Genomic DNA, 210,659 nt, shown 5'->3' on the forward strand with positions numbered 1-210,659 from the left:
GGAACAGCAGGAGCAGCACCACCACCAGCACGGTGGCTTCCAGCAGCGCGTGCTCGACGGTGCCGACCGCGCGCTGGATCAGGCTGCTGCGGTCGTAGAACGGCACGATCCGCACCCCCGGCGGCAGGCCCGGGGCCAGCTCGTCCAGGCGCTGGCGCACCGACTTGACCAGGGTGCTGGCATCCGCGCCGCGCAGTGCGACCACGATGCCTTCCACCGTCTCGCCCTTGCCATCGCGGGTCACCGCGCCGTAACGGGTCAGCGCGTCCACCCGCACCTGCGCCACGTCGCCTATCCGCAGCGGCGGCGGGCCCTCGCGCAGCGGCAGCGCGGCGATGTCGGCGGCATCGCGCAGCGCGCCTTCCACCCGCACGATCAGGGTTTCCTCGCCGGCCTCCACCCGGCCGGCGCCGTCGTTGCGGTTGTTGCGCTCGATCGCCTGCGCCAGATCGGCCAGGCGCAAGCCGGCCTGCGCCAGTTTGGCCGGATCGGGTACGACCACGAAACTGCGCGCCTGCCCGCCCAGCGCGTTGACGTCCGCGACCCCGGGCAGGGTGCGCAGCGCCGGGCGCAGGGTCCAGTCGAGCAGGGTGCGGCGCTGGGCCAGGCTCAGGCCGCCGCCCTCGATGCTGAACATGTACACGTCCGACAGCGGGGTGGAGATCGGCGCCAGCCCGCCCTCGATGCCGGCCGGCAGCCCGGGCGCCACCGCGGCGTAGCGCTCCGCGACCTGCTGCCGCGCCCAGTAGAGGTCGGTGCCTTCCTCGAAGTCGAGGGTGAGGTCGGCGATCGCGTACTTGGCGGTGGAGCGCAGCATGCTGGCGCGCGGGGTGCCCAGCAGTTCCATTTCCAGCGGCGCGATCACACGCTGCTCCACTTCCTCCGGCGTCATGCCCGGGGCTTTCAGGATCAGCTTGACCTGGGTGGGCGAAATGTCGGGGTAGGCGTCGATCGGCAGGTGCGCGAACGCCCACGCCCCGGCCGCGGCGAGTCCGAGCGCGGCCAGCAGGACCAGCAGGCGCTGGCGCAGCGAGAATTCGGTGAGGCGGGTCAGCACGACGGCGGCCTCACTGCGCGCTGCCGCCGGCGGGCGCGCCGGCCGGCGCCGGCAGCAGCGCCTTCAGGGCGACAGTGCCGCGGGTCACCACGTCCATCCCGGGGCGCAGCGCGGGGGCCTGCACCACCGCGTGCACGCCGTCGTTCCCGAGCACGCGGGGGATGCGCACGGCGCGGAAGCGGTCGCCGTCACGGGCGTAGGCCACGTGGCGTTCGCCGTCCGGCAGCAGGGCCTGGGCCGGGATCGCCAGCGCGTCGGCCGGGGCTGGCAGCAGCAGGGTCACCGCGAAGCGCCTCGCCGGGGACGTGCCCGGCGGGGTCCTCGAAACGGGCGCGCACCGGCACCTGCTGGCTGGCCGGGTCGAGGTCGGCGCCGACCGCCGTCACCCGCGCCGCGCTGCCGTCGGCCAGCGCCACCCGCAGCCCCGGCGCGAGCTGCGCGCGCAGCCCGGCGGCGACCGTGAAGCCGATGTCCAGGCGCGCGGGGTCGGCGATCAGCAGCGCCGGCGCCTGTGCCGGCAGCGCGTCCCCGGGGCGCACCATGCGCCGCAGCACCTTGCCGGCGATCGGCGCCAGCAGTTCGATCTCGCCGCCGTCTGCAAGACGCACGCGGACCCCGCCCAGGGCATCGCGCGCGCGCGCCAGTTCCGCCTGCGCGGCGCGCGCCTGGGCCTGGCTCTGCTCGCTGCGCGCCGCCGGGATGATGCCTTCCGCCAGCAGCTGCGCATCGCGCCGCGCCTGGCGACTGGCGACCTCCGCCTCGCTGCCGGCGCGCGCCAGCTCGGCGCCCGCGCGCAGGCATCCGGGCTGCGCAGGCGCAGCACCGGCTGCCCGGCGCGGACCTGCTCGCCTTCGTGCACCAGCAGCGCCGAGACCGTGCCCGCCCACGGCGAGGCCACCTGCTGGCTGGCTTCCAGCGGCGCCTCGGTCTGCGCCGGCAGGCCGGTGACCGGCACGCGGTCGGCGCGCCGCACCGGCGCCAGCGCGATGCCCAGGCCCTGCACCTGCGAGGGCGCCAGCTGCACGCTGCCATCAGGGGCGGCGGCCGGAGCCGCGGCGGCGGCGGTGGCCTCGCTGCGCGGCCACAGCCGCCAGCCCAGCAGGGCGAGGATGGCGGCGGCACCGGCGATGCCGGCAGCGCGGCGCAGGCGCGGGCTCATCGGCGCACCCCGTGCGGGCAGTCGGAACGGAGGGGCGTGCGCGGGATCCTGGGCGACATGGCGGCGTCCGGCGGGCGGAAGGGGCCGCCAGCGTCGCGCGCCAGGCTTTGGGCTTGCTTAAGACGCCGCCGGAAGGCGCAGGGCCGGGGTCGCGCGTCGCCCGCTTTCCCGTCCGCGCGTGGCGCGTGTCGCTGGGGGAACGGGCCCGTCCGTGGTTCGACAGGCTCACCACGAACGGGGAGGGAGCGCACCACGGTTCACTCACCGCGCGTCACTCACAGCGCGGGCAGCGGACCGATGCGCGCCTGCAGCTGGCCGTCTTCCAGCGCGAACTCCAGCGGGACCGCGAGCGCGTCCGCGAGCGCCCGGCACAGGGCCAGGCCGAGGCCGGCGTGCAGCGCGGTGCCGCCTTCGCCTTCGCGGCGCCAGAAGCGTTCACCGAAATGCGCCACCTCCGTGGCCGCCAGTCCCGGTGCGGCATTCCCGACGACCAGCCGCCAGCCATCCGGGGTGCGCCATAAGTGGACCTGCAGCTGGCTCGCCGCCGGTGCGTATTCGATCGCGTTGTCCAGCAGGTTGCTGGCCAGCCGTTCCAGCATCCCGGCATCGCCCAGGCACCAGGCGCTGGCGGGCAGGGTGGCGGCCAGCTGTAGCGCGCGCGCCTGCAGCCGCGGCGCGGCGGCGCCCAGCAGGGTGCGCAGCAGCACGCCGAGGTCGAACGGATCGGTGGACGGCCGCTCCAGTCCGGATTCGATCCGCGCCAGGGTCAGCAGCGATTCGATGCTGCGCTGCATGCGCTGGCTGGCTTCCAGGCTGGCCTGCAGGGCCGCCCGCGCCGGCGCGTCCTGCACCTGCGGCAGGGCGGCCTCGGCGCTGGCACGGATCTCGGCCACCGGGGTGCGCAGCTCGTGCGCCACGTCGCGGGCGAAGCGGCGCTCGCGCTGCAGCGCCAGGCGCAAGCGCTCCATGCCGGCCTGCAGGGCCTGCGCGAACGGATGCAGTTCGGCCGGCAGGTCGTCGGGCAGCCGCGCGGGGGTGTCGGCATCGACGCCTGCGACCTGTGTGCGCAGGCGTTCCAGCAGGCCGAAGCTGCGCCCGACCGCTCACAGGCTGAGCAGCACCACCACCACCAGCGCCAGCGCGATCCCGGAGGCCAGCAGCATGTGCACGCGGCGTTCCACCGAATCCCAGTGCGCGCGCTCGGTGCCCACTGCGAGTACGCCCGGGCGGCCGTCGGCATCCACCTGCGCCTGCGCCAGCAGGCGGCCGGCATGGCCGTCCGGCAGGCGGGCGTCGTAATAGCGCGGCAGCGCGCCGGCGTCCGGCGCGGGCCACGGCAGCGCCAGCCCGTGGCTGTTCGGCGAGGTGGCCAGCACCCGGCCGTCGCGGTCGAACAGGGTGTAGAACTCGGTATGCCCGTCTTCCTGGTAGTCCGCCAGCGGCAGGTCGGCGCCGTGGCGCTGCAGGGAATGCGCGATCACCTCGGCGCGCAGGGTCAGGCCCTGGTCGAGATGGGCGTAGATCTCGCGGTCGATCAGGGTGTCCAGTAGCACGAACAGCAGCGCCAGCACGGCGCCGGCGGTCAGCGCCAGCTGCCAGGCCAGACGCCGGCGCAGCGACCAGTCGCGCCCGCGGGGCACATCCGATGGCATGTCCGTGGGTACGCTCATGGGATGGTGTAGCCGAAGCCACGGCGGGTCTGGATCGGGTTGCCGGCGCCGGCGCGCGCCAGCTTGGCGCGCAGGGTGCTCAGGATCACCTCCACCACCTTGTCGGAGGCGTCGCTGCCGTGGTCGTACAGGCGCTCGAACAGCTGTGCGCGCGAAAGCACGTGGCCGCGGTCGCGCAGCAGCACTTCCAGCAGCGCGTATTCCTTGGGCGAGAGGTCGAGGTCGCGGCCGGCGTGGCGGGCCAGGCGCAGGCGCGGGTCCAGTTCGATCGCCCCCAGCCGCAGCAGCGGTGGCTGCGCGCGCGGCGGCCGCCGCACCAGCGCGCGCAGGCGCGCCAGCAGCTCGTCCAGCGCGAATGGCTTCACCAGGTAGTCGTCGGCGCCGGCGTCCAGCGCCCGCACGCGGTCGGCCACCTGGTCGCGCGCCGACAGCACCAGCACGGGCACCGCGTCGCCGCCCGCGCGCAGGCGTTCGAGCACGGCAAAGCCATCCAGCCGGGGCAGCATCAAATCGAGCACCACCGCATCGTAGGCGTGCGCGTGCAGGTGGGCCAGCGCCTGCTGGCCGTCGCAGGCGAGGTCGCAGGCGTGGCCGGCGCGCTCCAGGTGGTCGTGCAGGGTCTGCCCGAGCACCGCCGAATCCTCGACCAGCAGCACCCGCATCGCGGCCCTCTCAATGACCGTTGCGGTCGCGATGCCAGCCGCGGTGGCGGATGTCCAGATACAGGCTGTAGCAGGCGGTGAAGGTCGGGAACAGGTTCTGCAGGATGCCGACCGCGTCGTTCTTGCCGAAGATGAAGTAGCTCAGCGTCATCACGCTGCCGAGGATGCTCATGTACCAGAACAGGCGCGGGATCACCGGCTTGCCGTGGCGGCGGCTGGCGATGAACTGCACCAGCCAGCGCCCGCCGAACATCAGCGCGCCGACTAAGCCGATCAGCTTCCACGGGGTCATGTGGATGCCGGTCCAGGCCAGCGCGGCCAGCGGCGTGTCCATGAAGCCGACCGGCGCGGCGACGCTCATCGCGGCCCGCCTGCGCCGGGCAATTCCTCCACCGCGGTGCGGCGGCTGCGCTGGATCAGCCAGGCCACCCCCAGCAGGTCCTTGATGCCGACGATCGCGCGGCCGAGGTTGGTGTACTTGGACACGCCCGCGGTGCGCTGGCGATGGTTCACCGGCACGCTCACGGTCTGCCAGCCGGCGCGCTGCATCAGCGCCGGCAGGTAGCGGTGCATGTGGTCGAAGTAGGGCAGGTCGAGGAACGCCTCGCGTTCGAACAACTTGATCCCGCAGCCGGTGTCCGGGGTGGCGTCGCGCAGCATCCGTGAGCGGATCGCGTTGGCGAACTTCGAGGCCCAGCGCTTGCTGCCGGAATCCCGGCGGTTGACGCGCCAGCCGGCGAACAGCTTGACCGCGGGCGGCGCGGCGTCGCGTTTTGCCAGCAGGTTCGGGATGTCGGCCGGGTCGTTCTGGCCGTCGCCGTCGAGGGTGGCGATCCACGCGCGCGCGCGGCCTTCACGCCGTTGCGCACGGCGGTGCTCTGGCCCGCGTTGGTCAGGTGGCGGATCACCCGCAGTTCGGGAACGCTTGTTTGGATCTCGCGCAGGCGGGCCAGGGTGGCGTCGCGCGAGGTGTCGTCCACGTACACGATCTCGAAATCGATGCGCCCGCGCAGCGCCGCGAGGATCTCGGCCACCAGCGGGGCGACGTTGTCTTCCTCGTTGTGCACGGGGACGACGACCGAAAGCTGCGGCGATCCGCTCATACCGGGCGCCAGCCTCACGGGTGCTTGCGCAGGCGCTCGAGCACGCCGTCCAGCGCCTCGAGGCTGGCGTAGTGGATCACCAGCTTGCCCTTGTTGCCGCGGCGGTTGAGCACGTTGACCTTGCTGCCCAGCATGTCCGACAGCTCGCGCTCCAGCGCGGCGATGTCGGCCTGCGGCGGCTTGGCCTTGGGGGCGGTTTTCTTGGGGTCGCTCGGTACCTTGCCGGCGGCGAGCTGCTGCACGCGATGCTCCACCTGGCGCACCGACCAGCCTTCCTCGGCGGCCTGGCGCGCCAGCGCCACCGCCATCGGCTCGGCCAGCGGCAACAGCGCGCGCGCGTGGCCCATCTCGATCGCGCCGGTCTGCACCAGCACCCGCACCGCTTCCGGCAGTTCCAGCAGGCGCAGCAGGTTGGACACCGCGGCGCGCGAGCGACCCACGGCCTCCCGCGGCGGCGGCGTGGGTGAGGTCGAACTCGTCGATCAGCCGCTGCAGCGCCTGTGCTTCCTCCAGCGGATTGAGGTCCTCGCGCTGGATGTTCTCGATCAGCGCCATCGCCACCACGGTGCGGTCGTCCACCTCGCGGATGACCACCGGCACCTCGGCCAGGCCGGCGCGCTGGCTGGCGCGCCAGCGGCGCTCGCCGGCGATGATCTCGTAGGTGCGGCCGCCGCGGCCGTGGACATCGCGATGCTCGCGCACCACGATCGGCTGGATCACGCCCTGGGTGCGGATCGACGCGGCCAGTTCCTCCAGCTTGGCGTCGTCCATGGTGCGCCGCGGCTGGTACTTGCCCGGCACCATCGCATCCACCGGCAGCGTGCGCAGCACCTCGCCCGGCATCGCCTGCAGCGCCGGCGCCTCCGCCGCGGCCTTCGGCCCCAGCAGCGCTTCCAGTCCGCGGCCCAGGCCGCGCTTCTTGGCACCGGCCTTCGCGGCCTCCTTGCCAGCCGTCATGCCGCCTTCTCCTTCTGCTGCTGCTCGCGCTCGCGCTGGCGGCGCAGGACTTCACCGGCCAGCCCCAGGTAGGCTACGCTGCCGCGGCTGGCGCGGTCGTAGCCGAGGATGCTCTGGCCGTGGCTGGGGCTTCGGCCAGGCGCACGTTGCGCGGCACGATGGTGCGGAACACGAGGTCGCCGAAGTGATGGGTCAGCTCGGCCGACACCGCATTGGCCAGGTTGTTGCGCACGTCGAACATGGTGCGCAGCACGCCCTCGATTTCCAGCCGCGGGTTGAAGCGGCCCTTCAGGCCCTCGATGGTGTCGATCAGCGCCGACAGCCCTTCCAGCGCGTAGTACTCGCACTGCATCGGCACCAGCACCGAATCGGCCGCGGTCAGCGCGTTCAGGGTCAGCACCGACAGCGAGGGCGGGCAGTCGATCAGGATGAAGTCGTAGTCGCCGCGCACCTGCTCCAGCGCGGCCTTCAGACGGCCCCTCGCGGCCCTGCGCATCCAGCAGGCGGATCTCGGCGGCGGTCAGGTCGATGTTGCCGGGCAGCAGCGCGTAGCCGTCCGCGCAGGCCACGATCGCCTCGGCCGGCGCGGCTTCGCCCAGCAGCACGTCGGTCACCGAGGCGTCGAGTTCGCGCTTGTCGATCCCGCTGCCCATGGTGGCGTTGCCCTGCGGGTCGAGGTCCACCAGCAGCACGCGCTTGGGCGTGCGGGCCAACGCCGCGGCGAGGTTGACGGCGGTGGTGGTCTTGCCGACCCCGCCCTTCTGGTTGGCGATGGCGATGATGCGGGCCATGCGGCGTGCGTTTCCTGCGGAAGGGGCCTGCGCGGGGCGGCCCGGGGACGGTCGATTATGCCCTATGCCTGCGCCCGCGCGATTTCCAGCAGGTGGCGTTCGGCCGCGAGTCCGGGAACCTGCAGCGGATGGATGGCCGCCACCTGCCAGCCGGGCGGCAGCGCGGCGATCTCGTCCGCCGGGACCACGCCCTTCATCGCCAGCAGGCGGCCGGCAGGCGCCAGCAGGTGGCCGCCCAGCGCCAGGATCTGCGGCAGCGTGGCCAGCGCGCGCGCGGTGATGGCCGCGAACGGCGCGGCCGGGCGGAACGCCTCGATCCGCGATTCGGCCACCTGCACGTTGCCCAGCTTCAGCTGGCGTACCGCCTCGCGCAGGAAGCGCGCCTTCTTGCCGTTGCTTTCCACCAGCGCCACCCGCAGCCCGGGCGTGGCGATCGCCAGCGGGATGCCGGGCAGCCCCGGCCCGGTGCCGAGATCGGCCAGGGTGGGAAGGTCGCGCACGAATGGCTGCATCGCCAGCGAATCCAGCAGGTGCTTGGCCAGCATCTCGCGTACGTCGCGGATCGCGGTGAGGTTGTAGGTGGCATTCCAGCGCGCCAGCAGCGCGAGGTAGTCGAGCAGCGGCGCGGCCAGGGCGGGGTCCTGCGAAAGCTGCGCCAGCCCGGCTTCGAGCTCGGGGCGCAGGGCGGCGATGTCCAGGGTCATGCGCACAGTATGCCGCGCGCCGACCCGTCTTCAGGAAGGGCTGAACAACGCCATCCAGGCGTTGTCAGCCCACGCCGGGCCCGGTACAGGCCCGGACTGGCTCAAACGAATCAATCACTTGCATGATTGATTCGTGGTCAGCCCTCCATGGCCGGCGGGAACCTCTGAGTTGATCAGAGGTTCTTTCACGCCGCGCCGGCATTGCTGAATGCCCGGTCAGCGGTGCGAAGGCGGTCATCACGCACCTGCAGGCATGCTGCGACCCGCCGGGCGGGGGTATGGTTCCGGTAGTCACGGGTTCGGCGTGCGTCGGGTCCGGTCACCATCCACATCATTCCAGGAGTGCACAGTCCATGAGCCTTATCGTCATGTTGATCGTCGGCGGCATCGCCGGCTGGCTGGCCAGCATCGTCATGCGCACCGACGCCCAGCAGGGGATCATCCTCAACATCGTGGTCGGCATCATCGGCGGCGTGATCGGCGGCTACGTGCTGCCGATGGTCGGCCTGAGCTTCGCTGGCTGGGTGGGCTACCTGATCACCGCCCTGATCGGCGCGATCATCCTGCTGGCGATCGTCAACCTGTTCCGCCGCGGCAGCGTGCGCTGACGCCGCTGCCGGCGCCGGCCTCCCCACGGCGCGGCGCGACAGGGAGGTCCTGTGAAGGCCCGCTTCGCCGGGCCTTCACCGTTGCGGGCATGTCGATTGGCGCGGCGCGCTCAGCGCGCCAGGGTGACGAATGCCGGCGCGTGGTCGCTGGGGCGCTCCCAGGTGCGCGGGGTGCGGTCGATCCCGGCCTCGACGGTGGCGCCGCGCAGCGCCTCCGAGACCAGGGTCAGGTCGATGCGCAGGCCCAGGTTGCGGCGGAACGCGGCCTGCCGGTAATCCCACCAGCTGAACACGCCGCCTTCCTCGCAGTGCAGCCGGAACCCATCGTGCAGGCCCAGCGCCAGCAGCCGGCGCAGCGCGTCGCGCTCGGCGGTGGAGGTGAGGATGTGGCCGTCGTTCCAGGTGGCCGGGTCGTGCACGTCGCGATCATCCGGGGCGATGTTGAAATCGCCCAGCACCACCAGCGTCGGATGCCGCTGCAGTTCGTCTGCGATCCAGCCCCGTGCCGCCTCCAGCCAGCGCAGTTTGTAGGCGTATTTCTCGGTGCCCACGTCCTGGCCGTTGACCACGTACAGGTTGACGATGCGCACGCCGCCCACCGTCGCCGCGATCGCGCGCGCCTGCGCGTCGGCAAATCCGGGGATGCCGGTCTGCACGTCCTCGATGGCGCGCTCGCGCGCCAGGATCGCCACCCCGTTGTAGGTCTTCTGGCCGTGGAACACGCTGCGGTAGCCGGCCTCCAGCAGCGCCGTGTCCGGGAAGCGGTGGTCCTCCAGCTTGGTCTCCTGCAGGCCCACCACGTCCGGCGCGGCCTCCTGCAGCCACTGTTGCAGCTGCGGCAGGCGCACGTTGAGCGAATTGACGTTCCAGCTGGCGATCTTCATCCGTGGAGTCCCGGCGCGCGGCGATGGTCAGCGGATGATACGGTCCAGCAGCCAGCGCACCTTCGCGTACGGCGGCTTGAGCAGGTCGGCGGCGGTCCAGCGGGCCTGCCGGAACACCGGCAGCGACTTGCTCATGGCGTCGAAGCCGGCGCGCGCGTGGTAGGCACCCATGCCGCTGGGGCCGATGCCGCCGAACGGCAGGTTGCCGATCGCGAAGTGGAACAGGGTGTCGTTGATGCTCACCCCGCCGGCCAGGGTGGCGTCGAGGATGCGGCGCACCGTGGCGCGGTCTTCGCTGAAGGGATACAGCGCCAGCGGGCGGTCGTGCGCGTTGACGTAGGCGATCGCCTCCTCCAGCGTGCGGTAGCCCTTCACCGGCAGGATCGGGCCGAAGATTTCCTCCTGCATCACCCGCGCATCGTCGTCCGGGTCCAGCAGCACGGTGGGCGGCAGCAGGCGCTGCGCCGGGTCGGCGTTGCCGGCCAGGGTGACGGCCTCGATGCCACGCGTGCACGCATCGTCGAGGTAGCCCTGCAGGCGCGCGTACTGGCCAGCATTGACGATCCGGGTGTAGTCGTCGCGGTTGTCGAGGTTGGCGCCGTAGCGCGCCTGCACCTCGCGCCGCAGCGCGCCCACCAAGGCGTCGCGGCGGTCGGCCGGCACCAGCACGTAGTCGGGCGCGATGCAGGTCTGGCCGCCGTTGAACCACTTGCCGGTGGCGATCCGCGCGGCGGCCTTCTGCAGCGGGAAGTCGGGGCACACGATCGCCGGCGACTTGCCGCCCAGCTCCAGGGTCAGCGGCGTCAGGTTGGGCGCGGCGGCGGCCATCACCTTGCGCCCGACTGCGGTGGAGCCGGTGAACACCAGATGATCGAACGGCAGCGCCGCGAACGCGGCGCCCACCTCGGCGCCGCCGGTGGCCACCGCCACCCGCTCCGGCGGGAACACCTCCGCCAGCAGCGCGCGCAGGAACGCGCTGGTGCGCGGGGTGTGCTCGGAGGGCTTGAGATACACGTGGTTGCCGGCGGCGATGGCCGTGGCCAGCGGGATCAGCGCGAGGTTGACCGGGTAGTTCCACGGTGCGATCACCCCGACCACGCCGACCGGATGCGGCTCGATCCAGGCCCGCCCCGGCCAGAACCGCCAGTCCACGGCCACCCGCCGCGGGCGCATCCAGCCGCGCAGGTGCGCCAGCAGGTGGTCGATGTCGTTGAGCACGGTCATGCCGTCGGCGATCCGGCTTTCATCCAGCGCGCGGTGGCCGAAGTCGGCGGCGATGGTGCGCGCCATTTCGTCCAGCCGCGGCTTGAGCGCCGCGCGCAGCCGGCGCAGGTCGTCGCGGCGCTGGGCGTAGTCCGGCTTGCGCTGCTGCCAGGCGGCGCGCAGGCGGTCGAGGGTGGGGCGCAGGTCGGCGGTCGGGGTATCGGCGGCGGTGTCCATACGGGCCAGTGTAGTGCGGATGGCGCGCGAATCCAGCGATAATCCGGGCATGCCTGCAGACATCGACATCCGTCCCTACCGCGGCATTTCCCCCTCCCTCGGCGCGCGCGTCTACGTCGATCCCCGCGCCAGCGTGATCGGCGACGTGGTGCTGGGCGACGACGTCTCGGTGTGGCCGTACACGGTGATCCGCGGCGATGTCAATTTCATCCGCATCGGCGACCGCACCAACATTCAGGACGGCAGCGTCATCCACGTCAGCCACGACGGCCCGCACGCGAAACTGGGCGGCTTTGCCACCCGCATCGGCAGCGACGTCACCATCGGCCACAAGGCGATCGTCCACGCCTGCACGATCGAGGACGCGGTGCTGATCGGCATGGGCGCGATCGTGCTGGACGGCGCGGTGGTGAAGACGCACGCCTTCGTCGGCGCCGGCGCGCTGGTGCCGCCGGGCAAGGTGGTGGGCGAAGGCGAGCTGTGGCTGGGCAACCCGGCGCGCAAGGCGCGGCTGCTGAGCGATGCCGAGATCGAGGGCGCTGTACTACAGCGCCGCGCACTATGTGCGGCTGAAGGACGCGTACCTGGGCTGATCAGTCCGCGCTGACCAGCGCGTCGGCCTGCGCGCGCAGCTGTGCATAGACCGGGTCGGTGTCCGGGCGCACGCCGTGCCAGAGCAGGAAGCTTTCCGCGGCCTGCTCCACCAGCATGCCCAGCCCATCCAGCGCCCGCACGCAGCCGGCGGCGCGCGCCCAGGCCAGGAACGGCACCGCGGCCTCGCCATAGCCCAGGTCCACCGCCACGCTGCGCGGGCCGGCCAGCGCCATCGGCAGCGCCGGCAGCGTGCCGCCGCGGGTGGCGGAGGTGGCGTTCACCAGCAGGTCGAATTCGCCCAGCGCGGGCAGATCGTCCCAGCCGCGCGGATGCACCCGCGCCGGCTCGCCCAGCGCATCCGCCAGCGCGTCGGCGCGGGCCGCGGTGCGGTTGGCGATGTAGAGCGCGCGGATGCCGGCGTCCAGCAGCGCGGGGGCGACCCCGCGCGCGGCCCCGCCGGCGCCCAGCAGCAGCACGCGGCGATCGCGCAGGTCGAGGCCGTGGCGCTCGGTCAGGTCGCGTACCAGGCCGAGGCCGTCGGTGTTGTCGCCGCGCCAGCCGTCGCCTCCCGCCTCCGCGGGGCGGGCTCGCGGATGAGCGTGTTCACCGCGCCGGCGCGCCGGGCGCGCGTGCTGACCGAGCGGCACAGCGCGAAGGCGTCCTCCTTCAATGGCAGGGTGACGTTGGCTCCGTCCACGCCGCTGGCGGCGAGACGGGAGGCGAAATCGGCATGGCCGGCCTCGATCGCCACGTACTCGAGTGCGATCCCGGTCTGCCGCGCGAACGTGGCGTGGATGCGCGGCGACTGCGAATGCGCGACGGGCGAGCCGAACACGGCATAGCGGTGCATGGGGCTCTCCTTGCGGGATCGTTCGAGGCTCATTCGCGCAGCCAGCGCGCGGCATCCAGTGCGAAGTAGGTGAGGATGCCGTCGGCGCCCGCCCGCTTGAACGCCAGCAGCGCTTCCAGCGCGACCTTCCTGCCCTCGATCCAGCCATTGGCGGCGGCGGCCTGGATCATCGCGTACTCGCCGCTGACCTGGTAGGCGAAGGTGGGGCGCTTGAAGTGCCGCTTCACCCGGTACAGCACGTCGAGATAGGGCAGGCCCGGCTTGACCATCACCATGTCGGCGCCTTCGGCGAGGTCGAGGCCGACTTCGTGCAGCGCCTCGTCGGAATTGGCCGGGTCCATCTGGTAGGTGAACTTGTCGGCCTTGCCGAGGTTGCCGGCGCTGCCTACCGCGTCCCGGAACGGGCCGTAGAAGGCGCTGGCGTATTTGGCGCTGTAGGCCATGATGCGGGTGTGGATGAAGCCGCCCGCTTCCAGCGCGGCGCGGATCGCACCGATGCGGCCGTCCATCATGTCGCTGGGCGAGAGGATGTCGGCGCCGGCGGCGGCGTGCACCAGCGACTGCTTCACCAGCGCCTCGATGGTCTCGTCGTTGAGGATGTAGCCGCTCTCGTCGATCAGCCCGTCCTGGCCGTGGGTGGTGTACGGGTCCAGCGCCTGGTCGGTCATGACCCCGAGTTCGGGGAAGCGCGATTTCAGCGCGCGGATGGCGCGCGGGACGATGCCGTTCTCGTCCCAGGCGATACGGCCGTCGGCGGTCTTGCTGGCCGGGTCTGGAACGCCGAACAGGTCGATCACGGGTATGCCGAGTTCCAGCGCCTGCTCGCCCACCCGCAGCAGCTCGTCGATCGACAGCCGCTCCACGCCCGGCATCGAGGACACCGGCACGCGGCCGTGGCCTTCGTGCACGAATACCGGGTAGATCAGGTCGTTGCAGGTGAGCACGGTCTCGCGCATCAGCCGGCGCGAGAACTCATCGCGGCGCATGCGCCGCGGGCGGACGGGGAGGTGGCGGGCGGTGGTTTCCATGCTGCCAGTGTACGCCCGCGTTCACCGTGGCCGCAGCGCTGGCGGGCGCTCAGCGCAGGATGCCGTCGAGTTCCACCCGCAGCTCGCGCCGGCAGACGTGGCCGTGCAGCACGATCCGCGGCACCTCCGGCAGCTGCGCCTGCAGCCAGGCGTCCACCGCCGGCAGCGCGGCGGCATCGCGCACGTAGGCCTTCAGCCGCGCCTGCGCACCCGGATGCGCAGGCAGCGCCGGGCGCAGCGCGCGCGCGGTGGCGATCAGGCTGCGCAGGTTGGTGAGGATTTCCTGCAGCTGCCCGCGCAGCGAATCGTCGTGCTGCGAGGCGTGCCCGACCACCGCGGCGGTGCCGGACAGCAGCAGCGGCATCGCCTCGGACGCCGGCAGCAGCGCGCGCGCGAAGCCGGGCGGCTGTGGGCCGTACTGGCGCGGGTAGCGCCAGGCCTGCAGCTGGCGCGGGTTCTCCAGCGGCGTGCCGGCCTCGCGCGCCGCCAGCCAGTACAGCTGGAAGCGGCCGGTGCGCTGCGGATGCCCGATCGCGGTGGCCGCGGGCAGTTCGCCGGGCGCCAGTTCGCGCCCGATGCCGCGCGCGCGGCCCACGCAGAAGCGGCGGTAGCGCTCGTCATCGCCTTCGCCTGCGGTGATCGCGTCCATGTAGTTCCAGATCCGCAGCGGATGTGGGAAATCCCCTTGCGCCAGCCAGCGGCGCAGGCGGGCATAGGCTTCCGCCGCCGCCGCCTCGCCGTCGCCGTCGTCCGGGATCTCCAACGCCCCGAACTGCAGCCCGCCGCCGGCGCTCCAGGCGATGCCGTCGTCGCGCCCGTGGGCGACCTCGGCGTCGACCCTCCAGCATTCCAGCGGGGCCTGGCCGAACGCGGGCAGGGCCACGTGCAGATAGCGCGGATCGGCCTGCCCGGTCGGCGCCGCCGCGCCGAAGCCGAACACCGCCAGCGTGCGCGGGTCGGCCAGCAGCGCCGCCGCCGGTGCGGTCACGTGGTCGATCCGCAGCGCGGCGGGCGGGGAGGCGGTGGAGGGCAGCGACATCAGGCCGTGCATGATAGCGCGCGCCCCGGTCGGCCCCGACGCCGCGCTTCCGGCCTCCCCCACCATCGGCACGGGTCGCCGCGGCGGCGACGCGCTAGGATCGCGGGCGTTGCGCCTGGGCGCGAGGATCGGATGAGGATGCGATGGGACGAATCGACATGGCGGCCTGCCTGCTGGCAGGGGGACTGCTGATGGCGGGTGGCGCCGCCGCGCAGGCGGTGACCGCGGCCGACTATGCGCGCGCGGCCAGCATGCTGGGCGACCGCACCGCGCCGCTGGTGGACCACCTGGTCAGCGGCGGCCAGTGGCTGGACGATGGCACCCTGGTGTACCGCGAGCAGACCGACGGCAAGACCCGCGTGCTGCGGTTCGATCCCGCCACCGGCACGTCCGCGCCCGCGTTCGATCCGCAGGCCCTGGCCGATGCCATCAATCGGCCGCCGGCGGCAAGGGCCGGCCGGTGACCGCGGAGCGGCTGCCGCCGCTGGAGATCAACGCGCGCCGCCGCCGGCGCGCTGCTGCTGACCAGCACGTTCGGTATCGGCACGTTCCGTTGCGATGCCGCCGGCTGCAAGGCGGTGGCGCGCGCCGCGTCCGGCAGCGAGCCGGGCGCGCCGTCGCCGGACGGCACCCGCGAGGCCTTCGTGCGCGACTGGAACCTGTGGCTGCGCGACGTCGCCACTGGCAAGGAGACCCAGCTCACCTTCGACGGTGCGCCCGACTACGGCTACGCCACCGACAACGCCGGCTGGAAGCACACCGACAACGCGATCGTGGTGTGGTCGCCGGACGGCAGGAAGATCGCCACCTTCCGCCAGGACCAGCGCAAGACCAGCACCATGACCCTGGTCGCCACCAACGTCGGTGCGCCCAGGGTCGAGCAGTGGAAATACCCGTTCGCCGGCGACAAGGACGTGACCCTGATCGAGCGCGTGATCATCGATCTTTCCGGTGACGCGCCGCGTTTGGTGCGTTTGCAGATGCCGCCCGACCAGCACCGCTCCACCTGCGCCGACGACATCGTCTGCGGCAATGGCTGGGAGGACGTGCAGTGGGCGCGCGACGGCAAGACCCTGGCCTTCGTCAGCACCGACCGCGGGCACAAATCCGCGACCCTGCGCGTGGCCGACGCCGCCAACGGCAAGGTGCGCGACGTGTACACCGAGACCGTGGCCACCCAGTACCAGAGCGCGCCGGCGCTGGATGCGGTGAACTGGCGCTACCTGCCGGAGAGCAACGAGTTCCTGTGGTTCAGCCCAGAAGTCCAACTGGGGCCATCTGTACCTGCATGACCTCACCACTGGCAAGGAGAAGCGCCAGCTCACCCGCGGCGAGTGGAACGTCACCCGCATCCTGCACCTGATCCGGCCACGCGCACCCTGCTGGTCACCGGCGTCGGCCGCGAGGCCGGGCGCGATCCGTACTACGTGCACGTGTACGCGGTCGGCATGGACGACGGCAGCGTGCGCCTGCTGACCCCGGAGAACGCCAACCACACCGCGACCGTCTCGGCCGACGGCAAGTACTTCCTCGACCTGCATTCCACCATCGACAGCGCGCCGGTGGCGGTGGTGCGCGATGCCGCCGGCAAGCAGGTGGCTGAGCTCGCGCGCGCCGGCCTCGCCCGCCTGAAGGCCGCCGGCTGGGCCGCCACAGGCGTTCACGGTGAAGGCGCGCGACGGCAAGACCGATCTCTACGGCCAGCTGTTCAGGCCGTCGCACTTCGACCCGAACAAGAAGTACCCGATCATCACCTACATCTACCCGGGCCCGCAGGTCGGCTCGGTGCGCAGCCGCAGCTTCCAGCCCGCGCATGGTGACCATCAGGCGCTGGCCGAGCTGGGCTTCGTGGTGATCGCGCTGGACGGCATGTGCAACGCCGCTGCGCAGCAAGGCGTTCCAGGACAGCTGCTACGGCAACATGGCCGACAACACCCTGCCCGACCAGGTGGCGGCGCTGCAGCAGCTGGGTGCGCGCTATCCGTGGATCGACACCGCGCGCGCCGGCATCTGGGGCCATTCCGGCGGCGGAAACGCCACCGCGGCGGCGATGTTCCGCTACCCGGACGTGTACAAGGTAGGCATCGCCGAATCCGGCAACCACGACAACCTGAGCTACGAAGACGACTGGGGCGAGCGCTACCAGGGCCTGCTGGAAAAGAAACCGGACGGCACCACCAACTACACTGGCCAGGACAACGCCTCGCTGGCGAAGAACCTCAAAGGCAAGCTGTTCCTGCTGCACGGCATGATGGACGACAACGTGCCGCCGCAGTCCACCCTGCTGGTGGTGGACGCGCTGATCAAGGCCAACAAGGACTTCGACCTGCTGCTGCTGCCGCATGCGCGCCACGGCTACGGCGCTGACAGCCACTACGTGATGCGCCGGCGCTGGGACTACTTCGTCAGGAACCTGCTGGGCGCCGAGCCACCGAAGGAGTTCGAGCTGAAGCCGCAGTCCTGACTACGGCATCGCCAGCGTCCTGCACGCCGGCGCCCGCGGGCGCCGGTATCGCTCCGGGCTCAGCGCGCGCCCTGCCCGAACAGCACCTGCTTTTCCTCGTCCGACAGCGGCTGGCCCGCGTTCGGGTTCACCTGCCTGGCCAGCGCGTAGGCGCGCGCGGTGGCCGGGCGCGCCGCGATCGCCGCCTGCCAGCGGCGCAGGTGCGGGAACGGGGAAAGATCCAGCGGCGCCCGGTCATACGCGTTGATCCACGGGTAGGCGGCCATGTCGGCGATGCTGTAGCCGGCGCCGGCGATCCACTCGCGCCCGGCCAGGCGCGTCTCCAGCACGCCCAGCAGGCGCAGCGCCTCATTGCGGTAGCGCGCCTTCGCATAGGGCACGTCCTCCGGCGCGTACACGTGGAAGTGGCCGTACTGTCCGGTCATCGGGCCCAACCCGGCCACCTGCCAGCACACTTCATTCGTCCACCTCGATCCGCTGCCGGCGCGCGCGGGCGGCATCGGCGCCCGCGGCCACGCCGTCGAAGCGGCCGGTCTTCTCCGCCAGATAGCGCAGGATCGCGCCGGATTCGAACATGGAAATGGGCGCGCCGCCGTCGCCCGGCGCGTGGTCGATGATCGCCGGCATCTTGTTGTTGGGCGAAATGGCGAGGAACTCCGGCGCGAACTGCGCGCCCTTGCCGATGTCCACCGGCACGATCCGGTAGTCGAGGCCGGCTTCCTCCAGGAACAGGGTGATCTTGTGGCCGTTCGGGGTGGGCCAGTAATACAGGTCGATCATGGCGGGCGCTCCGTGGGCGGATGCGCCACTCTATCGCCACCGCCGTTGCGCGGGCGGCAACGCGGCGTTGCGCGGCGCGCCGTCAGTGCCCGCGCTGCGCGGCCAGGAGGTCGAGGTCGATGCCCTGCGCGCGCAGCGCGCGCGGCGCGCAGCGCGTAGAACGCAAGGTACGCGAAGCAGGCCACCCCGACCCAGAAGCTGGCGTGCACCCCGACCGCATCCGCCAGTGCGCCCTGCGCCCAGCTCACCAGCCCGCCGCCCATGATCATCATGATCAGCAGGCTGCTGCCCTGGTTGGTGTGGCGGCCCAGGCCGGTGATCGCCAGCGCGAAGATGCACGGCCACATCGTGCTGCAGAACAGGCCCACGCTGATGAAGGCGAAGATGCTGGTCTTGCCGGTGGTGGCCATGCCGAGCAGCAGCGCCGCGATCCCGCACAGCGCGAAGTACAGCAGCATCCGCGCCGGGTTGCCGCGGCTGAGCAGGGCGGCGGCGATCATCACCACGATCACCCCGGCATAGCCGAAGAACGGCGACACGTCGTGGCGGGCGATCGCATTCACCGCCAGGTACACGCCGAATGCGAGATACGGCAGCACCCAGGTCAGCACCCGGCGCGCGCCCGCGCCGAGCTCGAACGCGCCGGCCGCGCCGGTCCAGCGGCCGATCATCAGGCTGGCCCAGTACAGCGAGACATACGGCGCCAGGCGGTGGGTCTGGATGCCCAGTCCCTCGTGCAGGTAGGCCGGCAGGTTGCTGATGGTGGAGACCTCCACGCCGACGTACACGAAGATCGCCAGCATCCCCAGCGCCAGCTGCGGATACGCGAAGGCGGAGCCGCGGTCGGCCAGCTTCGCGGCATCCGCGGCCTCGTCGCGCGCCACCGCGTCCAGGTCGATGCGGTCGGGCAGCGCCGACAGCCACAGCAGCAGCGCCACCAGCACGAACGCCGCGCCCAGCACCAGGTACGGGATCTTGACGCTCTCGATGCTGGCCACGTCGTTGTTCGCGGCCACGCTGCCGAAGATCGCCAGGCTCACCAGCAGCGGCCCCACCGTGGTGCCGAGGTTGTTGATGCCGCCGGCCAGGGTCAGCCGCTGCGCGCCGGTGGCCGGGTTGCCCATCACGATCGCCAGCGGGTTGGCGGCGATCTGCTGCAGCGCGAAGCCCAGCCCGACGATGAACAGCCCCGACAGCATCAGCGCGAACGAGCCGCTGTTGGCGGCCGGATAGAACAGCAGGGTGCCCAGCGCCGACAGCAGCAGCCCGAGGACGATGCCGCGGCGGTAGCCGATACGCTGCAGCAGGTCGCCTCCGCGCATGCGCGAGATCCCGAAATACCCCAGCGCGCCCACCGTGTACGCCGCGTAGAACGCGACCGACACCAGCTGGCTCTGCGCCTGGCTGAGCGCAAAGGCCTTCTTGAAGACCGGGATCAGGATGTCGTTGCTGGCGGCGACGAAGCCCCAGAAAAGAACACGGTGATGAGGACGCCGAACTGCGCCCATCGGGTTTGCTGGTGTGCCATCTCGCCCCGCCGGTTGCTGGTGGTTGCCACGAAGGGCACCGTCCGCGGCGCCATTCCCCGCATGCAGTACAGCAGCCATGCGCCCGGCTTGTACAGGGCCCGTGCGCCATTGCAAACGATTTCCGTAGCGGTTGACGCCGGCGGCGCCAGCCGCTGCAATGCCGCATCCCCTACCGACCGCCCCAGCTCAATGCACCGCGATCCCCGCGCCCGCCTGTCGCCCCTGCCCGCCCTGATCTTTTCCTCGCGCTGGCTGCAGTTGCCGCTGTACCTGGGCCTGATCGTCGCCCAGGGCGTGTACGTGGTGCTGTTCCTGAAGGAGCTGTGGCACCTGATCCACGGTGCGGTGAGCCTGAGCGAGCAGGACATCATGCTGCTGGTGCTGGGCCTGATCGACGTGGTGATGATCTCCAACCTGCTGATGATGGTGATCGTCGGCGGCTACGAGACCTTCGTCTCGCGCATGCAGCTGGAGCACCACCCCGACCAGCCGGAGTGGCTGAGCCACGTCAACGCCAGCGTGCTCAAGGTGAAGCTGGCGATGGCGATCATCGGCATCTCCTCGATCCACCTGCTCAAGACCTTCATCGAGGCCGGCACCCTCGGCGGGCTGCCGCTGTGTGGCAGCGGCGAGGTCGCCGGGCTGGCCGACGCCATGGCCGCCGCGGCCACCATCGGCAAGACCTGCACCAAGGTCACCGCCACCGGGGTGATGTGGCAGACCATCATCCACTGCGTGTTCATCCTGTCGGCCATCGGCATCGCCTGGACCGACCGCCTGATGGCGCACGGCGCGGGCAAGCGCGAGCACGCCGGCCGCTGAGGCGGCGGGCATGCCGGTAAAATCCCGGCGATGGATGTCTCCCACCTCCTCGACGGGCTGAACCCGGCCCAGCGCGAGGCCGTCTCCGCTGCGCCCGGGCACTACCTCGTGCTGGCGGGCGCCGGCTCCGGCAAGACCCGCGTGCTCACCCACCGCATCGCCTGGCTGCACGAGGTGTTCGGCGTGCCGCTGCACGGCATCCTCGCGGTGACCTTCACCAACAAGGCCGCCGGCGAGATGCGCGCGCGCATCGCCGCGCAGCTGGGCGGCGAGGTGCGCGGCGCGTGGATCGGCACCTTCCACGGCCTGGCCCACCGCCTGCTGCGCCTGCACTGGCAGGAGGCGAAGCTGCCGGAAGGCTTCCAGGTGCTGGATGCCGATGACCAGCTGCGCCTGGTCAAGGCGCGTGGCGCAGCAGCTGGAGCTGGACGAGGGCCGGTTCCCGCCGCGCCAGATCGCATGGTGGATCAACGCGCAGAAGGACGAGGGCCGCCGCCCGCAGCACATCCAGCCGGCGGCGAACGATCCGTGGAACGACGCCCTGCTGCGTGCCTACGCCGCCTATCAGGAACGCTGCGAGCGCGCCGGGCTGGTGGACTTCGCCGAGCTGCTGCTGCGTGCGCACGAGCTGCTGCGCGAACACCCGGCGCTGCTGGCGCATTATCGCCACCGCTTTGGCCAGATCCTGGTGGACGAGTTCCAGGACACCAACGCCATCCAGTACGGCTTCGTGCGCCTGCTGGCCGGCGACAGTGGCCAGGTCTTCGTGGTCGGCGACGATGACCAGGCCATCTACGGCTGGCGCGGCGCGAAGGTGGAGAACGTGCAGCGCTTCCTGCGGGATTTTCCCGGTGCGCAGACCATCCGGCTGGAGCAGAACTACCGCTCCAGCAGCAACATCCTCAACGCCGCCAACGCGGTGATCGCGCACAACGAGGACCGCCTCGGCAAGCGCCTGTGGACCGAGGCCGGCGAGGGCGAGCCGATCGATCTGTACGCCGCCTGGAGCGAGATCGACGAGGCCGCCTACGTGGTGGAGCGGATCGCGCAGTGGGTGCAGGGCGGCGGCAGCTGGGGCGATGCCGCGATCCTCTACCGCAGCAATGCGCAGTCGCGCGCGTTCGAAGAAGAACTGCTGAAGCGGCAGATCCCGTACCGTGTCTACGGCGGCATGCGCTTCTTCGAGCGCGCCGAGATCAAGGACGCGCTGGCCTACCTGCGCCTGCTGGCCAACCGCGACGACGACGCGGCATTCGAGCGCGCGGTGAACACCCCGGCGCGCGGGATCGGCGAGCGCACCCTGGACGAGATCCGCCGCACCGCGCGCGCCAACGTCGAATCGCTGTGGCGGGCCGCGCGCCGCCTGTGCGCGCAGGCGGCGCTGGCGGCGCGCGCGCGCAACGCGGTAGCGGGTTTCCTCCAATTGATCGATGCGCTGGCCGACGAAACCGCAGCGATGCCGCTGGCGGAAAAAGACCGACCACGTGCTGGCGCGCTCCGGATTGCGCGCCCATTACGAAAACGAATCGCGCGGGCAGCAGGATTCGCGCACCGACAACCTCGACGAACTGGTCTCGGTGGCCTCGCGCTTCGCGCCGGGTGACGAGGAAGACGCCGCGTCGATGCCGGAGCTGGTCGCCTTCCTCGCCTATGCGGCGCTGGAGGCCGGCGAAGGCCAGGCGCAGGCCGGCGAGGACGGCGTGCAGCTGATGACCCTGCACAGCGCCAAGGGCCTGGAGTTCCCGCTGGTGTTCCTGGTCGGGCTGGAGGAAGGCCTGTTCCCCAACCTGCGCTCGGCCGAGGAGCCGGGGCGCATGGCGGAGGAGCGGCGGCTGGCCTACGTCGGCATCACCCGCGCGCGCCAGCAGCTGGTGCTGTGTCATGCCGAGCGCCGGCGCATCCACGGCAGCGACCTGTACGGGATGCCGTCGCGCTTCCTGCGCGAGATCCCGAAAGCCCTGCTGCGCGAGATCCGCCCGAAGCCGCAGCCCGCGTCCGGCGCGCGCCCGCTCGCCGCCGTGCCGCGCCGCGCTGCCGGCCACGCCGTGCTGGAGGAGGCGCCGGTCCGGCTGGGCGCAAGCGTCCGCCATCCCACCTTCGGCACCGGCGTCGTCACCGACGTGGAAGGCAGCGGCGCGCACGCGCGGGTGCAGGTGAACTTCGACGGCGTCGGCAGCAAATGGCTGGTGCTGGCTTACGCCCATCTCAGCCCGGCGTGAGCGGCGCAGGCGCAAGACGGGGCCGGCCGCGTGCCGTGGTTCACCACGGTTCCATGTCCGGAAGGGGAAAATCGGCGGCATCTGCCGCGGCGATGCAGTCCAGGCACCAGGAAGTCCAGACGCCGCGATGCGGCCTCTCTGGCGAGTCGATCTCCACTCTCACGACCGCCACGTCGTTCTCGCCGTCCAGATGGCCGCAGTTGGAGCAGACCAGGCCCTGCTCTGGAAAAAGGAAGTCGCCGGTATTGCCCTGCCATGCATTGGGCTCTGCGCCCGAAGTCGATGCCATGGCCAGAGGCGATGCTGCCACCGTGGCGGCGGATTGGCGGGGGAGGTGGCAGTCACTGGATCCGGCTGCTCCACCCGCGTGCCGCAGTCATCGCAGCGCAGGGTGGGGCGGTTGTATGCCGGCAACCTGCGTGCGCATGCGCGCGCGACTGCGCGGACGTGGCCGCAGGCACAGCGGCGCTGCGCGTTGTGGAGATATGCGATGGTGTCGTGCGTAGGGTATCGGGAATGCATGGAGCGCTCCTTGCGGGCCGCCCGCGGCAGCAATCGCGGGAGCGATGTGTTGGCTTCTGTTCCTACCGGCCGGTCCGGTCGAACACCTGCTTTTCCAGCCTACCGAAAAAAGGCTTCGACCCAAAAAAGCGGGGCTACGGCTACAGCTGGAACCCCAGCGCGCGCACCATGCCTTCGCCCACGTCGCGTAGCCAGCCGGGCGCGCGCGCGACGTAGGGTGAGGATTGCGCGCGGCGCGCCGCGAACCAGCCGGCCAGTGCATCGATCCGGGCCGGATCGTGCAGCAGCACGTTGAGCTCGTAGTTCAAAAACAGGCTGCGCCCGTCGAGGTTGATCGAGCCGGCGCTGGCGAGCGCGGCGTCGATCACGAAGGCCTTGGCGTGCAGCATCCGCGACAGCAGGTGGATGCGCACCCCGGCCGCGGACAGCTCGCGCAGGCTGCGCGCGCGTGCGATGTCGGCCAGGCGGTGGTTGGAGCGCGCCGGCAGCAGCAGCTCCACCTGCACCCCGCGGCGGGCGGCCAGCACCAGCGCCAGCTGTAGCGCGTCGTCGGGAACGAAGTAGGGCGTGGCCAGCAGCACGCGCGCATCGGCGCGGTGGATCGCGCCCAGCAGCAGGGCATAGGCGGTATCGTCGCGGCGGTCGGGGCCGCTGGGCAGCAGCTGCGCCAGCGTGCCGTCCTCCGCCTCGTTGGTGTTTTCCGCCGCCGGCGGCGCCGGATCGCCCCCGGCCAGCGCCCAGTCGCGCGCGAACAGGCGCGCCGCGTCGCGCGCGATACCGCCGTCCGCGAGCAGGCTGAGGTCGTCCCAGGCCGGCGTTTGCGCATCGCCGAGGAAATATTCGCGGGCCAGGTTGCGGCCGCCGGTCCACAGCCGGGTGCCGTCCACCACCACCAGCTTGCGGTGGTTGCGCAGATTGCCGCGCCCGAACTGCGGGTGCAGGCGCAGCCGCAGCGGCGAGAACCAGCGCACCTGCGCGCCGCTGCCGCGCAGCAGGCGCAGGGTGCGGCGATGCCCGGCGAAGGCGCCCAGCCCGTCCAGCAGCACCCGCACCGTCACCCCGCGCGCATGCGCGCGCGCCAGCGCCGCGGCCAGCTGCACGCCCACCGCATCGGCGCGCAGCAGGAACACCTCGATGTCGATCCGCGTGCGGGCCGTATCCAGCAGGTCCAGCAGCGCCCGCAGCGCGCGCGCGCCGTCGGGTTCGATCCGCAGCGCGGCGCAGCGCCGCGGCGGCGGCAGGTCCAGCCCGCGGGTGAGCGCGCTGGCCCAGTTGGCGGTCGCCGCCGCGGGCGTGGCCGGCGGCGGGTCGAGCGGCGCGCGCGCATGCGCCAGCTTGCGGGTGCCCAGCAGCAGGTAGGCGGGCAGCGCCAGATAGGGGAAGGCGATCAGCGCGATCACCCAGGCCAGGGCCGCCGAGGGCGGCCGGCGCTGGCGCCCGGAATGGGTGAGCGCGACATACAGCAGCAGGCCGACCGCCACCGCGGCCACGTGCAGCAGGCTGAACGCATGCGCGAGGGACGGGGGCAGCGAGGCCGGCAGCATGCGCCTGCCCGTCGCGGGCTTACCAGCTGAACAGCTTGTAGTAGGTCATCGGGCCGCCGCGGCTGTCGCGCTCGTCCACCACGCCATCGCCGTTGCGGTCGTAGATGTAGTAGGTCGGCCCGCGCAGCGGCACCACCTTGACCATGACCAGGCGGCCGCCGTTGCGGTATTCGGTGATGACATCGCCGTTCGATTCGGTGCGGGTCGCGGGAGTGGCGTTGCGCGCGAGCATGTCCTCCGGCGGCACCGTGGTGCAGGCGGACAGGGCGAGCAGGAGACCGGCGATCAGGGCGCTGCGCATGGCGGAATCCTCGTGGGCGTTGCCCGGCAGTATGCGCGATGGCATGCGCGCCTGTCGCGGGCGGGCGGCGTCCCGTGCGCCGTTCGAGCGAGGCGCCACGCACGGGACGCCGGCCGCGCCGCGGTGGGCGGAACACCGCGCCGCAGGCCGGGCCGTCAGCGACTGCCGGCGCCTTCCAGGAAATCCTGCGCGAACCGCTGCAGCACGCCGCCGGCCTGGTAGATCGCCACTTCCTCGGCGGTGTCCAGGCGGCAGATGACCGCGACCTCCGCGCGCTGGCCATCCTTGCGCTGGATCACCAGGGTCAGGGTCGCGCCCGGCGCCGGCTGGCCTTCGACCGCGAACACCTCGCTGCCGTCGATGCCCAGCGTGAGGCGGGTGGTGCCCGGCTGGAACTGCAGCGGCAGCACGCCCATGCCGATCAGATTGGTGCGGTGGATGCGTTCGAAGCCCTCGGCCACGACCGCCTCCACCCCGGCCAGGCGCACGCCCTTGGCGGCCCAGTCGCGCGAGCTGCCCTGGCCGTAGTCCTTGCCGGCGATCACGATCAGCGGCTGGCGGCGCGCGATGTAGGTCTCGATCGCCTCCCACATGCGCATCACCGTGCCCTCCGGCTCCAGCCGCGCCAGCGAGCCCTGGCGGATGCTGCCGTCCGGATTGCGTACCATCTCGTTGAGCAGTTTGGGATTGGCGAAGGTGGCGCGCATCGCGGTCAGGTGGTCGCCGCGATGGGTGGCGTAGGAGTTGAAGTCCTCCTCCGGCAGGCCCATGTGCGCCAGGTACTCGCCGGCGGCGCTGTCGGGCAGGATCGCGTTGCTGGGCGAGAGGTGGTCGGTGGTGATGTTGTCGCCCAGCACCGCCAGCGCGCGCATCCCGCGCAGGGTGCGCGGGTAGGCCGCCAGCGCGCCCACGCCCTCGCGGTCCCAGTACGGCGGGCGGCGGATGTAGGTGCTCTGCGGCCGCCAGGCGTACAGCGGCTGCGCGCGCTCGCCCTGCGCGCGCGGCGCGAACATCGGCCCGTATACCGCGCGGAACTGCTCGGGCTTGACGTGCGCGCGCACGATGGCGTCGATCTCTTCATCGCTGGGCCAGAGGTCCTTCAGCCGCACCGGCCGGCCCTCGGCATCGGTGCCGAGCACGTCCTTCTCGATGTCGAAGCGGATGGTGCCGGCGAGCGCGTAGGCGATCACCAGCGGCGGGCTGGCCAGGAACGCCTGCTTGGCATAGGGATGGATGCGGCCGTCGAAGTTGCGGTTGCCCGACAGCACCGCCACCGCGTACAGATCGCGGTCGATGATCTCCTGCTGGATCGCAGGGTCCAGCGCGCCGCTCATGCCGTTGCAGGTGGTGCAGGCGAAGCCGACGATGCCGAAGCCAAGCTGCTCCAGCGCCGGCAGCAGGCCGGCGTCCTTCAGGTAGCTTTCCACCACCCGCGAGCCGGGCGCCAGCGAGGTCTTCACCCACGGCTTGCGCGCCAGGCCGCGGGCGGCGGCGTTGCGCGCCAGCAGCCCGGCGGCGATCACGTTGCGCGGATTGCTGGTATTGGTGCAGCTGGTGATGGCGGCGATGATCACCGCGCCGTCCGGCAGCCGGCCTGCGGCCTCGTCGGCGTGCGCGGCAGCTCAGCTTGGCCGCATCCGCGATCCCGCGCTCGGCCAGTGCCGCCACCGGCAGTTTGCGGTGTGGGTTGGACGGGCCGGCCAGGGTGCGTTCCACCGTGGACAGATCGAAATGCAAGGTGCGTTCGTACTGCGCGTGCGCCAGATCACCAGCCCACAGGCCCAGGGTCTTGGCATAAGTCTCCACCAGCGCCACCTGGGCCTCGCTGCGGCCGGTCAGGCGCAGGTAGTCGAGCGTGTTGTCGTCGATGAAGAACAGCGCCGCGGTCGCGCCGTATTCCGGCGCCATGTTGCTGATGGTGGCGCGGTCGCCGATCGTCAGCGCGGCGGCGCCCTCGCCGCGGAATTCCAGATACGCGCCGACCACCTTCTCCTTGCGCAGGAATTCGGTCAGCGCCAGCACGATGTCGGTGGCGGTGATGCCGGGGCCGGGCCGGCCGGAGAGCTCCACCGCCACGATCTCCGGCAGGCGCATCATCGAGGCGCGGCCCAGCATCACGCTCTCCGCCTCCAACCCGCCGACGCCCACGGCAATCACGCCCAGCGCGTCCACGTGCGGGGTGTGCGAGTCGGTGCCGACGCAGGTGTCGGGGAAGGCCACGCCGTCGCGGGCATCGATCACCGGCGCCATCTTCTCCAGGTTGATCTGGTGCATGATCCCGTTGCCGGCCGGGATCACGTCCACGTTGTCGAAGGCGCGCCGGCACCATTCGATGAAATCGAAGCGGTCGGCGTTGCGGCGGTCCTCGATCGCGCGGTTCTTGGCGAAGGCTCGTGGGTCGAAGCCGGGCGCTTCCACCGCCAGCGAGTGGTCCACGATCAGCTGCACCGGCACCACCGGGTTCACCTGCGCCGGGTCGCCGCCGGCCGCGGCGATCGCCTCGCGCAGGCCAGCCAGATCCACCAGCGCGGTCAGGCCGAGGATGTCGTGGCAGACCACGCGGCCGGGGAACCACGGGAAATCGAGATCGCGCCGGCGCTCGATCAGCTGGCGCAGGTAATCGTTGATGTGCTCGGGACTGGCCTTGCGCACGATGTTCTCGGCGTGCACGCGCGCGGTGTACGGCAGGCACGCCCAGGCCCCGGGCTGCAGGGCGTCCACCGCCTCGCGCGCGTCGAAATAGTCGAAGGCGGTGCCGGGCAGGGGCTTGCGGTAGCTGGTGTTCATCATGGCGGCGGGTTGCATCGAACGGATCGCCCCATTGTCGCGCATCGCCGCCGCGGCTGCCCCTGCTCCGTACAATGCGCGGCGTGAACGCCTCGCCCGTCATTGCCGCCGACCAGCTGCGCCTGTCCGTCGCCCCGATGATGGACTGGACCGACAGCCATTGCCGCGCCTTCCACCGCGTGCTGGCGCCGCACGCGCGGCTGTACACCGAGATGGTGCATGCCAACGCGGTGATCCACGGCGACCGCGCGCGCCTGCTGGCGATGGATCCGAGCGAGCATCCGGTGGCGCTGCAGCTGGGCGGCAGCGAGCCTGCGCTGCTGGCGCAGGCGGCGCGGATTGCGGCCGAGGCCGGCTTCGACGAGATCAACCTCAACTGCGGCTGCCCGTCCGACCGGGTGCAGGCCGGCCGCTTCGGCGCCTGCCTGATGCGCGAGCCGGCGCTGGTGGCCGACAGCGTGGCGGCGATGATCGCCGCCGTGCCCGGTGTGCCGGTGACGGTCAAATGCAGGCTCGGCGTGGACGACGATCACGAATGGGAGCGCTTCCTCGCCTTCATCGATACCGTGGCCGCGGCCGGCTGCCGGACATTCGTCGTGCACGCGCGCAACGCCTGGCTGCAGGGCCTGTCGCCCAAGGAGAACCGCGAGGTGCCGCCGCTGCGCTACGACTGGGCCTACCGGCTCAAGCGCGAGCGGCCGGCGCTGCAGGTGGTGGTCAACGGCGGCATCGCCGATGCGGCGGAGGCCACCGCGCACTTGGCCCACGTCGATGGCGCGATGCTCGGCCGCGCCGCCTACCACACGCCCTATCTGCTGCATGCGCTCGATGTGCGCTGGTTCGGCGGTGAACTGCGTTCCCGCAGCGAGCTGCTGCGCGCCTACCGGCCCTACGCGGAGGCGCAGCTGGCGCGCGGGGTGTTCCTCAAGCACATCACCCGCCATCTGCTGGGGCTGTTCGCCGGCCAGCCCGGCGGGCGCGCGTTCCGGCAGGTGCTGAGCGAAGGCGCGCACAAGCCCGGTGCCGGCTGGGCGCTGGTGGAGCAGGCGCTGGCCCTGACCGGGCGCGCGCAGGCGGCCTGAGCCGGCGCCTGCGCGACGAGGTGCGACCGGCGGCACTTGCCTGAATGACGCGCTATCCTGTTCAGGAAACTTCAGGGGGGTTCACCCCCGGATTCCAAGAATGCCAGCCAACCCGTCGTTCGCCACAGACACGCCATGTCCCGTCTTCCGCACGCTTCGTTGACCTTGCTTGCCGCGGCCGCGCTGCCGGCGGCGTCGGCGTGGGCGCAGCAGCTGCCGCCGTGGATGCAGCAGGCGGCCCCGCGCGAGCGTCCGCAGGCGCAGCAGGCGCAGGCGCAGATGCCGCAGCGGCGCGACAATCTGTCGGACGCGGTGCGCCGCGCCGAGCGCGACACCCGCGGCGAGGTCCTCTCCGCCGAACGCATCCAGTTCGATGGCCGCGACATGCACCGGGTGAAGGTGGTGGACGACCAGGGCCGGGTGCGCGTGTACATGCAGGATCCCGCCCGCCGCGGCGACGGCGGGCGGCGTTCGCCCACCCGCGACGGCGACGACGACTGAGTCATTCAGGCACCCGGTTCGCATCGCCCCACCCCACCCTGCAAACGCCCTTTCGACCGTTTCCCGAAGGAGTGACCATGCGTATCCTGCTCGTCGAAGACGAAGCCCCGCTGCGCGAGACCCTGGCCGCCCGCCTGAAGCGCGAAGGCTACGCGGTGGACGCCGCCCAGGACGGCGAGGAAGGCCTGTACATGGGCCGCGAAGTGCCGTTCGACGTCGGCATCATCGACCTCGGCCTGCCCAAGATGAGCGGCATGGAGCTGATCAAGGCCCTGCGCGACGAAGGCAAGAAGTTCCCGGTGCTGATCCTCACCGCGCGCTCCAGTTGGCAGGACAAGGTGGACGGCCTCAAGCAGGGCGCCGACGACTACCTGGTCAAGCCGTTCCACGTCGAGGAACTGCTGGCGCGCATCAACGCGCTGGTGCGGCGCGCCGCCGGTTGGAGCAAGCCGACCCTGGAATGCGGCCCGGTGATGCTGGACCTGGCCGCGCAGACGGTCAGCGTCAACGGCAGCAACGTGGACCTGACCAGCTACGAGTACAAGGTGCTCGAGTACCTGATGATGCACGCTGGCGAGCTGGTCTCGAAGGCCGACCTCACCGAACACATCTACCAGCAGGACTTCGACCGCGATTCCAACGTGCTCGAGGTGTTCATCGGCCGCCTGCGCAAGAAGCTGGACCCGGACGGCGAGTTGAAGCCGATCGAGACCGTGCGCGGCCGGGGCTACCGCTTCGCCATCGCGCGCACCGGCGAGTGACTGCGGCGCGCCGCCCAAGCCCGCGCCGCGCATGACGGCCACCCCCGACGATCCTGCCGCCACCGCCGCGCCGCGCGCGCGGCGGTTGCGCATCGCCCAGCCGCGTTCCCTGCGCTCGCGCCAGCTGTGGGCGGCCAGCCTGGGCCTGGTCGCCTTCCTGGCGCTGGCCGGCTTCGCCCTCGACGGCGCGTTCCAGCGCACCGCGCAAAGCGGACTGCGCGAACGCCTGCACAGCTATGCGCTGGCGTATGCCAACAGTGATTTTGCCCGCGACGGCAGCGTGATTCCGCCGTGGGATCCGCCGGATGCGCGGTTCCGGCGTCCCGGCAGCGGCCTGTACGCGCAGATCGTGCTGGAGAAGGGCGCCTGGGAATCGGAGTCGGCGCAGGGCCCGGAACTGCCGCCGGCGGAGATGCTGCCGCCCGGCAAGCAGGTATTCGAAGGCCCGCTGCCGCTGAGGCAGATCAACGGCGCGCCCGGCCTGGCCTACCGCTTCGGCTACGGCCTGACCCTGAGCGACGAGGGCGGCGGCCGCGAGATCCCGTACACCGTGTACATCCTGGAGGACAGCACCGCGCTGGCGCGCCAGGTGTCCGCGTTCCGCGCCGCGCTGTGGTGGTATCTGGGCGGCGCCGGCCTGGTGCTGCTGCTGCTGCAGATGTTCGTGCTGCGCTGGAGCCTGCGGCCGCTGGGCGACGTGATCGACGAGCTCAAGCGGGTGCAGCGCGGCGAGGCCGCGGGCATGAGCCAGGCGCATCCGCGCGAGCTGGAGCCGCTGACCGAGAGCATCAACGCCTTCATCCGCAGCGAGCGCGAGAATCTCGAGCGCCAGCGCAATACCCTGGCGGATCTCGCGCACAGCCTGAAGACGCCGCTGGCGGTGCTGCGCGCGCGCCTGGACAGCGGCAGCAGCGAGGCCGAACTGCGCGAGGAAGTGGACGCGCAACTGCAGCGCATGAACGATCTGGTGAGCTACCAGCTGGCGCGCGCGGCGCGCTCCGGCCACCAGCTGTTCGCAGCGCCGGTCGAGATCGAGCCGCAGGCCGAGCAGATCGTGGTCGGGCTGGAAAAGGTGTACGCCCGTAAAGGGGTGCTGTGCGAGTTCGACATCGCCCCGGAAGCGCGCTTCCACGGCGAGCTCGGCGACCTCCAGGAGCTGCTCGGCAATCTGCTGGAGAACGCGTTCAAGTGGGCGAAGGCGCGGGTACTGCTGAGCGTGCGCGAGATCGCGGGAGCGCCGGGACAGCGGCCGGGGCTGAGCATCGTGGTCGAGGACGACGGGCCGGGGATCGAGGAGGCGCGCATCCCGCTGATCCTGCAGCGCGGCGTGCGTGGCGACGAGCGCGTGCAGGGCCACGGGATCGGCCTGTCGATCGTGCAGGACATCGTCAAGAGCTACCGGGGCCAACTGCACGTCGGCCGTTCCGAGGAACTGGGCGGCGCGCGCTTCGAGGTCGAACTGCCGGGCGGGCTGTAGCTGCGCCGTTTACGCGCCCGGCAGCAGCGGGTCGCCGTAGAAGCGCTGCAGGTGCGCGGCCACCTCCGGCAGCGCCGCGCGCAGCCGCTGCGGCTGGCTGAAGTGGTATTCGCTGCAGACCGCGAAGAACTCCTCGGGCGCTTCCGCCGCGTAGGGGTCGATCGCGCTGTCGCCCCCGGCATCGACGGTGGCGCACAGGGCATCGTAGGCGCGCTGGAAATCCGCTGCCCACTGCCGCTGCCAGGCGCGCGGCAGCGGCGGGGTGCCGTCCATCACCCCGTCCAGGGCATCGAGCTTGTGCGCGATCTCGTGCACCGCCACGCAATAGCCTTCGGCCGGGGCGGCGATGTCGGCGCGGATGTCGGCCCAGGACAGGATCACCGGCCCGTGCAGCCAGGCTTCGCCAATCAGCTCTTCCTCGCCTTCGTGCAGCACGCCGTAGGCATCCACATGGCTGCGGCGGACCCGGAACGCGCCCGGGTACACCACCAGTTCGCGCCAGCCGTGCAGGCCCTCGCTGCCGAACTCCAGCAGCGGCATGCAGCACAGCAGGGCCAGCCGCAGGCGCTGCACGTCGTCCAGGCGCAGACCCTGCAGCGGGGTGATGGTTTTCTCGTGCAGGAAGCGTGCTGCCAGCGCGTGCAGGCGCTGGCGGCGCGCGGGGTCGAGGCCGCGCAGCCACGGCAGGCCGGCGCCGGCCTGGCGCAGCAGGGCGGGATCGAGGGTGGGCGGGGACGGCGCGCGCCGGCGGCGCGAGAACGGCCAGATCACGACGGCCGCGGACTCAGCGGAACATACCCGGCAGGAAGCTGTGGAAGCGCGAGGGCAGCATCCGGCTGTCACCGCTGCCGCCGCCGCGGACCGGCAGCGCGGGCGTGGCCTTCGGCTTGGGCGCGCGCGCGGGATGGCTGGCGGCCACCGCGCCGTCGATGTCCACCTCGTCCAGGCGGTCGAGCTGCGCGGGCGCCGGGTCGGTCGGCGGGGTGCTGTCCGGGGCCGGATGCCGCATGTCGGCGGCGGCGACCGGGCCGAACGCGCCCGTCAGGGCAAGGCAGACCAGCAACTGGCGCGAGGAGGGCAGGCGCATGGACGGTACCGGGCGAGGGCGGACGGGGCGGATGCACCGGTCCGGCAGCCGACTATAGCAGCGCCGGCGGGCCGGTGCTGCTGCGCCGCAGCAAGCGTGCGTGCGTGCCTGTCTGCACACTGGCGGAATGCACGATGCCGTCCTCGATCCCGCCCTGCCCGCGCCCGCCCCGTCGTTCGTCACCGCCGCCGCCCTGCGCCGCGCCCTGATCGCCGGTGCGCGCCGGGTGATCGCCGCGCGCGAGGAGCTCAACCGCATCAACGTGTTCCCGGTGCCCGACGGCGATACCGGCAGCAACCTGGCCGCGACCCTCGGCAGCGTGCTGCATGGCGTGCTCGGGCGGCGCAGCCGGCATGCCGGCGAATTGCTGGAGCAGGTCGGAAGCCAAGCCATCGACGGCGCGCGCGGCAATTCCGGAGCGATCATGGCGCAGTTCCTGGTCGGCCTTGGCGAGCAGGCGCGCGGCCTGCCGCGGCTGGACATGCAGGCGCTGGCGCAGGCGGTGCGGCGCGGGGCCGACAGCGCGCGCGCGGCGCTGGCGCAGCCGGTGGAGGGCACCATCCTGAGCGTGATTTCGGCGTTCTCGGAGGCGTTGGAGGAAGGCGCGCGGCGCCAGGGCTATGGCCTGCGCGAGGCCTACGCGCAGGCTCTGCAGCGCGCGCGGCAGGCGCTGGCGGACACCCCGCGGCAGATGCCGATGCTGCACAAGGCCGGGGTGGTGGATGCCGGTGCGCGCGGCTTCGTGGACTGGCTGGAGGGCATCGCCGACTACGCCGAAGGTGGCCCGCGCACGCTGCGGGTGAGCGCGGGGCTCGGCCAGCACGCGGCGGAGTCGCCGCCACACGTGCACGAGGACATCGATCCCGAGCGCCGGTTCTGCACCGAATGCCTGCTGGTCGGGGACGCGATCGATCGCACCGCCCTGCGCGCGGCGCTGGAGACACAGGGCATCGATTCGCTGGTGGTGGCCGGCAGCCGCAGCCGGGTGCGCGTGCACGGCCATGCCGGGGCCCCGCAGGTGCTGTTCGACGTATGCGCCGCCTTCGGCCGGGTGGAGGCGATGAAGGCCGACGACATGCTGCTGCAGCAGCGCAGCGTGGAATCGCCGGGGCAGGTGGCGGTGATCACCGACAGTGCCGCCGACCTGCCGCAGGAGTTGGCCGACCGCTACGGCGTCCACGTGGTGCCGGTGCGGGTGAGCCTGGACGGGCGCGATTATCTCGACCGGCTGGGGCTGAGTGCGGCCGAGTTCTATCGGCGCATGGCGGCCTCGGCGCAGCTGCCGCAGACCAGCCAGCCGCCGCCGGGCGATTTCCGGCGGATCTTCGAGCACGTGTTGGCCTACCAGCCGGCGGCGGTGTACGTGGGCCTGTCGCGGCCGCTGTCGGGCACCCTGCAGTCGGCCGAGACCGCCGCCCGCGCGCAGGCGCGGCCGCCGTGGTGCGTGGACAGCGGCCAGGTCAGCGCCGGGCAGGCGCTCTTGGCCTGGCGTGCTGGCGAACTGGCGCAGGCCGGCGCGGATGCCGCGACGATCGCCGCCGAAGTACAGCGGCTGCGGCCGCTCACCCGCACCTGGGCAATGGCACGCGACATCCGCCACGCCGTGCGCGGCGGCCGCATTCCGCGCTGGGCCGGCCCGCTGGTGCGCTGGACCGGGTTGACCCCGATCGCCCAGGTCAGTCCCGAGGGCCTGCTGAAGGTCGCCGGCGGGCTGCTGGCGCGGCGGCGCGCGCCGGAGGCGTTCGCCCGCCACGTGGCGCGGCGGGTGCCGGATGGTCAGCGCTGGCGGCTGATCGTCGGGCATGCCGATGCTCTGGCCGACGGCGAGCGCCTGCTCACCGCGCTGCGGCAGCGCCTGGACGTGGCCGAGGCGCATCTGGTCGAAGTCGGCCCGGCGGTCGGCGCGCATGCCGGCCAGGGCGCCCTGGTGGTGGGGCTGCAGCCGGCGCCCTGAGTGCGCGCGGCTGCGTATCATCCGCGCATGACGATGACGGCACTCGATGCGGGCGTGCTGCTGGCCGCCTACCTGCTGGGCTCGCTCTCCGGCAGCCTGCTGCTGGGCCGCCTGCGCGGAGTGGACATCCGCCGCCACGGCAGCGGCAATGCCGGCGGCACCAACGCGCTGCGCACCCTGGGCTGGCGCTTCGCGCTGGGAGTGGTGGCGATCGATCTCGGCAAGGGCGCGCTCGCGGCCGGGCTGGGCCTGCGCCTGGCGCCGGGCTGGGCGTATCCGGCGGCGGCGCTGGCGGTGGTCGGCCACGTGTGGCCGCTGTGGCACGGCTTCCGCGGCGGCAAGGGTGCCGCGGCCGCAGTCGGCGCGCTGCTGGTGCTGTGGCCGCTGGCGGTGCCACCGCTGCTGCTGGTATGGCTGGCGGTGCTGGTGGCCAGCGGCTATGTCGGTCTGGCCACCGTGCTGGCCGCGCTCGGCCTGCCGCTGCTCGCATGGTGGCAGCAGACGGATGGCATGCGAATGGGATTTGCGGTGGTGATGGCGCTGTTCCTGCTGTTCACCCACCGCGGCAATCTGCAGCGGCTGCGGCGCGGCACCGAATCCCGCTTCGAACGGGCGCGCCTGTGGCACCGCTGGCGGTCGCGCGCATGAGCGAGGGCCGCGACGAGCGCGCGCTGCTGCGGCGGCTGGCGCAAGGGCCGGTCAGCGGCGACGTGCTGGCCGCCGAGCTCGGGTTGACCCGCGCCGCGGTGTGGAAGCGGATCGAGGCCCTGCGCGCGGCCGGCCTGGCGATCACCGCGCTGCCCGGGCGCGGCTACCATCTGGCACAGGCGCTGGATCTGCTGCAGGCAGACGCCATTCGCGCCGCGCTGCCCGCCGCCGTGCGCGCCGAACTGGCCGCGCTGGAGGTGGCGTGGACGCTGGACTCCACCAACACTTGCCTGCTACAGCGTGAGGCGCCAGCGCACGGCTGCGCGGTGCTGCTGGCCGAGCGCCAGACCGGCGGTCGCGGCCGGCGTGGCCGGCAGTGGGCATCGCCGCTGGCGGCACATGTGTACCTGTCGCTGGCGCGCCGCTTCGAAGGCGGGCTGGCACGGCTGGGGGGCTTGAGCCTGGTGGCAGGGATCGCCGCCGCCGAGGCGATGCAGGCGCTGGGGTTCCCGCAGGTGCGCCTGAAATGGCCGAACGACCTGGTGGTGGCCGAGGGCGCCGGGATGCGCAAGCTCGGCGGGCTGCTGGTGGAAGGCGGCGGCGAGGCCGGCGGCGCGGCGCGCGCGGTGGTCGGCTTGGGCCTGAACGTGCGCATGCCACCGGCCTTCGCCGCGGCCATCGACCAGCCGTGGATCGACCTGGCGGCCCTCGCGTCGCTGCCGCCGCCGCGTAACGCGGTGGTGGCGCGGCTGTTGCGACACCTGCTGCCCGCGCTGGAGCAGTTCGACGCCGAGGGGCTGGCGCCGTTCCTGCCGCGCTATGCCGCGCTGGATGCGCTCGCCGGCCGCCGCGTGCGCCTGCACGAAGCGGCCGGGACTTCCGCCGCGCTGGCGTTGGGCATCGCCGCCGACGGCGCGCTGCGGGTGTGCGGCGAGGACGGCCGCGAGCGCTTGCTGCACGCCGGCGACGTGAGCGTGCGCGCATGAGCACCTGGCTGTTCGATCTCGGCAATACCCGCCTGAAATGCGCCCCGCTCCGGGCCGATGGCCGCCTCGGCGCGGTGCGCGCGCTGGTGCACGACGAGGGCGAGGCCTGGCTGCAGGCGCTGCCGTCCGGCGCGGTGGCCTGCATTGCCAGCGTGGCCTCCGAGGCGCGCCGGGTGGCGCTGCTGGAAGCGCTGCTGCCGCGCTTCGCGCGGATACACCTGGTCGCCACCGAGGCCGCGCTGGGGCCGCTGCGGATCGCCTACCCGGCCCCGCAGCGGCTGGGGGTGGACCGCTTCCTGGCCATGCTGGGCCAGTGCGATGGCCAGGCCGTGCTGGTGGTGGGCGTCGGAACCGCGCTCACCCTGGATCTGGTGGACGCCGCGGGGCGCCATCGCGGCGGCCGCATCGCGCCGTCGCCGCAGCTGATGCGGCAGGCACTGCACGCGCGCGCCGCGCAGCTGCCCGAGCGCGGCGGCGCCTACGCCGAGTTCGCGGACGATACCGCCGCGGCGCTGGCCTCCGGCTGCGAGGGCGCCGCGCTGGCGCTGATCGAGCGCAGCCTGCACGCGGCGCGCGATCTGCTGGGGGGATGCCGGCGCTGCGCCTGCACGGCGGCGGTGGCGAGGCGCTGCGCGCGCAGCTGCCGGCGCATGCCTGGGTGCCGGATGCGGTGCTGCAGGGGCTGGCGCGCTGGCACGCGCTGCGGATCGCATAAACTGCGGCGATGCCGCTGCGCGCCGCCATCGTGATGCTGGTCATGCTCAACCTCGGCGCCGCCAGCTGGTGGGCTTTTGCGCCCGCGCCGCCGCTGGAGGTGGCGAGGCCGGAAGGCCCCGGGTTGCGCCTGCTGGCGGAAGCGGTAGCCGAATCTTCAAAGACCGGTGCGCGGGACGAAGCGCCCGTGCCCGCTGCGTCATCCCCCGCTCCTGCCGCGCCGGGCCTCGCCCTGCCATCCGCGACCGTCTCGGCGGCGGAATCCTGCCTGCGCTTCGGCCCGTTCGCGGACACGGCGGCGCGCGATGCCGCGCAGGTGGCGCTGGCTGCGCTCGGGGGGCGGTGCGCGCGGTGCCGACCGCCGCCGGCAAGGCGCGCGGCTGGAAGGTGTTCCTGCCGCCACTGCCTTCGCGCGAGCAGGCGCAGGCGCTGGCCGCGCGTCTACAGGCCGCGGGCGTGCGCGACCTGTTCGTGCTGACGGCCGGCGCGGACGCCAACGGCATTGCGCTGGGGCGTTTCAGCAGCGAGGCCGGCGCACGCCGGCGAGTGGAGGAACTGGCCGGCAAGGGCGTGCAGGCGCAGATGGCCCCGGTGGAACCGGCCGCCAGTGTGGGCTGGCTGGACGCACGCATCCCCGCAGGCGTGGAGCCGGCACGGCTGGCGGCGATCGCCCCCGCGCGCGCGCAGGCCTGCCCCGCGGCGCGCTGAGCCGCGTCGCGGCCGGCGTCGGCCGCGGCTGCTAGAATCCAAGTTCGCGCCGCTTTAGCTCAGTCGGTAGAGCAGCTGCCTTGTAAACAGCAGGTCGTCCGTTCGATTCGGACAAGCGGCACCAGTCCCGGGATGCCTGCCGCGCGCGGGCGCCCAGCGCCATGCAGGAGGCACCATGACCCGTTCCTATCCGCCCGTGTCCGTGTTCGGCGTCCCCACCGACATCGGCGCTTCCCGGCGCGGCGCTTCGATGGGCCCGGAGGCCCTGCGCGTGGCCGGGCTGGTGGAGGCGCTGGCTGCGCGCGGGGTCGATGTGCGCGACGTCGGCGACCTGCAGGGTCCGCGCAATCCGGTGGCCCCGCCCAGCGGTGGCTACCGCCATCTCGAGGAAGTCGTGGCCTGGAACCGCGCGGTGTTCGACTGCAGCACCCGCGAGCTGCAGGCCGGCCGCCTGCCGATTCTGCTCGGCGGCGACCATTGCTTGGCGATCGGCGCGATCGCCGCGGTCGCCGCGCACTGCCGCGCGAGCGGCAAGCGCCTGCGCGTGCTGTGGCTGGACGCGCATGCCGATTTCAACACCTCCGCCATCACGCCCAGCGGCAATCTCCACGGCATGCCGGTGGCCTGCCTGTGCGGGCTGGGGCCGGAGGCACTGACCGGCCTCGGCGGGGTGACGCCTGCGATCACTCCTGAGCAGGTGCGCCAGGTTGGCATCCGCTCGGTGGATCCGGGCGAGAAGCGGCTGGTCAAGGAGTATGGCCTGGACATCTACGACATGCGCTACATCGACGAGGTCGGCATGCGCCGCGCGATGGAGGAGGCGCTGGAGGGCGTGGATGCGGACACCCACCTGCACGTCAGTTTCGACGTGGACATGCTGGATCCGGCGATCGCCCCAGGGACCGGCACCCGGGTGCCGGGCGGGATCAACTACCGCGAGGCGCAGCTGATCATGGAGATGGTGGCGGATACCGGCCGCCTGGGCTCGCTCGACCTGGTCGAGATCAACCCGACCCTGGACAAGCGCAACGCCACCGCGAAGCTGGCGGTCGATCTGGTCGAGAGCCTGTTCGGCAAGTCCACCCTGATGCGCGACTGAACGCCAGGGCCGGAGCCGGGCGACTGCGGTTCACCTGCGGTTCGGCCGCAGCGCCCGGCGTCCACGCCGGCTTCACGCAGCGGGATGCTTCCATCGACGTGCGGGCACGGAGGTGCCTGCGCCCACCATCGTCCGCGGAGGTTTGCCCATGAAGCGTTTGCTTGCCTTGGCCCTGCTGGCCGCCTTTGCCAGCACCACCCTGACCGCCTGCAACACCATCGCCGGTGCCGGCAAAGACGTACAGAAGGTCGGCGAAAAGGTCGAGCAGAAGGCCGAGGACTGCAAGGACATGAAGTGCTGAACGCGCGCACCGATGCGCGGGCGGCGGGGCGTTGCGCGCCCGCCGCCCGGCTTCTAAGCTGCCGCCGTCCTTCCACTGGAGAGCAGCGATGATGCGTTTGGGAAAATTGGTCCTGGCGATGCTGGCGTGCATGGTCGCGCTGACCGCCTGCAATACCGTCGAGGGCGTCGGCAAGGACGTGAAGAAGGCCGGCGAGGCGATCGAGCGCGCCGGCAAGTAAGACGCCTGCGTCGCGTCCGCAGGGCCGGTTCCGCGCCGGCCCTGCGCGTCCGGGCCACGCGGGCGGCCCCTGCCGCGGCGGGTAGAATGCAGGCCCGTTCCATCGTGCCTGCGTGCAGCATCGAATGAGCAAGACCCGCGTCCTCACCGGTATCACCACGTCCGGCACCCCGCATCTGGGCAACTATGTCGGCGCAATCCGCCCGGCGATCGCCGCTTCGCGCGGGTCGGAGGTGGAAAGCTTCTATTTCCTGGCCGACTACCACAGCCTGATCAAGGCCCAGGACCCGGCGCGCACCCAGCGCAGCACGCTCGAGATCGCCGCCGCCTGGCTGGCCTGCGGACTGGAGCCGGACAAGGTCTGGTTCTACCGCCAGAGCGACATCCCCGAGATCCCCGAGCTCACCTGGCTGCTGACCTGCGTGGCCGGCAAGGGCATCCTCAACCGCGCGCATGCCTACAAGGCGGCGGTGGACAAGAACCGCGCCGAGGGCGAGGACGACGATGCCGGGATCACCGCCGGACTGTTCATGTATCCGGTGCTGATGGCGGCCGACATCCTGCTGTTCAACGCGCAGCGGGTACCGGTGGGGCGCGACCAGATCCAGCACATCGAGATGGCGCGCGACTTCGGCCAGCGCTTCAACCACGTCTATGGCGGCGAATATTTCGTGCTGCCGGAGGCGGTGGTGGACGAGCAGGTGGCGACCCTGCCGGGCCTGGACGGACGCAAGATGAGCAAGAGCTACGGCAACACCATTCCGCTGTTCGCGTCGCGCGCCGAGCTGAAGAAGCTGATCGCCGGCATCGTCACCGATTCGCGCGCGCCGGGCGAGCCCAAGCCCACCGAGGGCTCGGCCCTGTTCCAGCTCTACCAGGCCTTCGCCTCGCGCGAGGAGACCGCCGCCTTCGCCGCCGCGTTCGCCGCCGGCATCGCCTGGGGCGAGGCCAAGCAGGCGCTGTTCGAGCGCATCGACGCCGAACTCGCGCCGCTGCGCGAGCGCTACGCGGAGCTGCTGGCGCGCCCGGCGGAGATCGAGACGGTCCTGCGCGACGGCGCCGCGCGCCTGCGCGAGGCCTATGCGCGGCCCATGATCGCGCGCCTGCGCGAGGCGGTGGGCCTGCGCGACCTTTCCCGCATCCGCGTGGCCGCCACGGCGGAACGCCCGCGCAAGGCCGGCGAGGCGTCGACCTTCAAGCAGTATCGCGACGCCGACGGCAAGTTCTATTTCAAGCTGGTGCAGGGCGAGCGCGTGCTGCTGCAGAGCATCGGCTTCGACTCCCCGCGCGACGCCGGCCAGCGCCTGGCGGCGCTCAAGCAGGGCGAAGTGGGCGATGCCGCTAGCGATTTCATGCTGGGCGAGGGCGTCACCACCGACGAAGTGAACGCCGCGCTGGCGGCGTTCGTGGCTGACCAACTGGGTAAGGTGACGGCGGGCTGACCCGCAGCGTCAGTCCCTGAGTCAAGCTTTGACCTTCTGCGGCAGCCCGCCGGGGCAGCCAGGGGCAACTAGCCGGGGGCAGCCAGCCTGCGCCTGTCATCGCGCTTATGGCATGCGGCTTGCTGGCATGCAGGGCGACCGTCGTCATTCAGCGGATGTGAGCGCGTGCACGGGCGGGCCTTTCTCCTAAATTCGCCCCGGAGGCGTCAAATATGGGTTTGCTGGACTGGTTCAAGCGCAATGCGAGCAAGGATGTCAGCGCAACCAAGTCTGCGCCGTCGGCACCGCTGGAGGCACTGACCTTCGGCGAGGGTGAGGGCCATCTCGGCAGCCTGGACATGAGGACGGCGCTGGACGCGCATGCGGCCTGGAAGCAGCGCCTGCAAGACGTGATGGACGGCAAGCAGGAGCCGCCGGAGGTGCACAAGGTGGCGCGTGATGACCTGTGCGCGCTAGGCCAGTGGCTGCACGGCGAGGGTCGCGCCAAGTTCGCTGGAAGTGATGAGTACGGCGCCCTATTGCAGACCCATGCGGAGTTTCACCTGTGCGTGGGTGACGCCCTGAGTGCGCATCTGGATGGTCGCAGGGATGAGGCCGAGGCAGGCCTGAAGAAGATGCGGGCGATGTCCGATCGCGTGCAGTTGGCGCTGGTACGGCTTTTCATGCGCGCGCGCGGGCTGGGCTGAGGCCGTCCAGGCGCCCGCGATAGCGGGTGCCGTGCATTGCTGCGCCCCCGCCGCGGGATGGCTCACTTCCAGGCCCGCGGCGGAAACCCGCGCTCGGGATGCGCCATCGGCACCACGCAGAAGCGCTGGCCGGTCGGCGCTTCCATCACCCACCAGCGCTCGCGCACGAAGGCGATCTTCCGCGCGCCCAGCGCTTCCAGCCGGGCGGCTTCGGCGTGCACGTCGTCGGCCTCGATGTCGAGGTGCACGCGCGAGGTATGCGCCACCTGCTGCACCTCGATGTGCAGATCACCGGGCGTATCGCCCAGCCGCTGGTAGCGCGCAGCGGCATCGCCCGCATCGCGCTCGGCGACCGTGCAGCCCAGGGCCTGCGCCCAGAAGTCGGCGGCGGCGTCGAGGTCGTCGGTCCGGCAGTCGATGATGAAGCCGGCCAGGCGGCTGCGATGGGCCATGGCGGAGTCTCCGGTGGGCGGGCCGTCATGCTAGTGCCGGCGCGCAGTCGCGGGCACGGCGGGCGGTCGCAACGACGGCGGGCCGGAGTCCGCCGTCGAGGGGGCTGCGGTTGCGGCGATTACTGCGGTAGCGCCAGGTCGTCCAGCAGCGCCTTGAGAAAGCGCGCGGCTTCGCCGCCGGTGCAGGCGCGGTGGTCGAAGGTCAGCGAGATCGGCAGGCGGCGGTGCACCTCGATGCCGCCGATCACCGCCACCACATCAAAGCAGAGCTTGCCGGCGCCGACGATGGCCACGCACGGCGGCACCACCACCGGGGTCGCGTAGCGGCCGGCGAACATGCCGAAGTTGGACAGCGAGATGGTGTAGCCGGTGAGCTCGCTGGCCGGGATCGTGCGGCTCTCCACCTGCGCCCGCAGGCGGTTGATGCCCTCGCGGATGCCGCGCGCGTCCAGCATGTCGGCGTTGCGCAGGGCCGGCACGAACAGGCCGTCCTCGGTGTCCACCGCGATGCCGACGTCCACCTGCGGGTGCAGCGTGCGGCTGAGGGTCTCGCCGTCGAACCAGGCGTTCAGCGCCGGCACCGCCTTGCAGGCGGTGACAATCGCGCGGATCAGGCGCGCGGTGATGTCCTGCTTGCCGATCCAGGCGTGCAGGTCGGCGTCGTCCACCAGCGTGGTGGGCACCACCTTGGCGTGGGCGTCGGCCATCACCCGCGCCATGTTGCGGCGCACGCCCTTGAGCTGCTCTGGCTGGCCAGAGGCGGCCACGCCCGGTGGCGGGTGCGCATCGGCTTGCCGGCCTGCGACAGTGTGCTGCGCTGCGCCGGCGCGGTGGCGGTCACCGGGGCCGGCGCGGCGGTGCGCGCGGCGGCGGGCGCGGCGCCCGGCTTGGCCGAGCCGTCCGCGGCGGCGCGCTTGACGTCGTCCATGGTCACCGTGCCGTCCGGACCGCTGGGACGCACGCGGGCGAGGTCCACGCCCAGCTTGCGCGCCATCGCGCGCACCGCCGGCACGGCCTTGACGCCGCCCACCGCGACCGCGGCCTCACTCACCACCGCGTTGCCGACCTGCATGGCACCGACCACGGTGCCGGCGTCCTCCGGCTCCGCCTGCGCGGCGGGCGCTGGCGCGGCCGGTTCCGCCGCGGCGTGGGACGGGCCGTGGTGGTGGCCGGTGTCCTGGCCTTCCGCGCGCTGCGGCAGGCTGGGGTCGATCTCGAACTCGGCCAGCAGGGCGCCGGTGGCGATCACGTCGCCCGGACCGCCGGCCAGCTTCAGCACCTTGCCAGAGACGGGCGAGGGCACGTCGACCACCGCCTTGGCGGTTTCCATCGACACCAGGTTCTCGTCCAGGCGGATGATGTCGCCTTCCTTGACGTGCCACTCCACGATGGTCGCGTCCGGCAGGCCTTCGCCGAGGTCGGGCAGAAAGAACTTCTTGCTCATGGGGCGTCCTTTACGAATAAGCCAGCGCGCGCTTGGCGGCGGCGACGATCTTGTCCACGCTCGGCAGGTATTTCATCTCGAGACGGAACAGCGGGATGTGGGTGTCGTAGCCGGTGACGCGCTCGACCGGCGAGAGCAGGTCGAACAGGCATTCCTCGGCCACGCGCGCGGCGATCTCGGCGCCGAAGCCGGCGGTCTTGGCGGCTTCGTGCACGATCACGCAGCGGCCGGTCTTGGCCACCGACTCGGCGATCGTGGCAAAGTCCAGCGGCTTGAGCGTGGCCACGTCGATCACCTCGGCGCGGATGCCTTCGGCGGCCAGCTTGTCGGCGGCCTCCAGGGTTTCCCTTCACCTGCGCGCCCCAGGTCACCAGGGTGATGTCGCTGCCGTCGCGCAGCACGTAGCACACGTCCAGCGGCAGGGCCTCGCCGTCGTCCGGCACCAGCTCCTTGTACTGGCGGTAGATGCGCTTGGGCTCCATGTAGATCACCGGGTCCGGGTCGCGGATCGCGGCCAGCAGCAGGCCGTAGGCGCGCTGCGGCGAGCTGGGCATCACCACCCGCAGCCCCGGCACGTTGGTGAAGATGGACTCGTTCGCCTCGCTGTGGTGCTCCGGCGCGCGGATGCCGCCGCCCCACGGCACGCGCAGCACCATCGGGCAGGTCAGGCGGCCGCGGGTGCGGTAGCGCATGCGCGCGGCGTGGCAGACGATGAAGTCCACCATCGGGTACATGAAGCCGTCGAACTGGGCCTCGGCGACCGGCTTCATGCCTTGGCTGGCCATGCCGACGGTGAGGCCGGCAATCGTGGTCTCGTCCAGCGGGGTGTCGAGGATGCGCTCCGGGCCGAACTCGGCGGACAGGCCGGCAGTGGCGCGGAACACGCCGCCGTTCACGCCCACGTCCTCGCCCAGCACGACCACGCTGGGGTCCTTGCGCAGCTCGTGCGCCAGCGCCTGGGTGATCGCCTCGATCAGGGTAATCGGCTGCGCGCTCATGCCCGGCCCTCCAGCGCGATCGCGGCATCCCGCTGCGCCCGCAGGTCGGCCGGCATGTCTGCGTACAGGTAGTCGAACATCGTTTCCACCGGCTGCACCGGTGTTTCCAGGTAGGCGTTGATTTCTGCGTCCACGCGCTTGCCGCATTCCTCCACCCAAGCCTGTTCCTGGGCGTCGTCCCAGAGCGTCTGGTCCACCAGGAACTTGCGCAGGCGCAGGAAGGGTTCCTTCTCCCACGCCGCCTTCACTTCCTCTTCGCTGCGATAGCGGCGGGCGTCGTCGGCGGTGGTGTGGTCGTGCAGGCGGTAGGTGAGGAACTCGATGACGCTGCCGCCTTCGCCGCTGCGCGCGCGCGCGGTGGCGCGGCGCATCGCTTCCAGCACCGCGACCAGGTCGTTGCCGTCCACCTGCAGGCAGTGCAGGCCGCCGGCCAGACCCTTCTGCGCCAGCGTCTGCGCGCCGGTCTGGGCCTTGCGCGGTACCGAAATCGCCCAGCCGTTGTTGATCACGCACAGCACCAGCGGCAGGGTGTAGGCGCCGGCCGAGTTCACCGCCGCGTAGAAGTCGGTCTTGGAGCTACCGCCGTCGCCGCAGCAGGCCACCGCGATCCGGTCCTGCCCGCGCAGCTTTGAAGCTCAGCGCCGCGCCCGAGGCCATCAGGCACTGGGTGGAGATCGGCACGCACCACGGGTAGTCGTGCGCCGGCCCGCCGGTGAGCAGGTTGCCGCGCTCGTCGCCGCCCCAGTACAGCAGCACCTCGCGCGGGCGCACGCCGCGCATGAACTGCGCGCCGTACTCGCGGTAGCTGGGCGCGAACACGTCCTCGGGCCGCAGCGAGGCGCCGATGCCGACGTGGGTAGCCTCATGCCCCAGGCAGCTGGCATAGGTGCCCAGCTTGCCGGTGCGCTGCAGGGCGATGGCCTTGCCGTCGAAGGTGCGCACCAGCAGCATCTGCTTGAACAGCGGCAGCAGCGCCTTGGCGCCGGGCACCGCCGGCGGCAGCGGGCCGGCCAGGGTGCCGTCGGGTTTGAGGTATTGCAGGTATTCGATGTCGAAGTGGGCGGCCGTGCTCATGTTCGCCTTGGGGTTGGAGCAATCGCTCTATGATAACGGGCAACACGTGACGGCCCGTTGCGCGCTGCGGCATCGCCCTGGCCTTGACCCGGATCAGCCGCGGGGGCGTTGCCGCGTGCGAGAATCCCGCGATGACCAGCGAACACGACACCGCAGGCGCCAACCGGCGCGACCTCGAAGCCGACATCCACACGGATCTGGCCGGCCGCATCACCTACGGCGGCTACCTGCGCCTGGATCAGCTGCTGTCGGCCCAGCAGCCGCTGTCGAACCCGCCGCACCACGACGAGATGCTGTTCATCATCCAGCATCAGACCAGCGAGCTGTGGCTGAAACTGCTGATCCACGAGCTGTCGGCGGCGATCGCGCACCTGCGCAACGACCGCGTCTGGCAGTTCGGCAAGGGTGCGGCGCGCTGCAAGCGGGTGCTGGACCAGCTCACCGCCCAATGGTCGGTGCTGGAGACGCTGACGCCCTCGGAATACATGGAGTTCCGCGACGTGCTGGGGCCTTCGTCCGGGTTCCAGTCGCTGCAGTACCGCACGCTGGAGTTCCTGCTGGGCAACAAGAACGCGGCGATGCTGAAGGTGTTCGCCCACGATGCGGAGGGCTACGCCGCGCTGGAGGCGGTGCTGCGCGCGCCCAGCCTGTACGACGAGTTCCTGCGCTATCTGGCGCGCTGGGGGCACGCGGTGCCGGAGGCGCATCTGGTGCGGGATTTCAGCCAGCCGCATGCGCTCGATCGCGCGCTGCTGCCGGTGTTCGAGCGCATCTATGCCGATACCGCCCGCTACTGGCGCGAATACCAGCTCTGCGAGGATCTGGTGGACCTGGAGACCCAGTTCCAGCTGTGGCGCTTCCGCCACATGCGCACGGTGATGCGGATCATCGGCTTCAAGCGCGGTACCGGGGGCTCCAGCGGCGTGGCCTTCCTCAAGCGTGCGCTGGACCTGAGCTTCTTCCCCGAGCTGTTCGAGGTGCGCACCACGGTCGGCCCCGGCGCGGCCTGAGCCGGCGTTTTGCTGCGACGCAGCAGGGGGCGGGTTTGACGCCGGCGCACCGGCTCGGCCATCCTCGCCCGGTTCCGCGCCCGCCGTGGCCCGGTTCGCATCCTTTGAAACCAATAAACGACCACGAGGGGGACGCCGCATGAGCGGAGCCACAGACACGCCCACCCCGGTGAATCCACCGGAATTCCCGCAGCTGATGGGGCATCCGCGCCCGCTGTGGATGCTGTTCATGTCGGAATTCTGGGAACGCTTCGCGTTCTATGGCATCCGCTGGGCGATGGTGCTGTACATCGTGGCCCAGTTCCACGGCGGCAATGCCGCCGGCGAGAAACCGGCGAGCGAGCTGTACGGCGCCTACCTGGCGCTGGTGTACGCGGGCGCGATCTTCGGCGGCTATGTCGCCGACAAACTGATTGGCTATCAGCGTTCGATCCTGCTGGGCGCGGTGGTGATGTCGGCGGGGCTGTTCCTGCTGGCGGTGCCGGACGAAAACGTGTTCAAGCTCGGCCTGGCCACGATCATCGTGGGCAACGGCCTGTTCAAGCCGATCATCTCGACCATGGTCGGCAAGCTGTACGCGCAGGGCGACGAGCGCCGCGACTCCGGCTTCACCATCTTCTACATGGGGATCAACCTCGGCGCGCTGCTGGCGCCGCTGGTGACCCAGTACCTGGCCAAGAAGATGTTCGGCATCGAGGACATGCCGGCCTACAAGATCGTGTTCATCTCCGCTGGCATCGGCATGCTGCTGAGCCTGGTGTGGTTCTGGTTCGGCCGCCGCCAGCTCAAGGGCATCGGCCTGCCGGCCAGCCACCAGACCGGGTGGCGCAACGTCAGCCTGGTGCTGCTGTTCGGAGTGGTGATCGGTATCCCGCTGTTCTATGCGCTGCTGACCATCGACGCCAATCTGCTGCAGGCGATCCTGATGGCGCTGTTCATCATTCCCGCGGTGATGCTGGTGCGCGAGGGCGTGGTGGAAGGCAAGGTCGCGCGCGACAAGGTGATGGCGATGCTGACCATCTTCGTGTTCAACGTGCTGTTCTGGATGTTCTTCGAGCAGGCCGGCAGTTCGTTCAACTTCCTGGCCGACAAGATCGTCAATCGCGACCTCGGCATGCCGGGCCTGTTCCAGGCGCTGGCCGGCACCGACGACTTCCCGGTGTCCTGGTTCCAGTCGGTGAACTCGGTGGCGATCATCGTGCTGGCGCCGGTCATGGCCTGGCTGTGGGTGAAGATGGGCAAGAACAATCCGATCATCCCGCGCAAGTTCGGCCTCGGCCTGATCTTCAACGGCCTGGCGTTCCTGCTGCTGATGGTGGCCTTGTCCAGCATGCTCGATGCCAACGGCAAGATTCCGTTCTGGACCCTGTTCATGGTGTACGTGATCCAGTCGGTGGGCGAGCTGTGCCTGTCGCCGATCGGGCTGTCGATGACCACCAAGCTGGCGCCGTCGCGCCTGGCGGGCCTGGCGATGGGTTGCTGGTTCCTGTCGATCGCGATCGGCAACAACCTGGCAGGCATCTTCGCCGGCCACGTCAGCGGCGAAGGCGGCATGACCGTGGCCTCGGCGCACGCCGGCTACACCTTCGGCTTCTATGCGCTGGTGGGCGCGGGCGTGCTGCTGTTCCTGATCGCGCCGCTGATCCAGCGCTGGATGCACGGCGTGAAGTAAACACGGGCTGCCGCATCTGCCAGCGGGTGCGGCCTGGTGTTCCGACGGCGGCCTGCGGGCCGCCATCTGCGGTTACGGCGCGCCTCAGCTGGCGTGGTGGGTGGATTCGGCGCGCAGTTCCAGCTCGTCCAGCCGGTCCAGCAGGCGGAACAGCAGGGCGCATTCCTCGGCAGGCAGTTCGCCCAGCACCTGCCGTTCGAACGCCAGTGCCAGCGGCACGATCTGGTCGTAGATGGCATAGCCGGCTTTCGACAGGCGCAGCACCGAGCGGCGGCGGTCGGTGGCGTCGTACTCGCGTTCGATCCGGCCGGACGCCAGCAGCCGCGCCACCGCGCGGCTCACCGCCACTTTATCCATGGCCGTGCGCTGCGCCACCTGATTGGCGGAGAGGTTCGGGGGTGCGGCCGAGGATCGCCATCACCCGCCATTCGGTGACGCCGAGGTCGAACCGCTGCGAGTATTCGCGTGCGATCGCGCCGCTGAGGCGATTGGTCAGCACGCTCAGGCGGTAGGGCAGGAAGCGTTCGAGGACGAGCTGGGCGTGGTCGGCCATGGTGGACGGCAGGGTGCCTTGAAAATGGTTGCAAATGCAACTATAAAATACACTCCCCGGCGTTGAGGATCTCCGTATGAGCGCGCAACCCAATCTTGGCATGCAGCCGACCACCTTCGACAACCCGATGGGCATCCACGGCTTCGAGTTCGTCGAGTTCGCCGCGCCGGCCGGGCAGGGCCCGCGCATGCGCGAGTATCTGGAGAAGCTGGGCTTCACCGCGGTGGCGCGGCACAAGGCGCGGCCGATCACCCTGTTCCGCCAGGGCACCATCAATTTCCTGCTGAACGAATCGACCGATTCGTTCGCCTCCGACTTCGCCGCCCAGCACGGGCCATCCGCCTGCGGCTTCGCGATCCGCTTCCAAAAGCCCACCGCCGAGGTGCTGGCGCACGTGCTGGCCAACGGCGGCGCCAAGGCCGACCACAAGCCGGAGACCGGCGCGGTGGATACGCCCGCGATCAAGGGCATCGGCGACTGCATGCTGTATCTGGTGGATGACGGCCGCGAGGACCTCTATGCAGACTACGAACCGCTGCCGGGCGTGGACCCGCACCCCAAGGGCTTCGGCCTGACCTTCATCGACCACCTCACCCACAACCTGTTTGTGGGCAACATGGCGAAGTGGTCGGACTACTACGAGAAGCTGTTCAACTTCCGCGAGATCCGCTACTTCGACATCAAGGGCGCCAAGACCGGCCTGCTGTCGAAAGCGATGACCGCGCCGGACGGCATCGTCCGCATCCCGCTCAACGAATCCAGCGACGAGAAGAGCCAGATCAACGAATACCTGCGCGAGTACAAGGGCGAAGGCATCCAGCACATCGCCCTGTTCACCGACGACATCTACACCACGGTGGAGCGGATGCGCGCGGCCGGAGTCGCGTTCCTCGACACCCCGGACACCTATTTCGAGGTGATCGACCAGCGCGTGCCCAACCACGGCGAGGACGTGCCGCGCCTGGCCAGGAACAAGATCCTGATCGATGCCGACCCGGAGACCAAGACGCGCAAGCTGCTGCAGATCTTCACCCAGAACGCGTTCGGCCCGATCTTCTTCGAGATCATCCAGCGCAAGGGCAACGAAGGCTTCGGCGAAGGCAACTTCCAGGCCCTGTTCGAGAGCATCGAGCGCGACCAGATGCGCCGCGGGGTGTTGTGACTGGCGGCCGCGCGCCCTGAGCCTGTCGAGGGCGGGAGGCCGTTCATGGTTCGACAGGCTCACCACGAACGGCCACCGCGGCGTGGCGTTCGACAGGCCGACCGGGAGCGGCGAAGCGCATGAGCATCCACAGCAACGGCTATCAGAGCGGTTTCGGCAACGAGTTCGCGAGCGAAGCGGTTCCCGGCACGCTGCCGGTCGGGCGCAATTCGCCGCAGCGGGTGGCGCACGGGCTGTACGCCGAGCAGCTGACCGGCACCGCGTTCACCGCGCCGCGGCATGCCAACCGCCGCAGCTGGCTGTACCGCATCCGTCCGGCGGCGGTGCATGGCCGCTTCGCGCCGCTGTCGCAGCCGGCCTTCCACAATGATTTCGGCAGCGGCCCGGTGACCCCGGAGCAGCTGCGCTGGAATCCGCTGCCGCTGCCGGAGGTGCCCACCGATTTCGTCGCGGGCCTGTTCACCATGGGCGGCAACGGCGGCCCGCAGGCGGGCACCGGCGTCGGCATCCATCTGTACGCGGCCAACCGCGACATGCAGGGGCGCTTTTTCTACGACGCCGACGGCGAGCTGCTGATCGTCCCGCAGCTGGGCCGGCTGCACATCGAGACCGAGCTGGGCGTGCTGGACGTGGAGCCGCAGGAGATCGCGGTGGTCCCGCGCGGCGTGCGCTTCCGCGTCGCGCTGGCGGATGGCACGGCGCGCGGCTACGTGTGCGAGAACTTCGGCGCCCTGCTGCGCCTGCCCGACCTCGGGCCGATCGGCAGCAACGGCCTGGCCAACCCGCGCGACTTCCTCGCCCCGCAGGCGGCGTTCGAGGACGTGGAGGGCGAGTTCGAGCTGATCGCCAAGCTCCAGGGCCACCTATGGCGCGCGCCGATCGACCACTCGCCGCTGGACGTGGTGGGCTGGCACGGCAACTACGCACCCTACAGGTACGATCTGCGCCGCTTCAACACCATCGGCTCGATCAGCTACGACCATCCGGACCCGTCGATCTTCCTGGTGCTGCATTCGCCCAGCGATACCCCGGGCACCAGCAACATGGATTTCGTGATCTTCCCGCCGCGCATCCTGGCCATGCGCGACACCTTCCGCCCGCCGTGGTTCCACCGCAACGTGGCCAGCGAGTTCATGGGCCTGATCCACGGCGCCTACGACGCCAAGGCCGACGGCTTCGTGCCCGGCGGCTGTTCGCTGCACAACTGCATGACCGGGCACGGGCCGGACGCGGCCACTTTCGAGAAGGCCAGCGCCGCCGACACCCGCACGCCGGACTACATCGAAGACACCATGGCCTTCATGTTCGAAACCCGCGCGGTAATCCGCCCCTGCGCGCAGGCGCTTGAGGCCGCGCACCGGCAGCAGGATTACCCGGATTGCTGGCGCGGCCTGGGCAAGCGCTTCCCGGGCTGAGCTTCGGCCTTTAGCCGCTGACCAGCTTCAGCGCCGGCGCGCCGGCGCCGTCGGAGGACGGCACCTGCGACGTGGCGACCACTTGTGCCAGGGCCGGCAGCCACTGCTCCGGCAGCACCTCGCCGAGGCGTATGGCAATGCGTTCGGCGTAGCTGGGTGGCGTCAGTTGCTGCAGCACGCGCAGGCCGTCCAGCAGGGCGGCCAGCAGGGCGTCGTCACCGCTGGCGAGCTGGATGCGCGCCTTGTGTTCCACGGCGTCCGGGTGACGCTGCAGCTGCAGCATGTCGATGAGGTACATCTTGGCCCCGACCAGCGAACGCCGCTGGCGGGCGCTGGCCGCGGCCGGCGTCGCCGCTGCGGAGGCAGAGGGTGCCAGTGGCTGCACGTGCAAGTCCGCTGGCACCGCGACCGCAGGAGCGGGTTTCGCGGTCTCGGCCCGGATCTGCTCGCTGCGCGCCTGCAGGACATCGGTGGTCGCGCGCAGCAGGCCGGTGAGCGCGCCAGCGACGCCTGCACCGGGGCGCATGGGTGCCCTCGGTGCCTCCTCGTCGCGCTGCAGGTAGCCGTCGCGCAGCAGACGATCGATCATGGGCAGGATCTCCGGTCCCAGCAGGCCGGCCAGGGTATCGAGGCTACGCTTGCCGTCGGCGAGGATCAGAATGCGCCGCTCCAGCAAGCTCAGGCCGGCATCGGTACCGGCCTTCAGAGCATTGCGTGCGAGCGGGGTCTTGTTGAGCAGCATGCCAAAGGCTCCAGTCGGCGCCGGGCACACTAGTGGATGCCCATGTCGGCTGCGTGACGCGGGCGGGGCGATCCGGCGGCATGCGGCCGCTATACTGGCCAGATGAGAGCGCAACCCAGGGTGTTCGAGCGCGCGCAGCGCGTGCTCATCGAATTCTTCCGCCTCGAGGCCGCCGGCGGCATCGTCCTGATCGTGGCGGCGGTGCTGGCGATGCTGGCAGCCAACTCGCCGCTGGCGCACGCCTACGAGGCCTTCCGGGATACGCCGCTGGGGCGCGGGGACTGGGGCAAATCGCTGCACTGGTGGGTCAATGATGGCCTGATGGCGATCTTCTTCCTGCTGGTGGCGCTGGAGATCAAGCGCGAGGTGATCTCCGGGCAGCTCTCCAGCCGCGCGCAACTGGCGCTGCCGGTGGTGTGCGCAATCGGCGGGGTGGCGGTGCCGGCGCTGCTGTATGTCGCCCTGAATCACGCCGATGCCGAGGCAATGCGCGGCTGGGCGGTGCCGACGGCCACCGATATCGCCTTCGCGCTGGGCGTGCTGGCGCTGCTGGGGTCGCGGGTGCCGCTGGGGATGAAACTGCTGCTGTCCACCATTGCCGTCGCCGACGATCTGATCGCGATCCTGATCATCGCCCTGTTCTACACCCAGGGCCTGCAGTGGACGGCGCTGGCCGGGGCGGCGGTGGTGGTGCTGGCGATGTGGGGGCTGAACCGCCGCAAGGTGACCCATCTGGCGCCTTATCTCGTGCTCGGGGCGGTGCTGTGGGCGCTGGTGCTGGCTTCGGGCGTGCATGCCACCCTGGCTGGGGTGGTGACCGGGCTGATGATCCCGCACTACGACCGCCGCAACACGATCGACGATGCCAGCGAGCATTCGCCGCTGGAAGCCCTGGAGCATGCGCTGCATCCGTGGGTGGCCTACGCCATCCTGCCGCTGTTCGCGTTCGTCAATGCCGGGCTGTCGCTGGCGGGGTTGCAGGCCAGCGATCTGCTCGCGCCGCTGCCGGCCGGGATCGCGCTGGGGCTGGTGCTGGGCAAGCCGGTCGGGATCGCCGGCGCGGCGGTGCTGATGCGCGCGCTGGGGCTGGCGCGCTTCCCCGAGGGCATGGACCTGCGCGCGATGCTGGGCCTGGGCCTGCTGTGCGGGATCGGCTTCACCATGAGCCTGTTCATCGCCTCGCTGGCGTTCGGCGGGCAGGGGCTGCTCTACACCGAGAGCGTGCTCGGGGTGCTCGGCGCCTCGGTGGTGGCGGCGTTGGCCGGCCTGCTGTGGCTGGCGCTGGTGCTGCCGCGCGCAGCAGGCCGCGCGCTAGGCGCGGCCGCGCAGGCTTGCCGCATTCAGTCGATGCGCAGGCCGGCCAGCTTCTCCAGCGCCTCGGCGTACTTGGCGCGGGTCTTGGCGATCACCTCCGCCGGCAGGCGCGGGCCGGGCGGAGTCTTGTCCCAGTCCAGCGTCTCCAGGTAGTCGCGCACGAACTGCTTGTCGTAGCTCGGCGGGCTGATGCCCACCTGGTACTGCTCCGCCGGCCAGTAGCGCGACGAATCGGGCGTCAGCATCTCGTCCATCACGTAGAGCCTGCCGTCTTCGTCGGTGCCGAACTCGAACTTGGTGTCGGCGAGGATGATGCCGCGCTGCGCCGCATAGTCGCGGGCGAAGCCGTAGATCGCCAAGGTGGCGTCGCGCACCGCCTCCGCCAGTTCGCGGCCGACCAGGCTCACCGCGGCCGCGAAATCGATGTTCTCGTCGTGGTCGCCCACCGCCGCCTTGGTGGACGGGGTGAAGAGGGGCTCGGGCAGCTGCTGCGCTTGCCGGAGTCCTGCGGGCAGGACGATGCCACTGACCGCGCCGGTGCGCTGGTAGTCCTTCCAGCCGCTGCCGATGAGGTAGCCGCGCGCGATGCACTCCACCGGCACCGGCTTGAGCTTCTTCGTCACCACCGCGCGCCTGGCGTACAGCGCCGCGTCCACGCCGGGTGGCAGCACGCTGGCAACGTCGATGCCGGTCAGGTGGTTGGCGATGATGTGGGCGGTCTTGTCGAACCAGAAATTGCTGATCTGGCAGAGCATCTCGCCCTTGCCGGGGATCGGGTCGGGCAGCACCACGTCGAATGCGCTCAGGCGGTCGGTGGCGACCATGAGCAAGTGGCCGTCGCCGAGGTCGAACACGTCGCGGACCTTGCCGCGGTGGATCAGGTTCAGGCCGGGCAGGTCGGACTGGAGCAGGGTGGTGGCCATGGACGCGCGGGCAGGAAAGTGGGGCGCCTAGTGTAAGGCCGGCACTCCCGGCCCGCCCTGTACACTGCGCGGATGCGACGCTGGTACGGACAATTCCTCGGTTTCATCGCCGGCTGGCTGCTGCTGCGGCATCCGGTGGGGGCGCTGATCGGGTGGCTGGTCGGCTACTGGTTCGACCACGATGCGTTCACCCGCCGGCCATCGCCGCGCCCGCCGCCGGCCGGGCCGCCCGGGGATGCCGACGTGGACTGGGCCTACCGGGTGCTTGGCGTGCGCGAGGATGCCAGCGATGCCCAGATCGACCGTGCCTACCGTCGCCTGATCAGCCAGTACCATCCCGACCGCGTGGCCGGCGCCGCGCCTGAGCTGCGCAAGATCGCCGAACAGAAATCGCGCGAGATCAACGCCGCCTACGACCGTATCCAGACCCTGCGCAGGAAGACATGAGCATGCAGCCCACCGTGATCGCCCCGTCCATTCTGTCCGCCAACTTCGCAAGGCTCGGCGAGGAGGTGGACGCCGTCATCAAAGCCGGCGCCGACTGGGTGCATTTCGACGTGATGGACAACCATTACGTGCCCAACCTCACCATCGGCCCACTGGTGTGCGAGGCGCTGCGCAGGCACGGTGTCAGCGCGCCGATCGACGTGCACCTGATGGTGGAGCCGGTGGACCGGATCGTGCCCGACTTCGCCCAGGCCGGGGCCAGCCTGATCAGCTTCCATCCCGAGGCCAGCCGCCACGTGCACCGCACGATCCAGCTGATCAAGGCGCAGGGTTGCCAGGCCGGGCTGGTGCTCAATCCCGCCACCCCGGTGGAGGTGCTGGACTGGGTGCTGGAAGACCTCGACCTGGTGCTGCTGATGTCGGTCAACCCCGGCTTCGGCGGGCAGGCGTTCATCCCCTCGGCGCTGGACAAGCTGCGCCAGGTGCGGGCGCGGATCGACGCCTGCGGCAAGCCGATCCGGCTTGAGATCGACGGCGGCGTGAAGCCGGACAACATCGGCGCGATCGCGGCCGCCGGCGCCGATACCTTCGTCGCCGGCAGCGCCATCTTCGGCCAGCCCGATTACGCCGCCATCATCGCGCGCATGAAGCAGGCGGTGGCGCAGGCGCGCGCACGCTGAGCCGCCGGCCTCAGTCCGCCGCGCCGACCGGGTGGCGCGGCTTCCACATCAGCAATTCCACGCTCTGCAGCGCCTGGCGCCGGCTGCCCGGGTCGTACACCCGCCATTGCAGGGTGCGGGTCTGGTCGGGTGGCCCGAACAGGGCGGCGGCGCGCGCCGCGCATGTCGGCTCCGGCGGCGGTGCGAAAGAGCGCAGGCTGCCGCACAGGGCCACCTTGTTGCCGGCGCGCAGGGCTTCGGGGTCGATCCAGGTCGATTGCGCAAGATCGAAGCCATACAGCGCACGCGGATGGTTGGCGCCGTAGAAGGCAAGGAAATAGGGCAGCGGGAAGCTGCCGGCGGCGTATTCGATCGGCGCGCCATAGGCCTGCCGGTAAAGCGTCTCGACCTGTTCGGCCATCGTCTGCGGCAGCACATAGGGCGGTGGCGCCGGAGTGCGGCGGTAGCGCATCTCCAGCCCGCCCGCCGCCAGCGCCATCAGCACCAGCCAGGCCAGCGCGGCGATCAGCACCCGGCGCGCCATCAGGCCGGTGTCGCGATCGTCCGGCACCCGCTCCGCCAGCGCCCAGCCGGCGAACAGCAGCACCGGGATCAGCCACGGCGGGACCGGCGTCACCCGTTCCAGTAGCGCGCCGGAGAGGGTCAGCACCAGCGCCGCGAGCAGGATGCGCCCGCCCAGGCGCGGCGCGGGCGATGCGCCGGATGGCGGCGCGGACGCGGCGACCGGCAGCCGGGCGCGCGCCAGCGCCCACACCAGTAGCATCAGCCCACAGTAGAGCAGGGCCGAGACCAGCACGGTCAGATGCGCCAGCGCGATATCGGCGGCGCTGCTGGCCTGGTGCACCGAGTGCATGTAGTGCAGGCTGGGCCAGCCGTGCCGGATCGACCACAGCACGTGCGGCAGGAACAGCGCGCCTGCCACCGCGGCCGCCAGCGCGCCGCCGGCCACCAGCATGCGCAGTGGCGGGCGCAGCGCCAGCGCCGCGGGCAGCGCCACCGCTGCCAGCAGCAGCAGCGCCGAGTATTTGGTGAGCAGCGCCGCCCCGGCGAAGGCGCCTGCCAGCGCGAACCAGCGCAGGCGCCGGCCCTGCAGCGCATGCAGCAGGCTCCAGGCGAAGCCGGCGATGAACGGCAGTTGCGCGGTATTGGCGTTGTACTTGTAGCCGCTGTCGGCGCCGTACAGGGTCACCAGGCTGGTCAGTACGACGCCCGCCAGCACCCGGTCCCACGGCAGGCCGCGGCGCATCGCCAGCGCCAGCCACCACAGCGCCAGCACCAGGTTGGCTTCCTCCAGCAAGTAGTAGGCCCAGTCGCGGGTCGGAAACAGATGGAACCAGGCCGCGGTGATCCAGCCGAACAGCGGTGGGTGCTTGTTGTTGCCCCATTGCCATGCCGTGCCCCAGACGTAGTTCTCGACCATGTCCGCATGGTCGAGGGCATGCCGGGTGAGGCTGAAGATCGCCCACCACGTCAGTCCGAACAGCAGCAGGTAGGCCAGGGTCCAGCGTTTGTAGCGGAGGTCGGAAGCGGTGTGCACGGATGCGTCGCGGCGTCCGGGCCCGCGGGCCCGGTGTGGCGTGGGGGATGGCGGCAAGAGTCCCGGCAGGCGCGGAAAGTTCCGTGGCCGGGCCTTGGCGGCGACGGATGGCGGCGCATTCTGGGCCAGGCGCGGGGCGGGGCGCGCCGGGCGGGCATGAAAAAACCGGCGCCGCGAGGGGGCGCGCGGCGCCGGTCGTCACCAAGAGCTGGGCGTCCTGCCCGTCCGCCATCCCTGCGATGGACTCCCATGCTGCATGGCTTCGGTGACGCGAAGATGACGATCGGCGTTTGCCTGCCGGTGTGGGCAGCCGCTAGAGTGCGCGGCATGGAGCGGACCGGCATTTCGACGGGCACTTCCTGCGGGCATGGCGGGCGATGGCGGCGAGGCGATGCCGCCGTGTCCGCCCCTGCCGTATCGTCCAAGGAATCCCCACGTGACCGTCCCCGCTTCGTCCCTGCAAGAACGCTTCGCCCAGGCCGCCGCTGACGGCTACACCCTGGTCCCGGTGGTGCGCGAGGTGCTGTCCGACCTCGACACCCCGCTGTCGGTCTATCTCAAGTTGGCGGACGGCCCGCACACCTACCTGTTCGAGTCGGTGGAAGGCGGCGAACGCTTCGGCCGCTATTCGATCATCGGCCTGCCGGCGCGGCGGGTGTACGAGTTCCGCGGCCACACGCTGAGTGTGCGCGAGCACGGCGAGGTGGTGGACACGCGCGAGGTGGACGACCCGCTGGCCGAGGTCGAGCGCCTGCGCGCGCAGCAGCGGGTGCCGGAGATCCCCGGCCTGCCCGGGTTCACCGGCGGCCTGGTCGGCTGGTTCGGCTTCGAGTGCATCGAATACATCGAGCCGCGCCTGCGCGCCCACCCCAAGCCCGACGAGCTCGGCACGCCCGACATCCTGCTGATGCAGAGCGACGAGCTGGCGGTGTTCGACAACCTCAAGGGCCGGCTGTACCTCATCGTGCACGCCGATCCGCGCCAGCCGCAGGCGTGGGCGCACGCCAGCCGCCGGCTGGATGCGCTCACCCATCGCCTGCGCCACGGCGGCGCGCCGTATCCGGAAGTCCTGCAGCCGGCCGCGCTGGACGAGGCCGATTTCGTCAGCGGCTTCACCCGCGAGGGCTTCATCGATGCGGTCGAGCAGGTGAAGGGCTACATCCGCGCCGGCGATGCGTTCCAGGTGGTGCTCAGCCAGCGCATGCGCGTGCCGTTCCGTGCGCGCCCGGTGGACGTGTACCGCGCGCTGCGCGCGCTGAATCCGTCGCCGTACATGTATTTCCTCGACGTTGGCGGCACCCAGGTGGTCGGCTCCTCGCCAGAGATCCTGGTGCGGCTGCAGGGCGGCAAGGTGACGGTGCGCCCGATCGCCGGCACCCGTCCGCGCGGGCGCACGCCGGAGGAAGACCGGGCGCTGGAGGCCGAGCTGCTGGCCGACCCCAAGGAGCGCGCCGAGCATCTGATGCTGATCGATCTCGGCCGCAACGATGCCGGGCGGGTGTCGCAGCCGGGCAGCGTGGCGGTGCGCGAGCGCTTCGTGATCGAACGCTACAGCCACGTCATGCATATCGTCAGCGAGGTCATCGGGCGCCTGCAGGACGGGCTGAGCTACGCCGACGTGCTGCGCGCCACCTTCCCCGCCGGCACCGTGTCCGGCGCGCCCAAGATCCGCGCGCTGGAGATCATCCGCCAGCTGGAGCCGGTGAAGCGCAACGTGTACGCCGGCGCGATCGGCTACATCGGCTGGCATGGCGACGCCGACACCGCCATCGCCATCCGCACGGCGGTGATCCAGGATGGATACCTGCACGTGCAGGCAGGCGCCGGCATCGTGTACGACTCCGACCCGCAGAAGGAGTGGGAGGAGACCATGAACAAGGGCCGCGCCCTGTTCCGCGCGGTGGCGCAGGCGGCCCGCGGTCTGTAGCGCGCCGCGCCCCGGCATCGTGCCGGATTACAAAGCGTTCATCGTCCCGCAAGCGGCGGGTGAAGCGGACAGGCGCAGTCTGCACCTGCACCGGGGACATCACCCCGGCGAACCGCAAGCCCCGCCGCAACGCTCCCCCGAGGAATCCGCGATGAACACCCTGCGCAAGTCCCTGATCGCCGTCGCCCTGGCCGCCATCGCCGGCGGCGCCCTGGCCGCCACCCCGGCGGCACCGGCCAGGCCGGCCAAGTCCGCCGCCGCCGCGGCCACCGCCGCCAAGCCGGCCACCGGCAAGTCGGTGGCCAAGACCGGCAAGACCGAGGCCAAGCCGGCCGCGCCGGTTGCCCCGGCCAAGAAGTAGGCCGCGCCACCGCGGCGGCCCTCCCTCGCGTCGGCACGCAGCGTCCGCGGCACCCGCGCTCCAGCGCCACCACCGTTCCACCACCCCAGACACATCCGAGGAATCGACCATGAACATCGTCCGCAAGAGCCTGATCGCCGTCGCCTTCACCGCCCTGACCGGCGCCGCCGTGGCCGCCGTGCCCGCGCAATCGGGCCAGAGCAGCCCGGCCTCTGCCCCGGCCGCCAGCAGCACCGCCGGTGCCACCGCCGCCAAGCCGGCGATGCACAAGAAGCATCACCGCAAGCACCACAGGCACGGCAAGGCGCAGGCTGCCGCCCCGGCCACGAGCAGCGACGCCCCGGCCAAGAAGTAAGCCGGTTCCGCGTGCCGGCGGCCGCGCGCCGGAGGATGCCTCCCTCGTCCATGCCGGCTGGTCCGCCCCATGCGCGGAATACCCCGCAGGTTGCTGCCTGCGGGGTATTCTTTTTGAGGATGCTTTTTTGCGGGCGTTTTTTGCCGGGACTTCCGCCGCGGTGGTGTCTGCCCGTGGCGCGCAATGGGCACAAGAGGCACGGACAAGGGAATACGGGAGCTGCGATCCGCCATGCGAATCCTTCTGGTCGAGGACGATGCCCACACCGCCGCCTTCATCGGCAAGGGGCTGCGCGAGGACGGCCACGTGGTGGACCACGCCGCCGACGGCAAGCAGGGCCTGTTCCTGGCCACTACCGAGCCGTTCGACGCGCTGGTGCTGGACCGCATGCTGCCCGGGCTGGACGGGCTGACCCTGCTGCGCACCCTGCGCGGCGCCGGCAATCAGGTGCCGATCCTGATGCTGACCGCGCTGGGCGATACCGATCATCGCGTGGAGGGCCTGCGCGCGGGGGCCGACGACTACCTGGTCAAGCCATTCGCCTACGCCGAGCTGAGTGCGCGCCTGGACGGCATCGTGCGCCGCCACCAGGGCGGCGAGCGCGAGCCCACGAGGCTGCGCGTGGGTGAGCTCGAGCTGGACCTGCTTGCGCGCACCGCGCAGCGGAGGGCCGGCGGATCGAGCTGCAGCCGCGCGAGTTCCGCCTGCTGGAATACCTGATGCGCCACGCCGGCCAGGTGGTGACCCGCACCATGCTGCTGGAGGCGGTGTGGGACTACCACTTCGATCCGCAGACCAATGTCATCGACGTCCACATCAGCCGCCTGCGCCAGAAGATCGACCACGACTTCGCCCGTCCGCTGCTGCATACCGTGCGCGGCGCCGGCTACCGGCTGTCGGAGTGAGCGCGGTGAAGCGCCTGCTGCCGTCCACCAGCGCGCGCCTGGCCCTGCTGGTGATGGGCAGCTTCCTGGCCGCGGTGGTGCTGATCGGCGGCGGACTGTACTACGCGGTCTCCAGCCTGCTGCTGCACGAGGCGCGCGACCTGGTGCGCGCCGATGCCATCACCCTGGTGGACACCTACCGCGAGGGCGGGCGCGCCGGCTTGCTGGCCGAACTGCAGGCGCGCATCCATGGCGACGACGGCGACCCGGATGCGGTGTACGCGCTGGCCGGTGCGGATGGCAGTGCGCTGGTTGGCGAGCGGCCGGATGCCGGGATCCCGGGCCCGCGCGGACGCTGGGTGGAGTTCACCGAGCGGATGCCGGAAACCGGCGATGCGCTGCGGGTGATCGCCTACGAGCAGCGCCTTGCTGGCGGCGAGGTGCTGCTCACCGGGCAGCGCCTGCTGGCCCAGGACCGTCTGCTGGGGCTGATGCAGCAGGCGGTACTGCGCGCCCTGCTGGCGGCGGCCGTGCTGGCCGCGCTGGTGGGCTGGCTGACTTCACGTTGGGTTGCCGGTCGTCTGCGCGGACTGGAAGCGACCGCGGCCCGGGTCAGCGCCGGCCAGCTCGGCCTGCGCGCGCCGCTGGACCATAGCGGCGATGCCTTCGACCAGGTGGCGTCCCGCTTCAACGCCATGCTCGACCGCATCGAGGAGCTGCTGGATGGGGTGCGCCATGCCACCGACCACATCGCGCACGATCTGCGCACCCCGCTGACGCGCCTGCGCAACCGGCTGGAAGACCTGCGCCGGCAGGCGCGCGAACCCGGGCTGCAGGCGCACCTGGACCGCGCGGTGGCGGAGACCGATCAGCTGCTGCAGTCGTTCGCCGCCCTGCTGCGGCTGTCGCGGATCGAGGCGCAGGCGCTGGATGCGGATGCGCCGCAGGTGGCGCTGGCCGAGGTGGTGGAGGATGCGGTGGAGCTGTACGCTCCGATCGGCGCCGAGCGCGGGATCCGGCTGCAGGTGCAGCTGGCGGTGGCGACCGTGCGCGGCGATCGCGACCAGCTGTTCCAGCTGGCGGTGAACCTGCTGGACAACGCGCTGAAGTACGCGCCGGCCGGCAGCGAGGTGGAGGTGCGGCTGGATGCGGTGGCCGCCGGGGTGCGCCTGCAGGTGGGCGACCGCGGCCCCGGCATCCCCGAGGCCGAGCGCGAGCGCGTGTTCGACCGTTTCCAGCGGCTGGAGGCGCACCGCGGCTCGCCCGGCACCGGGCTGGGGCTGAGCCTGGTGCGCGCCATCGTGCGCCACCATGGCGGCCAGGTGCAGTTGCTGGACAACGCCCCCGGGCTGCGCGTGCAGGTGCTGCTGCCGCCCGGCTGAGGCGGCCCGCGGTGCGTTATCCTGCCCGGCCCCGTTGCTTGCCCATGCCCGGGCGTAGGCCGCCATGCTCTTGATGCTCGACAACTACGACAGCTTCACCTACAACCTCGTGCAGTACCTGCAGGAGCTGGGCGCCGAGGTGCGGGTGGAGCGCAACGACGCGCTGACGGTGGACCAGATCGAACGCCTCGCGCCGCAGCGCATCGTCATTTCGCCGGGGCCGTGCACGCCGAACGAAGCGGGGGGTGTCGCTGGCGCTGATCGAGCGGCTGGGGCCGACCATTCCGATCTTCGGCGTCTGCCTGGGCCACCAGGCGATGGGCCAGGCGTATGGCGGCGACGTGGTGCGCGCCGGGCGGATCATGCACGGCAAGACGTCCAGCATCCGCCACGAAGGCAAGGGCGTGTTCGCCGGCCTGCCGGACGGCTTCGAGGCCACCCGCTACCACTCGCTGGTGGTGGACAAGGCGCGCCTGCCGGGCTGCCTGGAAGTCACCGCGTGGACCGAAAACGAAGACGGGTCGATGGAGGAAATCATGGGCCTGCGCCATCGCGAGCATCCGGTGGAGGGGTGCAGTTCCATCCCGAATCCATCCTCACCCAGCATGGGCACGCCATGCTGAAGAACTCCTGGAGCGCTGAGGGATGCCCAGGAAGCCTGCCGATGCCGGGACACAGCAGGCGCTGCGCCTGTTCGTGGTCCTGCTGGGCGGGCGCCATGCGCGCGCCAATACCGAGGTGCACGACGTGGTGTTCGCGGTCGCGCCGGAGATCGGCGCTGCCCATACCCAGCTGCGCGCGCAATGGTTTGGCGCGCCAGAAGGGCTGCACATCGACGCCTGGATGGTGGTGGACGGGGTGGAGGACCGCCAGGTGCGCCTGCGGCCGGAGCCGCCGCCGGCCGATGCGCCGCGGCTGTACTTCGCCAACCTCGGCGGCTACCAGGCCGGCGTGTTCGGCGAGGACCACCGCTACCTGCTGGTGGTGGCATCTGATCTCGCCGAGGCCAAGCGCAAGGCGCTGCAGCAGGCGGCGGCGGACTGGGTGCAGCCGCACCGCGACGCTCTGTTCGAAGTGGACGCCTGCCTGCCGCTGGGGCCGATCGGCGGCCTGCACGTGCACCTGCCGCCCGGCGCGCACGCCGGCATCGAAAGCCACAGCGCCTACATTCCTTTGTCCTGAAACGCGGGATCCCGTCGCCACATGTCGATCACCCCCAGCAAGCCCTGCAGCGCACCATCGAGCACCGCGAAATTTTCTTCGACGAGATGGTGCACCTGATGCGCCAGATCATGCGCGGCGAGGTCAGCCCGGCGATGACCGCGGCGATCCTCACCGGCCTGCGCGTCAAGAAAGAAACGGTGGGCGAGATCGCCGCCGCGGCCACGGTGATGCGCGAGTTCGCGCTGCCGGTGGCGGTCGCGGACAGGACGCATCTGGTGGACATCGTCGGCACCGGTGGCGACGGCGCGCACACCTTCAACATCTCCACCTGCGCGATGTTCGTCGCGGCCGCGGCTGGCGCGCGCGTGGCCAAGCACGGCAACCGCAGCGTGTCCTCGAAATCGGGCAGCGCGGATGCGCTGGAAGCGCTGGGCGCGGTGATCGAGCTCTCGCCTCAACAGGTGGGCCAGGCGATCGCGCAGACCGGCATCGGCTTCATGTTTGCGCCCATCCATCATCCGGCGATGAAGGTGGTGGCGCCGGTGCGGCGCGAAATGGGCGTGCGCACCATCTTCAATATCCTGGGGCCCTCACCAATCCCGCGGGCGCTCCCAGCATCCTGATGGGCGTGTTCCACCCCGATCTGGTCGGCATCCAGGCGCGCGTGCTGCGCGAGCTGGGCGCGCAGCGCGCGCTCGTCGTGTGGGGGCGCGACGGCATGGACGAGATCTCGCTGGGCGCCGCCACACTGGTCGGCGAACTGCGCGACGGGGGGTATGCGAGTACGACATCCATCCCGAAGATTTCGGCATTTCCATGTCCGCCAGCCGCAACCTGCGGGTGGCCGATCCCGCCGAGTCGATCGCAATGCTGCACGCGGTGCTCGACAATCGCCCCGGCCCGGCCGCCGACATCGTGGCGCTCAACGCCGGCGCCGCGCTGTATGCCGCCGGGATCGCGGACGACATCGCCGATGGCCTGGCGCGTGCGCGCGCCGCGATCGCCGACGGCAGCGCCCGCGCGCGCATGCAGCAGTACGTGGCCGCCACCCGTACGCTGGCCGGCCTGTCCTGATTCCCGCCGCCTTTCCGACGCAAGCAAGCACCGTGACCACCATCCTCGACACCATCCTCGCCCGCAAGCACGAAGAAGTGGCCGCACGCCGCGCACAGGTGCCGTTGGCCGAGCTGCGCGCGCGTACGACCGACGCCCCGCCGGCGCGCGGGTTTGCCGACACCATCGACGCGAAGGTCGCAGCCGGCCAGGCGGCGGTGATCGCCGAGGTGAAGAAGGCCAGCCCGAGCAAGGGCGTGATCCGTGCCGACTTCGACCCGGCCGCCATCGCGCGCAGCTACGAAGCCGGCGGTGCGGCCTGTCTGTCGGTGCTGACCGACGTCGGGTTCTTCCAGGGCAGCGATGCCTACCTGCAGCAGGCGCGTGCCGCCTGCGCGCTGCCGGTGCTGCGCAAGGACTTCGTGGTCGATGCCTACCAGCTCTATGAAGCGCGCGCGCTGGGTGCGGACTGCGTGCTGCTGATCGCCGCCGCACTCGACGATGGCCGGCTATCGGAGTTCGGCTTCCTCGCCGCCGAGCTGGGCCTGGACGTGCTGCTGGAAGTGCACGGCCTGGACGAGCTGGAGCGCGCGCTGCCGGTGCCGGCGCGCCTGCTGGGGATCAACAACCGCAACCTGAAGACCTTCGAGGTCTCGCTGCAGACCACACTCGACATGAAGCCGGCGGTACCGGCGGACCGCGTGTTGGTGACTGAAAGCGGCCTCCACACGCCGGACGACGTGGCGCGGATGCGCGCGGCCGGCGTGCATGCCTTCCTGGTCGGCGAGGCCTTCATGCGCCAGCCCGATCCGGGCGCGGCGCTCAGGGCACTGTTCGCATGACGGCGAGGTGTCCACCGCCGGGGGACGAGGCGCCGCTGGTGGTGTTCGACTTCGACCACACCCTGTACGACGGGGATTCCGGCAGCCACCTGTTCCTGTGGCGATCCGGCGCGCATGGTGGCGGCGTCTGCTGGCGCTGCTGCTGGCGCCTTTCGCAGGTCCGCTGGTGGCGTTCCTGCCCACCCGCCGCGCCGGTATCTCGGCCTTCGTCTGGGCGGGTACCGTAGGCGTGCGCGGGCGCGCCGCGCTGGATGCGCTGATCGACCGTTACGTGGCGTTGCATGCGGACGCGATCCGGGCGCGGCTGCTGCCGGTCGCGCTGGACGTATTCCAGCAGCACCGCGTGCGCGGGGATCGCGTGGTGGTCGCCACCGGCGCGCCGCCGGAGCTGGCGCGCGCGATCCTGGCGCTGGCCGGGCATGGCGACGTGCCGGTAATCGGCACCCTGCTGGCGCCGCGCCTGGGCGGGATGGGCGCGCGGCGCCACTGCCACCACACAATCAAGATGGCGATGCTGCGCGAGGCAGGGTATGCCGGTCCGATCGCGCAGGCGTATTCCGACAGCAGCGCCGACCTGCCGCTGCTGCAGGCGGCGGCGAAGCCGGTGGTGGTGAATCCGAAGGCGGGCCGGGTGGCGCTGTTCCGGCGCGTGCTGCCGCCGGGCACGCCGATCCTCAACTGGGGCTGCCCGGGCCGTGGCGGCGAAGCCGTCGCCTGAGGCGTCGGCTCAGGCCGAGCCCAGCGGCTTGACGAAGCGCACCGAGCTGTCGCTGTAGCCGCAGGCGCGGTAGAACGCATGCGCCTCGCTGCGCTGGGCGCCGGAGGTCAATTCGATCCGGGCCGCGCCGCCGGCGCGCGCGCGGCGTTCGGCTTCCTTCAGCAGGGCGCGGCCCAGGCCCTGTCCCTGCGCGCCGTTGCTCACCACCAGCGCGGTGACGCGGCAGGTGGTGGTGCCCAGCGGCAGGTAGTACATGAAGTCCAGTGCCACCAGCCCGCACACCGCGCCGTTGCGGCGCGCCAGCACCAGCGCCTGGCGGTCGTTGGCGAGGATCGCGCTGATCCGCTCCGAGGCGTCTGCGATGTCGCAGGGATAGCCCAGCTCCACCAGCAGCCGGGCGACGTCGTCGGCGTCGCCCAGTACGGCCGTGCGCAGATCCACATCGAGCGCGCCGGGGCCGGGGGGAGAAGGCATGGCTCATGCGCGCGTCGCTCCGTCGGCCTAGCGGGTGCCGTACACCACCACGGTCTTGCCGCGCGCGTGCAGCTTGCCGTCCGCCTGCAGTTTCTTCAGGACCCGCCCGGCCATCTCGCGCGAACAACCTACCAGCCGCGCCAGCTCCTGGCGCGAGACGCGCAGCTGGGTGCCCAGCGGATGGCTCATCGCGTCCGGCTCGCGGGCGAGGTCGAACAGGGTGCGGTAGATGCGGTCGGAGACGTCCAGGAAGGCGAGCCGGCCGGCCTTGCGGCTGGTGTCCAGCAGGCGCTGGCTGATCTGCGCGCCGATCGAATAGAGCAGCCGGGTGGCGTCGTTGGCCTGCGCCGCCAGCAGCGCCTGCAGGCGCTCATGGCTGATCTCGGCCAGATCGCAGGGGGTGCGGGTGCGCAGGGCCACGCCGCGCTGCTCGGTGTGCACGAACAGGCCCATCTCGCCGACGAACTCGCCCGGGCCGATGTAGCCGAGCACCAGTTCGCGCTCGTCGTTCTCGCGCGCGATGATGCTGACCGAGCCGGAAATGATGTAGTACAGGGTGCCCGCCGGGTCGCCCGGGTGGAACACTTCCGCCCGCGCCGGGTACTTGCGCCGGTGGCAGTTGGCGATGAACCGCTCGATGGTGCCGGCATCCGCCAGCAGCGGGCTGGCGGGGGCGTCTTGGCGGGCTTCGGGAAGGTGCTGCTCATACGGTGGGCGCCTGTGAATGCGCAAGCTTAGGCGCAATCGGCGCGAAGGGGCAAATCCCGCCGCCGCCGGCCGGGCCGTCACGCGGCGGCCGCCCTTTTGCCGCATAATCGCGCCCCTGTCCCGTTTCTGCCGGATCCAATGCTGTGGTCAAGCCGTTGCCGCGTCTGAAGCTCCAGGGCTTCAACAACCTCACCAAGTCGCTGTCCTTCAACATCTACGACGTGTGCTACGCGGCGTCGGAGGACGAGCGCCGGCGCTACATCGAGTACATCGACGAGGAATACAACGCCGACCGCCTGACCCAGATCCTGACCGATGTGGCGGAGATCATCGGCGCGAACATCCTCAACATCGCGCGTCAGGACTACGACCCGCAGGGCGCCTCGGTCACCATCCTGATCTCCGAGCAGCCGGTGATCGACAAGGCCGACGCCAAGGGCGTGATCTCGGATGCGGTGGTTGCACACCTGGACAAGTCGCACATCACCGTGCACACCTACCCGGAGACCCACCCGGACAACGGCATCGCCACCTTCCGCGCCGACATCGACGTGTCCACCTGCGGCGTGATCTCGCCGCTGAAGGCACTGAATTACCTGATCGAGAGCTTCGAGTCCGACATCGTGGTGATGGACTACCGCGTGCGCGGCTTCACCCGCGACATCAAGGGCAAGAAGTACTACATCGACCACAAGATCAACTCGATCCAGGACTACCTGGCCAAGAACGTCAAGTCGCGCTACGAGATGATCGACGTGAACGTGTACCAGGAGAACCTGTTCCACACCAAGATGCACCTGAAGGAGTTCGACCTCGACCAGTACCTGTTCGAGGAAAAGGCGCGCAACCTGTCGTTCAAGGAACGCATGAAGATCGAGGCGCGGCTCAAGCGCGAGATCGAGGAGCTCTACCACGGCCGCAACCTGGTCGATTGAGCGTGGGCGCTGTGGTCATGCGCAAGCCGGCGCAAGCCGGCTTGCTGCGTTTCGGGGTCGGGAATGCCGCAGGTCGCTGCGCAAGGCCCTGGCGCGCGGCCCGGCACGGGCCGGTCAGATCCGGTACGCCACCGCCTTCATCACCTTCGACATCCCCGCCATCAGTGTCGGGATTGAGCTGCGGCAGGGCGCGCGCGCCGGCGGCCAGCGCGTTGTCGGCGTGGCGGGCTTCGTCGTCTTTCATCACTGCCAGGATCGCGCGGCTGCGGTCGTCGCCCTCCGGCAGCGAGGCCAGGTGCTCCGCCAGGTGCGCTTCGACCTGGCGCTCGGTCTCGACCACGAAACCCAGGTTCCAGCCATCGCCGCGCAGCCCCGCGGCGGCGCCGATCGCCCAGCTACCGGCGTACCACAGCGGGTTGAACAGGCTGGGGCGGCTGTCCAGCTCGCGCAGGCGGTCCGCGCACCACGCCAGGTGGTCGGTCTCCTCCTGCGCCGCCTCCAGCAGGTGGGCGCGGGTGGCGGGTTCGCGCGCCACCGCGGCCTGGCCGATATACAGCGCCTGCGCGCAGACCTCGCCGGTGTGGTTGACCCGCATCAGCCCGGCGGCATGCCGGCGCTCGGGTTCGTCCAGCACCACTTCGGGCTCGCCCAGGCCGGGGTTGGCACGCGCGGCGCGCGGCGCGCCCAGCACGGTGGACAGGGCGTTCTGGGCCGAATCCAGCAGGCGGTCCAGCGGGCTCAGGTGGCGAAATGGCGACGGGCCGGCATTCATGCCCGCATTCTAGGATGGCGGGGCCGGGCGGTGGGCGGGCTTGCGCAGCGCCGGCCGGGCCGCTAAACTTCCGCTTCTTTCGCGTCCGGGTGCTGGTTGCCTGCGCGGAAAACAACGCGAGGCGCCCTTCGGCCATGCCGCCGAACCAGCCCGACAAGGCACCCCTGAACAAGAGTTCCCCATGAAGACTTTCATCGCCAAGAACGAGACCGTCCAGCGCGACTGGTACGTCGTCGACGCCGAGGGCAAGACCCTGGGCCGTCTGGCCGCAGCACTGGCCTATCGCCTGCGCGGCAAGCACAAGCCGGTGTTCACCCCGCACGTCGATACCGGCGATTATCTCGTCGTGATCAACGCCGACAAGATCGTGGCGACCGGCAAGAAGATGCAGGACAAACTGTATCACCGCTTCACCGGCTACATCGGCAACCTCAAGACCGAGACCCTGGCGCAGGCGCTGGAGCGTCACCCGGAGCGCGTGATCGAGATCGCGGTCAAGGGCATGCTGCCGAAGGGCCCGCTGGGCCGCGCCATGTACCGCAAGCTCAAGGTCTATGCCGGCCCTGAGCATCCGCACGCCGCCCAGCAGCCGCAGCCGCTCGACATCTAAGGTCCGACCATCATGGCTATCACCCAGAATTACGGCACCGGCCGCCGCAAGTCCTCCACCGCCCGCGTGTTCCTGCGCAAGGGCAGCGGCAACATCACCATCAACGACCGTCCGCTGGACGAGTTCTTCGGCCGCGAGACCGCGCGCATGATCGTGCGCCAGCCGCTCGAGCTGACCAAGAACACCGACAAGTTCGACGTCGTCGTCACTGCCACCGGCGGCGGCACCACCGGCCAGGCCGGTGCGATCCGCCTGGGCATCGCACGCGCGCTGGTGGAATATGACGAAACCCTGAAGGCCGAGCTGCGCAAGGCCGGCTTCATGACCCGCGACGCCCGCGAGGTCGAGCGCAAGAAGGTCGGCCTGCACAAGGCCCGCCGCGCCACCCAGTTCTCCAAGCGCTAAGCGCGGAGGCAACGCGCCCGGTCGGAATGTTCATCCATCGGGCGCATTTGGTCGTACAATTCGCAGCATAGCCCCGTCGCCAAGCGGTAAGGCACCTGACTCTGACTCAGGCATTCGGTGGTTCGAATCCATCCGGGGCTGCCATCTTCGACGCAAAAGCCCGCCGCAAGGCGGGCTTTTGCGTGGCCGCCGTTATGCCGTCGGCGCAGTAGCAGGGCTCACAGCAGGCCGCGTTCCGCCATCGAGGTGGGCGCGCCGTCGCCAACCACGAAATGGTCGAGCAGGCGCACGTCCACCAGGGCCAGCGCCTGGCGCAGGCGCGCGGTGAGCGCGCGGTCGGCGGCGCTGGGTTCGGGATTCCCGCTGGGATGGTTGTGGCCCACGATCGCGGCGGCCGCCCCATGCGCCAGCGCGCGCTGCACCACGATGCGCGGATGCACCTCGGCGCCATCGATGGTGCCGCGGAAGAGTTCCTCGAACGCCAGCGCGCGGTGGCGGCTGTCGAGGTACAGCACCGCGAACACCTCGTGGCCGAGCGCGCGCAGGCGGCGTGCGAAGTAGCGCCCGGCCGCGCCCGGATCGGTCAGCGCCTCGCCGCGCTCCAGCCGGGCCGCCAGGTGGCGCTGCCCCAGTTCCAGCGCCGCCGCCAGCAGGCAGGCGCGGGCCGGGCCGATCCCGCGCAGGCGCAGCAGCGCGCGCGGGTCGCGGTCCAGCAGCGGGCGCAGGCCGGCATGCGCGGCCAGCAGCGCGCGCGCGTTGCTGACGGCATCCTGCCCGGCGCAGCCGGAGCCGAGGAACAGCGCCAGCAGTTCGGCGTCCGACAGCGCGCCCGGGCCGCGCGCCAGCAGCTTTTCGCGGGGACGTTCGGTGGCGGGCCAGTCGCGGATGTGCATGCCGCCAGCGTGCGCCGGCCGGTGCGTCCCGGCCAGCGGAATATGGCGTCGCATCGGGTAAGCTGGCCGCTGGTGAAGTGGTCAGGAAACGGCCCGATGCAGGTCCAGGATGCTCCCGAGGGCGGCCGTCGCGTGCTGCTGTGCGTGTGCGGCGGGATTGCCGCCTACAAGACGGCCGAACTGGTACGCCGCCTGCGCGATGCCGGCGCGCAGGTGCAGGTGGCGATGACCGAGAACGCGCAGCGCTTCGTCAGTGCGCAGACCTTCCAGGCGCTTTCGCACCGCCCGGTGCGCACGGCGCTGTGGGATGCCCAGGCGGAAGCCGCGATGGGGCATCTCGAGCTGGCCGGCTGGGCGCAGCAGGTGGTGGTGGCGCCGGCCACCGCCAATATGCTGGCCAAGCTGGCGCACGGGCTGGCGGACGATCTGGTCAGCACCCTGTGCCTGGCCAGCGAGGCGCCGCTGCTGCTGGCGCCGGCGATGAATCACCGCATGTGGCGGCATCCGGCCACCCAGGCCAACGTGGCCCTGCTGCTGGCGCGCGGCGCGCGCCTGATCGGCCCCAACGACGGTCCGCTGGCCGAGGGCGAGTCCGGCCCCGGGCGCATGGCCGAACCGGCCGAGATCGTGGCCGCGCTCGGAGCGCCGGCATGAGCGGCACGCTTGCCGGGCGTCGGCTGCTGGTCAGCGCCGGCCCGACCTACGAGGACCTCGACCCGGCGCGCTTCCTGGGCAACCGCAGCAGCGGCAAGATGGGCTTTGCGATTGCCGGCGCCGCCGCCGCGCGCGGCGCCCAGGTGGTGCTGGTGGCCGGGCCGGTGCATCTGCCCACACCCGCCGGGGTGCAGCGGATCGACGTGCGCAGCGCCGCGCAGATGCACGCGGCGGTGATGCAGGCGCTGCCCTGCGATGCCTACATCGGTGCGGCGGCGGTGGCCGACTTCACCCCGCGCACCCCGTCCGCGCACAAGATCAAAAAGCAGCCGGGACAGGACGTGCTGGTGCTGGAGCTGGTGCAGACGCGCGACATCCTGGCCGAGGTGGCCGCCAGCGCGCAGCGGCCGCGTCTGGTGGTGGGGTTCGCAGCGGAGACCGACCGCGTGGCGGAGTATGCGCGCGGCAAACTGCAGCGCAAGCGCCTCGACCTGATCTGCGCCAACCAGGTCGGATGCGCCGGCGGCGGGTTCGAGTGCGACGACAATGCGCTGCTGGTGATCGATGCCGCCGGCGAACGCGCGCTGGGGCCGGCACCGAAAGGCGAACTCGCGGGCCGGCTGCTGGACATCGTCGCGGAGCGGCTGGCATGAGCGCGCACGTGCTGCAGGTGAAGGTGCTGGATCCACGCTTCGGCCGCGACTGGGCGCTGCCGGCCTACGCCACCGCGCACAGCGCCGGGATGGACCTGCGCGCCGCGCTGGAGGCACCGCTGCGGCTGGAGCCCGGCGCGAGCGTGCTGGTGCCCTCCGGGCTGGCGATCCATATCGCCGACCCTGGCCTGTGCGCGGTCATCCTGCCGCGTTCCGGGCTGGGCCACAGGCACGGCATCGTGCTTGGCAATGGCACCGGCCTGATCGATGCGGATTACCAGGGGCCGCTGATGGTGAGCCTGTGGAACCGCAGCGCGCAGGCGTTCGAGATCGCGCCCGGCGACCGCATCGCCCAGCTGGTGTTGCTGCCGGTGGTGCGCGCGGTGCTGCAAGTGGTGGATACTTTCGAGGAGAGCGCGCGCGGGCAGGGAGGCTTCGGCCATACCGGCGTGCGCTGACGGGGGAATCGCATGGCTGTGTTCGGATTGGGTCGCAAGGACAAGGACGGGGCGGACGCCGAGGCGCCGCGCGGGTTGCAGTTCGACCCGCTGCAGGCGGCGCGGCTGCTGCCGTGGCTGGTCGCGCTGCTGCTGGTGCTGGGCGTGTGGTGCCTGGTCGCCGGCGGGCTGCGCCTGCGCGACGAGAGCCGCCAGCATTCGCTGGAGTTCGCGCGCGACGACGCGGTGGTGTCGGTGCGGCGCGTGCTCAACGAGCAGCGCCAGCGGTTCGACACCCAGCTGGCGTCGCGCACGCTGGCGGCCGCGCTGGCGACGGGCGACCGCGAGGCCGCGGGCGCGGCGCTGAAGCAGGGCTGGAGCGATGTCGCCCGCGCCGAGGTCTGGCCGGCCGACCTGGAAGCGCTCTACGCCGGCCTGCCGCGGGCCGGTTTCGGCACCGTGGCGGTGATCGAGGAGGCCCTGTCCAGCGGCAAGACCAGCAGCCGCATCGTGCAGTCGCGCGGCCAGCACCGGCTGGCGCTGGCCGCGCCGGTGAAGGGCGCGACTCCGATGGTGGCCTACGTCGAACTGCCGTTGACCCGGCTGGAAAGCGGGGTCGAGTCGCCGGCGCTGCCGGGCGGCACCTACCTCGCATTGCGTCAGGGCCAGCGCAGCGTGATCGAGCGCGGCGAGCTGGCGCTGGGCAATGCGGCCGAGGCGATGGCCGCGCGCGTGCCCGACAGCGACCTGCGCATCGCCGCCGCGGCCCCCGACATGGCGGCCACGCCGTTCGCGCTGGACGGCATCCCTGCTCTTGCGCTGGGCGTGATCCTGCTGGTCGGCGCGGGCGTGCTGTGGCTGCGGGTGCGGCCGCGCCTGCTGGCGTTGGGAGGAGCTGCGGAGGTCGAGGCTGGGCCGACCCTGGCCGACCTGCAGCAGGAGCTGCCGGCGGCCGAGTCCGCGCCGAAGGTGAAGGTGCGCGAGCACGACCGCCCCGAGCGCGCCGCGCGGGTGCCGGTGGTGATCGACCATCGCATCTTCCGCGCCTACGACATCCGCGGCGTGATCGGGCATTCGCTGGATGCCGGCGTGGCCGAGCTGATCGGTCAGGCCATCGGCTCGGTGATGGCCGAGCAGCGCCTGGACACCATCGTGGTCGGGCGCGATGGCCGCCTGTCCGGCCCGGACCTGGCACAGGGCCTGATCCGCGGCCTGCGCAGGGCCGGCCGCAACGTGATCGACATCGGCATGGTGCCGACCCCGGTGGTGTATTTCGGCACCTATCACCTGCGCACCGGCTGCGGAGTGGCCATCACCGGCAGCCACAACCCGCCCGACTACAACGGCTTCAAGATCGTGGTCGGCGGCCAGACCCTGTCCGGGGAGGCGATCAAGGACCTGCACGCGCGGATCGCCGAGGACCGCCTGCTGCAGGCCGAGGTGGAAGGCACCCTGGACGAGCGCGACATCAGTGAAGACTACGTGCAGCGGATCGCCGGCGACATCCAGATCGGCCAGCCGCTCAAGGTTGTGGTGGATGCCGGCAATGGCGCTGCCGGCATCCTCGGCCCGCGCGTGCTGGAGGCGATCGGTGCCGACGTCACCCCGCTGTTCTGCGACGTGGACGGCACCTTCCCCAACCACCATCCCGACCCGGGCGACCCGCACAACCTGGAGGCGCTGGTGCAGATGGTGCAGCGCCTGGATGCCGATCTCGGCATCGCCTTCGACGGCGACGGCGACCGCCTGGGCGTGGTCTCCAAATCCGGCAAGACCATCTTCCCCGACCGTCTGCTGATGCTGTTCGCGGCGGATGTGCTGGAGCGCAACCCGGGCGCGGTGATCGTGTACGACGTGAAGTGCACCGGGCGGCTGGCGACGCACGTCCTGCGCCACGGCGGCAGCCCGCTGATGTGGAAGACCGGGCATTCGTTGATCAAGGCCAAGATGCGCGAGGTGGATGCCGCGCTGGCCGGCGAGATGAGCGGCCATTTCTTCTTCGCCGAGCGCTGGTTCGGGTTCGACGACGGCATCTATGCCGCAGCCCGCCTGCTGGAGATCCTGGACGTGCGCGGCGAGGCGCCGGAGGCGGTGTTCGAGGCGCTGCCGGATGGCGTGTCCACCGCCGAGATCAAGGTCGAGCTGCCGGACGACGGCGACCCGCACGAGTTCGTCGAGCGCCTGCGCCTGACCGCCGGGTTCGAGGGCGCACGCATCACCACTCTCGACGGCGTGCGCGTGGACTGGCCGGATGGCTGGGGCCTGGTGCGTGCCTCCAACACCACGCCGGTGCTGGTGATGCGCTTCGACGCGGAGACCACCAGCGGGATGGCGCGCATCCAGCAGGCGTTCCGCGACAAGCTGCTGCAGCTGGAGCCGAACCTGCGCCTGCCGTTCTGAGGCGGCGTTCCAGCGTGGGTGGCGCGTACCGCCCGCCGCGTGCGGATGCGCTGCGCCTGTGGTGTGCGGCTTACCTGTCCGCGGCGGGCGCGGCGGTGGCCGCTGCCGCGCCGCCCTTCATCTCGCGGTAGCGGCGCAGGGAGTCGGCCAGCTCGTTTTCCAGCGCGGCGCGGTCTTCCTCCTGCGCCAGCAGGATCTGGCGCTGGCGCAGTAACTCGGCATGCTGCTGCAGGATGGAGCGGGTGAGCGATGGCGGCACGGGCTCGCCACCCAACTCGCGGTCGCCGGCCTGGCGCAGCAGCGACAGCAGGCTGGCGTGCAGGGTGGTGATGCCCAGCCGGCTGGCCTTCAGGGTTTCGTCCAGCAGCGCGGTGCGCTCGCCGTAGGCGCGGCGCAGGTCGGCCTCGGTCATGTACGACTCGACCATCGCCAGGTCGCGCCGCTTCTGCATGGCCTCGGCTTCGGCCTGGCGGCGCGCGGCCTCGGCCGCCTGCTGCGCGGCGCTGCGCTCCTCCTCGGTCAGCGCGCGGTCCACCTGCGCGGTGGGCAGCCCGCTCTTGATGCTGATCTCGGTGCGCGCGCGGTCGGCGGCGGAGGCGGGCAGGGCGTCGCCGCAGACCTTGCGGCCGTTTTCCTCCCAGCAGTAGATCTTCTTCTGCGGCGGCGCGGTCTGCGCGGCGGCATGGCCCGCGCCGGCAAGGGCGAGGGCGGTGGCGGCGATCAGGCGGAAATGGTGCGGCATGGACGGCCCCCCGTGGCTACTGGTCAGCGTATCAGACGACCCCGTAGCGCGCGCGGTAGGCGAGCAGGGCGTCGCGGTGGGCGGCCAGCGCCGCGCGCTCGCCGGCGAAGGCCAGCAGGTCGGACAGGGTGGCCACGGCGATCACCGGGATCCCCTGTTCGTCCGCCACCGCCTGCGCGGCGGAGACGCTGGTGTCCTCGCGCACGCGTTCCTGGCGGTCGAGCGCGATCACGATCCCGGCCGGGACGCCGCCGGCGTCGCGGATGATGGCCAGCGCCTCGCGGATCGCGGTGCCGGCGGTGATCACGTCGTCCACGATCAGCGCCCGGCGCCCGGCCAGCTTTGCTCCGATCAGGCGGCCACCCTCGCCGTGCGTCTTGGCTTCCTTGCGGTTGAACGCCAGCGGCAGGTCGCGGCCGCGGCGGGCGTATTCGCAGGCCAGCGCGGTGGCCAGCGGGATGCCCTTGTAGGCCGGGCCGAATACCAGATCGAAGTCCAGCCCGGCGGCCTCCACCGCGTCGGCGTAGCAGGCGGCCAGCCCGGCCAGCGCCGCCCCGGAGTCGAAGCGGCCGGCGTTGAAGAAGTACGGGCTGGTGCGGCCGGACTTCAGGGTGAATTCGCCGAAGCGCAGCGCCTCGGCGTTCAGGGCCAGCTGCAGGAAACGGGCGCGATGGTCGGACATGGAGGGCGGGACGATGGCGTCGAAGAGTGCAAAGGTTACCCCATGGAACCGCTATCCTTGGCCGATGCGCATCCTCACCTTCAACGCCAACGGCCTGCGGTCGGCCGCCTCCAAGGGCTTCTTCGACTGGTTTTCCGCGCGCGACGTGGACGTGCTCTGCGTGCAGGAGACCAAGGCGCAGGAGCATCAGTTGCAGGATGCCGCGTTCCTTCCCGAAGGGTATCGGGCGTGGTTCAAGGACGCCTCCACCAAGAAGGGCTACAGCGGCGTGGCCATCTACAGCCGGCGTGAGCCGGACGAAGTGCGCACGTCGCTCGGCTGGGCGCCGTTCGACGACGAGGGCCGCTACATCGAGGCCCGCTTCGGCAACCTGTCGGTGGTCAGCTTCTATATCCCGTCCGGCAGCTCGGGCGAGCTGCGCCAGGGCTTCAAGGAAGAGGTGATGGCCTGGCTGAAGCCGATCCTGGACCAGTGGTACGGCCAGCGGCCGCGAGTACGTGCTGTGCGGGGACTGGAACATTGTCCGCGCGAAGAACGACATCAAGAACTGGACCGGCAACCAGAAGAATTCCGGCTGCCTGCCGCACGAGCGCGCCTGGCTCAACGGCCTGATCGCCGACGCTTGCCACGACGGCCTGGTCGTGCCGCCCGCCCACGGCTGGAAGGATGCCTTCCGGGTCGCCAGGCCCGAGGCGGTGGAATACACCTGGTGGTCGCAGCGCGGCAATGCGCGCGCCAACAACGTCGGCTGGCGCATCGATTACCAGCTGTGCACCCCAGGCATCGCCGCGACCATCCGCGACGCGGTGATCTTCCCAACCCCGAAGTTCTCCGACCACGCGCCGCTGCTGGTGGAGTACGCGGCATGAGCGGCGGCCGTCCGCCCATTTGGCGCGCGTTCGCGCAGCCGGCGGCGCGCACCATGTTTTTCTTCGGCTTTTCCTCGGGGCTGCCGTTCCTGCTGGTGGCCGGCACCCTGGCGTTCTGGCTGAAGGACTTCGGCATCGTGCTGAAGGACATCACCATGATCGCCAGCGCTGGCATGCTGTATGCGTTCAAGTTCGTGTGGGCGCCGCTGCTCGATCACTGGCGGCTGCCCGGCTTCGCCCGCCTGGGGCGCCGCCGCGGCTGGCTGCTGGCCGCGCAGCTGGGGGTGATCGCCGGCCTGCTGGCGATGGCGGCGCTGACGCCGGCGCAGCTGGGGGCATTCGTGGCGGCGACGCTCGCGGTGGCGTTCTTCGGCGCCACCCAGGACATCGCGGTGGATGCCTACCGGATCGAGATCGCGCCGGTCGAGGATCAGGGCGCGCTGGTGGCCACCTATTCGCTGGGCTACCGGATCGGGCTGATCCTGGCCGGCGCGCTGGCGGCGATCATGGCCGACCATCTGCCGTGGCCCGTGGTGTACGTGGCGATGGCATTGACCATGCTGGTGCCGGTGATCGCCAATCTGCGCGCGCGCGAGCCGCAGGCAGTGCCTGCACCGCCGCGGCCATGGCGGCAGGCGATGGTGGAAGCGGTGGTGGACCCGTTCGCGGATTTCTTCCGCCGCTACGGGCTTGGGCTGGCGCTGGTCCTGCTGGCCTTCATCCTGCTGTTCAAGGTGCCGGAGCAGGCCACGGTGGGCGGCATCATGAGCCCGTTCTATCTCGACCAGGGCTTCACCAAGACCCAGATCGGCTCGATCACCAAGCTGTGGGGCGTGTGGGTGGGCATCCTCGGCGTGTTCTGCGGCGGTGCCCTGGTGGCGCGCATGGGGGCGTGGAAGTCGCTGGGATTGATGATCCTGGTGTGTGGCAGCTGCAACCTGCTGTATCTGCTGCTGATGGTGCACAAGGGCGATCTGTGGGTGCTGACCGCGGTGATCTCCGCGGAGAACTTCACGCTCGGCATGCTGGGGCCGCCGACGGTGGCGTTCCTGTCGGCGCTGGTCAGCCGCGCGCACACCGCCACCCAGTACGCCCTGCTCAGCTCGCTGGTGAACCTGCCGGGCAAGATCCTCGGCTTCTTCGCCGGCGGGATCGTGATGGCCACCGGCTACGGCATGTACTTCGTCATCACCGTGCTGGCGCTGCTGCCGGCGCTGCTGCTGTATGCCTGGCTGACGCCGGCGCTGCGCCAGCGGGTATTCGTCCCGGTGCCGGCTCAGGCCGGGTAGAGCGCGCCCAGCACGCGCGGTCCCGTGGCGCCGGTGACGGCGGGCAGGTTGCCGGGACGGCCGGCCAGGTGCTCGCGGGCCAGCCAGGCAAAGGCCATGGCTTCGACGAAATCCGGGTGCAGTCCGTGCGCGGCGCTGGATTCGATGTGCGTCTCCGGCAGCGCCTCGGCCAGCGCCGCCAGCAGGCGTCCGTTGTGCACCCCGCCGCCACACACGATCACCCGCTGCGTTCGTGAGCTGGGTGGCGCGCAAGGCATCGGCGACGGTGCGCGCGGTGAGCATGAGCAGCGTCGCCTGCACGTCGGCAGGCGTCTCGTCGCCGGCCAGCGCGGCTTCCACCCAGTCGAGATGGAACTGGTCGCGGCCGGTCGATTTCGGCGGCGGTGCGGCGAACCACGGCTCGGCAAGCAGCCGCGCCAGCAGCGCGGGATCGACGCACCCCTGCGCTGCGAAGGCGCCGCCGGCGTCGAACGGCTGGCCGGTATGGCGCAGGCACCAGGCGTCCATCAATCCGTTCGCCGGACCGGTATCGAAGCCGCGCACGTCGCCATGTGCGGGCAGCAGGGTGAGGTTGGCGATGCCGCCCAGGTTCAGCACGGCGCGGTCTTCGTCCGGTGCGTGCAGCGTGGCGGCATGGAATGCGGGCACCAGCGGCGCGCCGTGACCGCCGGCGGCGACGTCGCGGCGGCGGAAATCGGCCACCACTGGCAGCCCGCAGCGTTCGGCCAGGGTGGAAGGATCGCCCAGCTGCAGGGTGAACGGCAGCGGCCCCTGCGGGCGATGGCGCAGGGTTTGCCCGTGCGAGCCGATCGCGGCGATCGCCTCGCGCGCGACACCGGCGGCGGCGAGGCTGGCGTTGGCGGCGTCCGCGAACGCGCGCCCGATGCGCACGTCCAGTTCGCCCACCTCGTCCAGGGTCAGCGTCTGCGCCTGCTGGCCCAGCGCGACCAGGCGCACGCGCAGTTCGGAATCCCACGGGAATGTGCGCCCGCAGAGAAGTTCGGGGCGTGCGTGTGGATCATCGCCGTGGAAACGCACCAGCGCGGCGTCGATGCCGTCGGCGCTGGTGCCGGAGATCAGGCCGAGGAACAGCTCGGCGCGGGAGGAAGGCGCGGACATGCCGCGCAGTATCGCATCGACGCCCGGCTCAGCCGCGGCTGCGCTTGCCGGCGGCCTTGCCCTTGGCCTTGGCGGCGGGCGCGGCGCTGGCCACGCGGCTGCCGTCGTCGAGCTGGAATACCACGTCCTCGACCTCGTGGATCTTTTCCAGCGCGCGCTGGGTCTCGTTCTTGAACGCCACCAGATCGGCACCGGACAGCGGCGCCGGCGGCGGCAGGGTCATCTTCAGCGGGTTCATGTGCACGCCGTTGACCCGGAATTCGTAGTGCAGATGCGGCCCGGTGGCCAGCCCGGTGCTGCCCACGTAGCCGATCACCATGCCCTGCGCGATGCGCTGGCCGACCCGGATCTTGGCGAATCGCGACATATGCCCGTACAGGGTGGTCTTGCCGCCGCCGTGGTCGAGGATGACCACGTTGCCGTAGCCGCCCTGGCGGCCGACGAAGGCCACACGTGCATCGCCCGCGGCCTGGATCGGGGTGCCGGTGGCGGCGGCGTAGTCCACGCCCTTGTGCATGCGGAACCGCCCGAGGATCGGGTGGTTGCGCCCGCCGAAGCCGGAGGTCAGGCGTGCATACGGGATCGGCATGCGGATGAAGGGGCGCTTGAGCGAGCGGCCGTCCGGGGTGAAGTACTCCGGCTTGCCGTCGCGCATGAAGCGGAACGCGCTCTTGAGCTTGCCGTCCACGGTGAAGGTGGCCGCCAGCACCGGCCCGGTGTGGACCAGCACGCCGTTCTTCCAGGTTTGGTCCACCACCACGCTGAAACGGTCGTTCTCGCTCAGGTCCGAATCGAAGTCGATGTCGTACTTGAACATTTCGTCGGTAAGCTGGTTCAGTTGCGCGGTGCCCAGCCCGAGCTTGCGCGCGGAGGCGAACAGCGACTTGCCCACTTCGCCGGTGAGCACCACGGTGCGGGTGGTGATCTCCACCGGCACCGCGCGCTCGCGCACCGCGTCGCCGTCGAACTCCAGCTCGATCGGCAGTTCGCCGATCCCCGGGCCCGGCTCCAGGCGCATCGCGCGCACGCTGCCGTCGGCCGGCAGGTTGAAGCTCAGCTCGGTGCCCGGGCGCAGCTTGCGCAGGGTGGGCTTGATCTTCGGGTGCTGCATCACCCGCGCCAGCTGATCGTAGGGGATGCCCAGTTCCTCGAACACGCCGCTCAGGGTCTGGCCAGGTTTGAGGGTCACCGTCTGCCAATGGTCGTCGGTGATTTTGCTCGCGCTCCGTGACAGCTTCGGCAGGGTCAGCTGCAGCGTCATCTTCTGCAGTTGCCGGCCGCCGTGGGTGTCGAGCACGCTGGAGAAGCCGGGCACGATTGCGGCCAGCAGCACGCCGATGGTGGTGAGCACGCTGGCGTGCGCCCACTGGCGGCGCGACCAGCGGCCCTTGAACGGATGCGGCGCGGCGGGCTCGGGGCGACGGTCGGCATTGACGCGCGCACGCTCGAGGTTGCCCTGAAGCACGGCGTCATGGTTCGAATCCGTCATATCATCGTCCCTTGCGTCGCGAAAGCATCGACGCGCTACCATAGACATGCGTGAAAGGTGCGTCAACCCGTTGAATCTGCGAAAGTTTTTCTGCTTCACGGTTTAACGCGCGGTTAACGTCAACCCCACAAACATGAATGCGGCCCCTGCGGTCGCCGGAGAGAAGTGCCCGTGTCCGATCCCGTCACCGCCGATGCCGCTTCGGTCCTTGCCCTGATCGCCCGCGGCAGCGAGGAAATCCTCAAGCGCGAAGAGCTGCAGGCGCGCCTGGCGCTGGGGCGCCCGCTGCGGATCAAGGCCGGCTTCGACCCCACCGCACCCGACCTGCATCTCGGTCACACCGTCCTGCTCAACAAGCTGCGCCAGTTCCAGGACCTCGGGCACCAGGTGATCTTCCTGATCGGCGACTTCACCGGGATGATTGGCGATCCCACCGGCAAGAGCGCCACCCGCAAGCCACTGACCCGCGAGGACGTGCTGGCCAACGCGCAGACCTATGCCGAGCAGGTGTTCAAGGTGCTCGACCGCGCGCGCACCGAGGTGCGCTTCAACAGCGAATGGTTCGGGCAGATGGGCGCCGCCGACATGATCCGCCTTGCCGCCCAGCACACCGTGGCGCGCATGCTCGAGCCGCGACGATTTCGCCAAGCGCTATGCCGCGCAGCAGCCGATCGCCATCCATGAGTTCCTGTATCCGCTGGTGCAGGGCTATGACTCGGTCGCACTGAAGGCGGACGTCGAGCTGGGCGGCACCGACCAGAAGTTCAACCTGCTGATGGGCCGCGGCCTGCAGGAGCACTACGGGCAGCCGCCGCAGGTGGTGCTCACCATGCCGCTGCTGGAAGGCCTCGACGGCGTGCACAAGATGAGCAAATCGCTCGGCAACTACATCGGCATCGATGAGCCGGCGATCGACATCGTCACCAAGGCGATGAAGATCGGCGATGCGCTGATGTGGAAGTGGATCGAGCTGCTCAGCTTCGAAATCGGAATCGCGGAGGCCGGGCGGCTGCGCGAGGCGGTCGCCGCCGGCATGAACCCGCGCGACATCAAGCTGCGGCTGGCGCGCGAACTGGCGGCGCGCTTCCACGGCGCGGAGGAGGCCGAGCGCGCGATTGCCGGCTGGCATGCCGCGGTGCGCGGCGAGGGCGACCTGTCCAGCCTGCCGCTGCAGGACGTGGTGGTGCCGGCCGGGGGCTGCGGATCGCCGCGCTGCTGGTCGCGGCCGGGCTCATGCCCAGCAACTCCGAGGCCAACCGCAAGCTCAGGGAGCGCGCCGTGCGCGTGGATGGCGAGGTGTTCGAGGACGCCGCGCGGGTGTTCGGGCCCGGCTTCGAGGGCGTGCTGGCGGTGGGCAAGCGCAACTTCGCCCGCGTGCGCCTGATTGCCGGTGCATAAGCCGTGCTTGATGTGCCTGCGGGGCATGAACGCGCGCGCAATGCACGATCCATCGTGATGCCGTCAAGACTTCCCAAGCGTGGATGGATGGAGGAAGATGCGCGCCCTTGCCGGGGGGCCGTGGGTTCCGGGGCGGGGGGCGGTAAAAAGTTCGTTGCGGGGTGTTGACAGCAGTCGGAACCCCTGTATGATGGGCGGCTCACTCGGCCGCTACGGCGGACGGGGTGGAGGGAAAGGCGCTGAGGCCGATCCTTGCGATCTTTGACAGTGTGCGCAGGTGACTTGTGCGGGCGTCTGGGAGTGGACGGTTGTCCATTGCAGACGTTCGATCAACACCATCAATTTCAAAGTATTCGTACGCAAGTACACGTACAGCGAGTAATGGAGTTGGGCGGCTCTGCATTTCGAAGCATGCGAGGATTCGTCCTCGAAGACTTTAAGTGAAGAGTTTGATCCTGGCTCAGAGTGAACGCTGGCGGCAGGCCTAATACATGCAAGTCGAACGGCAGCACGGTGGAGCTTGCTCCATGGGTGGCGAGTGGCGGACGGGTGAGGAATACGTGGGAATCTGCCCAGTCGTGGGGGGATAACGTAGGGAAACTTACGCTAATACCGCATGCGCCCTTCGGGGGAAAGCCGGGGACCTTCGGGCCTGGCGCGATTGGATGAGCCCACGTCGGATTAGCTAGTTGGCGGGGTAACGGCCCACCAAGGCGACGATCCGTAGCTGGTCTGAGAGGATGATCAGCCACACTGGAACTGAGACACGGTCCAGACTCCTACGGGAGGCAGCAGTAGGGAATATTGGACAATGGGCGCAAGCCTGATCCAGCCATGCCGCGTGAGTGAAGAAGGCCCTCGGGTTGTAAAGCTCTTTTGTCCGGAAAGAAAAGCGCCGGGTTAATACCCTGGTGTTCTGACGGTACCGGAAGAATAAGCACCGGCTAACTTCGTGCCAGCAGCCGCGGTAATACGAAGGGTGCAAGCGTTACTCGGAATTACTGGGCGTAAAGCGTGCGTAGGTGGTTTGTTAAGTCTGATGTGAAAGCCCTGGGCTCAACCTGGGAATGGCATTGGAAACTGGCGGACTCGAGTGCGGTAGAGGGGTGTGGAATTCCCGGTGTAGCAGTGAAATGCGTAGAGATCGGGAGGAACACCAGTGGCGAAGGCGACACCCTGGACCAGCACTGACACTGAGGCACGAAAGCGTGGGGGAGCAAACAGGATTAGATACCCTGGTAGTCCACGCCCTAAACGATGCGAACTGGATGTTGGGTGCAACTTGGCACTCAGTATCGAAGCTAACGCGTTAAGTTCGCCGCCTGGGGAGTACGGTCGCAAGACTGAAACTCAAAGGAATTGACGGGGGCCCGCACAAGCGGTGGAGTATGTGGTTTAATTCGATGCAACGCGCAGAACCTTACCTGGCCTTGACATGCACGGGAGCTTCCAGAGATGGGAGTGTGCCTTCGGGAACCGTGACACAGGTGCTGCATGGCTGTCGTCAGCTCGTGTCGTGAGATGTTGGGTTAAGTCCCGCAACGAGCGCAACCCTTGTCCTTAGTTGCCAGCACGTGATGGTGGGAACTCTAGGGGAGACCGCCGGCGACAAGCCGGAGGAAGGTGGGGATGACGTCAAGTCATCATGGCCCTTACGGCCAGGGCTACACACGTACTACAATGGTGGGGACAGAGGGCTGCGAAGTCGCGAGGCGGAGCCAATCCCAGAAACCCCATCCCAGTCCGGATTGGAGTCTGCAACTCGACTCCATGAAGTCGGAATCGCTAGTAATCGCAGATCAGCATTGCTGCGGTGAATACGTTCCCGGGCCTTGTACACACCGCCCGTCACACCATGGGAGTTTGTTGCACCAGAAGCAGGTAGCTTAACCGCAAGGGGGGCGCTTGCCACGGTGTGGCCGATGACTGGGGTGAAGTCGTAACAAGGTAGCCGTATCGGAAGGTGCGGCTGGATCACCTCCTTTTGAGACATGGCAACGCATTGCCAGACGTCCGCACAAGTGACCTGCATTCAGAGAGCGTGATTCCACAGGGATCGCGTGTCCCGCTCGCTGTTGAGGCACGGGGCCTTAGCTCAGCTGGGAGAGCACCTGCTTTGCAAGCAGGGGGTCGTCGGTTCGATCCCGACAGGCTCCACCACTGAAGGTAAAGACAGCTGGGTCTGTAGCTCAGGTGGTTAGAGCGCACCCCTGATAAGGGTGAGGCCGGTGGTTCGAGTCCTCCCAGACCCACCACTCTGAATGACGCGCACACACACTTTGAAATGGCTGGGCAGTGTGGCCCGGTCATGTTCTTTGACAATCGGGAAGAAGAGTCAAACGAGCGTTTGAGACGCAAGTCTTGCAACGTGTCGAGGCTGAGGCGAGATGGCGGACGCCATCTTTATCAAGTGTGATAGTCGTACCATTCGCTGGGTACGTGTCGCTCCGAGGCAACTTGGGGTGATATGGTCAAGCGAATAAGCGCACACGGTGGATGCCTTGGCGGTCAGAGGCGATGAAGGACGTGACAGCCTGCGAAAAGCGTCGGGGAGCTGGCAATGAGCTTTGATCCGGCGATGTCCGAATGGGGAAACCCACCCGCAAGGGTATTGCATGGTGAATACATAGCCATGCAAGGCGAACGCGGTGAACTGAAATATCTAAGTAACCGTAGGAAAAGAAATCAACCGAGATTCCGTCAGTAGCGACGAGCGAACGCGGACTAGCCCAAAAGTCGATCTTGTTCTAGCAAAACACTCTGGAAAGGGTGGCCATAGCGGGTGATAGCCCCGTATGCGAAAGGGCCTGGTCGATGAAATTGAGTAGGGCGGGGCACGTGAAACCCTGTCTGAACATGGGGGGACCATCCTCCAAGGCTAAATACTCCTGACCGACCGATAGTGAACCAGTACCGTGAGGGAAAGGCGAAAAGAACCCTGGTGAAGGGAGTGAAATAGACCCTGAAACCGTGTGCGTACAAGCAGTCGGAGCCCGCAAGGGTGACGGCGTACCTTTTGTATAATGGGTCAGCGACTTACTGTTTGTGGCGAGCTTAACCGGATAGGGGAGGCGAAGGGAAACCGAGTCTGATAAGGGCGCATAGTCGCAGGCAGTAGACCCGAAACCGGGTGATCTAGTCATGCCCAGGGTGAAGGTACCGTAACAGGTACTGGAGGCCCGAACCCACGCCCGTTGCAAAGGTCGGGGATGAGGTGTGATTAGGAGTGAAAAGCTAATCGAACCCGGAGATAGCTGGTTCTCCTCGAAAGCTATTTAGGTAGCGCCTCGTATGTATCCTCTCGGGGGTAGAGCACTGTTATGGCTAGGGGGTCATCGCGACTTACCAAACCATTGCAAACTCCGAATACCGGGACGGACTGTACGGGAGACACACGGCGGGTGCTAACGTCCGTCGTGAAAAGGGAAACAACCCAGACCCACAGCTAAGGTCCCAAATCGGCGCTAAGTGGAAAACGATGTGGAAAGGCACAGACAGCCAGGAGGTTGGCTTAGAAGCAGCCACCCTTTAAAGAAAGCGTAATAGCTCACTGGTCGAGTCGGTCTGCGCGGAAGATTTAACGGGGCTAAGCGTTGAACCGAAGCTTGGGGTGCATCCTTTGGGATGCGCGGTAGAGGAGCGTTCCGTAAGCCTGCGAAGGTGGATCGAGAGGTCTGCTGGAGGTATCGGAAGTGCGAATGCTGACATGAGTAACGATAATGCGGGTGAAAAGCCCGCACGCCGAAAGCCCAAGGTTTCCTTGCGCAACGTTAATCGACGCAGGGTGAGTCGGCCCCTAAGGCGAGGCTGAAAAGCGTAGTCGATGGGAAGCTGGTTAATATTCCAGCACCTCGCGTAAGTGCGATGGAGGGACGGAGAAGGTTAGGCAGGCCGGGCGTTGGTTGTCCCGGTGAGAGGGTTGAGGCGGTGCTCTTAGGCAAATCCGGGAGCGCAACGTTGAGGCCAAGGACGAGTCCGCATGGACAGAGCTGCTGATATCACGCTTCCAGGAAAAGCTCCTAAGCTTCAGCTTACGCAGACCGTACCGTAAACCGACACAGGTGGGCAGGATGAGAATTCTCAGGCGCTTGAGAGAACTCGGGTGAAGGAACTAGGCAAAATAGCACCGTAACTTCGGGAGAAGGTGCGCCAACCATGGTTCATAGCTGAGGTTGGCCGAAGAAACCAGGCCGCTGCGACTGTTTATCAAAAACACAGCACTCTGCAAACACGAAAGTGGACGTATAGGGTGTGACGCCTGCCCGGTGCCGGAAGGTTAATTGATGGGGTCAGCCGCAAGGCGAAGCTCTTGATCGAAGCCCCGGTAAACGGCGGCCGTAACTATAACGGTCCTAAGGTAGCGAAATTCCTTGTCGGGTAAGTTCCGACCTGCACGAATGGCGTAACGACAGCGGCGCTGTCTCCACCCGAGACTCAGTGAAATTGAAATCGCTGTGAAGATGCAGCGTTCCCGCGGCAAGACGGAAAGACCCCGTGAACCTTTACTATAGCTTTACACTGAACGTTGAGTTCGTCTGTGTAGGATAGGTGGGAGGCTGTGAAGCCGTGACGCCAGTTGCGGTGGAGCCAACCTTGAAATACCACCCTGATGTGCTTGACGTTCTAACCTGGGCCCGTGATCCGGGTCGGGGACCGTGTATGGTGGGTAGTTTGACTGGGGCGGTCTCCTCCCAAAGTGTAACGGAGGAGCTCGAAGGTACGCTCAGCGCGGTCGGACATCGCGCACTGTGTGCAAAGGCATAAGCGTGCTTGACTGCAAGATCGACGGATCAAGCAGGTACGAAAGTAGGACTTAGTGATCCGGTGGTTCTGTATGGAAGGGCCATCGCTCAACGGATAAAAGGTACTCCGGGGATAACAGGCTGATACCGCCCAAGAGTTCATATCGACGGCGGTGTTTGGCACCTCGATGTCGGCTCATCACATCCTGGGGCTGTAGTCGGTCCCAAGGGTATGGCTGTTCGCCATTTAAAGTGGTACGCGAGCTGGGTTCAGAACGTCGTGAGACAGTTCGGTCCCTATCTGTCGTGGGCGTTGGAGATTTGAGAGGGGCTGCTCCTAGTACGAGAGGACCGGAGTGGACGAACCTCTGGTGTTCCGGTTGTCACGCCAGTGGCACTGCCGGGTAGCTATGTTCGGAAGCGATAACCGCTGAAAGCATCTAAGCGGGAAGCGCGCCTCAAGATGAGATCTCCCGGGGCACAAGCCCCCTGAAGGACCCATCAAGACCAGGTGGTTGATAGGCAGGGTGTGTAAGCGCAGCAATGCGTTGAGCTTACCTGTACTAATGATCCGTGTGGCTTGACCATATCACCTCAAGTTGCTTCGGTTTTATGCGCATCCCTGCGCAAAAGCCTGCACGTCCGGTGCAGACTTTCCTGAAACCCGCAACCCTTGGCCTCGGCACGTTGCCGGCTTGCGACAAATGCTCGTCACTCTTCTTCCCCCCCTTGAGAGCGTGGCGCTGCTGCATGCGGATCCCTCCGCAACAGCCGGCGACCCTCCACCCTCTCCCTGGTGACAACAGCGCTGTGGTCCCACCCGATCCCATCCCGAACTCGGAAGTGAAACACAGCTGCGCCGATGGTAGTGTGGTCCAAACCATGCAAGAGTAGGTCATCGCCAGGGCCTTATCCCCCAAACCCCTCCCGCACCGGGAGGGGTTTTCCTTTGCGCAGCCAAAAACCGACCGGGGAAGCGGGGGCTGTGAATGGAAACGAATCAGCGGCCTGCCGGACATCCAATGCGCGCCGGCCTGAAACCGCGGTCCGGCGCGCTAGAATCCGCGGACGATCAACCTCACTGGAGTCGAGCATGGAGGCCCCGTTGCACGTCGTGATCCTGGCCGCGGGCGAGGGCAAGCGCATGCACTCGGCCGTCCCGAAGGTCCTGCAGCGGATCGCCGGGCGTCCGATGCTGGCCCACGTGGTCGAGGCCGCGCGGGCGCTGGAACCGGCCGGGGTGCATCTGGTGTATGGGCATGGTGGCGCGCAGGTGCGGGAGGCATTCGCCGACCAGCCGGACCTGCACTGGGCCGAGCAGGCCCGTCAGCTCGGCACCGGGCATGCGGTGCAGCAGGCGATGCCGGCGATTCCGGCCGGGGCGCGGGTGCTGGTGTTGTACGGCGACGTGCCGCTGATCACCGCGCACACCCTGCGCCGCCTGCTGCAGTCGCAGCGGCCGCTGGCAGTGCTGGCGGCGGAGTTGCACGATCCCAGCGGCTACGGCCGGATCGTGCGCGATTCCGAGGGCCACGTCGCGGCGATCGTGGAGCACAAGGACGCCGACCCCGAGCAGCGCCGCATCCGCCTGGTGAATACCGGCGTGATCGCCGCCGGGGGCGATGCCCTGCGCCGCTGGCTGGAGGGCCTGCGCAACGACAATGCGCAGGGGGAGTACTACCTGACCGACGTGTTCGCCGCGGCCGCGCGTGAGTTCACTGCGGCCGAGGTGGTGGTGGTCGAGGATCCGCTGGAGACGGAAGGGGCGAATGATCCCTGGCAGCTGGCGCAGCTGGAGCGCGCCTTCCAGCGCCGTCAGGTGCGTGCGCTGTGCGCGCAGGGCGTGCGGGTGGCGGATCCGGCGCGGATCGATATCCGCGGCACGGTGCGCGTCGGCCAGGATGTCGAGCTCGACGTGGACGTGGTGCTGGAAGGGGAGGTCGAGCTCGGCGACGGCGTGCACATCGGCCCGTTCTGCCGCCTGCGCGACGTGCACATCGCCGCCGGCAGCGAGATCCGCGCCCATTGCGACATCGAGGGCGCGCAGATCGGCCCGGCCGCGCAGATCGGCCCGTATGCCCGCCTGCGCCCCGGCAGCGTGCTGGCCGCCGGCGTGCACGTGGGCAATTTCGTGGAAACCAAGAACGCGCGCATCGGTGAAGGCAGCAAGGCCAACCATCTGAGCTATCTCGGAGATGCCCAGGTCGGCGCCGGGGTGAACATCGGCGCCGGCACCATCACCTGCAATTACGACGGCGCCAACAAGTCCACCACCACGATCGCGGACCGCGCCTTCATCGGCTCCAACAGCGCGCTGGTCGCGCCGGTCACGATCGGCGAGGGGGCCACCATCGGCGCCGGCTCGGTGATCGGCAAGGATGCGCCGGCCGGCAAGCTGACGCTGGCGCGAGCCAAGCAGGTGACGGTCGAAGGCTGGCAGCGGCCAGTGAAGAAGGCCCCGCGCTGACGGCGTGGGCGCGTCCGCTGCGGCGTGCGGTTCAGGCCATCAGGCCGGCAGCAGCAGCGACACGCACAGCCCGCCGCCTTCGCGGTTGAGCAGGGCGATGCGCCCGCCGTGGGCTTCGGCGATCTCGCGCGCCAGCGCCAACCCCAGGCCGGTGCCCGCAGGCTTGGCTTAAACTGGGCGTTCCTCAAGGAACTGAGCAATCCTGATGTGCGGAATCGTCGGTGCGATCGCCAACCGTGACGTGGTGCCCCTGCTGGTGGACGGCCTGAAGCGGCTGGAATACCGCGGCTACGATTCCGCCGGGATCGCGGTGGTGGTGGGCGAAGCGGTGCGCCGCGTGCGCCGCACCGGACGCGTCTCCGAGATGGAGGCGGCGGCCGCGGCGGAAGGCCTGCAGGCCCACATCGGCATCGGCCACACGCGCTGGGCCACCCACGGCGGCGTCACCGAGTCCAACGCGCACCCGCACATCAGCGTCGGCGAGCTGGCGCTGGTGCACAACGGCATCATCGAGAACCACGAAGCGCAGCGCGAACGCCTGCGCGCGCTCGGCTACACATTCGAATCGCAGACCGATACCGAGGTGGTGGCGCACCTGATCCACCACTACCGCGCGCAGGGCGCCAGCCTACTCGGCGCGCTGCAGCGCGCGGTCAAGGAGCTGCATGGCGCCTACGCGCTGGCGGTGGTGGACAGGCGCGACCCCGGCACGCTGGTGGCCGCGCGCATGGGCTGCCCGCTGCTGGTGGGCTTGGGCGAGGGCGAGAACTTCGTGGCTTCGGACGTGTCCGCCATCGTGTCTGCGACGCGCCGGGTGATCTTCCTGGAAGAAGGCGACACCGCCGAGCTCACCTGCGCGGGCGTGCAGGTGTTCGATGCCAGTGATGCGCCGGTTCAGCGCGAGGTGCATGTCTCCGACGTGTCGCTGGCCTCGCTGGAACTCGGCCCCTACCGCCACTTCATGCAGAAGGAGATCCACGAGCAGCCGCGCGCGATCGGCGACACCGTGGAAGGCCTGCTCGACGCCGGCGGTTTCGACCCCGCGCTGCTGGGCAAGGAGGCGGCCGAGGTGCTGCGCGACGTGGAATCGGTGCAGATCATCGCCTGCGGCACCAGCTATTACGCCGGCCTGACCGCGCGCTACTGGATCGAAGATCTTGCCGGTATCCCGTGCGCGGTGGACATCGCCAGCGAGTACCGCTACCGCAAGGTGGTGGGCAACCCGAAGCAGCTGATCATTACCATCTCGCAGTCCGGTGAAACCCTGGACACGCTGGAGGCGCTGAAGTACGCCAAGGCGCAGGGGCATGCGAAGACGCTGTCGATCTGCAACGTGCCGGAGTCGGCCATTCCCCGCGCCAGCCGGCTGGTGTTCTACACCCGCGCCGGCGCCGAGATCGGGGTGGCCTCGACCAAGGCCTTCACCACCCAGCTGGTGGCGCTGTTCGCGCTGGCGGTGACCCTGGGCAAGCAGCGCGGCCAGGTGGATGCCGCGCGCGAGGCCGCGCTGCTGGACGAGTTGCGCCATCTGCCCGGCAGCGTGCAGCACGCGCTCAACCTGGAGCCGCAGATCGCGTCGTGGGCGGCGGTGTTCGCGCCGCGTCAGCACGCGCTGTTCCTCGGCCGCGGCACGCACTATCCGATCGCGCTGGAAGGCGCGCTCAAGCTCAAGGAAATCTCCTACATCCACGCCGAGGGCTATCCGGCCGGCGAGCTCAAGCACGGCCCGCTGGCGCTGGTGGACACCCAGATGCCGGTGGTGGTGATCGCGCCGAACGACGCGCTGCTGGAGAAGGTGAAGTCCAACATCCAGGAAGATGCGCGCGCGCGGCGGCGAGATGTTCGTGTTCGCGGATGCCGACAGCAGCTTCAGCGCGTCCGAGGGCGTGCACGTGATCCGCACCCCGCGCCATGTCGGCGTGCTCTCGCCGGTGGTGCATGCGATCCCGGTGCAGCTGCTGGCCTACCACACTGCGCTGGCGCGCGGCACCGACGTGGACAAGCCGCGCAATCTGGCCAAGTCGGTGACGGTGGAGTGAGCATGCCATTGCCGGACTGGCTGGGGCCGCTGGCGATCGTGCCGACGGCGTTCGCTGCGCTGATGCCGGTGGTCAACCCCTTCGGCACCGCGCTGATCATCCTCGGCATGATCGGAAACCGGCCGGAGCAGGTATATCGCAGCCTGGCCGCGAAAGTGGCAACGATGATGCTGGCCTACGTGGCGACGGTGATCCTGGTCGGGCAGTGGCTGCTGCATTTCTTCGGCATCTCGCTGCCGGTGATGCAGGTCGGCGGCGGCCTGACCCTGGCGGCGATGGGCTGGCGCACGCTGGCCGGCGGACGGACGACGGGCGCGGAGAGCGAGCATGTCAAGGACGAAGACGCGCAGCGGATCCTCGACAGCGCGTTTTATCCCTACACCTTCCCACTGACGGTGGGCCCGGGCACGATGGTGGTGCTGCTGACGCTGTCGGCGCACGTCACCCACGGTGCGCCGATGACGACGCTGCTGTCGCACGTGGCGATCTTCATCGCCGCCCTGCTGCAGGCCCTGCTGGTGTATCTGTGCTATCGCTATGCGCCCAAGCTGGCGCAACGGCTGTCGCCAAGTGCGATCAATGCGGTGCAGCAGTTGATGGCCTTCATCCTGCTGTGCATCGGCGGCCAGATCGCCTGGGGCGGGGTGTCGGCGCTGGCGCGGCAGCTGTAGCCGGGCGCGTATCGCACGTTGGGTGCGTTTACGATGCAGTGCTCTGCGGCCGCTGCTGCGCCGCGTGTTCCAGCGTTCGCGCATGTCAGTTCGAGGAGGATCGCCGATGCCCAAGCTTGCCGCGCGCCATGTGGTCGGGAGCCTGCTTCTGATGCTGGGCCTGGCGCTGCTTGGCTTGCAGGCTTTCACAGGGCGCCAGTGGGTGGTGCCGCAGGGAGAATTCCTGGCCCTGCATTCGCTGCTGGAGATCCTGGCCGTGGTGGTGGCGGTGCTGGTGTTCGTCACCGGTGCCACGGCGGCCGATACCGACCGTTCGGGGCGCGCGCTGGAACTGGGGGGCGTGTTCCTGGCGGTCGGCGTGCTGGACCTGCTGCACCTTCTGACCTATGCCGGCATGCCGGAGCTGGCGGGCCCGAATTCGGCGCAGAAGACCATCCTGCTGTGGCTGCTGGCGCGCTATCTGGCGGCGCTGGGGTTGCTGGCCTATGTGCTGTTCGTGGAGCGTCCGGCGCCGGCCTCGCGCGCGCGCCGCGTCGCCTGGTTCGGCGCGATGCTGGCCCTGGCCCTCGCGCTGGCCTGGCTGCCGTTGACTGCGCCGCAGCGGCTGGCGACGATGTACGTGGACGGCGTCGGCCTGACCGCGCTCAAGATCTGGCTGGAGTGGGGCGCCTGCGGGCTGTATCTGCTGGCGGCGCTGGTGCTGGTGCTGCGCCGGCGCCAGGTGACGGGTTGCGATACCGCCAGCCTGCTGCTGGCGCTGCTGCTGATGGCGGTCAGCGAGCTGTATTTCACCCTGTACGTCCGCATCACCAGCACGCCCAACCTGCTCGGGCACGTGTTTAAACTCGCCGCCTACTACTACTACCTGTATCGCGCGGTGTATGTGGAGGCCGTGCGCCGGCCGTTCCGGCAGATGCAGCACATGCTGGCGCACGATGCGCTGACCGGCCTGCCCAACCGCAGCGCCGCGCTGGCCGGCCTCGAGCAGGTGCTGCGCGAGGGCGGCGGGCGCCGGCCGGGCGCGTTGCTGCTGCTGGACCTGGACCACTTCCAGAACGTCAACGATACCCTCGGCCACGCCCAGGGCGACCGCCTGCTGGTGGCGATCGCCGCGCGCCTGCGCGAGGTGCTGCCTGCCTCGGCGCAGCTGGCGCGCTTCAGCGGCGACCAGTTCCTGATGTATCTGCCGGAGACCACGCTGGCCTCGGCGCGGCAGTGCGCCGAGACCTTGCTGGTCGCGCTGGCGCGCGAGTTCGAGCTGGGCGAGGACCGCATCGGCATCGGCGCCAGCATCGGGCTGGCCGGGCATGCGCTCGCACCGCTGTCGGCGGGCGCGCTGGTCAAGCATGCCGACCTCGCCCTGCGCCGGGCCAAGCAGGCCGGGCGCAACTGCGTGGTGGCCTATGACGAAGCCCTGGAACAGACATTCCGGCGCGAGGCGCAGCTGGAGGCAGGCTTGGGCCAGGCGCTGGCGCGCGGCGAGCTGGCCTTGCACTACCAGCCGAAATGGGAAATCGAAAGTGGCCGTCTGGCCGGCTGGGAGGCGCTACTGCGCTGGCATAGCGCGGAGCTGGGCACGGTGCGCCCGGACGAGTTCATCCCGGTGGCCGAGCGTACCGGGCTGATCCTGCCGATCGGTGACTGGGTGCTGCGCGAGGCCTGCCGCCAGCTGCGCCAGTGGCGCGCTGAAGGGTTGCCGGCCGGCACCATGGCGGTGAACCTGTCGGCGCGCCAGTTCCGCCAGCGTGACATCGCCGAGGAAGTCAGCCGCGCGCTGCGCGAGACCGGGCTGCAGCCGCACGATCTGGAGCTGGAGATCACCGAGTCGATGCTGATGGACGATCTGGCCGCGGCCACGGTGGCGCTGACCGACCTGCAGCGGCTGGGCGTGCGCGTCGCCATCGACGACTTTGGCACTGGCTATTCCTCGCTGGCCTACCTGAAGTCATTGCCGCTGCATTGCCTGAAGGTTGACCGCTCGTTCGTGTCCGACATCACCCGCGACGGCAATGGCGCCACCATCGTGCGCACCGTGATCGCGCTGGCGCACAGCCTGGGAATGGTGGTGGTGGGCGAAGGGGTGGAAACCCAGGAGCAGTTCGCCTTCCTGCGCGCGGCGCGCTGCGACCAGGCGCAGGGCTATCTGTTCTTCAAGCCGCTGGCGCCGCCGGAATGCCTGGACCTGTTGCGCGCCTGCAGGCGGCTGGCTGAAGAAGGAAGCGCCGCCGCGACGGAATGAGGCGGTGGCGCGGAATGCGGGCGGAGCCGGCCGCGTGCCGGCCGGCTCCGCATGGCGTGGCTCACTCGTCCTGCCAGCGCAGGCTCAGGGTGTATTCGCGCCCCGGCTGCGGGTAGTACGCGCTGGTCTGGTAGCGCTTGTCCAGGGCGTTGCTGACGTTCGCCTGCAGCGTCCAGCCGTGCGCGAGCCGGCGGGTGACGCGTGCGTCCAGCGTCGCATAGCCGCCCACGCGCAGGGCGTTGGCCACATCGTCCCAGCGCGCGGCCTGCGCGATCCCGCTCAGGCCGAAGCTCCACGCGCCGGCCTCGCGGTCCAGATCCAGGCGCGCGCTGCGCGGCGCGCGGCGAGGCAGGAGGTGTCCGTGGTTGCTGCCGGGGCTCTCGTTGCGGGTCTGCAGCCAGCCGAGCTGGCCGCGCGCCGACCATGCGCCCCACTGCGCCTGCCCGGTCAGCTCCAGCCCGCGGATGCGCGCGGAATCGATGTTGGCGGGCTTGCCGAGCACGGCGTCGTAGGCGATCAGATCGCGGATGCGGGTCTGGTAGGCGTTGGCCTGCAGACGCCAGTCCGCGCCGCTGCGCGCCAGCGACAGCTCGCTGCTGCGCGCGGTTTCCGGACGCAGCAGGGGGTTGCTGAAGCCGGGGTAGTACAGCTCGTTGAAGGTGGGCGCCTTGAACGCGGTGCCGTGGCTGGCGGTGATACGCCAGCCGCCACCGAGGTCGCGGCCCCAGGCGAGGTTGCCGGTGGTGTGGCCGCCGAACTGGTCGTTGTCGTCATGGCGCAGGGCCAGCTGCAGATGCTGCTGACCGCCGGTCACGGCGGAGTCGCCCTGGTACTGCGCGAACAGGCCGCGGTTGCCGCGGGTGCGCGCGAACGGCGCCCACGGATCGCTGACATTGGCGGCATCGCGCAACCAGTCCAGGCCCGCGCTCAGCCGCTGGCCCCGGGCCAGGGTGAGATCGCCCTGCAGGCTGGCGCTGTCGCGGTGGGTGGCGAAGCGGTTGCTGAACACCTTGCCCAGGTAGTTGCGGGAATCGTCGGTATTGCGCCCGGCGCTGAGTTTGAGCTGCAGCGCCCGGGTCGGCGTCCAGCGCAGGCTTCCGCCGACCACCTGCTGGACGATGTCGGAGTTGTCCACGTAATCGCCGTCGTAGTCGTTGTGGCCGTCGGCGCGGAAGGCGCGCGCATCCAGCTGCCAGCCGTCGGCCGGCGCGAAGTCCGCGCGCAGGCTGGCGCTGTGGTTGCGGTAGCCGTCGCGGTCGAGGTGGGTGCCGGGCACGATGAAGCAGCCCGCGCCGTTCCAGGTCAGCGGATCGAAATACCCGGTGCAGGCATTGATGCCGTCGGTGCGCTGGTGCGCCACGTCCACGCCGATGCCGCCGCGCGCGCCGTGCAGGTCCAGCCCGGCGCTGGCCTCGCGCAGGCCGTGGCTGCCGGCCGCGATCCGCGCGCGCGCATGGGTGCCGCGGGCCGTGTCGCGGCGGGTGAAAATCTGGATCACGCCGCCGATCGCGTCCGCGCCATACAGCGAGGAGCGCGGCCCGCGCACGATCTCGATGCGCTCGATCAACGCCAGCGGGATGTCCTGAATCGCCGCCAGGCCGGAGGTCGGCGAGCCGATGCGCACGCCGTCCACCAGGAACAGGGTGTGGTCGGATTCGGTGCCGCGCAGGAACAGGGTGCTCAGCTTGCCCAGCCCGCCCTGGTTGACGATGTCGATGCCGGGGCGCCCCCGCAGCAGCTCGGGCAGGGAATGCGCGCCGCTGGCGTCGATCTGCGCGCGGTCGATCACTTCCACCGCCGCCAGCGAGGCCTCCACCGTGGTCGGGGTGCGGGTGGCGGTGACGATCACGCGGTCGAGGGTCTTGGCCTCGTCGGCGCGCGCCGCCAGCGGCAGTGCGGCGGCAAGCGCCAAGGGCAGGATGGCGAGAGTGTGGTGCGGGAGTCGGGATTGCATGGATGAAGTCTCCGGCGCGCACGCCCGCGCGCCCTGGGATGGTGGGCGATGGCCATGCGGGGGAGCGCGACGGACACGGCGGCCAGCAAGGCGCGCACAGGCCGCGCGATGCCCTCCGCATCGTCACCAGACATGCCTGGGGCCGGTCTCCGGGCTTGCGCGCGGAACATCGCGGAGATGTTCCCCGCCAGCGCCTTCCCATGCGGATGCACAGTGGCCGATGCTGGCGTCGTCACGCTTACCGTTGCGGGGGCAGCGCCGGACTGGCGGCGCTCGCGCGTCGCGTCACCGGCTTCCCGTTTCAACCTGCCGGCTGCACCGGCGGGTCACCTCAAGCGCGCATAGTGTAGCGCCTGCACCGGCCGCAAGCGGTCAGTCGTCTGCGGCGGCGGGGCTGCGCTCGTCGTCGAACAGGGCCAGCCCCGGCGCCATGCCCGCGGCCTCGTGATGGGTGGTGGTGACCGGCGCGGCGGCGGGGCGCCCGCGCGGCGGCGGCAACTGCGCGATGGCAGCTTCGGCGGCCTGCACCAGTTCCGCGCGGCGCACGTCAGGCACGTCCTGCCAGTGGCAGTCGGCCAGCGCGCCTTCCAGCGCGTACAGCAGGTTCAAACTGGGCTTGAAGCCGGCGCGGCGCACCTTGACGTAGGCGCCCACTGCGCCTACCGCGGCCAGTTCCTCGGGCGTGCGCAACCCCACCTGGCGCAACCAGGCCGCGGATTTCGGGCCGATGTTGCGCAGCTTCAGGGTCACCCCAGCGATTCCAGATAGGCCGCGGCGATCGCCTCCAGCCCGCGCTGGTCGTCGCCGTCGAAGCGCGCCGGCAGCGGGCTGTCGAGGTCGAATACGCCGAGCAGGGTGTCGCCTCGGTACAGCGGCACCACCAGCTCGGAGCGGCTGGCGGAATCGCAGGCGATGTGCCCGGGGAAGGCGTTCACGTCGTCCACCCGCTGGGTCTGGCGGGTGCGCGCGGCGGCACCGCACACGCCCTTGTCCAGCGGGATGCGCACGCAGGCCGGCAGGCCCTGAAACGGGCCGACCACCAGCTCGCGGCCGTCGAAGAAGTAGAAGCCCACCCAGTTCAGGTCGGGCAGCGCGTGGTAGACCAGCGCCGACAGGTTGGCGGCGTTGGCGATGCGGTCGCATTCGTCATGCAGCAGGGCGCGCGCCTGCTCCAGCAGCTGCGCATAGCGTTCCGGCTTGGTGCCGGTGAGAGGCGGAAAGGAGAAGCTCATGGGGCCAGTGTAGCAATGCCGGCCCGGGCAGTAACATCGCGCCCGTCCCCACGGCGTGGAATCGCCCCATGCACGCGTTCTATATCACCGGCACCGACACCGGCATCGGCAAGACGCTTTCCAGCTGCGCGCTGCTGCACGCGCTGCGCGCACGCGGGCTGCGCGCGGCCGGGATGAAGCCGGTGGCCAGCGGCTGCGAGCGCATCGACGGCGCCTGGCGCAACGCCGACGCGCTCGCCCTGCAGCGCGCGGGTGAACCCGGGATCGCCTATACCGACCTCAACCCGTTCGCGCTGGAGCAGCCGCTGGCGCCGGAGCTGGCCGCGCGCGATGCCGGCATCGAGGTGACGCTGGCACCGATTCTGGCGGCCCATGCGCGGCTGGCGGCGCGGGTGGACGCGCTGGTGGTGGAGGGCGTCGGCGGCTGGGCCGCGCCGCTGTCGGCCAGCCTGATGCAGGCCGACCTGGTGCGCGCGCTGCGCCTGCCGGTGGTGCTGGTGGTGGGCCTGCGCCTGGGCTGCCAGAACCACGCCCTGCTGAGCGCGCGCGCGATCGCCGCCGACGGCCTGCACCTGGCCGGTTGGATCGGCTCGCAGGTGGACCCGGCGATGGCGCGGGTGGAGGACAACCTCGCCATCCTGCGCGCGCGCCTGCCGGCGCCGTGCTGGGGCGTGCTGCCGTATGCGCCGGATGGCGATCCGCAGGCGCTGGCCGCGCACCTGCGCGTGTCGACGCTGGCCGCCTAGCGGCGCCTCGCGCGCAAACGCAAACGCCCGGGCAGGCCCGGGCGTTTGCGTGAGTGGCCATGCGCGCCGGTTCAGTCCCGTGGCGGCGCGGTGGTCAGCGGGGCTTCGCCGAAGGCGTCCACCTCGGCCTGTTCGGCGTCCGGCTTGCGGTCGTGCGCATGGTCGCGCGCCAGGTACAGGTAGAACGCCGGCAGCACGAACAGGGTGAACAGGGTGCCGATGGTCATGCCGGAGGCGATTACCACGCCCATCGAGAAGCGCGAGGCCGCACCCGGGCCCTTGGCCAGCAGCAGCGGGATCATCGCGAACACCAGCGCGGCGGTGGTCATCAGCACCGGGCGCAGGCGGATGCCGGTGGCCTGCTCGATCGCTTCGCGCTTGGACAGGCCCTGCTCCTGCAGCCTGTTGGCGAACTCCACGATCAGGATGCCGTGCTTGGAGATCACGCCGATCAGGGTCACCAGGCCGACCTGGGTATAGATGTTGATGCTCATCCCGGGAAGGCCTCGATCCCGGCGAACTGCAGCACGTTGGCCACCAGCGCCAGCACGTTCAGCGCAAGCAGCGCGCCGCTGATCGCCATCGGTACGGTCAGCAGCATGATCAGCGCGTCGCGGAAGCTCTCGAACTGCGCCGACAGCACCAGGTAGATCACGAGCAGCGCCAGCACCAGGGTCAGCAGCATGGCCGAGCCCTCCTGCTTGAACTGCCGCGATTCGCCGGCGTAGTCCACGCTGTACCCCTGCGGCAGCACGTCCTTGGCGGCCTGGTCCAGGATCGCCAGCGCCTCGCCCTTGGTGACGCCCGGGCGCGGCGCGAAGGTGATGGCCACCGCGTTGAGCTGCTGGAAGCGCTTCAGCGACTGCGGCTGGGTGCTCTCCTTGAGGGTGACGATGGTGGACAGCGGGATCAGCTGGCCGTCGCGGGTGCGGGTGTAGTAGTTCTCGAGGTCGTGCGCGTTCAGCCGGCGCTGGCGCTCGACCTGCGGGATCACCCGGTACGAGCGGTTCTGCATCGAGAACAGGTTGGTGTAGCCGCCGGCCAGCATCGCCGACATGTCGGCGGCGAGGGTGCGCATGTCGATCCCGAGGGTGGCGGCCTTGTCGCGGTCCACCACCACCTCGATCTGCGGCTTGTCGATCTTCAGGTCCTTGTCGAGGAAGATGAAGCGGCCGCTGGCGCGGGCCTTGGCCAGCACCGCATCCGCCAGTTCGGATAGCTGCGACAGCTCGCCCACGCCGCCGATGATGAACTCGCCGCCGCTGGCGCCGCCGCCGGCGCTGGGCAGCGAGGGCGGCACCAGCGAGAACACGTTGAGGCCGGTCACCTGCGCCAGCTTCGGCTGCAGTTCCTGCTGTAGCACCTGGTTGGTGGAGCGGCTGCGCTGGCTCCACGGCTTGAGCACGAAGCCGCCCATCGCCATCGGGCTGGCGCCGCCGCCACCGCCGCCGAAGCCGCCGTTGAACAGGAAGCGGTCCTGCACCTCCGGCACGCCCTTGGCGATCCGGTTGATCTCGGCGGTATAGCGCTCGACGTAGTCGAGGGTGGCGGTGGGGTCGGCGCTGGCGACCGAGAAGATGAAGCCCTCGTCCTCCAGCGGCGCCTGTTCCTTCGGCGCGGTGCTGTACAGGAACACGCAGCTGACGAGCACGATCAGGCCGAACGCGGCGATCACCGATTTGGTTTCCAGCGCGCCATGCAGGCGCCGCTGGTAGGCCTGGCGCAGCGCTTCGAAGCGGCGGTCCAGCCAGTCCTCGAGCCGGCTCTTGGGGTGCTCGGGGTCGTGCGCCTTGAGGATGCGCGAGCTCATCATCGGGGTGAGGGTGAGCGCGATCACGCCGGACAGCAGCACCGCGCCGGCCAGGGTGAACGCGAACTCGGTGAACAGCACGCCGGTCAGGCCGCCCTGGAAGCCGATCGGCAGGTACACCGCGACCAGGGTGGTGGTCATCGCCACCACCGGCCAGGCCAGCTCGCGCGCACCGCGGATGGCGGCATCGTACGGCGACATGCCTTCCTCGATGTGGCGGTGGATGTTCTCCAGCACGATGATCGCATCGTCCACCACGATGCCGATCGCCAGCACCATCGCCAGCAGGGTGAGCAGGTTGATCGAGAAGCCCAGCACCAGCATCAGGAACAGCCCGCCGATCAGCGACAGCGGGATGGTGACCGCCGGGATCAGCACGCTGCGCAGCGAGCCCAGGAACAGGTAGATCACCACGATGACGATGACCAGCGCCTCGATGATGGTGCGGATCACCTCGTTGATGGCGTCGTTGATCGCCTCGGTGCTGTCATAGGGAATGGTGGCGGTGATGCCCTGCGGCAGCTGCGGCACGATCTGGCTGTCCCACAGCTTGCGCACGGCCTTGATGACCTCCAGCGAGTTCGCATCGGGCGCGACGTAGATGCCCATGAACGTGGCGGCCTCGCCGTTGATCCGCACCGAGGTGCCATAGCTCTCCGAGCCCAGCACCACGTCGGCGACGTCGCCGAGGCGCACGATCGCACCGTCCTGCTCGCGCACGATCAGCTTGCGGAACTCGTCGGCATTGCGCAGGTCGGTGCGCGCGGTCATGTCGATCGCCACCATCTGGCCCTTGGTGGAGCCGACCGCCGCCAGCACGTTGTTGGCTTGCAGCGCATTCTGGATGTCGCTGCCGGTGACCTTGAGCGCGGCCATCTTCTCCGGCTTCAGCCAGATGCGCATGGCGAAGGTGCCGGCGCCCAGGATCTCGGCGCGCTGCACGCCGGGCACGGTCACCAGCTTGGGCTGGATCACCCGGGTCAGGTAGTCGCTGATCTGGTTGTTGGTCAGAGTGTTGCTGGCGAAGGAAACGTACATCGCCGCGATCTGCTCGCCCTGCTGCAGGTCGATCACCGGATCCTGCGACTGCGGCGGCAGCTGGCCGCGCAGCTTGTTGACCTTGGCGCTGATCTGGGTCAGCACCTGGTTCGGATCCTTGTCCATCCGGATGTAGGCCTGGATGCTGCTGACCCCGGCCGAGCTGGTGGAGGCGATGTAGTCGATTCCCTCGGCGCTCGCGATCTCGCGCTCCAGCGGAGTGGTGATGAAGCCCTGGATCAGGTTGGCGTCGGCGCCGTAATAGGCGGTGGTGACGTTGACCACCGCATTGCGCAGCTCCGGATACTTGCGCACGTTCAGTTCGCTGAAGGCGCGCAGGCCCAGCAGCAGGATGAACAGGCTGACGACCATCGCCAGCACCGGCTTGCGGATGAAGATGTCGGTGAACTTCATGAGGATGTCCTGGAGACGACGGCAGGCTAGGAGCAGGCTAGGAGCGGACCGGAGGCGCCGCATGCCCAGCGCGGGGTGGCTCCTTACCTGTTCTGCACCTGTGGGTGCAGGTCGGCGGCCGGCTGCACGCGGTTGTTGATGGTCACCTCGGCGTCGTTGCGCAGCTTCAGCAGGCCGGAGGTGACCACCGTCTCGCCGGCTTTCAGGCCGTCGCTGACCGCGATCAGGTCGCCGCGGGTGGCGCCGGTCTTGACGAAGCGTTGGGTGACGATGAACTTGTCGCCGGTCAGCGGCTTGCCCTGCATGTCGGTCTCGCCCGGCTTGCGCGCGGTCTTGGTCACCACGAACACACTGTTCCCGTAGGGGTTGAAGCTGACCGCGGTCTGCGGGATCACCACCACGTCGCGGGCGCCGCCAAGGCTGAAGCCGACCCGGGCGAAGCTGCCCGGGCGCAGCGTGCCGTCCGGATTGCGCAGGGTGGCCTGCACGCCGAAGTTGCGCGTGCTGGAATCCACCAGCGGCTCCACGGCGGTCACCTTGCCTTCGAATACCTTGCCGGGCAGGGCGTCCACGCGGGCGGTCACCGCAGTGCCGGGTGCGACCTCGTCGATCATCTGCTCGGGCAGGCTGAAGTTCACATAGATCGGATCCAGCTGCTGCAAAGTGACGATCGGCGCGCCCGGCGCCACGTACTGGCCCAGGTTCACCTGGCGGATGCCGAGCACCCCGGAGAACGGCGCGCGGATGGTCTTCTGTGCGATCAGCGCCCGCTGCGCCTCGGCCTGCGCACGCGCGCTGGCGGCAGCGGTCTGCTTCTGCTGCACGTCGTCCTTCGACACCAGCTGATCCTGGCCCAGCCGGGTCCAGCGCCCGGCCTGCACCTGCGCCAGCGTCGCCGCGGCGTCCAGCGCCTTCAGCGTGGCTTCCTCGTTGGCGGTGTTCAGGCGCACCAGCACGTCGCCGGCGCGCACCGGCTGCCCGGCCTGGAACTCGATGCTGCGGACCACGCCGCCGGACTCGGTGGTGACGTTGGTGCCGTTCACCGCGACCAGGGTGCCGACCGCCTGGTTGTCGCTGCTCCAGCGCTCGGTCTTCGCGGTGTAGGTGCTCACCGCCACCGCCGGCTGCGGCATGTGGTCGAAGAACGCATTGGTCTTGCGGGCGAACACCGCCTTGACCAGAAATACGCCGCCGAACACGACCAGCACGCCGGCCAGCATCAGGATCCAGCGCAGCGGAGCGTTGGGCTTGGAGCGGGATGGGGTAGGGGACATGGCGAGATTCCCGGGGGGGTGGAAGAGGGGCGCGCAAGCGTAGCACGCTTAATGTACTTTCCGGTACACATATTGCCGGGCGCGCGCTGCCCTGTATGGAGGGCGCCGGCGGCCGGATCGCCAGACACAAAAACGCCCGGCAGCGGGGCTGCCGGGCGCAAACGCGCCGAACCGGAGGGGGATCGTGTCCGGCGGTATTCCGGAGTGGAATGCGATTGCGGGCTTACTTGGCGGCCTTGGCGCCGGCCTTGGCGGCCTTCTCGACTTCGGCCTTGACCTGCGCGCCGGCCAGCTCGAACTGGCTCTTGGCCAGCTCGCCGATCGCCTCGTGGGTCTTCAGGGTGTGCGCGAAGGCTTCCTGCATGGCGCCCAGGCTGCGCTCGGCATTGGTGCGGGCGACCTGCAGACCCTTCGGCCACACCGTCTTCATGGCCTCGGCATCGCGCATGTCCACCAGCTCGCCGGCGAAGGCGAAGGTGGCGTTGATGTTTTCCTCGAGCCGCGGCCAGGTGCAGGCCGAACGCCTTCTCGGCATTGGCCAGGGCCAGGCGGTTGATGTTGGCGGCCGCCTCGGCGAACTGGCCGGCGGTCTTGCTGAACTGCTCGTTGAGGTTGAACTGGTACATGGCGGTCTCCTGCGTGGCGATCCGGCAGGCATTGCCGGTTTGTGCGCTGCAGCATAACCGTCGTTTTGTTGCGATGCAACATGCGCGCTGGCCGTGGCGACGGACGGTTGTCCTGCGTTCAGGTGCACGCCAGGCCTGCGGGCCGCGGATCAGCGCTGGCGCAGCCGTTGCGGGGCGCCGGGCGCCGGCTCGGGAACGGCCTGCGGCCCCGCCACCGCACGCGCCAGCGGCGCCAGGTAGTGCAGGGCGCGGGTATAGACGTTGCGCTTGAACGGCACCACGTGCGCCAGCGGGTACCAGTAGTCCACCCAGCGCCAGTCGTCGAATTCCGGCGTGGTGGTCAGGTCCAGGCGCAGGTCGCGCTCCTGGCCGCGGAAGCGCAGCAGGAACCACACCTGCTTCTGGCCGATGCACACCAGCCGGTCGCGGTGGCGGATCGCGTGCGGCGGCAGCCGGTAGCGCAGCCAGCCGGGCGTGGCGCCCAGCACCTCCACATGTTCCGGCAACAGCCCGGTTTCCTCGCGCAATTCGCGGTGCATCGCCTCCAGCGGGGTCTCGTCGGTGTGGATGCCGCCCTGTGGGAACTGCCAGCCGTCGCGACGCACCCGGCGCGCCCAGAACAGGCGGCCGTCTTCCTGCATCAGCACGATGCCGACGTTGGGGCGGAAGCCGTCCGGATCGACCACGAGGCGGACTCCATGCAGCAAGCGATGGCCCGACTGTGCCAGCCGCCGCCGGGGTGGGCAAGCGCCCGCGCGGCGAATTGACGCGGGCCGGGGGGATCAGGATAATGCCCGGCTCTGCGTTGGCTATGTAGCTCAGCCGGTTAGAGCACAGCACTCATAATGCTGGGGTCGGTGGTTCGAGTCCACCCATAGCCACCAACGCGGCCACCAACGCGCAGCCGCTCGCAACCCCGCATCCTGGCGGGGCTGCGCGTTTCCGGCCCCGCGTGGCCCCGGCTCCGGCATGCCCCCCGCATGGACATCTACAAGACCTTCACCCTCGAAGCCGCGCACCGGTTGCCGAACGTGCCGGCCGGGCACAAGTGCGCGCGCCTGCACGGGCATTCGTTCGGGATCGAGCTGCACGTCAGCGGCGAGCCTGGCGCGGACACCGGCTGGGTGATGGATTTCGCCGACCTCAAGGCCGCCTTCCAGCCGCTGTACGAGCAGCTGGACCATCACTACCTCAACGACATCGAGGGCCTGGAAAACCCCACCAGCGAGCGCCTGGCGATCTGGATCTGGGAGCGGCTGAAGCCGCGGGTACCGCTGCTGTCGGCGGTGGTGGTGCGCGAAACCTGCACCTCGGGCTGCCGCTACAGCGGCTGACGCGCGGGGCGGGCGGTCAGGCCGGCACCTTGCCAGCCTGCTGCGCCTGCAGCGCCGCGCGCACGCGCGCGAACTCGGCGACGATGGCCGCCACCGCGGCCGAAGGTTCGGACAAGGTGCCGTCGCGCGCGCCGTGTTCGAGATCGCGTGCGGCGTTCGACAGCGTGGTTGCGCCGACGTTGGCGCTGGACGACTTCAGGGTATGCGCGGCCACCCGCAGCGCGATGGGGTCGTTGGAGACCGCGGCGCGCTCCAGCTGCGCGATCAGGCGCGGGGCGTCCTCCAGGTAGACCGCGATGATCTTGTCCACCTCGGCGCCGAGGACTTCGCGCAGCTCGCCCAGCACCCCGCCGTCGAGCACCGGCGGCGAGCGTTCCGCCAGCTCGGCGGGCGACGGCAGGCTGGCGGGCACCGGCATGCGGGTGCCGCGCCAGCGCGCGATGCATTGCTCCAGCTCGGCGCGGGTGACCGGCTTGGCCAGGTAGTCGTCCATGCCCGCGTCCAGGCACTTCTGACGGTCGCCGGCCATCGCGTTGGCGGTCATCGCCACGATCGGCATGCGCCGCGCGGTCGGCCGCTGCTGCTCGAGTTCGCGCCACTTGCGGGTGGCGGCATAGCCGTCCAGCACCGGCATCTGGCAGTCCATCAGCACCAGGTCGTAATCGCCGGCCTCGAGTTTCTCCAGCGCCACCTGGCCGTTGCCGGCGGTGTCGCACTCGGCGCCCAGCACCTGCAGCAGGCGCTGCGCCACCATCAGGTTGACCGGATTGTCCTCCACCAGCAGCACCCGCGGTGCCTGCGTGCCCGCCGCCGGGGCCCCGCCGGCGCCGCGTCCGGTCGGGGCCGGGTGCGGGTCGTGATGCGCCCACGAGACGCCGGAAGCGGACAGCGCCGCGCGCAGGTCGGCGTCCTCGACGTGGCGCGGGATGATCGTGGCCGAGACCGGCAGGTCGAGCGAAGTGATTTCGTCGCCGCGCAGGTACACCAGGCGCACATCGCCGTACTGCTGGCGGCGTTCCATGTTGCGCGCCAGCGACAATGCGGTGCTGCGGATGCTGGAGAGGTCCGCCAGTACCACCGAGAAGGTCCACGGCTCGCCCTGCGCGTGCGCCTGGCGCAGGCGCTCCAGCGCGTCGTGGGTGTTCTCCACGGTGGTCACGCGGAGGCCCCAGTTCGGCAGCAGCATGGTCAGGCGCATGCGCAGCCGCGGATCGGTGGTGATCAGCAGCACGCGCCCGCCGTGCAGGTCCTCCTGCTGGGTGGGCATGTCGCCGGCGACCTTCAGCAGCGGCACCTCGAACCAGAAGGTCGAGCCCAGCCCCGGCTGCGACTCCACCCCGATCTTGCCGCCCATCAGCGCGACGATGCGCTGCGAGATCACCAGCCCCAGCCCGGTGCCGCCGTACAGCCGGGTGGTGGAGGCATCGGCCTGGCTGAATGGCTGGAACAGCTTGTCGCGAATGGCAGGTTCGATGCCGATGCCGGTGTCCTGCACCTCGACGCGCAGCAGGTGCTGGGCCGGGGTCTCGCCGACCCGCCTGACGGTGACGGTGACGCTGCCGCGCTCGGTGAACTTGATCGCGTTGCTGACCAGGTTGCTGATCACCTGGCGCAGGCGCACCGGGTCGCCGCGCACCGGCAGCCGCACCGAGGAGTCGATGTACAGGGTCAGGTGCAGGTTCTTGGCCGCGGCCGGCCGCTCCATCAGCGTGATCACGCTCTGCAGCAGCTCGCGCAGGTTGAACGCGGTGGTCTCCAGCTCCAGGCGGTCGGCTTCCAGCTTGGAGTAGTCCAGGATGTCGTCCACGATCCGCAGCAGCTGCTGCGCCGAGGCGATCGCAGTGCGCAGGATCTCCTGCTGGTCCAGGGTCATGCGCGAGCTGGTCAGCAGATCCAGCATCGGGATGATGCCGTTCAGCGGGGTGCGGATCTCGTGGCTCATGGTGGCCAGGAACTCGCCCTTGGCCATCACCGCCGCCTCCGCCGCCTGCTTGGCGCGGGTCAGCTCCTCTTCCAGTTTGGTATGGCGGTCGATCTCGCGTTGCAGCAGGCTGATCTCCTCCACGCTGCGCTCGGCCTGCTCGGCCTGTTCGCGCAGCTGGAGCTCGCGATTGCGCGCGGTCAGCGCATAGGTGGTGGTGCCAAACAGCGCCAGCAGGGCGAGGATGAGGGCAATGATCTGCCACGGACCCTGCACGCCCAGCTGCTCCACCACCAGCGCCAGCGCCGCGCCGGCGGCAGCGCCCAGGGCCATCCAGCGGGCGCTGGCAAGGGTCAGGCCCGAGCCGCGCGTGGCGTTCACAGGGTGGCGCTCCGGAAGTCGAACTCCAGCGCCTGGTCGGGATGCTGGACCAGGTTGCCCTGGATGAAGTCGATCCCGGCCACCCACAGCGCGGCCGCGGCCTGCGGGTCTTCCACCGCCTGCCCGATCACCTGCAGGCCGAGCCGGTGCGCGCGCTCGATCGCCATCCGCATTTCGTCCTGCAGCTCCGGCGGCAGCGGGTGGCGTGCGAATTCGGCGGACAGGCGCAGATAGCCCAGCGGCAGTTCCTGCAGCAGCTGGTTGGCGTCCTCGTTGCTGCGGAACTGGCTGAGGCAGAACTGCACCCCGGCCGGCACCAGCTGCTCGCAGACCTGGTGCAGCAGCACCACGTGGATCACCGCATCCTCCAGGCGCAGGTCGATCACCAGCGAGGGGCCATCCACCGCGTAGCGGTCCAGCGCCTCCTGCAGCCAGCCGACGTAGCTGTCCTGCGCCAGGGTGCGCGGCGACTGCGAGACGAACAGGCGCAGCGGCCGGCTTTCGGCGCGGCGCTTCTGCAGCAGCTGCAGCGCGTTTTCCATCACCCAGCGGTCGAGCTGCGGCATCAGCCCGCTGGCCTGCGCCGCGGGCAGGAACTCGGCGGCCTTGCGCACGTTGCCATCGGCGCCGGTCATCCGCAGCAGTACCTGGAACTGGGCCTCGTCGCCGCCGGCCACCGCCACCACCGGCTGGAATGCCAGGTACAGGCCCTGGCCGCCGGGCGCCAGCGCGGCGCGCAGCTCCTGCACCACGCCGGCATCGGCGGTGGTGTCGGGCGGGGTGTAGGCCGCGATTCCCACCGGCGAGGCGTGCGCCTCGCGCCCTGCGTCTTCGGCCGCGGCCAGCACCGCGCCGGCATCCTCGAAGCCGTGCTCGTAGGTGGTATAGCCGAGGGTGCAGCGCAGGCGCAGCGGCGCGTCATCCACCTGGAAATCGTGGTAGCCGATGCCGTCGCGCAGGGTGCGGGCGAAGGTGTCCAGCGCGCCGCGATCGAGGCCCTTGGCCGCGACCAGGAACGCGTTGTCGCTCAGGCGCGCGGTGGGGTGCTCGCCCGTCAAGGTGGCGAGGAAGCGCCCGGCGTCGGTCATCAGGGATTCGAAGGCGGCATACCCGTAGCGCGCGCGCAGCGCTGCGGCATTGCCGATCTCCAGCAGCAGTGCCCCCCGGTGCGCCGCTGGCAAGTTGGGCGGAGAGCGCCTTCATCAGCGCCGGGCGGGTATGCAGCCCGGTGACCGGATGGCGGTCGGATTCGGCCGGCGCCTGCAGGCTGCTGCGCAGCGCGCGCGCCCGGCGGACGCGGCTTTGCACCGCCACGATCAGGTGGCGCGGGCGCACCGGCTTGAGGATGAAGTCGTCGCCGCCCTGCTCCAGCACTTCCAGCTGGCGCTCGGGGTCCTGGTCGCCGGTCAGGAACACCACCGGGGTGTGTTCGAAGCGCGACAGCGCGCGGATCTGGCGGGTGAGCGCGGTGCCGCTGGTGCCGGGCAGGTGCAGGTCCATCAGCACCAGGTCGGGATCGAAGCGTTCCACCGCTTCCAGCACCCGCTCGGGCACCGCGACCACTTCCACCTGCATCCCGGCGCCGCGCAGGATCGCCTCGGCGAACACCGCCTGGCTGCGGTCGTCTTCGACGATCAGCACGCGGTAGGGAAGAGCATCGGCGGCGGTCGGGTCCTGCAGCGTGCTCATACAAGATCCTCCGCGGCCGGCGCAGGAAGGAGGGCGGAGGCGTTGGTGGTGCGGGAGTCCATCGGGCGGGGCAGCACGTCCATATTCGGTGATTCTGACGCAAAACGCCGGGAATGGAGGCCGCCGGCGCATCGAGGCGCCGCGCATTCCGGCGGGGACGCTGCCAGTCTATACGCCAATCCGGCTTGACGCAGTGATCGTGGCGATGCGATACCGCCGGCATGCCGCCCTCTTCGCCGCCACCGCGTCCGCGTGCCGGGCATCCGCGCTTGGCAGGCACGCTGTTGGTTGCCGCCGCCCTGCTGCTGGGCCTGTGGGGCGCCTGGCGCAGTTTCGCCCCGCAGCCGGCCAATGCGCGCGAGCAGCTGCAGGCGCAGGCGCGCCGGATCGCGGTGCTGGAACAGCGCAACGCGACCCTGGCGCTGGCCGACCGCATCAGCCGCGAGGCCAACGCCAGCCTGCAGGCGACCCTGGCCGAGCGCGACGAGGAGATTGCCGCGCTGCGCGCCGATGTCGCTTTCTACGAGCGCTTCGCCGGCAGCGCCCAGCGCCGCGGGTTGGGCGTGCATGCGCTGGTGCTGCAGCCGCAGCGGGATCCGCAGCTGTGGCATTTCACCGCCACCCTGACCCAGAACATCAATCGCGGGGCGGTCAATACCGGCCACCTGCAGCTGCAGGTGGAGGTCAGCGACGGGCGCCGTCTGCGCCGGCTGGAGTGGCCTGCCCTGGCGGCGCCGGCCGCCACTGCGGGCATTCCCTACGCCTTCAAGTACTTCCAGCAGGTGGAAGGCGACCTGGTGCTGCCGCGTGGCAGCAAGCCGGTGCGGGTGGTCGTGCGCCTGCTGCCGGAGGGCGGCGCGCCGCTGGAGCAGGCGTTCCCGTGGGCGGCGGTGGTGGCCCCGGCGCAGGCCGACGGGTGAGTGGTCGAGGGAAACCCTCGGGTCGAATCTTCGGGTTGAATCCACGCCGCCCGCGCCCCATGCTGTCGGCATGGATCTGCCCCTGCTCGAACCCGCCACGCCGCCGCTGCCGCCCGCTTCCCCGCTGCGTTTCACCGCCGCCGCCGCGGCCAAGGTGCGCGAACTGGTGGCGGAGGAGGGCAACCCGGCGCTCAAGCTGCGGGTGTACATCCAGGGCGGCGGCTGCTCCGGCTTCCAGTACGGCTTCGAGTTCGACGAGGGCCAGGAGCCGGACGACCTGGCGATCGCCACCGACGGCGCCACGCTGCTGGTCGATCCGCTCAGCCTGCAGTACCTGATGGGCGCCGAGGTCGATTACAGCGAATCGCTGGCCGGCGCCCAGTTCGTGATCCGCAACCCCAACGCCAGGACCACCTGCGGCTGCGGCAGCAGCTTCACCGTATGAGCCAGGCGCCGGCGGCGCAGGCGTGCCCGTTCGCCTTCGTGGACGGGGCGCTGGACCGCGCCGACCACCTGCGCAGCGATCCCGACGCGCTGGCCGCGCTGTGGCCGCAGGCCGGCGTGATCGCGCTGGACGCGCGCGGGCAGGCGCCGGTGGATGCGCGCGGGCAGCTGCTGGAACTGCCTGCCGCCGGAGTGGCCGGTGGCCCGCAGGATGGCACCTTCCTCGGTCTGCGCGACGGGCGCGCCTGGTTCCTGACCGAAGCCGCCGCGCCCGCGGCCGCCGGCTGGCTGGACCTGCGCAGCGCCGCCGCGCAGTGGCCGGCCTGGCAGTCCACCCTGTTCGCGCAGGCGCGCGCGCTGCAGCACTGGCACCAGCGCTACCGCTACTGCCCGGCCTGCGCCGGCCCGCTGCGGCTGGCGCGCGGCGGCTGGCGGGGCGTGTGCGCTGCCTGCGGCAGCGAGCACTATCCGCGCACCGACCAGGCCATGATCGCCGCCATCACCGACGGCGAGCGCCTGCTGCTGGCGCGCCAGGCCAGCTGGCCGCGCCGGCGCTGGTCGGTGCTGGCCGGCTTCGTCGAACCCGGCGAGACCCTGGAGCAGACCGTGGTGCGCGAGGTGATGGAGGAAACCGGCGTGCGCGTACATGCGCACAGCGCGCGCTACCTGGCCTCGCAACCGTGGCCGTTCCCGGGCGCGCTGATGCTCGGCTTCATCGCCCACGCCGAACCCGACCCGCCGCAGCCGGGAGAGGAAATCGAGGCCGCGCGCTGGTTCAGCGCCGGGGAGGTGCGCGCGGCGCTGGCGCGCGACTGGAACGCTGCCGACGGCCCCGGTGACGAGATCGTGCTGCCGTCGCCCATCTCCATCGCCCGCCACGTGATCCAGACCTGGCTGGACGAATACGCCGCCGCCCGCGCCGGCTAGACTGGCAGGCATGGCCATCACCCTGCTCGCGGTCGTCATCGCCCTGGCCCTGGGCCATCTGGCGCCGGGGCTGGCGGCCCGCGTGCGCCGCTTCGACGCCTACCGCGACTGGCTGCACTGGCCGGGGCCGCGCCTGCCGGCGGCGCTGTACCTGCTGCTGGCGCCAGGCCTGCCGGTGCTGGCGATGGGGGTCGTGCAGCTGGGCCTGCGTCCGCTCGGCTGGGGCCTGCCCAGCCTGCTGCTGGGGATCGCCGTGCTGTTCTGGTGCTGGGGCCCGCGCGATCTCGACCGCGACGTGGCGGCGGTGCTGGCGGCCCCGGACGAGGCCGCCCGCCGCGCCGCCGCCGCCCGCCTGTGGCCGCCGGCGGGCGCGCCGGCCGATGCCGGGGCCTGCGTCGAGGCGGTGTTTCGCGGCGCGCGCCGGCGCTGGTTCGGGGTGCTGTTCTGGTTCTGCCTGCTGGGGCCGGCGGGCGCGCTGCTGTACCGGCTGGCGGCGCTGGCGGCGGAAGACCTGGCCGAGGCGGTGCCGGCGGCGGTGCAGCCGCTTGCGCGCACCCTGCTGGCGCTGCTGGACTGGCCGGTGACCCAGCTGATGCTGCTGGCGCTGGCGGTGGTGGGCGATGCCGCCGCGGTCGCCGCGGCCTGGCGCCGGCCCGGCGCGTTCGGGCTGCAGGGTGGCCTGCTGGGCGCGGCGGCGCGCGCCAGCGTGCGCACCGACATCGCCGCGGAAGTGGCCGATTACACCGCCTCCGGTATCCCTGCCGAGACCGCGCTGGCCGAGGTGTTCGGCCCGCTGCCGGAGCTGCGCGAGGCGATGAACCTCATCTGGCGCATCCTGTTGCTATGGCTGGTGGTGCTGGCCCTGTTCGTGGTGGCCGGCTGGGTGGGCTGAGGCCGGCCGTGTGCCGAATGCGCCGTTCGCCCTGAGCCTGTCGAAGGGCGGTGCGGGGGTGTGGGGTTTGCCGGTTCCCGTCCGTGGTTCGACAGGCTCACCACGAACGGGAATGGCGGGCTCGCCACGAACGGGATTCCGGGTCCGCCGCGAACGGGAATGGCGGCCCCGCTGCGAACGGGAATTGCGGGGCGCTGCGGAGGCGGGATGGCGCCGTCCTACGCCGCATCCCCGCGCAGGGCGCGCACCTGCGCTTCCAGCAGGGCGGCGCTGGCGGCGTGGCCGGGGATCGGCGCGCCGGCGGCGACTTCGATGTGCGCGCGCAGCCGGCGCGGCAGGCGCATGCGGCCCAACCGTGAATCGCGCCGGCTCCACATGCTGCCCCACATGCTGCGCAGCGCCAGCGGCACCACCGGCACGTCCTGCCCGCGCGGCGGCGCGCTGCAGGATCTTCTCCACGCCCGACTTGAACGGCGCGATCTGCCCGTCCCTGGTCAGCGCGCCTTCCGGGAAGAGGCACACCAGCTCGCCCTCGGCCAGGGCCGCGTCCACCGCGTCGAACGCGCGCTGCATCACCTCCGGGTCCTCGCGCGCGCCGGCGATCGGGATCGCCCTGGCGGTGCGGAAGATCCAGCGCAGCACCGGGATATCGAAGATCTTGTAATACATCACGAACCGCATCGGGCGCGGGATGCTGGCCGACAGGATCAGCGCGTCCATGTAGCTGACGTGGTTGCACACCAGCAGCGCCGCGCCCTCGTCCGGCACGTGGTCTTCAATACCGTGCAGCTTCACCCGGTACAGCGTGCGCACCAGCAGCTCAGCTCAAAAAGCGCATCAGGAACTCGGGCACGATCGTGAAGATATAGACCGCCCCCAGCGTGTTGGCGATCGCCAGCGCCAGGAACACCTGCGGGATGGTCCAGCCGAGCAGGCGTTGCAGGGCCAGCCCGATGAGCGCGGCGGCGACGATGAACATCGCGTTCTGGATGTTCATGCCGGAGATCACCCGCGCCAGCTCGTTGCGCGGCGTGCGGCTCTGGATCAGCGCGAACAGCGGCACCACGAAGAAGCCGGTGAACACCCCGATGCCGACCAGGTCGACCATGATCCGCAGGCTGCCCGGCGCGCGCGCGAACTCCGGCACCGACAGCCCGTGCGCCAGCGCCTGCCCGGGACGGGCGAAGTACAGGTCGAGCAGAAACGCGCTGATGCCGAATGCGCCCAGCGGCACCAGCCCGATTTCCACCGTGCGCGCGGACAGCTTTTCACAGGAAATCGAGCCGATGCCGACGCCCACCGAGAACAGCGCCAGCGCGAAGATGTAGAGGTTCTGGGTGCCGCCCAGGTTGGCCTGCGCGTACACCGGCAGCTGCGCGGTGAGCACCGTGCCCACGAACCAGAACCAGCTCACGCCCAGCACCGCGTTGCGCACCGCCAGCTGCCGGCGCGTCAGCTGCCAGATGCGCCAGGACTCGCGCAGGATGTTCCAGTCCACCTTCAGGCTCGGGTCGCCGGCGTCCACCTTGGGGATGCGCCGCGCCACCGTGTTGCCGGCGATCGCCAGCAGCACCACGGTCGCCGCCGCCAGCTGCGGGCCGTGCGCGCCGGCCAGCTGGAAGATCAGCCCGCCGGACACCATCCCCAGCAGGATCGCCACCGAGGTGCCCATCTCCACCAGCCCGTTGCCGCCGGTGAGCTCCTCTGGCTTGAGCACCGAGGGCAGGATCGAATACTTCACCGGCCCGAACAGGGTGGACTGCACCCCGGTGCCGAACAGCGCCACCAGCAGCACCGGCATGCTCTGCAGCAGGAAGCCCACCGCCGCCAGCGACATCACCGCGATCTCCATCGAGGTGGTGATTACGATGAGCTTCTGCTTCTCCAGCTTCTCCGCGATCTGCCCGGCGCTGGCCGAGAACAGGAAGAACGGCAGGATGAAGACCGCCGGCGCCAGGTTCGCGTACAGCCCCATCTCGGCGCTGCCCACCGCCATGTACGCCAGCAGCCCGATGATCGCCTGCCGGTACACGTTGTCGTTGAACGCGCCCAGCGCCTGCACCGTGAAATACGGCAGGAAGCGGCGCTGCCGGAGCAGGTCGAACTGCGAGTGGGCCATGGCGTCCCCCGGATGGATGCGCGGAGGATAGCGGAAGCCCGCGTCAGTACCCGCCGAAGCTGCCCGCCGCGCCGGGGAACACCACCGGGCTCTCGCTGCCGTCCTTGGCCACCGCGGCCACGCCGAAGAAATAATCGTCGATCACCACGTTCTGCAGCGTGGCCGAGGTCACGTCCCCGACCCAGCGGCTGTGCGTCCACTGCGGCTCCGTCGTCAGCCGCCAGTACACGCGGTAGCCGGCCAGATTGGACGCCTGCGCGGCGGGCGGGCGCGCCCATTTCAGGGTGGTGTCGGGGCTCACCGCACCTGCGATGCGCACATCCGCGGGCGGCGGCGGTGCGGAGGCGAGCGCGGCCAGCGTCACCACGTTGAGCGCGGTGAGCCTGGCGGCATAGGTGAAATCCACACCATCGAGGGTGTCGCCGTAGCGGCGGCCGTTCTCCACCCGCACGTCCTGGTGCTGGCGGTCGTAGTGCTCGTGCGCCTCCATCACCCGCACGGCCGGATAGCCCTGCTCGTTGAACGGGCGGTGGTGGCCGCCGCGGCCGAAGCGGTCCAGCCGGTACACCAGCCGGACGTCGAGGTTGGGCACATGCCGGGCCATGCGCGCGATGTAGCGCGCCAGATTGCGGCTGGGCGAATCCAGCTCGCCGCCGGTGAAGCGGCGTGCGCGTGCCTCCTCCGCGGTCTCGGTGGCGCGCGTGCCTTCCGAGAACACCCGCGCGGTGTGGTTGTCGATCACGCCGTCGATTCCGGCGATGTTGCCGATCATGTCGTTGTTCAGCACCGCCTCGACCCGCCAGCCCTGGCGCCTGGCCTCCGCGGCGAGGAACTTGCCGCCGTACAGGCCCTGCTCCTCGCCGGACAGCGCCGCATACACGATGGAGCCGGCGAAGCGGTGCTGGCTCAGCACCCGCGCGGCTTCCAGCACGCCGGCCAGGCCGCTGGCGTTGTCGTTGGCGCCGGGCGCATCGGAGGTGGCATCCATCACGTCGCTGGCGCGCGAATCGATGTCGCCGCTCATGATCACGTAGCGGTTGGGGTCCACGCTGCCGCGCTGGATCGCGATCACGCTCACCACCTCCACCGGGCCGGGGATGCGCGGCTCGCCCTGCACCGTGCCGCTCACGTAGCGCACCTCCAGGCAGCCGCCGCAGGATTTGGAGATGCGGGTGAACTCGTCGAACACCCAGCGCCGGGCGGCGCCGATGCCGCGCGTGGGGGATGCCGTGTCCGACAGCGTGTGGCGGGTGCCGAAACCCACCAGCGTGCGCACGTCGCGCTCGATGCGGGCCGCTGACGGCGCCGTTCCCAGGGCATCCAGCAGCGGCAGGTCGGCCGGCGGTGGCGGTGTCTGCGCGACGGCGGCGGTGGTCAAGCCGAGCAACAGCAGTGCGAGTTTGCGCATGGCGATAGCCGTGAGCGGATGGATGCGCGAAGAATAGCCGGAGACGCGCGCCCTTGCGGCGCGGCCGGGGCCGCCGTGCGTGGCGCGCCTGTCGAACCACCGGCGGCAACCGGCGAGCCCGCGCCCACCGCACCGCGCTGATCGACAGCGCAGCCCGCACCAGCATGCCGTGATTCCGGCGCAAACCGGAGCCGTGAACGGCTATCCTCGCCGCAGGAGGGACAAGGAATGCCACTGAGCCTCAACGAAATCCGCGAGCGCGCCCGTACGTTCGCCAGGGAATGGGCGGACGAAACCAGCGAGCGCGCCGAGGCGCAGAGCTTCTGGAACGAGTTCTTCAACGTGTTCGGCGTCAACCGCCGGCGCGTGGCCGTGTTCGAGCAGAAGGCCGCCCGCTTCAGCGGCAGCCGGCATGGCCGCATCGACGTGTTCTGGCCCGGCGTGATGCTGGCCGAACACAAGAGCCAGGGCCGCGACCTCGACGCCGCGTTCGAGCAGGCCACCGACTACTTCGCCGGGCTGAAGGACGCCGAACTGCCGCGTTTCGTGCTGGTCTCCGACTTCCAGCGCTTCCGCCTGCACGATCTGGAAACCGGCGAGCGCACCGACTTTCCGCTGGCCGAGCTGCCCAGACAGATCGGCCGCTTCGGCTTCATCAGTGGCTACCAGACGCGTACGTACAAGGAGGAAGACCCCGTCAACGTGCAGGCCGCCGAGCGCATGGGCCGGCTGCACGATGCGCTGAAGGCGGCCGGTTATGACGGCCACGCGCTGGAACTGCTGCTGGTGCGGCTGCTGTTCTGCCTGTTCGCCGACGACACCGGCATCTTCCCGCGACAGAGCTTCCACGAGCTCATCGCCCAGCGCACCCGCGAGGACGGCAGCGATCTCGGCATGTGGCTGGGGCGCATTTTCCAGGTGCTCGACACCCCGCCGGGCAAGCGCCAGACCACGCTGGACGAGCAGCTGGCGGAACTGCCCTACGTCAACGGCCGGCTGTTCGAGGAACGCCTGCCGCTGGCGGACTTCGACGCGCCGATGCGCGCGCTGCTGCTGGATGCCAGCACGCTGGACTGGAGCCGCATCAGCCCGGCCATCTTCGGGGCCATGTTCCAGTCGGTGATGGACGCCAAGGCCCGCCGCCACCTGGGCGCGCACTACACCAGCGAGAAGAACATCCTCAAGCTGATCGGCCCGCTGTTCCTGGACGGCCTGAAGGCCGAGCTGGACAGGGCCGGCCATGACGCGAAGAAGCTCGCGCAGCCACACCGCACGCTGGCCACGCTCACCTTCCTCGACCCGACCTGCGGCTGCGGCAATTTTTTGGTGATCGCCTACCGCGAGCTGCGCCTGCTGGAGCTGGACATCCTCAAGCGCCAGTTCGCCACCCAGCAGTCGGTGCTGGCGCACGTGCAGGACCACGTGCTGGTGGACGTGGACCAGTTCTACGGCATCGAGATCGAGGAGTTCCCGGCGCAGATCGCGCAGGTGGCGATGTGGCTGATGGACCACCAGATGAACCTGCGCGTGTCCGAGCAGTTCGGCGAGAACGTGGTGCGCCTGCCGCTGAAGAAGTCCGCCACGATCGTGCACGGCAATGCGCTGCGGATCGACTGGAACGAGGTGGTGCCGGCGGAGACGCTGAGCTACATCCTGGGAAATCCGCCGTTCGTCGGTTCGAAACTGATGAGCGTTGCGCAGCGCAAGGACCTGCTGGCCGTGGCGGGCACGCTGAAAGGCGCCGGCATCCTCGACTTCGTCAGCGCGTGGTATCTCAAGGCGGCCGCGGCGATGCAGGCCAATCCGCGGATTCGGTCGGCGTTCGTCTCCACCAACTCCATCACCCAGGGCGAGCAGGTGGGCGTCCTGTGGGGCGAGCTGCTGCGGCGTGGCTGCCGCATCTTCTTCGCCCACCGCACCTTCCGCTGGAACAACGAAGCGCGCGGCGTGGCGGCGGTGCACTGCGTGATCGTGGGCTTTGCGCTGGGCGAGGTGACGCCCAGGCAGCTGTTCGACTACGAGGACATCACCGGCGAGCCGCACCGCCTGCTGGCGGGCAACATCAATCCGTATCTGGTGGATGCACCGGATGTGCTGCTGCCCAATCGTCGCGGAAGTCTTATGGACGTGCCGCAGATCGCATTCGGAAGCATGCCTAATGATGGTGGGAATTTGTTGCTTTCGGATTCGGAGAGGGAAGAACTGCTTGCGCGTGAACCGGCAGCGGGAAAGTGGATCCGCAAGTTCTTGGGTGCAGATGAGTTCATCAACGGTACGCTGCGCTGGTGTATCTGGCTGCTGGACATTGCGCCATCAGAACTAAGGGCTTTGCCTTTAGTTGCAAAGCGAATTGCAGCAGTTAAAGCCTTGCGAGAGGCAAGCAGTCGTCCGACTACGCGCGAGCTAGCCGCCTATCCAGCCCTTTTTGGTGAGGTGCGTCAGCCTGCTGAAAGTTACATCTTGGTGCCGCGCCACACTTCGGAAAATCGAAAGTTCATTCCACTTGGATTCGTCCCGCCAGAGGTCATCTGTGGCGATAGCAATATGTTGGTTCCGACGAGTTCGCTGAGTCACTTCGGCATCATGCAATCCACCATGCACATGGCCTGGGTGCGCACCGTCTGCGGTCGCCTGAAAAGCGACTACCGCTACTCCGCCGGCATCGTCTACAACAACTTCCCCTGGCCTGAACTGGGCGACGACGACAAACACCGCGCCGCCATCGCAGCCGCCGCCCAGGCCGTCCTCGACGCCCGCGCGCAGTTCCCCGAGGCGACGCTGGCCGACCTCTACGACCCGCTGACCATGCCACCTGCGCTGGCGAAGGCCCACGCCGCGCTGGACAGGGCCGTGGACGCCGCCTACCTCGCCGCCGAAAAGGCCGCCGGCCGCAAGCCGCCGAAACTTTCCACCGACGCCGAGCGCGTGGCCTTCCTGTTCCAGCGCTACCAGGCGCTGACCAGCCTGCTGCCGGTGGCGAAGCCGAAGAAGCCCGCGCGCCAGCTGCCCGTTATTGCGCCCCCTCCACCATCTCCGATTTCGTCAGGATCGCATTGAGCGCCTGGTTGATGTAGTAATTCGAACGCCCCAGCTTCACCTTCTGCACGAAGCCGCCGGCCGTCAGCGCATCCAGGTACTTGGTGGCGGTGAGCCGCGAAACCTTCAGGTCGCGCTCCACGAAGTCGATCTTGGTATACGGGTGGTTGAACAGGTTGTTGATCAGGTCCTGGCTGTAGAACCTGTACTCCGCGCGGATGCGATGCTTGTAGTCCAGCAGTGCGGCCTTGATGTCGGTGACGGTGCCCAGGGTCTGGCGCGCGGTCTGCTCGATGGCGGTGAGCATGTACAGCACCCATTCCTGCCACGCCTCGGGTGCGTCCGCCTGTTCGCGCACGGCCTGCAACAGGCGGTAGTAGTCCGGCTTGGTGCGCACGATGTGGCGGGACAGGTACAGCACCGGGATGTCCAGCAGCCCCTTCTGCATCAGGTACAGTACGTTGAGGATGCGGCCGGTGCGGCCGTTGCCGTCGTAGAACGGATGGATGCTTTCGAACTGGTGATGGACGATGGCCATCTTGATCAGTGGGTCGGCATCGAAGCGTTCATCGTCGTTGATGAAGCTTTCCAGGTCGCGCATCAGGGCGACCACCTCGTTCGCATCCTGTGGCGGGGTGTAGACCACCTGGCCGGTCGCGCTCCTGAGCGAGGTGCCGGGCAGTTTGCGGAAGCCGGCGTTGTTCTTTTCCAGCTCGGCCTGGATTTCCAGCAGATGGTTGGCGGTGAGCAGGCCGGTCTGCTTGATCCGATCGAAGCCGATGCGCAGCGCCTGCACGTAATGGCGCACTTCCTTGGCGGCCGGTTTGGCCAGTGTGTCCGGGAAGGCATCGCCGCGGAACAGCTCGTCATGGGTGGTGACGATGTTCTCGATGGCGGAGCTGTCCTTGGCTTCCTGCAGGGTCAGGGTGTTGAGCAGGATGCCCTGGTTGGGGATGGATGCCGCCAGGCCTTTCAGCTCGGCCAGTCGCCGCGCGGCTTCCATGGCTTTTTTCAGCAGGGCGGTGGTTTCGAAGTCGGCCGCGTACAGCCGGCTGAGCGGGCCCAATGGAGGCGGCGCGTTCACGCGGCCCCCTCGCTTGGCGGCGGGCACGTGCATGCAAAAACGGGCGCAGCTATACAGATGCATTGCGATATGTATAGGAAACATGGTGTTTCTATACATGTTTCCGTTGCGGTACGCCAGCTTAGGACGCCAGCGGCCACCCGGATGGGCGCGCTTGGGCGGATCCACCCGCACATTATCCGGCTACCTCCGGGAATGGATGGCACGCAGTGCCTGCTGCTGAAGACCGCCGGTGCGCAGGCTGCGATACGCATAATGCATCCGAGGTGATACTAGGTGACGTCAGCGCCCGGGAGACCCCATGAAACCTCGCACCCACGTGGCCCATGACGATGGCCAGCGCCGGCTGGCGGTGCTGATCGATGCCGACAACGCGCAGGCCGCGGTGATCGAGGGCCTGCTGGCGGAAGTGGCCAAGTACGGGCTGGCCAGCGTGAAGCGCATCTATGGCGACTTCACCACCCAGCAGCAGGCGCAGTGGAAGAAGGTGCTGCTGAAGCATTCGATCAGCCCGGTGCAGCAGTTCGCCTACACCAGCGGCAAGAACGCCACCGACAGCGCGCTGATCATCGACGCGATGGACCTGATGTACACCGGCCGCTTCGATGGCATGTGCCTGGTCTCCAGCGACAGCGATTTCACCCGGCTGGCGCAGCGCCTGCGCGAGGAGGGGCTGACGGTGTACGGCTTCGGCGAGCACAAGACGCCGGACCCGTTCGTGCAGGCCTGCGACAAGTTCATCTACACCGAGGTGCTGCGCGCGGAGGCGCCGGAGCCGGCACCCGCCGCCAAGCCGGCCGCGGAGAAGCCGGCCGCGAAGCCGAAGCCCGCGCCGGAGCCGGCGCCATCGCCTGCGGCATCGCCCGCGAAAGCCGGGCCGCTGCCGCTGCCGCTGGAGCTGCTGCGGCAGGCCATCGAGGAGGCGTCCGACGACGAGGGTTGGGCGCACCTGGGCGCGATGGGCGCCTACCTCAACAAGATCAAGCCCAATTTCGATCCGCGCCTGTACGGGCAGAAGAAACTCAGCGACCTGCTGCGCAAGCATCCCAGGCATTTCAGCGTGATCGAGCGCGAGAGCGGCGGGGGCGGCAAGGCGCTGTACGTCAAGGCGCTGGGCTGATGCAAAAACACCGGGCCGCGGCCCCAGGAGAGGCCGCGGACCCGGTGCCACAGATTCGGGCCGAAGGCGATTGCGCTTGTAATAATTCTGCTAGGGAAGGTCTGCAAAACCTTCCTGCCAGCGGGCCAGACTGCCGGGATGGGACAATAGCGACATGAAGCAGATGAGTCTGGAGGCGCCGATGTATACGGGCTTTGAGCTGCGCGCCAAGCGCACCCGCAAGCGTGCGTTTTTGGAGCAGATGGACCGTGTGGTGCCGTGGGCAGAGTTGGTCGCACTCATCGAGCCGTATGCGCCGAAGGCGGGTCCCAAGGGTGGGCGGCCACCCTTTGCGGTAGAGAAGCTGCTGAGGATTCATTTTTTGCAGCAGTGGTTTGGTCTGTCGGACCCGGCGGTGGAGGAAGCCTTGTACGACACGCCGCTGCTGGCGAGCTTTGTTGGTCTGGACCTGGGGGTGGATGTCGTGCCGGATGAGAGCACCATCCTGCGCTTTCGCCACCTGCTGGAGCAACACGGCCTGAGCCAGCGTATCCTCGAGACGGTCAATCGCATCCTGACCGAGCGTGGCCTCATGCTCAAGAGCGGCACCATCGTGGATGCCACGCTCATTGCTGCTCCCAGCTCGACCAAGAACGCCCGCCGTGAGCGCGACCCTGAGATGCACCAGACGAAGAAGGGCAACCAGTGGTACTTCGGCATGAAAGCGCACGTTGGGGTCGACGCCGAGACAGGGCTGGTACACACGGTGGTGGCCACCGCTGCCAACGTCTCGGATGTGACGCAGGCGCATCGGCTCTTGCACGGGCAAGAGACCGACGTCTTTGCCGATGCGGGCTATCAGGGAGTGGACAAGCGAGCGGAAAACCAGGGCAAGCAAGTCGCTTGGCACGTGGCCATGCGGCCGGGCAAGCGCCGGGCATTGGACAAGCGCACTTTTCTTGGCCAGGTGATGGATGCCTTGGAACGCACCAAGGCGCGCATTCGTGCCAAGGGTGAGCATCCGTTTCGGGTACTCAAATGCCAGTTTGGCTACCGCAAGACGCCCTATCGAGGCTTGGCCAAGAACGGCGCGCAGCTCAACGTCCTGTTTGCGCTGGTCAATCTGTGGCTGGCGCGCAAAGCCTTGCTGGCTGCGACGGGATAAGTGCGCCCGCAGTGGGCTCACTGGGGCCGGATGAGGCTGCAGAGGGCCCACGAAGGGGCTTGCTGGAGCCCAAGAACCGTTCAGCATCTGTTTCGATCCCATCCTACGAAACGATATTGACCCTGAACTCGTCGCCACGAACGAGTGGGCGGGGTAGTGCAGAGGTTCCCTAGATTCCGACGCGGGCAACCGCCATTCGGGGGGCGAGTGCGCGTTTGCCGGGTGATTGCAGCTCATCTCAACGAGGGGAGTGTCATGTCTTTGAGAAAACGTGATGTTGCAGTGCCTGTCCGTTGCACCGTATTGGCCGCTGCGCTGCTGTGCGCGCTGTCGGCACAGGCCCAGGATTCCGGGGCGGCCAACAAGGCCAGCAATAAGGATCAGAAGAAAGAGGGGGTGACCCAGCTCGAATCGGTGGTCGTGACCGGAACCCACCAGGCGGGCCTGTCTCCGGTCGAGTCGATCTCGCCGATCGACAGTTTCAGCGCCGCCACCCTGCAGAACCAGGGCTCCGCGGATATCACCGAGACGCTCACCCGCATCGTGCCATCGCTGAATACACAGCGCTTCCCGATCGCCGACGGCACCGCGTTCGTGCGCCCGGTGACGCTGCGCAACCTCTCGCCCGACCAGACCCTGGTGCTGGTGAACGGCGTGCGCCGGCATCGTTCCGCGCTGGTGAACCTGCAGCTCGCGCCGCTCGGCACCGTCAACCAGGGCGCACAGGCGGTCGATTTCTCCGCGATTCCCGCCAGCGCGGTGCAGCGGGTCGAGGTGCTGCGCGACGGCGCCGCGGTGCTGTATGGCTCCGATGCCATCGCCGGCGTGGTCAACGTGATTCTCAAGGACAGCCCCGAGGGAGGCGGCGTCAGCCTCCAGTATGGCAAGTACGGCAAGGGCGATGGCGCGCGCTTGCGCATCGATGCCGATGCCGGCTTTCCGCTGGGGGCAAGCGGCTTCGTGCATGTGAGCGCCGAGCGCGACACCTCGGACCTCACCTCGCGCGGGGTGCCGCGCGCGGATGCCGCGGCGATCGCCGCGATCGTCGGGGCCGACAAGGTGCCGTATAACGGCTATGGCCAGCGCTGGGGCGATCCGGACATCCGCGCCAACAAGCTGTTCGTCAATGCGGGACTCCCGCTGGAAGGCGACAAGGAGCTGTATGGCTTTGGCAGCTACATGGACAACAAGACGCTGTCGGGCTTCTTCTACCGCGCACCGGTGCTGCCGCCGCAGTTCCAGATCAACGGCCGTTCCACCCTGATCCACGATGGCAACGGTGATTTCCTCCCCGACAATGCCCCGCAATCGCTGGTGGATGCCATCGTCAACGCCGGCCTCAATCCGGCCGATTACCTCACCGCCGATGCCAACAGCCCCAGCGGCTGGGTCGAGCTGAATCCGATCTATCAGAAGTTCCCAGGCGGCTACAGCCCGCTCTTCGGTGCCAATATCTCCGACTATGAGATGGTCGCCGGCGTGCGGGGCGGCATGTCGGGCGATTTCCAGTGGGACGTGCATGCCCGCCGCGGCCGCAACAAAATCGATTACCGGCTGGAAAACTCGATCAACCCCAGCCTCGGACGGCTGTCGCCGACCTCGTTCCGGCCGGGCACGCTGATCCAGGAGGAAACCGAGTTCGGTGCGGATTTCGTGCAGCACTTCGGCGATTCACCGATGACGCTCGCCTATGGCGCGCAGTGGCGCGATGAAACCTACAAGATCGGCACCGGTGACGCGGCTTCGATCGCGGTCGGGCCGACGGCGGCGGTGTTCGGCGTCGGCTCGGACGGGTTCCAGGGCTTCTTCCCCGATTCCGCCGGCACGTTCAAGCAGGGCAGCTACTCGGCCTACATCGATGCCGAAACTTCGTTGACGGAAAAATGGTCGGCGGCCCTGGCCGGTCGTTATGAGCATGCGGAGCGTTTCGGTTCGTCGTTCGTCTACAAGCTTTCGAGCCGCTACGCTTTCACCGACAGGTTCTCCGTGCGCGGCACCTACAACACCGGGTTCCGCACCCCGACCCCGGGGCAGGCGTTCACGCTCAACGTCACCACGACCGCCGATGCCAGCGGCAACCTGATCCCGAGCGGCACCTATCCGGTCTCGCACCCGGTGGCGCAGGCGCTGGGCGCGCAGCCGCTGCAGACGGAGAAATCGCGCAACTTGAGCGTGGGCGCTGTGTGGCTGCCGCGCGAGAATGTCACGGTCACGCTGGACGCCTACATGATCCGCGTGCGCGACCGCATCGGCCTGATCACCAAGACGGTGGACCAGAACGCGGTGAATGCGCTCAATGCGCAGAACTATCCGAATGCGAATCTGCTGCTCGGCAGCGCGGCCAGCTATTTCGGCAATGCCTTCGATTCGCACGTGCGCGGCGTCGATTTCGTGATCGACACCCGTCATGACGTATGGGGTGGCGTGCTCAACGTGGACTTCCGCTACAACTACAACAGGCAGGACGTGGTCCGCGTGAAGCCGGGCACCATCAATGGCGACCGCATCTACGACCTCGAGCACCAGGTGCCGAGCAACCGCGCGGTGCTCTCGTTCGACTACGGGCGCGACCGCTGGCATGGCGTGCTGCGGGTCAACAACTACGGTGGCTGGAGCACCACCGGCGGGCTGTTCGGCAATGGGGATGCCTCCGATGCGGTCGGCTACAGTGGCAAGACGCTGGTGGATCTGGAAGCGCGCTACAAGTTCAACGACGCCATCGAGCTGGCGGTGGGCGGCGACAACGTATTCGACGTCTACCCGGGCAAGGAACAGAACCCGGTGCTGCAGTTCCTGGGCGTCAAGTACGCGCTCACCTCGCCGTTCGGCTTCAACGGCGCGTTCTGGTATGCCAGGGTGAGCGTGAAGTTCTGACCACCTGACCGGCCCTGCCAGGGCCGCCAATACCGGGCCCGGCGACTGCCGGGCCCGGTCGTTTGCAGGCGAGGGAAAGAAGCGTTGCAGCGTCGCGCTTGATGCCCGGGTCGGCGGGCGCGGATAGTGGACGCTCGCCTCGTTTTCGATTCCCCTGGAGTCCGCCCATGCCGCACCTGTTCGCGCCGCTGCCCCTCGGGCCGCTGCCGCTGGCCAACCGCATCGTGGTGGCGCCGATGTGCCAGTACGCCTGCGCCGACGACGGCTGCGCCAACGACTGGCACGTGCAGCACTGGGGCATGCTGGCGCAGTCGGGGGCCGGGCTGCTGCTGACCGAGGCCACCGCGGTGTTGCCGGAAGGGCGCATCAGCTGGGCCGATCTCGGTCTGTACGACGATGCCTGCGAAGCGGCGTTCGCGCAGGCGCTGGCCGGGGTGCGCCGGTGGTCGCCGCTGCCGGTGGGCGTGCAGCTGGCGCATGCCGGGCGCAAGGCCTCCACCCATCGCCCGTGGGAGCAGGGCGGGCGCGCGATCGCGCCGGACGCCGCGCACGGCTGGCGCACGCAGGCGCCGTCCGCGCTGGGATATGCGCCGGACGATCCCACGCCGCAGGCGCTGGACGCCGCCGGCATCGCGCGCGTGGTGCGGGCCTTCGCGGACGCGGCCCGGCGCGCGGCGCGGCTGGGGCTGGAGGTGATCGAGCTGCACGCCGCGCATGGCTATCTGCTGCACCAGTTCCTGTCGCCGCTGAGCAATCAGCGCACGGACGGCTATGGCGGCCCGCTGGAGCAGCGCATGCGGCTGCTGCTGGAGGTGTTCGACGCGGTGCGTGCGGCGGTGCCGGAGGCGATGCCGGTGGGCGTGCGCATCTCCGCCACCGACTGGGTGGACGGCGGCTGGGACCTGCCGCAGAGCATCGCGCTGGCGAAGGTGCTGGACGCGCGCGGCTGCGCCTACATCCACGTCTCCAGCGGCGGGCTGCATCCGGCCCAGCAGATCGCGCCGGGGCCGGGCTACCAGCTGCCGTTTGCCGCGGCGATCCGGCGCGAAGTGGCGATGCCGGTGATCGGGGTCGGCCTGATCACCACCCCGGAGCAGGCCGAGGCCGCGCTGGCGCAGGGCCAGGCCGACGCCATCGCGCTGGCGCGCGCTGCTGTGGAACCCGCGCTGGCCGTGGCACGCCGCCGCCGCGCTGGGCGCGCAGGCGGATGCCTCGCCGCGCTACCTGCGCGCGTTGCCGCACGGATTGCCGCGCACGCTGCTGCGCGCGGCCGGCGGCAGCGCCGATTGACCCGCAACGCCACCGTCCCTTCCGCCACTGCCGGAGCCGCGCCATGACCGCGATCCCCCTGATGCCCGCCGCTTTCCTCGGCCACGGCAGCCCCATGAACGCGCTGGAGGAAAACCGCTACAGCGCGGCGTGGCGCGCCTTCGGCGCGGCGGTGCCGCGGCCGCGCGCGATCCTGGCCATCTCCGCGCACTGGCACGTGGATGCGCTGGCGGTGACGGCGATGCCGAATCCCCGCACCATCCACGATTTCTACGGCTTCCCGCAGGCGCTGTTCGGCCTGCAGTACCCGGCGCCGGGGCTACCGCAGCTGGCGGAGGAAGTGGCCGACACGGTGGCGCCGGACTTCGTGGTCGGCGCCGACCGCGACGCATGGGGTCTCGACCATGGCACCTGGTCGGTGCTGGTGCACGCGTTCCCCGACGCCGACATCCCGGTGGTGCAGCTCTCGCTGGACGCGCGCAAGCCGCTGGACTGGCACCTGGCGCTGGGCGCGAAGCTGGCGCCACTGCGTGCGCGCGGCGTGCTGATCCTGGGCAGCGGGAATCTCGTGCACAACCTGCGCGCGCTCGACTGGGCGCAGCCGGAGGGCGGCTTCGACTGGGCGCGCCACTTCGGCGAGGATGCCCGCGCCCTGATGGCCGAGCGTCCGCACGATCTCCCCGCGCTGGCGGCGCATCCGGAGTTCGCCAAGGCGGTCCCCACCGACGAGCATTTCCTGCCGCTGCTCTACCTGGCCGGCCTGTCCGCCACCGCGGGACGCGCGCCCGAGGTGCTGGTGGACGGATTCGCCTACGGATCGCTGTCGATGGCCGCGTTCACCCTGGATGCGGATTGCCCGCGCGCCGCGGCCGGCGGTGCGGCCGCGGCGGCCGCCTTGCCGCGCGACGTGGCGCCGGAGGACGCCAACATCTGAGCGCGCGCCCGGGCGTGCGCCTGCCGGGGTGCCGGTCAGCGCGGGGCCGCCTCGTGCACTGCATCGCGCCCCGGCAGGCGCAGGCGCGGACGCAGCCAGTCGGCGAGTTCGGATTCGTCCAGCGAGCCCTCGGCCAGTGCGATATACACCGGATACAGCTCGGCATCATCCGCCAGCAGGGTGGCGCCATTGAGGGCGAGGAACACTTCGCAGGCCACCGCGGCCGTGCGCTTGTTGCCGTCCACGAACGGATGGTTGCGCGCCAGGCCGAAGGCCAGGCTGGCCGCCAGGTCGGCCAGATCCGGCGGCGGGTCGCCGTAGGCCTGCCGCTGCTGCGGGCGCGCCAGCGCGGACTGCAGCAGGGCCTCGTCGCGCACGCCTTCGCGGCCGCCGTGCTCGGCCAGCTGGCGGCCGTGGATGGCAAGCGCCAGCGCGCGGTCGATCCAGACCAGCACGGCGGCTTACTCGGCCAGCTTGCGCAGCAGGCCGCGGCGCTCGCGCATGATCCGCTCCGCCACCTCCATCTTGGCCGCGAAGTCGGGGTCGTAGGTGGTCAGGCGGATGCCGTCCGGGGTTTCCAGCGCGTACAGCTCGTCGCCCTTGTCCAGACGCAGGCGGGCCAGCAACTCCTTGGGCAGGATGACGCCGGCGGAATTGCCGATGGCGGTGATCTTGAGCTTCATGGCGGGCCTCGCGGTTGTTATAACTAATGTTATAAGATGGCCGCGACCTGCGCAATCCGCCGCGCGCAGGCTCAGCCGGCGCCCAGCGTCTCGCGCACGCTGGTATGCAGCTGGCGGCGCAGGCCTGCTTCAGCCGGCCAGCATCGCCGCCAGCATCCCGCCAACGGCACCGATCGCCAGCGTGCTGCCGCTCCAGCTCGGCGGCAGGTCCAGCACGCGTTGGGCGAACAGCACGCCGATGCCAGCCGCTGCCAGCGCGGCGATGCCGCCGGCGATCGCGCCGATCGCGCCGAATTCCACCAGCTGCGCCAGCCGCAGTTGCGCGCTGCTGGCACCCAGCGTGCGCAGCACGCCTAGCTCGGTGATGCGCTCGCGGCGGGTCGCCGCCACCGCCGCCACGAACACCAGGCAACCCGAGAGGAAGGCGAACCAGAACACCACCTGGATCACCCGCGCGGCCTGGTCGCCGATGCGGCGGATCTCGCCGGTGATTGCATCGATGTCGATCACGTTCGCATTCGGCACCGCCTGCGCCAGCGCCACCGCCAGCCGGGTGTCGCCCACCGGCACCTTGACCGCGGTGATGTAGGTGGCCGGCAGATCGCGCGCCAGGTCCGGCGAGGCCAGCACGAAGAAGTTCGGGGTGAAGCTTTCCCAGCGCACGTCACGCAGGCTGGTGATGCGGCCTGCGATGCGCCGGCCGGCGACGTCGAACGCCAGGGTGTCGCCCAGCCGCCAGCGCAGCTGCTCGGCGAACTTGGTCTCCACCGAGAATTCATTGCGCGCGGTCTGCGGGTTCCAGAACGCGCCGGCGCGCAGGGTGTTGCCGGTGGGCAGGGCAGCGGCGGTGGAGAGGTTGAACTCGCGGTCCAGCAGGAGCGCGCCGCGCCCTGCGGCGCCGGCCGCCCGCGCTGCTGCGCGCTCGGGCCGACATAGCGGGCGCGGATCAGCGGTGAAAAGCTGGCTGGGCGCAGGCCCAGGCGCGCCAGCACCGCGTCGAACGCGGCCCGCTGGTCGGGCTGCACGTTGATCACGAAGCGGTTGGGCGCATCCGCGCGCACGCTGGCCTGCCACTGGTCCCACACGTCGGTGCGCACCAGCAGGAGCAGCAGCAGCGCCATCAGGCTCAGGCCCAGCGCCACCACCTGAGCGATGGTGAGGCGGCGCCGGCGCGACAGGTTGAGCAGGGCATAGCGGACGATCCCGCTGCCGGCCCGGCCGGCGCGCGCCACCAGTGCCGCCAGCGCCCAGCCGGCCAGACCCAGCACCGCCGCGGTGGCCAGCAGGCCGCCCAGCAGCACCGCGCCGGTGGCGGCATTGCCGGCGGCCTGCCAGAACAGCGCCAGCAGGCCACCCAGCGCCAGTGCGAACAGCAGCAGCGCCGGCGGCGAGGGCGTGCGCAGGTCCTGGCGCAGCACCGCCAGCGCACTGACCCGGCGCAGCGCCAGCAGCGGCGGCAGCGCGAAGGTGGCGAGGATCCACAGCCCGACCAGCCCGCCCTTCAGCAGCGGCCAGGCGCTCGCTGCGGGCAGCGCAGTCCCCAGCGCACGCGCGACCCACAGTCCGGCCAGCTGCTGGGCCAGCAGCGCCGCCGCCAGCGCCAGCAGGATGGCGACCGCGCCGAGCAGCGCCAGCTGGCCCACGTACAGGCCGACGATCGCGCGCTGGCCGGCGCCCAGCGCGCGCAGGGTGGCGGCGATCGCGCGGTGGCGCTCGGCGTGTTGGCGTGCGGCCATGCCGATCGCCACCGCCGCCAGTGCCAGGGTCAGCACCAGCGACACCGCGAGGAAGCGCTGCGCGCGATCCAGCGCGAGCTTGAGCTGCGGGTTGAGGTCATCGCCGGTCTCGACCCGGTCGCCAGGCCCGCGCGCGGCCTCGCGCGCCTTCACCCAGGCGTTGACGGCCGCCGGCGGGCCGGCCACCGTCACCCGCCAGCGCGCGCGCGCCGGGGCCGAGCAGGCCGCCGGCCTCGACCTCGGCCAGCGGCAGGATCACCCGCGGGCCGAGGTCCACGCCGTTGAGCGGGCGGTCCGGTTCCTCCAGCACGATCCCGGCCAGCCGCAGCGGGCGGCCGCCGACCTCGACCAGCCCGCCCGGCTGCACGCCCAGGCGCGCCGCGCCGCTGGCGCTCGCCACAGCGTGCCCGGCGCTGGCCGCGGCAGCCGCCGCACGCCATCCGGCGCGCGCACGGTGTACGGCCCCAGCAGCGGCGGATCGCTGGACAGCGCCTTCAGCATGCCCAGCTCCGGCACCCCGCCGCGGCGGCCGACCATGCTCGCCAGCTCGACGCTGCGGTAGGCGTGCAAGCCCAGCCGCTGCGCGTCGCCCAGCGCGGCGGCGATGGCGCGGTCGTCGCTGGTGAACGCGGCATCGCCACCGACCAGCCGCCGGCTCTGTTCGGCGAGCGCGTCGCTGGTGCGCTGGGCAAGACTGCCCACCCCGGCCAGCGCCAGCACGGCGACGAACAGCGCCGCCAGCAGCACCCCGAATTCGCCATTGCGCCAGCCCGACCAGGCCTGGCGCGCGGCCATCCGCGCCAGCCGCCTCACGGCAGCAGCCGCCCGGCATCCAGCCGCAGCTGGCGGTCGCAGCGCGCGGCCAGGCGTTCGTCGTGGGTCACCACCACCACCGTGGTGGCGCGCGCATCGTCCATCCCGAACAGCAGGTCCTCGATCGCCTGCCCGGTCTTGCGGTCGAGGTTGCCGGTGGGTTCGTCGGCGAACAGGATCCGTGGCCGGGTGGCGAACGCGCGGGCGATGGCCACGCGCTGCTGCTCGCCGCCGGAGAGCTGGCGCGGCAGGTGGTGCAGGCGCTGGCCGAGACCGACCTGCTGCAACAGCGCGCGCGCCGCTTCGGTGCCGGATTCGCCGCGCAGTTCCAGCGGCAGCGCCACGTTGTCGAGCGCGCTCATCGCCGGCATCAGCTGGAAGTTCTGGAACACGAAGCCGACCGCGCGCGCGCGCAGGGCGGCGCGGGTGTCCTCGTCGCTGGCGTGGATCGGCGCGCCGTCCAGCTCACACCTCGCCGCGGCTGGGCAGGTCCAGCCCGGCCAGCAGCGACAGCAGGGTGGTCTTGCCGGAGCCGGACGCGCCGACGATGGCCACCCGCTCGCCGGGGGCGATGTCGAGATGGATGCCGTCGAGGATGGTGAGCGCGCCGTCCGGCAGCGCCACCGTCTTGCCGACGTCGCGCGCACGCAGGCGGCCGCGGCCGGGCGTGCTAGCGTTGCCGGCATCCAGGCGGGGAGACGAAGCGATGGCGTCGGTGCGACGGGCGTGGGGATCGGGAATGCTGGCCATGCTGGCGATGCTAGCCGCATTCGCCGCGCAGGCGCGTGAGCAGGTCGTACTGGTCATGGGCGATTCCCTTTCGGCGGCCTACGGCCTGCGCCCGGAGCAGGGCTGGGTGGCGCTGGCGGACGCGAAGTCGGATCGTTACACCTTCCGCAATGCCAGCGTGTCCGGAGAGACGACGGCCGGCGGGCGCAGCCGGATCGACGCCGAGCTGGCGCGCACCCGGCCCGACATCGTGATCATCGAGCTCGGCGCCAACGACGGCCTGCGCGGGCTGCCGCTGGAGCAGATGGGCGCCAACCTCGGCGGGATGATCGGGCGCAGCCGCGCCGCCGGCGCGCGCGTCCTGCTGGTCGGGCTGCAGCTGCCGCCCAATTTCGGCCCCTATGCGCGCGAGTTCCAGCGCAGCTACGTGCTGATCAGACCAGCGCCTGCACACCGGGCTGGTGCCGCATTTCCTCGCCCCGCTGGGCATCGAGCGGCGCTGGTTCCAGGCCGACAACCTGCACCCCACGGCGCAGGCGCAGCCGCTGCTGGCCGATGAAATCCTGCGCGCGCTGGATGCGCTGCCGCCCGCGCCCCGCCGCCCCTGAATCTTCGCAGCCTCCCCGCCGGCGGGGTTGGGGTGTTGCACTTAGTGAAGTTGAGCTAGGCTGATGTGTCGGTCACCAAGGAGCACCCCATGCGCGCGTTGAAATCCCTCGTCGCGTCCTTCTCGATCATCGCTTCACTGGGCGCTGGCAATGCGATCGCCGGCAACACGTATCAGGTGTCGGCCAGAATCAACGAGCGCGGAGCGACCGTGGCAACGCCCACGCTGGTCGTCAAAGCCGGCGCGCCTGCGTCGGTTGTCGTCGCTGGCGATAAGGGCTATCGGCTGACGATCCAGGTAGATTCTGCGGAGGGCGGAGTCGTGGATGTCACGGCACGGGTGGAGACCGCCGCCGGCAAGGTCGACAGCACCTTGAGTGGAGCCTTGAGGCGCCCATGACCGTTGCAGCCGGTGACATCGGCCTGGAGGTCATGGTTACCGCGGTTGAGGGCGCGGAAAACCCCCGGAGTTGAGGGGCGAGGCGGTCTGGAGCCCAGTTCCGGCGGGAACGCTGCGTGCTGCCGGTCTCAGGCGCGGTCGAGCGCGCGATGGCCGATGTCGCGGCGGTGGAACGCATGCGGCCAGGTAATCGCCGCGACGCCCGCATAGGCGCGCTGCTGGGCCGCGGCCGCGTGCTCGCCCAGTGCGGTGACGCATAGCACGCGCCCGCCCGCGGTGAGGATGCGGCCGTCGGCGTCCAGCGTGGTGCCGGCATGGAACACCTTGATGTCGCCGGGCACCGCGTCCAGTCCCTGGATCACCTCGCCGGTCACCGGCGTGCCGGGATATGGGCGGCTGGCCATCACCACGCCCAGCGCGGCGCGCGCATCCCACTGCGCCTGTGCCGTATCGAGGCGGCCGTCCAGCGCGGCCTCGACCAGTTCGACCAGGTCTGACTGCAGGCGCAGCAGCACCGGCTGGGTCTCGGGGTCGCCGAAGCGCACGTTGAACTCGATCACCTTGGGCGCGCCGCCGCCGTCGATCATTAATCCGGCGTAGAGAAAGCCGGTGAACGGGGTGCCGTCGGCGGCCATGCCGCGCACGGTGGGCTCGATCACCTCGCGCAGGATGCGGGCGTGTACTTCGGGAGTGACCACCGGCGCCGGCGAATAGGCGCCCATGCCGCCGGTGTTGGGGCCGGTGTCGCCATCGCCCACGCGCTTGTGGTCCTGGCTGGTGGCCATCGGCAGCGCGTGGCGGCCGTCCACCATGCAGATGAAGCTGGCTTCCTCGCCTTCGAGGAACTCCTCGATCACCACCCGTGCGCCGGCCTCGCCGAAGGCATTGCCGCTGAGCATGTCGCGCACTGCGGCCTCGGCCTCCTCGGAGCCGTCATCGCCACGGTCACGCCCTTGCCCGCGGCCAGGCCGTCGGCCTTGACCACGATCGGTGCGCCCTTCTGCCGGACATAGGCCAGCGCCGCGTCGACGTCGTGATGCACTTCGTAGAACGCGGTGGGAATGCCGTGGCGCGCCAGGAAATCCTTGGCGAAGGCCTTGCTGCCTTCCAGCTGCGCGGCGGCGGCGGTGGGCCCGAAGATACGCAGGCCGGCGGCGCGGAAGCGGTCCACCACGCCCGCCACCAGCGGCTGCTCGGGGCCGACCACGGTCAGCGCGATGCCCTTGCGCCGTGCCAGCGCCAGCAGGCCGTCGAGGTCGCTGGCCTTCACCGCCGCGTTGCGGCACTTGGACTCGCGCGCGGTGCCGGCATTGCCGGGCGCGACGATCACCTCGGACACCCGCGGCGACTGCGCCAGCTTCCAGGCCAGGGCGTGCTCGCGGCCGCCGGAACCGATGACGAGGATTTTCATGCTGCATCACCTGCCGATTGTCTGGAGGAATCCAGCCCCCTGAGTCAGGGGCGATTCGCGCCAGAGGCGCGAATGGGGGTGTGGCCGCGCGGGCGGGGCCCGAAGTTTGCGCGGCAAACTTCGGGATTGATGCCGGCGCAGCCGGTATCAATGCCGGAAGTGGCGCACGCCGGTGAACACCATCGCGATCCCGTGTTCGTCCGCCGCGGCGATCACCTCGGCGTCGCGCAGCGAGCCGCCCGGCTGGATCACCGCCGCGATGCCGGCCTCGGCGGCGGCGTCGATGCCGTCGCGGAACGGGAAGAACGCATCGCTGGCCATCACCGAGCCCGGCACCGCCAGCCCCGCGTCCTGCGCCTTGATGCCGGCGATGCGTGCCGAATACACCCGGCTCATCTGCCCGGCGCCGACGCCAATGGTGCGCTGGTCCCTGGCATATACGATGGCGTTGGACTTCACGAACTTGGCGACCTTCCACGCGAACAGCAGGTCGGCGAACTGCGTTTCGGTCGGCGCCCGCTTCGTCACCACCTTCAGCGCGTCGCGCGTCACCACGCGGTCGTCGCAGGTCTGCATCAGCAGCCCGGAATTGACGCGCTTGCTGTCGATGAAGCCCGGCGACGGCGGCGCCAGCGCGATCCTCAGCACGCGCACGTTGGCCTTCTTTTTCGCGTAGGCCAGCGCTTCGGCGTCGTAGTCGGGCGCGATCAGCACTTCGACGAACTGGCGGTCGAGGATGGTCTTGCAGGTGACACCGTCCAACGGGGTGTTGAAGGCGAGAATGCCGCCGAACGCGCTGGTGGGGTCGGTGGCATAGGCGCGCTCGTAGGCATCAAAGCAGCCATTGCCAACGGCCACGCCGCAGGGATTGGCATGCTTGACGATCACGCAGGCCGGCGCGTCGAACTGGCGCACGCATTCCCACGCGGCATCGCTGTCGGCGATGTTGTTGTAGCTGAGCTCCTTGCCCTGCAGCTGTTCCAGCGTCGCCAGCGAGCCGGGCGCGGGCCATAGGTCGCGGTAGAACGCCGCCTGCTGGTGCGGGTTCTCGCCGTAGCGCAGGTCCATCACCTTGACGAAGGTGCCGTTCGCCTGTGCCGGGAACATCGCGCGCACCGGGACCGAGACGGAGGCGTCGGTGATCGCAGAGAGGTAGTTGCTGATCGCGGCGTCGTATTGCGCGACGCGGTTGAACGCCGCCACCGCCAGCGCGAAGCGGGTCTGCGCAGAGATCGCCCCGGCGTTGGCATCGAGCTCGGTCAGCAGGTCTGCGTACTGCGCCGGGTCGGTCACCACCGCGACGCGCGCGAAGTTCTTGGCCGCGCTGCGCAGCATCGCCGGGCCGCCGATGTCGATGTTCTCCACCGCCTCCGCCAGCGTGCAGTCCGCGCGCGCGGTCACCGCCTCGAACGGATACAGGTTCAGCACCAGCAGGTCGATGGCGTCGATGCCGTGCTCTGCCATCACCGCCTCGTCCACCCCGGCGCGGCCGAGCAGGCCGCCGTGCACCACCGGGTGCAGGGTCTTGACCCGGCCGTCCATCATCTCGGGGAAGCCGGTGATCTCGCTCACGTCCTGCACCGTCAGGCCCGCCTCGCGCAGCGCGCGCGGTGCCGCCGGTGGAGACCAGCGCCACCCCGCGCGCCGCCAGGGCGCGGGCGAGGTCGAGCAGGCCGGTCTTGTCGGAAACGGACAGCAGGGCGCGGCGAACGGTCACCGGCGCGCCGGGAAAGGCATCGGCAGACATGCAGGGGGTGATGCGATGGGGAAGCCCGGCATTATACGGGCTGGCACCGGGCCGGCCGGGTGGGCGGCTCAGGCCAGCCCGTACTCGCGCAGCTTCTTGCGCAAGGTGGCGCGGTGGATGCCCAGCATCGCCGCGGCGCGGCTCTGGTTGCCGTCGCAGTGGCGCAGCACTTCGGTGAACAGCGGGATTTCCAGCTCGCGCAGCGCGGTGTTGTAGAGGTCGTCGGTGTCGCAGCCGTCCAGGTCCTGCAGGTAGCGGCGCACCGAGTGGGCCACGTGCTCGCGCAGCGGCGTGCGGCCGGTGTCCTGGCGATGGCTGGATGCGTTCAAGCGGGATCCCGGTGAGCGGCGCGCCGGCACCCGGACGGTGCGACGCGGGCGGTGACTATAGCGCAGGCGCGGCGCCGGCGGTCATTCGAAGCGGAAGTCGAAGGCGACCGCGTTGGGTGCCGGCTCCACCAGGTCGAACGCGATCTGGCTGGCCTGGCCGGGCTGCAGCAGGGCCGGGTGCGGCCCGGGGCCGAGGTACTCGCGCGGCAGGAAGCGGCGGCTGCCCAGGGTGCGCCCGTTGGCATCGGCGAGCGTGAGCACCAGCGCCGGCCATGGCTGCGCCCAGCGCGCGTCGTTGCGAAAACTGGCCTGCACGCGCAGCACGCCGGGGCGATCGGGCGGGGCGATCACGTCGCGCGAAAGCATGCTGAACGCGCCCGGCTCGCGCCACGCCGGCAGCGGGCAGCGCAGCAGGCCGCAGCCGGCTTCCAGCAGCGGCCGCAGGCGTGGGCTGGCCGCCAGTGCGTCCCATTTCAGCCACAGCAGCTGGCCGCCGAGCAGCAGCGCCAGCGTGGCCAGCGCCCACCATTCACCGCGCCTGCGCAGCGGCGCTGGCCGCGCGCCGGCCAGGAAGCCGGGGGTGTCGTGTGCGCGGCTCATGCGGCCACCGCGGCCTGGTTGCGGATGCCGTCCAGCCGCACCCAGTCGTCTTCGCGCGCCACCTGCAGGGCGTCGAACCACGGCGCGAAGCGCGCCAGCAGCGCCTCTTCCTGCCCGGCGAGGATGCCGGACATCGCCAGCCGCCCGCCGGGCGCGGTGCGTGCGGCCAGGGTTTCGGCCAGCGCATCCAGCGCCGCGGCCAGGATGTTGGCGACCACCACCGGATAGCATCCTGCGGGCGCGTCCTGCGGCAGGAAGGTGGCGATCGTCACGCCGTTGCGCTCGGCGTTGTCGGCGGTGGCGGTGAGCGCCTGCGGATCGTTGTCGATCCCGGTCGCGCGGGCGGCGCCCAGCTTCAGTGCGGCCAGGGCGAGGATGCCGCTGCCGCAGCCGAAATCGAGCACGGTTCTGCCCTGCAGTTCGCCGGCTTGCGCCAGCGCGTCCAGCTCAGCGCAGGCACAGCGCGGTGGTGGGATGGGTGCCGGAGCCGAACGCCAGCCCGGGGTCCAGCCGCACGATCGCCGCCGCCGCGTCCGCCTCCGCCGGCAGCGGATGGTTCCACGGCACGATCCAGGTGCGCACGCCGAACCGCATCGGCTGGAAGCTGTCCAGCCAGGCGCGTTCCCAGACTTGATCCTCGATCCGGATAAAGCGCGCCTGCGACCAGTCCAGCGCCGGGTCGAACGCCTCCAACGCGGCCAGCAGGAGCAGGCCGTCGGTGTCGGCGTCGAACAGCGCGGTCAGGGTCATCTGCTGCCACAGCGGCAGCTCGCCCACTCCCGGCTCGAAGATCGCCTGTTCATCAGGCTGGTCGAGGTGGGCGTCCTGCAGGGTCACGGCCAGCGCGCCCACGTCTTCCAGCGCGCGTTCGAACCGCGGGCACTCGGCTTCGCTGCAGGGCGTGGAGAGTTGCAGATAGGGCATGTGCGGGCACGGCGCGCGGAGGGCGCACCATTCTCGCAGGTTCCACCCGGCCCGTCCGCGGTTCGACAGGCGCACCACGAACGGGAGGGACTCGCCGCCAGCGGGAGGATGGGCCCGCCATGAGCGGGAAATCTTCCACCCGTTCGTCCTGAGCCTGTCGAAGGATGAACGGGGCGCACCACGGAAGGAGGTGGCTGGATGTGCCTTGAGCGCCGCCTTCGCGGTGTTCGCTCAGTCGCCGCCGAGGAGGCCCTTCAGCAGGCCCTTCATCGAGGGCTTCTTCTGCGGCGGTGGCCCGTCCTCGCCGCCGTCCATGCGCGGCATGCCGCCGAGGTCCAGGCCGAGCATCGCGGTCGCAGTGGAGCGGGCGCGCAGGCGCACGCTCCACTCCGGATTCCAGGCCTGCTTGGGGTCGGCCGGCCGCGGCGGATAGGTGATCCAGCTCTCCGGGCCGTAGGCGGTCATCATCAGCATGGCCGGCATCGCCATCTGCTGCCCCTGCAGGTGGGAAGTGCCGGCGAAGATGCCCTGCGGGATGCTGCAGGCGGTGGTGCTGGCCGGCAGCAGGACCTTCTGCTTGAGCCATTTGTCGAGGGTGCCGCCGCCGAGATAGGTGTGCAGGTTGCTGCCGGCGCCGGGCACGTCGGCGCTGCTCCACACGGTGAGCGCGAACGAATGCTCGCTGAGCATCTGCATGTGCATCGCAGTGATGAAGTAGGCGCGTGCGCGCGCCACCGACGGCCACTCGAGCCGCGATCGCCTGGTCCAGCCCGCCCTGGGTGCGCAGCGCAAGGCGCGGCATGAAGTCGGCGGCCTGCTCCACCTGGAACTGCATCGAGGCCGGAATGCCGTCGCCGCTGATGCGGTGCTGGCCGGCCAGGCGCGCGCCGCTGGGCACCTGCTTGCCGGACTGGCGGTTGGGCCAGTACACATAGCCGGGCTTGAGGTCGATGTCGCGGTCTGGCGCGTACAGCCCTTTCGACAGGCTGCCGCTGGCCTCCACCGCAATGCCCTGCATCCCGGCCATCGGGTTCTTCGGGTCGATCGGTTTGTCGCCGCCCTTGACCTTGAACGTGGCCACCTTGGGCTGGCCGGGGCGGATGCCGGTGCCGCAGCCCCAGTATTCGCTGATCCTGACCTCCACGTCCGGCACCTTGCCGGGGCCGCTTTCGCTTTTGCCGGGGGTGGAGGGCTCGAACGGCACCAGGGTCAGCGACTTGCCGAGCTGCAGTCCGGCCGGGATCTGGTCCTCGACCGCGACACCGGGCCTGAGCGTGTTGAGCAGCGCCATGTCCAGGTATTGCCCGGTGAGGCCGCCGCTGCGGGTGGTCGGGTAGGTGGGGCGCATCTGCTCGGCGCCGCCCATGCGGCGCGCCATGAAGCCGCCCAGGCCGCCCAGCATGCCGCCCATGTCCGGCAGTCCGGCCATGTCGTGGGTGAGCACGTCGATGTACAGGTTGACCGGCGGGGTCTTGCCCTGCTGGCTGGCGGCAGGCAGCGCCAGCAAGGTGGCGGACAGCGCGAACAGCGCGGTGGTGCGGCGGTGCATGGGGATCTCCGGAGAGCGGGGCGCTATCCGGAGAAAGCGGAAAACGGCGCGGCCGGCGGCCCGCGCGGCGGCATAGGCCGTTTGCCGGAGGCGGGAGCGAGGAATTCTCCACCCGTTCGTCCTGAGCCTGTCGACGGATGAACGGGGCGCGTGGGCCCGCCCGTGGTTCGACGGGCTCACCACGAACGGGGAGGTGGGCTCACGCCGGGCGGGGAGGCGGGCCCGCCTCGAACGGGGCGGCGGGCCCGGGCGCGGGTCAGAGGATCGACAGCGCCTTTTCCTTGCGCTCGGCCAGGCGTTTTTCCAGGTAGTGGATGTTCTGGCCGCCCTGGCAGAAGCCGCCGTCGGCCATGATCCGCTGCTGCAGCGGGATGTTGGTCTTGATCCCGTCGATCACCATCTCCGACAGCGCCACCCGCATGCGCGCGATCGCCTGGGCGCGGTCGGCGCCGTGCACGATCAGCTTGCCGATCATCGAGTCGTAGTTGGGCGGCACGCGGTAGCCCTCGTAGACGTGCGAATCCACCCGCACGCCGGGGCCGCCCGGGGCGTGGAAGTGCTGGATCAGCCCCGGGCAGGGGAAGAAGGTATCCGGGTCCTCGGCGTTGATCCGGCACTCGATCGCGTGCCCGCGCAGGACCACGTCGCTCTGCTTGATCGAGAGCTTGTGGCCGGCCGCGATCATCAGCTGCTCGCGCACCAGGTCGATGCCGGTCACCAGCTCGGTCACCGGGTGCTCCACCTGGATGCGGGTATTCATCTCGATGAAGTAGAAGCGGCCGTTCTCGAACAGGAACTCGAAGGTGCCGGCGCCGCGGTAGCCGATGCGGATGCACGCCTCCACGCAGACCTGGCCGATCTGCTCGCGCAGCTCCGGGGTGATGCCCGGCGCCGGCGCTTCCTCCACCACCTTCTGGTGGCGGCGCTGCATGGAGCAGTCGCGCTCGCCGAGGTGGATGGCGTTGCCCTGGCCGTCGGCCAGCACCTGGATCTCCACGTGGCGCGGGTTCTCCAGGAACTTCTCCATGTACACCATGTCGTTGCCGAACGCGGCCTTGGCCTCGGCCTTGGTGGTGGCGATGGCGTTCACCAGCGCCGCCTCCGAATGCACTACGCGCATGCCGCGCCCGCCGCCGCCGCCGGCGGCCTTGACGATCACCGGATAGCCGATCTCGCGCGCGATCTTGACGTTGGTGGCCGGATCGTCGCCCAGCGGGCCGCCGCTGCCGGGCACGCAGGGCACGCCGGCGGCCTTCATGGCGCGGATCGCCTCCACCTTGTCGCCCATCAGGCGGATGGTGTCGGGCCTGGGGCCGATGAAGATGAAGCCGCTCTGCTCCACCCGCTCGGCAAAATCCGCGTTCTCCGACAGGAAGCCGTAGCCGGGGTGGATGGCCTGGGCGTCGGTGACCTCGGCGGCGGCGATGATCGCCGGCATGTTGAGGTAGCTCTCGGGCGACGGCGCCGGACCGATGCAGACCGACTCATCCGCCATGGCCACGTGCTTGAGGTTGCGGTCGGCGGTGGAGTGCACGGCCACGGTGCGGATGCCGAGCGCGTGGCAGGCGCGCAGGATGCGCAGCGCGATTTCGCCGCGGTTGGCGATGACGACTTTATCCAGCATGGAAGATTCCCGTTCGTCCTTAAGCGAAGCGCCGCCGGGGCGGCGCGGGTCGAAGGATCAGGCGATCACGAACAGCGGCTGGTCGAACTCGACCGGCTGCCCGCTCTCGCACTGGATCGCCACCACGGTGCCGGAGACGTCGGCCTCGATCGGGTTGAACATCTTCATCGCCTCGATGATGCCGAGGGTGTCGCCGGCCTTGACCTGCTGGCCGACGCTGACGAACGCCGGCTTGTCCGGGGCCGGGCTGGCGTAGAAGGTGCCGACCATCGGCGCGCGCACCACGTGGCCGTCGGGCAGGCCGTGGCCGTGCGGTTTGTGGCTGCCGCCGGTGGCGGATTCGGTCGGCGACTGCATCGGCATCGGCGGTGCGGCGGCCGGCGCCGGCACGTGGTGCACCGCCGGGGCCGGGGCGGGGGCCGGCAGCGCGCCCTTCGGCACCCGCGCCAGGCGCACCGACTCCTCGCCCTCCTTGATTTCGATTTCGGCCAGGTTCGACTCTTCCAGCAGGTCGATCAGTTTCTTGATCTTGCGCAGGTCCATCGGGACGCTCCTTGGGAGTGTGCGGGTCAGGCCGGCAGCCGCCTGAGGGCGGCGTCCAGCGCGTAGCGGTAGGAATCCGCGCCGAAGCCGCAGATCACCCCGACCGCCAGGTCGCTGAAGTAGCTGTGCTGGCGGAAGGGCTCGCGGGCGTGCGGGTTGGACAGGTGGATTTCGATGAAGGGCAGGGCCACCGCCGCCAGCGCGTCGCGCAGGGCGATCGAGGTGTGGGTGAAGGCGGCCGGGTTGATCAGGATGAAGGCGGTGCCGTCGTCGCGAGCGGCCTGCACCCGCTCCACCAGCACGTGCTCGGCGTTCGACTGCAGCGCCTCCAGCACGTGCCCGGCGGTCTGCGCGCGCGCGGCGAGGGCGGCGTCGATTTCGGCCAGCGTGGTGCGCCCGTACACCTCCGGCTCGCGGGTGCCGAGCAGGTTGAGGTTGGGGCCGTGCAGGAGCAGCAGCTTGGCCATGGGCGGAAGGCAGGGCGAGGGTGGCGAACGATGGGCGCGCAGTGTCCCCCGATTCGGGTGTTGCTGTCCAGTTCGGCGAACTTTTGCCGGATAGTGGAATTTTAAGCGGATGTTTGAGTTTCGGCTCTAAATCACCGCGTCACCGCGCCGTCGTATCCGCCGCCCACGCGGCGATGTCGGCGGCATCCGCGAACGGGCCGATCCGGGTTTTCAGCAGGCGCCCATCGGCCGACACCAGCGCCGAGAATGGCAGCACCCCGGCCGGGTTGCCCAGCCGCACCCCGGCATCGGCCGGGCCAGGCGCATCGATCAGCACCGGATAGGTGATGCCGTGTGCCGGCAGGAAGGCGCGCACGGCCGCGGCCTCGTCCAGCGCGATCCCCACCACCCGCACGCCATGGCGGCCCTGGACGCGGGCGAACGCCTGCAGATCGGGCATTTCCTTCAGGCAGGGGCCGCACCAGGTGGCCCACAGGTTGACCAGGGTGGGACGCCCGGCCCAGGCGCGCGGCACGTCGACCTCGGCGTCATTCACATCGCGCAGGGTCATGGCCGGCAGTGGCGCGCCGGTGCGGGCGATGGTCAGCCCGGCCGGTGGTGCCGGTGCGCGCGCCTGCAACGCGGCCTCCAGTACGCGCTGGCCGAACGCGGTGGACGCCAGGCGGATACCGAGCGTAGGTTCCAGCAGCAGGCTGGCCGCAACCCCGGCCAGCCCGGCCAGCAGCGCCACCGCCACCACCGCCCGATGCGAGGGCATCAGCGCGCGGCCTCGCGCAGGGCGTCTTCCACCATGCCCGGGGTCAGCAGGGTGGGCAGGATGCGGCCTTCGCCGCCGCTGCGCGGGTACACCACGTACAGCGGCACGCCCACCGCGCGATGGCGCTCCAGATAGGCGGTGATGGCCGGGTCCACGTCGGTGTAATCGCCGACCATGTACACGGCATTCGCTTGCGCCAGCTCAGCGGCGGAAGGCGGGGCGCTCGAACACGGTCTTTTCATTGGCCTTGCAGCTCACGCACCAGTCGGCGGTCATGTTCACGAACACCACCCGGTGCTGGCGGCGCAGGTCGGCCAGCGCCTGCTCCGACCAGGCCACCTGCGGCAGGCCGTCGCGGGTGACGCCGGCAGTGGCCGCCTGCGGGCGCGGCAGATGCTGCACGCTGGCCAGCGGCCAGGCCATCGCCAGCAGGGCCAGCAGCGCCAGCACGCGCCAGCCGCGTGCGCCGCCCAGGCGGGCCTGGGTGGCGGCCCACAGCGCCAGCGCCAGGGCGATCGCCGCGAGCAGGAACTGCCAGACCGCTTCGGGCCCGCGCAGCGCGGCCAGCACGAACAGCAGCCAGGCGGCGGTGGCATACAGCGGGAACGCCAGCAGCTGCTTGAAGCGCTCCATCCAGGGCCCCGGTTTGGGCAGCCGGCGCGCCAGCGCCGGCACCAGGCCGATCAGCAGGAACGGCAGCGCCAGCCCCAGCCCCAGGGCCAGGAACACCAGCAGCCCGCCGGCCGGCGGGCCGGTGAAGGCGTAGGCCAGCGCGGCGCCCATGAACGGCGCGGTGCAGGGGGTGGCCAGCACCACCGCCAGCACCCCGGTGAAAAAGTCTCCGGCCATGCCGTCGCGGCGCAGCAGGGCGCCGGTGCGCGCGCCGAGGCGGATGTCCAGCTGCCACAGCCCGGACAGGCTCAGCCCGAAGGCGAAGATCAAAAGCCCGAGCACCGCCACCACCAGCGGCTGCTGCAGCTGGAAGCCCCAGCCCAGCGCCAGCCCGGCGCGGCGCAGGGCCAGCACCAATGCGCCCAGCGCCAGCATCGAGACCAGCACCCCGGCGGTATAGGCCAGTGCGTGCTGGCGCGCACGCGCGCGGCTGTCGCCGCTTTGGGCCAGCCCCAGCGCCTTGAGCGAGAGCACCGGCAGCACGCAGGGCATCAGGTTCAGAATCAGCCCGCCGCCCAGCGCCAGCAGCAGGGCCAGCCACAGGCCGGGCGTGGCGCGGGTGGGGGGGCGTCTCACGCGCTGGGGCCGGCGCGGCAGGGGATGCGTCGTTGCCGCCAGTAGCGGCCACTTGCGGTGTGGCGGCGGTGGAGGCGGCCAGCGGGTTGGCAGCGGCCACGGGTGGAGCAGTGGTCGCCGCGGCCGGGCCGGGGCTCTCCGCGGCAGCGGCCAGCTGGCCGGCCGGCAGCGTCACCGCCAGGCGGCGGGTCATCGGCGGATAGCAGATGCCGTCGGTCTGGCAGCCCTGCAGGCCCAGCACCAGGGTGGCCGTGGCCGCCGCGGTGCGGGTGCGCGCCACCGGCAGCGGGATCTCGACCTGGTCGAAATACACCGCCACGTCGCCGAAATGCGCGTCGTGGAACGCGCGGGACGGCGGCAGGCGGGACGGGGGCGGCAGCGCGGTGGACAGCCCGGGTGCGCCCTCCAGCCGCACCGACAGCTTGTCGCGGTAGAGGTAATAGCCGCGCGCCGGGGTCAGGCGCAGCAGCAGGGTGTTGCCGTCGAGTGCGATCACCTCGCTGGTGAACGCCTGCTCCGGCGGCAGCGGCGGGGCCTCCTGCGCGCCGGGCGCGCCGTCCAGCGCGAGCAGGCTGCGGCGGCCGGCACGGCCCAGCAGCGGCGCGGTATCCACACGCGCGGCGGTGGTCGCGGCGGGCAGCAGCACGCTCAGGGTGCGGGTCTGCGGCGGGTAGCACACCCCGGCATCGGCGCAGCCCTGGTACTTGACGGTCAGCGCCACCGCCTGCGCGCCGGGCGCCGGGGTGCCGGTGAGTACGCCGACCAGCTGGTGGCGGTAGGTTTCCACCTCGCCGAAGAACTCGTCGTGGTGGCGCTCGCCGTCCGGCAGCGCCAGCGCCGCGCCGGTGAACCCGGCGCGGGCCTGCACCGACGTGCGGTGGCGGTAGAGGTAATAGCCGTCGGCGATCTTCCAGCGCACCTCGATCCGGTCCGGCGCGGTGGCCTGGGCCGAGAGCACGAACACGGAATCCACCGGCGGCAGCTCGCCGACGATGGCTGCAGGGGCGGGCATCGCGGCGGGCAGGCCCGCGGCGAGCGCGAGCGTGGCCAGCCAGCGGCGCAGGCGGGGGAGAGGACGGTCATCGGCTCATTCCTGGGGCGCGGTGGCGGCGGCCACCCATTGCAGGTACGCCGGCAGCGCGGAACTGGATTCGACCGCCACCAGCTCCGGCAGTTCATACGGGTGCAATTCGACCAGGCGCGCCTGCAGCGCCGGGTAGCGTGCGTGGGCGGTCTTGATCAGCAGCAGGCATTCGCTGGTCTGCTCCAGCGCGCCCTGCCAGCGGTAGGTGGACTGCAACCCGGGCAGCACGCTGACGCAGGCGGCCAGGCGCTCTTCCACCAGTGCGCGGGCCAGACGGCCGGCGCTGTCGGGGTCGGGGCAAGTGGTCAGGCACAGCAGCAGCGACATCCGCATAGCCTACGGCCCATGCGCCGGATTTGCGCGACTCCCCCTTGAAAGCCCCGGCGCGCGCCCCATCTTGCGGCCATCCCGGCGTCGGGGCGGTTTGCGTCCCGCGTTTTGGCAGTCGCCAAGGCGGGCTGCTAAAATCGCCGGGTTTTTTCCACACAATCAACCATTTGCAGAGGTTGCACATGTCCAACATCAAGCCGCTGTACGACCGCGTGGTCATCAAGCGCATGGAAGAAGAGAAGCTGTCCGCGGGTGGCATCGTGATCCCCGACAGCGCCACCGAGAAGCCGATCAAGGGCGAAGTCATTGCCGTTGGCACCGGCAAGGTGCTGGACAACGGCCAGGTGCGCGCGCCGCAGGTCAAGGTGGGCGACAAGGTGCTGTTCGGCAAGTACAGCGGCACCGAAGTCAAGCTGGACGGCGTCGAGCTGCTGGTGGTCAAGGAAGACGACCTGTTCGCGATCCTCGGCTGATCGCGCGTCGCTTTCCACCCACATCCCACTGAATACTGACTGAGGTAATCGCAATGGCTGCCAAGGATATCCGTTTCGGCGAAGACGCCCGCATCCGCATGGTGCGCGGCGTGAACATTCTCGCCAATGCCGTCAAGGCCACCCTCGGCCCGAAGGGCCGTAACGTCGTGCTGCAGAAGAGCTTCGGCGCCCCCCACCATCACCAAGGACGGCGTCTCCGTCGCCAAGGAGATCGAGCTGGCTGATCCGTTCGAGAACATGGGTGCGCAGATGGTCAAGGAGGTTGCCTCCAAGACCTCCGACAACGCCGGTGACGGCACCACCACCGCCACCGTGCTGGCGCAGGCGCTGATCCGCGAGGGCATGAAGGCGGTGGCCGCCGGCATGAACCCGATGGACCTCAAGCGCGGCATCGACAAAGCCGTCAGCGCGGCGGTCGAGGAGCTGAAGAAGATCAGCAAGCCCTCGTCCACCAGCAAGGAGATCGCCCAGGTCGGCACCATCTCTGCCAACAGCGACGCCAATATCGGCGAGCTGATCGCGCAGGCGATGGACAAGGTCGGCAAGGAAGGCGTGATCACCGTCGAGGACGGCTCGGGCCTGGAGAACGAGCTGGACGTGGTCGAGGGTATGCAGTTCGACCGCGGCTACCTGTCGCCGTACTTCATCAACAACCAGCAGTCGATGCAGTGCGAACTGGATGACCCCTACATCCTGCTGCACGACAAGAAGATCTCCAACGTCCGCGACCTGCTGCCGGTGCTGGAAGGCGTGGCCAAGGCGGGCAAGCCGCTGCTGATCGTGGCCGAGGAAGTGGAAGGCGAAGCCCTGGCGACGCTGGTGGTCAACACCATCCGCGGCATTGTCAAGGTCTGCGCCGTGAAGGCGCCGGGCTTCGGTGATCGTCGCAAGGCGATGCTGGAAGACATGGCCATCCTGACCGGTGGCACCGTGATCTCCGAAGAAGTCGGCCTGACCCTGGAGAAGGCCACTCTGAAGGATCTGGGCCGCGCCAAGAAGGTTCAGGTCTCCAAGGAGAACACCACCATCATCGACGGTGCTGGCGACAGCAAGGCGATCGAGGCCCGCATCAAGCAGATCAAGGCGCAGATCGAGGAGACCACCTCCGACTACGACCGCGAGAAGCTGCAGGAGCGCGTGGCCAAGCTGGCCGGTGGCGTGGCCGTCATCAAGGTCGGTGCTGCGACCGAAGTCGAGATGAAGGAAAAGAAGGCGCGCGTCGAGGACGCCCTGCACGCCACCCGCGCTGCGGTGGAAGAGGGCATCGTCCCGGGTGGTGGCGTCGCCCTGATCCGTGCCAAGGCCGCGATCAAGGACCTCAAGGGTGCCAACGAAGACCAGAACCACGGCATCCAGATCGCCCTGCGCGCCATGGAAGCCCCGCTGCGCGAGATCGTCGCCAATGCTGGCGAGGAGCCCAGCGTGGTGCTGAGCCGCGTCGCCGAAGGCACCGGTTCGTTCGGCTACAACGCCGCGACCGGTCAGTTCGGTGACATGCTGGAGATGGGCATCCTGGATCCGACCAAGGTGACCCGCACCGCCCTGCAGAACGCCGCCTCCATCGCCGGCCTGATGATCACCACCGAAGCCATGGTGGCCGATCTGCCGAAGAAGGAGGAGAAGGCTGCGCCGGGTGCCGGCATGGGTGACATGGACTTCTGATCCCGTCGCACCACGACCGCAACACAGAAAGGCCCGCGTTGAGCGGGCCTTTCTTTCTTCGGCGTGCATCAGACAAATCATGTGATTACGTTCGTCGTCGGCCATCCTGGCCGACGCTAGGATGGGCGGGTTCGAACTTTTGCATGCGGGGGAATACCGGGCATGACCCATACACACGACGACGTGCTCATCCTGGGGGCAGGCCACAACGGCCTGGTGTGTGCGGCGTATCTCGCCGGCGCTGGACTGCGGGTGCGGGTGCTGGAGCGTCGCCACGTGGTGGGCGGCGCGGCGGTGACCGAGGAGTTTCATCCTGGCTTTCGCAACTCGGTGGCCAGCTACACCGTCAGCCTGCTGAACCCGAAGGTGATCCGCGATCTGCGCCTGGCCGAGCATGGTCTGCGCGTGGTCGAGCGGCCATTCGCCAACTTTCTGCCGCTGCCGGATGGGCGTGCGTTCCGGTTGGGTGGTGAGCACACGGTCGCCGAGGTGGCGCGTTGGTCGCGGCGTGATGCCGAACGGCTGCCCGCCTACTACGCCATGCTCGCCCGGGTGGTGGCGGTTCTGCGTGTGCTGATGCAACGCACACCACCCAGCGGCAACGATCGTTTCGCCCTGGCCGACTGGCTCAACACCGCCGCCGTGGCGCGGCAGCTGCGGCAGCTGGACATGCGCGGCCGGCGCGATCTGCTGGATCTGTTCACCAAGTCGGCGGGCGAACTGCTGGACGACTGGTTTGAGAGCGCGCCGCTGAAGGCGGTGCTGGGCTGGGATTCGGTGGTCGGCAATTTCGCCAGTCCGTACACGCCGGGCAGCGCCTACGTGCTGTTGCACCACGTGTTCGGCGAGGTCAATGGCAAGGCCGGTGTCTGGGGCCATGCAATCGGTGGCATGGGCGCGATCACCCAGGCCATGCGCAAGGAGTGCGAGGCGCGCGGCGTCGCCATCGAGACCGGGGCCGAGGTCGCGCGGCTGCGGGTGGAGGGCGGCAAGGCGGTCGGCGTGGTGCTGGCCGACGGGCGTGAACTGCGTGCGGTGACCGTTGCCAGCAACCTCAATCCGAAGCTGCTGTACACGAAGCTGGTCGAGGCAGGCCAGCCCGACGACGACACCGCCCAGCGCATCCGCCGCTATCGCTGCGGCTCGGGCACCTTCCGCATGAACGTGGCGCTATCCGAGCTGCCGGACTTCACCGCGATGCCGGGCACGCAGCTGCAGCCGCACCACCAGAGCGGCATCCTGGTCGGGCCGTCGCTGTGGTATTTCGAGCAGGCGTATTTCGACGCCAGGTCGCGCGCGCACAACCCCGGCTGGGCGCGCAAACCCATCGTCGAAGTGGTGATTTCCTCCGCCCTGGACGACACCCTTGCGCCGCCGGGTCGGCACGTGGCCAGCCTCTTCTGCCAGCACGTAAACCCGACCATCACCGACGCGGACGGCGGCTGGGATGCGCACCGCGACACCGTGGCGAAGCTGATGATCGACACCGTCGACGCCTACGCGCCCAATTTCGCGCGCAGCGTGCTGGGTTATGAGGCGCTCTCGCCGCTGGATCTGGAGCGCCGCTTCGGGCTGCTCGGCGGCGACATCTTCCACGGCGCGCTGGGGCTGGACCAGATGTTCAGCGCGCGCCCGCTGCTGGGGCAGGGCGCCTACCGCGGCGCGTTCCGCGGGCTGTATCTGTGCGGCGCCGGCAGCCATCCGGGCGGCGGGGTCACCGGCCTGCCGGGGCGCAACGCCGCGCGCGAGATCCTGCGCGACCTGCGCCGCACTCCGCGCCCGGATTGACCGGGCTGCTCGCCGCGAGCCGGCCGGGGTGCTTAGCAGGATTTCGAGGGTATTGCTATACCCACAAGTCCTATTTTGCAGTGCAGCGTGCAAACCCACTCACGAATCCTTCACGATTGCCGCGCGTCCCGACGTGGGGAGGGAGCAGGCCCGCTGAGACTTCGGTCGAGGCGGGCTTTTTATTGGTTCATCTCCCAGGTCCGGGGATTCCGGCGCGGCGGGGATGCCAGAATCGGCAGATGACCGAGGACATTCCGCAGGCGCTGGTCAATCTGCAGAGACGTGCCCTGCAGCGTCTGCGCGACGTGGCCGGTGAGGCGGCGGTCGCGGATGCTGCGGACGCGGCGCGTCTGGCGCTGGCCAGTGAGTTCGCCATCGACGTGCTAGCGCGGCAGCCGGAGCTGCTCGCGTGCCTGCGCGCGGATGCCGCCATCCCGCTGCCGCCCCCACCGCTGCCGGCGGACGCGCCCGGCGAGTGGCCGCGCCTGCTGCGCCGCTACCGCCAGGCGGAATCGGCGCGCCTGGTCTGGCGCGACGTGGTGGACGAGGCGGCGGTGGAGGAGATCCTGGCCGGCAGCAGTGCGCTGGCCGAGACCTGCCTGCGGCTGGCGCTGGAGGCGCTGGAGGCGCAGTTCGCGCAGCGTTTTGGGGTGGTGCGCGCACCCGACGGCCGGGCGCAGCGGCTGGTGGTGTTCGGCCTGGGCAAGCTGGGCGGGCGCGAGCTGAACTTCAGCTCCGACATCGACCTGGTGTACGCCTACGAGCACGAGGGCGAGTCCGACGGTGGGCGCGCCCTGCATGCGCAGGACTATTTCGCGCGGCTGGGCCAGCAGCTGGCCAGGCTGCTGGACGAGGTGACCGCCGACGGCTTCTGCCACCGCGTGGACCTGCGCCTGCGCCCGTTCGGCAGCGCCGGCCGCATCGCGCTGTCGTTCGCCGCGATGGAAGCCTATTTCCAGCGCGAGGGCCGCGACTGGGAACGCTACGCCTGGCAGAAGGCGCGCCCGGTGGCGGGCGATCTCGATACCGGCGCGCGCCTGCTGGAGGCGTTGCGGCCGTTCGTCTATCGCCGCTACCTCGACTACGGCGCGCTGGAAGGCCTGCGCGCGATGAAGGCGATGATCACCGCCGAGGTGGCGCGCCAGGACCTGGCCGACGACATCAAACGCGGCCCCGGCGGCATCCGCGAGATCGAATTCCTGGTGCAGGCGCTGCAGCTGATCCGCGGCGGGCGCGAGCCGGCGCTGTGCCGGCGCGGCCTGCTCGACGCGCTGCAGGCGCTGGCCGCCGCCGGGCATGTGCAGGCCGAAACTGCATCGGCGCTGGCGCAGGCCTACCGCTTCCTGCGCCGGCTGGAAAACCGCCTGCAGATGCTGGGCGATGCCCAGGCCTATGCGCTGCCCACGGATGCGCTGGCGCAGGCGCGGATCGCCGGCGGCCTGGGCTATCCGGATTGGGCGGCGCTGCAGGCGGCGCTTGCCGCGCAGCGCGCGCGGGTGAGCGAGGAGTTCGCCGCGCTGCTGGCCCCGCGCCGGCGGCGCGGCGGCACGGAGAACGACGGCCTGGCGGCCTACTGGCGGGCGCTGCCGGAGCATGCGCGCGCCGAGGTGCTGGAGGCGGCCGGCTTCGCGCAGGCATCGGCACTGCATGCCAGCCTGCGCGATTTCGCGCGCAGCCCCGGCGTGCGCGATCTGTCGGATGCCGCGCGCGCGCGGCTGGACCGGGTGCTGCCGGCACTGCTGGCGCAGGCGGCCGCCAGCGCGCAGCCGGAGGCGGTGATGCGGCGGGTGCTGCCGCTGCTGCAGGCGATCCTGCGCCGCACCAGCTACCTGGCCCTGCTCGACGAGCAGCCGGCGGCGCTGGCGCGGCTGGTGGACACGCTGGCGCGCAGCGCCCTGCTGGGCGAGCGCCTGGCCGCCTATCCGCTGCTGCTGGACGAACTGCTGGACGTGCGCGTGGGCGGCGCGCTGCCGGACGCGGCGGCGATGCAGGCGGCCTGCGCCGCGGTGCTGCGGGATGGCGATACCGAGGCGTCGCTGGATGCGCTCAACGAGGTGCGGCAGGCGCTCAGCTTCCGCTTCGCGCTGGCGCTGCTGGACGGCCGCATCGACGCCCAGGACTGCGCGCGCCGGCTGGCGCATCTGGCCGATGCGGTGGTGGCCGGCGTGCTGCGCCTGGCCTGCGATGAACTGGAAGCGGCGCATGGCCGCATTCCCGGCGGGCGCTTTGCGGTGCTCGGCTATGGCACCCTGGGCGGCGGGGAGCTGGGCTTCGGCTCCGACCTCGACCTGGTGTTCCTGTACGACGCGCCGGCGGAGGCCGCGTCCGATGGCGCACGACCGCTGGATGCGCTGCGCTGGTACGCGCGCCTGGGGCAGAAGCTGGTGGCGCTGCTGGGCGTGCGCACCAGCGCCGGGCGCCTGTTCGACGTGGACGTACGCCTGCGCCCGGACGGGGCCAAGGGCCTGCTGGTGTCCAGTCTCGCCAGCTTCCGCGACTACCAGTGCCAGCGCGCCTGGACCTGGGAGCACCAGGCGCTGGTGCGCGCGCGCGCGATCGCCGGGGATGCGGCGCTTGCCGCCGATTTCGAGGCGCTGCGGGCGCAGGTGCTGGCGCGTCCGCGCGCGGAGCCGGCGCTGCGCGCGGACGTGGCGGCGATGCGCCGGCGCATGCGTGCCGAGCTGGACCGCAGCGATGCGGCGCTGTTCGACCTCAAGCAGGGCGAAGGTGGGCTGGTGGACCTGGAGTTCCTGCTGCAGTTTCTGGTGCTGCGCGATGCGCATGCGCATCCCGGGCTGCTGGCGCCGCGCGCCACCGTGCGCCTGCTGGATGCGGCGCGCGCGGCCGGCGGGCTGGACGCGACCACCCATGCGGCGCTGCAGGCGGCGCATGCGGCGCTGCTGGATGCGGGCCTGCGCTGCACGCTCGACCGCCGCCCGCGGCGCGCTCCGCGCACGCCCGCGATCGAGCAGGCGCGCGATGCCATCCGCGCCGCCAGCGTCGGGCTGCTGGACGGCGCGGCGGTGGATGGCTCAGGCCAGGCCGAGCCGCTGGCGTAGCTGCGCCGCCACCCACGCGGTCTCGCGCAGCGGGATGACCGGGAAGGCGTCCAGCGCTGCGTCCAACGCGCGCGCGCGGCCGCGTTCCAGCAGCGCGGCGAGGAAGCGGCGCACGCGGCCGTGGACGCGCTCGGGTCGCCAGATGAACAGCGGTGCGCACGTGGCGGCCGCCTCGCTGAGCATGTTCACCGAATCCGGAGTGCACACCAGGCGGTCGGCGTGCGCCAGCAGGCCGGCGTAGGGATTGGCGCCGTCGCCGGTGTCGCGCCAGCGCAGGCCGGGGAGGCCGGCGTCCACCGCGCCCAGCGCGGCGCGCCAGGCCGGCGGCGTGCGCCGCGAGGCGATCGCGCTGAAGCTGCCGCCTTCGGCGCGCGCGTGCGCGGCCAGCTGCCGCAGCAGGGTCTGGAACCCGGCGTCGTCCAGCGCCGCATGCCGGCTGGGCCCGCCCACCAGCAGCACGGTATGCGGTGCCGGCAGCGCGGCCAGGGTGGGGAAGGCCGCCCGCGCCTGCCGCAGCCAGGCGTCGTCCACCGGGTGCAGGCTGCCCAGCAGGGGATGACGTGGTCGCCGCGCAGGCGGTCGTGTTCGGGCACCACCAGCAGATCCCAGTGCCGCGCCGGCAGGCGCGGGTCGAGGATCTGCACCGTGCGCGCGCCGGCCAGTCGCAGCAGGCGGGTGGCCAGCGCGGCCTGGCGCCCGCAGCCCACCGCCAGCCCGGGCGGCTGCGTCAGCGCCGTTCGCAATGGTGCGCCGAGTCCGAACGCGGCGCCCGGCAGCCGGCGCGGGGCCCACCAGCGCCAGGGCGCGCGCGGTTGCAGCACCAACTCGCCCGCCTGTGGCTGCAGCGCGCGCGCCAGCGCCCACGCTTGCCGCGCATTGCCGGCGCGGCCATCGTGCACGGCCAGGCAGGCGGCCGGCGGGGCGGCGGATTGTTTCATATCGGCCGTCGATACGTTCTGTGCATGCGGTATTGCGCGCTTTGGTGGAACTATAAACTGTGCGGCATCCGTTTCATCCTCCTTCTCGTCATCCCCACCCTCATCCGTGGAGCCCGCCATGCATTCGCCGCTGAACGATGTCGCCCTCGACCAGCTGTTCCGCACCGCCCGCACCTACAACGCCTTCACCGGCGAGGTGTCGGACGAGACCCTGCGCAAGCTGTACGACCTGATGAAGCTGGGTCCGACCGAGGCCAATACCACCCCGGCGCGGATCGTGTTCGTGAAGTCGGAGGAGGCCAAGGCCAAGCTCGGCCCGGCGCTGTCGGAAGGCAATTACAAGAAGACCATGGCAGCGCCGGTGGTGGCCATCGTCGGCTACGACCTGCGCTTCTTCGACAAGCTGCCGGTGCTGTTCCCGCACACCGACGCCAAGGCCTGGTTCGAGCACCGCGCGCCGGACAACCTGGCCTGGGTGGCGATGCGCAGCAGCGCGCTGCAGACCGCCTACCTGATCCTGGCCGCGCGCGCGCTGGGGCTGGATTGCGGCCCGATGACCGGGTTCGACAATGCCAAGGTGGACGCGGCGTTCTTCGCCGGCACCTCGATCCGGTCCAACATCCTGGTCAACCTCGGCCATGGCGATCCGGCCAGCCTCTTCCCGCGTTCGCCGCGGCTGCCGTTCGATGAAGCCTGCCGGATTCTCTGATCGCGGCATCGAGGACGCGCACATGATCCTGGAACGCCCGTCTCCCACCCGCGGCGAGGTCCGCCTGGACTGGCTGCACAGCCGGCATACCTTCTCGTTCGGGCACTACTACGACCCGGCCTGGATGGGCTTCGGCGTGCTGCGCGTGCTCAACGAGGACGTGGTGGCCCCGGGCGGCGGCTTCGCCCCGCACCGGCACGCCAACATGGAGATCCTCAGCGTGGTGCTGGACGGCGCGCTGGCGCACAAGGACAGCGCCGGCCACAGCGGGGTGATCCGCACCGGCGACGTGCAGTGGATGAGCGCCGGGCACGGGATCGAGCACAGCGAGTACAACGCCGATCCGTCCGCGCCGGTGCATTTCCTGCAGATCTGGATCCAGCCGGCGCGGCTCAACCACGCGCCGGCCTATGCCCAGCGCCACTTCGATCCCGAGGCGCGCGCGCGCGCTGGGCGGTGCTGGCCTCGCCGGACGGGGTGGACGGGGCGCTTGCGATCCGCCAGCAGGCGCGCCTGCTGGCCACCCGCCTGCACACTGGCGATGCGCTTGCGCTGTCGCTGCAGCCCGGCCACCGCTACTGGCTGCAGGTGGCGGCGGGCGAACTGGCGCTGGAAGATCGCCTGCTGGCCGCGGGCGACGCGCTGGGTTTCGAGGGCGAAGCCGGGACGCACACGCTGCGCGGCCTTACCGGCCCGTGCGATGTGCTGGTGTTCGAACTGCCGGGTTGAACCGGCGCGCCCGCCGCGCCGCGCGGTAAACTGGCGCGGTTCCCGCAACCGCGTCGCATCGCCATGGCCCAGCCCGCTTCCCATCCGTCGTCGCCCGCCCCGCACCCGCAGCCGTACCCGGTGCATCGCGCCGACCTGCCGCTGAGCTGCCCGCTGCCGGCGATGGCGGTGTGGAACGAGCATCCGCGGGTGTACCTGCCGATCGCGGAGGAGGGCGGCCACAGCAAGTGCCCATACTGCGGCACCGAATACGTGCTGGTGGACTGACCGCGCCGCGGGCGTGCGCCGCCTGCACGTCATCCAGCTGCTGCCCGCGCTGGACGCCGGGGGCGTCGAGCGTTCCACCCTCGAGATCGCGCTGGCGCTGGTGCGCGCCGGCCATCGCGCCAGCGTGGTCTCCGCCGGCGGGCGCCTGCTGCCGCAATTGCAGGCCCTCGGCGCCGGGCACGTCCCGCTGGCCATCGGACGCAAGTCGCCGCTGGTGCTGCGCCACCTGCCGGCGCTGCGCCGCCTGTTCGCCACCGCCGACATCGTGCACGCGCGCTCGCGCCTGCCGGCCTGGCTGGCCCATCTGGCGCTGCGCGGCATGCCCGCCGCTCAGCGCCCGCATTTCGTCACCAGCGTGCACGGGCTGAACTCGCCCTCGCGCTACAGCGCGATCCTGACCTGCGGCGAGCGGGTGGAATGCGTGTCCGAGACCGTGCGCGCGCACGTGCTGCGGCACTATCCGGCGACCGACCCGGCGCGGCTGGTGGTGATCCCGCGCGGGGTCGATCCCGCCGCATTCCCGCGCAGGCCGCATCCCGATCCGCTGGCGCGTGCGCGCCTGGCGCAGGAGCATCCGGCGCTGGGCGGCGACGGCGCGCTGCTGCTGCTGCCCGGGCGCGGCACCCGCCTGAAGGGCCATGCCGATGCCATCGCGCTGCTGGCGCGGCTGCGCGCCGGTGGGCTGGACGCGCGGCTGTGGCTGGCCGGCGCGCGGCAGCCGGGGCGGGAGCGCTATGTGCGGGAATTGCAGGCGCAGGCGCAGGCCGCCGGGGTGGCGTCGGCGCTGGCCATCACCGCGCCCACCGCGGCCATCGCCGAAGCCTATGCCGCCTGCGATCTGGTGCTGCAGCTGTCGCGCCAGCCGGAGGCCTTCGGGCGCACCGTGCTGGAAGCCTGGGCGGTGGGGCGGCCGGTGCTGGGCTGGGCGCACGGCGGCGTGGGTGAGTCGCTGCGGCGCTGGCTGCCGGAGGGGGCGATCGCGCCGTTCGATCTGGACGCGCTGGTGGCGCGCGCCCGCGCCTGGTGCCTGCACCCGCCGCCGCTGCCGGCTACGATGCCGCCTTCGCTGCAGGCGATGCAGGAGGCGGGTTTGGCGCTTTACCACGCGGTGCTGGGGGCATGAACGAAGTGCGGATCGAGCCGGCGCGCGCGCTGCGCTGGGCGCCGGGCTGGGTGCTGCTGGTGGTGGCGCTGTGGCCGCTGCACGGCATCGCGACGGCGCTGCTGGCCGCGGGGGCGCTGGTGGGGCTGGCCGAACTGGCGCTGCGCCGCTTCCGCGGAGGCCTGGGCCTGATGTCGGGGCCGGCGTGGGCGCTGACCGGCGTGCTGTTCGCCGCGTACTGGCTGCCGGAGCTGCTGTCGCTGATCGGCGCGGCCGACTGGACGCATGGCCTGCGCAAGGTGCTGAGTGACATCCTGGTGCTGCCGCTGCTGTGGCTGGCCGCCGCCTCGGTGGCGGTGGCGCGCGGGCGGCAGATCGTATTTTCCGGGCTGGGCCTGATCGCGCTGGTGTGGACGGTGGATGCGCTGGTCGCGGCCGGCACCGGCACCAGCCCACTGTTCTGGCTGCTCGACCGCGGCCGCCTGGCGCTGCTGGGGCAGCCGCTGTGCCTGCCGCAGGAGGTGGACGCGCCGGGACGCCTGGCCGGGGTGTTCGGGCCGTGCAATCCCAAGCTCGGGATCGTGCTGGCCAGCCTGTCGCCGTTCGCGCTGGAGACGGCAGGGCGTCGGGCTGGCGGGATCGGCTGGTGGCTGGCGGCGCTGGCGATCGGCGTGGTGGTGCTGCTGGCCGGCGCGCGCGCGGCCTGGCGACATATGCGCTGGTGCTGCTGTGGTCGGGCTGGCGCGCGCTGGGCCGGCGCGGGCTGCTGGCGCTGCTGGCGGTGATGCTGCTGGGAATGGGCGCGCTGGCGGCGTGGTCGCCCTTGGTGCAGGAACGGGTGCAGCGCAGCGCGCAGGCGCTGGACGGCGGCATGGCCGCGCTGGATGCGGCGCTGTCCGGACGGCTGCGGATCTGGTCGGGGGCGCTGTGCATGCTGCGCGAACACCCGCTCAACGGGGTCGGCGTGCGCGGCTTCCGCGCGGCGTTCCCTGCCTGCGATCCGCATCCGGAACGGGTGCCGGCGTGGGGCGCGGGGCCGCCGCTGCACGCGCACCAGCTGGTGCTGGAAGTGGCCAGCGAGACCGGCCTGGTCGGCCTGCTGCTGTGGCTGGCGGGCGCCGCGTTGGCGTGGCGGGCCTGGCGCTACGCCGATCGCGCGGCGCGCGCACGCGCGCATCCGGCGATGCTGGCGCTGGCGGTCAGCGTGTTCCCCCTCAACACCCACCTGGCGGCGTATTCGACGTTCTGGGGCGGCGTGCTGCTGCTGCTGGCCGGGCTGTACGTCGGCAGTCTGTGGGGCCCGGTGGAGCCGGAGGCCAGTGCGCCTCAACGATAGCGCGAGGCGCCGTCCGGCTGGCGCTTGAAGCGGCGGTGCGGCCACAGGTACTGGCTGGGCGCCTGCCGCACCATGGCCTCGATCGCCGCGTTCACCGCCGCGCTGTCGGCCACCGCATCGTCGGTCGGGAACGGCGCCAGCGGCTCGCCCACCCGCAGCAGGTAGCGGTCGCCCTCGCGGCGGTGGAAGAACGGCACCACCGCGCAGCCGGTCATCCGCGCGAACTGGTGGGTGGCGGTGATGGTGGCCGCCGGGATGCCGAAGAACGGCGCGAACACGGTGTCCTTGCCGCGCATGTCCTGGTCGGGCGCGTACCACAGGATGCCGCCGCGCTTGAGATGGCGCAGCGCGCCGCGGGTGTCGCGGTTGGCGAACATCGCGCTGGCATAGCGCAGCCGCCCGCGCAGCACCGCCCATTCCATCACCGCGCCGCGATGCCTGCGGTACATCCCCGCCAGCGGCACGTGGTCGCACAGCAGCCGCCCGCACAGCTCCAGAGTCATGAAATGCCCCGACACCAGCAGGACGCCGCGGCCCTCCGCCTGCAGCCGCCGCAGGATCTCCAGCCCTTCGATGCGGGCGCCGGCGCGCATCGGCGTGACGTCGCCCCACCAGGCGCGCGCGAACTCGAACAGGCCGATGCCGACATCGCGGAAATGCGCGCGCAGCAGGGCCTCGCGCGCGGCGGCGTCGAGCTCCGGCAGGCACAGCGCGAGGTTGGTGCGCGCCGCCTCGCGCCGGGAGCGCGCCAGATGCCGCACCAGCCCGCCGATGGCCGCGCCCAGCCGGCGCTGCAGCCACCACGGCAGGCGCGCGGCGGCCACCATCAGCCCCACGCCCAGCCACTGCGGCCACAGGCGCGGCGAGAACGGCGGGCGGGGCGGCGGGTGATCGGCCATGCGAGGATTCTACCGGGCGCGCCGGCTTCGCTATCCTGTGCGGATGCGGGCCGAATTCACCGAACGCGTGCTGCGCGGCCTGTACTCGGCCGTGCTCTATCTGCTGCTGCCGATCACGCTGTATCACCTGATCTGGCGCGGCTTCCGCCAGCGCGCCTATTTCCAGCGCTGGGACGAGCGCTACGCCAGCTATGCCGTGCCCGGACAGCCGGCGCCGGTGTGGGTGCATGCGGTGTCGGTGGGCGAGGTGAACGCGGCGGCGCCGCTGGTGGACCGCCTGCGCGCGGCGCATCCGGACCTGCGCCTGGTGGTCACCACCATCACCCCCACCGGCTCCGAGCGCGTGCGCGCGCTGTGGGGCGATGCGGTCGCGCATGTCTATCTGCCGTATGACCTGCCGGGCGCGGTGGAGCGCTTCCTGCGCCATTTCCGCCCGGCGCTGGCGCTGATCGTGGAGACCGAGCTGTGGCCGAACCTGCTGTTCGGTTGCCGCGCGCACGGCATTCCCACCTGCATCCTCAACGCGCGCCTGTCGGCGCGCTCGCTGCGCGGCTACCGCCTGCTGGCGCCGCTGATCCGGCGCGCGCTGGCCGGCGTGGACCTGGTCGCGGCGCAGTCGCCGGAGGATGCGCAGCGGTTCGTCGCGCTGGGCGCGGATCCGGCGCGAGTGCAGGCCACCGGCAACCTCAAGTTCGACCTGCCGCCGCCGCAGGTGGATGCGTTCGTGGCCGAATTCCGCGCTGCGCTGGGGCGGCCACGGCCGGTGTGGATCGCCGCCAGCACCCACGAGGACGAGGAAGCGCCGGTGCTGGAAGCGCACGCGCACCTGCGCCAGCGCTATCCGGACGCGCTGCTGCTGTGGGCGCCGCGGCATCCCGAGCGCTTTCGCGCGGCGGTCGAGGCCGCGCGCGCCGCAGGGTTCCAGACCGCCCGGCGCAGCGCGCAGGGCTGGCCCGGCGCGGACACCGGCGTATTCGTGATCGATACCCTGGGCGAGCTGCTGCGCTTCTACGCCTGCGCGCAGGTGGCGTTCGTCGGCGGCAGCCTGCAGGACATCGGCGGCCACAACCTGCTGGAGCCGGCGGCGACCGGCACCGCCATCCTCAGCGGCCCGCACCTGCACAATTTCGCCGACATCTCGCGCCGCCTGCGCGAGGCGCAGGCGATGCAACTGGTGGCCGATGCCCCAGCGCTGGCGCAGGCGCTGGTCCGGCTGTTCGGGCATCCGGACGAATGCCGGGCGATGACGGAATCCGCCCGCCGCCTGCTGGAGGACGGTCGCGGCGCGCTGGCGCGCACCCTGGCCTTGATCGCGCCGCTGCTGCCGGAGTGAGCGGCGATGCCCCCTGAAACGCGAAGAGCGGGCAGTGCCCGCTCCTGCGTCGAATCGAGACCCCGGTGTCCCGGCGCGGATGCCGGTCAGCGCGTGGCGATGCTCTTGTCGATCGGCTTGTCCGCGGTCAGCAGGCGGTTGATGTCCTCGAGGTCGGTCACGTCCAGGGTGCCGGCGGCCTGTTCCAGCACGAGCCGCGCCTGCAGGAAGTTGTACTTGGCCTGGGCGTAGGCCTGCTGCGCGGAAAACAGGATGCGCTGGTTGTTCAGCACGTCCAGCACGGTGCGGGTGCCGACTTCCAGCCCGACCTGGGACGCATCGTAGGCGCTCTGCGCCGAGACCAGCGCGAGCCGGCGCGCTTCGATCTCGCTGATGCCGGCGAGCAGCCCCCGGTAGGCATTGCGGGTATTGCGCATGAGCGCACGCCGCTGTTGTTCCAGCTGATCCTGGACGAGGTCGCGTTGAGCCAGCGCTTGGCGAACCCGCGACTGGGTCGCGCCCCGGAGAAGATCGGCACGGTCAGGGTAATGCCGACCGACGGCCCCTTGCTTTCGTTGCTGATGGGGAAGGTGCTGGAAAACGGCGGATTGCTGCTGCTGAAAGTGGAGTCGCCCCAGCTTGCGTTTTTGTTATAGCCCCCGCTCAGCGTGAGCGTGGGCAGATGCGCGGCGCGCGCGGTGGCCACGTCGGCCTCGGCTGATTTCAACTGCATTTCCAGGGCTTTGAGCGAGGCGTTGTTGGCGATGGCCTGCGCGACCCAGGCATCGGCATCCTGCTTGGACGGCAGGCTCGGCTTGAAGTCCTCAGGCAGCGCCTTGAGGCTGGCCACTGGAGTCCCGGTGATCTCCATCAGCGCCTGATAGGCATCCATCACCGCATTGCGCGACAGGATGGTGTTGGCGCGCGCGCCGTCATACTGCGCCTGCGCCTCGTACACGTCCGTCACCGGCGCCAGTCCGACTTCCAGGCGCTTGCTGGCGAAGTCGTACTGTTTCTTGAACGCGGCTTCGGACGCTTCGGAGGCGCTCAGGGTTTCCAGCGCCACCAGCACATTGAAGTAGGCCTGCGCCGTGCGAACGATCAAGGACTGCCCGGCGGCATCGTACTGATAATCGGCAGCCTGACTGAGGGCGTTCTGGCTGCGTACACGGCTGAGCTTGCCGAAATCCAGCAGGGTCTGATCCACACCGATTCCGTAGCGGCGGCTGTTGGTGGTGGTGGAGCTGTTGCCACTGAAGCGGATCGGCTGGCCGCTGTTGGGGTCGAACTGGGTCTGGGTCGAGGGCCCGTCGCTGCGGGTGCGCTGGTAGCTGCCACTGCCGTTGATCTGCGGCAGCAGCGCGGCGCGCGCCTGCACCGCGCCCTCGCGGCCGATCAAGCGGCTGGATTCGGCGGCGGCATACTGCGGGTCGTTGCTGCGTGCGTTCTGGTAGCTCTGCAGCAGGTCATCCGCCTGCGCTGCGGCGGGCAGCAGGATGGCAGCAAGGGCAAGGGCGAGCGAGCGACGCGGCATGGGGGGGTCCTTAAGGGGTCACAAGGTGAAGACGGGGGCGGGCTCGGCGCCCGCGAGATAGGTCAGGTCGGTTTCGAACAACGAGTCGACTTCCAGGCCGTTGACGCCGCGGCGCACCAGCGCCGCCTCCATCGCCGGCGAACGGCCGTGCACCACGAACATGCGGCCGCCGGCGGCTGGCCACTCGCCGAAGCGTGCGGGCAGGCTGGCGACCGCGCCAGTGACACAAATCACGTCGAAGGTCCGGCCGGGCGTCCACTGGAACGCGTCGGTGGCGAGCACGCTGACATTGCCGATGCCCTGCGCGGCCAGGCGCGCGCGCGCGGCCTCGGCGAGGTCGGCGTGGCGTTCGATGCTCACCACTTCGCGCCCCAGGCGGGCCAGGCAGGCGGCCATGTAGCCGCTGCCGGTGCCGATCTCCAGCACGCTTTCGTGGGCCTGCACGCCCAGCGCCTGCAGCGCACGGCCTTCCAGCACCGGCTTGAGCATGTGCTCGCCGTGGCCGATCGGCAGTTCGGTGTCGGCATAGGCCAGCGCGCGCAGCGCCTCGGCCACGTACGCCTCGCGCGGAACCTGCGCCAGGGTGTCCAGCACGCGCACGTCCAGCACGTCCCAGGGACGCACCTGCTGCTCCACCATGGTTTCACGGGCGCGGGCGAAATCGATGCTCATGAGTCGGAAATCCGTTGCAGGGGACTGCGTATTGTAGTGCCGCACTCTCCGGGCTGGCGGGCAGTCTGGGCGTACTGATACACCAGCACGCAGTGCCGGAAGTCATCGCCGCCGGCGCGGCGCGGGTGGCGTTCAGCGGCGTTTGTCATGGCTGCGGACCGCGTAGGCGCGCAGGAACAGATCCACCACGCTGCTCACGTGCGCCTGCGCCGCCTGCAGGCAGTCGTCGCTCTGGCAGCCCAGCACCGCCTGCGCGTGCGGGTCGCCCTTGAGCAGGGCGAAAAAGTGGCCGGCGGCGCGGGCGGGGTCGTCGATCTCCAGCTCGCCGCGCGCGATGCGGTCCTCCAGCAGGTTGCGGAAGGCGGCCTTGACCCGTTCCGGGCCGGCCGCCCAGAAGCTCGACGCCATGCCGCGCGCGGCCACCTGCGGCGAGCACAGGATGCGATGCCCGGCCACCGCTTCCGGGGCCATGATCATCGCGAAGAACGCCTGCCCGATCGCCAGCAGGCGTTCGCGCAGCGGCGCATCCGGCGCGGCCTCGAACAGCCGCTGCGGCAGGTTCTGCTCGCAATGCGCGCGCACGGCCTCGGCGAACAGGCTGTCCTTGTCGCCGAAATGGCTGTACACGGTGAGCTTGGATACCCCGGCCTCGGCGGCGACCTGGTCCATGCTGACGCGGTCGAAACCGTGCTGGACGAACATGCGCTTGGCCGCCTCCAGGATCGCCGCGCGCTTGGCGAGGTCCTTGGGACGGCCGGGGCTGGCGGCCTTGGGCGGCTGGGCGGGCGCGCGGGCGGGCTCGGAGGGGGTCATGCGCCTATAATAAACCAGTCGGTTCATATTTTGGTGAACGCCCGCCGGCACGGCTTACAGCACCCGCGGCGGCTGTCCGCCGACGATCACCACGTCGGCCGGGCGGCGCGCGAACAGGCCGACGCTGACCACCCCGGGGATCTGGTTGAGCTCGCGCTCCAGCGCCACCGGGTCGGTGATGGCCAGGTTGTGCACGTCCAGGATCCAGTTGCCGTTGTCGGTGATGACGCCGTCGCGCCAGACCGGCTGGCCGCCGGTCATGCGCAGGATTTCGCGCGCGACCAGGCTGCGCGCCATCGGGATCACCTCCACCGGCAGCGGGAAGCGGCCCAGCACCTCGACCTGCTTGCTGGGGTCGATGATGCAGACGAAGCGCGCGCTGGCCTCGGCGATGATCTTCTCGCGGGTGAGCGCGGCGCCGCCGCCCTTGATCAGGCGCTTGTGGGCGTCGCATTCGTCGGCGCCGTCCACGTACAGCGCCAGCGGGCCGGTCGCGTTGAGATCGAGCACCTCGATCCCGTGCGCTTTCAGGCGCGCGGTGCTCTGCTCGGAGCTGGACACCGCGCCAGCGATGCGGTCCTTCCAGGCCGCCAGCGCATCGATGAAATAGGCGACGGTGGAGCCGGTGCCGACTCCGACGATCATGCCGTCCTGGACGTAGTCGATGGCTTTTTCGGCGGCGAGTTTCTTGGCGTCGGACATGGCGGTTTCCGTGGGCAGGATGCAGGGGTGAACCGGAGGATCGCGCGCATGGCGATCATTCCAGCGACAGCAGAAGCTGCCATTGCGCGGCGGTGACCGGAAACACCGAAAGGCGGTTGCCGCGCGCGGTCAGGGGGAAAGCACTCGCCCAGCGCATCGGCGTGGCGTTTGATGTCCTCCAGCGGGATCAGCCGCCGCAGCTTGCGCGCGAACGCCACGTCCACCAGCTGCCAGCGCGGATTTTCGCGGCTGGAGTTGGGATCGAAGTAGTCGGACCGCGGATCGAACTGGGTGGGGTCGGGATAGGCGCGGCTGGCGACCGTGGCCAGCCCGGCGATGCCCGGCACCTTGCAGTTGGAGTGGTAGATCATCACCCCGTCGCCCACCTGCATCCCGTCGCGCATGTAGTTGCGCGCCTGGTAGTTGCGCACGCCGTTCCAGGGCTCGGTGCCGACCCGCGCCAGGTCATCGATCGAGAACGTTTCCGGCTCGGTCTTCATCATCCAGTAGCGCTTGCGTGGGCTCATGCGGGGATTCCTTGTCCGGCGTCCGTGGCGAGGAAGGTGGCATGTTCGCAGCAGACCGCGTCCAGGCGCACGTCCCAGGCCGCCTGCGGCAGCGCCTCCACCTGCTGCGCGGCGAACGCGGCGCCCACCAGCTCACGGCGGCGGCGCGGTGTGCTGGCGGAAGGCCAGGCTGCGGTCGTACCAGCCGCCGCCCATGCCCAGCCGGTGGCAGGCCGGATCGAAGCCGACCAGCGGCAGCACCAGCAGGGCCATGTCGTCGGCGCGCAACGCACCGTCGGCGGAAACGTCGGGCTCGGGGATGCCGAAGCGGTTGCTGACCAGCGGGTCGCCCGCGCGCCACGGCGCGAAGCGCAGGCGGCCGTCGGCGTGCAGCAGCGGCAGGCAGTACACCAGCCCCGGCGGCAACCGCAGCTGGAAGCTGTGCAGGGCGATCTCGCCATCCATCGCCCAGTAGCCGCCCACGTAGCCGCTTGCGGGCAGGAACGGCAGCGCCAGCAGGCGCTGCGCCAGCGCCTCGGCGGCGGCGATGCGGATGGCGGCGGGCAGGGCGCGGCGGCGTTCGCGCAGGGACTGGCGCAGCGCGGTGCGGTCTGGAGGCGGACTCACGCGGGGCGGGCCGGGCTGCGGGGAAGGAGGGAATGTCTCCGCCGTGGCGATGCGTGCGGAACGACCTTGAACCCGGGGTTCAAGTGGGAACGCTGGGCGGCCATCGGGCTTTCCGCTCGCGGCGGACCTGCACTCCCGGCTGCCGGTGCGCCCCCATGGTCGTCATTAAGGGACAAGGCGAATGTTGCGCACGCTGTCGCACACAGCAGAGAACGCCGACAGTATAGCCCGGCGGGTTGCAGCCGGAAGCCGTCGCGCGCGTCTGCGCACGGCAGGTTCAGGTTCACGCCAGCAGCGCGTCCAGCCTGCGGTTGGCGGCGTCGAGCAGGGCGAAGGCATCGTCCCCGGCCTGCGCGTGGCCGCCCGCGCGGCCCTGCTGCAGCTCGTGCGCGAGGTTGAGCGCGGTGAGCACGGCCAGGCGGTCGGCGGCGACCATCTTGTTGCCGCCGCGCAGTTCGCGCATGCGCGCGTCCAGCAGGCGCGCCGCGGCCATCAGCGAATCGCGCTCGTCCTCGCTCACGCCGACCGTGTACTCGCGGTCGAGGATGCGGACGGTGACCGGTGCGCTCACGTGTGCTGCTCCAGCGACTTCAGGCGGCCGATCATCGCCTCGACCCGGCTGCGCGCCTGCTCCTGCTTGGATAGCAGCTGGGCGCGTTCGCCCGCCAACTGTTCCACCTGCGCGCGCAGGCTGCGGTTTTCGTCCTGCAGGCGCTGCATGCGCGCGGCGAGCAGGTCGATCCGCGCCAGCAGTTTGTGCAGTTCGCCGTGCAGGTCGCGCTGGTCCATCCGCGCACCTTAGGCAGGCGCGCCGGCCGGGTCAAGCCGCGCGCCGGCACCGGCCTGCGTCTCCAGCAGGAAGCGCAGGCAGGCATCGGCGGCGAGCGGGCGCGAGATCCAGTAGCCCTGCGCGATGTCGCAGGCATTGCGCTGCAGGAACGCCAGCTGGGCGGCGGTTTCCACGCCCTCCGCCACCACCTGCAGGCCGAGGGTGCGCGCCATCGCGATCACGGTGGTGGTGATGGTGGCGTCCTCGTGGTCGTCGGGTGAGGCGACCCCATCGATGAAGGCCTTGTCGATCTTCAGGGTATTGATCGGCAGCCGGTGCAGGTAGGACAGCGAGGAATAGCCGGTGCCGAAGTCGTCCACCGCGATCGAGACGCCGAGGTCGCGGAACGCGCGCAGGCGGTCGCCGGCCAGCGCGGCGTTGTCCATCAGCACGCTTTCGGTCAGCTCCAGCTCCAGCGCGGATGCGGCCAGGCCGTGCCGGCGCAGGACGGCGGCCACCGTGCCCGGCAGCTCGCTGCGCAACAGCTGCAGCGCGGAGACGTTGATCGACACCTTCAGGCGCGGGTCCGCGCCCGCGCGCCGCCATCCGGCCAGGGTGCGGCAGGCCGCGTCCAGCACCCATTCGCCGATCGGCACGATCAGCCCGGTTTCCTCGGCCAGCGGGATGAACTCCTCCGGGGCGATGCTGCCATGTTCGGCGCTGTCCCAGCGCAGCAGCGCCTCGACCGCGGCGATGCGGCCGTCGGCGAGGTGCAGCTCGGGCTGGAAGGCCAGGTGCAGTTCATCGCGCTCGATCGCGCGCCGCAGCGCGGCGATCAGGCCGGCGCGGCGGCGGCTGTCGGTCTCCATTTCCTGCAGGTAGCGCATGTGGCCGCGCTTGCCGCCGCGCTTGGCGCGGTACATCGCGGTGTCCGCGTGCTTGAGCAGGTCGGTGGGCACCTGCGCGTGGTCCGGGAACAGGCTGATGCCGATCGAGGGCGAGATGGTCGCCTCGTGGCGGTCGTCGAGGTGCAGCGGCGCCTCGAATGCCTCGATGATCCGCTGCGCGCACTGGTCGGCCTCGGTGCCGTCGGCGATGCCTTCCAGCACCACCGCGAACTCGTCGCCGCTGATACGCGCCACCGTGCGTTCGGGCCCGACCACGTCCTGCAGCCGGCGCGCGACCGCGCGCAGCACGCGGTCGCCGGTGGCGTGGCCCTGCGAGTCGTTGATGTCCTTGAAGTTGTCGAGGTCGAGGAACAGCAGCGCCAACCTGTGGCCGCTGCGGCGGGCCTGCACGATCGCATGCGACAGCCGCTCCGCCAGCTGGGTGCGGTTGGGCAGGTTGGTCAGCGGGTCGTAGTTGGCCAGGTAGCGCAGTTCGTGCTCGATCCGGCGGCGCTCGGTGATGTCGCTGGTCACCAGCACGTACAGTCGGCGGCGGGTGCCAGGGTCGTCGATGGCGTTGCACTGCATCGCGCACAGGAAGTCGCGGCCGTCCTTGCGCCGTTGCCACATCTCGCCGTTCCAGCTGGTCTGCTCGCGGATCGCCTGGCGCGCCTGCTGGTAGAACTCGGGCGGGTGGCGGTCACCGTTGAGCAGGGCGGTGTCCTTGCCGATCACCTCGTCCACGGCGTAGCCGCTCATGCGGCTGAACGCCGGGTTGGCGGCGACGAACCGGAACTGCTCGTCCAGCACCGCCACCGATTCGGCCATGTTGCGCAGCACCTCGGCGGCGATCTGCCGCTCGCTTTCCAGTTCGCGCAGGGCGTCGATGTTGCGGGCGGTGCCGGCCAGCCGCAGCACGCGGCCGTCGGCGTCGTGCGCGATCGCGCGCCCGCGGGCAAGCATCCACTGCCATTGCCCGTTTTCGCTGCGCATGCGGTGCTCGGACAGGAAGATCGGGGTCTCCCCGCGCAGGTAGGCCACCAGGTGGTCGCGCACCCGGGGCAGGTCGTCCTGGTGGATGCGCGGGTCCCCGTCGAGCACGGTATGCATGGCCAGGTCGTTGGCCTGGTCCGGCGCGGCGCGGGTGATCTCCAGGGTGCGTTCGCGCAGGTCGAACTGCCAGTACAGCTCGTTCGAGGCCCACAGCGCCAGGCGCAGGCGCTGTTCGCGCTCCTGCAGTAGCCGCAGGTGCTGCTGCTGGTCGTGGGTGCGCCGGCGATGGACTTCCAGCGCCAGCCAGGCCAGCAGCAGGACGAGCACCGCCAGCAGCAGGACCAGGCCGTCGCCCAGGCTGTCGCCGGCGTTGCCGGCGCGCACGGCCAGCGGCGCCAGCAGCAGGCCGGCGGGCCAGGGCGGACGCGGCGTGGAAGGAGCCCCCATGCGCGGAGTGTAGGCGGCCCGCTTCCGCCGCAACAAGCGCCGGCGGCGGGTTGCTACACTGCCGGTTCCCCGCCGAGGCCTTGCGAGTGAGCGCGATCGAGTTGCCGGATTGGAACGAAGTGGCGCAGGCCGCCGACCGCCTGGCCCTGGCCAGCACCCCGGCCGAGCTGCACGGCGCGCTGTGCGGGTGGCTGGCGGCCGGCGGCGCGGATGCGCCCGACTGGCCGGCGCGGGTGCTGGCCGATCCCGGCGTGCCCGCGCCGCAGGCGGGCGATGCGCTGGACCGCCTGCGCAGCGCCAGTGTCGCCCAGCTGGGCGATCCCGATTTCGGCTTCACCCTGCTGCTGCCGGACGGCGAGCCGCCGGTGGTGCGCGCCGCCGCCCTGTTCGCCTGGTGCCGCGCCTTCCTCGGCGGGTTCGGGCTGGCGGTGGAGGGCAAGCCGCTGTCGGAGGACGGGCAGGAGGCGCTGCGCGACCTCGCCAGCCTGGGCGCGGCGCAGGTCGACGCCAACGACGACGGCAGCGACGAAGAGGCGCTGGTCGAGATCGAGGAATACCTGCGCATGGCGGTCCTGCTGCTGCATGCGGATTGCGCGCTCGGGGCGCAGCACCGCGCGCGCCTGCACTGACGGGCGCGCGATGCAGGCCACCAGCGCCCGCACCCGCAAGCTCCTGGCCCGGCGCCGGCAGGCGCTGAGTGCAGGCCGCGGGCGGCGAGGCCATCCTGATCCTGCCCGCGGCGCCGGAGCGCATCCGCAGCCGCGACACCCACTATCCCTACCGCCAGGATTCGGTTTCTGGTACCTCACCGGTTGCGCCGAGCCGGAGGCGGTGCTGGTGCTGGTGCCCGGCCGTCGCCACGGCGAGTCGATCCTGTTCTGCCGCGAGCGCGATCCCGAGCGCGAGGGCTGGGACGGCCCGCGGCTGGGCCCGGAAGGCGCAGTGGACGCGCTGGGGCTGGACGATGCCTACCCGATTACCGACATCGACGAAATCCTGCCGGGGCTGCTGGAAGGCCGCCGCCGGGTGTACTACCCCCTCGGCCGTGACGCCGAGTTCGACCTCAAGCTGATCGGCTGGCTCAACCGCGTGCGCGCGCAGGCGCGCCAGGGCGCACAGCCGCCGCAGGAATTCCTGGCGCTCGGGCATCTGCTGGACGAGATGCGCCTGTTCAAGTCGGCCGAAGAAATCGCGCTGATGCAGAAGGCGGCCGATATCAGCGTGCAGGCACACCGCGCCGCGATGCGCGCGGCGCGCCCGGGCATCCATGAATACGAGTTGCAGGCCGAGCTGGAATACGTGTTCCGCCGGCATGGCGCGCAGCCGGCCTACCCCTGCATCGTCGGGGCGGGTGCCAACGCCTGCATCCTGCACTACGGCGCGAATAGCGCGCGGGCGCGCGCCGGCGAGCTGGTGCTGATCGATGCCGGGGCCGAACACGCCGGCTACGCGGCGGACATCACCCGCACCTTCCCGGTGTCCGGCCGCTTCAGCCACGCGCAGCGCGCGCTGCACGACCTGGTCTGCGCCGCGCAGGCCGCAGCGCTGGCGCAGGCGCGGCCGGGGCGGCCTTTCTCCGCGATGCACGAAGCGGCGGTGCATACGCTGACCGAGGGGCTGCTCTCGCTCGGCCTGCTGCGTGGCCGTCTGCAGGAGGTGATCGCCAGCGGCGGCTACCAGCGTTACTACCGGCACAAGACCGGGCACTGGCTGGGGCTGGACGTGCACGATGCCGGCGAATACCGGATCGACGGCGCCTCGCGCCTGCTGGAGCCGGGCATGGTGGTCACCATCGAGCCGGGGCTGTACGTCCCCGCCGACGATGCGGCGGTGGCGCCGGAGTGGCGCGGCCTCGGCATCCGCATCGAAGACGACGTGCTCATCACCCGCGATGGCCACCGCGTGCTCACCGCCGCGCTGGAACGCAGCGCGGACGAGATCGAGACGCTGATGAGTCGCTAGCCCCGGGGCTGTTGTGCGGGTGCCGCGTCAGCCTGCGGCGAATGCCTCGCGGGTCAGGTTGAGCGGCGCCTGGTCGGTGCACGCCACGTCATCTTCGATGCGGATGCCGCCATACGGCTTGAACGCGGCGACCCGCTCCCAGTCCACCGCATCGCCCTGGCCCCTGGCCTTGAGCGCGTCCAGCAGCATGTCGATGAAGTAGATCCCCGGCTCGATGGTGACCACCATGCCGGGTGCCAGCGTGCGGGTCAGGCGCAGGTAGGGATGGCCGTCGGGCTTGGCAAGCGTGCCGCCGGCGTCGGAGGCGGCAAACCCGGCCACGTCGTGCACCTGCAGGCCGATCCCGTGGCCGATGCCGTGCGGGAAGAACGCGCTGGAGACGCCCCGCGCCACGGCGTCCTCGGGGGCGATCCGCAGCACGCCGAATTCGCGCAGCACCCCGGCCAGGCGCAGGTGCGCGTCGAGGTGGATCCGGCGGTAGTCGGTGCCGGCGCGGACCTGGTCGCACAGCTGCAGCTGCACCGTGTCCACTGCGCGGATCAGCGCCGCGAAGTCGTCGTCCTGCGCCGAATAGGTGCGGGTGATGTCGCTGGCGTAGCCGCCGACGCTGGCGCCGGCGTCGATCAGGAAGCTGCGCACCGGTTTCGGCGGCAGGCGCTCGCGCTGGGTGTAGTGCAGCACCGCGGCGTGCTCGTTGAGCGCGACGATGTTGCCGTAGGGCAGGTCGTTGGCATCCTGTCCGGCGGCCTGGCAATAGGCCAGATGGATGCCGAATTCGCTGGCGCCGGCGCGGAACGCGCGCTCGGCCGCGCGGTGGGCACGCACTCCGATGCGGCTGGCCTGCCGCATCATTTCGATTTCGTAGGGCGTCTTGAACGCACGGTGGTACTCCAGATACTGCAGCACCGGCTCCGGGTTGTTCGGCACGTAGCTGCCCAGCGCGCTCTGCGCCTCGCCGAGGATGGCGCAGCGGAATACCGGCGGCAGCAGGCGCACGGCCTCCTCCGGGGTGCGGATCACCTGGATGTCGAACTGCTCGACCCAGTACTCGCGCGGCATCGCCGGCACCGCGTGCCAGTAGTCGTGCGGCTGCAGGAAGATGAGCGCCGGCCGCTTGCCCGGGGTGATCACCAGCCAGCTGCCCGGCGCCTGGGTCAGCGGCAGCCAGGCCTTGAACTGCGGGTTCACCGCGTAGGGGTAGTCGCGATCGTCGAACGCCTGGTAGTGCAGGGTGCCGCTGGGGATGACCAGGTGCTCGAAGCCGCCGCGGCGCAGCGCTTCGGCGGTGCGGGCCTGCAACGTGTCGAGGTGGGCGGGATACAGCGCAGCGAGCGAGGGCGTGGACATCTCAAGAACCGATCGCAGACGTGGGTGGACCCCGATTGTCGCGCATCCGGCGGTGCCGCGCAGGGCGCGTCAGCCCTCCGCCTGCGCCACCCACAGGCGCAGGCGCTGCAGGGCCTCGGGCGAGAGCCCGAGGAAACGCATGCCCACCCAGGACTGCCCGGGGGCGCCGGCCTTGTCCTGCCACAGCACATGCGCGCCGACCTCCAGCGCGGGTGCGCCGGGCAGGTGGTCGGGCAACTGGAATCGGAGCTGGAACAGGGCGTCGTCGGGCAGGCGGCGGTTGGCGATCAGCAGCATGCCGCCGACCGAGACATTCCCGAGGTAGCCGACCGGCTCCTCCAGGATCGTGTCGAACACTTCGACCATGCCGGGCACGCTGCGGCGGACCTGGCGGCGGGACTCAATTCCCATCGGTGGGCTCCATGCCGGTGGGGTCGGAATCGCCCTGGCCGATCCGCTGCAGGCTGGCCAGGGTGGCATCCCAGGCCATTTCGGCCGGGCTCGGGTCGCCGTCGAGCAGGCGCAGGTTGCCGGCGGCGAGCATGCGCGCCAGCACGTCCAGATCCTCGCCGCTGGCGCGCTGGCCGCGGCGGTTGACCAGCAGTGCCTGCGAGGTCTGCGTGCTGGCCCAGGCCAGCCGGCGCCGCAGCGGGAAGTCGCTGGCGTCCAGCAGTTCCACCCAGGCCGGGGTCTGCAGCGTGCGCAGGCGGTCGCGCGCGGCCAGCTCGGCAGGGGCCAGCGGCGCCGGTGGTTCCAGCACCACGTCGTTGCCTTCGCCCAGGCGCGCGCGCGCGCGCAGCTGCACCAGTAGTTCCGTGCGCGAGGCGAGATCGCCTTCCTGCGCGCCGCCGTGGCCCAGCTGGTGGGCGATGGTGGTGGCGTCCTCGGCGTGGTAGCCCACTTGCTCCAATGCGCCGCGGATCTGCGCGGCCAGGGCGTCGTCGCCGGTGGCCGCGGCTTCACCGGTGGCCAGGTCGATGATGCGCGCGCTGGTGGCGAGCACGTCGCGCCAGTCCTCGGAGGCCTCACCGCTGCGCAGGTGGGTCAGCGCCACCACGTCGATCCACGCCTGTTCGATCAGGATGGCCTGGAACCGCGGCAGGCTGCGCCCATGCAGCAGCCGCTGCACCTCCTCGTTGGCGCGCTGGCGGGCCAGCGCCAGTTTCTCGCGCCCGCGCGCGGCCTCCACCTGCCGGCGTTCGGTCATTTCCGCCTTGCGCGCCTGTGCCTGCAGGCCGGATTGCAGGGTGCGGTTGGCCTCGATGAAGGTGTCCAGCGCGCCCTCGCTGTCCTGCTGCACTGCGGCCACCGCGCGCTGCAGCAGGCCCAGCCACTGGCTGTCGAGGTCGTCCTCGGCCAGCCAGCGCGCGCCGGCCAGCGAGACCGCGTTCAGCAGCTGGCGCGCCGGGTGCGCCGGGTCGGTGAAGAAGCGCTGGTCGCGCAGGGCCAGCTGCGCCAGCGGCAGGCGCAGGCGCTCCACCAGCGCCTCGCCGGGACTGTGCCGGCGCAGCTCGCGCTGCAGCTGGGTGAGGTAGAGCGCGAGCAGGTCGAAGCTGTCGTTGTCGATGTCGGACAGCGCCACCCCGTGGCCATGCAGCTGGCGCGCCTGCGCCAGCAGGATCTGGCGGTAATCGGCCAGGCTCTCGGCCTTGGTGGCGGTGCTGCGCATGCGCTGCAGTGCGCCCAGCACCTCGTCCGCGCGCAGGGTTTCGCGCACGCGCTCGTCCACCCCGCCGGGGCGCAGCTTGGCCAGCAGCAGGCGGCGCCGGTGCAGCAGGCCTTGCAGGGCGTTGAAGGCGGGATTGGTCGGGCGCCCCGTGCGGCCGCCAGCAAACGCGGTGCCCGCACCCATGCCGGGCATGCCGGCGCCTGGCGTGCCCGCGGCGGGGCTGTCTGCGTCATGCCCAGGCGCGCCGCGCCCCACGCGCTGGCCGGTGGCAGGCGCTGCATTCGCGTCCTTGTCCTCCCGCAGGGCGGTCGGCACCGCCGATCCCGGGCGCACGCGCACCGGGATGAAGCTCAGGAACGGCAGGATCCCATCCTGGGCCAGGCGCGCGTTGGCCGCTTCCAGCAGCGGCGGGTAGAACTCCGCCATCGCCCGCTCGAACTGCTGGAACAGCTGCAGGCGCGCGTAGCGCGACAGTTCCAGCCCGTCCGCGGCGTCGGCCAGGGCGTTGCAGAGCGCATACGGCCCCAGCGGCAGCGCCTCGCCCTCCAGCGCAGGCGAGGCGGCCAGCACGCCCAGCCGATGCCCCAGCAGCTGCAGGGCCAGGCTGTTGCGGGCTTCCATCCGGCTGGCGATGTTCTGCAGCGTGGTCTCGTCGCTGAGCTCGTCGTCCTCCAGCAGCTTCAGCTCGGTCACCGGGGCGGCATCGGCGTCGGCATGCGCCGCGCGTGCGGCCTGCAGGGTCGCCAGCGAGGCTTCGACCTGGGCCATGAAGCGGGTGGTGAACGCATGGCCGCCGCGGCCGAGGCTGCGGATCGCGGCCAGGCGCGCGATTTCCAGCGCCGGCTCATGGCGGGAGTGGTGTGGCTGAGCACGAAGGCGGTATCTTCCAGCAACTGCGGCAGCCGCTGCCCCATCTCTGCGCGCACGTCCGCCAGCAGGCGTTCCAGCGCCTGCCGCGCGCGCCTGGGCAGCGCGGCCTCGGCGAGCGTCGCGGGCGGTGTCCGGGTTGTGCTGGCCGCGATCGTCACTGCAGTTGCGCCCCCTGCGCTCCGGCAATACCCGCATGGTATGCGCGATCGTTATGCGCCTCAATCGGAGGCATTCCGGATGTCCGCCGCCACCCGATGCCGGCGTGGCCGCCCGCCGGCGCGGTCGCGCCTTCGGCCGCGGTCTTGGGTTCAGTCAAGGAACAGGCCCACCACGTCGTTGGTGAAGCGGCGGCCGAGTTCGGTGGGGCGCAGCCAGTCGGGGTCGTCCTCCAGCCAGCGCGCGCGCGCGCGCGGTGGCCAGGCGGTCGGCGATCGTCGAGCGCGGCAACCCGGTGCGCGCCTCGAACAGCGCCAGCGGCACCCCGGCGTTCAGGCGCAGGGCATTGAGCATGAAGTCGAACGGCAGGCGCGCTTCGGTCAGGGGTTCGTCGCCGCCGATCGCCGCGTCGGTGCCGGCCTTCTCCAGGTACAGCAGGGGGTGGCGGATCTTCCAGCGCCGCCGCACCTGCTGCTGCGCGCCGAGGGTCAGCTTGCCGTGGGCACCGGCGCCGATTCCCAGGTAATCGCCAAACTGCCAGTAGTTGAGATTGTGCCGGCACTGGCGGTCGGACCGTGCGTAGGCGCTGACCTCGTACTGGGCGAAGCCGGCCGCGGCCAGTTGCGCCTGGCAGGCCTCCTGCATGTCCCAGGCGGCGTCGATGTCGGGTAGGTCCTGCGGCGGGCGCGCGGCGAAGCGGGTGCCCGGCTCCAGCGTCAGCTGGTAATGGCTGACATGGGCGGGCTGCAGGGCCAGCGCGCGCGCGCGATGTCGTCCACCGCCATCGTCAGGGTCTGCCCCGGCAGCGCGTACATCAGGTCGAGGTTGAGGTTGTCGAGGCCGGCGTCCTGCGCGGCCTTGACCGCGCGCTCGGCGTCGCCGCTGGAGTGGATCCGGCCCAGTCGCAGCAGGCAGCCATCGTCGAAGCTCTGCACGCCGAAGCTCAGGCGGTTCACGCCGGCCGCGCGGTAGCCGGTGAACGGGCCGTGTTCGACCGTGCCGGGGTTGGTCTCCAGGGTGATCTCGATGTCCGGCGCGAAGCGCAGGCGTGCGGCCGCGTCCTGCAGGAAGCGGTCGATCGCCTGCGGCGGGAACAGCGACGGCGTGCCGCCGCCGAAGAACACGCTGTGCACCGCCCGGCCCCAGACCAGCGGCAGGTCGGCATCGAGGTCGCGCAGCAGCGCATCGACGTAGGCGTCGAACGGCAGGTCGCCCTTGCGCTCGTGCGAGTTGAAGTCGCAATACGGGCATTTGCGCACGCACCACGGCAGATGCACATACAGCGCGAGGGGCGGCGTGGTGAGCATGGTTTGCATTTCAGCAGCGGGCGCGCCGGGCATGCGGGCTCAGCGCAGCACCGCCAATTGCGCGCGCAGCTGCGCCAGCGCGAGGCCGCGGTGAGCTGTCGCGGTTCTTGATGTCCGCCGCCAGCTCGGCCGCGCTGCAGCCGTGCGCCGGCGAGAAGAACACCGGGTCATAGCCGAACCCGCCGCTGCCCTGGCGCGCGTGCAGGATGCGGCCTTCCCAGACCCCCTGCGCGATCAGCGGCAGCGGGTCTTCGGCGTGCCGCAGCAGCGCCAGCACGCAGACGAAACGCGCACTACGGGCGGTGTCAGGCACGTCGTCGAGTTCGCGCAGCAGCTTGTCGATGTTCGCCTCGCTGTCGCCATGCTGGCCGGCATAGCGTGCCGAGTACAGCCCCGGCGCACCGTCAAGCGCATCCACGCACAGCCCGGAGTCGTCGCCCAGCGCCGGCAGGCCGGTGGCGCGCGCGGCATGGCGGGCTTTGAGGATCGCGTTTTCGACGAATGACAGCCCGGTTTCCTCGGCATCGGTCACGCCGAACTCAGACTGCGCGTGCAGGGCGAAGCCGGTGCCCAGCAGTTCCCGCAGCTCCGCCAGCTTGCCGGCGTTGCCGCTGGCCAGCACCAGCCTCATGCCTGCGCCAGCGCCTCGTGCTGGGCCGCGAACAGCGCGGCGCAGCCCTGTTCGGCCAGCGCCAGCAGGGCATCCAGCTCGGCGCGGCGGAACGCATGGCCCTCGGCCGTGCCCTGCAGCTCGATGAAGCCGCCGCCGTCGTTCATCACCACGTTCATGTCGGTGTCGCAGGCGCTGTCCTCGGCGTAGTCGAGGTCCAGCACCGGCACGCCCTGGTAGATGCCGACCGAGACCGCGGCGATCGCACCGAACACCGGGTTGCGCTTGAGTTCGCCGCGCGCCAGCAGTGCCGAGACGGCATCCACCAGCGCCACGTAGGCGCCGGTGATGGCCGCGGTGCGGGTGCCGCCGTCGGCCTGCAGCACGTCGCAGTCGAGGGTGATGGTGCGCTCGCCGAGCGCTTCGCGGTCCACGCAGGCGCGCAGGCTGCGCCCGATCAGGCGCTGGATCTCCAGCGTGCGCCCGCCCTGCCTGCCGCGCGCGGCCTCGCGCTCGCTGCGGGTGTGGGTGGCGCGCGGCAGCATGCCGTATTCGGCGGTGACCCAGCCTTCGCCCTTGCCGCGCAGGAAGGTCGGTACTTTGTTCTCCACGCTGGCAGTGCACAGCACGCGGGTGTCGCCGAAGCTGACCAGCACCGAGCCTTCGGCGTGGCGGGTGAAACCGCGCTGCAGGGTGATGGGGCGCATCTGGTCGGCAGCGCGGCCACTGGGGCGGGTGAAGGTCATGCAGATAGCGGAAAACGGTGGGCTGCTAGATTACCATCCGCATCCCGATGGTCCTGGATTTCGCATGATCCGCAGCATGACCGCCTTCGCCGCCGGCGCGCGCGCCACCGAATGGGGCGAGCTGTCCGCCGAGCTGCGCGCGGTGAACCACCGTTTCCTCGATCTGAGTCTGCGCCTGCCGGACGAGTTGCGCGCCGCGGAGTCCGCGCTGCGCGAACGGGTCGCCGCGCGGGTTTCGCGCGGCAAGCTGGATCTGGTGCTGCGCCTGCGTGCCGCCCCCGCCGACGGCGCGGGCCTGCAGGTCGATGAAGCGCTGGTGGCGCGGCTGGGTGATCTCGCCTCCCGCCTGCAGCCGGCGTTCCCGCAGCTGCAGGTGGCGTTCACCGAGCTGCTGCAGTTCCCCGGCGTGCTGCAGTCGCGCGGGATCGATGGCGAAGGCGTGCAGCGCGAGGCGCTGGCGCTGCTGGACGCGGTGCTGGACGACTTCACGCAGGCGCGCGAACGCGAAGGCGGCAAGCTGGCGGCGGCGATCGCCGAGCGTGCCGAGGCGATCGCCCGCATCGCCGCCGAGGTGCGCACGCTGGTGCCGCTGATCCGCGCCGGCCAGCGCCAGAAGCTGGAGGCGCGTCTGGCCGACCTGGCGCAGCCAGCCGATCCCGGCCGCATGGAACAGGAGCTGGTGCTGTGGCTGCAGAAACTCGACGTGGACGAGGAGCTGGACCGCCTCGACAGCCACCTGGCCGAACTGCGCCGGATCCTGAAGGGCGGCAAGGAGCCGGTCGGCCGCCGCCTCGATTTTCTGCTGCAGGAGTTCAACCGCGAGGCCAATACCCTGGGCAGCAAGTCGGTGGACGCGCGTACCAGCAACGCCGCGGTCGAGCTGAAAGTGCTGATCGACCAGATCCGCGAACAGATCCAGAACATCGAGTAGCCCATGCGCGGAACCCTCTACATCGTCGCCGCGCCCTCGGGTGCCGGGAAATCCAGCATCGTCAACGCGGTGCTGGCGCGCGATCCGGGCATCCGCCTGTCGATCTCGTTCACCTCGCGCGCGCCGCGCCCGGGCGAGCGCCACGCCGAGCACTACAACTTCGTCAGCGCCGCCGAGTTCGAGGCGATGGTGGCGGCCGGTGATTTCTTCGAATACGCCCGCGTGCACGGCGACTGGAAGGGCACCGCCCGGCAGTCGGTGGAGCCGGCGCTGGCGGCCGGCCACGACGTGCTGCTGGAGATCGACTGGCAGGGCGCGCGCCAGGTGCGGGCCAAGGTGCCGGATGCGGTCAGTGTGTTCATCCTGCCGCCGTCGCGCGCTGCGCTGGAAGAGCGCATGCGCAGGCGCGGGCAGGACAGCGAGGAGGTGATCCAGCGCCGGCTGGCCGCCGCGCGCGAGGAGATGAGCCACTACGCCGAGTTCGACTACGTGATCGTGAACGAGGTGTTCGACACCGCGGTTGCCGAGATGTGCAGCATCTTCACCGCCAGCCGCCTGCGCCGCGAGGCCCAGGCCACGCGCCACGCCGCCCTGCTCGCGGCCCTGCTGGAAACGCCCTGAGCGGGCGCGGGTTCGCGCGCGAGCGCTTGCGGTAAGTTCATGATTTGCAAGGTGTCGGCTTGCGGATTCCCGCGCCTGAGGCTACACTCCCCGCCCTTTCGTACCCTCGCAGCGGCCGCGCGCCGCAGGACACACATGGCCCGGATTACCGTCGAAGACTGCCTGCAGGTGGTCGACAACCGCTTCGAACTCGTGATGATGGCCGCCAGGCGCGCGCGCCAGCTGGCTGGCGGGGTGGAGCCGAAGCTGGACAACAGCGAGGCCCAGGACAAGCCGACCGTGCTGGCGCTGCGCGAGATCGCCGCGCGCGCGATCGACACCCAGTACATCGACGCGGTCGAGAAGGCCGAGCGCGAGCGCAAGGAGCGCGAGGCGCTGGAGTGGGCGGCGGCCGAGGTGGTGGCCGGCGACGACGACATGAAGGGCGACGACTGAGCGTCGGCGCGATCGCCGCAGCCATCGGGATGCGCCATGAAAGACGGCCCTGCGGGGCCGTTTTTCGTTGCGGGCCCGCGGCCGGCTGCGCCTGATTCCCGTTTACGCGCGGCCCGCGGCGGGGTTAGTCTCGGCGCATGACCCCCGCCGATCCTGCGCTTGCCCGCACCGATGCCACGCCCGACGACGGCGCGGTGCCGGACTACGTGCAGGCGCTGGAGCGCGCCGCCAGCTACCTGAACGCCGAGCAGCGCGCCATGCTGCGTCGGGCCTGGGCGGTCGGCGCGGCCGCGCACGTGGGCCAGAGTCGCAAGTCCGGCGAGCCCTACATCACCCATCCGGTGGCGGTGGCGCAGGTGCTGGCCGAGCAGGGGCTGGACGTGGAAACCCTGGTGGCGGCGATCCTGCACGACACCATCGAGGACACCCCGCTGACCCGCGCCGAGGTGGCCGCCCAGTTCGGCGAGACCGTGGCCGAGCTGGTGGATGGGGTCACCAAGCTGGACAAGGTGCGTTTCGCCAACCGCCAGGAGGCGGCGGCCGAGAGCTTCCGCAAGATGCTGCTGGCGATGTCGCGCGACCTGCGCGTCATCCTGATCAAGCTGGCCGACCGCCTGCACAACATGCGCACCCTGGGCGCGCAGTCGCCGGAGGCGCGCCGCCGGATCGCGATCGAGACCCTGGAGATCTACGCCCCGATCGCGCAGCGGCTGGGCATGAACCTGGTGAAGTCGGAGCTGCAGGACCTCGGCTTCCGCATGCTGCATCCGTGGCGGCACGCGGTGATCGAAAAGCGCATCCGCAGCCAGCCGCTGGTGCGCCGCGAGGCGCTGGTGCAGATCGAGGCGCGGCTGGCGCAGCGGCTGGCGATGGAGGGCCTGGAGCACCGCCTGGTCGGCCGGGTGAAGACGCCGTGGAGCGTGTACACCAAGATGCGCGCGGAAGGGCGCAGCTTCGACCAGGTGATGGACGTGTTCGGGTTCCGGGTGGTGGTGGGCTCGGTGCCCGACTGCTACCACGCGCTCGGCGTGGTGCATGCCGCCTACAAGCCGCTGGACGGCCGCTTCCGCGACTTCATCGCGATCCCCAAGGCGAACGGCTACCAGTCGCTGCACACCGTGCTGTTCGGGCCGTACGGCTCGCCGATCGAGGTACAGATCCGCACCGGCGAGATGGACCTGATCGCCGAGCGCGGGGTGGCCGCGCACTGGGCCTACAAGACGGGCGAGCAGGACGCCGGCAACAGCGCGCAGAGCCGCGCGGCGGCCTGGATCGCCAACCTGGTGGAAAGCCAGCGTGGCACCGGCTCGTCGCTGGAGTTCCTGGAGAACGTCAAGGTCGATCTGTTCCCCGACGAGGTCTACCTGTTCACGCCCAAGGGCGACATCCTGGCGCTGCCGCGCAACGCCACCGCGCTCGATTTCGCCTACGCGGTGCACACCGACGTCGGCAACCACGCGGTCACCGCGCGGGTGGACAAGCGGCTGGCGCCGCTGCGCACCAAGCTGGCCAGCGGGCAGTCGGTGGAGATCATCACCGCGAAGTCCGCACTGCCCAGCACCCAGTGGCTGGAGTTCGTGGTGACCAGCAAGGCGCGCACCGCGATCCGCCAGCAGCTCAAGCAGCTCGAGCACGAGGACGCGGTGCAGCTGGGGCACTACATGCTCGACCGCGCGCTCGGCGCGCAGGGCACCGCGCTGGACCGGATCCCGATGGAACGGGTGGACGCCTTCCTGGCCGAGAACCGCTACTCGCGGCTGGAGGCGCTGCTGGCCGACATCGCGCTGGGCAACCGCATGCCGGCGCAGGTGGCGCTGGCGCTGGCGCAGCCGCCGGACGCCACGCCGGATGCCGCCCAGTCGACTGCGGGCGCACCGCAGGAGCGCATCCTGATCACCGGCGGCGAGCGCGGCGTGATCAGCTTCGCGCAGTGCTGCCAGCCAATCCCGCGGGATGACATCATGGGCTACCACACCGCCGGCAAGGGCGTCGTGGTGCACCGCCTGGACTGCCCGAACATCGCCGAATACCGCAAGTCGCCGGAGCGCTGGGTGCCGGTGGACTGGGCGCGCGAAGTGGCCGGCAACTTCAACGTGTCGATCCGGATCGAGGTCGAGAACCGCCCCGGCGTGCTCGCGCAGGTGGCGGCGGCGGTGGCGCAGGCCGAGTCCAACATCGACAAGGTCGAATACCTGGAGCGCGACAGCAGCATCGCGGTGCTGCGCTTCGGGATCGAGGTGACCGACGAGCGCCACCTGGCCGAGGTGCTGCGCGGGGTGCGCCGGCTGCGGGCGGTGCAGGACGTGCAGCGCGGATGAGGCGGGCGGGCGGGCGGCTACAATCGCGGCATCGCGTTCCGCACCCTTCGTCCCCACGCCCGACAGGAGCCGCCATGCCCCGCACCCCGATCCATACCGACGCCGCGCCCGCCGCCATCGGCCCGTATTCGCAGGCGATCCGCTCCGGCAACACCGTGTACCTGTCCGGGCAGACCCCGCTGGTGCCGGCCACCGGTCAGATGGTCGAGGGTGATATCGAGGCGCAGGCGCGGCAGGCCTTCGACAACCTGAAAGCGGTCTGCGAGGCTGCCGGGGGCTCGTTCGACAACATCGTGCGGTTGGGCCTGTACCTCACCGATCTGTCCGACTTCACGCGCGTCAATGCGGTGATGGCGGAGTACTTCAGCCAGCCGTATCCAGCCCGATCCACCATCCAGGCGGCCGCACTGCCGCGCGGCGCCGCGTTCGAAGTCGATGGTGTGATGGTGATCTGAAGCCGGGCGTACCCCTGCCCTCGCCATGCCCGTCGCCGCAGCGCCCGTGCTGGCCGATACGCCCCTGTCGGTGCTGGCCGGGGTGGGGCCGGCGCTGCGCGAGAAGCTGGCCGCGCGCGGGCTGCTGACGGTGCAGGATCTATGAAGCGCACCTGCCGCGCAGCTACGAGGACCGCACCGCGCTGACCCCGATCCGCGCCCTGCAGGCGGGGGTGGCGGCGCAGGTGGAAGGACGGGTGGAGGCGGTCGAGCGCGGCTTCCGCTACCGTCCGCAGCTGAAGGTGGCGCTCACCGACGATTCGCGCGCGACGCTGGTGCTGCGGTTCTTCCATTTCCGCGCGGCGCAGGCGGCGCAGTTTGCGGTCGGGGCGCGCGTGCGCGCCTACGGCACCCCGCGTCCGGGCGCGCTGGGGCTGGAGATGGTGCATCCCGGCTACAGCATTCTCGGTGCCGGCGAGCATGCGCTGGGGGAGGCGCTGGACCCGGTGTATCCGGCGATCGAGGGCATCGGTCCGGCCAGCCTGCGCAGGCTGGTGCTGCAGGCGTTGCGCCATCTGCCGGGCGAGGACGCACTGGAACTGCTGCCCGAGGACTGAGCTGCGCGCGCTCGGCCTGCCGTCGCTGCGGCAGGCCATCCTCACCCTGCACACCCCGCCGAAGGATGCCGACCTGGCCGCGCTGCAGGCCGGTCGCCATCCGGCGCAGCGGCGGCTGGCGCTGGAAGAACTGCTGGCGCACCAGCTCGGCCTGCGCCGGCAGCGGCTGGCGCTGCAGGCCGAGGGCGCGCGCCCGCTACGTGGCGACGAGCGCCTGGTGCAGCGGTTGCGCCAGGCGCTGCCGTTCGCGCTGACCAGCGCGCAGGCGCGGGTGTATGCGCAACTGCGCGAGGACCTCATGCGGCCGCGGCCGATGCTGCGGCTGGTGCAGGGGGATGTCGGCAGCGGCAAGACCGTGGTGGCGGCGCTGGCGGCGCTGCTGGCGGTGGCCGATGGCCGCCAGGCCGCGCTGATGGCCCCGACCGAGCTGCTGGCCGAGCAGCACCTGACCAACCTGCGCGCCTGAGCGCAGCCGCTGGGCGTGCAGGTGTGCTGGCTGGCCGGCAAGGTCACCGGCAAGGCGCGTGCGCAGGCGCTGCAGGCGGTGGCCTCCGGGGAAGCGCAGGTCGTCGTCGGCACGCATGCGCTGATGCAGGAGGGCGTGGCCTTTCACGACCTTGCGCTCGCCATCGTGGACGAGCAGCACCGCTTCGGCGTGCACCAGCGGCTGGCGCTGCGCGACAAGGGCCGGCGCGGGGTGCCGCATCAGCTGGTGATGACCGCCACCCCGATCCCGCGCACGCTGGCGATGAGCGCCTATGCCGATCTCGACGTGTCGGCGATCGACGAGCTGCCGCCCGGGCGCACCCCGGTCACCACCATCGCGCTGTCCGCCGAGCGCCGCCCGGAGCTGGTCGAGCGCATCCGCGCCGCCTGCGCGGAAGGGCGGCAGGCTTACTGGGTATGCACCCTGATCGACGACTCCGACGAGGTGCAGGCGCAGGCCGCGCAGTCCACCTTCGAGGCCCTGCAGGCGGCGCTGCCGGGCGCGCGCGTGGGATTGGTACACGGGCGCATGAAAGCGGCGGAAAAGCAGGCGGTGATGCGGGCCTTCAAGGACGGCGCGTGCGACCTGCTGGTGGCGACCACGGTGATCGAGGTCGGAGTGGACGTGCCCAACGCCTCGCTGATGGTGATCGAGAACGCCGAGCGCCTGGGCTTGGCCCAGCTGCACCAGCTGCGCGGACGGGTCGGGCGCGGGTGCGCAGCCTCCACCTGCGTGCTGCTGTACCAGGGGCCGCTGTCCGCGCTGGCGCGGCAGCGGCTGGACACCCTGCGCCAGACCAGTGACGGCTTCGTGATCGCGGAAAAAGACCTCGAGCTGCGCGGTCCCGGGGAACTGCTCGGCACCCGCCAGACCGGGCTGGCCAGCTTCCGCATGGCCGATCTGGTGCGCGATGCCGACCTGCTGCCGCAGGTGCACGCGTTGGCCGACCGCCTGCTGGGCGAGGCCCCGGACGTGGCCGGGCGCATCATCGCGCGCTGGGTCGGCGGCGCCGCGCGCTACGCCGCGGCTTGAGCGCAGGGGGTTGATCGCAAACAGCCGATCAGGCCGGGCAGGCCTTGGCGTTGCCGCAGTAGATGTCGTGCAGGATGCCCAGGATGCGCTGGGCCGGGCCGTCCGCGAGCCGGTAGTAAATCGTCTGCGCCTCGCGCCGGGTGCTGACCAGCCCGTCCGCGCGCAGCACCGCCAGATGCTGGGAGAGCGCGGATTGGCTCAGCTCCACCTTGGCATTGAGTTCGCTGACCGAGCGCTCGCCGTCTACCAGCAGGCACAGCAGCATCAGCCGCTTGTCGTTGGCCAGCGTGCGCAGCAGCTGGGCCGCATCGGAGGCATGCTCGCGCATGGCTTCCGGGTCCAGCGAGGGCGGCGGCGTGGGGCGGCGGGCCTTGTTCATGGTCGGGAACGCATCGAAAGGGCGGCAGTGTGCCAGTGATGGCCGGGTGCTGCCGGGAGTGGATTCAGGCTTGATTTTATATCAGTTGACACTAATATAAGCAACGTCTAAATTATCGACACACTGCCGGAAGGCGACAACGGGGACCAAGACAATGGCCAGGATCGTGGTGATGGGTGCGGGGCTGGGTGGCATGAGCGCGGCGTACGAGCTGCGCGAGGTGCTGGGTAAGGGGCACGAGATCGTGCTGGTGGGCAAGGGCGACATGTTCAGCTTCACGCCCTCCAACCCCTGGCTGGCGGTGGGCTGGCGCAAGCCGGAGGACATCACCCTGAAGGTGTCCGACTACGTCGGCAAGCACGGCATCCGCTTCAATGGCGATGGCGTGGCCAGGATCGACGCCGAGGGCGATGCGGTGATCACCGGCACCGGCGAGCGTATCGGCTACGACTACCTGATGATCTGCACCGGCCCCAAGCTGGCGTTCGAGGAAGTGCCCGGCACCGGCCCGGACAATGGCTATACCCAGTCGGTCTGCACCACGCCGCACGCCGAGCACGCGTGGCAGGCCTACCAGGAATTCCTGAAGAACCCCGGCCCGATCGTGATCGGCGCGGTGCAGGGTGCCAGCTGCTTCGGCCCCGCCTACGAGTTCGCGATGATCCTCGATGCCGACCTGCGCAAGCGCAAGCTGCGCGACAAGGTGCCGATGACGTTCGTGACCAGCGAGCCGTACATCGGCCACATGGGCCTGGGCGGCGTCGGCGACTCCAAGGGCCTGATGGAATCGGAGATGCGCCAGCGCCACATCAAGTGGATCGAGAACGCCAGGGTCGCCGAGGTGCGTGAGGGCGAGATGACCGTGGTGCCGCATGACGCCAAGGGCCAGCCGCTGGAGCCGCAGGTGGTGCCGTTCAAGTTCTCCATGCTGCTGCCGGCATTCAAGGGCGTCGATGCGGTGAAGCTGCGGTCGAAGGCCTGTGCAACCCGCGCGGGTTCGTGATCACGGACAAGCACCAGCGCAGCCCGAAGTATCCGAAGATCTTCTCGGCCGGCGTGTGCGTGGCGATTCCGCCGGTGGAAGCGACCCCGGTGCCGACCGGCGCGCCCAAGACCGGCTTCATGATCGAGTCGATGGTCACCACCATCGTGCGCAACATCCAGGCCGAGCTGAAGGGCGAAACGCCCGACTTCGAGGGCACCTGGAACGCGGTGTGCCTGGCCGACATGGGCGATACCGGCGCGGCCTTCGTCGCGCTGCCGCAGATTCCGCCGCGCAACGTCACCTGGACCAAGATCGGCAAGTGGGTGCATCTGGCCAAGATCGGCTTCGAGAAGTATTTCCTCTACAAGATGCGCAACGGCACCAGCGAACCGGTGTACGAAAAGCACATCCTTGGGCTGCTCGGCATCGAGCGGCTGAAGGATGTGAAGCGTCCGTCCTGACCGCCGCGCCCGATCCTTTCTTTTCGACCCCGGGCGCGCACCCCGCGCCCGCCTATCCCCGAGCATTCGCAAGGAGACTCCCCCATGAACCTCGACCGTGCCGTGATGGCCTTTGCCGGCGTGATGATCCTGATCAGCGTGCTGCTGGTGCACTTCGTCTCGCCGTGGTGAGCTGCTGTTCACCGCCTTCATCGGCCTCAACATGCTGCAGGCCAGCTTCACCGGCTTCTGCCCGGCGGCGATGATCTTCAAGAAGCTCGGCGTGCGCGGAGGCGGCTGTGCGTTCGACTAAGGCGCTGCTGCCCTCGCTGCTGGCGCTGGCGCTGGCCGCCTGCGGCGGCGAGAAGCCCGCCCCCCGGCCTGCCGGCGGGTCTGGCCACCTTCAAGGTCGCGGCCGGACAGGGCCTGCCCGGCCGCGGCTGGGATGGCGTGGTCGAGGCGGTGCGCCGCGCCGACCTCGCCGCGCAGACCGCGGGCCGCGTGCAGGAAGTCCTGGTGGACGTGAACCAGCCGGTCAAGGCCGGTGACGTGCTGCTGCGGATCAGCGCGGTGGAGCAGGAGGCCGGCGCCAACCTGGCGCGCGCGCAGCTGCGCGCCGCCGAGGCGAATGCCGCCGAGGCCGAGCAGAACTACCGCCGCTTCGCCGCGCTGGCCGACGCGCAGTACGTGTCGAAGGCGCAGATCGACCAGGCCCGCGCCGCGCGCGATGCCGCCGTTGCCGCGCGCAACGCCGCCGCTGCCGCGCTGGCGCAGGCCAGCCAGCAGGCCGCCTACACCGTGGTGCGCGCGCCGTATGCGGGCGTGGTGGCGCGCCGCGACGTGGAGCCGGGCGAGACCGTCGCCCCCGGCATGCCGTTGATGAGCGTGTACGCGCCGGATGCGCTGCGCATCGAGGTGGCGGTGCCGCAGAGCCGCGCCGATGCGATCCGGCGCAATCCGGCAGCGAGCGTCACCCTGAGCGACGGCCGCACGCTCAGGCCGACCAGTGTGATCGTTTTCCCGGCGGCCGATCCGCTCAGCCACAGCGTGAACGTGCGCGTGAACCTGCCGGCACTCGATCCGCCGGTCGCGCCCGGCACCACCGCCAAGGTGGTGTTCGCCGCAGACAGCATCGGCCCGGCCGAAGCCGCCGCCGCGCTCCGCATCCCGGCGGCCAGCATCGCCCAGCGCGGCGAGCTGGCCGGTGTGTACGTGGTGCAGGAGGGCCGCCTGCTGCTGCGCCAGCTGCGCCTGGGCGCGCGCGTCGGCGATCAGGTGGAGGTCATCTCCGGGCTGAAGGCGGGCGACGTGGTGGTGCAGGATCCGGTCGCCGCACTGCAGGCGCTGGCGGCGCAGCGCAAGGCAGGAGAAGGCCGTGGTGAGCGCGCGCGCATGGGCGTTTCCGGGCGGCTGGCGGCGGCGTTCCAGAACAATCCGCTGACCCCGATCCTGGCGATCGTGGGGCTGCTGCTGGGCCTGCTGGCGGTGGCCACCACGCCGCGCGAGGAGGAGCCGCAGATCGACGTGACGATGGCCAACGTCATCGTCCCGTTCGACGGCGCCAGCAGCCGCGACGTCGAGCAATGGGTGGCCGCCCCGCTGGAGCAGAAGCTCTCGGAGATGGAGGGCGTCAAGCACGTCTATTCCATCAGCCGCCCGGGCGTGGCGGTGCTGACCGTGGAGTTCGAGGTTGGCGTGCCGCGCCAGCCGGCGCTGGTGCGGCTGTACAACCAGGTGTTCTCGAACGCCGATTTCCTGCCGCAGCGCGCCGGCGTCGGCCAGCCGCTGGTCAAGCCCAAGGGCATCGACGACGTGCCGGTGATGGCGCTCACCCTGTGGAGCGATGATCCGCATACGGATGCGACCCGGCTGGCGGAAGTCGCGCACACGCTGGAGGCCGACCTCAAGCGCATTCCCGGCACCCGCGACATCTACACCATCGGTGCGCCCGACCGCAGCGTGCTGGTGACGCTGGACGCGGCCAGGCTCGCCGCCTACGGCATGGGCGTCAACGATCTGGCGCAGGCGCTGCAGGCGGCCAACCTGGTGCATCAGGCCGGCGAGCGCGTGGACGCGGCGCAGGGCGCGGTGCCGGTGACCGCCGGCCGCTACCTGGCCAATGCCGACGAGGTCGCCAACCTGGTGATCGGCAGCCGCGACGGCAAGCCGATCCTGCTCTCCGACGTGGCCAGCATCGAGCCGCGCGGCGACCTCGCCACCCGCTACGTGTGGTACGGCGCCCCGCCCGGGCGTGCCGGCCCGCAGGCGGGCACCGCGCCGGCGGTCACCATCGCCATCGCCAAGAAGCCGGGCAGCAATGCCTCCGACATCACCCGTGCCGTCGCCGCGCGTGTGCAGCAGCTGAAGGGCGAGCTGATCCCGGCCGGTGTGCACGTCAGCATCACCCGCGACTACGGCGCAACCGCCAGCGACAAGGCGCAGAAGCTGATCCAGAAGCTGGTGTTCGCCACCGGCAGCGTGGTGCTGCTGGTGCTGTTCGCGCTGGGCTGGCGCGAGGCCATCGTGGTCGGCACCGCGGTCATCCTGACTCTGGCGGTGACCCTGTTCGCGTCCAAGGTCATGGGTTTCACCCTCAACCGGGTGTCGCTGTTCGCGCTGATCTTCTCGATCGGCATCCTGGTGGACGATGCCATCGTGGTGGTGGAGAACATCCACCGGCACATGGCGCGCGATGGCAAGTCGCTGCTGGAGGCCATTCCGCCGGCGGTGGACGAGGTCGGTGGGCCGACCATCCTGGCGACTTTCACCGTGATCGCGGCGCTGATGCCGATGGCGTTCGTGTCCGGACTGATGGGCCCGTACATGCGGCCGATTCCGATCAACGCCTCGGTCGGCATGTTGCTGTCGCTGGCGATTGCGCTGATCGTCACCCCGTGGCTGTCGCTGAAGCTGCTGGCCCGCCATGGCCACGCCGCAGAGGTCGAGCACGACCACGAGGAAAAGCAGGCCAGTTGGCTGCACCGCCTGTTCGCGCGGATCATGATGCCGTTCCTGCGCGGTGAAAATGCCGGCCGCAAGCGCAACCTGCTGTTCGCCGCGATGGTGGGGCTGGTGCTGCTCGCCGGGTCGCTGGCGGTGTTCAAGCTGGTGGTGCTGAAGATGCTGCCGTTCGACAACAAGTCGGAAGTGCAGGTGGTGGTCGACATGCCCGAGGGCAGCACCGTGGAGCAGACCAACGCGTTGCTGGCCGAGTTGGCGGCGGCGGTGGATACGGTGCCGGAGGTGCTGGACTACCAGGGCTATGCCGGAACCGCATCGCCGATCAACTTCAACGGCCTGGTGCGCCAGTATTTCCTGCGCAGCGCCGCGAACATGGGCGATCTGCAGATCAACCTGGTGGACAAGCATCACCGCAAGCGCCAGAGCCACGAGATCGCGCTGGCGATGCGGCCGATGCTGGCCAGGCTGGGCGCGAAGTACGGCGCCTCGGTGAAGGTGGTGGAAGTGCCGCCTGGCCCGCCGGTGCTGTCGCCGCTGGTGGCCGAAGTCTATGGGCCGGACTACGCCGGCCAGCGCAAAGGTCGCGCTGGCGCTGGCCAATGGACCGTTCGCCGGCACCGAGGGCATCGTGGACATCGACACCACGGTCGAGGCGGATGCGCCACGCGAACAGATCGTGGTCGATCGCGAGCGCGCCGCGCGCCTGGGCGTGCCGCAGTCGGCCATCGCCGATGCCATCGCGATGGCGGTGTCGGGGCTGGACGCCACCTATGTGCACGACGGCGCCTCGAAATATCCGCGGCCGGTGCGGCTGCGCCTGCCGGCCCAGGACCAGGCCGCGCTGCCTTCGCTGCTGGCGCTCAAGGTGCGCGGCGCGCAGGGCCAGCTGGTGCCGCTGTCGGAGCTGGTGCACGTGGTGAAGACGCGCTGGGACGGCGCGATCTACCACAAGGACGGCCTGCCGGTGGTGTATGTCACCGCGGACGAAGCCGGCAGGCTGGACAGCCCGCTGTACGGCATGTTCAGCGTCGTCGGCAAGCTGGACAAGGAAAGGTGGCGGGCCAGACCCTGGCGCAGACCTTCATCGCGCAGCCGGCCGACACCAGCGACTACGCCGTCAAATGGGACGGCGAGTGGCAGATCACGTATGAAACCTTCCGCGACATGGGCATCGCCTACGCGGCCGGCATGGTGCTGATCTACCTGCTGGTGGTGGCGCAGTTCCGCAGCTACCTGGTGCCGCTGGTGATCATGGCGCCGATCCCGCTGACCATCATCGGGGTGATGCCGGGGCACGCGCTGCTGGGCAAGCAGTTCACCGCCACCAGCATGATCGGCATGATCGCGCTGGCCGGCATCATCGTGCGCAACTCGATCCTGCTGGTGGACTTCATCAACCAGGAAACGGCGCGCGGGGTGCCGCTGGTGGAGGCGGTGATCGACGCCTGCGCGGTGCGCGCCAAGCCGATCGTGCTGACCGGCGTGGCGGCGATGCTGGGTGCGTTCTTCATCCTCGACGACCCGATCTTCAACGGGCTGGCGATCTCGCTGATCTTCGGCATCTTCGTCAGCACGCTGCTCACCCTGGTGGTGATCCCGCTGCTGTATTACGTGCTGCGCAGGCACCAGCAGGCACATACTGCCGCAGAGTGACCGATGAGAAGGAGCACGTGACATGAGCGACACCGATGGCATCCGCCTGGTCCTGGAACAGGAGGGTGCATATGCCTTCAAGGTCAGCTTCGACGGCACCACGCTGGAGGCGCTGCATACCGACGAACCCGCGCCGCTCGGGGGCGGTGCCGGCCCGAATCCATCCGCGCTGCTGCTGGCGGGCGTGGCCAACTGCCTGTCGGCCAGCCTGGTGTTCGCCCTGCGCAAGTTCAAGAACAGCCCCGGCCCGATCCGCGCCGAGATCAGCGCGCGCAAGGAACGCAACGCAGAGGGGCGCTGGCGGATCCCGCGTGCGGAGGTGACCATCCGCCTCGCCGATCCGGCGGCGCAGCTGGAGCATTTCGAGCGCGTGCTGGCGCAGTTCGAGCAGTTCTGCATCGTCACCCAGAGCGTGCGCGAGGGCATGCAGGTGGACGTGAAAATAGTGGATGCCGACGGCGCGGAGTTCATCCCGGGCGATGAGCTGATGCGGGTGTCGGCGCGAGGAGGTCGCGATGATCGATGACGGCGGCACCCCGGCGCTGGCGCGCCCGGTGCGCACGGTGGGGCAGGGCATCCGCCTGCTGGAGCGCGCCGGGCTGATGGTGATCCTGGCCGCCACCCTGGTCGCGATGGTGGCCGAGGTCCTGCACATGCTCGGCAAGGGCAAGGTGGACATCCCCGACCTGCTGCTGCTGTTCATGTACCTGGAGATGGTGGCCTTGGTCGGGATGTACTGGAGCAAGGGCAAGATGTCGGTGCGCATGCCGCTGTACATCGCCATGGTCGGCGTGGCCCGGCACATGATGACCGACACCTCGCTGGCCGCGCCGTGGTCGCTGCTGGCCGGCGCCAGCGCCATCCTGGTGCTGGCGGTGGCGGTGCTGGTGGTGCGCTACGGCCATACCCGCTATCCCTATGGCGTCGGAGAGGATCTGTAGGGCGGACAAGAGGCACTCGTCCACTGGTGGCGCATGCAGCAAGTCCGGCAGGCATGCGCATGGAGTACATATGAACGAATCTGCATCCCTGCTCATCGCCTGCCCGGCCTGCCACGCGCTCAACCGCGTGCCGCAGGCGCGGCTGGCGGAACATCCCAAGTGCGGCAAATGCGGCGCGGCGCTGTTTGCCGGCAAGCCGCTGGCGCTGGATGAGCCCGGTTTCCATGCGCAGGTGGAGCGCGCCGGGCTGCCGGTGCTGGTCGATTTCTGGGCGCCGTGGTGCGGCCCGTGCCGGATGATGGCCCCGCAGTTCGAGGCCGCTGCCGCGCAGCTCGAGCCGCAGGTTCGCCTGGCCAAGGTCGACACCGAAGCGCAGCCGGCGCTGGGGGCGCGCTTCGGTATTCGCAGCATTCCCACCCTGGTCCTGTTCCGGCAGGGACGCGAGCTCGCGCGCCAGGCCGGCGCCATGGGCGCGGCCGACATCGTGCGCTGGACCCGCCACTACCTTTGATTCCAGCAGGATGCCGCCGTGAGCCAATCCTTCCCCGACCTCATCGACGATCTCAATGCGGCGATCACCGCGCTGCGCGCCGGCGCGCCAGAGCCGATGCGCGCCTTTTCCGGGCTGGCCCGTGAAGCGCTCAAGCCCGGCGCACTCGACACCAAGACCAAGGAGCTGATTGCCACCGCGATCTCGGTCGCGGTGCGTTGCGACGGCTGCATCGGCTTCCACGCCAAGGCGGCGATCAGGGCCGGCGCCAGCCGCGAGGAACTGCTGGAGACCCTGTCGATGGCGATCTACATGGGCGCGGGCCCGTCGATGATCTATGCCGCCGAGGCGCTGCGTGCGTTCGACGAGCTGTCCGCCCCGCGGGAGACCCAGGCATGAGACGGGCGATGATCCCGGGCGTGCTGCTGGCACTGGCGGTGGCCGGCGGCTGCGCGCACGCTCCGAGCGCGCCGGCGGTGACCGCAGTGCAGCTCTACGAACCGCTGCCGGGGCTGTATACCTCCGGCCAGCCGGCGCCGGGCGACTGGCGCGCGCTGAAGGCGCACGGGGTGCGCACGGTGGTCGATCTGCGCGTGCCGGGTGAGCTCAAGGGGCGCGACGAATCCGCCGAGGTGCGCGGTGCCGGGCTGCGCTACGTCAATATCCCGGTGGCTGGCGGCCAGGGCCTGACCGAGGCCAACGCGCGCGCCCTGCACGCGGTGCTGGGCAAGGCGCACGCCGGCGTGCTGGTGCATTGCTCCAGCGGCAACCGCGCCGGCGCGCTGCTGGCGCTGGAGCAGTTCGAGTTCGATCACGCCGGAGCGGCGCAGGCGCTGGCCCTGGGCAAGGCCGCCGGGCTGACCCATCTGGAAGCGCCGCTGCGGCAGCATCTGGGCCTGCGCGCACCGGAGGCGAAATGAACGCGCCGCGCATCACCGTGGTCGGCGCCGGTTTCGCCGGATTGACCGCACTGCGCACCCTGCGCCGGCACGCGCCCGAGGCCGCGCTGACCCTGGTCGCGCCGCGCGCCGAGCTGCACTACCTGCCGGGCAGCATCTGAGCCGCCCGCCGGCACCCGCCGGCGCGAGGATCTGGTGGTGCCGCTGGACGACTTCCTTGCCCGCCAGCGCATCGGCTTCCATAAAGCGCACGCCACCGGGCTGTCGGCGGATGCGCGGGTGCTGCACACCGACGCCGGTGATGTCCGCAACGACGGCTTGCTCCTCGCCACCGGCGCGCGCTTCCTGCGCAAGCTGCCTGGGATCGAGCACGCCATCATTCCCTGCGACGGCATCGCCGCCGGCGAGGCCATCCGCGACCGCCTGGCGGCGCTGGACGGCGGCACGCTGTGCTTCGGCTTCGGCGCCAATCCGAACGAGCCGGTCGCCATGCGCGGCGGGCCGGTGTTCGAGTTCCTGTTCGGGATCGACACCCTGCTGCGCAGGCAGCGCCGGCGCGAGCGCTTCCGGCTGGTGTTCTTCAGCCCCTCCGACAGGCCCGGCCAGCGGCTGGGCGAAAAAGCGGTGGGCATGCTCCTGGACGAGATGCGCAAGCGCGGCATCGACACCGTGCTGGGCGAGAAGCCGGTGCGTTGCGAGCCGGACGCGGTGCAGCTGGAACGCACCCGCCTCGACAGCGCGATGACCGTCTTCATGCCCGGCCTGACCGGCCAGGCGTGGCTGGATGCGACCGCGCTGCCGCGTTCGCCGGGCGGCTTCGTGCAGGGCGATGCGCAGTGCCGGGTGCCGGGCGTGGCCTGCACCTTCGTGGCCGGGGATGGCGGCAGCTTCCCGGTCCCGACTGGTTGCCCAAGCAGGCGCACCAGGCCGATCTGCAGGCCGAGGTGGCGGCGCGCAATCTGCTGCGCACCCTGCGCGGCGAGCCGGTGGAAGAAGCGTTCACCGCCGAGCTGATCTGCATCGTGGATACCCTCGACCGCGGCTTGCTGGTGACCCGCAAGGGCGACGGCGGGCGCGCCCTGCCGCCGCTGCGGCTGATGCACTGGGCCAAGGCAGCGTTCGAGAAGCGCTACCTGCGCCAGTACCGCTGAGCGCAGGCGCCGGTGCGCCGCGCGCGGGTCAGGCCGCGGCGCGCCAGGCGAAGCCGGTGGCGCAGGCCAGCGCCACCGGCCACAGCAGCAGTGGCGAGAACAGCCGGCGCAGCACGCCGGATTCGAAGCGGAAGCCGCTGCCGTGCACGAACAGCGCGCACACCGCCAGCAGCACCAGGGTCATCCAGCCGTGCTCGGCGGCGCTCAGTTCCCGCCCGCGCGCAGCGGGCAGGAACAGCAGCCCCAGCGCCAGCAGCGCGCCGAGCAGCAGCGAGGCCAGCCGCGCCATCGCGCCGATCAGGGCGCCTGGAACGGCGCCTTCACGCCGCGCGCGCGGTCGCTCTTCATTTCGTACCACATCGCATTGAGGATGGCGAAGGCCGCCGCGAACGCGATGCCGAGGATCCACGAGAAGTACCACATCAGTAGCCACCTCCATGACGGGCGTGTTCTTCGACCTGCGCGCGGGTCACCTGCCCGCGCATGATGCGGAAGGCCCAGGTGCTGTAGGCCAGGATCAGCGGCAGGAACACCACCGCCGCGAACAGCATGATCCCGAGCGTGCGTGCGCTGGACGAGGCGTCCCACACGGTCAGCCCGTGCGCCGGGGCGGTCGCCGAGGGCAGCAGGAACGGGAACAGCGCGATGCCGGCGGTCAGGATCACGCCGGCCACCGCCACGCAGCTGGCGACGAAGGCCGCCACCCGCTGGCGCACCACCACCACCAGCAGCATCGCGAGCGCGGCCAGCGTCGGCACCAGCCACAGCACCGGATGCGCCTGCTGGTTGGCCAGCCACGCGCCGGCGCTCACCACGACCTGCTTGTGCAGCGGGTTGGACGGCGCGTCGGTGGCCACCGGGCCGACGATGGCATGCCCCGGCAGCACGCTCAGCCACGCACCTGCGGCGATGAACGCCAGCAGGGTGATGGCCGCCGCGCCCTTGGCGACCTTGTGTGCACGATCGCCCACCGCGCCTTCCACCTTCATCGCCGCGAAGCCGGCACCGTGCATCACCAGCATCGCCAGGCTGACCACACCGGCCAGCAGCGCGAACGGGTGGAACAGGCCGAAGAAATGGCCGTCGTACACCGGCAGCAGGGTGTCGGTGAGATGGAACGGCACGCCCAGGAACAGGTTGCCGAACGCCACCCCGAACACCAGCGCCGGCACCGCGCCGGCCACCGTCAGCGCCCAGTCCCACAGGTTGCGCCAGGCGGGGTGTGCGACCTTGTTGCGGAAGTTGAAGCCGACCGGGCGCAGGATCAGCGCCAGCAGCACCAGCAGCATGGCGAAGTAGAAGCCCGAGAATGCGGCCGCATACAGCATCGGCCAGGCCGCGAACACCGCGCCGCCGCCGAGGACGAACCACACCTGGTGGCCTTCCCAGTGCGGTTCGATCGCCTCCAGCGCCATCCGCCGTTCGGTGTCGTCGCGGGTAATGAAGCGGTAGATCGCGCCCAGGCCCAGGTCGTAGCCGTCGGTGACGGCAAAGCCGATCAGCAGGATGCCCAGCAGCAGCCACCAGATCTCGCGCAGGGTGCCGTAATCAAACATGGCCGTTCTCCTTGGTCTGCGGGGCGTTCTGCGGGGACGTTGTGGTCTCGGTCTCGTGCGCCATCTGCGCCTGCGGCAGCGGCCACAGCTTCAGGCCTTCCGGCCCGGCCTTGGCCATCTTGCGCATCAGGAACACGTCGAATACCGCCAGCGTGGTGTACAGCACGACGAAGCCGACCAGGCTGCCGGTCACCTGCGCCGCGCTGGTCGAGGACACGCCCAGGAAGGTCGGCAGCACGCCGTCGATCGCCCACGGCTGGCGTCCGTACTCGGCCACGATCCAGCCCAGCTCCGCCGCCACCCACGGCAGCGGCAGGCTGAAGAACGCCACCCGCAGGAACAGCCGGTTGTCCAGCTTGCGCACGCTGGCCAGGTAGAACGCCCACGCGAACAGGGCGATGAAGAAGAAGCCCAGCGCGACCATGATCCGGAACGAGAAGAACAGCACCGGCACGTTCGGCACGGTGGACCAGGCCGCTTTCTCGATCACCGCCTCGTCGGCCTTGGCCGGATCGTCCACGTACTTCATGGTCAGCAGGCCGAAGCCGAGGTCGTCGCGCTTGTCCAGAAAGGCCTGACGCTTGGCGGGGTTGTCCGGATCGGCGCGCACCGCGTTCAGCGCGGCGTGCGCGGCGATGCCGTTGCGGATGCGCTGCTTGTTCTGCTCCACCAGGTCGTGGATGCCGTGCACCTGCTCGTCCAGCGAGCGGGTGGCGATCAGGCCCAGCGCCCACGGGATCTTGATCGCGGCCTTGGTTTCATGCGTCTGCATGTCCGGAATGCCGAACAGGGTGAACGGCGCCGGCGCCGGTGCGGTGTGCCATTCGGCTTCGATCGCGGCCAGCTTCATCTTCTGGTTTTCGGAGACCGTGTAGCCGCTCTCGTCGCCCAGCACCACCACGCTCAGCGCCGCGGCCAGGCCGAAGCTGGCGGCGACCGCGAGTGAACGCCGCGCGAACTGCACGTTGCGGCCCTTGAGCAGGTACCAGGCGCTGATCGACAGCACGAACATCGCGCCGGTGACATAGCCGGCGCTCACGGTATGCACGAACTTCGACTGCGCCACCGGGTTGAACAGCACCGCGGCGAAGTCGGTCACCTCCATGCGCATGGTCTGGAAGTTGAACTCGGCGCCGACCGGGTTCTGCATCCAGCCGTTGGCGATCAGGATCCACAGCGCCGAGAAGTTGGCGCCCAGCGCCATCAGCCAGGTGATGACCATGTGCTGCAGCTTGCTCATGCGGTCCCAGCCGAAGAAGAACAGGCCGACGAAGGTGCTCTCCAGGAAGAACGCCATCAGACCTTCGATCGCCAGCGGCGCGCCGAAGATGTCGCCGACGTAGTGCGAGTAGTAGGCCCAGTTGGTGCCGAACTGGAACTCCATGGTGATACCGGTGGCCACGCCCATGGCGAAGTTGATGCCGAACAGCACGCCCCAGAACTTCACCATCTGCTTCCAGATGACGCGCCCGGTCATCACGTACACGCTTTCCATGATCGCAAGCAAGAGCGCCAGCCCCAGCGTGAGCGGCACGAACAGGAAGTGATAGAGCGCGGTGATCGCGAATTGCAATCGCGAGAGATCGACGACGTGCAGGTCAGGCATGACGGCTTACCTCGATGACGAGGGAACGGAAGGAGATTGCAGCTGGCGGGCCACCGCGTCGGCATCGACCGTCGGGCGCTGGCCGGGGCCGAAGAACAGCATGAAGAGCAGGCTGAGCAGGCACAGCTTGATCGCGATCAGCAGCAGCAGGTGGCGGCGCAGCCAGGCCCAGGGCGACGCAAGGCCCGGAGCGCGGGAGTGGTCGGTTGCCATGGCCGTCGGTGTCCGTCGTGGCAGAACCCGGCATACATTATTTCAGATATTCCTAATATACAAGCGCACAGGCCGTTCTGGGACAAAATGTCCAGCAAGGCTCAATCCGCGATTTCCAGACGGTCGCGGCCGTTCTGCTTGGCCCGGTACAGCGCGGCATCGGCACGCGCAAGCCATTGCTCGCGCGTTTCTCCCGGCTGCAGGACGGCACCGCCGGCCGATACGGTGACCGGCATGTCTTGTACGCGCAACCTGGCGTGGACCAGCGCCTGCAGTTTGGCGAAGGCCGCCTGGGCGCCGGCAATGCCAGTATTTTCGAGCAGCAGCACGAACTCCTCGCCGCCGTAGCGGAACAGACGATCGTTGGCGCGGGTGTGGGAGTGGATCAGGGCCACGAATTGGCACAGCACCTGGTCGCCGGCCTCATGCCCGTAGCGATCGTTGACTTGCTTGAAGTGGTCGAGATCGAACAGCAGCAGCGCGCTCGGGCGCAACTGGCGCGCGCTGGCCGCCATGGCGATGTCCAGTTCCTGCTCCAGCGCGCGGCGGTTGCGGGCGCCGGTCAGGGCATCGTGGGTGGCCAGGGTTTCCAGCATCCGGTGCTGCACGGCCGTACGGTGGGCAAAAATGAACGCGAACAGCGCGACCAGCAGCTGGGTGGTGACCACGCTGGCGCGCTGCACGGGATCGTCGAATGCGCCGGGAATGAATTGCGCCAGCGCGATCCCGGCCAGCGCCAGGGTGACCGCGATATTGCGGCCCGTGATGAAGGAATTGGCCAGCATGGCCACGTACAGCTCAGTACAGGCCCGCCTTCCCCAGCAGGGCCTCCACGACGAGGCTGCCGATCGTGTTGCACAGTGCGATCGTCAAGCCGGCGCGGTCGGGATTGCCGCCGCGCCAGGCATACAGCGCGCTGCCGCAGATGAGGCTGGCCACCAGCAAATCGGCGCTGCCGGCGACCGGATTGCCCTGCCAGAAGCGCAGCAGACTGAACGGCAGGATGGCCAGCACGCCGATCGCGCCCAGTACCGAGATCATGCTCAGCTGAAAGTCGTTGCGCAGCCGGAACAGGACGTTGGAGATTGCAGCCCTCATGGGGAAATTGCAGGCACGAGGCGGGTCGATGTGCAGTGCGTGCCGCCCGCCATGCAGGCGGGCGGCACGGCAGGGTCAGCGTGATGTCCCGTCGAACGGCACGGGCGCAGAGGCTGCCGCCGGCGCGGGTGCCGTGGCGGTGACGGTGGCGCGGGCGTTGCCGGACGATGGGGTGGGGGTGACCGGCAGCAGCGGCACGATCAGCAGCGCCACGATGTTGATGATCTTGATCAGCGGGTTCACCGCCGGGCCGGCGGTGTCCTTGTAGGGATCGCCGACGGTGTCGCCGGTCACCGCGGCCTTGTGCGCCTCGGAGCCCTTGCCGCCGAAGTGGCCGTCCTCGATGTACTTCTTGGCGTTGTCCCAGGCGCCGCCGCCGGTGGTCATCGAGACCGCCACGAAGATGCCTGTCACAATCGTGCCGATCAGGAGCCCGCCCAGCGCCTGCGGGCCCAGCGCCAGGCCCACCACCACCGGCACCGCGACCGGCAGCAGCGAGGGCAGGATCATTTCCTTGATCGCCGACCTGGTCAGCATGTCCACGGCCTTGTCGTACTGCGGCTTGCCGCTGCCGTCCATGATTCCCTTGATCTCGCGGAACTGGCGGCGCACTTCCTCCACCACGCTGCCCGCCGCGCGGCCCACGGCCTCCATCGCCATCGCGCCGAACAGGTACGGGATCAGGCCGCCGATCAGCAGCCCGATGATGACCATGTGGTTGGACAGGTCGAAGGTGAAGGTGACATCGGGATGCTGGGTCTGCAGATTGTGCGTGTAGTCCGCGAACAGGACGAGCGCCGCCAGCGCGGCCGAGCCGATGGCGTAGCCCTTGGTCACCGCCTTGGTGGTGTTGCCCACCGCGTCCAGCGGGTCGGTGACGGCGCGCACCTCCGGCGGCAGCTCGCTCATTTCCGCGATGCCGCCGGCGTTGTCGGTGATCGGGCCGTAGGCGTCCAGCGCCACGATCATGCCGGCCATCGACAGCATCGAGGTGGCGGCGATCGCGATCCCGTACAGGCCGCCCAGCGTGTAGGCGCCGAGGATCGACGCGCACACCGCCAGCACCGGCAGCGCGGTGGACTTCATCGATACGCCGAGGCCGGCGATGATGTTGGTGCCGTGGCCGGTGGTGGACGCCTGCGCGACGTGCTGCACCGGCGTGTACTGGGTGCCGGTGTAGTACTCGGTGATCCAGACGATGGCGCCGGTCAGCACCAGCCCGATCAGGGCGCAGCCGTACAGGTTCAGCGCGCCGTAGCTGGAATCGCCCATCAGCTGGGTGGTGATCGGATAGAACGCGATCGCCGCGAGCACGGCCGACACGATCACCCCGCGGTACAGCGCGCCCATGATGTTGGGGTTGCTGCCGGAGACCTTCACGAAGAAAGTGCCGATGATCGAGGCCAGGATCGACGCGCCGCCCAGTACCAGCGGATACAGCACCGCGTGCTGCCCGACCGTGGCGGCCATCAGCCCGCCGAGCAGCATGGTGGCGATCACCGTCACCGCGTAGGTCTCGAACAGGTCGGCGGCCATGCCGGCGCAGTCGCCGACGTTGTCGCCCACGTTGTCGGCGATCACCGCCGGGTTGCGCGGGTCGTCCTCGGGGATGCCGGCCTCGACCTTGCCCACCAGGTCGGCGCCGACGTCGGCGCCCTTGGTGAAGATGCCGCCGCCCAGGCGCGCGAAGATCGAGATCAACGAACTGCCGAACGCCAGGCCGACCAGCGCGTGCAGCGCCTCGGCGGCGGTTGCGCCCATCTGATGGGTGAGCAAGTACCAGTAGCCGGCCACGCCCAGCAGGCCCAGGCCCACCACCAGCATGCCGGTGATGGCGCCGCCCTTGAACGCGACGTTCATGGCCGGGCCCATGCCGGCGCGCGCGGCCTCGGCGGTGCGCACGTTGGCGCGCACCGAGACGTTCATGCCGATGTAGCCGGCGGCGCCGGACAGCACCGCGCCGATCGCGAAGCCGATGGCGGTGTGCCAGCTCAGGAAGACGCCGATCAGCAGCAGCAGCACCACGCCGGCGACGGCGATCGTGGTGTATTGCCGGTTGAGATACGCCTGCGCGCCTTCCTGGATCGCGCCGGCGATCTGCTGCATGCGCTCATTGCCGGCGGGCTGCCGGTTGATCCAGAGGGCGGCCCACAGGCCATACACGATTGCGACGACGGCACAGGCCAGCGCCAGCACCAAACCATATTGCTCCAGCATGAAACCCCTCCCCGGGAATTCGAATGGAAGACGTCAGGTTGCCGCGCCCGCCGCGCGGCGGGCACGGCCCGACTATCGCATACCCGGGCATGGTCTGCGGTGGCCAGCCGATGCTGCAACCGCACATCCGGCGATACGTCAGTCGGGGATCTGCACCCGTTTCAGGCGCGCGCCGGCGCCGGTTTTCACCAGCACCTGCGATTTCGCGCAGCCGAACCGTTGCGCCACCAGCGCCACCAGCTCGGCGTTCGCCTTGCCGTCCACCGGCGGCGACTTCAGTTGCGCCAGCCAGCTGCCGTCCGCCTGCGGGGTGAGCGCGGAGACGCGGCTGTTGGGCTTGGCTTTCACCATGAGGATGGGCATGGGCGCAGGATCGCATGCCGCGCTGCCCGCGGAAAAGCGAACGCCCGGCGCGGGCCGGGCGTTCGCGGGTGGCGCAGGGCGCGGAAGGCTCAGTTGCCGACCTTCAGCTTGCCGCCCTTGCCGAGGCCGCCCTGGACTTCCTGCGGCTTGTAGTCGCGCATCGCGCGCACCAGGTTGTTGTAGGCATTGGCGAACGCGGCCGCCAGCGCCTTGCCTTCCGGCGTGTTGCTGTAGCCGCCGAGCGCGCCGAAGCCGCCGGCGCTGCCGCCGCCGATGCCCAGGCCGAAATCGGTCTTGGTGGCATTGCCCTGTGCCACCCCGATCTGCACGCCGGAGCGGTTGTCGATCATGGTCAGCATGGTTTCGGCCTTCTTGAACTTCAGGCCGCCGACCAGGGCGCCCACCCCGCCCAGCTTGCCGCCGAACATGCCCAGCGCCGCGCCGATGCCGCCGGCGTTGCTCTGCGAGAAATTGATGCTGGGGTTCAGGGTGTAGTCGGCGGCGACCATCTGGCCCTTGCCGAAGTCGCTGCCCTGGCGCAGCTCGCCGCTGTCCATCAGCGCGCGCTCCTGCATCATGTTGCGCATCGCCTTGCCGCGCTCGACCACCACGAAGCAGTTGGACTGCTGGATCAGCATGCGGATCACCGGCACCGTGGAGGGCAGGCGCAGGTCGGTGGTCAGGTAGCGGTACCAGTCGCCCTCCTGCTCCTCGACCACCGTGATCGTGCCCATCGGCTCGGCGCAGTGCTCCAGGTTGGCGGCGGCGCCCTGTGAGTTTGCGCCGGCGGCGGCGCCCTGCGGGTCGTTCTGCTTCTTGTTGAACTGTGCCTGCGCGGGCGTGCTGGCGGCGGCCAGGCCCAGGGCCAGGCAGGTGGCGATGAGAGCGGTCTTCATAGGGTCCCCGTTGGATGGGTGGTGGTGGCGAGTCTGTCTGCGGCGTATTGCGGGTGCGAGTCTAGGGTGTCCGGAGTCAGGCATGCCAGCCAGGCAGCCGCCGGCGTACCGCCTGCATGCGGGGAACAACGTAATCCGGCAGCCCGTCCCGGCCATACGGCGGAGAGGCCTCGCCGGCGACCAGCGGCGCCAGATAGCGGCGGGCGGCAGCGGTGATGCCGTAGCCGTCCTGGCGGATGAAGCCCTTGGGCATGGTTTTTTCGCGGTTGGCGATATCCGCGAGCGGCGCGATATCCACGTGCCAGCGGTAGGGCGCATCGCCATCGCGCACGATCACCGGCATCACCGCATTCTGCCCGGCCAGGGCGCACTCCACCGCCGCGCGGCCCACGGCCATCGCGTGTTCGAGATCGGTCTGCGAGGCCAGATGCCGGGCCGAGCGCTGCAGGTAATCGGGCAGCGCCCAGTGCACCTTGTGGCTCAGCGCGTCCTTGACCCGCGCAGCCAGGTGCGCGGCCACCCCGCCCAGCTGCGAGTGGCCAAAGCCGTCCTGGCCGCCGGCCTCGGCCACGAAGCGGCCGTCGGCGGTGCGGATGCCTTCGCTGGCCACCACCACGCAGTGGCCGACGCGTTTCACCACCGCGTCCACCCGCGCCAGGAAGTCGGCCTCGTCGAACACCCGCTCCGGGAACAGGATCAGGTGCGGTGCGGCGTCGCGCCCGTCGCCGGCCAGCCCGGCGGCGGCGGCCAGCCAGCCGGCATGCCGGCCCATGGCCTCGTACACGAACACCTTGGTCGAGGTCTCGGCCATCGCCGCCACGTCCAGCGCGCATTCGCGCACCGACACGGCCGTGTATTTGGCGGCGGAGCCGAAGCCGGGGCTGCAGTCGGTGACGGCCAGGTCGTTGTCGATGGTCTTGGGCACCGCCACGCAGGTCAGGGGGTAGCCGAATTCGGCGGCCAGCTGCGACACCTTCAGCGCGGTATCCGCCGAATCGTTGCCGCCGTTGTAGAGGAACCAGCGCACGTCGTGGGCGCGGAAGACCGCCAGCAACCGCTCGTACTTGGCGCGGTCCTCGGCCAGCGACTTCAGCTTGATCCGGCAGCTGCCGAACGCGCCGCCGGGGGTGTGCGCCAGGGCCTTGACCTCGGCGGCGGTGAGCGCGGAGGCATCCACCAGCTCCTCGCGCAGGGCGCCGAGGATGCCGTTGCGGGCCGCCAGCACCCGCACCCTGCGCGCGCGCGCGGCCTGCAGCACCGCCGCGGCGGTGGCGTTGATGACGGCGGTGACGCCGCCGCTCTGGGCATAGAGCAGGGTACCAGTGGGCATGGGGGTCTCCGGACGGGGGCTGGGATGAATGCGGTAAGCTGGCCGGGCAGCGGGCAGGCGCAGTCTAGCGCCGTCACGCGACGACATGACATCAGGAGTGGATCGATGCGATTGGTTCTGTTGGGCGCGCCGGGTTCCGGCAAGGGCACCCAGGCGGCACGGCTGAAGGATTTCCTGCAGGTGCCGCACATCTCCACCGGCGACCTGCTGCGCGCCGAGGTCGCCGCCGGCACCCCGCTCGGCCGCCAGGCCGGCGAGGTCATGGCCCGCGGTGATCTGGTCAGCGACGAGATCCTGCTCGGCATGCTCAGGGACCGGCTCTCGCGCGAGGACGCCCGCAACGGCTTCATCCTCGACGGCTATCCGCGCAACCTGGCCCAAGCGGCGGCGCTGGATGCGCTGCTGCGGGAGCTGGGGCAGGCTTTCGATTTCGCGGTGCAGCTGGCGGTGGACAACGAGCAGATCATCGCGCGGCTGGCCGAGCGTGCCAAGATCGAAGGGCGCGCCGACGACACCCCGGAGTCGGTGCGCCACCGTCTGAAGGTGTACGACGAGAAGACCGCGCCGGTGATCGAGTTCTATCGCCAGCACGGGCAGTTGACCGTGGTGGACGGCGTGGGCTCGCTGGACGAGGTGTTCACCCGGATCGTGGAAGCGATCCAGGCCGGGCACGAGGTCGGCTGACTTTCGCGGGCGAGCGGCGAAGCGGCGCGGGGACGGTCTCGCAACTCGCTCCCCGATACTTGCTTTGTTGCGAGGCCGTCCCGCGCCGCTTCGCCTGCTTCGAGCCTTCGTCTGGATCATTTCGGGAGTCGCACGTGAAACTCCACATCCTCGGCATCGCCGGCACGTTCATGGGCGGCGTCGCGGCGCTCGCGCGCGAGCTTGGCCACGCGGTCGAAGGCAGCGATGCCAACATCTACCCGCCGATGTCCACCCGAGCTCGAGCAGCTGGGCATCGCGCTCGCCCGGGGCTATGCGCCCGCCAATATCGCTGCCGACTGCGACGAGGTGGTGATCGGCAACGCCCTCTCGCGCGGCAACCCGGCGGTGGAGCACGTGCTGGACGCCGGGATGCGCTACACCTCCGGCGCGCAGTGGCTGGCCGAACGCGTGCTGCCCGGGCGCACCACGCTGGCGGTGGCCGGCACCCACGGCAAGACCACCACCACCAGCCTGCTGGCGTTCCTGCTCGACCGCGCCGGGTGCGACCCGGGCTTCCTGATCGGGGGCGTGGCCGCGGATTTCGGGGTGTCGGCGCGGCTGGGCGGCGGGCGCGACTTCGTGGTCGAGGCTGACGAATACGACACCGCGTTCTTCGACAAGCGCAGCAAGTTCGTCCACTACCGGCCGCGGATCGCCATCCTCAACAACCTCGAGTACGACCACGCCGACATCTTCCCCGACGTGGCCGCGATCCAGCGCCAGTTCCACCACCTGGTGCGCACCGTGCCCGGCAGCGGCCGGCTGATCGTCAACGGCCATGACCAGCGCCTGGCCGAAGTGCTGGCGATGGGCTGCTGGACGCCGGTGGAGCGTTTCGGCTTCGACCCGGGGTTCGAATGGAGCGCGCGCAAGCTGGCCGACGACGGCAGCCGCTTCGCGGTATTGCGCAGCGGCCAGGAGATCGGCAGCGTCGACTGGCCGCTGCTGGGCGACCACAACGTGCTCAACGGGCTGGCCGCGCTGGCCGCCTGCGCCGCGGCCGGGGTCGAGGTGGCCGCGCTGCTGCCGGCGCTGGCGCAGTTCGGCGGGATCAAGCGGCGGCTGGAAGTGGTCGGCCGGCACGCCGGCATTACCGTGTACGACGACTTCGCCCACCACCCGACCGCGATCGCCACCACCCTGGCCGGGCTGCGCGCCAAGGTCGGCGCGGCGCGCATCCTGGTGGCGATGGAGCCGCGCAGCAATTCGATGCGCCTCGGCGCGCACGCGGAGGCGCTGGCGCCGTCGCTGGCGCTGGCCGATGGTGTGGTGTTCCTGGCCCGCCCGGAACTGCCGTGGGATGCCGGCAAGGTGATCGCGGCGCTGCGCGGCGAGGGCGTGGCGGTGGCGGATGCCGAGGCGCTCATCGCCGCGCTGGCGGCGCGCGCGCGCCGGCGACCACGTGGTGTTCATGTCCAACGGCGGCTTCGACGCCGCGCCGCGCCGCTTCCTGCAGGCCCTGCAGGCGCAATGAGTCCTGCGTCGGCCGCGCGTATCAGCGCGGGTGCGCCACCAGCTGCAGGCGCGGATCCGCCGTGGCCAGCGTCGTCAGCTCCGGCGGCAGCGCGTGCGCCGGCGGCGTCGGCGTCCACAGGGTGAGCAGGCGCAGCCGCCGCCGCAGTTGCATGCGATCGTAGCGCGCCACCCACAGCGGGGTGCCGTCGGCCAGCCGCGCTGGCGCCGGCCACAGGCGCAGCACGTCGATGCGCGCGGGGTCGGCCGGGTCGGCGCGGCGCAGCAGCAGCGCCTCCGGGCGGGCATCCAGCGCCAGCGGCAGCACCGGGCGTTGCGCCGGCGTCAGGCCATCGTCCAGCAGGCCCAGCACCGCCAGCCAGTCGGCCGCCGGCTGCACCTGCCAGCCGCGCGCCTGCAGGCGCTGGCGCAGCGCGTCCAGCGGGCCGGCGATTTCCAGGTCGAAGCGATGGCGCGGATCATGGATTCCGTGCGCGCGCCAGTCCGCCAGCGTCAGCACCCGGGCGGGCGGCGGCGGCTGGAACCGCGCCAGCGTCTGCGGCGCGCTGCGCGGGGCATACCAGCCGGCCGCCAGCGCGAATGCGCCGTAGAACGTCCACGCCAGCGGCCGCATCCAGAACGCGCGCTCGCTGCGGCGACGGTAGGCGATGCCGATCACCAGCAGCTCACGCGCTGCCCAGCAGCACGCCGCCGAGGATGTCGCTCAACCAGTGCGCGCCCAGGTACAGACGCGCGAAGCCGACCAGCGCGGTGGCGATGCCGGCCAGCAGATAGGGCCACACCCGCTGGCGGCCGGGCAGTTCGCGCGCGATCAGCACCGCGAAGAAGCCGAATACCACGGTGGTCATGGTCACCGCGATCGAGGGGAAGCCGAAGCCGTCGGCGGCGGTGGGCGGGCGCGGCATGTCCACCAGCGCGTCCAGCCCGGCGGTCAGCCCCAGCCCGACCGCGGCCGCGCCCAGCTCAGTGCGCGGCCGCCAGCCAGCGCCGCCGCCACAGCAGCCACGCCAGCGCCGCCGCGAACGCGCTGCCCAGCACCGGCGCGCTGCCCAGTCCGGCCAGTGTGGCCATCATGCGGTCGGCCAGCGGGTTGCGCAGCGAGAACATCAGCGCATGCACGTCGTGATCCAGCCGCAGCGGGCCGCCGTGCAGCACCAGCGCAGCGCTCAGCCAGGCCCACAGCCAGGCCACCGCGAACAGGCACACCGCCAGCAGCAGCAGCGGCGCGGTTTCCGGGCGGCGGCGGTCGATCAGGGCGGCGGCATAGCGGCCCAGCAGCGGGTGGCGGTGGCTCCAGCGCAGCAACCGGGCCAGCAGGCTGTCGGCGTGCAGCGCGAACCAGCGCCAGCTGTACAGCACCACGGCCCAGGCCAGGGCCAGTGCGCCCAGCAGGCCGAGCAGCACCAGCGCCAGCTTGTCCGCCACCGCGGCCACGGCCTCGTACGCCTGGCCCAGCGCCCAGCCGGGCAGCAGGAACAGCACCGCCCAACTGGCGCAGGCGAGCAGGCTGGCCTGCAGGTAGCGTGCCGGCGGCATCCCGGCCATCCCGGCGATGGCCGGCACGAATGGCCGGATCGGTCCCACGTAGCGCGCGATCAAAATGCTTTTGAAGGCATTGCGGCGGAACAGCCCCTCGCCGCGCTCCAGCATCTGCGGATAGCGCCGGAACGGCCACACCCCGCGCAGGCGATCGCCCCAGCGGCGGCCGATCCAGTAGCTCAGGCCGTCGCCGGCCAGCGCGCCGAGCGCGGCGCAGGCCACCGCGTACGGACCGGACAGGGTGCCCATGCCGATCAGCACGCCGACCGGGATCAGCAGCGGCAGCGCCGGCACGAACGCGCCCAGCACGATCAGGGCATCGCAGAAGGCGATCAGGAAAATCAGCAGCCCCGCCGCGTGCGGATGCGCGCCGATCCAGGCAACGGCGTTGTCGAACCAGGCGCTGTGCATCGGCCGATTATAGGTGGCGGACGCTACACTTCCGCCCATCGCGGAGACGGTGAATGCGCATGACCACGCTGTCTGGCAAGACCCTGTTCATCACCGGCGCCTCGCGCGGGATCGGCCTCGCGATCGCGCTGCGCGCCGCACGCGACGGCGCCAACGTGGCGATCGCCGCCAAGTCGGCGGTGCCCAATCCGAAGCTGCCGGGCACCATCCACACCGCCGCCGCCGCGGTGGAGGCGGCCGGCGGCAAGGCGCTGGCCCTGCAGTGCGACATCCGCGACGAGGACGCGGTGCGCGCAGCGGCCGCGGCCACGGTGGATGCGTTCGGCGGGATCGACATCCTCATCAACAACGCCAGCGCGATCTGGCTGCGCGGCGCGCTGGACACGCCGATGAAGCGCTTCGACCTGATGCAGCAGGTCAACAGCCGCGGCAGCTTCCTGTGCGCGCAGGCCTGCCTGCCGCACCTGCTGCAGGCGCCGAACCCGCACATCCTTACCCTGTGCCCGCCGCCTTCGCTCGACCCAAAGTGGTGGGGCCCGCATACCGCCTACACCCTGGCCAAGATGGGGATGAGCTTCGTCACCCTCGGCCTGGCTGCCGAGTTCGGGCCGCAGGGGGTGGCGGTGAACGCGCTGTGGCCGCGCACCCTGATCGCCACCGATGCGCTGAACATGATCCCCGGCGTGAGCCGCGCCAATGCGCGCACGCCGGACATCATGGCCGATGCCGCGCACGCGGTGCTGGTACGGCCGGCGGCTGGCTTCAGCGGGCGCTTCCTGATCGACGAGGACGTGCTGCGCGAGGCGGGCATCACGGATTTTTCCGGCTACGCGGTGGACCCCGCGCAGCCGCTACTGCCGGATCTCTACGTCGAGCCTTGACTCCGGCTTCATGGGATCATGGCGTCCCCCCACGGAGATTCCGCATGAAATACCTGCATACGATGGTGCGCGTGCGCGACCTCGACGCCTCGCTGCGCTTCTACTGCGACGGCCTGGGCCTGCGCGAGGTGCGGCGGATGGACAATCCCGCCGGGCGCTACACCCTGGTGTTTCTCGCCGCCGACGAAAGCCCGGAGGCGGAGATCGAGCTGACCTACAACTGGCCGGATGCGAACGGCAACACCGAGGACTACGGCAGCGCCCGCAACTTCGGCCACCTCGCGTTCCGGGTCGCGGACATCTACGCCATCTGCCAGCGTCTGCTGGACATGGGCCACACGATCAACCGCCCGCCGCGCGACGGCCACATGGCGTTCGTGCGCTCACCCGACCTGATCTCGGTGGAGCTGCTGCAGGACGGCCACCTGCCGCCGCAGGAGCCCTGGGCCTCGATGCCGAACACGGGAGTCTGGTGAGATGCAGGCCGAACCTTCCGCGGGCGAGCTGCTCGCGCTCGGGCAGCAGGTGCTGCTGCCGGTGTACCAGCCGCGGCAGATGCTGCTCGCGCGCGGCCGGGGCGCGCGGCTGTGGGACAGCGAAGGCCGCGATTATGTGGACTTCGCCGCCGGCATCGCAGTGTGCAGCCTCGGCCACTGCGATCCCGAGCTCACCGCCGCGCTGGTCGAGCAGGCCGGCCGCCTGTGGCATACCAGCAACGTGTTCGTCAGCGAGCCGCCGCTGCGGCTGGCGCAGGAACTGGTGGCCGCCTCGCGCTTTGCCGAGCGCGCGTTCCTGTGCAATTCCGGCGCCGAGGCCAACGAGGCCGCGATCAAGCTGGTGCGCAAATGGGCCGCCAATACCGGCCGGCCGCCGCAGCAGCGCGTGATCGTCACCTGCCGCGGCAGTTTCCACGGCCGCACCCTGGCCACCGTCACCGCCACCGCGCAGCCGAAGTACCAGCAGGGCTTCGAGCCGCTGCCGGAAGGATTCCGTCACGTCGATTTCAACGACATCGCGCAGCTGGAGGCCGCGCTGGCCGGTGGCGACGTCGCCGCCGTGCTGCTGGAGCCGGTGCAGGGCGAGGGCGGCGTGCTGCCGGCCGCGCCCGGCTATCTGCAGGCGGTGCGCGCGCTGTGCGACCGCTTCGATGCGCTGCTGGTGCTGGACGAGATCCAGTGCGGCATGGGCCGCACCGGCACCCTGTTCGCGCACTGGCAGGACGGCGTGGTGCCGGACATCGTGACCCTGGCCAAGGCACTCGGCGGTGGCTTTCCAATCGGCGCGCTGCTGGCCGGCCCGAAGGTGGCGCAGGCGATGCAGGTGGGCGCGCACGGCACCACCTTCGGCGGCAATCCGCTGGCCGCCGCGGTGGCGCGGGTGGCGCTGCGGCGGCTGGCGTCGGAGGAAATCGCGGCGAACGTCGCGCGGCAGTCGCAGGCGCTCCGCGAAGGACTTCAGGCGTTGAACCGCGCGTTCGATCTGTTCGCCGAGGTGCGCGGCCGCGGGCTGATGCTGGGCGCGGTGCTGAAATCCGAGCACGCGGGCCAGGCCGGCGCCATCCTCGATCACGCCGCCGCGCACGGCCTGCTCCTGCTGCAGGCCGGCCCCGACGTGCTGCGCTTCGTCCCCGCGCTCACCATCGGCGATGACGACGTGGCCGCCGGGCTCGCGCGCCTGCGCCAGGCGCTGGCGGCGTTCGTGGGCGGCTGAGCCGCCCTTGGGGAAGGTCTGAACAACGCCATCCAGGCGTTGTCAGCCCACGCCGGGTCCGGTACAGGCCCGGACTCGGCTCACACGCATCCATCACTTGCGTGATGGATGCGTGGCCGGCCCTCCATGGCCGGCGGGAACCTCTGAGTTGATCAGAGGTTCCTTAGCCCAGCGCCAGTGCGAAGTCGGCGATCAGGTCGTCGGCGTCCTCCAGTCCCACCGAGACCCGCAGCAGGTCCTGCGGCGAACGCGGGTGCGCGCCTTCCACCGAGGCGCGGTGCTCGACCAGCGATTCGCAGCCGCCCAGCGAGGTGGCATTGGTGAATAGGCGCAGCTTGCCGGCCACCGCCAGCGCCGCCTCGCGCCCCGCGTGCAGCCGGATGCTGAGCATCGCGCCGAAGTCGCGCATCTGCGCCGCCGCGACCGCGTGCCCCGGATGCGTGGGCAGCCCCGGCCAGTTCACCCGCGCCACCGCCGGATGCGCCGCCAGGAATGCGGCGAGCCTGCGCGCGTTCGCGCAGTGCATGGCCATGCGCGCGCCCAGCGAGCGGCAGCCGCGCAGGATCAGCCAGGCGCTGAACGGGGCCAGCACCGCGCCGGTGACGTGCAGCCGGTGCGCCACCTTCTTCGCGAAGTCGTCATCGCGCGCGAACACCAGCGCGCCGCCCAGCACGTCGCTGTGGCCGCCGAAGTACTTGGTGGTCGAGTGCATCACGATGTCCGCGCCGAGCGCCAGCGGGCGCTGCAGCAGCGGCGTGGCGAAGGTGTTGTCCGCCACCACCATCGCGCCGGCGGCGTGGCCGAGGGCGGCGACCGCGGCGATGTCGCTGATCTTCAGCAGCGGGTTGGATGGCGTTTCGATCCACAGCAGCGAAAGCGGCGCGGCGCAGGCCGTGCGCACGGCATCGAGGTCGGCCATGTCGACGGTTTCGACCACCAGCCCACGCTCCGGCAGGAACTCGCTGAACAGCATGCGCAACCCGCTGTAGCAGTCGTCAGGAAACAGCACGCGGCTGCCCGCCGGCAGCGATTCCAGCAGGGTGGTCATCGCCGCCATGCCGGAGGCGAAGGTCAGCGCGGTGGCGCCGCCTTCCAGCGCGGCCAGCGCCTCGCGCAGGCGGTCGTTGGTGGGGTTGCCCTCGCGCTGGTACTCGTAGCCGCCCAGGCGCTCGCCGGCGGGGCCGTGGCGGAAGGTGGTGGCCAGGTGGATGGGCGGGGCCACCGCGCCGGTGGCGGGGTCGGGCTGCTGGCCGGCGTGTACGGCCAGGGTGCCGGGATGCAGTGAGCTCATGTGTGCAGCTCCTTGAACGCGCCGCGCGCGGCTTCGACGGTGGCCGCGATCACCGCATCGTCGTGCGCGCTGGACAGGAAGCCGGCCTCGAACGCGGACGGCGCCAGGTACACCCCGCGCTCCAGCATCGCATGGAAGAAGCGATTGAACGCGACGCTGTCGCAGGCCATCGCCTGCGCAAAGGTGTCCACCTTCTCGGCGCTGAAGAACAGCCCGAACATCCCGCCCACGCGCTGGGTGGTGAAGGCCACGCCGGCTTCGCGCGCGGCCGCTTCCATGCCATCGCAAAGCGCATTCGTTTTTGCTTCCAGCACATCGTGGAACCCGGGCGCCTGCACCAGTTCCAGCATCGCCAGCCCCGCGGCCATCGCCACCGGGTTGCCGCTCAGCGTGCCGGCCTGGTAGATCGGGCCCGCGGGCGCGATCCGCCGCATCAGCTCGGCGCGCCCGCCGTAGGCGCCGACCGGCATGCCGCCGCCGATGATCTTGCCGAAGGTGGTGAGATCCGGCGTCACCCCATAGCGTGCCTGCGCGCCGCCGAGTGCGACCCGGAAGCCGGTCATCACCTCGTCGAAGATCAGCAGCGCGCCGTGCTGCGTGCACAAGTCACGCAGGTGCTGCAGGTAGCCTGCGCGTGGTGGCAGGCAGTTGGCGTTGCCGACCACCGGCTCGATGATTAGTGCGGCGATCCGGTCACCGCATTCCGCGAACAGCGCCGTGGCGGCGTCGAAATCGTTGTATGGCAGGGTGAGGGTGAGGTCGGCCAGCGCCTTCGGCACCCCCGGCGAGGTCGGCACGCCGAAGGTCAGCGCGCCGCTGCCGGCCTTGACCAGGAAGCTGTCGCCGTGGCCGTGGTAGCAGCCCTCGAACTTGACGATGCGGCTGCGGCCGGTGGCGCCGCGCGCCAGCCGGATCGCCGACAGCGTGGCCTCGGTGCCGGAGTTCACCATCCGCACCATCTCGCAGCCCGGCACCAGGCGCGTGATGGTCTCGGCCATCGCGACTTCCAGCGGATTCGGCGTCCCGAAGGACAGGCCGTTGCGCGCGGCCTCGATCACCGCCTCCAGCACCCTGGGGTGGTTGTGGCCGACGATCATCGGGCCCCACGAGCCGACGTAATCGATGTAGCGGTTGCCGTCCACGTCGTACAGGTAGGGGCCTTCGGCGCGCTGCACGAAGAACGGTTCGCCGCCGACCGACTTGAATGCGCGCACCGGCGAGTTGACGCCGCCGGGCAGCAGGGCCTGGGCGCGGGTGAACAGGGCGTGCGAACCTTCGGTGTGCATCGGCATGGCAGGGGTCTCGAGAAGAAGAGGGGGGCGCTTTCGTTGGCCATCCAGGGATGGGACAATCGCGGCAATCCAATGATTATCGCGCCGATGGCCGCTTCCGATTCCGAACGCCCGTACCGCACCTGGATGTGCGTGGTCTGTGGCTACATCTACGACGAAGCCAAGGGCGCGCCGGAGGATGGCCTGGCGCCCGGCACGCGCTGGGAAGACGTGCCGGAGACCTGGACCTGCCCGGATTGCGGCGTCA

The 210,659-nt window shown here is 70.4% G+C and carries 168 protein-coding genes, 5 tRNA genes, 3 rRNA genes, 1 other RNA gene, 47 pseudogenes and 1 riboswitch (2 of these 225 cut by a window edge); of the genes and pseudogenes, 115 read left to right on the top strand and 109 right to left on the bottom strand.

The window, feature by feature from the left end; translation table 11 throughout:
- The 12 genes and pseudogenes from LJB71_RS02465 to rsmG all read right to left on the bottom strand — a co-directional run.
- On the bottom strand, window positions 1-1,057 hold the 5' portion of the coding sequence (locus LJB71_RS02465; protein WP_259302966.1) for an efflux RND transporter permease subunit. 455 nt of this gene lie to the left of the window's left edge; only the first 1,057 of its 1,512 coding nucleotides appear in the window; its start codon is at window positions 1,055-1,057; its stop codon lies beyond the left edge, outside the window.
- A gap of 10 nt (window positions 1,058-1,067) precedes the next feature.
- Entirely contained in the window at window positions 1,068-1,262 is a 195-nt protein-coding gene (locus tag LJB71_RS02470; protein ID WP_259302967.1) for a hypothetical protein, read from the bottom strand.
- A complete protein-coding gene (locus tag LJB71_RS02475; RefSeq protein WP_259302968.1) occupies window positions 1,246-1,599 on the bottom strand; it encodes an HlyD family secretion protein in 354 nt (117 codons plus the stop codon). The genes LJB71_RS02470 and LJB71_RS02475 overlap by 17 nt, the downstream gene beginning before the upstream one ends.
- Window positions 1,551-2,216 carry a biotin/lipoyl-binding protein gene (locus tag LJB71_RS02480; RefSeq protein WP_259302969.1) on the bottom strand — a complete coding sequence of 222 codons (666 nt, stop codon included), beginning with the start codon at window positions 2,214-2,216 and terminating at the stop codon, window positions 1,551-1,553. Before LJB71_RS02480 ends, LJB71_RS02475 begins: the two co-directional genes overlap by 49 nt.
- A 275-nt stretch (window positions 2,217-2,491) precedes the next feature.
- Window positions 2,492-3,184 (bottom strand): histidine kinase dimerization/phospho-acceptor domain-containing protein, encoded by a 693-nt coding sequence (locus tag LJB71_RS02485; protein ID WP_259302970.1) that lies wholly within the window; start codon window positions 3,182-3,184, stop codon window positions 2,492-2,494.
- A gap of 135 nt (window positions 3,185-3,319) precedes the next feature.
- Window positions 3,320-3,886: a hypothetical protein gene (locus LJB71_RS02490; protein ID WP_259302971.1), complete on the bottom strand. Its 567-nt coding sequence runs from the start codon at window positions 3,884-3,886 to the stop codon at window positions 3,320-3,322.
- Window positions 3,883-4,548 (bottom strand): response regulator transcription factor, encoded by a 666-nt coding sequence (locus LJB71_RS02495; RefSeq protein ID WP_259302972.1) that lies wholly within the window; start codon window positions 4,546-4,548, stop codon window positions 3,883-3,885. Before LJB71_RS02495 ends, LJB71_RS02490 begins: the two co-directional genes overlap by 4 nt.
- 10 nt (window positions 4,549-4,558) lie before the next feature.
- Window positions 4,559-4,882: a lipid-A-disaccharide synthase N-terminal domain-containing protein gene (locus tag LJB71_RS02500; RefSeq protein WP_259304713.1), complete on the bottom strand. Its 324-nt coding sequence runs from the start codon at window positions 4,880-4,882 to the stop codon at window positions 4,559-4,561.
- 23 nt (window positions 4,883-4,905) lie between these two features.
- Window positions 4,906-5,651, bottom strand: a pseudogene (locus LJB71_RS02505) (glycosyltransferase family 2 protein).
- A gap of 14 nt (window positions 5,652-5,665) precedes the next feature.
- Window positions 5,666-6,608 (bottom strand): annotated as a pseudogene (locus LJB71_RS02510) (ParB/RepB/Spo0J family partition protein).
- Window positions 6,605-7,399 (bottom strand): annotated as a pseudogene (locus tag LJB71_RS02515) (AAA family ATPase). The pseudogenes LJB71_RS02510 and LJB71_RS02515 overlap by 4 nt, the downstream one beginning before the upstream one ends.
- Before the next feature lie 62 nt (window positions 7,400-7,461).
- Entirely contained in the window at window positions 7,462-8,097 is a 636-nt protein-coding gene (rsmG, locus tag LJB71_RS02520; RefSeq protein WP_259304714.1) for a 16S rRNA (guanine(527)-N(7))-methyltransferase RsmG, read from the bottom strand.
- Window positions 8,098-8,456: 359 nt separating this feature from the next.
- Between rsmG and LJB71_RS02525 the strand changes: the two genes are divergently transcribed.
- Window positions 8,457-8,711 carry a GlsB/YeaQ/YmgE family stress response membrane protein gene (locus LJB71_RS02525; RefSeq protein ID WP_259302973.1) on the top strand — a complete coding sequence of 85 codons (255 nt, stop codon included), beginning with the start codon at window positions 8,457-8,459 and terminating at the stop codon, window positions 8,709-8,711.
- A 110-nt stretch (window positions 8,712-8,821) separates the two neighbouring features.
- Here LJB71_RS02525 and xth read toward each other — a convergent pair whose 3' ends face one another.
- Both xth and LJB71_RS02535 read right to left on the bottom strand, forming a co-directional pair.
- Window positions 8,822-9,595: an exodeoxyribonuclease III gene (xth, locus tag LJB71_RS02530; RefSeq protein WP_259302974.1), complete on the bottom strand. Its 774-nt coding sequence runs from the start codon at window positions 9,593-9,595 to the stop codon at window positions 8,822-8,824.
- Between the two features lie 27 nt (window positions 9,596-9,622).
- Complete coding sequence (locus tag LJB71_RS02535) at window positions 9,623-11,035, bottom strand: coniferyl aldehyde dehydrogenase (protein ID WP_259302975.1); 1,413 nt, start codon at window positions 11,033-11,035, stop codon at window positions 9,623-9,625.
- 49 nt (window positions 11,036-11,084) lie between these two features.
- On the opposite strand from LJB71_RS02535, the pseudogene LJB71_RS02540 reads away from it, so the two are divergent.
- Window positions 11,085-11,628, top strand: a pseudogene (locus LJB71_RS02540) (gamma carbonic anhydrase family protein).
- Here the strand turns inward: LJB71_RS02540 and aroE are convergent.
- The 3 genes and pseudogenes from aroE to LJB71_RS02555 form a co-directional block, all read right to left on the bottom strand.
- Window positions 11,629-12,512 (bottom strand): annotated as a pseudogene (aroE, locus tag LJB71_RS02545) (shikimate dehydrogenase). It lies immediately after the preceding pseudogene.
- Window positions 12,509-13,507: a porphobilinogen synthase gene (gene hemB / locus LJB71_RS02550; RefSeq protein WP_259302976.1), complete on the bottom strand. Its 999-nt coding sequence runs from the start codon at window positions 13,505-13,507 to the stop codon at window positions 12,509-12,511. Before hemB ends, aroE begins: the two are co-directional and overlap by 4 nt.
- Before the next feature lie 49 nt (window positions 13,508-13,556).
- Window positions 13,557-14,546, bottom strand: coding sequence for a pteridine-dependent deoxygenase (locus LJB71_RS02555; RefSeq protein WP_259302977.1), 990 nt, complete (start codon window positions 14,544-14,546; stop codon window positions 13,557-13,559).
- 143 nt (window positions 14,547-14,689) lie between these two features.
- Between LJB71_RS02555 and LJB71_RS02560 the strand changes: the two genes are divergently transcribed.
- The 4 genes and pseudogenes from LJB71_RS02560 to LJB71_RS02575 all read left to right on the top strand — a co-directional run bounded on the left by LJB71_RS02560 (window position 14,690) and on the right by LJB71_RS02575 (window position 17,010).
- On the top strand, window positions 14,690-15,010 hold the full coding sequence (locus LJB71_RS02560) for a hypothetical protein (protein WP_259302978.1): 321 nt from the start codon (window positions 14,690-14,692) through the stop codon (window positions 15,008-15,010).
- A gap of 180 nt (window positions 15,011-15,190) precedes the next feature.
- A pseudogene (locus LJB71_RS02565) lies at window positions 15,191-15,848 on the top strand (DPP IV N-terminal domain-containing protein); the annotation flags it as partial.
- Window positions 15,849-15,880: 32 nt separating this feature from the next.
- On the top strand, window positions 15,881-16,366 hold the full coding sequence (locus LJB71_RS02570; RefSeq protein ID WP_259304835.1) for a DPP IV N-terminal domain-containing protein: 486 nt from the start codon (window positions 15,881-15,883) through the stop codon (window positions 16,364-16,366).
- 101 nt (window positions 16,367-16,467) lie between these two features.
- Window positions 16,468-17,010 (top strand): S9 family peptidase, encoded by a 543-nt coding sequence (locus LJB71_RS02575; RefSeq protein WP_259302979.1) that lies wholly within the window; start codon window positions 16,468-16,470, stop codon window positions 17,008-17,010.
- A gap of 59 nt (window positions 17,011-17,069) precedes the next feature.
- Here LJB71_RS02575 and LJB71_RS02580 read toward each other — a convergent pair.
- Window positions 17,070-17,790, bottom strand: a pseudogene (locus tag LJB71_RS02580) (glutathione binding-like protein).
- Entirely contained in the window at window positions 17,787-19,298 is a 1,512-nt protein-coding gene (locus LJB71_RS02585) for an MFS transporter (RefSeq protein WP_259302980.1), read from the bottom strand. Before LJB71_RS02585 ends, LJB71_RS02580 begins: the two are co-directional and overlap by 4 nt.
- A 210-nt stretch (window positions 19,299-19,508) precedes the next feature.
- On the opposite strand from LJB71_RS02585, the gene LJB71_RS02590 reads away from it, so the two are divergent.
- Both LJB71_RS02590 and uvrD read left to right on the top strand, forming a co-directional pair.
- The gene (locus tag LJB71_RS02590) at window positions 19,509-20,141 is read left to right on the top strand and encodes a TIGR00645 family protein (RefSeq protein ID WP_259302981.1); all 633 of its coding nucleotides are present in this window, start codon (window positions 19,509-19,511) and stop codon (window positions 20,139-20,141) included.
- 30 nt (window positions 20,142-20,171) lie between these two features.
- Window positions 20,172-22,360: pseudogene (uvrD, locus tag LJB71_RS02595) on the top strand (DNA helicase II).
- A gap of 40 nt (window positions 22,361-22,400) precedes the next feature.
- Here uvrD and LJB71_RS02600 read toward each other — a convergent pair.
- From LJB71_RS02600 to acnD, 4 genes and pseudogenes are all read right to left on the bottom strand, one after another.
- Window positions 22,401-22,649: a hypothetical protein gene (locus LJB71_RS02600; protein ID WP_259302982.1), complete on the bottom strand. Its 249-nt coding sequence runs from the start codon at window positions 22,647-22,649 to the stop codon at window positions 22,401-22,403.
- Window positions 22,650-23,022: 373 nt separating this feature from the next.
- Window positions 23,023-24,426, bottom strand: a complete 1,404-nt coding sequence (locus tag LJB71_RS02605) for a phospholipase D-like domain-containing protein (RefSeq protein WP_259302983.1) — start codon at window positions 24,424-24,426, stop codon at window positions 23,023-23,025.
- A gap of 19 nt (window positions 24,427-24,445) precedes the next feature.
- Window positions 24,446-24,772 (bottom strand): DUF2782 domain-containing protein, encoded by a 327-nt coding sequence (locus LJB71_RS02610; RefSeq protein WP_259302984.1) that lies wholly within the window; start codon window positions 24,770-24,772, stop codon window positions 24,446-24,448.
- Window positions 24,773-24,882: 110 nt separating this feature from the next.
- A pseudogene (gene acnD / locus LJB71_RS02615) lies at window positions 24,883-27,514 on the bottom strand (Fe/S-dependent 2-methylisocitrate dehydratase AcnD).
- Window positions 27,515-27,597: 83 nt separating this feature from the next.
- Between acnD and dusA the strand changes: the two are divergent.
- From dusA to LJB71_RS02635, 4 genes are all read left to right on the top strand, one after another.
- On the top strand, window positions 27,598-28,596 hold the full coding sequence (dusA, locus tag LJB71_RS02620) for a tRNA dihydrouridine(20/20a) synthase DusA (protein WP_259302985.1): 999 nt from the start codon (window positions 27,598-27,600) through the stop codon (window positions 28,594-28,596).
- Window positions 28,597-28,731: 135 nt separating this feature from the next.
- Window positions 28,732-29,097 (top strand): hypothetical protein, encoded by a 366-nt coding sequence (locus tag LJB71_RS02625; RefSeq protein ID WP_259302986.1) that lies wholly within the window; start codon window positions 28,732-28,734, stop codon window positions 29,095-29,097.
- 77 nt (window positions 29,098-29,174) lie between these two features.
- The gene (locus LJB71_RS02630; RefSeq protein ID WP_259302987.1) at window positions 29,175-29,858 is read left to right on the top strand and encodes a response regulator transcription factor; all 684 of its coding nucleotides are present in this window, start codon (window positions 29,175-29,177) and stop codon (window positions 29,856-29,858) included.
- 31 nt (window positions 29,859-29,889) lie between these two features.
- Window positions 29,890-31,335 (top strand): ATP-binding protein, encoded by a 1,446-nt coding sequence (locus LJB71_RS02635; protein WP_259302988.1) that lies wholly within the window; start codon window positions 29,890-29,892, stop codon window positions 31,333-31,335.
- A 9-nt stretch (window positions 31,336-31,344) separates the two neighbouring features.
- On the opposite strand, the gene LJB71_RS02640 is transcribed toward LJB71_RS02635, so the two are convergent.
- Both LJB71_RS02640 and LJB71_RS14475 read right to left on the bottom strand, forming a co-directional pair.
- Complete coding sequence (locus tag LJB71_RS02640) at window positions 31,345-32,178, bottom strand: zinc-dependent peptidase (protein WP_310649375.1); 834 nt, start codon at window positions 32,176-32,178, stop codon at window positions 31,345-31,347.
- Window positions 32,120-32,422: a hypothetical protein gene (locus LJB71_RS14475; protein WP_310649376.1), complete on the bottom strand. Its 303-nt coding sequence runs from the start codon at window positions 32,420-32,422 to the stop codon at window positions 32,120-32,122. Before LJB71_RS14475 ends, LJB71_RS02640 begins: the two co-directional genes overlap by 59 nt.
- 127 nt (window positions 32,423-32,549) lie before the next feature.
- Between LJB71_RS14475 and LJB71_RS02645 the strand changes: the two genes are divergently transcribed.
- The 11 genes and pseudogenes from LJB71_RS02645 to LJB71_RS02695 all read left to right on the top strand — a co-directional run bounded on the left by LJB71_RS02645 (window position 32,550) and on the right by LJB71_RS02695 (window position 41,179).
- The gene (locus LJB71_RS02645) at window positions 32,550-34,376 is read left to right on the top strand and encodes a DegV family protein (RefSeq protein ID WP_259302989.1); all 1,827 of its coding nucleotides are present in this window, start codon (window positions 32,550-32,552) and stop codon (window positions 34,374-34,376) included.
- Between the two features lie 27 nt (window positions 34,377-34,403).
- A complete protein-coding gene (plsY, locus tag LJB71_RS02650; protein WP_259302990.1) occupies window positions 34,404-35,024 on the top strand; it encodes a glycerol-3-phosphate 1-O-acyltransferase PlsY in 621 nt (206 codons plus the stop codon).
- Window positions 35,021-36,010, top strand: a complete 990-nt coding sequence (birA, locus tag LJB71_RS02655; RefSeq protein ID WP_259302991.1) for a bifunctional biotin--[acetyl-CoA-carboxylase] ligase/biotin operon repressor BirA — start codon at window positions 35,021-35,023, stop codon at window positions 36,008-36,010. The genes plsY and birA overlap by 4 nt, the downstream gene beginning before the upstream one ends.
- A pseudogene (locus tag LJB71_RS02660) lies at window positions 36,007-36,725 on the top strand (type III pantothenate kinase). The gene birA and the pseudogene LJB71_RS02660 overlap by 4 nt, the downstream one beginning before the upstream one ends.
- Window positions 36,726-37,075: 350 nt before the next feature.
- A complete protein-coding gene (locus tag LJB71_RS02665; RefSeq protein WP_259302993.1) occupies window positions 37,076-37,432 on the top strand; it encodes a hypothetical protein in 357 nt (118 codons plus the stop codon).
- A 48-nt stretch (window positions 37,433-37,480) separates the two neighbouring features.
- Window positions 37,481-37,556: transfer RNA gene (locus tag LJB71_RS02670), tRNA-Thr, on the top strand.
- Between the two features lie 51 nt (window positions 37,557-37,607).
- A complete protein-coding gene (gene rocF, locus LJB71_RS02675; RefSeq protein ID WP_259302994.1) occupies window positions 37,608-38,531 on the top strand; it encodes an arginase in 924 nt (307 codons plus the stop codon).
- A gap of 148 nt (window positions 38,532-38,679) precedes the next feature.
- The gene (locus LJB71_RS02680) at window positions 38,680-38,832 is read left to right on the top strand and encodes an entericidin A/B family lipoprotein (protein ID WP_259302995.1); all 153 of its coding nucleotides are present in this window, start codon (window positions 38,680-38,682) and stop codon (window positions 38,830-38,832) included.
- A 91-nt stretch (window positions 38,833-38,923) separates the two neighbouring features.
- Entirely contained in the window at window positions 38,924-39,052 is a 129-nt protein-coding gene (locus LJB71_RS02685; RefSeq protein WP_259304715.1) for an entericidin A/B family lipoprotein, read from the top strand.
- Between the two features lie 124 nt (window positions 39,053-39,176).
- Entirely contained in the window at window positions 39,177-40,493 is a 1,317-nt protein-coding gene (locus LJB71_RS02690) for a tryptophan--tRNA ligase (protein ID WP_259302996.1), read from the top strand.
- Window positions 40,494-40,705: 212 nt separating this feature from the next.
- Window positions 40,706-41,179, top strand: a complete 474-nt coding sequence (locus tag LJB71_RS02695; protein ID WP_259302997.1) for a CZB domain-containing protein — start codon at window positions 40,706-40,708, stop codon at window positions 41,177-41,179.
- A gap of 62 nt (window positions 41,180-41,241) precedes the next feature.
- Here LJB71_RS02695 and LJB71_RS02700 read toward each other — a convergent pair whose 3' ends face one another.
- From LJB71_RS02700 to pdhA, 4 genes and pseudogenes are all read right to left on the bottom strand, one after another.
- Entirely contained in the window at window positions 41,242-41,631 is a 390-nt protein-coding gene (locus tag LJB71_RS02700; protein WP_259302998.1) for a VOC family protein, read from the bottom strand.
- 119 nt (window positions 41,632-41,750) lie between these two features.
- Window positions 41,751-43,075 (bottom strand): annotated as a pseudogene (locus tag LJB71_RS02705) (dihydrolipoamide acetyltransferase family protein).
- A 10-nt stretch (window positions 43,076-43,085) separates the two neighbouring features.
- A pseudogene (locus LJB71_RS02710) lies at window positions 43,086-44,073 on the bottom strand (alpha-ketoacid dehydrogenase subunit beta).
- A pseudogene (gene pdhA, locus LJB71_RS02715) lies at window positions 44,070-45,147 on the bottom strand (pyruvate dehydrogenase (acetyl-transferring) E1 component subunit alpha). The pseudogenes LJB71_RS02710 and pdhA overlap by 4 nt, the downstream one beginning before the upstream one ends.
- Before the next feature lie 131 nt (window positions 45,148-45,278).
- Here pdhA and LJB71_RS02720 point away from each other — a divergent pair.
- Together LJB71_RS02720 and LJB71_RS02725 are read left to right on the top strand one after the other, a co-directional pair.
- Window positions 45,279-46,157 carry a tryptophan 2,3-dioxygenase family protein gene (locus LJB71_RS02720; RefSeq protein WP_259302999.1) on the top strand — a complete coding sequence of 293 codons (879 nt, stop codon included), beginning with the start codon at window positions 45,279-45,281 and terminating at the stop codon, window positions 46,155-46,157.
- 139 nt (window positions 46,158-46,296) lie between these two features.
- A complete protein-coding gene (locus tag LJB71_RS02725; protein ID WP_259303000.1) occupies window positions 46,297-47,829 on the top strand; it encodes an oligopeptide:H+ symporter in 1,533 nt (510 codons plus the stop codon).
- A gap of 84 nt (window positions 47,830-47,913) precedes the next feature.
- Here LJB71_RS02725 and LJB71_RS02730 read toward each other — a convergent pair.
- A pseudogene (locus LJB71_RS02730) lies at window positions 47,914-48,382 on the bottom strand (MarR family transcriptional regulator).
- A gap of 76 nt (window positions 48,383-48,458) precedes the next feature.
- Between LJB71_RS02730 and hppD the strand changes: the two are divergent.
- Window positions 48,459-49,544, top strand: coding sequence for a 4-hydroxyphenylpyruvate dioxygenase (gene hppD, locus LJB71_RS02735; protein ID WP_259303001.1), 1,086 nt, complete (start codon window positions 48,459-48,461; stop codon window positions 49,542-49,544).
- 119 nt (window positions 49,545-49,663) lie between these two features.
- Window positions 49,664-50,959: a homogentisate 1,2-dioxygenase gene (gene hmgA, locus LJB71_RS02740; RefSeq protein ID WP_259303002.1), complete on the top strand. Its 1,296-nt coding sequence runs from the start codon at window positions 49,664-49,666 to the stop codon at window positions 50,957-50,959.
- Between the two features lie 10 nt (window positions 50,960-50,969).
- Here hmgA and LJB71_RS02745 read toward each other — a convergent pair whose 3' ends face one another.
- Window positions 50,970-51,701 (bottom strand): hypothetical protein, encoded by a 732-nt coding sequence (locus LJB71_RS02745; protein ID WP_259303003.1) that lies wholly within the window; start codon window positions 51,699-51,701, stop codon window positions 50,970-50,972.
- A 102-nt stretch (window positions 51,702-51,803) separates the two neighbouring features.
- Between LJB71_RS02745 and nhaA the strand changes: the two are divergent.
- Window positions 51,804-52,985: pseudogene (gene nhaA, locus LJB71_RS02750) on the top strand (Na+/H+ antiporter NhaA); the annotation flags it as partial.
- Between the two features lie 56 nt (window positions 52,986-53,041).
- On the opposite strand, the gene LJB71_RS02755 reads toward nhaA, so the two are convergent.
- Window positions 53,042-53,938 (bottom strand): phosphoribosylaminoimidazolesuccinocarboxamide synthase, encoded by an 897-nt coding sequence (locus LJB71_RS02755; protein WP_259303004.1) that lies wholly within the window; start codon window positions 53,936-53,938, stop codon window positions 53,042-53,044.
- Between the two features lie 72 nt (window positions 53,939-54,010).
- On the opposite strand from LJB71_RS02755, the gene LJB71_RS02760 reads away from it, so the two are divergent.
- Window positions 54,011-54,385 (top strand): DnaJ domain-containing protein, encoded by a 375-nt coding sequence (locus tag LJB71_RS02760; RefSeq protein ID WP_259303005.1) that lies wholly within the window; start codon window positions 54,011-54,013, stop codon window positions 54,383-54,385.
- Between the two features lie 2 nt (window positions 54,386-54,387).
- Window positions 54,388-55,065: a ribulose-phosphate 3-epimerase gene (rpe, locus tag LJB71_RS02765; RefSeq protein ID WP_259304716.1), complete on the top strand. Its 678-nt coding sequence runs from the start codon at window positions 54,388-54,390 to the stop codon at window positions 55,063-55,065.
- Between the two features lie 10 nt (window positions 55,066-55,075).
- Here rpe and LJB71_RS02770 read toward each other — a convergent pair whose 3' ends face one another.
- Window positions 55,076-56,602 (bottom strand): glycosyltransferase family 39 protein, encoded by a 1,527-nt coding sequence (locus LJB71_RS02770; RefSeq protein ID WP_259303006.1) that lies wholly within the window; start codon window positions 56,600-56,602, stop codon window positions 55,076-55,078.
- A 457-nt stretch (window positions 56,603-57,059) separates the two neighbouring features.
- On the opposite strand from LJB71_RS02770, the gene trpE reads away from it, so the two are divergent.
- The 11 genes and pseudogenes from trpE to LJB71_RS02820 all read left to right on the top strand — a co-directional run bounded on the left by trpE (window position 57,060) and on the right by LJB71_RS02820 (window position 65,288).
- The gene (gene trpE / locus LJB71_RS02775; protein WP_259304717.1) at window positions 57,060-58,529 is read left to right on the top strand and encodes an anthranilate synthase component I; all 1,470 of its coding nucleotides are present in this window, start codon (window positions 57,060-57,062) and stop codon (window positions 58,527-58,529) included.
- Between the two features lie 151 nt (window positions 58,530-58,680).
- Complete coding sequence (locus LJB71_RS02780; RefSeq protein ID WP_259303007.1) at window positions 58,681-58,890, top strand: hypothetical protein; 210 nt, start codon at window positions 58,681-58,683, stop codon at window positions 58,888-58,890.
- A 109-nt stretch (window positions 58,891-58,999) separates the two neighbouring features.
- Complete coding sequence (locus tag LJB71_RS02785) at window positions 59,000-59,245, top strand: hypothetical protein (protein WP_259303008.1); 246 nt, start codon at window positions 59,000-59,002, stop codon at window positions 59,243-59,245.
- Between the two features lie 231 nt (window positions 59,246-59,476).
- Window positions 59,477-59,965 carry a response regulator gene (locus LJB71_RS02790; protein WP_310649377.1) on the top strand — a complete coding sequence of 163 codons (489 nt, stop codon included), beginning with the start codon at window positions 59,477-59,479 and terminating at the stop codon, window positions 59,963-59,965.
- On the top strand, window positions 59,965-60,150 hold the full coding sequence (locus LJB71_RS14480; protein WP_310649378.1) for a winged helix-turn-helix domain-containing protein: 186 nt from the start codon (window positions 59,965-59,967) through the stop codon (window positions 60,148-60,150). The genes LJB71_RS02790 and LJB71_RS14480 overlap by 1 nt, the downstream gene beginning before the upstream one ends.
- Window positions 60,147-61,511 (top strand): HAMP domain-containing sensor histidine kinase, encoded by a 1,365-nt coding sequence (locus LJB71_RS02795; protein ID WP_259303009.1) that lies wholly within the window; start codon window positions 60,147-60,149, stop codon window positions 61,509-61,511. The genes LJB71_RS14480 and LJB71_RS02795 overlap by 4 nt, the downstream gene beginning before the upstream one ends.
- A gap of 64 nt (window positions 61,512-61,575) precedes the next feature.
- Window positions 61,576-62,139, top strand: a pseudogene (locus LJB71_RS02800) (aminodeoxychorismate/anthranilate synthase component II); the annotation flags it as partial.
- Window positions 62,140-62,156: 17 nt separating this feature from the next.
- Window positions 62,157-62,693 carry a DUF1543 domain-containing protein gene (locus LJB71_RS02805; RefSeq protein WP_259303010.1) on the top strand — a complete coding sequence of 179 codons (537 nt, stop codon included), beginning with the start codon at window positions 62,157-62,159 and terminating at the stop codon, window positions 62,691-62,693.
- An 8-nt stretch (window positions 62,694-62,701) separates the two neighbouring features.
- Window positions 62,702-63,749, top strand: a pseudogene (gene trpD, locus LJB71_RS02810) (anthranilate phosphoribosyltransferase).
- A gap of 32 nt (window positions 63,750-63,781) precedes the next feature.
- A complete protein-coding gene (trpC, locus tag LJB71_RS02815) occupies window positions 63,782-64,570 on the top strand; it encodes an indole-3-glycerol phosphate synthase TrpC (protein ID WP_259304718.1) in 789 nt (262 codons plus the stop codon).
- Window positions 64,567-65,288, top strand: a pseudogene (locus LJB71_RS02820) (haloacid dehalogenase-like hydrolase). The gene trpC and the pseudogene LJB71_RS02820 overlap by 4 nt, the downstream one beginning before the upstream one ends.
- A 9-nt stretch (window positions 65,289-65,297) precedes the next feature.
- On the opposite strand, the gene LJB71_RS02825 reads toward LJB71_RS02820, so the two are convergent.
- Together LJB71_RS02825 and crp are read right to left on the bottom strand one after the other, a co-directional pair.
- Window positions 65,298-65,762, bottom strand: a complete 465-nt coding sequence (locus LJB71_RS02825; RefSeq protein WP_259303011.1) for a GNAT family N-acetyltransferase — start codon at window positions 65,760-65,762, stop codon at window positions 65,298-65,300.
- 27 nt (window positions 65,763-65,789) lie between these two features.
- A complete protein-coding gene (gene crp, locus LJB71_RS02830; protein ID WP_259304719.1) occupies window positions 65,790-66,422 on the bottom strand; it encodes a cAMP-activated global transcriptional regulator CRP in 633 nt (210 codons plus the stop codon).
- Between the two features lie 191 nt (window positions 66,423-66,613).
- Here crp and speD point away from each other — a divergent pair, with 191 nt between their 5' ends.
- Complete coding sequence (gene speD, locus LJB71_RS02835) at window positions 66,614-67,405, top strand: adenosylmethionine decarboxylase (protein ID WP_259303012.1); 792 nt, start codon at window positions 66,614-66,616, stop codon at window positions 67,403-67,405.
- Between the two features lie 114 nt (window positions 67,406-67,519).
- On the opposite strand, the pseudogene coq7 reads toward speD, so the two are convergent.
- Window positions 67,520-68,177, bottom strand: a pseudogene (gene coq7, locus LJB71_RS02840) (2-polyprenyl-3-methyl-6-methoxy-1,4-benzoquinone monooxygenase).
- A gap of 181 nt (window positions 68,178-68,358) precedes the next feature.
- On the opposite strand from coq7, the gene rplM reads away from it, so the two are divergent.
- The 3 genes from rplM (at window position 68,359) to LJB71_RS02855 (ending at window position 69,336) form a co-directional block, all read left to right on the top strand.
- Complete coding sequence (gene rplM, locus LJB71_RS02845; RefSeq protein ID WP_259303013.1) at window positions 68,359-68,787, top strand: 50S ribosomal protein L13; 429 nt, start codon at window positions 68,359-68,361, stop codon at window positions 68,785-68,787.
- 12 nt (window positions 68,788-68,799) lie between these two features.
- Complete coding sequence (gene rpsI, locus LJB71_RS02850) at window positions 68,800-69,192, top strand: 30S ribosomal protein S9 (RefSeq protein ID WP_259303014.1); 393 nt, start codon at window positions 68,800-68,802, stop codon at window positions 69,190-69,192.
- Window positions 69,193-69,261: 69 nt separating this feature from the next.
- Window positions 69,262-69,336: transfer RNA gene (locus LJB71_RS02855), tRNA-Gln, on the top strand.
- Between the two features lie 74 nt (window positions 69,337-69,410).
- Here LJB71_RS02855 and radC read toward each other — a convergent pair.
- On the bottom strand, window positions 69,411-70,085 hold the full coding sequence (gene radC, locus LJB71_RS02860) for a DNA repair protein RadC (protein ID WP_259303015.1): 675 nt from the start codon (window positions 70,083-70,085) through the stop codon (window positions 69,411-69,413).
- Window positions 70,086-70,181: 96 nt separating this feature from the next.
- Here radC and coaBC point away from each other — a divergent pair.
- From coaBC to LJB71_RS02875, 3 genes and pseudogenes are all read left to right on the top strand, one after another.
- Window positions 70,182-71,392, top strand: a pseudogene (gene coaBC / locus LJB71_RS02865) (bifunctional phosphopantothenoylcysteine decarboxylase/phosphopantothenate--cysteine ligase CoaBC).
- The gene (dut, locus tag LJB71_RS02870; RefSeq protein WP_259303016.1) at window positions 71,389-71,850 is read left to right on the top strand and encodes a dUTP diphosphatase; all 462 of its coding nucleotides are present in this window, start codon (window positions 71,389-71,391) and stop codon (window positions 71,848-71,850) included. The pseudogene coaBC and the gene dut overlap by 4 nt, the downstream one beginning before the upstream one ends.
- Window positions 71,851-71,862: 12 nt before the next feature.
- On the top strand, window positions 71,863-74,229 hold the full coding sequence (locus LJB71_RS02875; protein ID WP_259303017.1) for a phosphomannomutase/phosphoglucomutase: 2,367 nt from the start codon (window positions 71,863-71,865) through the stop codon (window positions 74,227-74,229).
- Between the two features lie 70 nt (window positions 74,230-74,299).
- On the opposite strand, the gene LJB71_RS02880 is transcribed toward LJB71_RS02875, so the two are convergent.
- Together LJB71_RS02880 and pyrE are read right to left on the bottom strand one after the other, a co-directional pair.
- Window positions 74,300-74,971, bottom strand: a complete 672-nt coding sequence (locus LJB71_RS02880) for a hypothetical protein (RefSeq protein WP_259303018.1) — start codon at window positions 74,969-74,971, stop codon at window positions 74,300-74,302.
- A 31-nt stretch (window positions 74,972-75,002) separates the two neighbouring features.
- Complete coding sequence (gene pyrE, locus LJB71_RS02885) at window positions 75,003-75,653, bottom strand: orotate phosphoribosyltransferase (protein ID WP_259303019.1); 651 nt, start codon at window positions 75,651-75,653, stop codon at window positions 75,003-75,005.
- Between the two features lie 64 nt (window positions 75,654-75,717).
- Between pyrE and LJB71_RS02890 the strand changes: the two are divergent.
- Both LJB71_RS02890 and LJB71_RS02895 read left to right on the top strand, forming a co-directional pair.
- Window positions 75,718-76,522: pseudogene (locus tag LJB71_RS02890) on the top strand (exodeoxyribonuclease III).
- A gap of 65 nt (window positions 76,523-76,587) precedes the next feature.
- Window positions 76,588-77,811, top strand: a pseudogene (locus LJB71_RS02895) (MFS transporter); the annotation flags it as partial.
- On the opposite strand, the pseudogene LJB71_RS02900 reads toward LJB71_RS02895, so the two are convergent.
- Together LJB71_RS02900 and LJB71_RS02905 are read right to left on the bottom strand one after the other, a co-directional pair.
- A pseudogene (locus tag LJB71_RS02900) lies at window positions 77,799-78,930 on the bottom strand (anhydro-N-acetylmuramic acid kinase). The pseudogenes LJB71_RS02895 and LJB71_RS02900 sit on opposite strands and share 13 nt — an antisense overlap.
- A 28-nt stretch (window positions 78,931-78,958) precedes the next feature.
- Complete coding sequence (locus LJB71_RS02905) at window positions 78,959-80,395, bottom strand: M23 family metallopeptidase (protein WP_259303020.1); 1,437 nt, start codon at window positions 80,393-80,395, stop codon at window positions 78,959-78,961.
- A 195-nt stretch (window positions 80,396-80,590) separates the two neighbouring features.
- Between LJB71_RS02905 and tyrS the strand changes: the two are divergent.
- From tyrS to glmU, 7 genes and pseudogenes are all read left to right on the top strand, one after another.
- A pseudogene (gene tyrS, locus LJB71_RS02910) lies at window positions 80,591-81,817 on the top strand (tyrosine--tRNA ligase).
- 437 nt (window positions 81,818-82,254) lie between these two features.
- A 16S ribosomal RNA gene (locus tag LJB71_RS02915) occupies window positions 82,255-83,802 on the top strand.
- 99 nt (window positions 83,803-83,901) lie between these two features.
- Window positions 83,902-83,977: transfer RNA gene (locus LJB71_RS02920), tRNA-Ala, on the top strand.
- An 18-nt stretch (window positions 83,978-83,995) separates the two neighbouring features.
- A tRNA-Ile gene (locus LJB71_RS02925) sits at window positions 83,996-84,072 on the top strand.
- A gap of 214 nt (window positions 84,073-84,286) precedes the next feature.
- Window positions 84,287-87,147, top strand: a 23S ribosomal RNA gene (locus tag LJB71_RS02930).
- A gap of 204 nt (window positions 87,148-87,351) precedes the next feature.
- Window positions 87,352-87,466: ribosomal RNA gene (rrf, locus tag LJB71_RS02935) — 5S ribosomal RNA — on the top strand.
- The 16S, 23S and 5S rRNA genes sit together here with 2 tRNA genes alongside, the layout of an rRNA operon.
- A 186-nt stretch (window positions 87,467-87,652) precedes the next feature.
- Window positions 87,653-89,026, top strand: coding sequence for a bifunctional UDP-N-acetylglucosamine diphosphorylase/glucosamine-1-phosphate N-acetyltransferase GlmU (gene glmU, locus LJB71_RS02940; protein ID WP_259303021.1), 1,374 nt, complete (start codon window positions 87,653-87,655; stop codon window positions 89,024-89,026).
- 39 nt (window positions 89,027-89,065) lie between these two features.
- On the opposite strand, the pseudogene LJB71_RS14485 reads toward glmU, so the two are convergent.
- Window positions 89,066-89,182: pseudogene (locus tag LJB71_RS14485) on the bottom strand (ATP-binding protein); the annotation flags it as partial.
- Between the two features lie 49 nt (window positions 89,183-89,231).
- Here LJB71_RS14485 and glmS point away from each other — a divergent pair.
- The 3 genes and pseudogenes from glmS (at window position 89,232) to LJB71_RS02955 (ending at window position 93,975) form a co-directional block, all read left to right on the top strand.
- Window positions 89,232-91,065: pseudogene (gene glmS / locus LJB71_RS02945) on the top strand (glutamine--fructose-6-phosphate transaminase (isomerizing)).
- A 2-nt stretch (window positions 91,066-91,067) separates the two neighbouring features.
- Window positions 91,068-91,736, top strand: a complete 669-nt coding sequence (locus LJB71_RS02950) for a MarC family protein (RefSeq protein WP_259303022.1) — start codon at window positions 91,068-91,070, stop codon at window positions 91,734-91,736.
- Between the two features lie 106 nt (window positions 91,737-91,842).
- Window positions 91,843-93,975 (top strand): EAL domain-containing protein, encoded by a 2,133-nt coding sequence (locus tag LJB71_RS02955; protein ID WP_259303023.1) that lies wholly within the window; start codon window positions 91,843-91,845, stop codon window positions 93,973-93,975.
- A gap of 61 nt (window positions 93,976-94,036) precedes the next feature.
- Here LJB71_RS02955 and LJB71_RS02960 read toward each other — a convergent pair whose 3' ends face one another.
- From LJB71_RS02960 to LJB71_RS02970, 3 genes are all read right to left on the bottom strand, one after another.
- Window positions 94,037-95,929, bottom strand: a complete 1,893-nt coding sequence (locus LJB71_RS02960; RefSeq protein ID WP_259303024.1) for a TonB-dependent receptor — start codon at window positions 95,927-95,929, stop codon at window positions 94,037-94,039.
- Window positions 95,930-96,051: 122 nt separating this feature from the next.
- Window positions 96,052-96,278, bottom strand: a riboswitch (cobalamin riboswitch).
- A gap of 23 nt (window positions 96,279-96,301) precedes the next feature.
- A complete protein-coding gene (locus LJB71_RS02965; RefSeq protein ID WP_259303025.1) occupies window positions 96,302-96,679 on the bottom strand; it encodes a TfoX/Sxy family protein in 378 nt (125 codons plus the stop codon).
- Window positions 96,676-97,161, bottom strand: coding sequence for a GAF domain-containing protein (locus LJB71_RS02970; protein WP_259303026.1), 486 nt, complete (start codon window positions 97,159-97,161; stop codon window positions 96,676-96,678). Before LJB71_RS02970 ends, LJB71_RS02965 begins: the two co-directional genes overlap by 4 nt.
- 68 nt (window positions 97,162-97,229) lie before the next feature.
- On the opposite strand from LJB71_RS02970, the gene bioD reads away from it, so the two are divergent.
- Window positions 97,230-97,907, top strand: a complete 678-nt coding sequence (gene bioD / locus LJB71_RS02975; protein ID WP_259303027.1) for a dethiobiotin synthase — start codon at window positions 97,230-97,232, stop codon at window positions 97,905-97,907.
- Between the two features lie 71 nt (window positions 97,908-97,978).
- Here the strand turns inward: bioD and LJB71_RS02980 are convergent, their stop codons facing one another.
- The 4 genes from LJB71_RS02980 to LJB71_RS14490 form a co-directional block, all read right to left on the bottom strand.
- Window positions 97,979-98,401, bottom strand: a complete 423-nt coding sequence (locus LJB71_RS02980; RefSeq protein ID WP_259303028.1) for an efflux RND transporter permease subunit — start codon at window positions 98,399-98,401, stop codon at window positions 97,979-97,981.
- Window positions 98,398-101,232 (bottom strand): efflux RND transporter permease subunit, encoded by a 2,835-nt coding sequence (locus LJB71_RS02985; RefSeq protein ID WP_310649379.1) that lies wholly within the window; start codon window positions 101,230-101,232, stop codon window positions 98,398-98,400. The genes LJB71_RS02980 and LJB71_RS02985 overlap by 4 nt, the downstream gene beginning before the upstream one ends.
- A 20-nt stretch (window positions 101,233-101,252) precedes the next feature.
- Window positions 101,253-102,443 (bottom strand): efflux RND transporter periplasmic adaptor subunit, encoded by a 1,191-nt coding sequence (locus tag LJB71_RS02990; protein WP_259303029.1) that lies wholly within the window; start codon window positions 102,441-102,443, stop codon window positions 101,253-101,255.
- Window positions 102,444-102,666: 223 nt separating this feature from the next.
- The gene (locus LJB71_RS14490) at window positions 102,667-102,873 is read right to left on the bottom strand and encodes a hypothetical protein (protein ID WP_310649380.1); all 207 of its coding nucleotides are present in this window, start codon (window positions 102,871-102,873) and stop codon (window positions 102,667-102,669) included.
- Here LJB71_RS14490 and LJB71_RS14495 point away from each other — a divergent pair.
- Window positions 102,872-103,126, top strand: a complete 255-nt coding sequence (locus tag LJB71_RS14495) for a hypothetical protein (RefSeq protein WP_310649381.1) — start codon at window positions 102,872-102,874, stop codon at window positions 103,124-103,126. The genes LJB71_RS14490 and LJB71_RS14495 overlap by 2 nt on opposite strands.
- A 137-nt stretch (window positions 103,127-103,263) precedes the next feature.
- Here LJB71_RS14495 and LJB71_RS03000 read toward each other — a convergent pair.
- Window positions 103,264-103,755, bottom strand: a pseudogene (locus LJB71_RS03000) (RNA pyrophosphohydrolase); the annotation flags it as partial.
- A gap of 121 nt (window positions 103,756-103,876) precedes the next feature.
- On the opposite strand from LJB71_RS03000, the gene LJB71_RS03005 reads away from it, so the two are divergent.
- Together LJB71_RS03005 and queD are read left to right on the top strand one after the other, a co-directional pair.
- A tRNA-Met gene (locus LJB71_RS03005) sits at window positions 103,877-103,953 on the top strand.
- Window positions 103,954-104,049: 96 nt separating this feature from the next.
- Entirely contained in the window at window positions 104,050-104,403 is a 354-nt protein-coding gene (gene queD, locus LJB71_RS03010) for a 6-carboxytetrahydropterin synthase QueD (RefSeq protein WP_259303030.1), read from the top strand.
- Between the two features lie 16 nt (window positions 104,404-104,419).
- Here the strand turns inward: queD and LJB71_RS03015 are convergent, their stop codons facing one another.
- The 3 genes from LJB71_RS03015 to LJB71_RS03025 are packed head-to-tail and all read right to left on the bottom strand — an operon-like array spanning window position 104,420 to window position 108,394.
- Window positions 104,420-106,657: an ATP-binding protein gene (locus LJB71_RS03015; RefSeq protein ID WP_259304722.1), complete on the bottom strand. Its 2,238-nt coding sequence runs from the start codon at window positions 106,655-106,657 to the stop codon at window positions 104,420-104,422.
- Between the two features lie 44 nt (window positions 106,658-106,701).
- Window positions 106,702-107,631, bottom strand: coding sequence for an EAL domain-containing protein (locus LJB71_RS03020; RefSeq protein ID WP_259304723.1), 930 nt, complete (start codon window positions 107,629-107,631; stop codon window positions 106,702-106,704).
- Window positions 107,624-108,394 (bottom strand): response regulator, encoded by a 771-nt coding sequence (locus tag LJB71_RS03025; RefSeq protein ID WP_259303031.1) that lies wholly within the window; start codon window positions 108,392-108,394, stop codon window positions 107,624-107,626. The genes LJB71_RS03020 and LJB71_RS03025 overlap by 8 nt, the downstream gene beginning before the upstream one ends.
- A gap of 269 nt (window positions 108,395-108,663) precedes the next feature.
- Between LJB71_RS03025 and LJB71_RS03030 the strand changes: the two genes are divergently transcribed.
- The 4 genes from LJB71_RS03030 to LJB71_RS03045 all read left to right on the top strand — a co-directional run bounded on the left by LJB71_RS03030 (window position 108,664) and on the right by LJB71_RS03045 (window position 111,577).
- On the top strand, window positions 108,664-109,314 hold the full coding sequence (locus tag LJB71_RS03030) for a DUF6776 family protein (protein ID WP_259303032.1): 651 nt from the start codon (window positions 108,664-108,666) through the stop codon (window positions 109,312-109,314).
- 70 nt (window positions 109,315-109,384) lie between these two features.
- On the top strand, window positions 109,385-109,759 hold the full coding sequence (erpA, locus tag LJB71_RS03035) for an iron-sulfur cluster insertion protein ErpA (RefSeq protein ID WP_259303033.1): 375 nt from the start codon (window positions 109,385-109,387) through the stop codon (window positions 109,757-109,759).
- Window positions 109,756-110,685, top strand: coding sequence for an NAD(+) diphosphatase (nudC, locus tag LJB71_RS03040; protein ID WP_259303034.1), 930 nt, complete (start codon window positions 109,756-109,758; stop codon window positions 110,683-110,685). The genes erpA and nudC overlap by 4 nt, the downstream gene beginning before the upstream one ends.
- A gap of 10 nt (window positions 110,686-110,695) precedes the next feature.
- A complete protein-coding gene (locus LJB71_RS03045) occupies window positions 110,696-111,577 on the top strand; it encodes a hypothetical protein (protein WP_259303035.1) in 882 nt (293 codons plus the stop codon).
- A 218-nt stretch (window positions 111,578-111,795) separates the two neighbouring features.
- On the opposite strand, the pseudogene LJB71_RS03050 reads toward LJB71_RS03045, so the two are convergent.
- Both LJB71_RS03050 and LJB71_RS03055 read right to left on the bottom strand, forming a co-directional pair.
- Window positions 111,796-113,696 (bottom strand): annotated as a pseudogene (locus LJB71_RS03050) (MFS transporter).
- 43 nt (window positions 113,697-113,739) lie between these two features.
- Window positions 113,740-115,104 carry a M28 family metallopeptidase gene (locus LJB71_RS03055; RefSeq protein WP_259303036.1) on the bottom strand — a complete coding sequence of 455 codons (1,365 nt, stop codon included), beginning with the start codon at window positions 115,102-115,104 and terminating at the stop codon, window positions 113,740-113,742.
- A 228-nt stretch (window positions 115,105-115,332) separates the two neighbouring features.
- Here LJB71_RS03055 and LJB71_RS03060 point away from each other — a divergent pair, with 228 nt between their 5' ends.
- Entirely contained in the window at window positions 115,333-118,161 is a 2,829-nt protein-coding gene (locus LJB71_RS03060) for a DNA methyltransferase (protein ID WP_259303037.1), read from the top strand.
- Here LJB71_RS03060 and LJB71_RS03065 read toward each other — a convergent pair.
- Window positions 118,115-119,224: a Fic family protein gene (locus tag LJB71_RS03065; RefSeq protein WP_259303038.1), complete on the bottom strand. Its 1,110-nt coding sequence runs from the start codon at window positions 119,222-119,224 to the stop codon at window positions 118,115-118,117. The two genes, LJB71_RS03060 and LJB71_RS03065, sit on opposite strands and share 47 nt — an antisense overlap.
- A gap of 301 nt (window positions 119,225-119,525) precedes the next feature.
- On the opposite strand from LJB71_RS03065, the gene LJB71_RS03070 reads away from it, so the two are divergent.
- The 5 genes and pseudogenes from LJB71_RS03070 (at window position 119,526) to ygiD (ending at window position 126,565) form a co-directional block, all read left to right on the top strand.
- On the top strand, window positions 119,526-120,344 hold the full coding sequence (locus LJB71_RS03070; RefSeq protein WP_259303039.1) for an NYN domain-containing protein: 819 nt from the start codon (window positions 119,526-119,528) through the stop codon (window positions 120,342-120,344).
- Between the two features lie 154 nt (window positions 120,345-120,498).
- Complete coding sequence (locus tag LJB71_RS03075; protein ID WP_066708478.1) at window positions 120,499-121,488, top strand: IS5 family transposase; 990 nt, start codon at window positions 120,499-120,501, stop codon at window positions 121,486-121,488.
- Window positions 121,489-121,770: 282 nt separating this feature from the next.
- Window positions 121,771-124,362, top strand: coding sequence for a TonB-dependent receptor (locus LJB71_RS03080; protein WP_259303040.1), 2,592 nt, complete (start codon window positions 121,771-121,773; stop codon window positions 124,360-124,362).
- Window positions 124,363-124,529: 167 nt separating this feature from the next.
- Window positions 124,530-125,652: pseudogene (locus LJB71_RS03085) on the top strand (NADH:flavin oxidoreductase/NADH oxidase).
- Window positions 125,653-125,695: 43 nt separating this feature from the next.
- Window positions 125,696-126,565, top strand: coding sequence for a 4,5-DOPA dioxygenase extradiol (ygiD, locus tag LJB71_RS03090; protein WP_259303041.1), 870 nt, complete (start codon window positions 125,696-125,698; stop codon window positions 126,563-126,565).
- Between the two features lie 35 nt (window positions 126,566-126,600).
- Here ygiD and LJB71_RS03095 read toward each other — a convergent pair whose 3' ends face one another.
- The 6 genes and pseudogenes from LJB71_RS03095 to LJB71_RS03115 form a co-directional block, all read right to left on the bottom strand.
- On the bottom strand, window positions 126,601-127,020 hold the full coding sequence (locus LJB71_RS03095; protein WP_259303042.1) for a type II toxin-antitoxin system death-on-curing family toxin: 420 nt from the start codon (window positions 127,018-127,020) through the stop codon (window positions 126,601-126,603).
- Window positions 127,021-127,026: 6 nt separating this feature from the next.
- Window positions 127,027-127,248, bottom strand: a complete 222-nt coding sequence (locus tag LJB71_RS03100) for an AbrB/MazE/SpoVT family DNA-binding domain-containing protein (RefSeq protein ID WP_114960651.1) — start codon at window positions 127,246-127,248, stop codon at window positions 127,027-127,029.
- Window positions 127,249-127,377: 129 nt separating this feature from the next.
- Entirely contained in the window at window positions 127,378-127,818 is a 441-nt protein-coding gene (locus LJB71_RS14500) for an FtsX-like permease family protein (RefSeq protein WP_310649431.1), read from the bottom strand.
- On the bottom strand, window positions 127,755-129,170 hold the full coding sequence (locus LJB71_RS03105) for an FtsX-like permease family protein (protein ID WP_259303043.1): 1,416 nt from the start codon (window positions 129,168-129,170) through the stop codon (window positions 127,755-127,757). Before LJB71_RS03105 ends, LJB71_RS14500 begins: the two co-directional genes overlap by 64 nt.
- Window positions 129,171-129,239: 69 nt before the next feature.
- A complete protein-coding gene (locus LJB71_RS03110; RefSeq protein WP_259303044.1) occupies window positions 129,240-129,779 on the bottom strand; it encodes a hypothetical protein in 540 nt (179 codons plus the stop codon).
- A 14-nt stretch (window positions 129,780-129,793) separates the two neighbouring features.
- Window positions 129,794-130,421, bottom strand: a pseudogene (locus LJB71_RS03115) (ATP-binding cassette domain-containing protein).
- A 124-nt stretch (window positions 130,422-130,545) separates the two neighbouring features.
- On the opposite strand from LJB71_RS03115, the gene LJB71_RS03120 reads away from it, so the two are divergent.
- Together LJB71_RS03120 and LJB71_RS03125 are read left to right on the top strand one after the other, a co-directional pair.
- Complete coding sequence (locus LJB71_RS03120; protein ID WP_259303045.1) at window positions 130,546-131,085, top strand: GDSL-type esterase/lipase family protein; 540 nt, start codon at window positions 130,546-130,548, stop codon at window positions 131,083-131,085.
- Window positions 131,086-131,223: 138 nt separating this feature from the next.
- Window positions 131,224-131,532 carry a hypothetical protein gene (locus tag LJB71_RS03125; protein ID WP_259303046.1) on the top strand — a complete coding sequence of 103 codons (309 nt, stop codon included), beginning with the start codon at window positions 131,224-131,226 and terminating at the stop codon, window positions 131,530-131,532.
- A gap of 128 nt (window positions 131,533-131,660) precedes the next feature.
- Here the strand turns inward: LJB71_RS03125 and purD are convergent.
- The 6 genes and pseudogenes from purD to LJB71_RS03155 form a co-directional block, all read right to left on the bottom strand.
- Window positions 131,661-132,943 (bottom strand): annotated as a pseudogene (gene purD / locus LJB71_RS03130) (phosphoribosylamine--glycine ligase).
- 147 nt (window positions 132,944-133,090) lie between these two features.
- Window positions 133,091-134,690, bottom strand: a pseudogene (gene purH / locus LJB71_RS03135) (bifunctional phosphoribosylaminoimidazolecarboxamide formyltransferase/IMP cyclohydrolase).
- Between the two features lie 68 nt (window positions 134,691-134,758).
- A complete protein-coding gene (fis, locus tag LJB71_RS03140; protein ID WP_259303047.1) occupies window positions 134,759-135,019 on the bottom strand; it encodes a DNA-binding transcriptional regulator Fis in 261 nt (86 codons plus the stop codon).
- Window positions 135,020-135,100: 81 nt separating this feature from the next.
- Window positions 135,101-135,619 (bottom strand): DUF3426 domain-containing protein, encoded by a 519-nt coding sequence (locus LJB71_RS03145; RefSeq protein WP_259303048.1) that lies wholly within the window; start codon window positions 135,617-135,619, stop codon window positions 135,101-135,103.
- A pseudogene (gene prmA / locus LJB71_RS03150) lies at window positions 135,616-136,543 on the bottom strand (50S ribosomal protein L11 methyltransferase). The gene LJB71_RS03145 and the pseudogene prmA overlap by 4 nt, the downstream one beginning before the upstream one ends.
- A 231-nt stretch (window positions 136,544-136,774) precedes the next feature.
- Window positions 136,775-137,239 (bottom strand): hypothetical protein, encoded by a 465-nt coding sequence (locus tag LJB71_RS03155; RefSeq protein WP_259303049.1) that lies wholly within the window; start codon window positions 137,237-137,239, stop codon window positions 136,775-136,777.
- A gap of 169 nt (window positions 137,240-137,408) precedes the next feature.
- Here LJB71_RS03155 and LJB71_RS03160 point away from each other — a divergent pair, with 169 nt between their 5' ends.
- Entirely contained in the window at window positions 137,409-138,233 is an 825-nt protein-coding gene (locus LJB71_RS03160) for a hypothetical protein (protein WP_259303050.1), read from the top strand.
- A gap of 115 nt (window positions 138,234-138,348) precedes the next feature.
- Here LJB71_RS03160 and accC read toward each other — a convergent pair whose 3' ends face one another.
- The 8 genes and pseudogenes from accC to cutA all read right to left on the bottom strand — a co-directional run bounded on the left by accC (window position 138,349) and on the right by cutA (window position 144,142).
- Window positions 138,349-139,716 (bottom strand): acetyl-CoA carboxylase biotin carboxylase subunit, encoded by a 1,368-nt coding sequence (gene accC / locus LJB71_RS03165; protein ID WP_259303051.1) that lies wholly within the window; start codon window positions 139,714-139,716, stop codon window positions 138,349-138,351.
- A 57-nt stretch (window positions 139,717-139,773) separates the two neighbouring features.
- Window positions 139,774-140,259 (bottom strand): acetyl-CoA carboxylase biotin carboxyl carrier protein, encoded by a 486-nt coding sequence (accB, locus tag LJB71_RS03170; RefSeq protein WP_259303052.1) that lies wholly within the window; start codon window positions 140,257-140,259, stop codon window positions 139,774-139,776.
- A gap of 26 nt (window positions 140,260-140,285) precedes the next feature.
- Window positions 140,286-140,726, bottom strand: coding sequence for a type II 3-dehydroquinate dehydratase (gene aroQ, locus LJB71_RS03175; RefSeq protein WP_259303053.1), 441 nt, complete (start codon window positions 140,724-140,726; stop codon window positions 140,286-140,288).
- 139 nt (window positions 140,727-140,865) lie between these two features.
- A complete protein-coding gene (locus LJB71_RS03180; protein WP_259303054.1) occupies window positions 140,866-141,483 on the bottom strand; it encodes a TlpA disulfide reductase family protein in 618 nt (205 codons plus the stop codon).
- Entirely contained in the window at window positions 141,483-141,659 is a 177-nt protein-coding gene (locus tag LJB71_RS03185) for a hypothetical protein (RefSeq protein ID WP_259303055.1), read from the bottom strand. The genes LJB71_RS03180 and LJB71_RS03185 overlap by 1 nt, the downstream gene beginning before the upstream one ends.
- Window positions 141,660-141,684: 25 nt before the next feature.
- Window positions 141,685-142,731, bottom strand: a complete 1,047-nt coding sequence (locus tag LJB71_RS03190) for a cytochrome c biogenesis protein CcdA (protein ID WP_259303056.1) — start codon at window positions 142,729-142,731, stop codon at window positions 141,685-141,687.
- A gap of 232 nt (window positions 142,732-142,963) precedes the next feature.
- Window positions 142,964-143,743, bottom strand: a pseudogene (locus LJB71_RS03195) (protein-disulfide reductase DsbD N-terminal domain-containing protein); the annotation flags it as partial.
- Between the two features lie 75 nt (window positions 143,744-143,818).
- Entirely contained in the window at window positions 143,819-144,142 is a 324-nt protein-coding gene (gene cutA, locus LJB71_RS03200) for a divalent-cation tolerance protein CutA (RefSeq protein WP_259303057.1), read from the bottom strand.
- A gap of 185 nt (window positions 144,143-144,327) precedes the next feature.
- Here cutA and groES point away from each other — a divergent pair, with 185 nt between their 5' ends.
- The 4 genes and pseudogenes from groES (at window position 144,328) to glnE (ending at window position 151,148) form a co-directional block, all read left to right on the top strand.
- Window positions 144,328-144,618, top strand: coding sequence for a co-chaperone GroES (gene groES, locus LJB71_RS03205; protein ID WP_114960636.1), 291 nt, complete (start codon window positions 144,328-144,330; stop codon window positions 144,616-144,618).
- 53 nt (window positions 144,619-144,671) lie between these two features.
- A pseudogene (gene groL / locus LJB71_RS03210) lies at window positions 144,672-146,301 on the top strand (chaperonin GroEL).
- Between the two features lie 162 nt (window positions 146,302-146,463).
- Window positions 146,464-148,089, top strand: coding sequence for an NAD(P)/FAD-dependent oxidoreductase (locus LJB71_RS03215; RefSeq protein ID WP_259303058.1), 1,626 nt, complete (start codon window positions 146,464-146,466; stop codon window positions 148,087-148,089).
- Between the two features lie 239 nt (window positions 148,090-148,328).
- Window positions 148,329-151,148: a bifunctional [glutamate--ammonia ligase]-adenylyl-L-tyrosine phosphorylase/[glutamate--ammonia-ligase] adenylyltransferase gene (gene glnE, locus LJB71_RS03220; protein ID WP_259303059.1), complete on the top strand. Its 2,820-nt coding sequence runs from the start codon at window positions 148,329-148,331 to the stop codon at window positions 151,146-151,148.
- Here the strand turns inward: glnE and LJB71_RS03225 are convergent.
- Window positions 151,122-152,086 (bottom strand): annotated as a pseudogene (locus LJB71_RS03225) (mitochondrial fission ELM1 family protein). The gene glnE and the pseudogene LJB71_RS03225 overlap by 27 nt on opposite strands.
- A 118-nt stretch (window positions 152,087-152,204) precedes the next feature.
- Between LJB71_RS03225 and LJB71_RS03230 the strand changes: the two are divergent.
- The 5 genes and pseudogenes from LJB71_RS03230 to LJB71_RS03250 all read left to right on the top strand — a co-directional run bounded on the left by LJB71_RS03230 (window position 152,205) and on the right by LJB71_RS03250 (window position 156,229).
- Complete coding sequence (locus LJB71_RS03230) at window positions 152,205-152,795, top strand: malonic semialdehyde reductase (RefSeq protein ID WP_259303060.1); 591 nt, start codon at window positions 152,205-152,207, stop codon at window positions 152,793-152,795.
- 456 nt (window positions 152,796-153,251) lie between these two features.
- On the top strand, window positions 153,252-153,524 hold the full coding sequence (locus LJB71_RS03235) for a hypothetical protein (protein WP_259303061.1): 273 nt from the start codon (window positions 153,252-153,254) through the stop codon (window positions 153,522-153,524).
- Window positions 153,525-153,587: 63 nt separating this feature from the next.
- Window positions 153,588-153,791, top strand: a complete 204-nt coding sequence (locus tag LJB71_RS03240) for a zinc-finger domain-containing protein (RefSeq protein ID WP_259303062.1) — start codon at window positions 153,588-153,590, stop codon at window positions 153,789-153,791.
- A 13-nt stretch (window positions 153,792-153,804) separates the two neighbouring features.
- Complete coding sequence (locus tag LJB71_RS03245; protein ID WP_259303063.1) at window positions 153,805-154,914, top strand: glycosyltransferase; 1,110 nt, start codon at window positions 153,805-153,807, stop codon at window positions 154,912-154,914.
- Window positions 154,911-156,229: pseudogene (locus tag LJB71_RS03250) on the top strand (O-antigen ligase family protein). The gene LJB71_RS03245 and the pseudogene LJB71_RS03250 overlap by 4 nt, the downstream one beginning before the upstream one ends.
- On the opposite strand, the gene lpxL reads toward LJB71_RS03250, so the two are convergent.
- A complete protein-coding gene (lpxL, locus tag LJB71_RS03255) occupies window positions 156,220-157,128 on the bottom strand; it encodes an LpxL/LpxP family Kdo(2)-lipid IV(A) lauroyl/palmitoleoyl acyltransferase (RefSeq protein WP_259303064.1) in 909 nt (302 codons plus the stop codon). The pseudogene LJB71_RS03250 and the gene lpxL overlap by 10 nt on opposite strands.
- 43 nt (window positions 157,129-157,171) lie before the next feature.
- Here lpxL and waaA point away from each other — a divergent pair, with 43 nt between their 5' ends.
- Entirely contained in the window at window positions 157,172-158,461 is a 1,290-nt protein-coding gene (gene waaA / locus LJB71_RS03260) for a lipid IV(A) 3-deoxy-D-manno-octulosonic acid transferase (RefSeq protein WP_259303065.1), read from the top strand.
- An 86-nt stretch (window positions 158,462-158,547) separates the two neighbouring features.
- On the opposite strand, the pseudogene LJB71_RS03265 reads toward waaA, so the two are convergent.
- The 10 genes and pseudogenes from LJB71_RS03265 to LJB71_RS03310 all read right to left on the bottom strand — a co-directional run bounded on the left by LJB71_RS03265 (window position 158,548) and on the right by LJB71_RS03310 (window position 166,390).
- Window positions 158,548-159,974 (bottom strand): annotated as a pseudogene (locus LJB71_RS03265) (TolC family outer membrane protein).
- Between the two features lie 18 nt (window positions 159,975-159,992).
- Window positions 159,993-160,646 carry a protein-L-isoaspartate O-methyltransferase gene (locus LJB71_RS03270; protein WP_259303066.1) on the bottom strand — a complete coding sequence of 218 codons (654 nt, stop codon included), beginning with the start codon at window positions 160,644-160,646 and terminating at the stop codon, window positions 159,993-159,995.
- Between the two features lie 132 nt (window positions 160,647-160,778).
- Complete coding sequence (locus tag LJB71_RS03275; protein WP_259303067.1) at window positions 160,779-161,459, bottom strand: TetR/AcrR family transcriptional regulator; 681 nt, start codon at window positions 161,457-161,459, stop codon at window positions 160,779-160,781.
- A 54-nt stretch (window positions 161,460-161,513) separates the two neighbouring features.
- Window positions 161,514-162,161 (bottom strand): ribose-5-phosphate isomerase RpiA, encoded by a 648-nt coding sequence (gene rpiA / locus LJB71_RS03280; protein WP_259303068.1) that lies wholly within the window; start codon window positions 162,159-162,161, stop codon window positions 161,514-161,516.
- 55 nt (window positions 162,162-162,216) lie between these two features.
- Window positions 162,217-162,688, bottom strand: a pseudogene (locus tag LJB71_RS03285) (EVE domain-containing protein).
- Window positions 162,685-163,294: pseudogene (locus LJB71_RS03290) on the bottom strand (5-formyltetrahydrofolate cyclo-ligase). The pseudogenes LJB71_RS03285 and LJB71_RS03290 overlap by 4 nt, the downstream one beginning before the upstream one ends.
- 31 nt (window positions 163,295-163,325) lie before the next feature.
- A non-coding RNA gene (gene ssrS, locus LJB71_RS03295) (6S RNA) lies at window positions 163,326-163,509 on the bottom strand.
- A 68-nt stretch (window positions 163,510-163,577) separates the two neighbouring features.
- Window positions 163,578-163,865, bottom strand: coding sequence for a cell division protein ZapA (locus LJB71_RS03300; protein WP_259303069.1), 288 nt, complete (start codon window positions 163,863-163,865; stop codon window positions 163,578-163,580).
- Window positions 163,862-164,083, bottom strand: a complete 222-nt coding sequence (locus LJB71_RS03305) for a TIGR02449 family protein (RefSeq protein WP_259303070.1) — start codon at window positions 164,081-164,083, stop codon at window positions 163,862-163,864. The genes LJB71_RS03300 and LJB71_RS03305 overlap by 4 nt, the downstream gene beginning before the upstream one ends.
- Before the next feature lie 9 nt (window positions 164,084-164,092).
- Window positions 164,093-166,390, bottom strand: coding sequence for an EAL domain-containing protein (locus LJB71_RS03310; RefSeq protein ID WP_259303071.1), 2,298 nt, complete (start codon window positions 166,388-166,390; stop codon window positions 164,093-164,095).
- Window positions 166,391-166,485: 95 nt separating this feature from the next.
- Between LJB71_RS03310 and LJB71_RS03315 the strand changes: the two genes are divergently transcribed.
- On the top strand, window positions 166,486-167,019 hold the full coding sequence (locus LJB71_RS03315) for a UPF0149 family protein (protein WP_259304724.1): 534 nt from the start codon (window positions 166,486-166,488) through the stop codon (window positions 167,017-167,019).
- A gap of 68 nt (window positions 167,020-167,087) precedes the next feature.
- Window positions 167,088-168,352: pseudogene (locus LJB71_RS03320) on the top strand (aminopeptidase P N-terminal domain-containing protein).
- 27 nt (window positions 168,353-168,379) lie between these two features.
- On the opposite strand, the gene pepQ reads toward LJB71_RS03320, so the two are convergent.
- The 6 genes and pseudogenes from pepQ to rph all read right to left on the bottom strand — a co-directional run bounded on the left by pepQ (window position 168,380) and on the right by rph (window position 175,057).
- Window positions 168,380-169,699, bottom strand: a complete 1,320-nt coding sequence (pepQ, locus tag LJB71_RS03325; RefSeq protein WP_259303072.1) for a Xaa-Pro dipeptidase — start codon at window positions 169,697-169,699, stop codon at window positions 168,380-168,382.
- Between the two features lie 69 nt (window positions 169,700-169,768).
- Window positions 169,769-170,110, bottom strand: a complete 342-nt coding sequence (locus LJB71_RS03330) for a PilZ domain-containing protein (protein WP_259303073.1) — start codon at window positions 170,108-170,110, stop codon at window positions 169,769-169,771.
- Window positions 170,100-172,433: a DUF1631 domain-containing protein gene (locus LJB71_RS03335; RefSeq protein WP_259303074.1), complete on the bottom strand. Its 2,334-nt coding sequence runs from the start codon at window positions 172,431-172,433 to the stop codon at window positions 170,100-170,102. The genes LJB71_RS03330 and LJB71_RS03335 overlap by 11 nt, the downstream gene beginning before the upstream one ends.
- A gap of 113 nt (window positions 172,434-172,546) precedes the next feature.
- Window positions 172,547-173,701 (bottom strand): annotated as a pseudogene (gene hemW / locus LJB71_RS03340) (radical SAM family heme chaperone HemW).
- A gap of 39 nt (window positions 173,702-173,740) precedes the next feature.
- Window positions 173,741-174,332, bottom strand: a pseudogene (gene rdgB, locus LJB71_RS03345) (RdgB/HAM1 family non-canonical purine NTP pyrophosphatase).
- Complete coding sequence (gene rph / locus LJB71_RS03350) at window positions 174,329-175,057, bottom strand: ribonuclease PH (protein WP_259303075.1); 729 nt, start codon at window positions 175,055-175,057, stop codon at window positions 174,329-174,331. Before rph ends, rdgB begins: the two are co-directional and overlap by 4 nt.
- 64 nt (window positions 175,058-175,121) lie before the next feature.
- Between rph and LJB71_RS03355 the strand changes: the two genes are divergently transcribed.
- From LJB71_RS03355 to recG, 6 genes and pseudogenes are all read left to right on the top strand, one after another.
- Complete coding sequence (locus tag LJB71_RS03355) at window positions 175,122-175,988, top strand: YicC/YloC family endoribonuclease (RefSeq protein WP_259303076.1); 867 nt, start codon at window positions 175,122-175,124, stop codon at window positions 175,986-175,988.
- Between the two features lie 3 nt (window positions 175,989-175,991).
- Window positions 175,992-176,609 (top strand): guanylate kinase, encoded by a 618-nt coding sequence (gene gmk, locus LJB71_RS03360; protein WP_259303077.1) that lies wholly within the window; start codon window positions 175,992-175,994, stop codon window positions 176,607-176,609.
- 135 nt (window positions 176,610-176,744) lie between these two features.
- Window positions 176,745-177,044, top strand: coding sequence for a DNA-directed RNA polymerase subunit omega (gene rpoZ / locus LJB71_RS03365; RefSeq protein WP_259303078.1), 300 nt, complete (start codon window positions 176,745-176,747; stop codon window positions 177,042-177,044).
- 137 nt (window positions 177,045-177,181) lie between these two features.
- Window positions 177,182-179,362, top strand: a complete 2,181-nt coding sequence (locus LJB71_RS03370) for a bifunctional (p)ppGpp synthetase/guanosine-3',5'-bis(diphosphate) 3'-pyrophosphohydrolase (protein ID WP_259303079.1) — start codon at window positions 177,182-177,184, stop codon at window positions 179,360-179,362.
- A gap of 74 nt (window positions 179,363-179,436) precedes the next feature.
- Window positions 179,437-179,817 carry a RidA family protein gene (locus tag LJB71_RS03375; RefSeq protein WP_259303080.1) on the top strand — a complete coding sequence of 127 codons (381 nt, stop codon included), beginning with the start codon at window positions 179,437-179,439 and terminating at the stop codon, window positions 179,815-179,817.
- Between the two features lie 25 nt (window positions 179,818-179,842).
- Window positions 179,843-181,932, top strand: a pseudogene (gene recG / locus LJB71_RS03380) (ATP-dependent DNA helicase RecG).
- Between the two features lie 28 nt (window positions 181,933-181,960).
- Here the strand turns inward: recG and LJB71_RS03385 are convergent.
- Entirely contained in the window at window positions 181,961-182,311 is a 351-nt protein-coding gene (locus LJB71_RS03385) for a metalloregulator ArsR/SmtB family transcription factor (protein ID WP_259303081.1), read from the bottom strand.
- Window positions 182,312-182,465: 154 nt separating this feature from the next.
- Here LJB71_RS03385 and LJB71_RS03390 point away from each other — a divergent pair, with 154 nt between their 5' ends.
- From LJB71_RS03390 to LJB71_RS03455, 14 genes and pseudogenes are all read left to right on the top strand, one after another.
- The gene (locus LJB71_RS03390) at window positions 182,466-183,314 is read left to right on the top strand and encodes an FAD/NAD(P)-binding oxidoreductase (RefSeq protein ID WP_259303082.1); all 849 of its coding nucleotides are present in this window, start codon (window positions 182,466-182,468) and stop codon (window positions 183,312-183,314) included.
- Window positions 183,311-183,757, top strand: a complete 447-nt coding sequence (locus LJB71_RS03395; protein ID WP_259303083.1) for a hypothetical protein — start codon at window positions 183,311-183,313, stop codon at window positions 183,755-183,757. The genes LJB71_RS03390 and LJB71_RS03395 overlap by 4 nt, the downstream gene beginning before the upstream one ends.
- A 202-nt stretch (window positions 183,758-183,959) precedes the next feature.
- Window positions 183,960-184,049, top strand: a complete 90-nt coding sequence (locus tag LJB71_RS03400) for a hypothetical protein (protein WP_259303084.1) — start codon at window positions 183,960-183,962, stop codon at window positions 184,047-184,049.
- A gap of 149 nt (window positions 184,050-184,198) precedes the next feature.
- Window positions 184,199-187,084 (top strand): annotated as a pseudogene (locus LJB71_RS03405) (efflux RND transporter permease subunit); the annotation flags it as partial.
- A 163-nt stretch (window positions 187,085-187,247) separates the two neighbouring features.
- Window positions 187,248-187,895: an efflux RND transporter permease subunit gene (locus tag LJB71_RS03410; protein WP_259304725.1), complete on the top strand. Its 648-nt coding sequence runs from the start codon at window positions 187,248-187,250 to the stop codon at window positions 187,893-187,895.
- Complete coding sequence (locus LJB71_RS03415) at window positions 187,838-188,350, top strand: efflux RND transporter permease subunit (RefSeq protein ID WP_345779460.1); 513 nt, start codon at window positions 187,838-187,840, stop codon at window positions 188,348-188,350. The genes LJB71_RS03410 and LJB71_RS03415 overlap by 58 nt, the downstream gene beginning before the upstream one ends.
- 22 nt (window positions 188,351-188,372) lie before the next feature.
- A complete protein-coding gene (locus tag LJB71_RS03420) occupies window positions 188,373-188,876 on the top strand; it encodes an OsmC family protein (RefSeq protein WP_259303085.1) in 504 nt (167 codons plus the stop codon).
- Window positions 188,866-189,291 (top strand): phosphate-starvation-inducible PsiE family protein, encoded by a 426-nt coding sequence (locus LJB71_RS03425; protein ID WP_259303086.1) that lies wholly within the window; start codon window positions 188,866-188,868, stop codon window positions 189,289-189,291. Before LJB71_RS03420 ends, LJB71_RS03425 begins: the two co-directional genes overlap by 11 nt.
- A gap of 70 nt (window positions 189,292-189,361) precedes the next feature.
- Entirely contained in the window at window positions 189,362-189,802 is a 441-nt protein-coding gene (gene trxC / locus LJB71_RS03430; RefSeq protein WP_259303087.1) for a thioredoxin TrxC, read from the top strand.
- Window positions 189,803-189,820: 18 nt separating this feature from the next.
- Window positions 189,821-190,180 carry a carboxymuconolactone decarboxylase family protein gene (locus LJB71_RS03435; RefSeq protein WP_259303088.1) on the top strand — a complete coding sequence of 120 codons (360 nt, stop codon included), beginning with the start codon at window positions 189,821-189,823 and terminating at the stop codon, window positions 190,178-190,180.
- On the top strand, window positions 190,177-190,701 hold the full coding sequence (locus LJB71_RS03440) for a sulfur transferase domain-containing protein (protein ID WP_259303089.1): 525 nt from the start codon (window positions 190,177-190,179) through the stop codon (window positions 190,699-190,701). The genes LJB71_RS03435 and LJB71_RS03440 overlap by 4 nt, the downstream gene beginning before the upstream one ends.
- Window positions 190,698-190,841: a hypothetical protein gene (locus tag LJB71_RS03445; RefSeq protein WP_259303090.1), complete on the top strand. Its 144-nt coding sequence runs from the start codon at window positions 190,698-190,700 to the stop codon at window positions 190,839-190,841. The genes LJB71_RS03440 and LJB71_RS03445 overlap by 4 nt, the downstream gene beginning before the upstream one ends.
- A 37-nt stretch (window positions 190,842-190,878) precedes the next feature.
- Window positions 190,879-191,694 (top strand): FAD/NAD(P)-binding oxidoreductase, encoded by an 816-nt coding sequence (locus LJB71_RS03450; RefSeq protein ID WP_259303091.1) that lies wholly within the window; start codon window positions 190,879-190,881, stop codon window positions 191,692-191,694.
- Window positions 191,667-191,831 (top strand): hypothetical protein, encoded by a 165-nt coding sequence (locus LJB71_RS03455; RefSeq protein ID WP_259303092.1) that lies wholly within the window; start codon window positions 191,667-191,669, stop codon window positions 191,829-191,831. Before LJB71_RS03450 ends, LJB71_RS03455 begins: the two co-directional genes overlap by 28 nt.
- A 28-nt stretch (window positions 191,832-191,859) precedes the next feature.
- Here LJB71_RS03455 and LJB71_RS03460 read toward each other — a convergent pair whose 3' ends face one another.
- From LJB71_RS03460 to LJB71_RS03510, 11 genes are all read right to left on the bottom strand, one after another.
- Window positions 191,860-192,120: a cyd operon YbgE family protein gene (locus LJB71_RS03460; RefSeq protein WP_259303093.1), complete on the bottom strand. Its 261-nt coding sequence runs from the start codon at window positions 192,118-192,120 to the stop codon at window positions 191,860-191,862.
- 8 nt (window positions 192,121-192,128) lie between these two features.
- On the bottom strand, window positions 192,129-192,254 hold the full coding sequence (gene cydX, locus LJB71_RS03465; protein WP_259303094.1) for a cytochrome bd-I oxidase subunit CydX: 126 nt from the start codon (window positions 192,252-192,254) through the stop codon (window positions 192,129-192,131).
- A complete protein-coding gene (cydB, locus tag LJB71_RS03470) occupies window positions 192,254-193,387 on the bottom strand; it encodes a cytochrome d ubiquinol oxidase subunit II (RefSeq protein ID WP_259303095.1) in 1,134 nt (377 codons plus the stop codon). The genes cydX and cydB overlap by 1 nt, the downstream gene beginning before the upstream one ends.
- The gene (locus LJB71_RS03475; protein ID WP_259303097.1) at window positions 193,380-194,993 is read right to left on the bottom strand and encodes a cytochrome ubiquinol oxidase subunit I; all 1,614 of its coding nucleotides are present in this window, start codon (window positions 194,991-194,993) and stop codon (window positions 193,380-193,382) included. The genes cydB and LJB71_RS03475 overlap by 8 nt, the downstream gene beginning before the upstream one ends.
- Window positions 194,994-194,999: 6 nt before the next feature.
- Window positions 195,000-195,206 (bottom strand): cytochrome oxidase putative small subunit CydP, encoded by a 207-nt coding sequence (cydP, locus tag LJB71_RS03480; protein WP_259303098.1) that lies wholly within the window; start codon window positions 195,204-195,206, stop codon window positions 195,000-195,002.
- Between the two features lie 101 nt (window positions 195,207-195,307).
- A complete protein-coding gene (locus LJB71_RS03485) occupies window positions 195,308-195,991 on the bottom strand; it encodes a GGDEF domain-containing protein (RefSeq protein ID WP_259303099.1) in 684 nt (227 codons plus the stop codon).
- Between the two features lie 13 nt (window positions 195,992-196,004).
- Window positions 196,005-196,304: a hypothetical protein gene (locus tag LJB71_RS03490; RefSeq protein WP_259303100.1), complete on the bottom strand. Its 300-nt coding sequence runs from the start codon at window positions 196,302-196,304 to the stop codon at window positions 196,005-196,007.
- 75 nt (window positions 196,305-196,379) lie between these two features.
- Window positions 196,380-198,521: a sodium-translocating pyrophosphatase gene (locus tag LJB71_RS03495; protein ID WP_259303101.1), complete on the bottom strand. Its 2,142-nt coding sequence runs from the start codon at window positions 198,519-198,521 to the stop codon at window positions 196,380-196,382.
- A 138-nt stretch (window positions 198,522-198,659) separates the two neighbouring features.
- A complete protein-coding gene (locus LJB71_RS03500; RefSeq protein WP_259303102.1) occupies window positions 198,660-198,884 on the bottom strand; it encodes a DUF167 domain-containing protein in 225 nt (74 codons plus the stop codon).
- A gap of 89 nt (window positions 198,885-198,973) precedes the next feature.
- Window positions 198,974-199,780 carry a CsgG/HfaB family protein gene (locus tag LJB71_RS03505; RefSeq protein ID WP_259303103.1) on the bottom strand — a complete coding sequence of 269 codons (807 nt, stop codon included), beginning with the start codon at window positions 199,778-199,780 and terminating at the stop codon, window positions 198,974-198,976.
- Between the two features lie 76 nt (window positions 199,781-199,856).
- Complete coding sequence (locus tag LJB71_RS03510; RefSeq protein ID WP_259303104.1) at window positions 199,857-201,110, bottom strand: 6-phosphofructokinase; 1,254 nt, start codon at window positions 201,108-201,110, stop codon at window positions 199,857-199,859.
- Between the two features lie 105 nt (window positions 201,111-201,215).
- On the opposite strand from LJB71_RS03510, the gene LJB71_RS03515 reads away from it, so the two are divergent.
- On the top strand, window positions 201,216-201,794 hold the full coding sequence (locus LJB71_RS03515; protein ID WP_259303105.1) for an adenylate kinase: 579 nt from the start codon (window positions 201,216-201,218) through the stop codon (window positions 201,792-201,794).
- A 170-nt stretch (window positions 201,795-201,964) separates the two neighbouring features.
- A pseudogene (gene mpl, locus LJB71_RS03520) lies at window positions 201,965-203,289 on the top strand (UDP-N-acetylmuramate:L-alanyl-gamma-D-glutamyl-meso-diaminopimelate ligase).
- A gap of 168 nt (window positions 203,290-203,457) precedes the next feature.
- Here mpl and LJB71_RS03525 read toward each other — a convergent pair.
- A pseudogene (locus LJB71_RS03525) lies at window positions 203,458-205,238 on the bottom strand (VTT domain-containing protein); the annotation flags it as partial.
- A 59-nt stretch (window positions 205,239-205,297) separates the two neighbouring features.
- Between LJB71_RS03525 and LJB71_RS03530 the strand changes: the two are divergent.
- The 3 genes from LJB71_RS03530 to LJB71_RS03540 are packed head-to-tail and all read left to right on the top strand — an operon-like array spanning window position 205,298 to window position 207,829.
- Window positions 205,298-206,119: an NAD(P)-dependent oxidoreductase gene (locus LJB71_RS03530; protein WP_259303106.1), complete on the top strand. Its 822-nt coding sequence runs from the start codon at window positions 205,298-205,300 to the stop codon at window positions 206,117-206,119.
- Window positions 206,120-206,163: 44 nt separating this feature from the next.
- Complete coding sequence (locus LJB71_RS03535; RefSeq protein WP_259303107.1) at window positions 206,164-206,595, top strand: VOC family protein; 432 nt, start codon at window positions 206,164-206,166, stop codon at window positions 206,593-206,595.
- A gap of 1 nt (window position 206,596) precedes the next feature.
- The gene (locus LJB71_RS03540) at window positions 206,597-207,829 is read left to right on the top strand and encodes an acetylornithine transaminase (protein ID WP_259303108.1); all 1,233 of its coding nucleotides are present in this window, start codon (window positions 206,597-206,599) and stop codon (window positions 207,827-207,829) included.
- 163 nt (window positions 207,830-207,992) lie between these two features.
- Here LJB71_RS03540 and LJB71_RS03545 read toward each other — a convergent pair whose 3' ends face one another.
- Both LJB71_RS03545 and hemL read right to left on the bottom strand, forming a co-directional pair.
- Window positions 207,993-209,120, bottom strand: coding sequence for a PLP-dependent transferase (locus tag LJB71_RS03545; RefSeq protein WP_259303109.1), 1,128 nt, complete (start codon window positions 209,118-209,120; stop codon window positions 207,993-207,995).
- On the bottom strand, window positions 209,117-210,406 hold the full coding sequence (hemL, locus tag LJB71_RS03550; protein ID WP_259304727.1) for a glutamate-1-semialdehyde 2,1-aminomutase: 1,290 nt from the start codon (window positions 210,404-210,406) through the stop codon (window positions 209,117-209,119). Before hemL ends, LJB71_RS03545 begins: the two co-directional genes overlap by 4 nt.
- 93 nt (window positions 210,407-210,499) lie before the next feature.
- Between hemL and LJB71_RS03555 the strand changes: the two genes are divergently transcribed.
- Window positions 210,500-210,659, top strand: the 5' portion of a protein-coding gene (locus LJB71_RS03555; RefSeq protein ID WP_259303110.1) for a rubredoxin. The gene runs 32 nt beyond the window's last position; only the first 160 of its 192 coding nucleotides appear in the window; the start codon lies at window positions 210,500-210,502; its stop codon lies off the right edge, out of view.

Source organism: Thermomonas sp. S9, assembly GCF_024704365.1.
Classification (GTDB): Bacteria; Pseudomonadota; Gammaproteobacteria; order Xanthomonadales; family Xanthomonadaceae; genus Thermomonas.

What these genes read in the sequence shown, in the direction of transcription:
- LJB71_RS02475 (WP_259302968.1), bottom strand. Translation starts at nt 1,599, where the DNA reads ATGGTGCGCCCCGGGGACGCGCTGCCGGCACAGGCGCCGGCGCTGCTG.
- LJB71_RS02480 (WP_259302969.1), bottom strand. Translation starts at nt 2,216, where the DNA reads ATGAGCCCGCGCCTGCGCCGCGCTGCCGGCATCGCCGGTGCCGCCGCC.
- LJB71_RS02485 (WP_259302970.1), bottom strand. Translation starts at nt 3,184, where the DNA reads ATGGAGCGCTTGCGCCTGGCGCTGCAGCGCGAGCGCCGCTTCGCCCGC.
- LJB71_RS02490 (WP_259302971.1), bottom strand. Translation starts at nt 3,886, where the DNA reads ATGAGCGTACCCACGGACATGCCATCGGATGTGCCCCGCGGGCGCGAC.
- LJB71_RS02495 (WP_259302972.1), bottom strand. Translation starts at nt 4,548, where the DNA reads ATGCGGGTGCTGCTGGTCGAGGATTCGGCGGTGCTCGGGCAGACCCTG.
- LJB71_RS02500 (WP_259304713.1), bottom strand. Translation starts at nt 4,882, where the DNA reads ATGGACACGCCGCTGGCCGCGCTGGCCTGGACCGGCATCCACATGACC.
- LJB71_RS02525 (WP_259302973.1), top strand. Translation starts at nt 8,457, where the DNA reads ATGAGCCTTATCGTCATGTTGATCGTCGGCGGCATCGCCGGCTGGCTG.
- xth (WP_259302974.1), bottom strand. Translation starts at nt 9,595, where the DNA reads ATGAAGATCGCCAGCTGGAACGTCAATTCGCTCAACGTGCGCCTGCCG.
- LJB71_RS02535 (WP_259302975.1), bottom strand. Translation starts at nt 11,035, where the DNA reads ATGGACACCGCCGCCGATACCCCGACCGCCGACCTGCGCCCCACCCTC.
- hemB (WP_259302976.1), bottom strand. Translation starts at nt 13,507, where the DNA reads ATGGAAACCACCGCCCGCCACCTCCCCGTCCGCCCGCGGCGCATGCGC.
- LJB71_RS02555 (WP_259302977.1), bottom strand. Translation starts at nt 14,546, where the DNA reads ATGTCGCTGCCCTCCACCGCCTCCCCGCCCGCCGCGCTGCGGATCGAC.
- LJB71_RS02560 (WP_259302978.1), top strand. Translation starts at nt 14,690, where the DNA reads ATGGGACGAATCGACATGGCGGCCTGCCTGCTGGCAGGGGGACTGCTG.
- LJB71_RS02575 (WP_259302979.1), top strand. Translation starts at nt 16,468, where the DNA reads ATGGCCGACAACACCCTGCCCGACCAGGTGGCGGCGCTGCAGCAGCTG.
- LJB71_RS02585 (WP_259302980.1), bottom strand. Translation starts at nt 19,298, where the DNA reads ATGGGCGCAGTTCGGCGTCCTCATCACCGTGTTCTTTTCTGGGGCTTC.
- LJB71_RS02590 (WP_259302981.1), top strand. Translation starts at nt 19,509, where the DNA reads ATGCACCGCGATCCCCGCGCCCGCCTGTCGCCCCTGCCCGCCCTGATC.
- LJB71_RS02600 (WP_259302982.1), bottom strand. Translation starts at nt 22,649, where the DNA reads ATGGCATCGACTTCGGGCGCAGAGCCCAATGCATGGCAGGGCAATACC.
- LJB71_RS02605 (WP_259302983.1), bottom strand. Translation starts at nt 24,426, where the DNA reads ATGCTGCCGGCCTCGCTGCCCCCGTCCCTCGCGCATGCGTTCAGCCTG.
- LJB71_RS02610 (WP_259302984.1), bottom strand. Translation starts at nt 24,772, where the DNA reads ATGCCATCGCGCATACTGCCGGGCAACGCCCACGAGGATTCCGCCATG.
- LJB71_RS02625 (WP_259302986.1), top strand. Translation starts at nt 28,732, where the DNA reads ATGTCCCGTCTTCCGCACGCTTCGTTGACCTTGCTTGCCGCGGCCGCG.
- LJB71_RS02630 (WP_259302987.1), top strand. Translation starts at nt 29,175, where the DNA reads ATGCGTATCCTGCTCGTCGAAGACGAAGCCCCGCTGCGCGAGACCCTG.
- LJB71_RS02635 (WP_259302988.1), top strand. Translation starts at nt 29,890, where the DNA reads ATGACGGCCACCCCCGACGATCCTGCCGCCACCGCCGCGCCGCGCGCG.
- LJB71_RS14475 (WP_310649376.1), bottom strand. Translation starts at nt 32,422, where the DNA reads ATGCGCCTGCCCTCCTCGCGCCAGTTGCTGGTCTGCCTTGCCCTGACG.
- LJB71_RS02645 (WP_259302989.1), top strand. Translation starts at nt 32,550, where the DNA reads ATGCACGATGCCGTCCTCGATCCCGCCCTGCCCGCGCCCGCCCCGTCG.
- plsY (WP_259302990.1), top strand. Translation starts at nt 34,404, where the DNA reads ATGACGATGACGGCACTCGATGCGGGCGTGCTGCTGGCCGCCTACCTG.
- birA (WP_259302991.1), top strand. Translation starts at nt 35,021, where the DNA reads ATGAGCGAGGGCCGCGACGAGCGCGCGCTGCTGCGGCGGCTGGCGCAA.
- rocF (WP_259302994.1), top strand. Translation starts at nt 37,608, where the DNA reads ATGACCCGTTCCTATCCGCCCGTGTCCGTGTTCGGCGTCCCCACCGAC.
- LJB71_RS02680 (WP_259302995.1), top strand. Translation starts at nt 38,680, where the DNA reads ATGAAGCGTTTGCTTGCCTTGGCCCTGCTGGCCGCCTTTGCCAGCACC.
- LJB71_RS02685 (WP_259304715.1), top strand. Translation starts at nt 38,924, where the DNA reads ATGCGTTTGGGAAAATTGGTCCTGGCGATGCTGGCGTGCATGGTCGCG.
- LJB71_RS02690 (WP_259302996.1), top strand. Translation starts at nt 39,177, where the DNA reads ATGAGCAAGACCCGCGTCCTCACCGGTATCACCACGTCCGGCACCCCG.
- LJB71_RS02695 (WP_259302997.1), top strand. Translation starts at nt 40,706, where the DNA reads ATGGGTTTGCTGGACTGGTTCAAGCGCAATGCGAGCAAGGATGTCAGC.
- LJB71_RS02700 (WP_259302998.1), bottom strand. Translation starts at nt 41,631, where the DNA reads ATGGCCCATCGCAGCCGCCTGGCCGGCTTCATCATCGACTGCCGGACC.
- LJB71_RS02720 (WP_259302999.1), top strand. Translation starts at nt 45,279, where the DNA reads ATGACCAGCGAACACGACACCGCAGGCGCCAACCGGCGCGACCTCGAA.
- LJB71_RS02725 (WP_259303000.1), top strand. Translation starts at nt 46,297, where the DNA reads ATGAGCGGAGCCACAGACACGCCCACCCCGGTGAATCCACCGGAATTC.
- hppD (WP_259303001.1), top strand. Translation starts at nt 48,459, where the DNA reads ATGAGCGCGCAACCCAATCTTGGCATGCAGCCGACCACCTTCGACAAC.
- hmgA (WP_259303002.1), top strand. Translation starts at nt 49,664, where the DNA reads ATGAGCATCCACAGCAACGGCTATCAGAGCGGTTTCGGCAACGAGTTC.
- LJB71_RS02745 (WP_259303003.1), bottom strand. Translation starts at nt 51,701, where the DNA reads ATGCTGCTCAACAAGACCCCGCTCGCACGCAATGCTCTGAAGGCCGGT.
- LJB71_RS02755 (WP_259303004.1), bottom strand. Translation starts at nt 53,938, where the DNA reads ATGGCCACCACCCTGCTCCAGTCCGACCTGCCCGGCCTGAACCTGATC.
- LJB71_RS02760 (WP_259303005.1), top strand. Translation starts at nt 54,011, where the DNA reads ATGCGACGCTGGTACGGACAATTCCTCGGTTTCATCGCCGGCTGGCTG.
- rpe (WP_259304716.1), top strand. Translation starts at nt 54,388, where the DNA reads ATGCAGCCCACCGTGATCGCCCCGTCCATTCTGTCCGCCAACTTCGCA.
- LJB71_RS02780 (WP_259303007.1), top strand. Translation starts at nt 58,681, where the DNA reads ATGAACACCCTGCGCAAGTCCCTGATCGCCGTCGCCCTGGCCGCCATC.
- LJB71_RS02785 (WP_259303008.1), top strand. Translation starts at nt 59,000, where the DNA reads ATGAACATCGTCCGCAAGAGCCTGATCGCCGTCGCCTTCACCGCCCTG.
- LJB71_RS02790 (WP_310649377.1), top strand. Translation starts at nt 59,477, where the DNA reads ATGCGAATCCTTCTGGTCGAGGACGATGCCCACACCGCCGCCTTCATC.
- LJB71_RS14480 (WP_310649378.1), top strand. Translation starts at nt 59,965, where the DNA reads ATGCGCCACGCCGGCCAGGTGGTGACCCGCACCATGCTGCTGGAGGCG.
- LJB71_RS02805 (WP_259303010.1), top strand. Translation starts at nt 62,157, where the DNA reads ATGCCCAGGAAGCCTGCCGATGCCGGGACACAGCAGGCGCTGCGCCTG.
- LJB71_RS02825 (WP_259303011.1), bottom strand. Translation starts at nt 65,762, where the DNA reads ATGCCTTCTCCCCCCGGCCCCGGCGCGCTCGATGTGGATCTGCGCACG.
- rplM (WP_259303013.1), top strand. Translation starts at nt 68,359, where the DNA reads ATGAAGACTTTCATCGCCAAGAACGAGACCGTCCAGCGCGACTGGTAC.
- rpsI (WP_259303014.1), top strand. Translation starts at nt 68,800, where the DNA reads ATGGCTATCACCCAGAATTACGGCACCGGCCGCCGCAAGTCCTCCACC.
- radC (WP_259303015.1), bottom strand. Translation starts at nt 70,085, where the DNA reads ATGCACATCCGCGACTGGCCCGCCACCGAACGTCCCCGCGAAAAGCTG.
- dut (WP_259303016.1), top strand. Translation starts at nt 71,389, where the DNA reads ATGAGCGCGCACGTGCTGCAGGTGAAGGTGCTGGATCCACGCTTCGGC.
- LJB71_RS02875 (WP_259303017.1), top strand. Translation starts at nt 71,863, where the DNA reads ATGGCTGTGTTCGGATTGGGTCGCAAGGACAAGGACGGGGCGGACGCC.
- LJB71_RS02880 (WP_259303018.1), bottom strand. Translation starts at nt 74,971, where the DNA reads ATGCCGCACCATTTCCGCCTGATCGCCGCCACCGCCCTCGCCCTTGCC.
- pyrE (WP_259303019.1), bottom strand. Translation starts at nt 75,653, where the DNA reads ATGTCCGACCATCGCGCCCGTTTCCTGCAGCTGGCCCTGAACGCCGAG.
- glmU (WP_259303021.1), top strand. Translation starts at nt 87,653, where the DNA reads ATGGAGGCCCCGTTGCACGTCGTGATCCTGGCCGCGGGCGAGGGCAAG.
- LJB71_RS02950 (WP_259303022.1), top strand. Translation starts at nt 91,068, where the DNA reads ATGCCATTGCCGGACTGGCTGGGGCCGCTGGCGATCGTGCCGACGGCG.
- LJB71_RS02955 (WP_259303023.1), top strand. Translation starts at nt 91,843, where the DNA reads ATGCCCAAGCTTGCCGCGCGCCATGTGGTCGGGAGCCTGCTTCTGATG.
- LJB71_RS02960 (WP_259303024.1), bottom strand. Translation starts at nt 95,929, where the DNA reads ATGCAATCCCGACTCCCGCACCACACTCTCGCCATCCTGCCCTTGGCG.
- LJB71_RS02970 (WP_259303026.1), bottom strand. Translation starts at nt 97,161, where the DNA reads ATGAGCTTCTCCTTTCCGCCTCTCACCGGCACCAAGCCGGAACGCTAT.
- bioD (WP_259303027.1), top strand. Translation starts at nt 97,230, where the DNA reads ATGCACGCGTTCTATATCACCGGCACCGACACCGGCATCGGCAAGACG.
- LJB71_RS02980 (WP_259303028.1), bottom strand. Translation starts at nt 98,401, where the DNA reads ATGAGCATCAACATCTATACCCAGGTCGGCCTGGTGACCCTGATCGGC.
- LJB71_RS02985 (WP_310649379.1), bottom strand. Translation starts at nt 101,232, where the DNA reads ATGCGGCGCCTCCGGTCCGCTCCTAGCCTGCTCCTAGCCTGCCGTCGT.
- LJB71_RS02990 (WP_259303029.1), bottom strand. Translation starts at nt 102,443, where the DNA reads ATGTCCCCTACCCCATCCCGCTCCAAGCCCAACGCTCCGCTGCGCTGG.
- LJB71_RS14495 (WP_310649381.1), top strand. Translation starts at nt 102,872, where the DNA reads ATGGCCTCGGCATCGCGCATGTCCACCAGCTCGCCGGCGAAGGCGAAG.
- LJB71_RS14490 (WP_310649380.1), bottom strand. Translation starts at nt 102,873, where the DNA reads ATGAAGACGGTGTGGCCGAAGGGTCTGCAGGTCGCCCGCACCAATGCC.
- queD (WP_259303030.1), top strand. Translation starts at nt 104,050, where the DNA reads ATGGACATCTACAAGACCTTCACCCTCGAAGCCGCGCACCGGTTGCCG.
- LJB71_RS03015 (WP_259304722.1), bottom strand. Translation starts at nt 106,657, where the DNA reads ATGGCCCTGGGCGCTGCCGCCGGCGCGGCGCTGGCGCTGGTGGTGGAG.
- LJB71_RS03025 (WP_259303031.1), bottom strand. Translation starts at nt 108,394, where the DNA reads ATGAGCACGCTGCAGGACCCGACCGCCGCCGATGCTCTTCCCTACCGC.
- erpA (WP_259303033.1), top strand. Translation starts at nt 109,385, where the DNA reads ATGGATCTGCCCCTGCTCGAACCCGCCACGCCGCCGCTGCCGCCCGCT.
- nudC (WP_259303034.1), top strand. Translation starts at nt 109,756, where the DNA reads ATGAGCCAGGCGCCGGCGGCGCAGGCGTGCCCGTTCGCCTTCGTGGAC.
- LJB71_RS03045 (WP_259303035.1), top strand. Translation starts at nt 110,696, where the DNA reads ATGGCCATCACCCTGCTCGCGGTCGTCATCGCCCTGGCCCTGGGCCAT.
- LJB71_RS03055 (WP_259303036.1), bottom strand. Translation starts at nt 115,104, where the DNA reads ATGCGCAAACTCGCACTGCTGTTGCTCGGCTTGACCACCGCCGCCGTC.
- LJB71_RS03060 (WP_259303037.1), top strand. Translation starts at nt 115,333, where the DNA reads ATGCCACTGAGCCTCAACGAAATCCGCGAGCGCGCCCGTACGTTCGCC.
- LJB71_RS03070 (WP_259303039.1), top strand. Translation starts at nt 119,526, where the DNA reads ATGAAACCTCGCACCCACGTGGCCCATGACGATGGCCAGCGCCGGCTG.
- LJB71_RS03075 (WP_066708478.1), top strand. Translation starts at nt 120,499, where the DNA reads ATGAAGCAGATGAGTCTGGAGGCGCCGATGTATACGGGCTTTGAGCTG.
- ygiD (WP_259303041.1), top strand. Translation starts at nt 125,696, where the DNA reads ATGACCGCGATCCCCCTGATGCCCGCCGCTTTCCTCGGCCACGGCAGC.
- LJB71_RS03100 (WP_114960651.1), bottom strand. Translation starts at nt 127,248, where the DNA reads ATGAAGCTCAAGATCACCGCCATCGGCAATTCCGCCGGCGTCATCCTG.
- LJB71_RS03110 (WP_259303044.1), bottom strand. Translation starts at nt 129,779, where the DNA reads ATGGCCGCGCGCCAGGCCTGGTCGGGCTGGCGCAATGGCGAATTCGGG.
- LJB71_RS03120 (WP_259303045.1), top strand. Translation starts at nt 130,546, where the DNA reads ATGCTGGCGATGCTAGCCGCATTCGCCGCGCAGGCGCGTGAGCAGGTC.
- LJB71_RS03125 (WP_259303046.1), top strand. Translation starts at nt 131,224, where the DNA reads ATGCGCGCGTTGAAATCCCTCGTCGCGTCCTTCTCGATCATCGCTTCA.
- LJB71_RS03145 (WP_259303048.1), bottom strand. Translation starts at nt 135,619, where the DNA reads ATGAGCCGCGCACACGACACCCCCGGCTTCCTGGCCGGCGCGCGGCCA.
- LJB71_RS03155 (WP_259303049.1), bottom strand. Translation starts at nt 137,239, where the DNA reads ATGCAGATGCTCAGCGAGCATTCGTTCGCGCTCACCGTGTGGAGCAGC.
- accC (WP_259303051.1), bottom strand. Translation starts at nt 139,716, where the DNA reads ATGCTGGATAAAGTCGTCATCGCCAACCGCGGCGAAATCGCGCTGCGC.
- accB (WP_259303052.1), bottom strand. Translation starts at nt 140,259, where the DNA reads ATGGACCTGCGCAAGATCAAGAAACTGATCGACCTGCTGGAAGAGTCG.
- aroQ (WP_259303053.1), bottom strand. Translation starts at nt 140,726, where the DNA reads ATGGCCAAGCTGCTGCTCCTGCACGGCCCCAACCTCAACCTGCTCGGC.
- LJB71_RS03180 (WP_259303054.1), bottom strand. Translation starts at nt 141,483, where the DNA reads ATGCCCTCGCATCGGGCGGTGGTGGCGGTGGCGCTGCTGGCCGGGCTG.
- LJB71_RS03185 (WP_259303055.1), bottom strand. Translation starts at nt 141,659, where the DNA reads ATGGTCGGCGATTACACCGACGTGGACCCGGCCATCACCGCCTATCTG.
- cutA (WP_259303057.1), bottom strand. Translation starts at nt 144,142, where the DNA reads ATGTCGCTGCTGCTGTGCCTGACCACTTGCCCCGACCCCGACAGCGCC.
- groES (WP_114960636.1), top strand. Translation starts at nt 144,328, where the DNA reads ATGTCCAACATCAAGCCGCTGTACGACCGCGTGGTCATCAAGCGCATG.
- LJB71_RS03215 (WP_259303058.1), top strand. Translation starts at nt 146,464, where the DNA reads ATGACCCATACACACGACGACGTGCTCATCCTGGGGGCAGGCCACAAC.
- glnE (WP_259303059.1), top strand. Translation starts at nt 148,329, where the DNA reads ATGACCGAGGACATTCCGCAGGCGCTGGTCAATCTGCAGAGACGTGCC.
- LJB71_RS03230 (WP_259303060.1), top strand. Translation starts at nt 152,205, where the DNA reads ATGCATTCGCCGCTGAACGATGTCGCCCTCGACCAGCTGTTCCGCACC.
- LJB71_RS03240 (WP_259303062.1), top strand. Translation starts at nt 153,588, where the DNA reads ATGGCCCAGCCCGCTTCCCATCCGTCGTCGCCCGCCCCGCACCCGCAG.
- lpxL (WP_259303064.1), bottom strand. Translation starts at nt 157,128, where the DNA reads ATGGCCGATCACCCGCCGCCCCGCCCGCCGTTCTCGCCGCGCCTGTGG.
- waaA (WP_259303065.1), top strand. Translation starts at nt 157,172, where the DNA reads ATGCGGGCCGAATTCACCGAACGCGTGCTGCGCGGCCTGTACTCGGCC.
- LJB71_RS03270 (WP_259303066.1), bottom strand. Translation starts at nt 160,646, where the DNA reads ATGAGCATCGATTTCGCCCGCGCCCGTGAAACCATGGTGGAGCAGCAG.
- LJB71_RS03275 (WP_259303067.1), bottom strand. Translation starts at nt 161,459, where the DNA reads ATGACCCCCTCCGAGCCCGCCCGCGCGCCCGCCCAGCCGCCCAAGGCC.
- rpiA (WP_259303068.1), bottom strand. Translation starts at nt 162,161, where the DNA reads ATGTCCGACGCCAAGAAACTCGCCGCCGAAAAAGCCATCGACTACGTC.
- LJB71_RS03305 (WP_259303070.1), bottom strand. Translation starts at nt 164,083, where the DNA reads ATGGACCAGCGCGACCTGCACGGCGAACTGCACAAACTGCTGGCGCGG.
- LJB71_RS03310 (WP_259303071.1), bottom strand. Translation starts at nt 166,390, where the DNA reads ATGGGGGCTCCTTCCACGCCGCGTCCGCCCTGGCCCGCCGGCCTGCTG.
- pepQ (WP_259303072.1), bottom strand. Translation starts at nt 169,699, where the DNA reads ATGTCCACGCCCTCGCTCGCTGCGCTGTATCCCGCCCACCTCGACACG.
- LJB71_RS03330 (WP_259303073.1), bottom strand. Translation starts at nt 170,110, where the DNA reads ATGGGAATTGAGTCCCGCCGCCAGGTCCGCCGCAGCGTGCCCGGCATG.
- LJB71_RS03335 (WP_259303074.1), bottom strand. Translation starts at nt 172,433, where the DNA reads ATGCGGGTATTGCCGGAGCGCAGGGGGCGCAACTGCAGTGACGATCGC.
- rph (WP_259303075.1), bottom strand. Translation starts at nt 175,057, where the DNA reads ATGACCTTCACCCGCCCCAGTGGCCGCGCTGCCGACCAGATGCGCCCC.
- LJB71_RS03355 (WP_259303076.1), top strand. Translation starts at nt 175,122, where the DNA reads ATGATCCGCAGCATGACCGCCTTCGCCGCCGGCGCGCGCGCCACCGAA.
- gmk (WP_259303077.1), top strand. Translation starts at nt 175,992, where the DNA reads ATGCGCGGAACCCTCTACATCGTCGCCGCGCCCTCGGGTGCCGGGAAA.
- rpoZ (WP_259303078.1), top strand. Translation starts at nt 176,745, where the DNA reads ATGGCCCGGATTACCGTCGAAGACTGCCTGCAGGTGGTCGACAACCGC.
- LJB71_RS03370 (WP_259303079.1), top strand. Translation starts at nt 177,182, where the DNA reads ATGACCCCCGCCGATCCTGCGCTTGCCCGCACCGATGCCACGCCCGAC.
- LJB71_RS03375 (WP_259303080.1), top strand. Translation starts at nt 179,437, where the DNA reads ATGCCCCGCACCCCGATCCATACCGACGCCGCGCCCGCCGCCATCGGC.
- LJB71_RS03385 (WP_259303081.1), bottom strand. Translation starts at nt 182,311, where the DNA reads ATGAACAAGGCCCGCCGCCCCACGCCGCCGCCCTCGCTGGACCCGGAA.
- LJB71_RS03390 (WP_259303082.1), top strand. Translation starts at nt 182,466, where the DNA reads ATGGCCAGGATCGTGGTGATGGGTGCGGGGCTGGGTGGCATGAGCGCG.
- LJB71_RS03400 (WP_259303084.1), top strand. Translation starts at nt 183,960, where the DNA reads ATGCTGCAGGCCAGCTTCACCGGCTTCTGCCCGGCGGCGATGATCTTC.
- LJB71_RS03410 (WP_259304725.1), top strand. Translation starts at nt 187,248, where the DNA reads ATGGGCCGGACTACGCCGGCCAGCGCAAAGGTCGCGCTGGCGCTGGCC.
- LJB71_RS03420 (WP_259303085.1), top strand. Translation starts at nt 188,373, where the DNA reads ATGAGCGACACCGATGGCATCCGCCTGGTCCTGGAACAGGAGGGTGCA.
- LJB71_RS03425 (WP_259303086.1), top strand. Translation starts at nt 188,866, where the DNA reads ATGATCGATGACGGCGGCACCCCGGCGCTGGCGCGCCCGGTGCGCACG.
- trxC (WP_259303087.1), top strand. Translation starts at nt 189,362, where the DNA reads ATGAACGAATCTGCATCCCTGCTCATCGCCTGCCCGGCCTGCCACGCG.
- LJB71_RS03440 (WP_259303089.1), top strand. Translation starts at nt 190,177, where the DNA reads ATGAGACGGGCGATGATCCCGGGCGTGCTGCTGGCACTGGCGGTGGCC.
- LJB71_RS03445 (WP_259303090.1), top strand. Translation starts at nt 190,698, where the DNA reads ATGAACGCGCCGCGCATCACCGTGGTCGGCGCCGGTTTCGCCGGATTG.
- LJB71_RS03460 (WP_259303093.1), bottom strand. Translation starts at nt 192,120, where the DNA reads ATGGCGCGGCTGGCCTCGCTGCTGCTCGGCGCGCTGCTGGCGCTGGGG.
- cydX (WP_259303094.1), bottom strand. Translation starts at nt 192,254, where the DNA reads ATGTGGTACTTCTCGTGGATCCTCGGCATCGCGTTCGCGGCGGCCTTC.
- cydB (WP_259303095.1), bottom strand. Translation starts at nt 193,387, where the DNA reads ATGTTTGATTACGGCACCCTGCGCGAGATCTGGTGGCTGCTGCTGGGC.
- LJB71_RS03475 (WP_259303097.1), bottom strand. Translation starts at nt 194,993, where the DNA reads ATGCCTGACCTGCACGTCGTCGATCTCTCGCGATTGCAATTCGCGATC.
- cydP (WP_259303098.1), bottom strand. Translation starts at nt 195,206, where the DNA reads ATGGCAACCGACCACTCCCGCGCTCCGGGCCTTGCGTCGCCCTGGGCC.
- LJB71_RS03485 (WP_259303099.1), bottom strand. Translation starts at nt 195,991, where the DNA reads ATGCTGGCCAATTCCTTCATCACGGGCCGCAATATCGCGGTCACCCTG.
- LJB71_RS03490 (WP_259303100.1), bottom strand. Translation starts at nt 196,304, where the DNA reads ATGAGGGCTGCAATCTCCAACGTCCTGTTCCGGCTGCGCAACGACTTT.
- LJB71_RS03495 (WP_259303101.1), bottom strand. Translation starts at nt 198,521, where the DNA reads ATGCTGGAGCAATATGGTTTGGTGCTGGCGCTGGCCTGTGCCGTCGTC.
- LJB71_RS03500 (WP_259303102.1), bottom strand. Translation starts at nt 198,884, where the DNA reads ATGCCCATCCTCATGGTGAAAGCCAAGCCCAACAGCCGCGTCTCCGCG.
- LJB71_RS03505 (WP_259303103.1), bottom strand. Translation starts at nt 199,780, where the DNA reads ATGAAGACCGCTCTCATCGCCACCTGCCTGGCCCTGGGCCTGGCCGCC.
- LJB71_RS03510 (WP_259303104.1), bottom strand. Translation starts at nt 201,110, where the DNA reads ATGCCCACTGGTACCCTGCTCTATGCCCAGAGCGGCGGCGTCACCGCC.
- LJB71_RS03515 (WP_259303105.1), top strand. Translation starts at nt 201,216, where the DNA reads ATGCGATTGGTTCTGTTGGGCGCGCCGGGTTCCGGCAAGGGCACCCAG.
- LJB71_RS03530 (WP_259303106.1), top strand. Translation starts at nt 205,298, where the DNA reads ATGACCACGCTGTCTGGCAAGACCCTGTTCATCACCGGCGCCTCGCGC.
- LJB71_RS03535 (WP_259303107.1), top strand. Translation starts at nt 206,164, where the DNA reads ATGAAATACCTGCATACGATGGTGCGCGTGCGCGACCTCGACGCCTCG.
- LJB71_RS03540 (WP_259303108.1), top strand. Translation starts at nt 206,597, where the DNA reads ATGCAGGCCGAACCTTCCGCGGGCGAGCTGCTCGCGCTCGGGCAGCAG.
- LJB71_RS03545 (WP_259303109.1), bottom strand. Translation starts at nt 209,120, where the DNA reads ATGAGCTCACTGCATCCCGGCACCCTGGCCGTACACGCCGGCCAGCAG.
- hemL (WP_259304727.1), bottom strand. Translation starts at nt 210,406, where the DNA reads ATGCACACCGAAGGTTCGCACGCCCTGTTCACCCGCGCCCAGGCCCTG.